Here is a 219,432-nt window from a genome sequence, read left to right as displayed (position 1 = left end):
TGCCCGGCGCGGGCGAGGATCTCCCCGGACGCGTCCAGCGCGTCGAGGTGCCGGTAGCCGAGGCGCCGCTTCTTCCGGCGCTCCAGCACGTCCAGCAGCGGGCCCTGCACCGCGCACCCGAGCAGGCGTACGGAGTGGGGTGGCGGATCTTCCGCGGGCAGAACCTCGGCGAGGTCCCTGCAATGGCCCAAGAGCCCGCCCTGGGCGTCCACCAGGCCGAAGCCCACGGACAGGGGGACTCGTTCGGGGTAGTCCGGCTGCTGGTCGCTCCGCACGGCCTCGACGGTCACGTCCAGCCTCGACAGGTCCCGGGCGCACACGCGGGTGGCGAGGATTCGGGCGTCCTCCAGGTGCCACTCCCCCCGGGCCTCGCCGTTCTTGTCGAGCAGCGTGAGCGCCAGGAATCCGAGGGCGGACGGCACGTCCCCCTCGAAGGCGCAGCCGAGCAGCTCGTAGCGCCTGCGGACGGGCGCCGGCGGGTCGGCGAAGAGGTTCTCCGCGGCCTCGCACAGCGCCCACAGCTGCTCGTCCTCGTGGTCTTCGTCCTCGCCCCACAGGGCGAATCCGAATTCCGGGGTCACCGGGAGGCGAACGGCGCGTCCGTCGGGACGATTTCGCGACCCAGCGGGAGCAGGGAGAGCGGGACCATCTTGAAGTTGGCGATGCCGAACGGGATGCCGATGATCGTGACGCACAGGGCGAGGCCGGTGACGATGTGGCCGATGGCCAGCCACCAGCCGGCCAGGACCAGCCACAGGACGTTTCCGATGCAGGACGCGGCGCCCGCGTCGCGGCGCTCGACCGTGGTGTAGCCGAAGGGCCAGAGGGCGTACACGGCGATGCGGAAGGCGGCGATGCCGAAGGGGATGCCGATGATGGTGATGCAGAGGATCACGCCGGCGAGGCAGTAACCGAGGAACAGCCAGACGCCGCTGAGGACGAGCCAGATGATGTTCAGGATTGTCTTCACTGCGAACGGCCTGCCATCTGTTCGAGCCGGGCGATGCGCTCGGCCATCGGAGGGTGTGTCGAGAACATCTTGGTCAATCCCTGACCCGGGCGGAAGGGATTGGCGATCATCATGTGGCTCGCCGTCTCCAGCCGGGGCTCGGGAGGCAGCGGAAGCTGCTTGGTGCCGGCGTCGAGCTTGCGCAGCGCACTGGCCAGGGCCAGCGGATCGCCCGTCAGCTGGGCGCCCGAGGCGTCGGCCTCGTACTCGCGCGAGCGGCTGATGGCCAGCTGGATCACGGAGGCGGCCAGCGGGCCGAGGATCATGACGAGCAGCATGCCGATGAGGCCGGGCCCCTCGTCGTCGTTGGAGCGGCCCACGGGTATCAGCCAGGCGAAATTCACCAGGAACATGATCACGGAGGCGAGCGCTCCGGCGACCGACGCGATCAGGATGTCGCGGTTGTAGACGTGGCTGAGCTCGTGGCCGATGACTCCGCGCAGCTCTCGCTCGTCGAGGATCCGCAGGATGCCCTCGGTGCAGCAGACCGCGGCGTTGCGCGGGTTCCGGCCGGTGGCGAAGGCGTTGGGGGCTTCGGTGGGCGAGATGTAGAGGCGGGGCATCGGCTGGCGCGCGGACGTGGAGAGTTCGCGCACCATGCGGTACAGCTCGGGGGCCTCGAACTCGCTGACGGGGCGGGCCCGCATCGCGCGCAGGGCGAGCTTGTCGCTGTTCCAGTACGCGTACGCGTTCGTCCCGAGGGCGACGAGGACGGCGATGATGAGGCCGCCCCGCCCGAAGAAACTGCCGATGACGATGATGAGTGCGGACAGCCCGCCGAGGAGTACGGCGGTCTTCAGCCCGTTGTGCCGGCGGTGCACGGTACGCCCTCCTAGTGGTGCGGCAGGGAGCCCCCGTCCTGGACTGAGGGTCTACGGTCCAGTGGACCCTCCCTTCCTGGTCAACGCGAGGTGGGCGCGGCTGGTTCCCGGGGCGTGCCGCGGCGGCCGCCGCCCCGGTGCCCCCGGGGTGGGGGCGGTGGGGCGGCGGCCGCGCGTGTTGCTCCGTACGGGTGACGGCCGTGTGGGGGCCGTGGGGGGGGCTACTGCGGGAAGAGGCTGCTCGACGCGAAGCGCAGCACGATCTGCGGGGCGCCCGAGAGGACGAGGGCGGTGACGGCGGTGACGGCGATGGCCGCGGTGACCGGCCAGGGGGCCTTTGTACGGGTCGAGGCGGCCGGCTGGACACCCTCGGCGACCCCGGCGCCCTCGGGCGCGCGGAAGAGGGTCGCGGTCCACCGCAGGTAGTAGTAGAGGGCGACGACGACGTTGACCGCCATGATCACGGCCAGCCAGCCCAGGCCCGCGTCGACCGCGGCCTGGAAGACGACGACCTTGGCGAAGAGCCCGATGATGCCCGGCGGCAGGCCGGCCAGGCAGAGCAGGAAGAAGGCCATCGACAGGGCGGCGAGGGGGCGCTCGGCGTACAGGCCGCGGTAGTCGCTGATCCGGTGGAGCGGCTTCGTCCGGGCGACGAGCGCGGCCACGGCGAAGGCGCCGAGGTTCACGACGGCGTACATGAGGGCGTACGAGACGGTCGAGCCGATCTCGTCGCGGTCGGAGTACGCGGCGGCGGCGATCGGGACCAGGAGGTAGCCGGCCTGGCCCACGGAGGACCAGGCGAGCAGGCGCACGGCGCTGTTCGTGCGGTCCGGGGACTGGCGCAGGGCGGCGGCGTTGCCCACGGTCATGGTGAGCGCGGCCAGGACGGCGAGGGCCGGTCCCCAGATGTCGGAGTACGCCGGGAAGGCGATCACCGTCACGAGGATGAGGCCGGTGAAGCCGACGGCCTTGCCGATCACCGAGAGGTATCCGGCGATGGGCAGCGGAGCACCGACGTAGGTGTCGGGGACCCAGAAGTGGAAGGGGACGGCCGCGGTCTTGAAGGCGAAGCCGACGAGGGTGAGCGCGACGCCGACCATGGCGATGGTGTCGAGCTGCCCGGAAACGCTTTCGAGGCGGTCCGCGACCTGGTTCAGGTGCAGGGTGCCGGTGGCGGCGTAGACGAAGCTGACGCCCATCAACGACACCGCGGTGGCGGTGACGGAGGACAGGAAGAACTTGAGGGCGGCCTCGGAGGAGAGCCGGTCGCCGCGCCGCATGCCGACGAGGGCGAAGGCGGGCAGCGAGGCGACTTCGAGGGCGACGATCAGGGTGGCGAGGTCGCGGGAGGCGGGCAGGAGCGCGGCGCCGGCGGCGGAGGAGAGCAGCAGGAACCAGTACTCGCCGGCCGGCATGCGCGTGTCGCGGACCGCGGTGACCGAGAGCAGGGCGGTGACCAGGGCGCCGGCCAGTACCAGGAACTGGATGACGAGCGTGAAGTGGTCGGCCGTGTAGCTGCAGGCGGCCGGGTCGGCGCCGAGGCAGAAGGTGGAGCGGTCGCCCGCGCGCAGCGGCAGCAGGGTGGCGGTCGCGGCGGCCAGGCCGGCCACGGAGAGCCACCCGAGGAGCGGCTTGCGGCGCTCGGGCAGGAACAGGTCCGCGATCAGGACGACCAGGGCGACGGCGGCCGGGATGACCACCGGGGCGATGGCGAGCCAGTCGACGGACTGGACGAGGCTGGGGGTCTGCGCCGACGGAGCGGCGGCGAGGACCGTGAGGGCCGTCATGAGTTGCCTCCTGCGAGGAGCTTCTGGACGGCCGGGTCGGTGAGGCCGAGCAGTACCGCGGGCCACAGGCCGGCGAGGACGGTGAGGGCGGCGAGCGGGGTCCAGGCGGCGAACTCGTAGCGCTGGACGTCCGCGAGGACGACCTCGGGGCCGGACTTCGGGTCGCCCATGCAGACGCGTCGTACGACGATCAGCAGGTAGGCGGCGGTGAGCAGGGTGCCGAACGCGCCGAAGGCCATGTACGTGAGGAACGCCGGCCGGGACAGGCCTTCGGCGGGGTCGAACGCGCCGAAGAGGGCCAGCATCTCGCCCCAGAACCCGGCGAGGCCGGGGAGGCCCAGGGAGGCTACGGCGGCGAAGGCGAGGAACGCGCCGAAGCGGGGGGCGCGGCCGTAGAGGGCGGCGCCGGTGACTCCGGAGAGGGTGTCGAGGTCGGCGGTTCCGTAGCGGTCCTTGAGTGCGCCGACCAGGAAGAAGAGCAGGCCGGTGATCAGGCCGTGGGCGATGTTCGCGAACAGCGCGCCGTTGACTCCGGTGGGGGTCATGGAGGCGATGCCGAGCAGGACGAAGCCCATGTGGCCGACGGAGGAGTACGCGATGAGCCGCTTGAGGTCGCCCTTGTTGCCCTTGCGGGCGAGCGAGAGGCAGGCCAGGGACCCGTAGACGATGCCGACGGCGGCGAAGGCGCCCAGGTAGGGGGCGAAGGCGGCCATGCCCTCGGGGGTGGCGGGGAGCAGGATGCGGACGAACCCGTACGTGCCCATCTTGAGTAGGACGCCGGCCAGCAGGACGGAGCCGACGGTCGGCGCGGCGGTGTGGGCGTCGGGCAGCCAGCTGTGCAGGGGCCACATCGGGGTCTTCACGGCGAGGCCGATGCCGATGGCGAGGACGGCCAGGAGCTGGGTGGTGTGGGACAGTTCGCGGCCGTTGTCAGTGGCGAGCGTCACCATGTCGAATGTGCCGCTGTTCAGTCCGATCAGCAGCAGCCCGAGCAGCATGACCACGGAACCGAGGAGGGTGTAGAGGATGAACTTCCAGGCGGCGGCCTGCCGCTGAGCCCCGCCCCAGCGGGCGATCAGGAAGTACATCGGGATGAGGACCATCTCGAAGGCGAGGAAGAAGAGCAGCAGGTCGAGGACGGCGAAGGTCGCGAGGGTGCCGGTCTCCAGGACCAGGAGCAGCGCGACGAAGGCCTTCGGGGAAGGGCCTGCGGGGAGCTTGAAGTAGCTGTAGAGCGCGCAGAGGAAGAACAGCAGCGCGGTCATCAGGAGGAGGGGGAGCGAGATGCCGTCGATGCCGAGGTGGATCCGGACGTTCAGCGCCGGGATCCAGCTGATGTCCGTCGTCGCCTGGAAGCGGGACGGGGTGTCGTGGTCGAAGCCCAGGGTGAGGGCGATCGCCGCGGCGAGGATCACGCCGGTCACGGTCACGCCGTGGCGGAGCACGGCCTGTTCGGGGCTCTTGCCCTTGAGGCCGGGCGGGGCCGGCAGGAGGGCCGCGACCGCGCCGAGGAGCGGTGCGGCCACGACGAACGCCAGAAGGAACTGCATCACGGACGGGCTGATATCGATCACGGCTGACTCTCGGCTCACGATCCGGCGTTGATGTTGGCGAAGACGGCGGTGGCGATCGCCAGGACCACGGCACCGGCGAACAGGGCACTCAGGTAGCTCTGCACGTTGCCGGTCTGGGCACGGCGGACGAGGCTGCCGAACAGCCGGGGGGCGCTGCCCGCGCCGCGGACGTACGTGTCGACGACCTCGCGGTCGAGGAAGCGGACCAGGCTCGCGGCCGCCAGGACGGGGCGGACGAAGAGCCGGTCGTAGACGGCGTCGAGGTGGAAGCCGACTGCCGCGTGCCGGTGCAGGGGGCCGAGGAGCACCTTGCCCGGGTCGGCGGCGGGGCCGGCCGCGGCGGCCGGGTGGTCGTGGGTCACCTCGGCGACCTCGGGGGCTTCGGCGGCGGACTCCGCGACGGTGGCGGCGACGGCGGCGGCGGCCGCGACGCCGTTGGCGACCGAGGCGGTCGCCGCGACGGCGGCTGCCTTGACCGTGGCGCGCTGCCAGAGGGCGTAGGTGAGCATCACGCCGACGACGGCCGCGCCGGTGCCGAGGACCGAGGTGACCAGGGTCGGGGTGAGCGCCCTGCCGTCGAACCAGTCGGCGAGGGAGTCCGCCGCGAGGCCGAGGCCGATCGTGGGGATCGCGAGCAGCCACAGCACGCCGGTCATGGCGATGGGCTCCTTGCCGTGGTCGGGGGCGGCGGCGCCCCGGCCGCGGAAGGCCATCAGCCACAGCCGGGTGGCGTAGGCGGCGGTGAGCAGGGCGGTCAGCACGCCGGCGACCAGCACCACCCAGCCGGCGCCGCTGGGGGCGAAGTCCGAGTGGCCGGTCGCGGTCTGCTCGGCGGCGACGAGGACGGCTTCCTTGGAGAAGAAGCCGGCGAACGGCGGGATCGCGGCGAGCGCGAGGAGCGCGATCGTCATCGTCCAGAAGGCGTCGGGGATGCGCTTGGACAGGCCGTCCATACGGGACATGGCGGCCAGCGAGTTCGTACCGGCGGCGTGGATGATCACGCCGGCGCCGAGGAACAGGAGTGCCTTGAAGGCGCCGTGGGACAGGAGGTGGAAGACGGCGGCGCCGCGGTCGCCGACGGCCAGCGCGCCGGTCATGTAGCCGAGCTGGCCGATCGTGGAGTAGGCGAGGACGCGCTTGATGTCGTCCTGGGCGAGGGCCGCGAGGCCGGAGCCGACCATCGTGACGGCCGCCATGACGGCCATGACCACCAGCGCGGCGGCGGAGGCGGCGAAGACGGGGAGGAGACGGGCGATGAAGTAGATGCCGGCGGCGACCATCGTCGCGGCGTGGATCAGCGCGGAGACCGGGGTGGGGCCCGCCATGGCGTCCGGGAGCCAGGTGTGCAGCGGGAACTGCGCGGACTTGCCCGCGACTCCGGCGAGCAGGAGCAGCGCGATCAGCGTCGGGTGGTCGAGTCCGCCGGCGGCGACGGTGCCCAGGACCTTCGTGATCTCGAAGGAGCCGGCGTCGGCGGCGAGCGCGAACAGGCCGATGAGGAAGGGGACGTCACCGAGCTTGGTGACGAGGAAGGCCTTCAGGGAGGCGGAGCGGGCCGCCTCGGTCTCCCAGTAGTGCCCGACCAGGAAGTACGAGCAGATGCCCATGATCTCCCAGCCGACCAGCAGCACCATCAGGTCGCCGGTGTAGACGACGAGCAGCATGGCGGAGGTGAACAGTGAGACCAGACCGGCGTACGACGGGTAGCGCGGGTCCTCGCGGAGGTATGCCGTCGAGTAGAGCTGTACGCACGTGGCGACGACTCCGACGAGGACGGCGACCAGGGCGGCGAAGCCGTCCACGTGGAGCGAGAGTTCGATCGGCACGGAGCCGGTCGGGGTCAGCAGGGTCGACGCGTCGATGGCCTTGCCGCCGCCCTGGCGGATGGCGACGAGCACCGCCAGCACGGCGGTGGCGAGCGTCGGCAGGATCGCGAGCGGCCGGACGAAGCCGGGGGCGGTGCGGCCGAGGAGGAGTCCCGCGGCCCCGCCCAGGAAGGGGAGGAGGGGGACGAGTACGGCGAGGGTCGTCGTGCTCACGCGGTGGCCTCGCTCCGGTGGTTCGGGGTGGGCTCGTGGCCTTCGGCGGTGTCGCGCAGGCGGTCGACGTCCGAGGTGCCCCGGTTGCGGTACACCATCAGCACGATCGCGAGGCCGATGCCGATCTCGGCGGCGGCGATGGCGATGGTGAAGAGGGTGAGGGCCTGGCCGGCGTGCAGGGTGTCGCGCAGCCAGACGTCGAAGGCGACCAGGTTCAGGTTGACGGCGTTGAGCATCAGCTCGACGGACATCAGGACCAGGATGGCGTTGCGGCGGGCGAGTACTCCGTACAGGCCCGTGCAGAAGAGGAGCGCCGCGAGCACGGCGGGGTAGGCGAGGTGCATCAGCGCTGCCCCTTCTTGTCGCCGTCGGCACTGCCGTCGGCGCTGCCGTTGGCGCCGGCTTCGGCGCCGGCTTCGGCTGGGTCGTTGGGGTCGGTCTTGCGGGAGAGCACGATGGCGCCGATCAGGGCCGCGAGGAGGAGGACGGAGAGGGCCTCGAAGGGCAGCACCCAGTGCTGGAAGAGGATCTCGCCGGAGACCTTCGTCGAGCCTTGGACCGGGCCGTCGAGGTCGATCCAGGTCGTGCGGAAGGCGTCGACGACGACCCAGACCAGGGCGACGGCCGCGATGCCCGCGACGCCGAGGGCGATCCACCGGTTGCCGGAGTCGGCGTCCGGGGAGCGGCCGATGGGCGCCTTGGTGAGCATCAGTCCGAAGAGGAGGAGGACGACCACGGAACCGAGGTAGATCAGCACCTGGACCCAGGCGATGAACTCCGCGGTCAGCAGCAGGTACTCGATGGCGATGCCGCCGAGCGCGACGACCAGCCAGAGGGCGGCGTGCACGAGCTGCCGGGTGGTGACCGTGACGAGGGCCGCGCCGAGGGTGGCGAGGCCGACGAGGACGAAGGCGATCTCGACGCCGGTCGGCGAGAGGAACCCGGGTCCGGGCGTGGGCGCGGGGACGCCTGCGGCGGCCGCGAGGTGGGCGGTCAGCATCAGGCGGTGCCTCCCGCCGGGTCGGTGCCGGTTCCCTTGCCGGGGGCATCGCCGGAGCCGGACTCGGCGGCCGGACCGGTGCCGGTGCCGGTGCCGGTGCCGGTGCCGGTGCCGGTGCCGGTGCCGGAAGCGGTTCCCCTGCCGGGGGCCGGGCCGGATCCCGTGCCGGGAGCGGCCGTTTCGGTCGCGGGGGCGGCGGTGGGGGGCTCGGCTTCGGCGGCGGCTGCGGCCGCTGCTGCGGCTTCCGCCTTCTCGACCGCCTTGCGGGCCGCGGCGATCTCCTTGGGTTCTTCGGCTGCCGGGTCCAGCGCGGGCGGGGCCGGGACGGTCCACATCCACTCGCGGAGCTTGTCGCGCTCGTGGGTCAGTTCGTGGATGTCGGTCTCCGCGTACTCGAACTCCGGCGACCAGAAGAGGGCGTCGAAGGGGCACACCTCGATGCAGATGCCGCAGTACATGCAGAGGGAGAAGTCGATGGCGAAACGGTCCAGGACGTTACGGCTGCGCTCGCGGCCGCCGGGGGTGGCGGCCGGGACCGTCTCCTTGTGGGAGTCGATGTAGATGCACCAGTCGGGGCACTCGCGGGCGCAGAGCATGCAGACCGTGCAGTTCTCCTCGAACAGGCCGATGACCCCGCGGGAGCGGGGCGGGAGCTGCGGCTGGACCTCGGGGTACTGGGCGGTGTGCGAGCGCTTCGTCATCGTGCGCAGCGTGACGGCCAGGCCCTTGGCGAGGCCGGATCCGGGGATGGGCATTACTGGATCGCCACCTTCACGATGCCGGTGAGCGCGATCTGGGCGAGCGCGAGCGGGATGAGTACGGTCCAGGCGAGCTTCTGGAGCTGGTCCTCGCGCAGGCGCGGGTAGCTCACGCGGAGCCAGATCACGACGAAGGCGAGGATCGCGGTCTTGAGGAGGGTCCAGACCCAGCCGAAGTCGCCGGAGCCGAACGGGCCGTGCCAGCCCCCGAGGAAGAGGACGGTGGTGAGGGCGCAGAGGACGACGATGCCGGCGTACTCGGCCAGCAGGAACAGCGCGAAGCGCAGGCCGGTGTACTCGGTGTACGCACCGAAGATGATCTCGGAGTCGGCGACGGGCATGTCGAAGGGGGGCCGCTGGAGCTCGGCGAGGCCGGCGGTGAAGAAGACGAGCGCACCGACGATCTGCCAGGGCAGCCACCACCACTGGAAGCTCTCGACGATGCCGGGGATGGAGACCGTCCCGGCCGCCATGGCCACGGAGGCGGCGGCGAGCAGCATCGGGAGTTCGTAGGCGAGCAGCTGCGCGGCGGTACGCAGGCCGCCGAGCAGGGAGAACTTGTTCGCGGAGGCCCAGCCGGCCATGAGGGAGCCGAGGATTCCGACGCCCATGACGGCGAGCACGAAGAACAGGCCCGCGTCGATGACCTGGCCTACGGCGCCCTCGCCCGGGCCGATCGGGATGGCGACGAGGACGAGGAGGTAGGGGAGCAGGGCGACGGCGGGGGCGAGCTGGAAGATCCGCCGGTCGGCGTTGGCCGGGACGATGTCTTCCTTCTGCGCGAACTTGACGCCGTCGGCCACGAGCTGGGCCCAGCCGTGGAAGCCGCCTGCGTACATGGGGCCGAGGCGGCCCTGCATGTGGGCCATCACCTTGTGCTCGGTCTGCCCGACGACGAGCGGGAGCACGAGGAAGACGGCGAAGACGACGATCAGCCGCAGGGCGACGTCGAGGACGTCGTTCACGCGTCGCCTCCGTTGTCGGGGGTGGAGTCGGTCTTGGGCTTGGGCTTGACTTCGGTGGCCGGTTCGGCCGTTGCCTCTGCGTCTGCCTCTGCCTCTGCCTCCGGCGGGGTGGCCGGTTGGGTGGCGGGCTCGTCGAAGGCCGGCTTCGGGTTGTGCCACGGCGCGTCCGAGCTGCGGGCGGCCGGGCGGCGCGGCGGACGCGCCTCCTCCGCCGCGGTGCCGGGGGCTTCCGGGGGCGCGTCGGCCTGGCTCGCCGAGCCGTCGGCCACCGAGCGGGTGCGGCGGGCCGGGCGGGGTGACGCCGCGGGCTCCGCGCCGGGGGCTGCCGCAGTCGCCCCGGTGGCCCGGTCGGCCGGGGCCCCCGTTGCCGGGGTCTCGGACTCGGGGGTCGGGGTCGCCTGGCTTGCCGAGCCGTCCGTCACCGAGCGGGTGCGGCGGGCCGGGCGGGGTGCTGCCGCGGACTCCGTGGTCTGAGTGGCCGAGCCGTCGGCCACCGAACGGGCGCGGCGCGCCGGGGCGCCCTCGCGGGCGGCCGCTCCCGCTGCGCGCGGGGTGCGGGCCGGACGGGCGGGGGCCGGCGGGAGCTGGCCCTTCAGCGGTCCCCAGTCGTTGGGGTCCGGGACGCCCGGCGGGAGCATCTGGCGGCGCTTCGGCGCGTTCGGGTCGTGCGCCTCGCCGGGCTCCTTGGCTCCCGGCCAGGCCTTGACGACGCGTGCGGCCAGGACGAAGTCCTTGCGCAGCGGGTGGCCCTCGAACTCCTCGGGGAGGAGCAGGTGGACCAGGTGCGGGTGGTCGGTGAAGGTGATCCCGAACATCTCGAACGTCTCGCGCTCGTGCCATTCGGCGCCCGCGTAGACCGCGATCGCGGACGGCAGGGAGGGCGCCGAGTGCGGGACCGTCGTACGCAGCAGCAATCGGCGTACGCGACGGTTTTCGAGCGCGACGACGTGCGCGCAGACGCGGAAGCCGGTGCCCGGCTCGTCCACGGCGCTCAGCCAGTCGAAGTACGTGCAGCCCAGCTTGTCCCGGGCGATCTCCAGGGAGGAGATCCAGGATCCGACCGGGACGTCGACCGTCAGGAGGTCGTACGCGGACGAGCCGACGGCCTCCTCTCCGAAGACCGTCGCAGCCGCGTCGGGCAGGGAGTCGTAGAGGTTCATGCGCCGGCTCCCGGGGTGGGCGGGGGCGTGACCAGGCCGCTGGTGAGCTGCGCGACGGACGGGCCGGCCGTGTAGCGCTCGGCCAGCGACTCGCGGGCGATCTTCTCCTGGAGCTTGAGGATGCCCTGGAGCAGCGCCTCCGGTCGCGGCGGGCAGCCGGGCACGTAGACGTCGACCGGGATGATCTGGTCGACGCCCTTCGTGACCGAGTACGAGTCCCAGTACGGCCCGCCGCAGTTGGAGCAGGCGCCGAAGGAGATGACGTACTTGGGCTCCGGCATCTGCTCGTAGAGCCGCTTCACGGCCGGGGCCATCTTGTCCGTGACGGTGCCCGAGACGATCATCAGGTCGGCCTGGCGCGGGCCGGGCGCGAAGGGGATCACGCCGAGGCGGATGAAGTCGTGCCGGGCCATGGACGCGGCGATGAACTCGATCGCGCAGCAGGCCAGACCGAAGTTGAAGACCCACAGGCTGTACCGGCGGCCCCAGTTGAGGACCACCTTCATCGGCTCCGGGGCGAGGCGGGAGAGGACTCCGAGGCGCTTCGGCTCCGGGAGCAGCACCCCCTCGCTCGGGGTCACGGCCGGTGTCACGTCCATTCGAGGACGCCCTTCTTGTACGCGTAGAGCAGGCCGACGGCCAGGAAGCCCAGGAAGATGAACATCTCGACCAGGGTCGTGGCGCCGTAACCGGCGGCGCCGAACACCGTCGCCCACGGGAAGAGGAAGATCGAGTCGACGGCGAAGATGACGTAGAGGAACGCGTAGACGTAGTAGCGGACCTGGGTGTGCGCCCAGCCCTCGCCCACCGGGTCCACACCGCATTCGTACGTCAGGAGCTTCTCGCGGGTCGGGACCTCGGGGCGCAGCAGGCGACCGGCGCCGAAGGCCACGGCCACGAAGAGCACACCGAGCGCGGCCAGGAGGCCGACGACCGAATAACTCCGGAAGTAGTCCGCCGCGAGCACGGTTACGGTCGATACCGTCGGTTCAGGCACGTCCGTTCCTCGCTCCTCGGCCACTGTCGACGATCTGTTACGGACGGGAGTCTAGGGCCTGCCTCACACAGGGTGGGGTTATCCCCCGTTCACAGCACCCCGGCCACCCCATGGCATGAGCGGGGTCCGCTTGGCAGGCTGTGGCCCATGACCACGCGCCCTGACATCCCCGACAACGATCGGCCCCCTCCCGTACGCGCCGTCTTCAGCGCCGTGACGTGGAAGGAAATCGCCCATCTGTTGACGAACCTGCCGGTGGCGATCGTCGGCTTCGTTTACACGGTTGTCATGGTCTCCGGCACGGGGGCCCTGTCCGTGACGGCGATCGGTGTTCCGCTGCTGGCGCTCGGACTCTATCTGTCTCGGCAGTTGGGACGGCTGGACCGGGCCCGCGCCCGCGCGCTGCTCGGCGTACGGGTGGACGAGCCGACCCCGATCCCCGGGCCGAAGCGGTCCGGTGGATTCTTCCCCTGGCTGTGGACGAGCATCAAGGACCCGGTCGGCTGGCGGACGGTGCTGTACCAGCTGATCCGGCTGCCCTGGGGGGTGCTCACCTTCACGGTAGCTCTGACCGGGCTCTTCGTGCTGTGGCCCGTGCTGCCGTACGTGGCGCGGGGGCTGTCGAACGTCGACCGCGCGATGGTACGGGGGCTGCTGTCGCCCTCCGACGAGCTGGAGCGGCGGATCGCGGAGCTGGAATCCGACCGGGGCGTCGTCGTCGACACGGCCGCGGCGGACCTGCGGCGCATCGAGCGGGACCTGCACGACGGGGCGCAGGCCCGGCTGGTCGCGCTGGCGATGGGGCTGGGCCTGGCGAAGGAGAAGCTGCTGGAGGACCCGGAGGGCGCGGCGGCGATGGTCGACGAGGCCCACGGTGAGGTGAAGCTGGCGCTCCAGGAGCTGCGGGACCTCGCGCGCGGGATCCACCCGGCGGTGCTGACGGACCGGGGGCTGGACGCGGCGCTCTCGTCGGTGGCGACGCGGTGCGTGGTGCCGGTGAAGGTGCTGGTGGAGCTGCCGGTGGAGGAACGGCCGGTGGAGGCGATCGAGGGGATCGCGTACTTCGTGGTGTCCGAGCTGCTGCAGAACGTGAGCAAGCACGCGCAGGCTCGCGGCGCGAGCGTGGAGGTGTGGCGGGCGGACGCCCGGCTGATGATCCGGGTCTCCGACGACGGGTGCGGCGGGGCGGACGTCTCGCGGGGGTCGGGGCTGGCGGGGCTGGCGGAGCGGTTGGGGGCGGTGGACGGGGTGCTGGTGGTGGACTCCCCCGCGGGTGCGGGGACCGTGGTCACGGCGGAGCTGCCGTGGCGGGGGCGCGGGCGGTAGTTCGGCGCGGGCGGCGGTTCGGCGCGGGCCTTGTTTTCGGGACTCCCGTCCGGGTGGGCGGGAGTCCCGTTCGCGTTCCCGGCTCCCGGGCGCGGCGCCGTTGCGCGGAGCGGCCCCGGGCTGCGCCCGCGCTTCCGGGGCTCCGCCCCGGACCCCGCTCCTCAAACGCCGGAGGGGCTGGCTTTTTGCCGGAGGCGGGATTGGCCCGGCGGCTCGGGTGGCGGGCGGGCTGGGTTTTGGACGGGCGCGCCTCGGAGGTTGGGGTGGGGTTAACCCCCGGGTCGTGACGCCTACTCGCCGGATGGTTCGGGTGGGTGCGGGGCGACAGGGTTGAGGGGTATCGGCGGACGGGAAGGGCGGGGCTGGATCATGGGCAACGGGACGGGCTTCGGGGCGGTGTTGCGAGCCCCCGTCGAGGGGCGGACCTGGCGGGAGTTCGGGTACCTGTTGGTGGGGCTGCCGCTGAGCACGGTGTACTTCTCGCTCGCGATCGCGGGTGTGAGCGTCGGCGCCGGGTTGCTCGTCACCTTCCTCGGCATCCCCGTCCTGGCCGGCCTGCTCGCCATGTGCCGCGGGTTCGGGCACCTGGAGCGCGCCCGGGTCCGGCACCTGTTGCGGGTCGACATCGCCGCTCCCGCGCGCATCCGAGCCCGGAAGAGCGGGCCGCTCGCGGCCATGGGGGCGCTGCTCAAGAGCGGTAGCGCCTGGCGGCACGTGCTGTACTCCGTGATCCACTTCCCGTGGGCGGTCTTCGGCTTCTGCCTGGCGCTGACGTTCTGGTCGTACGGATGGGGCTTCCTGCTGTACCCGCTGTGGTTCTGGGTCTTCCCGACCTACACCGGCCAGTCCGGGCTGATCGTCTTCCAGAACGACGACTATGCGTTCGTCCTCGACTCTCCGCTCGCGATCGTGCTCACTTCCGTGCTCGGGCTGGCCATCACGCTCGCCACGCCGTGGGTGATCCGGGCCCTGACGACCGTGGACCGGGTGCTGGTGGCCGGGCTGCTGGGGGCGTCCCGTCTGGACCACCGCGTGAGCGAACTGGAGTCCGACCGGGGGGTCGTCGTCGACACGGCCGCGGCGGACCTGCGGCGCATCGAGCGCGACCTGCACGACGGGGCGCAGGCCCGGCTGGCGGCGCTGGCCATGGATCTGGGGCTGGCGAAGCAGAAGCTCGCGGAGGACCCGCAGGCGGCCGCACGGATGGTGGACGAGGCCCACGGGGAGGTGAAGGTCGCCCTCCAGGAGCTGCGGGACCTGGCCCGCGGGATCCACCCGGCGGTGCTGACGGACCGGGGGCTGGACGCGGCACTGTCCTCGGTGGCGGCTCGGTGCGCGGTGCCGGTGCGGGTGGCCGTGGACCTCCCCGCCAGGCCGGCGGAGGCGATCGAGGGGATCGCGTACTTCGTGGTGTCCGAGCTGCTGCGGAACGTGAGCAAGCACGCGGGGGCGGGCGCCCGGGGGGCGAGCGTGGACGTGTGGAAGTCCGGGGAGCGGCTGCTCATCCAGGTCGGCGACGACGGGCGGGGCGGGGCCGGGCTCTCCGAGGGGGCGGGGCTTGCGGGGCTCGCGGAGCGGCTGGACGCGGTGGACGGGGTGCTGGTGGTGGACTCCCCCGCGGGTGCGGGGACCGTGGTCACGGCGGAGATGCCGTGGCGGGGGCGCGGCCGGTAGTTCGGCGCGGCCGTTGTCTTCGGGACTCCCGTCCGGGTGGGCGGGAGTCCCGTTCGCGTTTCCGGCCCCCGGGCGCGGCGCCGTCGTGCGGAGCGGCCCCGGGCTGCGCCCGGGCTTCCGGGGCTCCGCCCCGGACCCCGCTCCTCAAACGCCGGAGGGGCTGGATGTGGCCGCCGGATCGGCGGGCCCCCGGCCATCGCCGCGGCCGGAATTCGTTGCCCGTAGGGGACGGCTCGGGGCGAAAACTCCCCCTCGGGGCCCACTCGTTGGCCGGGCTCTGCCCGGATTCGGGGCCGATGCTGGAATGCTTGGCCGGGTCAGTGAGTCATGAGAACGAGTGGACGCGGGGGCAGCTGAATCGTGGACGACAGGGTGCGGGTGGTCATCGCCGAGGACTCAGTGCTGCTGCGTGAGGGCCTGACCCGGCTGCTGACCGACCGGGGGCATGACGTCGTGGCAGGCGTCGGGGACGCGGAAGCCCTGATCAAGACGGTGGCGGACCTGGCGGCGGAGGACGCGCTGCCGGACGTGGTGGTGGCCGATGTGCGGATGCCGCCGACGCACACCGACGAGGGCGTACGGGCCGCCGTGCGGCTGCGGCGCGACCATCCGGGCATCGGCGTGCTCGTGCTGTCGCAGTACGTGGAGGAGCAGTACGCCACCGAACTGCTGGCCGGTTCCACCACCGGGGTGGGCTATCTGCTCAAGGACCGGGTAGCCGAGATAAGAGAGTTCCTGGACGCGGTGGTACGCGTGGCCCGGGGCGGTACCGCACTGGACCCGGAGGTCGTCGCCCAGCTGCTCGGGCGCAGCCGAAAGCAGGACGTGCTGGCTGGGCTGACCCCGCGCGAGCGCGAAGTACTCGGGCTGATGGCCGAGGGGCGTACCAATTCGGCCGTGGCGAAGCAGCTGGTGGTGAGCGACGGCGCCGTCGAGAAGCACGTCAGCAATATCTTCATGAAGCTGGGCCTGTCGCCCAGTGACGGGGATCACCGGCGTGTTCTGGCCGTTCTCACCTACCTCAAATCATGATCGACTGACACTCTGTCAGGTACGGCAGTTACGGCATACCGGCCGGCCGTCTCAAGGGGCGGCCCGACGGTCCAGAATGTGGTCGCTCCCTTGGAAGCCCTCCCTGCGGACGTAGGGTGGGTTCCGTGGGGGAGCCCACGCCTCGAAGGAGGTCCAGTTCAGTGACCAGCCAGGTCAGCAGCCCAGCCGAGCAGGCCGACGGGGCTGGGGGTGCGGTTGTCGGTGGACAGCGCACCCCGCCGAGCCCGGGCGGCAAGGAAGTACGTCGCCTCGATCGCGTGATCATCCGCTTCGCGGGTGACTCGGGTGACGGTATGCAGCTCACCGGTGACCGGTTCACCTCGGAGACGGCGTCGTTCGGCAACGACCTCTCCACGCTGCCGAACTTCCCCGCCGAGATCCGGGCCCCTGCCGGAACCCTGCCCGGTGTGTCGTCGTTCCAGCTGCACTTCGCGGACCACGACATCCTCACGCCCGGCGACGCGCCGAACGTGCTGGTCGCGATGAACCCGGCCGCCCTGAAGGCCAACATCGCCGACGTGCCGCGCGGCGCCGAGATCATCATCAACACCGACGAGTTCACCAAGCGCCCGATGGCGAAGGTCGGGTACGAGACCTCTCCGCTGGAAGACGGATCGCTCTCCGCCTACAACATCCACCCCGTACCGCTGACGACGCTGACCGTGGAGGCCCTGAAGGACTTCGGGCTGTCGCGGAAGGAGGCGGAGCGCAGCAAGAACATGTTCGCGCTGGGTCTGCTGTCATGGATGTACCACCGCCCGACCGAGGGCACGGAGAGTTTCCTGCGGCAGAAGTTCGCGAAGAAGCCGGACATCGCCGAGGCGAACATCGTCGCCTTCCGGGCGGGCTGGAACTTCGGCGAGACGACCGAGGACTTCGCGGTCTCGTACGAGGTCGCGCCGGCGACCCGAGCCTTCCCCACGGGGACCTACCGCAACATTTCCGGGAACCTGGCGCTGTCGTACGGGCTGATCGCGGCGGGGCAGCAGGCCGACCTGCCGCTCTACCTGGGCTCGTACCCGATCACGCCGGCCTCGGACATCCTGCACGAGCTGTCCAAGCACAAGAACTTCGGCGTCCGCACCTTCCAGGCCGAGGACGAGATCGCCGGCATCGGCGCCGCGCTCGGAGCCGCCTTCGGCGGGGCGCTGGGCGTGACGACCACCTCCGGGCCCGGCATCGCGCTGAAGTCCGAGGCGATCGGGCTGGCGGTGTCGCTGGAGCTGCCGCTGCTGGTCGTCGACATCCAGCGCGGCGGCCCGTCGACGGGTCTGCCGACCAAGACGGAGCAGGCCGACCTGCTCCAGGCCATGTACGGGCGCAACGGCGAGGCGCCGGTGCCGATCGTGGCGCCCAGGACGCCCGCGGACTGCTTCGACGCGGCGTTGGACGCGGCGCGGATCGCGCTGACGTACCGGACGCCGGTGTTCCTGCTCTCCGACGGCTACCTCGCCAACGGCTCCGAGCCCTGGCGGGTCCCCGAGGTCGCCGACCTGCCCGACCTGAAGGTGCAGTTCGCGACCGGACCCAACCACGAGCTGGCCGACGGCACCGAGGTGTTCTGGCCCTACAAGCGCGACCCCGAGACCCTGGCCCGTCCGTGGGCCGTCCCGGGCACCCCCGGCCTCGAACACCGCATCGGCGGCATCGAGAAGCAGGACGGCACGGGCAACATCTCCTACGACCCGGCCAACCACGACCTCATGGTCCGCACCCGCCAGGCCAAGATCGACGGGATCCGGGTCCCGGACCTGGAGGTCGACGACCCGGACGGCGCCCACACCCTCGTCCTCGGCTGGGGCTCCACCTACGGCCCCATCACCGCCGCCGTCCGCCGCCTCCGGCTCGCCGGCACTCCCATCGCCCAGGCCCACCTGCGCCACCTCAACCCCTTCCCCGGGAATCTCGGGGAGGTGCTGGGGCGTTACCGAAAGGTAGTGGTGCCGGAGATGAACCTCGGGCAGCTCGCAGGCCTGATCCGCGCGAAATACCTGGTCGACGCGCAGTCGTACACCCAGGTCAACGGAATGCCGTTCAAGGCCGAGCAGCTCGCGACGGTTCTCAAGGAGGCCATCAATGACTGAGGTGACCGACGTTCCCAAGCTGCTCTCCCTGGTCCCGAAGGCGGAGGCCAGGCAGTCCGCGAAGGACTTCAAGTCGGACCAGGAAGTCCGCTGGTGCCCCGGCTGCGGCGACTACGCCGTGCTCGCCGCCGTGCAGGGCTTCATGCCCGAGCTCGGGCTGGCGAAGGAGAACATCGTCTTCGTCTCCGGCATCGGCTGCTCCTCCCGCTTCCCGTACTACATGAACACCTACGGGATGCACTCCATCCACGGCCGCGCCCCCGCCATCGCCACCGGCCTCGCCACCTCCCGCCGCGACCTCTCCGTCTGGGTCGTCACCGGCGACGGCGACGCACTCTCCATCGGCGGCAACCACCTCATCCACGCCCTGCGCCGCAACGTCAACCTCAAGATCCTGCTGTTCAACAACCGGATCTACGGCCTGACCAAGGGCCAGTACTCCCCCACCTCCGAAATCGGCAAGATCACCAAGTCCACGCCGATGGGATCGCTGGACGCGCCCTTCAACCCGGTGTCGTTGGCGATCGGCGCGGAGGCCTCCTTCGTGGCGCGGACGGTGGACTCCGACCGCAAGCACCTCACCGAGGTGCTCCGGCAGGCGGCCGACCACCAGGGCACGGCGCTCGTGGAGATCTACCAGAACTGCAACATCTTCAACGACGGAGCCTTCGAGGTCCTCAAGGACAACGAGCAGGCCGCGGAGGCCGTGATCCGGCTGGAGCACGGGCAGCCGATCCGCTTCGGCACCGACGGCCACAAGGGCGTCGTCCGCGACCAGGCCACCGGGGACCTGCGCGTCGTCGAGGTGACGGCGGAGAACGAGGCGCAGGTCCTCGTCCACGACGCACACGCGACCGGCCCCACCACCGCCTTCGCGCTCTCCCGTCTCGCCGACCCCGACACCCTGCACCAGACCCCCATCGGCGTCTTCCGCAGTGTCGAGCGACCCGTCTACGACACCCTCATGGCCGACCAGCTCGACACGGCCATCGACCAGAAGGGCAAGGGCGACCTCGGCGCCCTGCTGACCGGCAACGACACGTGGACGGTCGTCGGCTGACCGGCCCCACTCGCACCACGACGAAGCCCGGACCTCCCGCCCAGGAGGTCCGGGCTTCTTCGTGCCGTCACGGCAATGTCATGAGTATCTCCCCGTAACGGTCGTGACATCCGGGCCGTGCGGCGCTACCTTCGTGAGATTGGCCGAAAAGTCGTACAGGAGGGCCCGTGGAGGCACAGAACGAGCAGCGCACGGGTCTGCTCTACGGATTCGGCGCGTACGGAATATGGGGACTCGTCCCCCTCTTCTGGCCGCTCCTCAAGCCCTCCGGGGCCGTCGAGATCCTCGCCCACCGCATGGTGTGGTCCCTGGCCGTGGTCGGAGTGGCGCTCCTCGCGCTACGCCGCTGGGGCTGGATGCGAGAGCTGCTGCGACAGCCCCGCAAGCTCGGCCTGACCGCGCTCGCCGCCTCGATCATCTCCGTGAACTGGGGCCTGTACATCTGGGCCGTCAACAACGGCGCGGTGGTCGAGGCCAGCCTCGGCTACTTCATCAACCCCCTGGTCAGCATCGCGATGGGGGTGCTGGTCCTCGGTGAGCGGCTGCGTCGCGCGCAGTGGGTGGCGGTCGGCATCAGCTTCCTCGCCGTCCTCGTGCTCGCCATCGGATACGGCCGGCCGCCGTGGATCTCGCTGATCCTGGCCTGCTCCTTCGCCACGTACGGGCTGATCAAGAAGAAGCTCAACATGGGCGGCCTGGAGTCGCTGACCGCCGAGACCGCCGTGCTGTTCCTGCCGGCGCTCGGCTACCTGGTGTGGCTGAGCACCCAGGGGCAGTCCACCTTCGCGACGCAGGGGGCGACCCATTCCGCCCTGCTGGCCGCGACCGGTCTGGTCACCGCCGTCCCGCTGGTGTTCTTCGGGGCGGCCGCCATCCGCGTCCCGCTGTCCACCCTCGGGCTGCTCCAGTACATGGCGCCGGTGTTCCAGTTCGGGCTCGGAGTGCTCTACTTCCACGAGGCCATGCCGCCCGAGCGCTGGGTGGGCTTCTCCTTGGTCTGGGCGGCGCTCGCACTCCTGACCTGGGATGCGCTGCGCACGGCGCGGCGCTCGCGCGCCACGCTCGAAGCCACGCCGGTCGTCGCGAGCGCCCCGGCGCGCGAACCGGCGTAGCGCTCCGCATCACGCACATCTCCGATCTCACGATCCCCGGTACGAAACCCTCGTACCGGGGATCGTCCGTTTTCCGAACTGCCCTGACCGAATTGTGGTCTTGACTGACAGTCATACTCTCGCTGAACATCAGGCTCGCACTGACGCACTAACGCTCACCCGCTCGATACCGCTCGTTCCGTTTCATCCCCGCGGAATACCGGAGCCCCCACATGAGCCTGTCCGTCTCCCGGCGCCTTGCCGCCGTGACCGCAGTCGCGGTCGCGGGCCTGTTCGCCGCCACCGCCCCCGCCGCGCTCGCCGCCCCCACCGCGGTGTCCGCCGCCCCCACTCCACCCGACATCCCGCTGGCCAACGTCAAGGCCCACCTCTCGCAGCTCTCGACCATCGCCGCCAACAACGGCGGGAACCGGGCCCACGGCCGGACCGGTTACAAGGCGTCGATCGACTACGTGAAGGGCAAGCTCGACGCGGCCGGTTTCACCACCACGCTGCAGACCTTCACGTCCAGCGGCGCGACCGGCTACAACCTGATCGCCGACTGGCCGGGCGGCGACCCGAACTCGGTCCTGATGTCCGGGTCGCACCTGGACTCGGTGACGGCCGGCGCCGGGATCAACGACAACGGCTCCGGCTCGGCCGCCGTGCTGGAGGCCGCGCTCGCCGTGTCCCGGGCGCAGCTCCAGCCCACGAAGCACCTGCGCTTCGGCTGGTGGGGCGCGGAGGAGCTGGGCCTGGTCGGCTCGAAGTACTACGTGAACAACCTGCCGGCCGCCGAGAAGGCGAAGATCTCCGGCTACCTGAACTTCGACATGATCGGCTCGCCGAACCCGGGCTACTTCGTCTACGACGACGACCCGACCATCGAGCAGACCTTCAAGAACTACTACGCGGGCCTCGGCATCCCGACCGAGATCGAGACCGAGGGCGACGGCCGTTCCGACCACGCGCCCTTCAAGAGCGCGGGCATACCGGTCGGCGGCCTGTTCTCCGGCGCCGACTACACCAAGACGGCGGCGCAGGCGCAGAAGTGGGGCGGGACCTCCGGTCAGGCCTTCGACCGCTGCTACCACTCCTCGTGCGACTCGCTGACGAACATCAACGACACCGCCCTGGACCGCAACTCCGACGCCATCGCCTACGCGATCTGGAACCTCGGGGCGGCCACTCCGGTCCCGCCGGGCCCGTCCTTCGAGAACACGACGGACGTGTCCATCCCGGACTCCCCCGGGGCCGCGGTGACCTCGCCGATCACGGTCTCCGGCGTCACGGGCAACGCCCCGGCCACCACCAAGGTCGACGTGAACATCGTCCACACCTACATCGGTGACCTGGTGGTCGACCTGGTCGCCCCGGACGGCACGGTCTACAACCTGCACAACCGCAGCGGCGGCAGCGCCGACAACCTGGTCAAGTCGTACACCGTCAACGCCTCGAGCGAGGTCGCGAACGGGGTCTGGAAGCTCCAGGCCAAGGACCTGGCCGGGCAGGACGTCGGCTACATCAACAGCTGGAAGATCACCTTCTAGCCCGCGCCCGCAGACGACCGGCCCCGGCGCGATCCCCTCGGATCGCGCCGGGGCCTCGCGCGTGCGCGGTCACGCGTACGCGATCATGCGTACGTGATCACGCGTCCTCCGCGGCCGCCCGCAGCGAGGCCGACAGCGGTTCCTCCATGCGGGCGCGCAGCTCCCGCGCCACGGCCGCGACATCGGCGCGGCCCAGCTTCGCCGCCTCCACCAGGTCGCCGAGTTCCTCCGGCGAGGGCAGCTGTTTGGCCCCGGCGACGCGCAGGTACGAGCGGGTCGCGGCGGCCGCGTAGAACTCGTTCATCGGGGATTCCAGCGCCGGGCACACGGCGAGGGTGTGCAGAAACGCGGCGGCCCGCCACGCGGTGTCCGGGGCGGGCTGTTCCGGCACCAGCACGAGGTCGTTCTGGTGGCGGGCGACGGCGGCGGCCACCCCGGAGGGGTCCCATACCGCGGGGTCGGAGGGCAGGTGGTGGGCCAGAGCGGTCCAGGCCCACTCCATGGTGATCTTCAATTGCCGAACCGCTCCTGGAAGTAGCCCCAGTGGTCTGCGAACTCCTCGATGCCGGAGAGGAACTTCTTCCGGTCATCGTCGAGTTCGCGTTCGGTGACCTCGGTGATCAGCGCGGTGACCGTGGTCCCCAGCGCCGCCGCACGCGCCTTCAGACGATCGTGGAACTCTTCGTCCAGGCGGATGGTCACGTGTCTCGACATCCCACCACGGTACAGCGGGGCCGCTGTACGCGGCACCGTCACGACGGAAGGGTGGGCCGGGACACAGTCCCGGCCCACCCTTCGAACATCCCCGCTCCATACGGTTACTTGTTGGCGTCGGCAGCCTTCACCAGCGCGTCCTTGGTGACCGCGCCGACGTAGACCTTGCCGTCGTCCGTGATCAGGGCGTTGACGACACGCGTCGACAGGACGCGGCCCTCGCCGAACTTGCCGCTGACCTTGTCGCCGAGGGAGTTCATGAACTCCTGGGCCTGCTTGGGCGCGTTCTTGTCGTTCTCCAGCTCCTTGAGGCCCTTGCCGGCGCCCGAGTCGATGCGCGCGATCGTCGTCCAGCCCTCGCCGAGGACCTTCACGTCGCCGTTCTTGCCGCCCTTGCCGTCCGGGCCGGGCGCGGCACCGTCCATCAGGCCGCCCAGGCCCGGGAAGGAGTCCAGGGCGCCCTTCCAGTGCTCGTCCGACCCGGCCTTGCCCTTCTCGCCGTGGCCGGCACCGGCCGCGCCCTCGGTCACCTTGGCGCCCTTCGGCGCGGTGAAGGCGAAGGTGTCGGCGGACGGCTTGGCGAAGTCCACCTTGGTGAAGCCCGCGTCGACGATCGGCTTGCCGCCCTGACCGGAGAGCAGCTGTACGCGCAGCGGCACGCCGTTCTTCGCGTCGACGGCGATCTGGACCGAGCCGATCGTGGAGCCGGCCTGCTTGGGCTTGAGCACCAGCTGGTAGGCGTCCCGGCCGGCCACCTGCACGGTGTCGCCCACGCTGACGTCGGTGGTCGGGCCGGCGGCCTTCAGTACGTCCTGGGCCAGCTGCTGCGGAGAGGCGGGGAGCCCCTCGCCCTTCTTGTGCTCCGCGCCCTTCCCGGACTCGGGGTTCTTCTCGTGGAAGACCTCGTTGGACTTGGAGTCGTAGCCCCACACGTCGTCGCCGTTGTGGATGAGGCTGTACTCGTCCTTGCCGTCGAGGAAGGTCAGCTTCTGGCGGTCCGGTCCGTCGGCCGCGACGCGGAAGGTGTGCGTGCCGTTGGCCAACTGCGCGACCTTGTCCTCCGGGTTGGCGGAGCCGCCGGTGACTCCGGCGCCGCCGGCCCCGGCGAGCAGGCCCGTCGCGAGCTTCGGCAGACCCAGGTCGGTGCTGATCTTGGCGGTGCCGGACAGCTGCTCCACGTCGGAGGCGGCGATCTTCTCGATCAGCTGCTGCGCCGTCACCTTCGGCAGATCGGGGCTCCCGGCGTTGGCGAAGGCCGGGACCATCGCCACGGTCGCCGCGGCCACACCCGCCACCGCCACCGGTACGGCGTACCGGGCGATCTTGCGAGAAGTGTTCGTGTTCGCTGCCATGTCAGTGCCCTGCCCTCTGTGTCCAAGGCGGCGACCCCCGTGTCGCCGCGCTCACCCGATCTGGTGGGGTTGATGACTCCATCTGACCAAAACGGCGGCGCCGGGGCGTCACTCCCCGGACGCAACTGCGCGTACGACCGTGGGATGACACGAGAAGGGCCCCTCCACCCCGACCCGTAGGGGTCGATGGGGCGGAAGGGCCCGTTCCGGTGCTCGTCGGGGCTAGCCGGCGCGGTGCACCACCGCGTCGCAGAGCTCCTCCAGGGCCGACTTCGCGAAGTTCTCGGGCAGCGGCGCGAGCATGGCCCGCGCGTCCTCCGCGTACCGGATGGTGTCGCGGCGGGCCTGCTCCAGGGCGGGGTGCGCCCGCAGTCGGGTCAGCACCTCGGCGTGGCGGGCGTCGTCCGTGAGGTCGCCGTCCAGGAGGGCGACGAGTTCCAGGTCGTCCGGGTCGCCGCCCTTGGCCGCCATCTCCCGCAGCCGCAGCACGGGCAGGGTGGGGATGCCCTCGCGCAGGTCGGTGCCCGGCGTCTTGCCCGACTCGTGCGCGTCGGAGGCGATGTCGAGGACGTCGTCGGCGAGCTGGAAGGCGGTGCCGAGCCGTTCGCCGTACTGGGTGAGGATGTCGACGACGGACTCGTCGGCGCCGGACATCAGCGCGCCGAAGCGGCCGGAGACGGCGATGAGCGAGCCGGTCTTGCCGGCGATGACGTCGAGGTAGTGCGCGACCGGGTCGCGGCCGTCGCGCGGGCCGGCCGTCTCCAGGATCTGGCCCGTCACCAGCCGCTCGAAGGCCTCCGCCTGGATGCGTACGGCCTCGGGGCCGAGGTCGGCCAGGATGTGCGAGGCGCGGGCGAACAGGAAGTCACCCGTCAGGACGGCCACCGAGTTGCCCCAGCGGGTGTTCGCGCTGTCCACGCCGCGGCGCACGTCCGCCTCGTCCATGACGTCGTCGTGGTACAGCGTGGCGAGGTGCGTGAGTTCGACCACGACCGCGGAGGGCACGATCCCGGGCGCGTACGGATCGCCGAACCGGGACGCGAGCATCACGAGCAGCGGCCGGAAGCGCTTGCCTCCGGCGCGCACGAGGTGCTGCGCGGCTTCGGTGATGAAGGGGACTTCGCTCTTGGTGGCCTCCAGCAGACCCGCCTCGACGGCGGCCAGTCCGGCCTGGACATCGGTCTCAAGAGCCTGGTCCCGCACGCTCAGTCCGAACGGCCCGACGACGGTCACGAGGGGTACTCCTGTCTGCTGACGATCACGCTGACGACCACCCGGATCGTCGCCGTGTCGCTGCCATCACTCAACCCAGCGTATCGGGTCTGTTTTCGATCACGGAGAGGGCCCGTCCGGCGTCACCCGCGCACCGCCCGAACCACACCGGTATGTTCGTGAGGAGCCGAATCAACCGGAGAATGCGTTTTGTCCAGAACCACGACCGATATGGACGGGCCCGCGGATCCGGCGGCCGACCAGCCGCCGCCCGGCGACGACCGCGCCTTCCTCGGCCACCCCCGGGGGCTCGCCACGCTCTCCGGACTGGAGGTCTGGGAGCGCTTCTCGTTCCTGGGCATGCAGGCCATCCTCGTCCTCTACTTCGCGGACACCGTGGCCGACGGCGGCCTGGGCATGGACCCGGGCACCGCGGCCTCCGTCTCGGCGGCCTACGGGACCATGGTCTACCTCGTCTCCGTCGCCGGCGGTTGGCTCGCCGACCGGATCCTCGGTTCCTACCGCGCCGTGCTGTGGGGCGGCGTCCTGATCGCCTGCGGCCACTACGCGATGGCCGTGCCGACCGCCGCCATGACCTGGGTGGGCCTCGGCCTGATCAGCGCGGGCACCGGCCTGCTCAAGCCGAACGTGGCCGGCATGGTCGGCAAGCTGTACCGGACGGCCGACGAGCGCCGCGACGCCGGCTTCGCGCTCTACTACATGGCCATCAACATCGGCGCCTTCGCCGGACCCCTGATCACCGGCTGGCTCGGCGAGAACGAGGGCTGGCACTGGGGCTTCTCCGCCGCCGCCGTCGGCATGACCGCGGGCCTGGTCCAGTACGTGCTGGGCCGCCGCCACCTCGCCGGACGCAAGCACTCCGCCGAGTACGCGCTGCCCCCCGACGCGATGCGCTCCGCCGTGACGAAGATCATCGCCGGCTGCCTCGGCTTCGCCGTGCTCGCCACCCTCCTGGCGCTCGCCGGATGGCTGACGATGGACCGCTTCGTCGACCTGCTCACCCTCGTCTCGGTGATCGCCCCGGCCGTCTACTTCGCGGTCATGTTCCGCAGCCCCCGGGTGACGGCCGAGGAGCGCGGGCGCCTGCGCCCGTACGCGGTCCTCTTCCTGGCCTCGGTCGCCTTCAACTTCATCCTCTTCCAGGCCTACTCGACGATGATGCTGCTGGCGTCGACCAACGCCCGGACCACGATCCTGGGCTTCGACTTCCCGGCGAGCTGGTACGCCTCCGCGCTCGGCGCCTTCGAGGTGCTGCTCGCGCCGGTCGTCGCCGCGCTGTGGGCCCGGATGGGCAGCCGCCAGCCGCACGCCTCGAACAAGATCGCCATCGGGGTGATCCTCGGCGGCCTGTCCTTCCTGCTGATGGTGATCCCGACCTCGGGGCACGGCGGGGAGGCCTACAAGATGGCCGCTTGGTGGATCGTCGGCTCGTACCTGCTGCTCGGCCTCGGCGACGTCCTGCTGGAGACCTCGGGCATGTCGGCCACCACGAAGCTCGCCCCGAAGGCCTACGGCAACCAGACCATGGCCCTGTGGTTCCTCTCGCTGGCGCTGGCCAACGGCATCCAGGCGCAGGTCGTCAAGGTCTACGGCACGGTCTCCGACCCCGTGTACTTCGGCGTCAACGGCGCCGTCGCGGTCGCCGTCGGCCTGGCCGTCATCGCCCTCGCGCCGTGGCTGCGGCGCACGATGCACCCCGTCCACTGAGGTGGTTGCCGCATGATCATCCGCACCGAGTTCCCGTACGAGACCACCCACGAGGATGTCCGGATCCCACTGCCCGACGGCGTCGAGCTGTACGCGCGGATCTGGCGCCCGGTCACGGACGAGCCGGTCCCGGCCCTGCTGGAGTACCTCCCGTACCGGCTCACCGACTGGACCTCGCCCCGCGACTGGCAGCGCCACCCCTGGTACGCGGGCCACGGCTACGCCTCCGTACGGGTGGACGTGCGCGGCCACGGGTGCAGCGGGGGCCGTCCGGGTGACGAGTACGACGCCCGCGAACTCGCCGACGGGGTCCTGGTGGTGGAGTGGCTGGCGGCGCAGCCCTGGTGCACGGGCTCGGTGGGCATGTTCGGGATCTCCTGGGGCGGCTTCAACTCCCTCCAGATCGCGGCCCTGGCCCCCGCACCGCTGAAGGCGGTCGTCACCGTCTGCTCGACCGACGACCGCTTCGACAACGACGTGCACTACATGGGCGGCTCGGTGCTCGCCGTCGACATGCACGCGTGGGCGGCCACCATGCTGGCCTTCGCCTCCCGCCCACCGGACCCCCGGTACGTCGGCGACGGCTGGCGCCGGCAGTGGCTGGAGCGGCTGGAATCGGTCGAACCCCTGATCCACACCTGGCTCTCGCACCAGACCCGCGACGCGTACTGGCGCCACGGCAGCGTCTGCGAGGACTACTCGGCGATCCGCGCGGCGGTCCTCGCGGTGGGCGGCTGGCACGACCCGTACCGGGACACCGTGCTGCGGCTGGTCTCCCACCTGCCGTCCTCGCGCGTGCGCGGCCTGATCGGGCCCTGGTCGCACCAGTACCCGGACCGGGGGCTTCCGCCGGGCCCGGCGATCGGCTTCCTCCAGGAGACCCTGCGCTGGTGGGACCACTGGCTCAAGCCCGGTTCCGACAGTGGCTCCGGCACGGGTGACGACGTGATGGGCGAGCCGCTGCTGCGTTCCTGGATCAGCGACTCGCACCCGCCGGCCACGGTGTACGAGGAGCTCCCGGGCCGCTGGGTCGGCGACCGGAGCTGGCCCTCCGCCTCCGTCGTGCCCGTGCCGTACGGGCTCCAGGGCGCGCCGGTCGTGGTCGCGTCCCCGCAGCACACCGGGCTGGACGCGGGCCGGTTCTTCCCGTTCGGCAACGACGCGGACCTGCCGCCGGACCAGCGGGAGGAGGACGCCAAGTCCGCGTGCTTCGAGTTCCCGGTGGGCGGCGGGCCCGACGCGGAGGCGGTGGAGATCCTCGGGCGGCCGTCGGTGACGCTGCGGCTGCGCCTGGACGTGCCGTACGGGCAGGTCGTGGCGCGGCTGTGCGACGTCGCCCCCGACGGCGCCTCGACGCTGGTCACGCGGGGCGCGCTGAACCTCTCGGCCAGGCAGGGCCGGGACCGGGCGGTGCCGTGGCCCGTCGGCTCGTACGAGGACGTCACCTTCGAGCTGAACGGCATCGGGCACTCCTTCCCGCCGGGCCACCGCATCCGGCTCGCGCTGTCGTCCGCGTACTGGCCGTGGATCTGGCCGCGGGCGGGCTCGGAGGCGGGCTGGACCCTGGACCCGGCGGGCAGCGTGCTGACCCTCCCGGTCCGCACGGCGTCCTCCGCCGACGCGGGGATCGTCTTCGAGGCTCCGGAACAGTCCGAGCCGCTGGGCGTGTCCTACCCGGCGACCCTCGACGAACCGCGGCCGGAACGGCTGGTCGTACGGGACGTGGCCCGGGGGGTGTGGCGGCTGGAGGTCGATCCGCGGTACGGGGGCACGCGGGTGTACCCGGACGGCCTGGAGTACGGCGAGGACGCCGTGGAGGAGTACGAGATCGCCGACGGGGACCCGCTCTCGGCGCGGACGCGCTCCGAGTGGCGGATTCGGCTGCACCGGCCGGAGCTGGGGTGGGACGTGCGCGTGGAGACCCGGTCGGAGATCTCGTGTGACGAGGGCGGCTTCGTCACCTCGAACGAGGTGGTGTGCCGGGAGGGGGACGAGGTGGTCTTCCACCGCACGTGGGAACGCCGGTTGCCGCGCAGCGCGGGCTAGCCGCCCTGGCGGGCGCCCCTGGGGCTCCGCCCCCGGACCCCCGCGCCTCAAACGCCGGCGGGGCTGGATTTGCCCCGGCCCGTCCGGCGCGGGTGATTTCAGCCCCTCCGGCGTTCGAGGAGCGGGGTGCGGGGCGGAGCCCCGGCGGACGGCCGTCAGGCGAACAAGCGCTCCAGGACCACCGCGATGCCGTCGTCCTCGTTGGACAGCGTCACCTCGTCCGCCACCGAGATCAGCTCGCGGTGGGAGTCGGCCATGGCCACGCCCCACGCGGACCACGCGAACATCGGGATGTCGTTCGGCATGTCCCCGAACGCGATCGTCGACTCCCCCGGCACCCCCAGGACCGCCGCCGCCTTCGCCAGGCCGCTCGCCTTGTCGATGCCCGGCGGCTGGAGTTCCACCGTGTGCTCCCCCGCCATCGTGACGTTCACCAGGTCCCCGACCACCGCCCGCGCCACCCGCGTCAGTTCGTCGTCGTCCAGCTCCGGGTGCTGGAGCAGCACCTTGTTGATCGGCGAGGCCCACAGGTCGGCGCGCCGTGCCACCCGGACCGTCGGCAGGTGCGGGTGCCACATGCGGTAGCCCGGCCCTATCAGCATCTCGGCGTCCAAGCCCTCCTGGTTGACGGCCGCGTACACCTCGCCGATCTCCGCCTCGATCTTGCCGAGGGCCACCTCGGCGAGGTCCCGGTCCATGGAGACGGAGTGCAGCAGGTTCCCGCGCGCCGCGTCGTACACCTGCGCGCCCTGCCCGCACACCGCGAGCCCCGTGTAGCCAAGGTCGTCCAGGACGTGCCGGACCTGCGGGACGGGGCGTCCGGTGACGATGACGTGCTGGGCGCCGGCCGCGCGGGCCGTGGCGAGCGCCTCGTACGAGCGGGCGGAGACGGTGTCCCCGGCGCGCAGCAGAGTCCCGTCCAGGTCAGTGGCGATCAAGGCATAGGGAAGGGCCTGAGGAGGGGCGGAAGTCACCCGGCCAAGGATACGGACCCCCACGGACAAGTACTACGAATATCGCCCGAATCCGGCCTCCCGCAGGCCCCTCCAGCCACGTAACGTGTCAACCGGCTTCCGGGACACCCTCGGACCGCGTCGAAAGCGAGGCAGCACCCCATGCCCCAGCAGAGCCCCCTCGATCTTGCCGAGGGCGACCCGTTCGGGCCGCACAACCTCCCCTACGGCGTCTTCTCGACGGCCGGTGAGGACCGCCGCCGGATCGGCGTGCGGATCGGCGGGTACGTGCTCGACGCGGGAGCGGCCGCCGCCGCGCTCGGTTCTCCGTACGCCGGGCTGCTCGGGCAGGCCTCGCTCAACCCGCTGCTGGCCGCCGGGCGCACCGCCTGGCGCGACGTGCGCCGCGCGCTGACCGCGTGGGTCACCGACCCCGGCCACCGGCCCACGGTGGAACCGCACCTGCTGCCGCTCGACGAGGTCACGCTGCACCTGCCGTACGAGGTCGCCGACTACGTCGACTTCTACGCGAGCGAGCACCACGCCACCAACGTGGGCCGGATCTTCCGCCCCGACGGGGACGCGCTGACCCCCAACTGGAAGCACCTGCCCATCGGTTACCACGGCCGGTCGGGCACGATCGTGGTGTCGGGGACGGACGTCGTACGCCCCTCCGGGCAGCGCAAGGCGCCCACCGACCCGGCGCCCGTCTTCGGCCCGTCGGTCAAGCTCGACATCGAGGCCGAGGTCGGCTTCGTCGTCGGCACCCCGTCCGCACTGGGCTCGCCGGTGGCCCTGGGCGATTTCGAGGACCACGTCTTCGGACTGTTCCTGCTCAACGACTGGTCGGCGCGCGACATCCAGGCCTGGGAGTACGTGCCGCTCGGCCCCTTCCTCGGCAAGTCCTTCGCGACCTCCGTCTCCGCGTGGGTGACCCCGCTGGAGGCCCTGGACCCGGCGCGCGTGGCCCCGCCGGCCCGGGACTTCCCGCTCCTGCCCTACCTCGACGACGCGGACGCCGAGCGCCCCGGCGGCTTCGACCTGCGCATCACCGTCTCCATCAACGGGCAGGAGGTGGCGCAGCCGCCGTTCGCCTCCATGTACTGGACGGCCGCGCAGCAGCTCGCGCACATGACCGTCAACGGCGCCTCCCTGCGCACCGGCGACGTGTACGGCTCCGGCACCGTCAGCGGCCCCGAGGTGGGCCAGCGCGGTTCGCTGCTGGAGCTGACGTGGAACGGCCGTGACGCCATCGAGCTCACCGACGGCAAGCGCACCTTCCTGGAGGACGGCGACACCGTCACCCTGACGGCCTGGGCCCCGGGCGCCGACGGTGTGCGCATCGGCCTGGGCGAGGTCACCGGCCGCATCGTGGCGGCTCGTTAGCACACCCAGTACGCCAGGCGGGCGCAGCCCGCGTGCGCGGGGCGGGACGGAGTCGGATGGTGGACGGACGGGACGGGCCGGGCGGCCCGGTCCGTCCGTCCCCACCGCGAGGAGCCGCCATGCCCGCACTGCGTTTGAAGACCGTCCTCACCTGCGCCGCCGCGGCGTCCCTCGCGCTGGCCGTGGTCCCCTCGGCCCACGCCGTCGACGGGCCCGCCCCCGACCCCCGCAACGTGCAGGCCATGCGGGACATGGCCACGGCGATCCGGGTGACGGCCAAGTACGTGGACGAGCGGCAGGCACTGGCCGACGGGTACGTGCCGCACGGCATGCCGTGCATGACGAACCCGTTCGGGGTCGGCGCCATGGGCTACCACTACGTGAAGGAGGCCTACTGGGGTTCGAAGGACCCGAGCAAGCCGACGGCGCTGCTCTACAGCACGGAGAAGGACCGCAACGGCCGGCGCAAGCTGCAGGCCGTGGAGTGGATGTCCAGCGACCGGGACCAGGACCTGACGACCGCCGACGACCGCCCGAGCATGTTCGGGCTGCCCTTCGACGGGCCGATGCCCGGCCACTGGGCGGGCATGCCGAAGCACTTCGACCTGCACCTGTGGGCGTACGAGAACAACCCGGCGGGCCGCTTCCACAACTGGAACCCCGCTCTCAAGTGCTCGGGGCATATGACTCACTCGTAAGGGCGGCTTTCTCCGGGTTCCCCGGCGATACGCTGGACGGAGTCGCGAGACTCCGCCGCATGGGAGCACTACCGATGAGCGTCGATCCCGAGGACTCCGAGCCGACGTACCGCTGGCCCGTTCCGCCGGCGGGCGGCTGGACCGGCGACGACCTTGACCGGCTTCCGGACCTGCCTCCGCACACGGAGCTGATCGACGGGAGCCTCGTCTTCGTGAGTCCGCAGACTCGTTTCCACATGCGCGCGGTCAATTTCTTCACCTGGCAGCTGATGGATCAGCAGCCGCCAGGCTTGGAGGTCTTCCGCGAATTCACGATCGACATCGACCGGCACAACCGTCCCGAACCCGATGTCATCGTCGTGGACGAGAGTGCGGTCGGTGACCTGAACCAGACCCGGCTGCCGGCGGAGTCCGTCAGCCTGGCCATTGAAGTCGTCTCCCCCGAGTCCTTCGGCCGTGACCGCGGCGTAAAGCCGGTCAAGTACGCGGGTGCGGGCATTCCCCACTTCTGGCGGGTGGAGAACAAGGACGGTCGTGCCGTGGTCTACGTCTACGAATTGGACCCGTCGACGGGAAGCTACGGAACCGCGGGCATCTACCACGACCGGCTGAAGGTGGCCGTACCTTTCCCCATCGACCTGGACCTCACTGCCATCACGCCTCAGCGCAAGCACCCCGAGTAACCCGAAGGGCCCGGCCCCCCAAGGGGAGCCGGGCCCTCACGCACGCGTGGACCGGGTCAGCGGACGAACGTGCTCGCCTGCCCCGCCAGATCCAGGAAGTACTGCGGCGCCAGGCCCAGGATCAGGGTGACGGCGACGCCCACCGCGATGGTGGTCATCGTCAGCGGCGAGGGGACGGCCACGGTCGGGCCGTCGGCCTTCGGTTCGCTGAAGAACATCAGGACGATCACCCGGATGTAGAAGAACGCGGCGATGGCGGACGAGATGACACCGACCACGACCAGCGCTCCCGCGCCGCCCTCCGCCGCCGCCGAGAAGACGGCGAACTTGCCGGAGAAGCCCGAGGTCAGCGGGATGCCGGCGAAGGCCAGCAGGAAGACCGCGAACACCGCCGCCGTCAGCGGCGAACGACGGCCCAGACCGGCCCACTTCGACAGGTGCGTCGCCTCGCCGCCCGCGTCGCGGACCAGCGTGACCACGGCGAAGGCGCCGATCGTCACGAAGGAGTACGCGCCCAGGTAGAAGAGGACGGACTTGACGCCGTCCTCCGAGGTCGCGATCACACCGGCCAGGATGAAGCCCGCGTGCGCGATCGAGGAGTACGCGAGGAGGCGCTTGACGTCGGTCTGGGTCACGGCGATCACCGCACCCGCCAGCATCGTGACGATGGCCACCGCCCACATCACCGGCCGCCAGTCCCAGCGCAGGCCCGGGAGGACGACGTAGAGCAGGCGCAGGAGCGCGCCGAAGGCGGCCACCTTCGTCGCCGCGGCCATGAAGCCGGTGACCGGGGTCGGGGCGCCCTGGTAGACGTCCGGGGTCCACATGTGGAAGGGGACCGCGCCGACCTTGAAGAGCAGGCCCATCAGCAGCAGCGCCCCGCCGATCAGCAGCAGTGCGTCGTTGCCCATGGTCGTGGCGAGCGCCGGGTCGACCCGGGAGACCGTGCCGTCGACCACGTCGGCGATCACCGCGTACGAGACCGAGCCCGCGTACCCGTAGACCAGCGCGATGCCGAAGAGGAAGAAGGCGGAGGAGAAGGCGCCGAGCAGGAAGTACTTCACCGCGGCCTCCTGCGACATCAGCCGCTGGCGGCGGGCGACGGCGCAGAGCAGGTAGAGCGGGAGGGAGAAGACCTCCAGCGCGATGAACAGCGTCAGCAGGTCGTCGGCCGCAGGGAAGATCAGCATCCCGGAGATCGCGAACAGGGCGAGCGGGAACACCTCGGTGGTGGTGAAGCCCGCCTTGACCGCGGCCTTCTCGCTGTCGCTGCCCGGTACGGACGCGGCCTGCGCGGCGAAGGAGTCCACCCGGTTGCCGTGCGCGGCCGGGTCCAGGCGCCGCTCGGCGAAGGTGAAGACCGCGACGATCGAGGCCAGCAGGATGGTGCCCTGGAGGAACAGCGCCGGGCCGTCCACGGCGATCGCGCCCATCGCGGCGATGTGCGCCTTGGTGGAGCCGTACCCGCCCGCCGCGAGGCCGACGACCGCCGCGAAGGCCGAGGCCAGGGCGGCGACGGCGATGAACACCTGCACGTAGTAGCGGGACTTGCGCGGTACGAACGCCTCTACGAGGACTCCGAGGACCGCCGCGCCCACCACGATCAGGGTGGGTGAGAGCTGGGCGTACTCGATCTTCGGTGCCGGGATCCGGTCGGCCGGTGTCGAGGCCGCCAGTGTCCACAGGCTGTGGGCAGCAGTCATCGTGCTCACTTCGCCGCCTCCACTTCAGGAGCAGGGTCCGTCTGCTTCACGTCGGACATGGTGTACTGCACCGCCGGGTTGACGATGTCGGTGAGCACCTTCGGGTAGACGCCCAGACCGATCAGCAGCACGATCAGCGGGGCCACCACCAGCACCTCCCGCAGGCGCAGGTCCGGCATGGTGCGGACCTCCTCCTTCACGGGGCCGGTCATCGTGCGCTGGTAGAGCACCAGGGTGTAGAGCGCGGCCAGGACGATGCCGATGGTCGCGATGATGCCGACGACCGGGTACCGGGTGAACGTTCCGACCAGGACCAGGAACTCGCTGACGAAGGGCGCGAGTCCCGGCAGCGAGAGGGTGGCGAGGCCGCCGATCAGGAAGGTGCCCGCGAGGACCGGGGCCACCTTCTGGACGCCGCCGTAGTCGGCGATGAGCCGCGAGCCGCGCCGTGAGATCAGGAAGCCGGCCACCAGCATCAGCGCGGCCGTCGAGATCCCGTGGTTGACCATGTAGAGCGTCGCACCGGACTGGCCCTGGGAGGTCATCGCGAAGATGCCCAGGATGATGAAGCCGAAGTGCGAGATCGAGGCGTAGGCCACCAGTCGCTTGATGTCCCGCTGCCCGACCGCGACCAGCGCGCCGTAGACGATGCTGATCAGGGCCAGTACGAGGATCACGGGCGTGGCCCACTTGCTGGCGTCGGGGAAGAGCCCCAGGCAGAAGCGGAGCATCGCGAAGGTGCCGACCTTGTCGACGACCGCGGTGATCAGCACGGCGACCGGTGCGGTGGACTCGCCCATCGCGTTCGGCAGCCAGGTGTGCAGCGGCCACAGCGGGGCCTTCACCGCGAAGGCGAAGAAGAAGCCGAGGAACAGCAGCCGCTCGGTGTTGGTGGCCATGTCGAGCGTGCCCGCGGCGCGGGCGGCGGTGATCTCCTGGAGCGAGAAGTTCCCGGCGACCACGTACAGCCCGATGACCGCGGCCAGCATGATCAAGCCGCCGACCAGGTTGTAGAGGAGGAACTTGACCGCCGCGTAGGAGCGCTGCGCGGCCGCGTTCTCGTCGGTGCCCGTGTGAGCGCGGTCCCCGAAACCGCCGATGAGGAAGTACATCGGGATGAGCATGGCTTCGAAGAAGACGTAGAAGAGGAAGACGTCGGTGGCCTCGAAGGAGATGATCACCATCGCCTCGACCAGCAGGATCAGGGCGAAGAAGCCCTGGGTCGGCCGCCAGCGCGAAGAGTTCGTCTCCAGCGGGTCGGCGTCGTGCCAGCCGGCCGCGATCACGAAGGGGATCAGCAGCGCGGTGAGCGCGATGAGCGCCACCCCGATGCCGTCCACGCCCAGTTCGTAGCTGACCCCGAAGTCGGGGATCCAGGCGTGGGACTCGGTGAGCTGGTAGCGGTCGCCACCGGGCTCGAAGCGGACCGCGACGAGCACGGCCAGGGCCAGGGTCGCCAGCGAGAAGAGCAGCGCGAGCCACTTGGCGGCGGTCCTGCGGGCGGCCGGGACGGCCGCCGTCAGGACCGCGCCGACCGCGGGCACCGCGGCCGTCACCGTCAGCAGGGGAAAGGACATCTCACACCGCCCTCATCAGCAGGGTCGCGGCGATGAGGATCGCCGTGCCCCCGAACATCGAGACCGCGTAGCTGCGGACGTAGCCGTTCTGGAGCCTGCGCAGCCGGCCCGACAGCCCGCCGACCGAGGCGGCCGTCCCGTTGACCACCCCGTCGACGAGGCTGTGGTCCACGTACACGAGCGAGCGGGTCAGGTGCTCCCCGCCGCGCACGAGCACGACGTGGTTGAAGTCGTCCTGGTAGAGGTCCCTGCGGGCCGCCCGGGTGAGGAGCGAGCCGCGCGGGGCGACCACCGGGACGGGCCGCTTGCCGTACATCGCCCAGGCGATGCCGACACCGACCAGGAGCATCACCATGGTGGCCGCGGTCACCGTCATGGCGCTGACCGGGGAGTCGCCGTGCGAGTAACCGGTGACGGGCTCCAGCCACTTCAGGAAGTGCTCGCCGATCTCGAAGTAGGCGCCGGCGAAGACCGATCCGAACGCCAGGATGACCATCGGGACGGTCATGGACTTCGGGGACTCGTGCGGGTGCGGCGCGTGGCCCTCCGCGTCCGGCTGCCAGCGCTTCTCGCCGAAGAAGGTGAGGAGCATGACGCGGGTCATGTAGAAGGCGGTGATGCCGGCGCCCAGCAGGGTGACCCCGCCGAGGATCCAGCCCTGCGTGCCGCCCTTGGCGAAGGCCGCCTCGATGATCATGTCCTTGGAGAAGAAACCGGACAGGCCGGGGAAGCCGATGATCGCGAGGTAGCCGAGGCCGAAGGTGACGAAGGTGACCGGCATGTACTTCCGCAGGCCCCCGTACTTGCGCATGTCGACCTCGTCGTTCATCCCGTGCATCACGGAACCGGCGCCGAGGAAGAGGCCCGCCTTGAAGAAGCCGTGCGTGACCAGGTGCATGATCGCGAAGACGTAGCCGATCGGGCCGAGGCCCGCCGCGAGGATCATGTATCCGATCTGCGACATCGTCGAACCGGCCAGGGCCTTCTTGATGTCGTCCTTCGCGCAACCGACGATCGCACCGAAGAGGAGCGTGACCGCGCCCACGACGGTGACCACGAGCTGCGCGTCGGGCGCCCCGTTGAAGATCGCGCCCGACCGGACGATCAGGTACACGCCGGCGGTCACCATCGTCGCCGCGTGGATCAGGGCCGAGACCGGGGTCGGGCCCTCCATCGCGTCGCCGAGCCAGGACTGCAGCGGCACCTGGGCCGACTTGCCGCAGGCGGCCAGCAGCAGCATCAGGCCGATCGCCGTCAGCCTGCCCTCGGAGGTCTCGCCGACCGCGCCGAACACCGGCTCGAAGGCGAAGGTCCCGAACGTGGTGAACATCAGCATGATCGCGATCGACAGGCCCATGTCGCCGACGCGGTTGACCAGGAAGGCCTTCTTCGCGGCGGTGGCCGCGCTGGGCTTGTGCTGCCAGAAACCGATCAGGAGGTACGAGGCGAGGCCCACGCCCTCCCAGCCGAAGTACAGCAGCAGGTAGTTGTCGGCGATGACGAGGAGCAGCATCGCCGCGACGAAGAGGTTGAGGTAGCCGAAGAAGCGGCGGCGGCGCTCGTCGTGCTCCATGTACCCGATCGAGTACACGTGGATGAGCGTGCCCACCCCGGAGATCAGCAGGACGAACGTCATCGACAACTGGTCGAGCTGGAAGGCGATGTCCGCCTGGAAGCCCTCCACCGGGATCCAGGTCCACAGCTTCTGGGTCAGGGTCCGGTCGTCGGCCGCGCGCCCGAGCATGTCCGCGAACAAGGCGGCGCCGATCCCGAAGGAGACGGCCGCGAGGAAGGTGCCGATCCAGTGGCCGGACCTGTCGAGGCGTCGACCGCCGCACAGCAGCACCGCCGCTCCGAGCAGGGGCACTGCCACCAGCAGCGCAATCAGATTCTCCACTGTGAACGCCCCTTACAGCTTCATCAGGCTGGCGTCGTCGACCGAGGCCGAGTGGCGGCTACGGAACAGCGACACGATGATCGCGAGGCCCACGACGACCTCCGCGGCGGCGACGACCATCGTGAAGAACGCGATGATCTGGCCGTCGAGGTTGCCGTGCATCCGGGAGAACGTGACGAAGGCGAGGTTGCAGGCATTGAGCATCAGCTCGATGCACATGAACAGCACGATCGCGTTCTTGCGGATCAGCACACCGGTCGCACCGATGGTGAACAGCAGGGCCGCCAGGTACAGGTAGTTGACCGGGTTCACTTCGAGGCCTCCTCACGCGAGTCACGGCCGAGGCGCTCCGCGGAGCTCTGCTCCAGGGCCCGGAGGTCGTCCAGGGCCTGGGGGGAGACGTCGCGGATCTGGCCGCGGGCGCGCAGGGTCTTGCTGACCGTCAGCTCGGACGGGGTGCCGTCCGGCAGCAGGCCGGCGACGTCCACCGCGTTGTGCCGGGCGTAGACGCCGGGCGCGGGCAGCGGCGGGAGCTGCACTCCCTCGCGTACGCGCTTCTCGGCGAGCTCGCGCTGGGTGGCGGCCCGCTCGGTGCGCTCGCGGTGGGTGAGGACCATCGCCCCGACGGCCGCGGTGATCAGCAGGGCGCCGGTGATCTCGAAGGCGAAGACGTACTTGGTGAAGATCAGCTGGGCCAGGCCCTCGACGTGCCCGCCGGAGTTGACCCGGCCGAGCCCGTTGAAGTGGGTGAGCCCGGCGTTGCCGATGCCGGCGAACAGCAGGATGCCGAAGCCGAGCCCGCACAGCAGGGCCAGCCACCGCTGGCCCTTGATGGTCTCCTTCAGGGAGTCGGCGGCGGTGACGCCGACGAGCATGACCACGAAGAGGAAGAGCATCATGATCGCGCCGGTGTAGACGATGACCTGGACGACGCCCAGGAAGTACGCCCCGTTGGCGAGGTAGAAGACCGCCAGGATGATCATCGTCCCGGCCAGGCTGAGCGCGCTGTGCACGGCCTTCTTCATCAGGATCGTGGACAGCGCGCCGATGACGGCGACCGTGCCGAGGACCCAGAACTGGACCGCCTCGCCCGTGGAGGTCATCGTGGCGGCTGCGAGGTCGCTCATGCCCCCACCTCCTCGGCGTGCCCGTTGCTCTCCGCGTCCTGCGCGACCTCGCCCTTGGAGACCGCCACCTGCCGCTCGGTGCCCGGGGCGGCCCCCGTCACCAGTCCGCGGTAGTAGTCCTGCTCGTCGGTGCCGGGGAAGATCGAGTGCGGGGCCTCGACCATGCCCTCGGTCAGGCCCGCCAGCAGCTGCTCCTTGGTGTAGATGAGCGACTCGCGGCTGGCGTCGGCCAGTTCGAACTCGTTCGTCATCGTCAGCGCCCGCGTCGGGCACGCCTCGACGCATAGCCCGCACAGGATGCAGCGGGCGTAGTTGATCTGGTAGACGCGGCCGTAGCGCTCACCCGGGGAGTAGCGCTCCTCCTCCGTGTTGTCCGCGCCCTCCACGTAGATCGCGTCGGCGGGACAGGCCCAGGCGCACAGCTCGCACCCGATGCACTTCTCCAGACCGTCGGGGTGCCGGTTCAGCTGGTGCCGTCCGTGGAAACGCGGGGCGGTCGTCTTCTGCTGCTCCGGGTACTGCTCGGTGAGGCGCTTCTTGAACATGGCCTTGAAGGTCACGCCGAAGCCCGCCACCGGGTTCTGCCACTTCTCGCTCTGGTCAGCGTCAGACATTCTCAGCACCCTCCTCTCGGTCACTCTCGGTATTCGTGCCGCCACTGACAATCAGCTCCCGCTCGGAGCGGGACCGCCTGCGCGGTACGGGTGGCAGGTGCTGGCCGGGCTTGGGCGGTACGGGGAACCCGCCCGCCAGCGGGTCGAAGGGCGCGGTGTCCTTGACGGCCGCCGCGGCCTTCTCGCGCTTCTCGCGCTTGTCGCGGAAGAGGTCCGCGACGAAGGAGAGCAGCAGGACCGCCACGACCGCGCCGCCGACGTAGAGGACGATCTGGCTGAAGTCGTAATTCTCGTTCCGCAGCGCCCGGACGGTGGCGACCAGCATCAGCCAGACCACGGAGACCGGGATCAGCACCTTCCAGCCGAGCTTCATCAGCTGGTCGTAGCGCACGCGCGGCAGCGTGCCGCGCAGCCAGATGAAGAAGAAGAGCAGCAGCTGCACCTTGAGGACGAACCAGAGCATCGGCCACCAGCCGTGGTTCGCGCCCTCCCAGTACGTGGAGATCGGCGCCGGGGCCCGCCAGCCGCCCAGGAAGAGGGTGACCGAGACCGCCGAGACGGTGACCATGTTGACGTACTCGGCCAGCATGAACAGCGCGAACTTGATCGACGAGTACTCGGTGTTGAAGCCGCCGACCAGGTCGCCCTCGGACTCCGGCATGTCGAAGGGCGCGCGGTTCGTCTCGCCGACCATGGTGACGACGTAGATGATGAAGGAGACCGGCAGCAGGACGATGTACCAGCGGTCGGCCTGGGCCTCCACGATCGCCGAGGTCGACATCGACCCGGAGTAGAGGAAGACCGAGGCGAAGGCCGCGCCCATCGCGATCTCGTAACTGATCATCTGCGCGCAGGAGCGCAGTCCGCCGAGCAGCGGGTACGTCGAGCCGGAGGACCAACCTGCCAGCACGATGCCGTAGATGCCGACCGAGGCCACCGCGAGGACGTACAGCATCGCGATGGGCAGGTCGGTCAGCTGCATCGTGGTGCGCTGGCCGAAGATGGAGACCTCGTTGCCGGCGGGCCCGAAGGGGATCACCGCGATGGCCATGAACGCCGGGATCGCCGCGATGATCGGGGCCAGGACGTAGACGACCTTGTCGGCCCGCTTGACGATGACGTCTTCCTTGAGCATCAGCTTCACGCCGTCGGCCAGCGACTGGAGCATGCCCCAGGGACCGTGCCGGTTCGGGCCGATGCGCAGCTGCATCCAGGCGACGACCTTGCGCTCCCACACGATGGAGAACAGCACGGTCACCATCAGGAAGGCGAAGCAGAAGACCGCCTTCAGCAGGACCAGCCACCACACGTCGTGGCCGAACAGGCTGAGGTCCTCGGCGGCCAGCTCTACCGCGTTCACGCGTCCACCTCCGCGGGGGTGCCATCGGCGTCGGCCGGGGTCGCCGGACCGATGCGTACGAGGGCGCCGGGGGCGGCGCCCGTGTCGGCGAGGACGCCGGAGCCGGTGGAGTTCAGCGGGAGCCAGACCACCCGGTCGGGCATCTCGGTGACCCTCAGCGGCAGTTCCACGGAGCCGGCCGGGCCGGTGACCGCGAGGACGTCGCCGGATCTGACGCCCGTCTCGGCGGCCGTGGCGGCCGACAGCCGGGCGCTCGCCTCGTGCCGGGTGCCGGCCAGGGCCTCGTCGCCCTCCTGGAGCCGGCCCTGGTCGAGCAGGAGCCGGTGGCCCGCGAGGACCGCCTCGCCGACGCCCGGGCGGGGCATCGGCAGCGGGTCGGTGGACTGCTCGGTGGCCAGCGGCCCCTCCCACGGGCCGAGCCGCTCCAGCTCCCGGCGTACGGCGTGCACGTCGGGCAGCGCGAGCGGCCGGTCGGCCGCGTCGGCCAGCATGTGCAGGACGCGGGAGTCGGCCGGGGCCAGCCGGCGGGTCATCTGGTCGGGCTTGAGCGCCGCCTCGAACGGGCGGAGCCTGCCTTCCCAGTTGATGAACGCGCCGTCCTTCTCGGCGACCGCGGCCACCGGGAACACCACGTCCGCGTGGTCGGTGACCTCGCTCGGCCGCAGTTCCAGGGAGACGACGAAGGCCTCCTGGAGCGCGGTGCGGGCGCGGGCCGGGTCGGGCAGGTCCGTCACCTCGACGCCCGCCACCAGCAGCGCGGACAGCTCGCGCGTGGCCGCGGCCTCGACGATCTGGCCGGTGTCGCGGCCGTAGCGGTGCGGGAGTTCGTCCAGCCGCCACGCGGCGGCGACCTCGTCGCGGGCCCGCGGGTCGGTGGCCGGACGGCCGCCCGGCAGCAGGGACGGCAGTGCGCCCGCCTCGACGGCGGCCCGCTCCCCGGCCCGGCGCGGCATCCACACCAGCTTCGCGCCGGTCGCGGCGGCGGCCCGTACGGCGGCGGTCAGCGCGCCGGGCACACCGGCCAGGCGCTCTCCGGCGACGATGACCGCACCGGACTTGCGCAGCCCCTCGGCCGCCTCGGCGCCGCCCGCGCTGAGGCCGGTGCCGGCGGCGAGGGCGTCCAGCCATTCGGGCTCGGTGCCGGGGGCGGCGGCCAGCAGGGTGCCGCCCGCCTTCTCCAGACCCCGGGTCGCGAAGGGGGCGAGGGCGAAGGTGCGCTGCTTCCGCTTGCGGTGGGCCTTGCGCAGCCGCAGGAAGACCCCGGGGGCCTCCTCCTCGGCCTCGATGCCGACGAGCAGCACCACCGGGGCCGCTTCCAGCGAGGTGTACGTGACCCCGTCCCCGTCGAGGTCCTTGCCGGTGCCGGCCACGGTGGCGGCCAGGAACTCGGCCTCCTCCGCGCTGTGCACGCGGGCCCGGAAGTCGATGTCGTTGGTGTCGAGCACCACGCGGGCGAACTTGGAGTACGCGTAGGCGTCCTCGACGGTCAGCCGGCCGCCGGTGAGCACCCCGGCCCGGCCGCGCGCGGCCGCGAGCCCGTTGGCCGCGGCCTCCAGGGCCTCGGGCCAGCTCGCCGGGGCGAGCACCCCGTCGGTGCCGCGCACCAGCGGGGTGGTGAGCCGGTCCGGGCGCTGCGCGTAGCGGAACCCGAAGCGGCCCTTGTCGCACACCCATTCCTCGTTGACCTCGGGGTCCTCGGCGGCGAGGCGGCGCAGCACCTTCCCGCGCCGGTGATCGGTGCGGGTCGCGCAGCCGCCCGCGCAGTGCTCGCACACGCTCGGGGAGGAGACGAGGTCGAAGGGGCGGGAGCGGAACCGGTAGGCGGCCGAGGTCAGCGCGCCGACGGGGCAGATCTGGATGGTGTTGCCGGAGAAGTACGACTCGAACGGGTCGCCCTCGCCGGTGCCGACCTGCTGGAGCGCGCCGCGCTCGAGCAGCTCGATCATCGGGTCGCCGGCGATCTCGTTGGAGAAGCGGGTGCAGCGCGCGCACAGCACGCACCGCTCTCGGTCCAGCAGCACCTGCGCGGAGATCGGGACCGGCTTCTCGTAGGTGCGCTTGCTGCCCTCGAAACGCGATTCGGCGTTGCCGTGGGACATCGCCTGGTTCTGCAGGGGGCACTCGCCGCCCTTGTCGCAGACCGGGCAGTCCAGCGGGTGGTTGATGAGCAGCAGCTCCATCACCCCGCGCTGGGCCTTGTCGGCGACCTCGGAGGTCAGCTGCGTCTTGACGACCATGCCGTCGGTGCAGGTGATGGTGCAGGAGGCCATCGGCTTGCGCTGGCCCTCGACCTCGACGATGCACTGGCGGCAGGCGCCGGCCGGGGAGAGCAGGGGGTGGTCGCAGAACCGGGGGATCTCGACGCCGATCTGCTCGGCGGCCCGGATGACGAGGGTGCCCTTGGGCACCGACAGCTCGATGCCGTCGATGGTGAGCGACACCAGATCCTCGGGCGGCACCGCCGCCGCTCCGCCACCTGCCGGTGCGTTAGTGGTGACGGTCATGCGTTCACCTCCGTGTCGGCCCAGAGGGTCGACTTCCTGGGGTCGAAGGGGCAGCCCTTGCCCGTGATGTGCTGCTCGTACTCCTCGCGGAAGTACTTCAGCGAGGAGAAGATCGGGCTGGCGGCGCCGTCGCCCAGTGCGCAGAAGGACTTGCCGTTGATGTTGTCGGCGATGTCGTTCAGCTTGTCGAGGTCGGCCATGACGCCCTTGCCCGCTTCGATGTCGCGGAGCAGCTGGACCAGCCAGTACGTGCCTTCGCGGCAGGGGGTGCACTTGCCGCAGGACTCGTGGGCGTAGAACTCGGTCCACCGGGTGACGGCCCGCACCACGCAGGTCGTCTCGTCGAAGCACTGGAGCGCCTTGGTGCCGAGCATCGACCCGGCCGCGCCCACGCCCTCGTAGTCGAGCGGGACGTCGAGGTGCTCGTCCGTGAACATCGGGGTGGAGGAGCCGCCCGGGGTCCAGAACTTCAGCCGGTGCCCGGGCCGCATCCCGCCGCTCATGTCGAGGAGCTGGCGCAGGGTGATGCCGAGCGGGGCCTCGTACTGGCCGGGGCCGGCGACGTGCCCGGAGAGCGAATACAGCGTGAAGCCGGGGGACTTCTCGGTCCCCATCGACTTGAACCAGTCCTTGCCCTTGTTCAGGATCGCGGGAACGGACGCGATGGATTCCACGTTGTTCACCACGGTGGGGCACGCGTAGAGCCCCTCGACGGCAGGGAAGGGGGGACGCAGCCGGGGCTGACCGCGCCGGCCTTCGAGGGAGTCGAGCAGCGCCGTCTCCTCGCCGCAGATGTACGCGCCCGCGCCCGCGTGCACCGTGATGTCGAGGTTCAGGCCGCTGCCGAGGATGTCCTTGCCGAGGTATCCGGCCTCGTACGCCTCGCGCACCGCCTCGTGCAGGCGCCGCAGGACCGGTACGACCTCGCCGCGCAGGTAGATGAAGGCGTGCTCCGAGCGGATCGCGTAGCAGGCGATGATCATTCCCTCGATGAGGGAGTGCGGGTTGGCGAAGAGGAGGGGGATGTCCTTGCAGGTCCCCGGCTCCGACTCGTCCGCGTTCACGACGAGGTAGTGCGGCTTGCCGTCGCCCTGCGGAATGAACTGCCACTTCATTCCGGTGGGGAAGCCCGCGCCGCCGCGGCCGCGCAGACCCGAGTCCTTCACGTAGGCGATGAGGTCGTCCGGGGTCATCGCGAGGGCCTTGCGCAGACCTTCGTAGCCCTCGTGGCGCCGGTAGGTCTCCAACGTCCACGACTCGGGCTCGTCCCAGAAGGCCGAGAGGACGGGTGCGAGGAGCTTCTCCGGGCTGGTCCCGTTCTTGCTCAGTTCAGTCGACACGGACATCACTCCCCTCCCTCGGTGGTGCTCTCGCCACGCGGGTGGACGATCGGGGTGCGCGGGGTCTCGCCGCGGGCGATGCGCAGGCCGATCAGGGAGGCGGGGCCGGCGCCGCCGGTCGCCTCGACCGCGCCCTCGCGCTCGTCGGGGAAGCCCGCCAGGATCCGGGCCGTCTCCTTGTAGGTGCACAGGGGCGCGCCGCGGGTCGGCTGCACGGGGCGGCCGGCCAGCAGGTCGTCCACCATGGCCTTGGCGGACTCGGGGGTCTGGTTGTCGAAGAACTCCCAGTTGACCATCACCACGGGGGCGAAGTCGCAGGCCGCGTTGCACTCGATGTGTTCGAGGGTGACCTTGCCGTCGGGGGTGGTCTCGTTGTTGCCGACCCCGAGGTGCTCCTTGAGCTCCTCGAAGATCGCGTCGCCGCCCATGACCGCGCACAGGGTGTTCGTGCAGACGCCGACCTGGTAGTCCCCGGAGGGCTTTCGCCGGTACATCGTGTAGAAGGTCGCCACCGCCGTCACCTCGGCGGTCGTCAGGCCCAGCACGTCCGCGCAGAAGCGGATGCCGGTGCGCGAGACGTGGCCCTCCTGCGACTGGCACAGGTGCAGCAGCGGGAGCAGCGCGGAGCGGCTGTCGGGGTAGCGGGCGATGACCTGCTTCGCGTCCGCTTCGAGCCGCTCGCGCACGTCGGCCGGGAAGTCGGGGGCGGGAAGCTGCGGCATGCCCAATGAGATGTCGGTCATCGGTCGACGCCTCCCATCACGGGGTCGATGGAGGCGACGGCGACGATGACGTCGGCGACCTGGCCGCCCTCGCACATCGCGGCCATGGCCTGCAGGTTGGTGAAGGACGGGTCGCGGAAGTGGACCCGGTAGGGGCGGGTGCCGCCGTCGGAGACGAGGTGGACGCCGAGTTCGCCCTTGGGGGACTCGACGGCCGCGTACGCCTGCCCGGCCGGCACCCGGAAGCCCTCGGTCACCAGCTTGAAGTGGTGGATGAGGGCCTCCATGGAGGTGCCCATGATGTTCCTGATGTGGTCGAGCGAGTTGCCGAGGCCGTCGGGACCCATCGCGAGCTGCGCGGGCCAGGCGATCTTCTTGTCGGCGACCATCACCGGGCCCGGCTCCAGGCGCTCCAGGCACTGCTCGACGATGCGCAGCGACTGGCGCATCTCCTCCAGGCGGATCAGGAAGCGTCCGTAGGAGTCGCAGGTGTCGGTGGTCGGCACGTCGAACTCGTAGTTCTCGTAGCCGCAGTACGGGTCCGACTTGCGCAGGTCGTGCGGCAGGCCGGCGGAGCGCAGGATCGGGCCGGTGGCTCCGAGCGCCATGCAGCCGGTGAGGTCGAGATAGCCGACGTCCTGCATGCGGGCCTTGAAGATGGGGTTGCCGGTGGCGAGCTTGTCGTACTCCGGCAGGTTCTTCTTCATGGTCTTGACGAACTCGCGCAGCTGGTCGACGGCGCCCGGGGGCAGGTCCTGCGCGAGGCCGCCGGGGCGGACGAACGCGTGGTTCATGCGCAGGCCGGTGATCAGCTCGAAGATGTCGAGGATCAGCTCGCGGTCGCGGAAGCCGTAGATCATGATCGTGGTCGCGCCCAGCTCCATGCCGCCGGTGGCGATGCACACCAGGTGGGAGGAGAGCCGGTTGAGCTCCATCAGCAGGACGCGGATGACGGTGGCGCGGTCCGGGATCTGGTCGGTGATGCCGAGCAGCTTCTCGACGCCGAGGCAGTACGCCGTCTCGTTGAAGAACGGCGTCAGGTAGTCCATGCGCGTCACGAAGGTGGTGCCCTGCGTCCAGTTCCGGAATTCGAGGTTCTTCTCGATGCCGGTGTGCAGGTAGCCGATGCCGCAGCGGGCTTCGGTGACCGTCTCGCCGTCGATCTCCAGGATCAGGCGGAGCACTCCGTGGGTGGAGGGGTGCTGGGGGCCCATGTTGACGACGATCCGCTCGTCGTCGGCCTTGGCCGCGGACTGGACGATCTCGTCCCAGTCGCCGCCGGTGACGGTGTAGACGAGGCCTTCGGTCGTCTCGCGGGAGGACGCCGGGTGCTCTGCGTTCGGGGTGTTCATCAGCTGTACGACCTCCGCTGGTCGGGAGCCGGGATCTGGGCGCCCTTGTACTCGACGGCGATGCCGCCGAGCGGGTAGTCCTTGCGCTGCGGGAAGCCCTGCCAGTCGTCCGGCATCATGATCCGGGTGAGGGCCGGGTGCCCGTCGAAGATCAGGCCGAAGAAGTCGTACGTCTCGCGCTCGTGCCAGTCGTTGGTCGGATAGACGGAGACGAGCGACGGGATGTGCGGGTCGCCGTCCGGGACGGAGACCTCCAGCCGCAGGATCCGGCCGTGGGTGAGCGAGCGCAGGTGGTAGACGGCGTGCAGCTCGCGGCCCTTGTCGCCGGGGAAGTGCACGCCGGAGACGCCGGTGCAGAGCTCGAAGCGCAGCGCCGGGTCGTCGCGCAGGGTGCGGGCGACGCGGACGAGGTGCTCGCGGGCGATGTGGAAGGTGAGCTCGCCCCGGTCGACCACCGTCTTCTCGATGGCGTTCTCCGGGACCAGGTCCTGCTCCTCCAGGGCGCCTTCGAGTTCGTCGGCCACCTCGTCGAACCAGGAGCCGTACGGGCGGTGGCTCGCGCCGGGCAGGGCCACGGTGCGGACCAGGCCGCCGTAGCCGCTGGTGTCGCCGCCGTTCCCGGCGCCGAACATGCCCTTGCGGACGCCGATGACCTCGGGGCCGCCGTCCCGCGGGGCGGGGAGGCTGTTGCCGTTCTCGGGGTTGCCGTTCTCCGGCTCTCGGGTCTCGCTCACCGGAGCAGCCCCTTCATCTCGATCATGGGGAGTGCCTTGAGGGCCGCTTCCTCGGCCTCGCGGGCCGCCTCTTCCCGGTTCACGCCGAGCTTTCCGCCCTGGATCTTCTGGTGGAGCTTGAGGATCGCGTCCATCAGCATCTCGGGGCGGGGCGGGCAGCCGGGGAGGTAGATGTCCACGGGGACGATGTGGTCGACGCCCTGGACGATCGCGTAGTTGTTGAACATTCCGCCCGAAGATGCACAAACCCCCATGGAGATGACCCATTTGGGAGCGGGCATCTGGTCGTACACCTGCCGCAGCACCGGCGCCATCTTCTGGCTGACCCGGCCGGCCACGATCATCAGATCGGCCTGGCGCGGGGAGCCGCGGAAGACCTCCATGCCGAAGCGGGCCAAGTCGTACCGGCCCGCTCCGGTGGTCATCATCTCGATCGCGCAGCAGGCCAGGCCGAAGGTCGCGGGGAAGACGGATGCCTTGCGCACCCAGCCCGCGGCCTGTTCGACGGTGGTCAGCAGAAAGCCGCTCGGCAGCTTCTCTTCCAGTCCCATGGAAAATTCAGCCCCTCAGTCCCATTCCAGGCCGCCGCGGCGCCACACGTAGGCGTAGGCCACGAAGACGGTGAGCACGAAGAGCAGCATCTCGACGAGCCCGAAGATCCCCAGGGAGTCGAAGGTGACGGCCCAGGGGTAGAGGAAGACAACCTCGATGTCGAAGACGATGAAGAGCATCGCCGTGAGGTAGTACTTGATGGGGAAGCGACCGCCGCCGGCCGGCGTGGGAGTGGGCTCGATGCCGCACTCGTACGCCTCAAGCTTCGCCCGGTTGTACCGTTTTGGGCCGATCAGCGTGGCCATGACCACGGAGAAGATCGCAAACCCTGCGCCGAGGGCGCCGAGCACGAGGATGGGCGCGTACGCATTCACGCTCCTCGCTCCTTCCAGTCGTCCTTGACCGTTGGACCGCTGCCGGCGCCGAGTGCCCCGCCTCGCTCGCATGTGAGGCAGTTCACAAGCCGGACTGGTGCGCATCTTATGCCCGCGCATCTGTGATCTGCGACACGGGTTACAACACCGAGTTTGTGATCTCCACCACCTGACGAACGATCATGAAGTCCGATGAGTGGTGATCTTCGTACGCGAAGCATCCACATGATCACCAAAGGTGACATCCGGGCCCGTTACCGCAGGTAGAGGCCGGGTCGCCCTATCAAACGATGGACCGTGCAGGCAAATTGGCGATGCCGACGCCGGAGTGATAAAGGGATCGACGTCCCCCGGTCGGGTTAGATCCCGCGTACGGAGGTGGACGCGGCATCGCCCGGAGCCTCCCGGAGGCCGGACCAAAGCGCATCCGTTCACGAGCGGGCCGGCCCGCGGGCCCGGACGCCGGGTCGAACCGACCCCGATCACGCCGCGTGGCCGCCCGGCCGCGCCGCGCGACCGTCGAGCCGGACCATCGGGCCGGCGGCCCGGCGGCGCGACCCCGCCGCCGGACCGCGGACCGCTCGCCGCCGGCCCGTCGCGCGCCGCCCTACACCCTCGGCCTCCCCGGCTGGTTCACAGACGGATCACGGACGGGGCACAACACCCTCACAGCGAGACCGTCATGTGACCTGCGCCACTGTGAATCCACTGTTCCGAAAGGGGGCTTGGCCATCAGTGCGGAGGGATGGTAGGCGGAGATCAATTCGGACTTATTGCGGAAACCCCATGATCACAGCCCTGTAGGGGCGTGTCCGTTTCGCCCGTTACGGCGTCAATAAGGTTCGCGACGCGCCCGGTTCGCACGCTTCGCGCGCAACTGTGGCGCAGACCACGTTTCTTGATGGGACCCCTACGCCCCTGATAGCGGTTGTTCTCATGTCCCACACCGCTCACATACCCAGCCACCGGAAGCCCCGCCGCAGCGCCTCGAAGCTCGCGGTCCGCGCCGGAGTTGCCGGTGGCGTCCTCAGCACCCTGGCGATGGCCGGCACCGCGAGCGCGTCCCCCTCCGAGCCCGTGGCCGAGACGACGCTCGAGATGCCGGTCCTGAACCTGGACCTGGCCGCCGAGGTCTCCTCCGCCGTCACCACGGCCGCGGAGAACACCCAGTCGGCCGCCGTCCTCGGCGAACTGACCGCCCAGGAGGAGACGGCCCGCACCGGCGCCGCCGCCGAGGCGAAGCAGGCGAAGGAAGAGGCCCAGAAGAAGGCCGACGAGGAGAAGAAGGCCGCGGACGAGGCCGCCCGCAAGGCGGAGGCCGACCGCGCCACCCGTTCCTCCTCCCGGTCCAACCTCCAGAGCACCTCGGCCTCCGGCTCGGGCTCCGAGGCGGGCGTGGGCACCGTGACCGCCCCGGCCACCGGTTCCGCCGCCGCGATCGTCAACTTCGCCCGCGCCCAGGTCGGCAAGGCGTACGTGAGCGGCGGCACCGGCCCGTCCTCGTACGACTGCTCGGGCCTCGTCCAGGCCGCCTACCGCCAGGCCGGCATCACCCTGCCGCGCATGTCGCAGGACCAGTCCGCGCGGGGCACCTCGGTCTCCCTGAGCGCCCTGCAGCCCGGTGACGTCCTGTACTGGGGCTCCCGCGGCTCCGCGTACCACGTCGCCATCTACGTCGGCGGCGGCAAGTTCGTCGGCGCGCAGAACCCCAGCACGGGCATCGTCGAGCGCAGCCTGAGCTACGACCGGCCGACGGGCGCCGTCCGCATCCTCTGAACCGTGTGAGACATCGGAACAGCGCGAAGGGCCGGCACTCCCCCGCTCGGGGGTGGAGTGCCGGCCCTTTCGCGCGCCTCGTACCGCTCGCGCCGCTCAGGCCATCGAGGCCGCCAGCTTGAACCGCGCCTCGCGCTGCTCCTTGTACAGGGCGAGGGTCTCGGCGTGCTCCTCGACGAGCCGCTCCTGATACGCCTTCTCGACGGCGGCCCAGATTCCGACGAGGTTCACCTCGCCCTTGCAGGCGACATCGGCCTTGGCGGCCGTGACGGCCTTGGGGCCGCCCTTGTCGTCCTCCAGGCCCAGCTTCTCGACGACTTCGTAGGGCGTGCCGATTCCGTCATATCCCGACTTGGACATGCATGCCGACCAGTTCTTGAGCATGCCGACGACCCGGGAGTCCTGCCGGGACCGCTCGTGCGCCTCGGAGGCGAGTCCGAAGGTGAAGAGCAGGTCCACGCTGCCCTTGACCGGTGCGTACAGCTTGCGGAACGCCTCCCGCGCGCACCCGCCGGGCGGAACCTTCTGCCCGGCGGTCGTCAGACCGCTGTCGACCTGCGCGGCCTCCTCCTCGGTGGCCGCGTCCGGGGCGTTCCCGCCTTGCGCTCCCCGCTGTTCGCCGTTCATCACGAGGTACTCGCTGTCGGTCAGCTGCGGGGCGGTCGGCTTGACCGCCGGCCTGTCCCCGGTCGCCGACTTGTCGTACCCGTGCGCCGCCGCGAGCGCCGGATCGGCCAGGCCGAAGAGGTAACGGTGCCGGTCCTCGGTCCCCCCGGCACCGGAGGGCTCGGCCGACCTCACCCCCTCGTAGGTGAACCCGTACCGCGCCATGCACCGGGAGACCAGGATCTGCTGGACCTGCCCCATCCGCAGCCGCTCGGCGTCGGTGTCCGTGTACGCGTCCATGGGGAACGAGAGCGCTGCCGTGGGCGGATTGGCCTCGATCGGGCCCAGCTCGGGTTCTCCCCCACCCCCGCTGGGCCCGCCACAGCCGGACAGCAGCACCACCGCCAGCAGGAGCGCGGGGCCGGCCTGCCGGCGGCGCCGGGTCGCGCGCATCAGGGGTGGAGGGTGTAGGTGGCGGAGCTGATCTTGTTCTTGAAGTTGGTGGAGGCATTGCCCGAGTAGCCGGACGGGATCTCGCCGACGTTGCCGTCGAGGTTCGCGTCGGTGGCGACCTTCCAGGCGTAGACGTCACGGTTCCGGTAGGACTCGGTGTTGTCGTTCACCAGGGACGTGCCGCCCGCGCACCCGGTCTTGAAGTAGTCGTTGTTGAAGTTCAGGTCCTCGCCGTAAAGGTCGAAAACACACCCGCTCTGATTCTGGCTGTAGAAGAGACCGAACTCGTCCACTTCCAGGCTTCCGTCCTTTCCGTATGCGGCGGACGGGCCTGCCGCGCCCAGCAGGATCGCGCCCACGGAAACGGCCGTGACGCAGCTGGTGGCCAGCGTGCGGAATGCCTTGTTCATCTTGATCTCCTCGCCTCTACAGGTGAAATCGCTTTGCCGAGCCGGATGTTGATCACGGCTCCTCACCGGACGGGATTCAACAGTCCGAGGCGTCTACGGTCCAGCCACTTCTCATCTGATGGACACTCACTTCTTGTTACTCACAGGGAACTTGTCGATGCGACCTCACACTACCTACTATCGCCCGACGCGCTCCCCCTGCTGTCGCACGGGCGGGCCGATCCCACCCCCATTGCCGCAAGGGAACCCCTCTGGTGCACGCTCGCCATTTCGCCCCGCTGCTCCTCCTGTGCATTTCATTGACGGGATGCGTCGGTGGCGACGACGAACCCAGGGCGAGTGACAGCCCGCCGCCCACGGCCGAGGAAATCGCGTACTTCGACTGCTTGAAAAAGCAGGGTGTGGCGATCGTCCAGACAGAATCCGGAATGCCACGCGAGGACAAGACGAAGCCCTGGAACGAAGAGGCGCACAAGGCCTGCGAGCCCCAGCTGCCGCCGAACCGGAAGCCCGCCCCCGTCACCGCCGAACAGCTCGCCGCCGCACAGCGGGAAGCCGAATGCCTGCGGGCCGAAGGCGTCTCCTGGTACCCCGATCCGGACCCGGTCACCGCGGAGATCGATCAGACCAAGGCCACGCCCGAGCAGTGGTCCGCACTCAAGCGCGACCATGGTGAGGCGCTGCGGAAGTGCCGCCCGAAGCGTTGAGAGGGCGCCCGCACCCTGAAACGGGCCGGGCTCCGGTCGAAGCGACCGGAGCCCGGACGCGCATGGGCGCCGCCGACCGCTTGTCCATTCACACATTCCCCGCTGTGGAATCACACAGAGCCGGATCCACAACTGGACCTGACTGAAATTGAGTTGAAGGCGCGGAGTTCATTCGCGCAAGCAGCTTCTCAGCCCATGGACCGTCAAAATGGTTGTGTCGAAGAGGACTTGTAGTCCGACGCGCCCTCTCCCTAGGATCACGAACCGCACCCCCACCCCCTTTTCGCCGGGCGGACGCTCTCATTCCACATTCCCACCCCGAGGGAAACGCCAGCATGCGCACGTACGCAACAGCCCTGTTCATCGCCGCGTCCCTCGCGCTCACGGCCTGTTCGGGCGACGGTGAGCCCAAGGCCGGTGACAGTCCTCCGCCCACCAAGGAGGACATCGCCTACTACGACTGCCTCAAGGGCAACGGGGTGAAGATCACGCACACCGACTACGGTGCGCCGCGCGTGGACAAGGACGATCCGTCCGCGATACAGGCCCTTCCCGCAGCCCAGGAGGCGTGCAAGGACAAGCTCCCGCCGCCGCCCTCCCCCCAGCCGGCCGACCCGAAGGCCCTGGAAGCCGCCCGTACGTCCGGAGCTCCGCGAACAAGGTCGTCGGCGGGTGAGTGAACTGCAGGACGTCGTAGTGGACATATCCAGCGGTGAGCAGGACGTCGCCGACGGCGAGAAGAGCACGCCCGGATCCGGCGGGCTCGCGCGTGGGCGGAAGGTGGTGTTCGGTGTCGTCGCCGGGGCCGCGCTCATGGCCGTCGGCGGGCTGTTGGCCACCACGCTGGTGAAGTCGCCGGCGCAGGTGGCCGCCGAGACCGGGCCGCCCGCGCAGGGGGCTCTGACCGCCGAGGTCGAGCGCCGGGTGCTCGCGCAGAAGGTGGTGATGCGGGGGACCGTCGTCGCCGACCAGAGCGTCGACGTGGCTCCGCAGCCGCGCTCCGCCGAGGGCGCCGGCACGCCGGTGGTGACGAAGCTGCCGCTCAAGGCCGGGGACCCGGTCGCGGCCGGGCAGCTGCTGGCGGAGGTCTCCGGGCGGCCCGTGTTCGCCCTCAGGGGGACCCTGCCCGTCTACCGGGACCTCAAGCCGGGCGCCACCGGCGACGACGTCGCCCAGTTGCAGCAGGCCCTGCGCGAGCTCGGGCACGGCACGGGCGGCGACGCGAAGGGCGTGTTCGGGGCCGGTACGAAGGCCGCGCTCGCCGCACGCTACAAGGCCATCGGGTACGACCCGCTGCCGGCCGTGGCGGACGGCGCGGAGGTGCTCAAGGTCGCGCGGGAGTCCGTACGGTCGGCCGAGTGGGCCCTGGAGGACGCCCAGGCCGGTGCCGGGGGTGGCAGCGGGGGCGGGGCGGCCCCCGGCCCGTCCGCGTCCCAGGGCCCGAAGGGCGCGACGGGTGCGACGGGTGCCACCGGCGCCGCGGACGGCGGGAAGGGCGCCGGCGGTGCGGGCGACTCCGGTCGTTCGCTGACGCGGGCCCGGCAGGCGCTCGCCGACGCGCGGGCCAAGCTGGCGGCGGCGGAGGCCGCCGACGGGCCTATGCTCCCCGCCTCCGAGACCGTGTTCCTCGGGGCCTTCCCCGCACGGGTCAGCACCGTCGGGGGCCGGATCGGCGGGCCCGTGTCCGGGGCGGTGCTCACCCTGTCCGCGGGTGAGCTGGTCGTGGAGGCCTACCTCAAGGAGGACAAGAAGCAGCTGCTGCGGGCGGGCATGTCCGTGGTGGTCTCCTCCGAGGTGGCCGGCACCGACGCCCACGGCAAGGTGGCGACGGTGGCCGGCGAACGCTCCACCGGCCGTCCGTCGGCCGGCGGCCAGCCGAACGGGCAGCAGGGCGGGACCCAGGGCGACGCCTCCCAGGGCAAGGGCGGCGCCGGCGGCGCCGACCTCGGCTACCGCATGGTGATCCGCGCCGACCAGCCGCTGCCGGCCGCCTTCGCCGGGCAGGACGTACGGCTGACCATCGAGTCCGCCGCCACGGACGGCGAGGCCCTCGTGGTCCCGGTCACCGCGGTCTCCGCGAGCCCGGACGGCCAGACCCTCGTGACGGCCGTCTCCACCGACGGCACCCAGCGGCGCATACCGGTCCGGACCGGCACCAGCGGCGACGGCTACGTGGCCGTGACCCCCGTCAAGAACGGCGACCTCGCGGCCGGCGCCCGCGTCGTCATCGGCATCGCCCCCAGGGAGCCGGCCAAGGGCCGCGGCGAATCGCCGAAGCCCGGCCCGGGCAGGACACCGGGCCGAGCCGCGGGCCTCCCGGAAACGGAAACGGGAGCGGAGGCGGAAACGGAAAGGGGCACGGGCAGCGGCGCCGACGGCAGCGGCAGCGGCAGCGGCAGCGGCAGCGGCAGCGCGGACGACGCGGGGGTCACCGCGTGAGGATTCCGCGGCCCCGCCGTGCCCCCGAGGACGCCGTGCCCGGGGACGACGTCGACGCACCCGTCATCGAGTTCCGCGGCGTCGGGCTCACCTACCCCGGGCCGCCCCCCGTCGAGGCGTTGCATCCCTGCGAGCTGACCGTGAAGCGCGGTGAGTTCATCACCGTCGTGGGACCCTCCGGCTCCGGGAAGTCCACCTTCCTCAACGTCGCCGGGCTGCTCGACTCCCCCACCACCGGGAACTACCTCCTCGACGGCATCGACACCGCCGCCCTCCCCGACCGGGAGCGCACCGCCCTGCGCGGCCGGCGCATCGGGTTCGTGTTCCAGTCCTTCCACCTCCTGCCCCACCGGTCCGCCCTGGAGAACGTCACCCTCGCCATGCTCTACACCGGAACACCGCGCGCGCAGCGCCTCGTACGGGCCCGCGAGGCGCTCGACCAGGTCGGGCTCGGGCGCCGCGCCGACGCCGTGCCCGGGCGGCTGTCCGGTGGCGAGCGGCAGCGCGTGGCCATCGCCCGCGCCCTGGTGGGACGGCCCTCGCTGCTCCTGTGCGACGAGCCCACCGGCAACCTCGACTCCGCCAACGCGGCCTCCGTACTGGGGCTGCTCGACGAACTCCACACCTCCGGGATGACCGTCCTCGTCATCACCCACGACCCCGAGGTGGCCCGGCGCGGCGCCCGGACCGTCACCATCCGCGACGGGCGGCTGCGCACGTGAGGGCGGTCACGCCGACCCGGCTGTCCGTACGCGACGCCCTCTCGGAGGCCGTCGCCGGCATGCTGCGCCGCCCCGGCCGGGCCGTGCTCACCGCCCTCGGCACCGTCCTCGGCGTCGGCAGCTTCGTGGCGGTGCTGGGCCTCACCGCCACCATCTCGTCGCAGATCGACGGCCGGTTCAACGTGCTCACCGCCACCGAGGTGACCGTCGAGGACGTCGCCGGCCGGCAGAACGAATTCGCCGGACCCGGCTTCCCCGGCGACGCCGAGCAGCGGCTGCGCGCAGTCGCCGGCATCGAGCACGCCGGCGTGCTGTGGACGGTACGACTGGACTCGCGCACCCCCATCGGCTCCCTCCCGCCCCAGGGCGGCGGTGCGGACTCCACCGGCGGTGGCGCGTCCGTCGTCGCCGCCTCCCCCGGTGCCGTGGCCGCGCTCGTGCCCACCCTCCAAGAGGGCCGCCTCTACGACGAGTTCGCCGAGCGGAGCCGGGCCCGCGTGGTCGTCATCGGCGGCGGACTCGCGGGCCGCCTCGGCATCACCACCCTGGCGACCCGGCCCGCGCTCTACATCGGGCAGGAACCGTTCACCGTGGCGGGGATCATCTCCGACGTGGAGCGGAAGCCCGAGAACCTGCTGTCCGTGCTCGTCCCCCGGGCCACCGCCGAGGAGCTGTGGGGGCAGCCCTCGCCCGGCAGCGCGAGCATGCTGATCTCCACCCGGCTCGGCGCGGCCCGCCAGGTCGCCGACCTCGCGCCGCTGGCGCTGCGCCCCGACCACCCCGAGTACCTGAAGGCCGTACCGCCGCCCGATCCACGGATGCTGCGCTCGGGCGTCACCTCCGACCTGAGCGCGCTGTTCCTGCTGCTCGCCGGGATCTGCCTGGTCATCGGCGCGGTCGGGATCGCCAACACCACCCTCGTCGCCGTGCTGGAGCGGACCGGCGAGATCGGGCTGCGCCGTGCGCTCGGCGCGCGGGGCCGACACGTCTCGGCCCAGTTCCTCACCGAATCGGCGGCGTTGGGCGCGCTCGGCGGGCTGGTGGGCACCTCCCTCGGCGAACTGACCGTGGTCGGCGTCTCCCTGGCCCGCGACTGGACCCCGGTCATCCACCCGGCCACCGTCGCCGCGGCCCCGCTGACCGGGCTGCTCACCGGACTGCTGGCCGGCCTCTATCCCGCCTGGCGGGCAGCCCGTATCGAACCGGCCGAGGCCCTGCGAAGATAGGGACTGGCGCGTTCACATCGTTCGACCTGTAGGCGGTGGCCCCGTGAATCCGAAGCCGTACGAACACGACGGCGCCGGCGACCCCACCGCCCTGCCCGCCGCACTGGGCCTCGGCATGCTCGCCGTCGGCGGCTGGCTGCTGACCACCGCCCGCCCCTGGCAGAAGCCCGGCCACGCCCTCACCCTCGGCCTCGGCTGGACGGCCTCCGGGGCGCTGCTGGTGTGCGGGCTGGCGCTGCTGGCCCGGTGCGTGCGCACGGTGCACGGCGGCGCCGCCGACTCCGACGGCGCGGCCGTGCCCTCCGACCGCTAGCCCTGTCGTCAAACGACCGGCCCAGGTCTTCGGAGCCACCTTGGTTACCCCGAGCCAGAGGCGCACCCTCGGTCGGCGCGGCGCACGGCGGGTGGGCGACCGCCGATCACGGAGCTTGACCGATCAAGCGCAGGGGCCGCCGTGGTTCCACTGAGGGAACCAACCTGACTCCCCTGGAGGTGCGCCGAACCGTCGAGGCCGGCAAGCGACTCCAGTTCCTGCTGTCCCGTTTTGATGTGAAACCGGTCAACGAAGCGGTGACAGAAGCCGCAGCGAAGCTGCTGGATTCCTCGGGCCTCGACGGGCACGAATGCCTCGTGGACCCACTCGTGGTCGCCACGGCCGCACTCTGCACTCCCCCGGCACTCCTCGTCACTTCTGACAAGTCGCACATCCCCACGCTGTGCAAGGCCGCCGAGGAACTACCGGGCTCACCGAGGGTGAAGATCGTCAACGTCTGAAGGGCGAATGCGAAGCCTGGCCGCTCAGCTCTCCACGGAGCGGCCAGGGCTTGAATGATCAGGCTTTTGGAGCCACCTTCGAGAGGCCGTTGATGATGCGGTCCATCGCGTCGCCGCCCGTCGGGTCGGTGAGGTTGGCCAGCATCTTCAGGGTGAAGCGCATCAGCACCGGGTGGGTCAGACCGCGCTGCGCGGCGATCTTCATGACCGTCGGGTTGCCGATCAGCTTCACGAAGGCGCGGCCCAGCGTGTAGTAGCCGCCGTACGTCTCCTTGAGCACCTTCGGGTAGCTGTGCAGCGCCAGCTCGCGCTGCGCCGGGGTCGCGCGGGCGTGGGCCTGGACGATGACGTCGGCCGCGATCTGGCCCGACTCCATCGCATAGGCGATGCCCTCGCCGTTGAACGGGTTGACGAGGCCGCCCGCGTCGCCGACCAGCAGCAGGCCCTTGGTGTAGTGCGGCTGCCGGTTGAAGGCCATCGGCAGGGCCGCGCCGCGGATCGGCTGGGTCATGTTCTCGGGGGTGTAGCCCCAGTCCTCCGGCATGGAGGCGCACCAGGCCTTGAGGACCTCGCGCCAGTCCAGCTCCTTGAAGGCGGACGAGGAGTTGAGGATGCCGAGGCCGACGTTGGACGTGCCGTCGCCCATGCCGAAGATCCAGCCGTAGCCGGGCAGCAGCCGGTCCTGCGGGCCGCGCCGGTCCCACAGCTCCAGCCAGGACTCCAGGTAGTCGTCGTCGTGGCGGGGCGAGGTGAAGTACGTACGGACGGCCACGCCCATGGGCCGGTCCTCACGCCGGTGCAGACCCATCGCGAGCGACAGGCGGGAGGAGTTGCCGTCCGCGGCGACCACGAGCGGGGCGTGGAAGGTGACCGGGGTCTTCTCCTCGCCGAGCTTCGCCTGCACGCCGGTGATGTGCCCCGTACGCGGGTCGCGGACCGGCTCGCCCACGTTGCAGCGCTCGTACAGGCGGGCGCCGGCCTTCTGCGCCTGGCGGGCCAGGGTCTCGTCGAAGTCGTCGCGCTTGCGGACGAGTCCGTAGTCCGGGTAGGAGGCGAGTTCCGGCCAGTCCAGCTGGAGCCGCTGGCCGCCGCCGATGATGCGCAGGCCCTTGTTGCGCAGCCAGCCGGCTTCCTCGGAGATGTCGATGCCCATCGCCACCAGCTGCTTGGTGGCGCGCGGGGTCAGCCCGTCGCCGCAGACCTTCTCGCGGGGGAAGGCCGTCTTCTCCAGCAGCAGGACGTCCAGTCCGGCCTTGGCGAGGTAGTAGGCGGTGGTCGAGCCGGCGGGCCCGGCCCCGACGACGATCACGTCCGCGGAGTGTTCGGAGAGGGGCTCGGTCACTGCGGGGTCTCCCGAAGGCTCGATCTCGATAAAGGGTGCCGGGCGGCCCCGGACATGTGCAGTCTATGCAGCGACAGAGATCGCGATCCGAAGGGCTGCCACATGAACACCCCGCCGACCCGGCCGCTCCCCGTCATACAGCTGCGCGTACCCACCGACGAGGACGCCCTCGCCTGGCACCGGGCCTTCGACGACCCCGACGTCATGGAGTTCCTCGGCGGTCCCGCGGAGCTGTCCGCGTACGAGGAGATCACCGCGCGCCAGCGCATGCACGACGCCCAGCTCGGCTACTGCCTGTGGACCCTCCTCGACGGCGAGGGCACGGTCATCGGCTTCACCGGCGCACAACCGTGGCCCCGGGAGAAGGCATGGGGGCCGGTCGGCGAGATCGAGATCGGCTGGCGACTGAGCCGGTCCGCGTGGGGGCAGGGGTACGCGTACGCCGCGGCGCTGGCCACCGTGGAGCGCGTACGGGAGGCCGGGGTCCCCCAGGTGGTGGCGATGATCGACGACGCCAACACGCGCTCCTCCGCGGTCGCGGAACGCCTCGGCATGACACTGGCGAAGACCTTCCCCCTCCCGGGCGGCAAGCGCCACGGCCGCCGGTACGAACTCACGCTCACGCGGGGGTGAGAGGCGGAGCCGGGCGCCCTGGGGGCGGGGGGCGGACCGGCGCGCGGGCGGGACTCCTCCCCCGCACCCCGCCACCCCGGCCCGGCGGTTGCCCACCCACCGCACCGGGCGGCGGGCGGCGGGCGCGGGTCGCCGGTCGCCCGGCCTAGAACACCGACAGCCCCGTCAGCGTCGTGAAGCGGTCCAGGGCGGCCACGCCGGCCACCGAGTTGCCCTGGGCGTCCAGGCCCGGGCTCCACACCGTCAGGACGCACTGGCCGGGGACGACCGCGATGATGCCGCCGCCGACGCCGCTCTTGCCCGGCAGGCCCACGCGGTAGGCGAACTCGCCGGCCGCGTCGTACGTCCCGCAGGTCAGCATCACCGCGTTGATCTGCTTGGCCTCGCTGCGCGTGAGGAGGCGCGAGCCGTCCGCGCGCAGGCCGTGGCGGGCCAGGAAGAGGCCCGCCCGGGACAGGTCGGCGCAGGTCATCTCGATGGAGCACTGCCAGAAGTAGTGGTCCAGGAGCGCCGGCACGGGGTTGTCGATGTTGCCGTACGAGGCCATGAAGTGGGCGAGGGCGGCGTTGCGGTCGCCGTGCTCGTGCTCCGAGGCCGCCACTTCCGCGTCGAAGCCGACGTCCGGGTTGCCGCTCTCGGCCCGCAGGAAGGTGAGGAGTTCGCTGCTCGCGTCGCCCGTGAGGGTCTGGAGCCGGTCGGTGACGACGAGGGCGCCCGCGTTGATGAACGGGTTGCGCGGGATGCCGTTCTCGTACTCCAGCTGCACCAGCGAGTTGAACGGGTTGCCGGAGGGCTCCCGGCCCACCCGCTCCCACAGGCTGTCGCCGCCCTCGGCGAGGGCCAGGGCGAGGGCGAAGACCTTGGTGATCGACTGGGTGGAGAACGGCACCTGCCAGTCCCCCACCCCGTACACGCTGCCGTCGAGGGCGGCGATCGCCATCCCGAAGCGGTTACGGTCCACCGTCGCGAGGGCCGGGATGTATTCGGCGGGCGTGCCGCTGCCGACCAGCGGGGCGATGTCCTTCGCGATCCGCTCCAGCAGGGCGTCGTAGTCCATCAGGCCTTGGTGCCCCGGTGCAGGGCGACGATGCCGCCGCTGAGGTCGCGCCACGCGACCTTGGACCAGCCGGCCTTCTGCAGGAGGCCGGCCAGGGCGGGCTGGTCGGGCCATTCGCGGATGGACTCGGCCAGGTACACGTACGCGTCGGGGTTGGAGGACACCGCACGGGCCACCGGCGGCAGCGCGCGCATCAGGTACTCCATGTAGACCGTGCGGAACGGCGCCCACGTGGGCTGCGAGAACTCGCAGATGACGACCTTGCCGCCGGGCTTCGTCACCCGGTACAGCTCGCGCAGCGCGGTCTCGGTGTCCTGGACGTTGCGCAGCCCGAAGGAGATCGTCACGGTGTCGAAGACGTCGTCCTTGAACGGCAGCTTCGTCGCGTCGCCCGCGGTCAGCGGCAGCCACGGGTGCTTCTTCTTGCCCTCGCGCAGCATCCCGAGGGAGAAGTCGCAGGGCACGACGTACGCGCCGGTCGCGGCGAAGGGCAGCGAGGAGGTCGCGGTGCCGGCGGCGAGGTCGAGGACCTTGTGCCCGGGGCGCGCGGCGACCGCCTTGGCGACCTCCTTGCGCCACAGCCGGGCCTGGCCGAGGGAGATCACGTCGTTGGTGAGGTCGTAGTTCGCCGCGACGTCGTCGAACATCGAGGCGACTTCGTGCGGCTGCTTGTCCAGGGAAGCGCGGGTCACTGGCGTTGGCCCCTCGGTGTGCTTGCGGTACGGATCGACTGATACGGATCCATCCTCTCAGGCCGCGCCCGCCCCTGCGGCGGGGGCTCCACGAACCCGTACGAGCTGCCCCACAACTGGCCCGAAGGACAGTTACGCGGGGCGCGTGCGGCCGCGTTGACTGGCGGGGTGCGGCCCGGTGCGAGGGTCACCCCCCGGGTCGGCACCCGAATCGCGGCCGGTCCGGGCAGTGGCCGCCGGAAAACAGAGGGCTTCACGATGCCGGCAGGCCATAACACCGGTCGATCGCGCCGCAGCACCCCGAACAATCCGCGTGCCAGACGCCGCGCCGAGCGGCGAAGACGGCTGCGGCGCACGCTCGTCGGCACGGCGGCGGTCCTGGCGGTCGCGGTGGGCGTGACCGCGTACGCGACGAACTCGCACGACGAGGCGATCGTCGCCGACGGCCGCAAGAAGACGGACGGCCGGCCCGACGAGATGGACGGGGAGACCTCGGGCGGCGGGGACCCCGCCGCGCAGGGCGGCCGCCGCTCCCCCTCCCCCGCGCACCACACCACCGCGCCCGCCGCCCCCTCCCCGAGCCCGCCCTCGTCCGCCGCGACGAGCGCCGTGCCCGCCCGGCCCGGGGTCTTCACCGCCTCCGCCGCCTCCGGCGGGCCGCAGGGCAAGGGGACGGTGCGCCGCTGGCGCATGGAGGTGGAGGAGGGCAGCGGGGTGGACGCGGACGGCGCCGCGAAGGCCGTCGAGACGATCCTCGGGCACCCGCGCGGCTGGACCAACGACCCGGCGTACGGCTTCCAGCTCGCCGGGCCCGGCGAGCCGGTGGACTTCACCGTGAAGATCGCGACGCCGAAGACCACGGACCTGCTGTGCGAGGTGGTCACGCCCGAGCTGATCGGGGAGACCAACTGCCGCGCCGGACACACCGTCGTCGTCAACCTCAAGCGCTGGCAGGAAGGTTCGCCGCAGTTCAAGGGGCCCGTGGAGGAGTACCGGGCGCTGATCGTCAACCACGAGGTGGGGCACGAGATCGGCCACGAGCACGAGACCTGCCCCGGCCCGGGCAAGCCGGCGCCCGCGATGATGCAGCAGATCAAGGGTCTGCAGGGCTGCAAGGCCAACGCCTGGCCGTACGACGCGAACGGAACTTATCTGTCGGGTCCGCACGTCCCATAACCGTGGAAACCTTGCGAGTCGTCAGCTTCACCGTCCCCGGCTGGTTCCCCTCGTACGGCACCGAGGTGCCCCAGGGGGCCCAGCTCACCGAGCAGGAATCGGCCGTGTTCCTCTGGCTGGCCACCGGCGCCTCCAACGCGGAGCTCGCCGATCAGCTCCAACTGTCGGTCAGCACGGTGAAGTTCCACGTCGGGAACATACGGGCCAAGCTCGGCGGGATAAGTCGACTCCAGGCCTGTCTGCTCGCCGCCCTCGCGAGGGAAGGGGCGTCCGGCCCGTCGCTCAGCGACGGCGGTGCAGCAGACGGCCGCTGATGACCGTGGCCACGCAGGTCGTCGCGCCGCGCTCCAGCAGCGCCGCCTCGTCCGCGACCGCGAAGACCGCGAAGCGGGCCGGGGCGCCCTCTTCCAGCACCCCGTGGAAGGCCTGCCCGGCCGCGTCCCGCCCGGCGAAGGGGTCCAGGGAGGGCGCGCCCTCCTGCGCCGCCGGTGGCAGGATCGTCAGGCCGGAGCGGGACACCGCCGTGCGCACCGCCGGGACCGTGAAGCGGCCCGCGACCGCCACGACCCCGCGCGCGAGGAGCTTCTGGGTGCCGCGCCGGGCGCTGTTGCCCCAGCGGGCCTCGGTCAGCTTCAGCTCTGCCAGCTCCGTCTCCCCGTTGACGGGGTCGGCGCCGAGCTCGGCGACCTCGTACGGGTCGTCCGGGTAGTACGTGCGCTCCAGCAGCTCGTCCGCCCCGCGCACCAGCAGGCCCGGGGTGAGCAGCCCGGGCCAGCGGCGGGCGCGGGCGTGCGGGAAGCGTTCGGCGAGCTCGGCGAAGGGGCCGAGCGCCGCGATCCGGTCGCCTTCGACCAGGACCGCGCCGTCGGCCACCGGCGCGGATCCCGGCCCGGGGAGGAGGAGTTCGGCGGAGTGGAGCGTACGCATCGGTTCGGCCGGCGTCAGTTCGTCGAGATGAGCTTCAGCTCGGGGTGGGCCGTGCCGCCCTCGATGGCGATCGAGGAGATGTGCGAGGCGACGCGGTCGTCGACCGGGTCGTTCGCCGGGTCGTCGTGCACGGCGAGGTGCTCGTACGTCGTCGCGCGCTGCGCCGGGGTGCGGCCCGCCTTGCGGATCAGGTCGATGATCTCCTGGCGGTTGGAGCGGTGCTTGGCGCCGGCCGAGGAGACGACGTTCTCCTCCAGCATGACCGAGCCGAGGTCGTCCGCGCCGTAGTGCAGGGAGAGCTGGCCCGCCTCCTTGCCGACGGTGAGCCAGGAGCCCTGGATGTGCGCGACGTTGTCGAGGAAGAGGCGCGCGATCGCGATCATGCGCAGGTACTCGAAGATCGTCGCCTGCGTACGGCCCTTGAGGTGGTTGTTCTCGGGCTGGTACGTGTACGGGATGAAGGCGCGGAAGCCGCCGGTGCGGTCCTGCGTGTCACGGATCATCGCGATGTGCTCGATGCGCTCGGCGTTGGTCTCGCCGGTGCCCATCAGCATGGTGGAGGTGGACTCCACGCCCAGCTTGTGGGCGATCTCCATGATCTCCAGCCAGCGCTCGCCGGACTCCTTGAGCGGGGCGATCGCCTTGCGGGGCCGCTCCGGCAGCAGTTCGGCGCCGGCGCCCGCGAAGGAGTCGAGGCCGGCGGCGTGGATGCGCTGGATGGCCTCCTCCACCGACACCTTGGAGATGCGGGCCATGTGCTCGACCTCGGAGGCGCCGAGGGAGTGGATGACCAGCTGCGGGTAGGCCTGCTTGATGGCGGAGAAGTGGTGCTCGTAGTACTCGACGCCGAAGTCCGGGTGGTGGCCGCCCTGGAACATGATCTGGGTGCCGCCGAGCTCGACGGTCTCCGCGCAGCGGCGCAGGATGTCGTCGAGGTCGCGGGTCCAGCCCTTCTTCGTGTCCTTGGGGGCCGCGTAGAAGGCGCAGAACTTGCACGCCGTGACGCACACGTTCGTGTAGTTGATGTTCCGCTCGATGATGTACGTCGCGATGTGCTCGGTGCCCGCGTAGCGGCGGCGGCGCACCGCGTCGGCCGCCTGGCCGAGCGCGTGCAGCGGCGCGTGGCGGTAGAGGTCGAGCGCCTCTTCCTTGGTGATCCGGCCCCCTGCGGCGGCACGGTCGAGGACAGACTGGAGAGCGGCCTGGTCGGTCACCGGTGCGTCACCTTTCGGCGGTGTCAAGAGGTACGGACCGATCCAGCCTACGCCAGGGCCCGTCGGCGGCTTTCAGGGGCTACGGGTCAGGTCGCCTTCGGGGTTTCCGGCCGGTCCGTCGCCCGACTTGTAGTGGAGCGTTCCGTTGTCGTTGAGGGTGAAGCGTTCGTTCTTGGAGCCGTTGGAGCACAGGCCGGGGGCCGGGTTGGGGCCGTCCGACGTGTCGAGGACGAGGGAGCGGTCGGTGGCGGACGCCAGTCGCCAGTCGCCGCTGCAGTCCGTTCCGAGGACCGGAATGATCGACTTGTCGCGGGCGACGACCTCACCGACCTTGCCGTCCTTGATGGTGATCTCGAACTCGGTGGAGAGCCTGCCGGTGGTGGTGACCGTTCCCTTCCAGGTGCCGGTGAGTTCCTTGGGGACGTCGGTACGGGTCCCGCCCCCGCTCGGCGTCGCGCGGGGTGACGCGGTGTCGGGGGATGCCGTGGCGGGGGGCGCCGTGGCGGCGGCCGTGCCCGTGGGCCGGGAGCCGGCGGGCGGGGACGAGGAGCTCTGGGCGTCGGCCAGGTCCCGCTCCTTGCCGCCGCCCGTACCGGGCAGCAGCCCCATCCCGTACAGCCCGCCCACCAGCCCGGTCAGCACCGCGGCGGCCGCCAGCACGAGCGTGCAGCTGAAGCGGCGCCCGGCCGCGCTGAGGCTGACCTGCCGACCGGCGTCCGGAGCGGTCCGCGGCTGCGGCACGCTCCCGGCGGCCCCGGGGTTCCCTGCGGCCCCGGGGTTCCCGGCGGTCGCGTCGGGGGTGCCGTAGGGGCCCGCCGGCGCGTAGGGGCCGCCGGCGCCGCCGTACGGACCGCCGCCCGTGCCCGCGGGACCGTACGGGGACCCGTCGGCCCGGCCCCCGTACGAGGGGGTCGTGAACGGCACCGGTCCGGACGGCGCCTCGGCGGGCGGCGGGGGTCCGAACCCGGCTTCGGCGGGGCCGGCGTCGAGGTCGAGCAGGGCAACCGCGGCCCGGCTGGCCTCCTCGACCAGGGGTGCGGGCAGCCAGCCCGGGGCGCCCAGGGCGGGGGCGAGGGCCTCCGCGACGGCCTCCGGGGACGGGCGGTCGGCGGGGGCCTTGGCCAGGCAGGCCTCGATCAGCCCGCGCAGCGCGCCGGGCGGGACCGCGTCCAGCTCCGGCGGCTCGTGGACCACCTTGTAGAGGAGGGTCGCCGAGTTGTCCCCGGTGAACGGCGGGCGTCCGGTCGCGGAGAAGGCCAGGACCGCGCCGAGGGAGAACACGTCCGCGGCCCCGGTGATCCCCTTGCCGAGGATCTGCTCGGGCGACATGTAGCCCGGCGAGCCGACGGACACCCCGGTGGAGGTGAGCGAGGCGGTGCCGTCGGTGGCCCGCGCGATCCCGAAGTCGATCAGCCGGGGCCCGTCCAGGGTCAGCATCACGTTCGACGGCTTCACGTCCCGGTGTACGAGCCCCAGGCCGTGCACGGCCACCAGGGCGCGGGCCAGCCCCGCGCCGACGGCCCGCACCGAGGCCTCCGGCAGCGGCCCGTGACCGGCGACGGCCCGGTCCAGCGAGGGCCCGGCCACGTACCCGGTCGCCACCCAGGGCCCGGTCGCCTCCGGGTCGGCGTCCAGTACGGGGGCGGTCCACTCCCCGCCGACCCGCCGCGCGGCCTCCACCTCGCGGCGGAAGCGGGCGCGGAACTCCTCGTCGGCGGCGAAGTGCGGGTGCACGATCTTGACGGCCACGGTCCGGCCGCCCGCGCTGCGCCCCAGGTAGACCCGGCCCATTCCGCCGGCGCCGAGCCGCCCGAGCAGCCGGTATGCGCCGATGGTCCGTGGTTCGCCCGCTTCGAGCGGCTGCATCGCGTCCCCCATCCCCCAGGAAGATCCTCGACAGCACCTTAGGGCGTTACGGTGGCCGCCGTCGTACGTCTGCGGAGGGGAACCGAACCATGAGCGAGGCGGTCCTGCCCGGAAGGAACCGGGCGGCCAAGGTCAGCGTGTTCTTCGCGCTGGGCAGCTTCGGGGCGATGGCGAACCTCGCCACGCCCATCGGCTGGCTCAACCCGCCGATCTTCGTCGGCCTGGCCCTGCTGTGCGCGCTGATCGCGGTCCCGGCCGGGCACGTGGGCCGCTTCCGGGCCCGACGGCTGTCGGGGGACGGGAAGGGCATGGCCCTGGCGGGCCTCCTCGGCGGCTGGCTGATGCTGCTGGTCGCGCTTCTGGCCCTCGCCTCCCTGTTCGGGCTGCTCGTGGGCCTGAGCCTGCTGGCGGACGCCTCGTAGGGAATCCATTCCTTTCCGCATTCCCGTGCCGTGCGCGCGGAAAGCGAAAAGGAATGGAATGGAAGCCACCGGAAACAGCGGGTAAATCGGTCAGGACTCCACGACCGGTGCCAAGACCGGCTCCGGGATCGCCGCTTCCAGGAGCTGCACGGATACATCGGCCGGATAGCCGGTCGTCGGTCCCGTGCGGCGCGCGAATTCCCTTACGCCGGCGAGCTGTTCCGGCCCGAAGCGGAAGTCGAGCGTGGTGAAGTAACGCTCCAGCAGGTCGGCGTCGAAGGCCTCCCAACGGGCCGCCTGCTCGGCCACCTTGGTGACCTCTTCGAGGGATACGTCCCGGGAGGAGAGGAAGGCCTCGTGGACCTCGCGCACGACGGCCGGCTCGCGTTCGAGGTAGTCCTTGCGGGCGGCCCAGACGGCGAAGACGAACGGCAGTCCGGTCCACTCCTTCCACATGTGCCCCAGGTCGTACACGGTCAGCCCGAGCCGGGGCGCGTCGTGGAGGGAGGCGCGCAGCGCGGCGTCCCCGATCAGTACGGCCGCGTCCGCCTCCTGCATCATCACGCTCAGGTCGGGCGGGCAGGTGTAGTAGTCGGGCCGTACCCCGTACTGCTCGGAAAGCAGCAGCTGGGCGAGGCGTACGGACGTGCGGGAGGTGGATCCCAGGGCGACCCGCGCTCCGTCGAGCTGCTCCAGCGGCACCTGCGAGACGATCACGCAGGACATCACCGGGCCGTCGCAGCCGACGGCGATGTCGGGGAAGGCGACGAGCTGGTCGGCGTTGCGGAGGAATTCCACGAGGGTGATCGGAGCGATGTCGAGGTCCCCCTCGACGAGCCGCTCACTGAGCTTCTCGGGGGAGTCCTTGGTCAGCTCCAGGTCCAGCAGGGTGCCGGTTCGGGCGAGCCCCCAGTAGAGGGGCAGGCAGTTCAGGAACTGAATGTGGCCGACGCGGGGCCGGCTGCGATAGACGTCCACATCGCGAGACTAGCGGCCGGGTCTGCGTCAGCCTTGAGGCGGGTCTCAAACGTCCGGGTGACGTGATCTTTCCCTCTGGTCTCGGCCGCGGGGTGCGTGCTAGGCTCGACGCAAGTTGCAGTTTGGTTTCCCTTGCAGTACGAGGCCTGCGGAGAATGTGACCCGCAGGCTTTTGTAGTTTTCAGACTTCTTAGCAGGTTCTGGAGCAGGGCGACCCTTTGGCCCATAGGAGGGCTCATGGCTACCGGAACCGTGAAGTGGTTCAACGCTGAAAAGGGCTTCGGCTTCATCGCCCAGGACGGCGGCGGCCCGGATGTCTTCGTCCACTACTCCGCGATCAACGCCTCTGGCTTCCGCTCCCTCGAGGAGAACCAGACGGTGAACTTCGACGTCACGCAGGGTCCGAAGGGCCCGCAGGCGGAGAACGTCACCCCGGCCTAGTCGCCTGGGCCAACTCTCTCGCGGGTTGGAAAGCAGTACCCAAGGAGCCCTGTCCCTTCTGCGCAAGCGGAGCGGCAGGGCTCCTGCCTTTTCCCTCCCGGGTGGGGTGGCGGTGTACGAAGCCGCCCCGGCACCGTTGGCACGGTGCCGGGGCGGCTTTCGTACGCCTTGGCCCTGCGGGCCGGGGCCCGAGGCTTTGGGCCTGGGTTTGGGTCAGGGGGTGGGCTTGGTGGTCGGGGTCGGGGTGGGGGCGGCGGTGATCTTGATGTCCAGGATCAGGGTGACGCCCTCCGGGGTGGTCACGCGGAGCTGGTACGTGCCGGCCTCGGCGCCGTCCGTGAAGAGCTCCGGGAGGACGAGCGTGCCGACCTTGTCCGTCGTGCCGGGCTCACCGGTGTAGACGCGCTTGCCGGACGTGTCCTTGAAGTACGGACCCGCCGGGTCCGCCGGGACCCACTTGCCGTCCTTCATCCGGCCCAGGCCGACGACGGCACCCGGCACCGCTATGGGCTTGCCCTTGGCGGTCGCGAGGACCTCGACGCCCTTGATGGTTTCGCCGGCGACGGCCTCCAGCGGCTTCGAGCCCTCCGGGCGGGCCAGCCGGTCGACGACCGGCTTCGCCGTGACCGTGCCGTCGAACTTCACCGTGAACTTGCCCAGCGTGTCGTAGGCCGAGGCGCGCAGGGTGAAAGCGCCCGCCTTGGGACCCGGCTTCAGGCCGGACGCGGACGCGAAGCCGTTCGCGTCCGCCTTGACCACCAGGGAGTCCTCCGTCCCGAAGAGCGTGCCCCCGGTGGTGTCCGTGTCGACGGCGAAGACCACTTCCTGGCCGACGGCCGGCTTGCCGTCGCTGAGGAGCACCTTGACCCGGGGCACCGCGTCGAAGGCCTCCGCGCCGGTCTCGGCCGTGAGACCGGAACCGTCGACCACGGTCAGCGCGGCCAGATGCGGAGCCGGAGTCGGCGTGGGCGTCGGGGTCGGCGTGGGAGTCGGCGTCGGCGTCGGCTTGGGGGTCGGCGTCGGGGTGGGCTTGGGCGTCGGGGTCGGCGTGACCGGCGTCGTCGGACGCGGGGTCGGCAGGTTGCCCGGCGGCACGGTCGGGTAGTTCCCGGCGGGCGGGTTCGGAACCTCGGAGACGCCGCCGTTCTGGTACTGCCGCATGAAGCCGAGCACGGTGTTCACGTACTCGCGGGAGTTGTTGTAGCTGAGGATCGCCTGGTCGAGCTTGGACGCGTTCGACAGGTCGCGGTCACCCGCGCACAGGTAGAGACCCGCGCCCAGCGCCGCGTCGTAGATGTTGTTCGGGTCGCGCTTGCCGTCGCCGTTCCCGTCGGCGCCCCAGGTGGTCCAGGTGGACGGGATGAACTGCAGCGGGCCGACGGCCCGGTCGTACTCGGTGTCCGCGTCCCACACGCCCTTGTCCGTGTCGCGGATCTCGGCGAAGCCGTTGCCGTCCAGGCGCGGGCCGCGGATCGGCTTCTCGGTGTAGCCGTCCGGCTTGAGCCCGTAGCCGGAGGCGTGCACCGACTCGACCCGGCCGATGCCGGCGAGCAGCGCCCAGGGCAGCTTGCAGCCGGGCAGTGCGGCGCCCACCGACAGTTCGGCGCGCTTGTAGGCGTCCAGGGCGGTGGCGGGTATGCCGCTGGTGCCCCCGGCCGCCGCGGCGCCGCCGGCGGGCGGCGGGTCGGCGACGAGGTCGGGCAGGTCCAGGCGGGCGTCGCCGCGTTCGGCTGCCTGCGGACTGTCCGGGGTCGGTTCGGACTCCCCCGCGTCGGCGGTCGTCGGGCTGGTCACGACCGCGGCGGTGGTCAGGCTGGCCGCGAGTGCGGCCGTGCACAGGACCTTGCGCGAGGTGCTGACGAGGTGACGATGAAGCGGCTTCACGGTGCGGCGATCCCCCCAAGGAGCCGTCAGGCTTGCGGCACACGACCGGTCGGGTCATGAATACCCCTCTGTTTATCAGGTCTTCGGACCCGACTCACCGTCCCCCCGGCAGATGAGACACACCATTCGTCTCGGCTTCACCGGACCCTCACGACTGAACGAACGAAGGACCTAAGTCCCCGCCCGATATGGGCCAATGACCCCCGTTTTGGACCCCGGCTGCTCCGTACGCTGGTCGTCATGGCGACCAGCACCAACACGAAGAAGGACCGGCGGCGCGAGTCCCGCGACCGGCTCCGCCAGGAGCGCGAGGCACAGGCCCGGCGCGCGCGGCTGCGCGGCCGGCTGCTGGTCGGGGGCTCCCTGGTCGCCGTACTCGGCATCGCGGCCGGCGTGGGCGTCTACGCCGCCGACTCCTCGGCTTCCTCCGCCGCGGGCGGCGCGGGCGACCCCGATACGGCCGGAAAGCCATTCGTCCAGCCCGCCAACACCACCGGCGCGGACGGGGTCGTGGTCCCGTACGGCAAGGCCGACGCGAAGCACACCCTGACCGTCTGGCTCGACCCCCGATGCCCGTACTGCGCGGGCGTCGAGATCGGCCTGGGCGGGACCATCAAGGAACAGGCCGACGCGGGCGAGTACAAGGTCGAGTACCGCTTCGCGACCTTCCTCGACGGCGCGCTCGGCGGCGGCAAGGGCTCGAAGCGGGCCGTGAACGCGCTGGGAGCCGCGGTCGACGAGAGCCCGGAGAAGTTCATGGAGTACCTCCAAGTCCTCTACAAGAACCACCCGGAGGAGGAGACGGACGACAAGTACGGCTCCACCGCCACCCTCCTGGAACTCGCCGACCGGGTCCCGGGCCTGCGCACCCCCGCCTTCGACCGGGCCGTCCGGGAACTGACGTACATGCCGTGGGTCGACAAGGTCGGCAAGGCCTTCCACGACGAGGGCGTGAAGGGCACCCCGGCCGTCTTCATCGACGGCGAGCAGCTCACCGTCAACACGGGCCGGGGCATCGACTCGATCGCCCCGGATGCCTTCAAGAAGCTGATCGCGGAGAAGCGGAAGCCGAATCCGTAGCCGAATCCGTAGGCTCCGTAGCCCCCGCGAAGGCCGGCCGTGCCGGGGCCTACAGGCGCAGGCGGGCCGCCACCGGAAGGTGGTCGCTCGGGGTCGCGGGAAGGTTCCACGCCGAGACCGGGGTCAGATCGCGGACCAGGACCTGGTCGATGCGTGCCACCGGGAACGCCGCGGGCCAGCTGAAGCCGAAGCCCGCCCCCGCCACGTCCTGCGCCGAGCGGAACTGCGACATGAGCGGGGCCACCGCGCGGTCCCCGGTGGTGCTGTTGAGGTCGCCCATCAGGAGGGTCCGCCCGCCCGGACCGCCCCGGACGGCCTCCGCGAGGCGCCGCGCGGCGGCGTTGCGGCGGGCCGTGTCGAAGCCCGAGCCGAGACGTACGCGCACGGACGGGAGGTGCGCCACGTACACCGTCAGCGGCCCCTGCGGGGTCTGCGCGGTGGTGCGCAGGGCACGGGTCCACTCCATGATCGGCACGGCCCGGGTGTCGGCGAGGGGGTACGTGGACCACAGCCCGACCGTGCCGCGCACCTCGTGGTACGGGTACGAGCCCGCGAGCACCTCCGCGTACCGGCCGGCCGCGGGCTCGACCAGCTCCTCCAGCGCGATGAGCTGCGCCCCGGTGGCGGCGAGGGCGCGGGCGGTGCCGGCGGGGTCGGGGTTCTCGTCGTCGACGTTGTGCGTGACGACGGTCAACGCGCCGCCGGCGTCGCCGGTGTCCGCGCGGTCGGCGTCGGCGCGATCGGTGAGCGTGCCCGCGTGGAAGAGCCCCCAGACGAGCGCCGGCACCAGCACGGCCACCAGCGCGAGCCGTGACCTGCGCAGCAGGGCGAGCGCCGCGAGCCCGAGCACGACGATCCCGCTCCACGGCAGGAAGGTCTGCACGAAGCTGCCCGGGTTCCCGAGCCGGTTCGGGATCCGGTCCGCGAGCAGCATCAGCAGCGCGGTGAGCACCGCGAGCGCGGCGAGGACCCGCCCCGCCGACCGCTCCCGGGCCGGCCGCTCCCGGGCCGGCCGCCCGTCGTCCTTCGCAGTCATCCACACCCCCCGTCCGGGGACGCGGCACGGCCGCGCCCGGTTGCGACCGCGCCACCGGCACTCATATCGGGATGCGGTCCCCTCCGGTCGGACATTAGGGTCGACACCCGTGGAACCACTCAGCGAGAAACAGATCCGCGCGTCCTTCGTGAACTGCACCAAGGGCGAGGCGTCCCGGCTGCGCCTCCCGCTCGACTTCGTCGAGCTGCCGTGGGAGGACCTGGACTTCCTCGGCTGGGTGGATCCCGGCGCACCCCTCAAGGCCCATCTCGTACTGCCCCGGCCGGACGGCCCGCTCGGCATCTCGCTCCGCGTGCCGTCGGTGAGCCGTACCAGCGCCGTGAAGTCCAGCCTCTGCCAGCTGTGCCTGACGGGCCACGCCTCCTCCGGCGTCACCCTGCTCGCCGCGCCCCTCGCGGGGGCGCGCGGCCGCGAGGGGAACACGGTCGGGGTGTACGTGTGCGCGGACCTCGCGTGTCCCCTGTACGTGCGCGGGAAGCGACAGCCGAAGCTGCGGACGACCCGGTACGAGGAGTCCCTGACGCTCGACGAGCGCCTGGAGCGGATGAGCCTCAACCTGGACGCCTTCGCGGCCCGCGTCACCGCCGGGTGACTCAGAAGACCGCGACGCCGATCGCGACCAGGATCCCGGCCACCACGGCGAGCACGATGACGGCGACCATCCCGCCGAGCGCGGCGAAGAACCAGCCCTCCCCGTCGCCCGGGGAGGCGCCGCGCGCGCAGGACGCCAGCCAGCCCGCCACGGCGAGGAACGGCACGAGCAGCAGCCCGGTCGTGGTGCCCGTGTCGAACACGGCCGTGCCCGACAGTTCGTAGGCACGCCCGCGCGCCGTACGGACCTCCACCCGGGCACCGTGCCGGTGCTTCCCGGCCGCCGATTCGATCACCATCTCGCGCGCGGGCTCGCCGGCCTGCCGCGGGACGTACCAGCCCGTGCAGTCGGTGCCGGTCGAGTAGCCGTCCGCGTCGGTCGCCTCATGGCACTCGTAGACCGTGACGACCCCGTCGACGGGCCCGAAGCCGAGGATGGCGGCCAGTTGCGGCCCGGGCAGCAGCCACACCAGCCACCCGGCGACCCCGAGGGAGACCACGGCGCCCACGGCGGCCGCCGCCCGCCCCAACTTCCGTACGACAGCACGCACGGGCGCCCCCCTCTCCCCTCCTGGCCGGATACCCAGGGCGGGGCGGGAGTAACGCCGCAGCCGGTCGCCGCCCGTCAGGCGGTCGCCGCCCGTCAGGCGATCGGCGGCCGTCAGGCGATCGGCGGCCGGGGTCCTTTGGTGGTCCGCCCCTTGACCGCCCACGCGCGGGCGGTCAGCGCGATCGACCCGTCATCCCCCGCCGGCAGCGCCGCCCGGAGCGCCTCGCGCAGCCGCTCCCGTACGGCCGGGTCCGAGCCCGCCACGAACGCCGGGGCAGGACCCTGCCCGGCCAGGAACGGCACCCACAGATCATCGAAGTCACCGAACACGGTGGCCACCTCGATCGGCGCGACGGCCACCTCGACCAGCCCCGCCTCCACCCACAGGGCGCGCAGCGGCTCCGGTCGGCACACCGGGAACCGGCGGGTCTCGTCCACCTCCGCGGCGGACGGGTCCACCGCCACCGCGACCCGCCAGAAGTGGCGCAGGAACTCCATGCCCTCCGCGTAGTCCCACACGTACGCGGCGACCAGCCCGCCCGGCCGCACCACCCGGACCGCCTCCGCGAGCGCGGCGCCGGGATCGGGAAGGAAGTTGAGCACGAGCCCGCTGCCCACGACGTCCCATCCGGCGTCCCGCACCGGCAGCGAAGCCGCATCACCCACGACGAACCGAGCCGCCGCGGGGGCGCCCGCCCGGGCCGAGGCGACGAAGCCCCGGGACGGGTCCACCCCGAGCACGGCCCGGGGCCGACACCGCTCGGCGACGACCCGGCTCAACGCCCCCGTACCGCAGCCCACGTCCAGCCACCGCAGCCCGTCCGCGCAGCCGAGCCACGCCACGAACCGTTCGGCGACGGGCCCGCTCCACCGCCCCATGTACCGCTCGTAGGCGTCCCCGGCCACCCACAGCCCGAACCTCTGCTCGTCCATGCCCCCACGATGCCGGGACCGCGCGAGCACCGACCGGAATCACCGGGACACGGCGCGCCGCCTCACGCCTCACGCCTCACGCCTCACAGGTTCACCATTCGCCACCCCTTTCCGGCCACAACAGAAGGTTTCCGGCCAAGCAATGTAAAGGTAAAGCGAAGACCCACCCATAAACCCGCAGGTAGACGCGTTGAACCCACGCACAGGCGGGGCGTGTTGGCCATTACGACAGTGGTCAAGTGATCGACTTGTGGGTAACGTGCACGTGTGCGCGGCACTCGAAGGATGAGATGACGAGCACACCGTCGGACTTCTCCCTGACCAGGAGCAGTGCGGCAACGACCAAGTAATCGGGGGAAAGAAGTCCGCGGGTGACCATTCGGTTTCCACGCCTGTTCAGGTTGCCCACAAGGGCTTCCTCCCCCTTGCGACAACGCAAGGGAATTCCAAATGAATCGCAACACCCTGCGCATGGCGGCCGTTTCGGCCGTCGCAGCCATCGCCATCGGGGGTGGCGCCGGCCTGGCCCAGGCCTCCTCGGCCTCCGTGGCAGCGCCCCAGTCCGTCTCGGCCACCCAGCAGGCCGAGGCGCAGCAGGCCGCGCGCGCCCTGCTCGCGAGCCCGCTCGCGGCTGAGCTGACCTCCGCCGAGCGCACCGAGATGAACCGGATCGTCGCCGGTGAGGCCTCGGCCGCGAGCAAGTGGAGCGCGATCCGCGCCGCCTTCAGCAAGGTCGGCGGCTTCGGCAAGGCCATCGGCGGCAAGTTCAGCGACTTCAAGAAGTGGTACGACGGCCTGTCGTGGTGGGTCCGGGCGCCTCTCGCGGCCGTCTCCCCGGGCCTGACGCTCCTTGAGATCTACAACGCCCTCCGAGGCTGATCCGGCCCCGAGGCCGATCGAGTGACGTCGGCCGGACCGCCCGGGTTCCCCCGGGCGGTCCGGCCCCGCCACCACCCCAGAACAGCACGAAGAACGAAGACGGAGTACCCGGGATGACCGACACCAAGTCCGCCCGAGCAGCCGGCGAAAGCGCATGGGCCCTGCCCCTGCTGACCCTCCTCCCGGTGGTGGCCCTCCGGTATCTCACCTCGCCCTCCACGCCGTGGCTCGTGATTTCCTGGGCGTTCTGCGCCCTGTCCGCGGTATTGCTGGCGGCGGGCTGGGTGACGGTGTTCCGCCACGGAATGCGCGGCCCCAGCGCCTGGGTGACGTGTTTTCTCGCGCACGCCGCTCTCGCGGTACAAGTGATCTGGCTCGTGAGGAATTGACGCGCATTCGGGAATGGCGCGCGGTCGAGCCGCAATTGACGGAAAAGCTCATCGGGGGAAGAAGCCCGCGGGTGACGACCCTTCGGTTTCCACGCCTGTTCAGGTCGTCGAGTGAGGGCTTCCTCCCCCTTGCGATAACGCAGGGAGACCCTACATGAACCGCCGCCCCGTCAATACGGTGGTCGAGGCGGAAGGTCTCGGTCGGTCCTTCGGCCCCAAGCGGGTCCTGGACGACGTCTCGTTGACCCTCCGCGCCGGCGAGGTGACCGGATTCGTCGGCGCCAACGGCGCCGGCAAGTCCACCACCATCCAGCTGATGCTCGGCCTGCTGCACGGCGAGGGCAGCACCCGCTACCTCGGCCGCCCCCTGCACGCGTGGGGCGCTCCGGGGACCGTCGTCGGTGCGGTGCTCGGCGGGGTCGCCGGCCATCCCCGGCACCGCGTACGGACCCACCTGCGCATGGTGGCCGCCGGCAGCGCCGCGGACGACCGGCGGGTCGACGAGCTCCTGGCGACCGTCGGCCTGACCGGGGCGGCCGGGCTGCGGCTGGACCAGCTGTCGCTCGGGATGTCCCAGCGGGTCGCCATCGCGCAGGCCCTGCTGGGGGATCCGCCCGTACTGATCCTGGACGAGCCGGCGAACGGGCTCGACCCGCATTCGATCCGGTGGCTGCGGGAGTTCCTGCGCGGGCAGGCCGAGGAAGGCGGTCGGGCCGTCCTGGTGTCCAGCCACTTCCTCGGGGAGATGGAGCAGTTGGCCGACCGGGTGGTGGTGCTCTCGCGCGGCCGGGTCGTCGCCGCCTCCCCCATGGCGGAGCTGCTGGAACGGGCCGCCGACCGGAGGGTGGTGACCGTGGAGTCGCCGGACCTGCCGGCCCTCGCCGGGCTCGTCGCGGCGGCCGGTGGCCGGCTCGACGCCACGGGCGGGCAGAGCGGGCGCGTCACCGGCCTGGACCGGGTCCGGATCGGCACCCTGGCCGCCGAGAACCGGCTGCCGCTGTACTGGCTGCACGAGGCGGGACCCTCCCTGGAGGAGTTCTACCTCGGCATCGCGGAAGAGGAGTTCAAGATCTCATGAGGTCGCCGGCCGCCGACCCGTCGCCCGACGCGACCGCCACCACCACCGCCACCACGACCGCCACCACCACCGGCACCGCTTCGAAGGCCGGGTCGCCCCTCATCCCGGCGCCCCTCACCCCCGTGCCCCGCGCCGAGGCCTTCCGTCGGGCCTGCCGCTACGAGTGGCGCCATCTGGCCGGGCTGCGTTCCACCTGGGTGCTGCTCGGCGTCGCGGCGGTGCTGAGCCTGCTCACCGGGATCACGGTCCTGCTCGACGTCGACGCGGGCGAGCCGCCCATGAGCGCGGCCGCCGCGGCCGACGTCGTCACCTGGGCTCCGCTGGCCACGCAGGTCCCCGCCCTGTGCTTCTTCCTGCTCGTCCTCGGCACCGGCCCCGTCTCCACCGACCTCGTGCGCGGGGCCGCCCGTACGACGTGGCTGGCGGTCAACGGGCGCGGTACCGCCTACGCCGCCAAGTGCCTCGTCGGCTTCCTGGTCGGGGCCGCCACGGCCGCCGCCGGTGCGCTGCTGGGCTCCCTGTCCTCCGCCCTCGTGCTGGCCGCGTCCGGTGCGGCGCAGCCCGAATGGGATCGGGTGGTGGTGCCCGCCCTGCGGTTCGGCCTGTGGATGGGCTGCTGGGCACTGCTCTGCCTCGCGCTGGTGTCCCTGATCCGCAGCCGGATCGTCCCGGTGCTGTTCCTGTGCATGTGGCCGCTGATCGTCGAGCGGCTGCTGGGCGGGCTGGTCGGCCGGATCCCGGGGCTGGACGGGATCGGCGGGCTGCTGCCGTTCGCGGCCGGCCGGGCGATGCTGACCGACGTGTCCGCGTACCCGGCGGACGACCGGCCGTTCGCCCGCGCGCTGGTGGGCTCCGACCTCGCCACGGCTCCGGCGACGGGCCTGTTCTGCCTCTACACCGTGCTGATCGCGGCCGCGGGGTGCTGGGCCTACTGCCGCAGGGACGCCAAGTCGGGCTGAACCCCCGCTCCACCCCGCGCACGTCCGTATCGCCGGGCGCCCCGGCGGGGTTGCCGTCGGGGCACCGGCCGTTCCGCCGCCGGACGGGCACGACGCCGGGGGCGTACCGCATGGCATCGGGCCGCTGGCGGCCGGACGCTATCCGGCGTTGCGGGCTCAGCCCTGACCCACGACCACGGCGTACGCCGCTTCGCGCACCTCCCGTTCGGGATGGTCGCGGAGCGCGAAGACGGCCTCGCGGCAGGGTTGGGTCCAGCCCTGCCGGATGCCGACGGCGTGCGCGAGGGCGACCGCGAGCAGGCCTTCGGCGAGGCCGTCGCCCATGGCGGTGACGGCGGCGAGCCAGGTGTCCGGGGTCTCCACCGCGTCCCCGTACCGGTGGCGCTCGTGCAGGGCCTGGGCCGTCCGCCCCGCGAGCACGGGCCGCCCCTCGACCGCGTCCGCGATCCCGCGCAGTGCCTCGGCCAGGTCCTTCGCGGGCGCGGTGACGTCGAGGGCGTCGACGAGGAGTGCGGCTCGCAGCGGCGTCAGGGCCGGTACGTCCGCCAGCAGGCGGGCCAGGGCTCCGCTCAGCGGGTTCGGGTTGTACCCGTTGCGGAGGAGGCCCTCCAGGCACCGCCGGGCCGGCAGGTCGGGGCCCGGCTTCCCGCGGGCGTCCCGGGATTCCCGTTCGCCGGCGGTGACGGTCTCCACGAGGCGGGTGACGACCCCGTGCAACACGCTGCCCGGTTCCGCGCCGCCCATCGGGTGGGGCAGGTCGGACAGGGCGACGGTGCGAAGGCTGTCGTGGGCGCGGCGCGCGAGGTCCCATGGGGCCGAAGGTTCGGTGCACAGATCGCTCAGGATCCCCAAGGCCTCGGGCGCGTAGCGGGCCCAGACCCCGAGGGCGGACACCGCCTCGGCGGCCACCTCCCTGTTCGGGGCGACCGCGAGCCGGGCGACCAGCGTCCCGTACCGGGAACGGTGGGGTGCGGGGACTCCGAGGGGCGTGCGCTCCAGGAACGCCTTCTGCGCCCCGGTGGGGCCGTGGGCGACGATCCGCTCCACCAACTCCACCGCACCGGGCGCCGGGAGCAGCGGCACCGCCAGAGCGGTGACGGCGATCCGTACGTCGGGATGGCCGTGGGGGTCCCTCGCCACCGCGGCGAGGAGCTCGGCGGCGGCTTCCGGCGGCAGGTGCAGGACCGCCAGGCGGGCGGCCGACTTGCGGACGGTCACCTTCACCCCGCTCTCGCGGGTCAGCAGGTCGCGCAACAGGGCGGCGAGCAGGCTGGGGCGTACGCGGTCCGCGACGCGTCCCGCCGCGGCCCACGCGGTCGCCGCACCGTCCGTGCCCGCGTGGTCGAGCAGGGTCGTGAGGGCGTCGTCCGGGGCCGTTCCGTGGCCCGAGGCCTCCAGTGCGGCACGCGCGAACACCGGCGGGACGGCGTCGTCTTGGGGCTGCACGGAGGGCAGGTACTCCCGGACGAGGGCGGGTCCGTGTTCCGGTACGCAGGCCACGGCGTGCAGCAGTTTCGCGCGGTCGTCCAGGCTGCGGGCGTCGTCGGCGAGGGCCGCCCGCACCAGCCCGACCGCCGCTTCCTGCTGCCGGGGCGTCCACCGGTCGGCGTACCGGAGGTCGGGCAGTTCGCGCGGCGCGCCCGGCTGCGGGAAGCGGCCCGGGGGCGGCGTCGCGACGAGGGCGCGGTCCAGGAGGTCCGTCCGCTCGGCGGCCAGTACGGCGAGCACGGGCGCGGTGAACACCGCCGACGGCTCACGGTCCAGCAGCTCGGCCACGCGTTCGCCGCGCTCGGACGGGCTGCCGCTCAGCCACAGGGCGGCCAGCCGGGGGAAGTCGGTGTCCGAGCAGGCGCCCAGGGCGCGGGCGAGCCGGTCCTGGAGCCCGGGGAGACGGTGCGCCCGGCGCCCGAAGGCCTCCCCCACTTCGATCAGGGGCCCGGCGTCGCCCCGGGCGGCGGCCCGGTCCAGCCACGGCAGGAGCCCTTCGAGGACGGCGCGGTCCCGGCCCGCGGGCAGGGTGCGGTTCGGCGTGCCGAGGTTCAGGGTGCCGGTGTGGGCGGTGAGTTCCTCGATGATGCGGACGGCGGCTGCCGCGGCGAACTCGCGCGTCTCGTCCGCCTGGCCCGCCTCGCCCGTCTCTTCCGCCTCGCCCGCCTGTCCGAGGAGTTTCAGCGCGAGCTCGCCCACCATCCATTGGGTCGTGTCCGAGCAGTCCCTGGCGCCGAGTGCGTTGCGGCACAACCGTTCCAGCGGCCCTGGCGTCGGCCCGGCTCCCGCCACCGCGGCGGCCAACAGCCCGCCGGGCAGTCGCCCGAAGTCCTCCAGCACGGACCAGCGCACCGGGTCCCGGTCGTTGGCCACCCGGGCCGCCGCCAGGGTCATGACCTCGGCCACGACCACGCCGTCCCCGCTGAGGCGGGCGTTCTCGATGAGCGAGCCCCAGAGCATCTCCCGCTCTTCGGCGTCGGCGCCCGTGAGCGCCGCGAGCATCGGCGGCCGGGCCTGTTCCGGCGGCAGGAGGGCGATCGTCCACCAGATGTCCCAGTCCGATCCGTCTTCGGCGCGGAGCTCCTCGATCCTCGCGGTGGCCTCGGCGTACCGCTGGGGCACGGGCAGCGCGGCGAGTACGCGGTTGCGCAGATGGTTCATGCCGCGGTGCGGGAGGTGCGCGGCGACGGCCGTCGTGAAGGCTTGGCGGCGGGACGGCGGCACCAGGTCGAGCAGGGTGGTGAAGGCCTCGCGGTTGAACCACCGGGCGGCGTACCGGGGCAGCGACGGCGGATCGGCGTCGAGGAGCTGCCGCAGGACCCGCCGGCTCGGGGTCGGCTCCCAGCGGGCGGTGCTGCGCCCGGGAGCGGCGAGCCATCGCGTGACGCGCTCGGCGTCCGCCGCGACGAGGTCGCCCAGCCGGTCGTACACCGGCGCCGGCAGCCGGCCGGGGCCGTGGCGTTCCAGCAGTTCGAGGACGCGTTCCGGGGCGGCGGGCAGGGCGGCCCCGATGCCCGTGGCGTGCCGTGTCCACCAGGTGTCGCGGTGCCAACCGGACAGGGCGGCGAGTTCGCGTTCGGCGTGGTCGAGCACGGCCAGGGGGTGGCGCAGGCCCAGCCGGCCCCAGCCCTCGAAGGGCACCGCCGCGGCGAGCTCCGGCAGCATCCGCGCCGCGAACTCCGAGGAGCAGCCGGGCAGCAGGCGGGCCGCGTCACGGTCGCCGTACTCGGCGCGCAGGCGCGGCACGAGCCGCTCGGCGAGCGCGGACCGGCCGCCGTCGCCGCCCTCGCACAGCAGTCGTGCCAGGTCGCCGCGGACCGCGGCCGGAGCGTCGTCGTAGGCCGTCTCGACGGCCCGGTCGGGCACGGGCAGGCGTCGGGCGCCCCGGAGCGCGTAGCGGCGTACGACGGGATCGGGATCGGCGAGCCGGGCCGCCAGGTGGGGTACGTCGCCGCCGACCAGCGCGGCCAGGGCGGCGAGCCGGCGTCCGTACGGGCCGTGGGCCTCCAAGTCGGCGAGCATCGGCCGGAGTTCATCGCAGTCGGCCAGGCGGCGGGCGGTGACGGCGGTGAGGCGGAGCCGGGCGGGGTGCGGGAGGGGGGTCACGGCGGCGAGCAGTTGCTCGGCGGTATCGATCATCGCGGCCCATTGTGCGCGCGGCCCCCACGAAGCCCCACCGATTTTCCCCACCCGCCCACCCACCTCCCGGGGGCTGCGCCCCGGACCCCGCGCCTCGAACGCCGGCGGGGCCTGAGTCGTCCGTCGAGGAGCGGGGCGGCTCGGCGATTCGCGCCGCCGGGACCAGGGGCCGTGTCAGGCAATACCCCGTGGTCAGTCGACGGGCCGGAGTGCCCGCTCGGATCGCAGCCCCGCCCAGGCGGCCACGGCGGCCAGGGCCGCGGCCCCTGCGAGGGCGAAGCCTCCGGTCATGGGTGACGGATCGAGCGGGGCCTGGTTCCAGAGGTACAGCTGGTACTGGGCCTCCGAGGGCAGGTCCAGCAGATCGGCGATCCACCGGTGCGGCAGGAACGGCGCCGCCGGGAGCATCACCAGCGGCGCGGTCACCAGCAGCGGGCCGATCCCGAGCGCGAGGGTCCCGATGACGCTGCGGAGCAGGGCTGCCGCACATCCGGCCAAGGAGATGAAAAGGATCTGGACGAGGAGGGCGGCGGCGATCGCGCCGACGGCCTGGCTCCAGGTCGCGGACTCTGCGGGCACGGGAGGCGGCACGTGTACCACGGCGCCGCCGCCGAACCCCGGGGGCACCGCGCGGGGCCGCACCGGCCACAGCACGCCGAACACCGAGGTGGACAGCCACAGCAGCACACCGGTGACCAGCTGGACGGCGAGGGCCAGGGCGAGCACGGCGCCGGCCTTGCGCGCCCACAACACCCCGACCCTGTTCTCGAACAGCCGCAGGGCTCCCCAGGTCCCGCCTTCCAGGGTCTGGCCGAGTCCGGTCGCGACGACCACTCCCGTGAGGAGGAGTCCGAGCAGGGTCGCGAACTGCCAGGCCGCTGCCCGCAGTGCGGATGGCAGTGAGGTGAGCGCCGATACCGAGGGATCGAGCGCCCCGTACGCGGCTCCCGCCATCCAGAGGCGGGCGACGAGACCCAGGGACACCACCACCGCGACCGCGGTCGCTCCCCAGACGGGAGCGGTCCAAAGGGCCCGCAGCTCGCTCACCCAGGCTGTCCCCAGCCCGCGTACCGGCCGCCGCCGCGTACCGGCCATCAGGCGCGGTCCCGGGTCCGGTTGAGACGGTCCAGCCCGAACCAGAGCAGGCCGATCAGGGCCAGGGTCGGCAGGACGCGGAGCAGAACGGGGGCGGTGGAGGGATCGGTGGATATCCAGAAGTGGTCCCAGACCCCGTCCACCGCGCCGAAGCCGACGAGGTCGGCCAGCGCGCCCCCGGGAAGCCACGCGCCGAGTCCCGGCGCGGCGGAGGTGCGGACCACCAGGACGAGCAGCAGCATCCCGGCGAGGAAGGTGCGCAGCGGCTGGCGCAGCAGTGCGCCGAGGGCGACCGCGACGGCCGCGGCCCCGGCCAGCACGGCGGCACCGGCCAGTACGCCGAGTGAGGTGTCGGCGAGGACGGAACCGAAGGTGCCCGGCGAGGGCAGCGGATACGCGCTGCGGCCGTAGAGCAGTCCGAACGCGCACGTCACGGCGGCGGACAGGCACAGCAGGGCCAGGCTCCACACCCAGACGGCGATGGATTTCGCCGCGAGCAGGCGGCTGAGACGGGACTCGTACAGGAGGAGCGGCACGATGCTGCCCCGGCTCCATTCACCGGCGACGGAGAAGGCCGCCAGCATGACGAGGAGCGCGAGCCCGGGCACGGACGTCAGCAACCGGACGGTCCACAGCAGCGAGCCCACCGGGTGCTGGGCTTGTGCGGCGCGGACCCCCTCGGCGGTGAACCGGTCCTGGATCCGCTCCAGCCCTGCGGCCTGCGTGGGCACGTCCGCCAGGCACTTGGCCTTCTGCGTCGGGTCGTTCCGCGGGGAATTGCACGATTCGGGGAGGAAGTCGAGGTTGGCCCGCACCTGCGTGACGTTGTGCGAGGACATGCTCTGGCTCACCCAGGCGCAGTAGAGCGAGCCGAAGACGAACATCGCGGCGAGGGTGAGTGCGAGCGGGTGCCGCAGAAGCCGCCTGGTTTCGGCCCGGACGAGGCGGTTCACCGGCGGCCGCCGTTCCCGACGAGCCCGAAGAACCAGTCCTCGAAGGCGGCCGGACCGCTTTCGGGGTCGTAGCCGAGTGCGTCGAGGGTGCCCGCGGCGACGACGCGGCCCTGGGCGAGCATGATCACGCGGTGGCAGATCCGCTGGATCTCGTCGAGTTGGTGGCTGGAGACGAGGACGGCGGCCCCGCGCTCGGCCTCCTCGGCCACGATCCGCCGCACCATGCGCAGTCCCTCCGGATCGAGCCCGTTGGTGGGCTCGTCGAGGATCAGCAGGTCGGGTTGCTTGAGCAACGCCGCGGCGATGGCGAGGCGCTGTCGCATGCCTTGCGAGTACGTCCCGAGCCGCCGGTCGGCGGCTCCGGTCAGTCCGACGCGGTTGAGCGTACGGGCGATCCGCCCCTTGTCGGGCAGCCCTGCGGTGTCCAGGAGGGTGCGCAGCATGGCGCGTCCGGTGGACCACCGGTGGAAGGCGGGTGCGTCGAGCGCGGCTCCGAGCCGGTCGAGCTGCCGCGGCTGCATCGGCAAGGCCTCCCCGAACAGCCGGACTTCACCCGCATCGGGTGTGGACAGCCCGGTGATCACCCGCATGAGGGTGGTCTTGCCTGCGCCGTTGAGGCCGAGGAGGCCGACGATCTCGCCGGCCTCCAGGCTCAGATGGACCCCTTCCAGCACGGAGTGCTTCCGGAAGCTCTTGGTCACTTCGTGACAGGAAAGGACACTCATCGTCTGAGATTACTTCCAGTTGTAAACGACGCGGCCCGACGAGTGCACGTAGGCGGGAGCGTTGGCTATCTGCATGTAGTAGTCGCCGGCCGGGGCGTTGTTGAACTCCTTCCAGTACGTGCCGTTGTCGCAGGACCAGTCACGCCAGGCGACCCACTGGTCGGGCTGCCAGGACTTGTCGATCTTGAAGTCGTAGCCGACGCGACCCTGGGCACCGTTGCTCGTGGCGCACGCGTCCTGCGTGGCCGCCTGGCTGTTGCCCGGCGCGTACCAGCGACCGGTCTCCGCACCCACACCCTCGTCGGTGAAGGAGAAGTACTTGACCTGCGTGTACGCAGCGAGGGCGTTCGGCGCGAGTGCGCCGACGAGGCCTGCTGCGAGTGCGGCCGTCACCACGGCCGACTTCATGCGAGTACGCATGGGTTCCCTCCCGTTGGCTCCACCTTCCCCGGTGGAGTCCGTGCACCGCGTGCCGCTGTCGGCACCCGGCCGTAAATGATCTTCAAATCGGACGCAGTTGAATCTAGGTTCGAGCCGCTCGTGATGGTGTGCGTCGAGTGCCGGGTTTCTGTGCATCGAGTGCTGCGCGGCGGCGTCTTCCGCGGGCCCCGTCGGGGGTTCATTCCCCTGCGGGGCAGGCCCGCGTCCCGGACGGCAGTCGGCCGTCGACGAGGAAGCGGTCCACGTACTCCTGCACGCACCTCGACGACGAGTAGCCGGTGTGCCCGTCGCCCTTGAAGTCCACGATCACCGCCGAGCCGAGACGTTTCGCCGTCTCCTCCGTCCACTCGTACGGCGTGGCCGGGTCGCCGCGGGTGCCGACGAGGAGCATCCGCGGGGCGCCGGGATGGTCGATCCTGCGGATGAAGTCGGTGCCGGCGGGGCGCCCGTAGCAGGCGAGGACGGTCGCCAGCTGGTTCGGCCCGAAGATCTTCGACGCCTCCAGGAACTCGTCCCGGAGCCCGTTCTGGACCTCCACCAGCGCCCGCGCGGTGGCGGCCTGCGAACCCTTGGTCTTCAGCCGGTCGGGGTCGTCCGCGCAGTTCACCGCGATCAGCGCGGACGTCGCGTTGTCGGCGGGCACGGCACCGGTGCCGGTGCCGCCGTCTCCGTCGCCGCCACCGCCCGGGGTGACGTCCGTCGGGCCGCCGAGCTGGAGCAGCCCGACCGGGTCGTGGTCGCGTTCGACCAGGGCGAGTGCCGCGGCGAGGTCGGGCCACATGGCCTTCGAGTACAGGGCGGCGCCGATCGCGGCGACCGCGTCCTGCCCGGTCACGGGCGAGCCGTCGTCACCGATCAGCGGCTCGTGGTCGAGCCGTTCGACGAGCGCGGCGACCTTCTCCTTCGCGGTGCGGGTGTTGGTCCCGTAGACGCAGCCGGGCAGGTGGGCGCACCAGGTGAGGAAGTTGTCGAGGGCCCGCTGCTGGCCGCGCGCCGATACGAGGGCCTGCTCGGAGAGCGGTTCGCCGAGGGTGTCGACCCCGTCGAGCACCATGCGGCCGGTCTTGTCGGGGAACTGCGCGGCGTACACGGCGCCGAGCCGGGTCCCGTAGGAGAAGCCGAGGAAGTCGAGCTTGTCCTCGCCCAGGGCCTGGCGTATCCGGTCCATGTCGCGGGAGACGTTGACGGTCCCGATGTACGGGAGCACGGGCCCGGAAGCCCGCTCGCACCGCCGGACCTCGGCGCGCAGGGCGGCGAGCTGGGCGGTGGCCGTCTCGGCGGTCTCGACGGTCTCCTCCCCCTCCCCCTTCCCCTGGCCTCGGCCGCAGGAGACGGGATCGCTGTGGCCGACGCCGCGGGGGTCGAAGGCGACCAGGTCGTAGCGCTTGCCGAGCTCGGCGAAGGCCTTGGGGTCGGCGGCGAGGTTGGCGATGCCGGGGGCGCCGGGGCCGCCGTAGTTGAGCACGAGCGAGCCGAGCCGCCGGTGGGGCTCGGCGGCGGGTATCCGGGCGAGGGCGAGACGGACGTGACCCTTGTGCGTGCCGCTGTAGTCGAGCGGGACGTCGAGGGTCGCGCAGCGCATTCCGTCGGGGACGTGCGGTTCGGGGCACGCGCCCCACCGGAGCCCGTGGTCCTGCTCCGCGGGGGCCGCGCCGAGTGCGGCCGCCAGCGCCAGTACGCCGACGGCGGCGGTTGCGGCGGTGCGGGTGCGGCGGGTGCGGGGCACGGAACCCTCCTCCGGGCGACCCCCCGGGCCCACCATAGGCGCGCCCCGGCCCGGCGGCACGTCCACCCGCGCCCCCGGGTGACCGCTGCCTCCGCCCGGACCGGGTCCTCAAACGCCGGACGGGCTGAAGCACCCTGGGGCTCCGCCCCCGACCCCGCGCCTCAAACGCCGGCGGGGCTGAAAAGATCGGGGGCTCCGCCCCCGGACCCCCGGTCCTCAAACGCCGGACAGGCTGGAATTGCCCTCCGGGCAATCCAGCCCTGCCGGGCGGGAACTGTAGCCCCGCCGGCGTTTGAGGCGCCGCCGGAGGCACATCCAGCCCGTCCGGCGTTTGAGGACCGGGGTCCGGGGCGGAGCCCCGTGGACTCGGCCCGCACCCGACCGCCGCGCGGTCCAAGGCGGAGCCCCGTGCGCTCGGGCCGTGCCCCGTTCGCCCGCCGCGCCGTGGGCTACCGGTACAGGTCCTCGATCCGCTCCGCATAGTCCCGTGCGACAGCCATCCGCTTCAGCTTCAGCGACGGCGTCAAATGCCCCCGCTCCTGCGTGAACTCCCCCGGCAGCACCGCGAACCGTCGGATCGATTCCGCCCGCGACACCAGCTGGTTCGCGTCGTCCACCGCCCGCTGGAGGTCCGCCAGCAGTTGTTCGTCCTGCACCAGCACCCTCATCGGCACGTCCTGCTTCTTGTGCATCTGCCGCCAGTGCGCCAGCCCGTCCGGCTCCAGGGTGATCAGCGCCGTCACGTACGGCCGGTTGTCGCCGACGACCATGCACTGGCCGACCAGCGGGTGGGCCCGGAGCCAGTCCTCCAGGGGGGCCGGGGCCACGTTCTTGCCGCCCGAGGTGATGATCACGTCCTTCTTGCGGCCGGTGATGGTGAGGTACCCGTCCGCGTCGAGCTCCCCGATGTCCCCGGTCGGCAGCCAGCTGCCGTACGGGACGCCCTGCCCGCTGTTCCAGTAGCCCGCGAAGACGTGCCGCCCGCCCAGCAGCACCTCCCCGTCGTCCGCGATCCGCACCGAGGTGCCCGGCAGCGGCCAGCCCACCGTGCCGAGGCGGGGCCGCTGCGGCGGGCTCACGGTGCTGGCGCCGGTCGTCTCCGTGAGCCCGTACCCCTCGAAGACCTCGATCCCGGCACCGGTGTAGAAGGCGGCGAGCCGCCGCCCCAGCGGGGAGCCGCCGCTCAGCACGTACCGCACGCGCCCGCCGAGCGCGGCCCGGATCCGCCGGTAGACCAGCGGGTCGTACAGCGCCCGCGCCGCCCTCATCCCCAGCCCCGGCGCCTTGCCCTTCCCCGTCCCCTCCACCGACTCGCCGAAGCTGCGCGCGATCCGGGCGGCCCGGTCGAAGGAGGAAGCCCGCCCCATCTTCTCGGCGGTCGCGCGGGCCGTGTTGTAGACCTTCTCCAGGACGTAGGGGATGGCGAGCAGGAACGTCGGCCGGAAGCCCGCGAGGTCCTCCAGCAGGTCCTCGGTACGGATGCTCGGCGCGTGCCCCAGCTTCACCCGCGCCCGCATGCAGCCGATGGCGACCATCCGCCCGAAGACGTGTGACAGCGGCAGGAAGAGCAGTGTGGACGCCGGGTCGCTGCTCACCGACTTGAAGACGGGGTGCAGCAGCTCCACCGCGTTGTCGACCTCGGCGAAGAAGTTCGCGTGGGTGATCACGCAGCCCTTGGGCTGTCCGGTGGTGCCGGAGGTGTAGACGAGGGTCGCGACGGATTCCGGCGTACGGGCCATCAGCCGCTCGTGCACCACCTGGTCGGGCAGGTGCTCGCCGGCCTTGACGAGCCGCCCCACCGCGCCCGTGTCGAGGGCCCACAGGTGCGTCAGCCAGGGCAGGGCGCTGCGTTCCATGCTGATCATGCGGCCCTGCGCGGTGTCCTCGACGGCGCACGCGACGGCGCCGGAGTCCTGGATGATCCAGCGGGCCTGCATGGCGGAGGAGGTCGGGTAGATCGGTACGGTGACCAGCCCCGCGGCCCAGCCGGCGAAGTCGAGCAGGGTCCACTCGTAGGTCGTACGGGCCATGATGGCGAGCCGGTCGCCCTCGCGCAGCCCCTCCGCGATCAGGCCCTTGGCGACGGCGAGCACCTCGGCCGCGAACTCGGCGGCGGTGACGTCGCGCCAGGTCCCGTCGGGCTCCTTGCGGGCGAGCACGGCCTCGCCGGGGGCCTGGCGGGCGTTCTCGAACGGTATGTCCCCGAGGGACCCCCGCTCCGGCACGGCGGCGAGCGCGGGCACGTACACCTCGCGCACGACTCCGTCGACCACGGTCTTGACGGGCTCGACCAGCTTCGGCGCGGCGGCGTCCAAGGCGTGTCCTCCTGGGTCAGTCAGGCGTTACCGCCGGTAATCTAGGCATGGCGCACCGCTGACGACCACCCCTCTGCACGGCTCCTTTCCACACCCCCCACATCGGCCCACACCGCCCACACCGCGCACATCGCCCCTCATCACGGTCGCGTCGGCCGGCCGCCCAGGGAGTTCAGGAGGGCGGCGCCGCGCTCTGCGTCGTCCACGCTCACCGCGAAGTCCTTGCCCTTGGAGCGGATGACCAGGCACTCGCCGCCGCGCAGCATCACGGTCGTACCGAGCCCGCTCAGCCGGTACCCCCAGCCGCCGACCCGCGCTGCCGTACGCTCCTCGACCCATGCCGACTCGATGTCCTCGGCGGCCCAGCGCCGTACCGGCCGGCCGAGCGGTCCGAAGGCGACCTCCAGGCCCTGCCCGGTGACGCGCGCCCGCACGGAGGAGAAGGCGAGGGTGAGCAGGGAGGCGAGGGCGAAGGGCGCGACGAGCAGCCACTCCGATCCCATCAGGCCGCCCAGCCCGGCGAGCGCGCCGGCGACGGCCACCAGTCCGGCGACGGCCGCGATCAGTTGGAGCCATGCGTTGGACGCGCGGGAGAGCCATACGAGCCGTTCACCGGTCGGGATGTCCATGCTGGGCCCGTCGACCGCGGATCGCCGCCGCCCGGCCGCGCCCCGGCGTCCCACCAGCACTCCGCCGAGAGCCGCGGACGCTGCCGCCACGAGCACGACGACGACCCAGCCGGTCGCCGATTCGGCCTGCCGCCAGTCCTCGTGGTCCAGGTTCGCCCGGACGATCGACGCCTGCGCACCGGCCAGGAGCACGCCGCCCGAGAGCAGCGCACCGGCCGCCCAACCCCGCGCCGCTCCCCCGGTCCACCGGGCCCCGATCGCGACGGCGAGCGCGAGGACGGCCCAGATCAGCGCCGGGAAGAGCGCCGCCGCCCACAGCGGCATGGAGCCGTCGGGCGGTCCGGAGAACCCGCCCCAGTGGGTCGCCAGCCGGTCCGGCAGCCGGCCGCTCGCGGCCAGGGGCAGGCCCACGAGTAACGCGGCGATCCCGACGGCCCAGGCGCCAACGCCCCACGCCGCCCCGTTCGTTCCACCGGAAGCACGGTCGCTCACGGCACCTCCCCGATCATCTCCATGAGGTCGGCCTTGCCGTAACCCAGGCGCGCCCCGTCGGCGACGAGTTCGCGCAGGCGCTCCATCAGCACCGACCGCCCGTCCGCACCGCCGGCCACGGTCACCCCGCGGCCCCGCCGGAACTCCAACAGGCCTTCGTCGCGCAACGTGCGCAGCGCCCTCAGAACGGTGTTGGCGTTCACGCCGAGCGCCTGCGCCAGGTCACGGGCGGGCGGGATGCGGTCGCCGGGGCCGCATTCCCCCTCGGCGATGGCACGCCGGATCGAACCCGCGACCTGCTCGTGCAGGGGGCGGGTGTCCGCGGTGTTCAGCCTCAACAACATGATGCCAATGACGCTAGCACCATCAATACCAGATGACCACGGCTCACAGACCGGCCGTGGACGGTCGCACACCCCGGGCCCGCCCTGATCTACCATCGGGCCGCCCCGCCGCAACCGGGTCAAACCGCACAGCTGCAAGGGGTTCCGTGTCTCGCATCATCGGCTACGCGTCCGGTGTCTTCGATCTCTTCCACATCGGGCACCTCAACATGCTCCGCCGGGCCCGCACCCACTGCGACCACCTCGTCGCCGGGGTGCTCCCGGACGAGGTCGCCGCGCACAAGGGAAGCGCGCCGGTGGTCCCGTTCGACGAGCGACTGGAGATCGTACGGTCCGTGCGGTACGTCGACGAGGCCGTCGCCGACACCACGCTCGACAAGCTCGACGCGTGGCGACGGATCGGCTTCCACCGCCTGTTCAAGGGCGACGACTGGCGCGGCACCGAGCGCGGGGCGCGGTGGGAGCGGGACTTCGAGGCGGTGGGCGTGGAGGTCGTGTACCTGCCGTACACCGCCCATGTCTCCAGCAGCGCGCTGCGCCGCGAGCTGGAACTGCTGGTCGAGCCGGACGGCGCGCCTCTGGGGCACTCCGCCGACCTGTGAAGCACCTGAGCCCTGGGCTCGATCGGCCGCCGGTGCGGTCAGGGCCCGGCTCTCACGTCACCCTCCGGGGACCCCCTCCCGCGCATGTGCTCCAGATCACTCAACCTCTTCGCCGGTTCGGGTCGTCGAGAGGGCGATCACCGAGGAGGGGACATGCCAGGAGCTGTCGGCGACGCCGAGTTCGCCGAGTTCACACGGGCCCGTTGGGGGCCTCTCGTGCGCTTCGCGTACGGCCTGACGCTGGACGTCGGCCGTGCCGAGGACCTCGTACAGGAAGCACTGGTCCGCTTCTGGCGTGTACGCGGCCGGACGGCGGTCGAGCGGCCGGAGGCGTACGTGCGCCGCACGCTCGTCAACCTGGCCGTGACGGCCGGGCGGCGCCGCTGGTGGAGCGAGCGGGTCCTCGGCCGCGTGCCGGAGACCGCCGGTCATCCCGAGTCCGATCCCGGCCACGGCAGTGCCCAGCGCGACGAACTGCGCCGCGCCCTGGCGCGGTTGCCCGCACGCCAGCGCGTGGTCGTGGTGCTGCGCTACGTCGAGGACCTGTCGGAGGTCCAGGTCGCGGACCTGCTCGGGTGCTCCATCGGCACCGTCAAGTCCCATGCGTCGCGAGGGCTCGCGGCACTGCGCGGGACGCCCGCGTTCCGGGCGGCTCCGGAGGCCGTGTCCGGTGTTCGTCTGGCTCGAGGGGAGGCCGCGGGATGAGCGGTAGCGGTAGCGGTAGCGGTACGGAGCAGGTACTGAAGGAATCGATCGGCGAAGTGGCCGACGGGTACCGGGCGACGGGTGATCCCTTCGTCCGCGTCGAGAAGGCCGTCCGACTGCGCCGACGCAGGAACCGGAGGCTGGTGGGCGCGTCGGTGGCCACCGTGGCCGCTGCGTCGGTCGGCGTCATGGCCGCCCTGCCCGGCGACCCCGGGCAGCGGTCCGTGGGACCGGCCGCGACCTCGCCCGCCGGGCCGGCAGGCGAGGTGCTGCCGGGCTACGAGATGGTGCCCGGCACGGTCTACCGCGTCGCGCGCGGAACGTACACCGGCATCGAGTGGCAGGTGGGGTCTGCCGAAGGCCGGGCGGGCCAGGCGTGCATGGTCTCGCGGAACGCGCTGCTGGGCGGGATCGGCGCGTGCTTCCCCACGGGGGACGGCAGGATCCACTGGGCCGCCGCCTCACCGAACACGGTGGGGTCGCCCGAACAGCCGTTCACGATCGTCGGGGTCGCCCCTGCGGGTGCTGCGCGGGTCAAGGTCGTGCTCTCCGACGGTTCCCGAGCGCAGGCGGAGACCGTCGCGACCCCCACCGCCACGGACACGCGCCTCTTCTCCGTGCTCGTCCCGTCGAGCATCCGCCAGCAGGTGCACGTGCAGGCGTTCAACGCGGCGGGCAGCCCCGTGGGCGGGCCCGTGTCGGCCGATGACAAGCAGGACTTCAAGGACCGGACGCCGCCGTGGTGCCGGACCGGCGGCGACCACCCCGAGGGCGGGCCGGACCCGACCACCGGGCCCCCCACGATGTCCGACCTCGTTGCCGGCGCCCCGTGCGGAACCCCGAGCTCGGCCCTGGGCAGGCCCGTCTCACCCACGTCGGCACCGCCCCCCTCCGGCCTGCCTCGATAAGAACGCCCCCCATCGGAAGAACCTCTGAACTGAAAGCGAGAAGCGCTGTGACGTTACGCAGGACACGAACCCTTGCCGCCGCTCTGACCGTCCCGATGGCCGTACTGCTGACCGGCGCCGGCATCGTCGGTACCGCCCAGGCGCGTCCACTCGCCCGTGTCGAGGCCGGCCCGCTGTCATGGTCGTCGTCATGGACGGCCAACCATCCCGACGTCGGCAATGCTTCGTTGCGTTCGACCGCCTCGGCAGGCGGGGCGACCGTCGCGGTGGGCCGGACCGAATGGTCTCCCGACGGCAAGGAAGGCATGAGCGCCCCCCTCGCCGTGCACATGGAGAACGGCAGCTGGAAGAAGCGGGAGCTGCCCGTACCCGCCGGGGCCCAGGGGCAGATGGAAGACGTCGCCGTGATCGGCGCCGCTGACGCGTGGACCGCCGGAAGCGTCGGCAACGCGCCGTATCTCGCCCATTGGGACGGCGCTACGTGGACGCAGGTGCCGGCTCCCGCCGAGCACCGGTTCGGCAGCTATCTCGGCGTATCCGCCTCGGGACCCGACGACGTCTGGGTCGTCGGTACGGGTTCGGAGACGGAGACGGTGAACGAACCGAACCGCGTCCTGCTCGCCCGGTACGACGGCAAGGCCTGGCACACCGTCCCGCTGCCCGCGGACGCGGCCGGCCCCGAAGGCTGGGACCGGAACTGGATGAGCGGCATCAGTGTGCTCGGCCCGAACGACGTGTGGATCGCCGGCACCGGCCACGCCACGGTCCACTGGGACGGACGCACGTGGACGACCGTGCCCGTACCTCTGGCCGGGGACGCCGAGATCTGGTTCGAACGCGTACGGAGCCACCCGGTCCACGGCACCTGGGCCGTCGGCTACGCCTTCACGCCCGGCAAGCCGCGCACACCCGTGGCACTGCGCTGGAACGGGCGGGCATGGGAGCGGGCCGAACTTCCCGAGGACGACTGGGCCCAGCTGCTGGACATCACCTTCACCGCCCGCGGGCCGCTGGGCGTCGGCTACTGGAACAACAGGGAGACAGGGACGCACACGGGCTACGGCCTGCTGCTGCCGACCTGGCCCGGCCGCAGGGCCAAGCACCTGACCCTGCCCGGCGACAGCTTCCTGTTCTCCTCCGCGACCACAGGTCCCGGCGGAGTCGGGCTCTGGGTGGTCGGGGTCCGCGCGGGCGAATCCTGGCTGCTGGACCCCTTCGCCGCCACGGTGCCGCTCCCGCCGACGTACTGAGGCGCTCGGCAGGCCAGGGCCGCGGCCGCCTCGCCTAAGCGGCCGCAGCCGGCGGGCAGTCGCGGCAGCGGCCCGGCTGTGGGGCGCGGAAGGCACGGTCGCAGCCGTCGCAGTTCTGCATCGGCTGCGGGCGGGGTCTGGCCTGCTTGCCGCTCGGCGGGGCCGCCGGCAGGTGGGGCGGGAGGAGCGCGTTCAACCGGTACGCGAGTACGGAGGCCGGGTTGCGCATGGGCTCGGGAAGGTTCCCCGAGAGCGTCTGCCCGATGGCCACGGGATCGGCCCCGCGCTCCAGCCAGGTCGACATCCCGGGTGCGAGCCGTGCCACGTCCCGCTCGGACAGCAGCAGCCGGGGATCGTGCCGCCGCAGCCCCGCGAGCACGTCGGCGGCCTGCGGGTGCACGGCCTCCGGAGCCGGTGGCGGGGTGGGGGCGGGCTCGTATACGGGCTCGGCGGCCACCTGCGGCGCGGGCTCCGGCTCCAGCCGCGGCTGCGGCTCCGGCTCCGGTACGGGCTCGCGCGCCGGCGGCGGTGGCGATGGCGGGCCGCCCACCGGGACGTTCGGCTTGTTGTACGAGTACGTCCGCGTCACCACCCGCCCCGACGCCAGCCGCTCGCGCCGCCGCTCCAGGTAGCCGTGCCGCTCCAGCTCCCGCAGGGCCGACCCGATGCGGATCTCGCCCTCCGGGAACCACTCGGCGAGCGCCTTGACGCCGACCGGGGATCCCTCGGGCAGCGACTGGATGTACGCACCGATCCCGATCGCCGTCGCCGAGAGCCGGCGGTGCTGGAGGAGGTGGTTGCCCACCACGGTGAAGTGACTCGTGTGCGCCGAGTTGACGTGGACGACACCGGATCGAGCGGTCCCGGCGGGAACACGGGACGAGGCGCGCGAGGGCGCGCTAGGGTGCTGGAGAGCCATAAGGAAGGTGATCTCTTCCTGCTTGGTCAGGCCCTCGACCGGGATGCCAGTCCCGTCGGGGGCCGTCTCATGTCTGCTGTTGTCGGGCCGAGCATATGCCCGGCAACCGGCCCGAAATCCAGTCCAGTTGGCCCGATTCACCCGTCCGAGGGACTGGGAACGGTGGGGTGGGGTTGGTTGGTTTTTTCTCCCGGTTCTTTGAAGCCTTATGCGTCTAAGCACGCCGGGTCGCGGGCCCCCGGGACACGGCGTTGAGCGACACCTCCGCCCACACCACCTTGCAGGGAAGCGGCCCTTCCCTTACGCCCCAACGGTCCGCGAGCGCTTCGACCAGTACGAGCCCCCGCCCCGGGTCGCGGATCTCTGGGATCCGGTCACCCCGGGTGTCCGTCACCTCGATGAGGAGCGTGCCGGAGGTGACGCCGAGAGCCAGCCGGAAGTCCCGCCCGGCGACCCGGCCGTGGGTCACGGCATTGGTGACGAGTTCGGCGATGATCTGCGCCGGGACCTCCAGGGGGAGCCCCCAGGAGCGGAGTTGCTCGACGGCGAGCATCCGGCCGAGTCGGGCGCCGCGAGGGGTCGAGGACAGCTGGACGTGGAAATCGGCGAGTTGAAGAATCACGTCACTCAGCGTGGCGATGCGTGCGTACCGTGAGAAGGGACAACGCCCTTGCGTCCGGCTTTTGTCCGGCCGCTGTCCGATGCTGTCTGGGCTGTCCTGCCCTGGCCCGGGGAACGCAGCGTTGAGTGGTTCGGTCCGGCGGAGGTGGGTGTGCATGAGCGTGGACAGTGACGGTACGGAGGACGCAGGCTGGGACGTCGATCCCGACGACGAGCAGGGGGTGGCGGTCCTGGCCGCGCTCGGCCGCCAGCTCAAGGTATGGCGCGAGGAGGCGGGGGTCAGGGCCGCCGACTTGGGTACGCAGATCGGCTACGGAGAGGACCTCGTCCGCAAGGTCGAGGCAGGGAAGCGGATCCCCCGCCCCGAATACCTGGACAAGGTGGACGAGGCCCTACGGGCGGGCGGGAAGATCGTCGCAATGAAGACGGACATGGAACAGGTCCGCTACCCGAAGAAGGTCCGCGACCTGGCGAACCGCGAACGTCAGGCAGTCGAAATCGGGGCCTACCGGGTCCACGGAATACACGGTCTCTTGCAGACAGAGGACTACGCCCGGGCGCTCTTCGAGATGCGACAGCCCGCCTACAGCCAGAACGAAGTGGAGCGCTACGTTGCGGCCCGCATGGCCCGCCACGCGATCTTCGCGCGGGAACCCGCGCCGTCGCTCAGCATCGTCCAGGAGGAGGCCACCCTACGGCGCCCCATCGGAGGCACAATGGTGTGGCGGCAACAGCTCGAACGCCTGCTGGAGGTGAGCCGATTGCGTCACGCGGCCCTCCAAGTAATGCCGACGAACCGCGAGGTGCACGCCGGCATGGACGGTGGGATCGAGGTATTGAAGTTCGGGGACGGCACAGCGGTGGGCCGCTCAGAAGGCGCCTTCGGCGGGCGCCCGGTCTCCGACCCACGGCAGCTCCGGATCCTTGAGCTGCGCTATGGCATGATCCGAGCCCAGGCGCTCACACCCCGGGAGACGCAGGGCTTCATCGAGGGACTGCTGGGAGAAACATGACCGACACCACCGAGCTGCACTGGTTCAAGAGCAGCTACAGCGATGGCAGCGAGGGTGACTCCTGCGTCGAGGTCGCCTGGTTCAAGAGCAGCTACAGCAGCAGCAGCGACGGTAACGACTGCATCGAGGTGGCCGCCGTCCCCACCGCCGTCCTGGTCCGGGACTCCAAGGACACCCGCCTCCCCCACCTCACCATCGGCCGCCACGCGTGGACCGGCTTCGTGGCCCACGCGTCCGGCAGCTGACGACAAACGCTCAGGCCCGCGTGCAGACGTGCACCGACTCGCTCTTGTGGCCGTCGTCGTGGACGATCCGCAGGACGTTGTTCTTGTAGGTGACCTTCAGGCTCTGCCCGTCGACCATGCCGTGTGAGCCCGGCGGCTTCCACGGCAGGGTCAGCGAGGCGTTGTCCTCCACCGTCCCCGGGACCGTCAGCGCCTCGCCGCCGCTCAGCCTCGGCATCTCCTTGCTGCCCACGAACAACTGGTAGCTCAGGTGACCGCCGCGCAGCAGCCACTGTCCGTCCCACGTGACCGACTTGCCGCCCTCGTCCCAGACGATGGTGAAGCCGCCGTTGCCGCCGGGCGGGGCCATCACCGTGGCCGTGCCGTGGACCGTCTTGCCGCCCGGCGTGGTCGACTCCAGCTTCCAGGTGCCCCCGATGAACGCGTCGAAGGCCCGGGCGATCGGAGACGGGGACGCGGGGGGCGAGGACGGGTCCGGGGCCGGAGCCCCCGAGGACGCCCCCTGCGCAGGGGCCGCACCCCCGTCCTTGCCCCCGCACGCCGCGACCAGCGAGCCGGCGACGCCGATCGCCAGGTAGCGCAGGGCGTTGCGCCGCCCGATGATCTGCGCCGCCGCGCGTATCTCCCGTACCGCCATCTGCCCTCCGAACAAGCCCAGTTGATCAACGAGCGTCGACTATAGGGCCTCTGCCGAATGTCGTTGCGGAACCATAAGATCCCCATTCCACGTCTCCACGCATGGACATGACCATCCGATTCATGTCATGTCCGGGCACCAACTCTCCAGGGGATGAATGTCGTTCGACGAAGAATGGGCCGGGCACAAGGCGGCCGCCCTGACCGGGCAATCGCAGTCGCCCGCCATGCGGCTCAACCACGTGGCGCCCGAGGCGGGCGGCGGAGGCAGCGCGGCCGGGACCCTGGTGGCCGGGGCCTCGTCCATCAACGGCAACGCCAACCTCCTCATCGAGATCGCCGCGCTCCTGCACGAGGGCCGCCCGGACGGCGACGCGAGCACGATGGCCCGCGCACCCCGCGCGCACGAGGACGTATCCAAGGCCGCCCTCGGCTTCGCCCGCTTCGCCGACGACCAGTTCCAGGACACGATCGCCCTGTTCGCGGGTCTCGCCACCCGCCTGAAGACGACCGGAACCGACTTCGCCCACGTGGACGGTGCGACCGCCGAATCATTCCTCCGAACCGTGGTGGAGACGGGCGTGTACGTGAAGCCGGAGGACAAGGACAGATGAGCGGCGCACTCAGCCACCACAGTGACGTCCGGTTCCTGGAGGAGTGCAACCCTGCACTCGTCGAACGGAACGCCGCCGAGTTCCGCCGGCTGCGCGACCTGCTCGTTCAGGTCGAGGAACCCGCCCGGCGCGCGGAGACCGGTACCGAATGGGAGAGCGACGGCAGCAAGACGTACACATCACGGCTCACCGATGCCCGGGAGTTGGTGACTCACATGGCCGAGGGCTACAACAAGGCGGCGAGCGCGCTCCACGCCTATGCAGCCGCCCTCACCACCGCCAAGACCCACCTCTCCAACGGCAAGCGTGCGGAGCAGGCACTCGCCGCGCTCATCCACACCAAGGGGGCGGCGATCACGAAGGTCGCGCAGCAAGCCGAACCCATGTGCCAGTGGGAGGACATGCGGGCCACGACCGGCGTCTTCGATTTTCTGGCAGAAGTCACGATGGAGGTGGACGACATCCGGGACGAAGCCAACCGCCTCCACGACGACGCAGGCGGAAACTTCCACCTGGCGAAGACGGTCGAGCAGGAGGCCCGGGACACCTGTGTGCACGCGCTGAAACAGGCCTACGAACTGATGCCTGCCCTCAGGGTCAGGAACAACGGCGGGCGGCCTGACCTGTACGCCGCCATGGCCGAGCTGCGCCGAGAGGGGGAAGAGGCGCGCAACAGCCCACTCACGCATCTGCCGGGGAGCGGCCCGAAGAGGGAGATGCACGGGGCGGTCCGGGACACCTACATGTCACCTGAGCTGAAGGACATCCGGATGAAGGTCGCCGCACTTCCGGAAGCGGAGGACATGTACTGGAACCCACCGGACGGCGACAGGGAGAAGGCCGAGTGGATCTCCCACAACAAAGAAATCCTCCGCGCCGCCGCACAGCACGCCGGATTGCCCGAGGAACTGGTTGCGGGCATCGCCTGGAACGAGATCTCCGGGCAGGGCGGGTACCTGGACGACATCACCGACGACCTGCGCTACACGGCTGAGTTCCCGCTGAGCCCCATCGCACCCGAGAGCCTTCCCTCACGGCTGGGCGGGACACCCGACCAAACCTCCTTCGGTCCGATCGCCATCCAGCTGCGGCGCGGCGCAGAGGTTCTCGGCTACGACCCTGCCCATCTCACCGAGGCGCAGCGCGCTCTCGTGGAGGAGTCGCTCCAGGATCCGAAGCAGAACGCCTTCATCGCCGCCGGCTTCCTGGCTCAGATCAAGACGGAGACAGGGTTCGCGGATGTCCCGGCGGACCAGCTGACCGAGGCCCAGATGCGGGAAATCGCCGCCCGCTACAACGGCGGCCCGTACTGGGAGTCGCAGAAGGCCCAGAACTACGGCGATGATTTCGCGGACGGTCTCGGCAAGGTGAAGGACGCGATGCGATGACGTACCACCGCGAGAGCATCGACCTGCCCGAAGACCAGGGATGCCTGCGATGGGTGCTCGGGGTCCCGCTCGGAATCCTTCATGCGATCAATGCATTCCTCGTCTACAGCGCCGTCCGCTTCGGGCCACAGGCGGAGTGGGATGACCAGGGGTATGCGGGGACGACTGCGGTCTCGCTCCTCGTCATCTGCCTCAGCATCGTCGGCATCCTGATCACCCTCATCCCGACGTTCCGCCGGACCCTGGGTCTGTGGTGGTTCGCCCCTCCGATCGTCATGGGGGTGATCGCTTGGGTGCGTATCGCAACGCTCGAATGAGGCTGCCGCGCGAGAACATCGACCTGCCCGAGGACCAAGGGTGCCTGCGCTGGGTCCTCGGCGTCCCGCTCGGGATCATCCACCTGCTCAACGCCGTCGCCGTGGTCGGGGCCCTGTTCGCCGGACCGCAGGGCGAATGGGATCACAAGGGCTACGAAGGCGTCAGCGCGATGTGCTTCGTCTCCCTGTGCCTGAGCGCACTGGGCCTGCTCATCACCCTCATCCCCAGCGTGCGCCGCATCATGGGCCTGTGGTGGCTCGCCCCGCCGATCGTCCTCGGGCTGATCGCCTACATCCGCGGCGAGACCCTGGGGTGAACCACACCCCACCCCGACAACGATTTCGGCGACAGCCTCGGCAAGGTGAAGGACGCGATGCGATGAACGGTGGACCGGCAGTCCACGATCCTGCCGCAGGCCCTCGGTGGCTGCCCTGGGTGGCCGGGGTGCCCCTTGGGCTCATCCACTCCCTTAACGCTGCGACCGTCTACGTCATTTTGCGCTACCCGCCCCAGGGCGCGTGGGACGACCAGGGGTACGCCGGGACTGCCACGGCGTGTCTGTTCTCCATCAGTCTGAGCGTCATCGGGCTGCTGATCACCCTCATCCCGCCCGTCCGCCGGGCCATGGGCCCCTGGTGGCTCGCCCCGCCCGTCATCCTGGGGGTGATCGCATGGGTGCGTATCGCAACGCTCGAATGAGGCTCCGACGCGAGAACATCGACCTGCCCGAGGACCAGGGGTGCCTGCGGTGGGTGCTGGGCGTGCCGCTCGGGCTGCTTTACGCGCCCGCCGCCTACTTCTGCTACCTGGCTCTGGTATCGCGGCCGAGTCCGCGCGATCACCCGTTGCGTTCGGACATGCAGGGCCTCACCCATGTATCCATCACCCTCTGCGCCATCGGCCTGCTGATGACCCTTACCCCGGTGTTCCGCCGAACCATGGGCAAGTGGTGGTACATCCTGCCGCTGCTGCTCGCGGGCGTCGCGTACGTCCGGTCGCTGACGGTCTAGGTACGGGCCGGGCCGGGCATAGGCCGGTCGGCGGTCGGCAGCAGGGCCAGCGCCAGCGCCGTGAAGGCCGCCGCGGCCGCGAAGAGCGGGGTGTAGCCGTGGCCCGCGATCAGGGCGCCGGCCAGCGGCGGGACGAGGACCACCGCGGCGTGCTGCCCCATCCCGTGCACCCCCAGGGCGCGGCCCGCCCAGTCGGGGCCCGCGTACTCGGCGACCGCCGTGTTGTGCAGGCCGTTGGTGCTGACCGTCATGCCGGTCGCCAGCAGCAGGGCCGCCGTACCGGCCGGCGAGTCCCACGCGGCGCCTGCGGTGAGCAGTGCCAGGTCCACCACGGTGGCCACGGCCAGCAGCCGCATCGGCCGGACCCGACTGGCCAGGACGTCGGACCACCAGCCGGCCAGCAGTCGCACGCCCGCGCCGGCCAGGTTGGCCGCCGCCAATACCGTGCCGGCGGTGGCCGCCGACCAGCCGCGCACCTCGGTCAGGAACAGCAGCGAGAAGCCCGTCACCACGAACTGCGGTACGCACAGCACGGCGGCGGCCCCGTGCAGCCGCCACAGGTAGCCGCCCCGGTACGGGCCGGGGACCCGCTCGCCCGACGGCCGCTCGGGCCGCGCCGGGTCGGTGGCGAACACGGCGATCGCCGCACCCGTGGCCCCGCACAGCGCCGCGCAGAACCCGAAGGCCGCGGACAGACCGCCATGGTGGGCGAGCGGCGGCAGCACGGCGGCGGCCAGCGCGGTACCGAGCGGCTGCGAGGCCTGCCGTACGCCCATCGCGACGCCCCGCCGGCCGGGCGGGAACCACCCGATGACCAGCCGCCCCGAGGCCGAGTTGACGGAGGAACCCGCCGCTCCGGCGAGAACGAGCAGCGCGCCCGGCGCCCGCACCCCCGGCACGGCCGCCGCCAGGCCGATCGCCCCGGCGGCCGCGAGCAGGCCGGCCGACAGCGCGAGGCGTTCCCCGTACCGGTCGGCGACGACGCCCCAGCCGATCAGGCCCAGCAGGATCCCGATGATCGGGCAGGAGACGAGGAGCCCGGCGCCCACCAGCGAGAGCCCGAGCTCTTCCCGGAACGCGGGGAGCAGGTAGGGCAGCCCGTAGAGCACCGTCGTACTGGCGGTCTGGCCGCCGGTGCCCAGAGCGAGCATCAGCCAACTGCGTCGCGGTATCCCCACGTCACCCATGACGGCACCCTAGTGAGCGTGTCGATTGATGAGACGATCTATTTCACATTCCGAGATGGCAAGTGGTGTGCCGCAGCGGTCCCCCAGGCCCGTGGACACGCCGCAGCCCCCGCCCGGACGGGGGCGGGGGCTGCGGAGAGTGCGCGGCAGTGGGGTTACGCGGCCACGGCGACCGGGGCCTGGGCGGCGGCCGGGGTGGGCTCGTCGTCCAGCGGGGAGGCCGAGGCGGTGGCGTAGGCCTCCTTGTCGAGGATGCCTTCGCGGGCCGCCACGATGACCGGGACGAGGGCCTGGCCCGCCACGTTGGTGGCGGTGCGCATCATGTCCAGGATCGGGTCGATCGCCATCAGCAGGCCGACGCCCGCCAGCGGGAGGCCCAGGGTGGAGAGGGTCAGCGTCAGCATGACCGTCGCGCCCGTGAGGCCGGCCGTGGCCGCGGAGCCGATGACCGAGACGAAGACGATGAGCAGGTACTCCTTGATGCCCAGCTGCACGTCGAAGATCTGCGCGATGAAGATCGCGGCGAGCGCCGGGTAGATCGCGGCGCAGCCGTCCATCTTCGTGGTGGCGCCGAACGGGACGGCGAAGGAGGCGTACTCCTTCGGGACGCCGAGGCGCTCGGTGACCTTCTGGGTGACCGGCATCGTGCCGACCGAGGAGCGGGAGACGAACGCCAGCTGGATGGCGGGCCAGGCGCCCTTGAAGAACTGGAGCGGGCTGACCTTCGCGACCGTGGCGAGCAGGAGCGGGTAGACGCCGAAGAGGACGAGCGCGCAGCCGATGTAGATGTCGGCGGTGAAGGTCGCGTACTTGCCGATGAGCTCCCAGCCGTACGTGGCGATCGCGGTGCCGATGAGGCCGATGGTGCCGATCGGGGCGAGGCGGATGACCCACCACAGGGCCTTCTGGAGGAGTTCCAGCGCGGACTCGGCGAGGTCGAGGACCGGCTTGGCCTTCCCGCCCAGCTGGAGGGCGGCGATACCGGCGACGACGGCGAGGAAGACGATCTGGAGGACCTTCAGCTCGGTGAAGGGCGTGACGATGTCCGTCGGCACGATCCCGGTGAGGAAGTCGATCCAGGAGCCGGTCCGCTTCGGGTCCTTGCCGTCGGCGGCGGTGAGGCCGGTGCCGGAGCCCGGGTCGGTCAGCAGGCCGAGCGCGAGGCCGATGCCGACCGCGATCAGCGAGGTGATCATGAACCAGAGCAGGGTGCGGGAGGCCAGGCGGGCCGCGTTGTTGACCTTCCGCAGGTTGGTGATGGACACCAGGATCGCGAAGAAGACGAGCGGGGCGATGGCAAGCTTCAGCAGCTGGACGAAGATGTCGCCGACCTTCTCCAGGGTGGTGCCGAGCCAGGAGACGTCCTGGCTGCGGGCTATCCATCCGAAGAGGACGCCGAGGGCGAGACCGGCGACGATCTGGGCCCAGAAGGGGAACTTGAACGAGGCCCTGGCGGGGCTGCCGGTGGCCTTGGGGGACGCGGACGCGGACACGGACACTCTCCGGTGGTGACGCACAAGGAAAACAAGGAAAAGGGCGAGGTTCTGCGTGGTGATGCGGTGCGGCGACAGCCAGAAAGGGGCCGGCCGGGACCGCTGCTGTGCGAGTTCAGCTCAACAGCAACAGGCCGCGGACGCGCGGCGGCAGAGGTCGACGTGCAGGCGCGCCACGAGCGGGACGCTCGTGGTCATCGGGTGCGCAGCTGTGGTCGACATGTTGAACACGCTAACACTTGTCCTTTGGGAATCTCAAAGGCGTCCTTTGAGACAGGGGCGCACGAGGCCCCCTTGCGCGGCGCCGGAGACGGCCGCAAGGCGCCGGAGAACGCCAAAACCCCGGCACTGCGGGTGGTGTACCCGGTGCCGGGGCGGTTCGGTGTGTGATGAAACTAACCGGGGCCCTACGAGTTCGCGCGAGCGGCGTCGTCGGCCACGTCCTCCTGGCTGCGGTTGTCGGCCAGCCTCTGCTTCGCACCCGCGACGCGTCCGGAGATCTGCACGGACATCTCGTCGCGCTGCTTGCGCAGGAGGACGAAGGACAGCGGGGCGGAGAGCACGAGGGCGAGCAGCACGAGCCAGACGGGGTTGGAGTCCCCGAGCCCGGAGGGCACCCAGCCGATGCGGACGAGCCCGGCGACGAGGACGAGGCATCCGACGAAGATGCCCAGCCGCATCGCGGTGTAGCGGATCGTTGCGCTCGGCTTGAGGGACACGGTGACCCCTTCTCTCTCGTCGGTTCTGCGGCGGCACGTGCCTGCGTGCCCGTCCAGTGAAGCACGCCGAGACCCCGCCCCCTCCCCGCGGGGTGGGTCAGTGGAGCGGCAGCAGCATCGTGATGTCGTCGCGGTAGTCGCCCTCGGCCACCCGGATGGCCTCGGGGACGCGGCCGACCTCCTTGTAGCCGCAGGCCGCGTAGAAGTGCTCCAGGCCGTGGCCGCCGCGGGCGCCGAGGCGGATCGCCTTGATGCCGTCGACGGAGCGGGCCGCCGCCTCGGTCGCCGCCATCAGGTCGCGGCCGTAGCCCTTGCCCTGGTGGCGGGGGTGGACCATCACCGTGTAGACCCACAGCCAGTGCAGCTGGAGCCGGTGCGTGTTGAGGGCGAGGAAGGAGGTGGCCGCCACCTCGCCCCGCTCGTCGTGTCCGACGAGCAGTCGCATGCCGCCGTCGGAGACCGCGGCGAGCTGCTTGATCAGCTGCGGCCGGATCTCGTCCCTGGTCACCGGCGCGACGAAACCGACGGCCCCGCCTGCGTTGGTGACGTCCGTCCACAGGTCGAGGATGCCGCCGTGCAGGGCGGGGTCGATGACCGGATCCAAGGTGAAAGTAAGAGACACACGACTAGATTAACCATTACACCGGTGTGGGTCCAGAAGCGCGGAAGCGACGGAAACGACGGAAGCGCGGAAGCGACGGAAGCAATCGAGCCCCGATCCGGGCGGATCGGGGCTCAGGTGCTTCCGGACTGCGGCGGGCCGGGAGGTCAGACGCGCATCGCCTGCGGGGTCTCGCGCAGGCCGGCCTCCGGGCCGGGGTACTCGCGGATGATCTCGTACCGCGTGTTGCGCTCGACCGGACGGAAGCCCGCCTCGCGGATCAGGTCGAGGAGGTCCTCGCGGCCCAGCTTGTTCGGGGTGCCGTAGTTGTCCGCGTCATGCGTGATCTTGTACTCGACGACCGAGCCGTCCATGTCGTCCGCGCCGTGCTGGAGTGCGAGCTGCGCGGTCTGCACGCCGTGCATCACCCAGAAGACCTTGACGTGCGGGACGTTGTCGAACAGCAGCCGGGAGACCGCGAAGGTCTTCAGGGCCTCGGCGCCCGTCGCCATCGTCGTCCGCGCCTGGAGCTTGTTGCGTACCTTGCCGTCCTTCATGTCCACGAAGTCGTGCTGGTAGCGCAGCGGGATGAAGACCTGGAAGCCGCCGGTCTCGTCCTGGAGCTCGCGCAGCCGCAGCACGTGGTCCACGCGGTGGCGCGGCTCCTCGATGTGCCCGTAGAGCATCGTCGAAGGGGTCTTGAGGCCCTTCTCGTGCGCCAGGCGGTGGATGCGCGACCAGTCCTCCCAGTGGGTGCGGTGGTCGACGATGTGCTGACGCACCTCCCAGTCGAAGATCTCCGCGCCGCCGCCGGTGAGCGACTCCAGGCCGGCCTCGATCAGCTCGTCGAGGATGTCGGAGGCCGACATGCCCGAGATCGTCTCGAAGTGGTGGATCTCCGTCGCCGTGAACGCCTTCAGCGAGACGTTCGGCAGCGCCTTCTTCAGCTCCGACAGCGAGCGCGGGTAGTAGCGCCACGGCAGGTTCGGGTGCAGGCCGTTGACGATGTGCAGCTCGGTGAGGTTCTCGTTCTCCATGGCCTTGGCCAGGCGCACGGCCTCCTCGATGCGCATCGTGTACGCGTCCTTCTCGCCCGGCTTGCGCTGGAACGAGCAGTACGCGCACGAGGCCGTGCACACGTTCGTCATGTTGAGGTGACGGTTGACGTTGAAGTGGACGACGTCACCGTTCTTGCGCGTGCGCACCTCGTGGGCGAGGCCACCGAGCCAGGCCAGGTCGTCCGACTCGTAGAGGGCGATGCCGTCCTCACGGGTCAGCCGCTCGCCGGAGCGGACCTTCTCCTCCAGCTCGCGCTTGAGCCCAGCGTCCATGTACCGGTCGCCTCCCTGTATCCCTTTTACGCCTGTCCTGGAACCGTCACCCACCGTACTCTCAGGCCTCTTCGGGCAGTTCCCCGACCCGGTTCTCCCACTTGGTGGAGAGCACGATCGTGGTGCGGGTGCGCGAGACGCCCTTGGTGCCGGAGAGCTTGCGGATGATCTTCTCCAGGCCGTCCACGTCGTTGGCGCGGACCTTCAGCATGAAGGAGTCGTCACCGGCGATGAACCAGCAGTCCTCGATCTCGGCGAGGTCGCGCAGCCGGCGGGCCACGTCCTCGTGGTCCGCGGCGTCGGAGAGGGAGATGCCGATCAGCGCCGTGACGCCGAGGCCGAGCGAGGCCGAGTCCACGGTCGCGCGGTAGCCGGTGATCACACCGGCCGTCTCCAGCCGGTTGATGCGGTCGGTGACGCTGGGGCCGGAGAGGCCCACGAGACGGCCCAGCTCCGCGTACGAGGCACGGCCGTTTTCCCGGAGTGCCTGGATGAGCTGCCTGTCCACCGTGTCCATTACGTGGAGCCTTCCATTATTCGGCGATCCTGCAAGTCTAGGTATAGAATCAAAGGCGCACAGGGTCAACACCCTGTGAATCTTTCAACAGATCAATGACGATCTTCAGGAGTGGTTCACCGTGTACACGATCGAGATGGCCTACGCGCACATGCGACAGCTCCAGGAGCTGGCCAACCGATCCCGCACCGACCAGCCGTCCGCCTCGCACCGCGCCGACAAGGGCCGCAAGCCGCGCACCACCAAGAAGCGCTAGTCGGCAGGGCGGGCTCCACCGAGCTCCCCCTCCCAACGGCGGTACAGCTTGTGCGGCACCCCTGCCGCGTCGAGCACCCGCCCCGCGACGAAATCCACCAGGTCCTGGATGTGCGTCGCACCCGCGTAGAACGCCGGAGAGGCGGGCAGCACGATCGCGCCCGCCTCGTCCAGCGCCACGAGATGCTTCAGCGTCTGCCCGTTCAGCGGGGTCTCCCGCACCGCGACCACCAGTCGGCGCCGCTCCTTGAGCGTCACGCTCGCGACGCGCTGGAGCAGGTCCTTCGACAGCCCGAGAGCCACCCCCGCCACACAGGCCGTGGACGCCGGCACGATCAGCATCCCCTTCACGGGGTACGAGCCCGAGCTCGGCCCGGCCGCCAGGTCCCCCGCGCCCCAATAACGGACGTCGTCCAGTTCAGGCCGCGCGAAGGTGACGGGCTTCCCGTCGGCCCCCCGCTCCAGCCACTCCCCCAGGTCCTCCCGCCAGTGCGCGTCGCGGAAGGCGATCCCGGTCTCGTCCAGCAGGGTGAGCCGCGAAGCCCGGCTCACCACCAGGTCGACACTCTCTCCGGCCGCGAGCAGCCCGCGGAGCACCGCCGCCGCGTACGGCGTCCCGGAGGCGCCGGAAACCCCGACCACCCACGGGGTGCGCTTGCGCTCAGTCATACCTCCGAGACTATCCGGCCACCGTGGGCGGGCACTCGCTAAGGTGGCCGCACGTTCCAGAGGGTGGGACGGCACGGGGGGCGAGGATGAACACGGACACGGGCACGACGACCGAAGCGACCTGGACGCAGGCCGACCGGGCGAAGGCCGCGGCCAAGCTGATGCTCGGCTGGGTGGCCCTGCTGTGGGTGATCGAGGCCGTCGACTACGCCACCGGGCACGCGCTGGACGCGTACGGAATCTTCCCCCGCGACCCCGACCACCTGGTCGGCATCGTCGCCCATCCCTTCCTGCACTTCGGGTTCGACCACGTGGCGTCCAACAGCCTGCCGCTGCTCGTCCTCGGCTTCATCGCCGCCCTCAGCGGCATCCGCCGCCTCCTGGCCGTGAGCGCCCTGAACACAGCGGCGGTCGGGATCGGTTCCTGGCTGATCGCCCCGCCGAACACCGTCGGGGCCGGCGCCTCGGGGCTGGTCTTCGGCCTCTTCGGCTACGTGGTCGTCCGCGGCTTCGTCGAGCGCAAGCCGCTGGGCGCGGCCGTGGGCCTGGTCCTCGGCGCGCTCTGGGGCGGCACGGCCTTCCTCGGCATCCTGCCCGCCGACGGCGTCGGCTGGTGGGCCCACCTCATCGGTCTGGTGGCGGGCGTGGTGACGGCCTTGTACTTCCGCCGACCGGCGCCCCGCCGGCCGGCGGCGATCAGCTGACGGCCGCCGACGGGTCGACGGGCAGGTCGGAGGTCTCGATCGTGACCTTCCCGATCCCGGTCTCGACGACGACGGTCCCGCCGTACCGGATGGTGTCCCGGCCGAGGTAGCCGTCCGGCCCCGGGTTCCACAGGGTGACGCAATGCGCCTTGTACGGGTCGAAGATCAGGTAGTGCGGGATGCCGCGGCGGGCGTAGGCGCGGTCCTTGACCTCGTGTCGTTGTGGACACTGCTGGGGGACACCACCTCGACGGCCAGCTCGATGAGGTCGGGCGAATAGGCGCTGAGGTTCTTCGCGACCTCGACCTCAGGGATCACCGCCAGGTCCGGACAGAACTCGTTGTCGTCGTCGAACGGGACCGCAACGTCGCTGAGGAAGCCCCACTCCGGAGAGCTGGGCCTTCAGCACGTTCCACACACTCCAAAGCGTCCGAGCGTGGTGGGGCTTCAGGGGACTCAGCACGATGGCGCCCTCGACAATCTCCATCCGGTGGCCCGGGAACATGTCCTCGAACCGGCTGAGCCGTGAGTACAGACGGTCCCTCTCCGAGGCGGTCATGTCGGCTTTTCTCCTGACTTCTGTCCCTGTCCATGCACTCGGTGACTCCTTCCCCCGGATGAATCCGGGGGACTTCTCCTGTGTCGGTGGCTAGGCCACGTCGGGAAGGACCAGCCCGGCCCTGGTAACGATGTTGAGTGCACCGACCTGATCAGCGTTGGCGGTGTGGCCGCACTGAGTGCACTCGAACTTCTCTTGGGTGGTCCGGTTCTCACCGGACACGTGCCCGCAGGCCGGGCAGGTGCGGGAGGTGTTGCGGGGGTCCACTGGAATCAGTACGCGACCGGCACTTTCAGCCTTGTGCGCGAGGATGCCCAGGAACACCCCCCAGCCCGCATCGTGGATGCTCTTGTTCAGCCCCGCTTTCGCGGCAGCGCCATTCGGGAGGAACCTGCCGTGCTGTTCCGCGTCAGGCTTCGGCTTCGGTCGCCGGACCATGTTCGCGATACTGAGGCGCTCGTGCGCGATCACGTCGTAGGTGCGGACCAGGGCAAGGGCGGTCTTGTGCGCGTGATCGGTACGCCGTCGCCGGATCTTGCGATGCAGCCCTGCGACCTTCTCCACCGCCCTGCGGTGCTTGGCCGACCTGTTCTCCCGCTTGCGGCGCGGAAACGCCTTGAGTTCCCGCTGAGCGTCAGCAAGGGCGTCGGCACCCAGCTTGCCGTGCCGGGGGTTGGCGATGTGTTCGCCCTCGGAGGTCGTGAGGAAGTGGGATACACCCATGTCGATGCCGATAACCGCTCCGGTGGCGGGCACCGGAGCGGCCGGAACCTTGTCACAGGCTAGGACGACGTACCATCGCCGTCCTTCGCGCTTGACGCTGACGGTCTTGACTCGGCCCAGGACCGGGCGGTGCTGGTGCACGCGGACGTGCCCGACGCCCTGGATGCGGACGCGGGTGGCCGGGTCGTACGGAGTGGAGTCCCACCGGCAGCCGTCCCCGTCCTTGGGGAAGTCGACGGTGTCGAACCAGTTCACCCCTCGGAAGCTGCCCGTACTTGATGCTCGTCTTGGAAGTGTGCCGGTACGCATCACGACGTTCCTGCAAAGCACCGTTGTAGAGCGAACAGTGGTCGCGCAGCATCTCCGTCAGGGCTTGCGTCTGGCGGATGGTGGGGCGGAGGAGGAACTTGTACGCCCGGTGCACGGCCCGCCTCCTCAGCTATCGGATGGTAGGCCGCACGGTACCTAGAAGGTCAGACCCCGAACCGTGAGGTCCAGCAGGGCGCACACGAACAGGGCAATCCCGATGAAGCCGTTGACGGTGAAGAAGGCGCGGTTCAGGCGGGACAGGTCGTGGGGCTTCACGATCGTGTGCTCGTAGAAGAAGGCGCAGACCACGATCAGCAGGCCCGCCCAGAAGAACGCCCCCGCGTCGGTGGCGAGGCCGTACCAGGCCAGCAGGGCCGTGGTGACGACGTGCGCGCCCCGCGCCCCCCAGAGCGCGGCGGCCACGCCGAAGCGGGCCGGGACGGACTTGACGCCCTCGGCGCGGTCGGCCGCCACGTCCTGGCTGGCGAAGATCAGGTCGAAGCCGCCGATCCACACGCCCACCGCGAGACCGAGGATGACGGCGTCCCAGGACCACTCCCCGGTGACGGCCAGCCAGGCGCCGACGGGCCCTATCGCCTGGGCCAGGCCCAGGATGGCGTGCGGGAAGTTCGTGAACCGCTTGCCGTACGGGTAGACGACCATCGGCACGACGGCGACCGGCGCGAGGGCCAGGCACAGCGGGTTCAGCAGCGCCGCCGAGCCGAGGAACACGGCCAGCGCGATCCCGGCCCCGGTCCACGCGGACCGCACCGACACCGCCCCGGTGACCAGTTCACGGCCGGCGGTGCGGGGGTTGCGGGCGTCGATCTCGCGGTCGATGATCCGGTTCGCGGCCATCGCGAAGGTCCGCAGCCCCACCATGCAGACGGTGACGAGGAGCAACGTGCCCCAGTGCACCGTCCCGTCCAGCCGGAACATGGCGGTGAGCGCGGCGATGTAGGCGAAGGGCAGCGCGAAGACCGAGTGCTCGATCATCACGAGCCGCAGGAACGCCTTGACCTTGTTGGTGGCTTCCGGCGCGGGGCCCTGGTCGACCACTCCGTCGGCGGTGGTCATCACGCGAGGCTCCTGCGGAAGTCGTCGAGGTCGGCCAGCAGGCCGGCGTCGGGCAGCACGCCCAGGTCCAGGGTCACCGGCTCCATGTCCTCGCCCTCGGGCGGGGTGACGTGGGCCGTGAACGCGTGGCCGTCGGCATCGGCCGGCCGGGCCGTGAGGCTGAGGACGGGGCCGGCCTCGATCGTGAACGGTTCGCCGCTGCCCAGAGCGAGCCGCAGCCGCTCGGCGAAGTCCTCCGCCTCGGCGTCGCGCAGGCCGGGCAGCTCGAAGCCGCCGCCCTCGCCGTCCTCCTGGTCGAGCATCAGCGCCCAGAGGTTGCCGGGGCCCGCGAACTCCTCGGGCGAGACGCCCGCCTGCTCGGCGGCCAGCCGGACGCCCGGGTCGGCGGGGTCGAGCTGCGGGCGTACGAGGGCGACGTAGGTGTCGTCACCGATGAAGAGGGCGGGGCCGCCCATGGCGACGGGGCTCACAGGCCGTATTCCTTCCAGCGGCGGTCGACGAGGGCGGCGGTGGCCGGGTCGGGCTCGACCATGTCGGGCCAGCCGCCGTCGCGGGTGTAGCCCTCCTCGGGGAGCTTCTTCGTGGCGTCGATGCCCGCCTTGCCGCCCCAGAACTGCTGGTACGAGGCGTGGTCGAGGTGGTCGACCGGGCCCTCGACGACGGTGAGGTCGCGGGAGTAGTCCGTGTTGCCCAGCGCCCGCCAGGACACCTCGTGCAGGTCGTGGACGTCGCAGTCGGAGTCCACCACGATGATCAGCTTGGTCAGCGACATCATGTGCGCGCCCCAGATGGCGTGCATGACCTTCTGCGCGTGCTTCGGGTACTTCTTGTCGATCGAGACGATCGCGCAGTTGTGGAAGCCGCCCGACTCGGGCAGGTGGTAGTCCACGATGTCCGGCACGATGATCTTGAGGAGCGGGAGGAAGAAACGCTCCGTCGCGCGGCCCAGCGGGCCGTCCTCCGTCGGCGGACGGCCGACGACGATCGACTGGAGCAGCGGACGCTTGCGCATCGTCACGCAGTCGATCTTCAGCGCCGGGAACGGCTCCTGCGGGGTGTAGAAACCGGTGTGGTCGCCGAAGGGGCCCTCCGGGAGCATCTCGCCCGGCTCCAGCCAGCCCTCGATGACGACTTCGGCGTTGGCCGGGACCTGGAGCGGGACGGTCTTGCAGTCGACCATCTCGATCCGCTTGCCCGCCACGAACCCGGCGAAGAGGTACTCGTCGATGTCACCCGGCAGCGGCGCGGTGGACGCGTACGTCACGGCCGGGGGGCAGCCGAAGGCGATCGCGACCGGCAGCCGCTCGCCGCGCTTGGCGGCGACCGCGTAGTGGTTGCGGCTGTCCTTGTGGATCTGCCAGTGCATGCCGATGGTGCGCTTGTCGTGGCGCTGGAGGCGGTAGAGGCCGAGGTTGCGCACGCCCGTCTCGGGGTGCTTGGTGTGGGTCAGGCCCAGGTTGAAGAAGGAGCCGCCGTCCTTCGGCCAGGTGAACAGGGCCGGGAGCGCGTCGAGGTCCACGTCGTCGCCGGTGAGGACGACCTCCTGCACGGGTGCGGAGTCGCCCTTCACCTTCTTCGGCGGGACGTGGACCATCGAACCGAGCTTGCCGAAGGCCTCGCGGACCCCGATGAACCCCTGCGGCAGCTCGGGCTTGAGCAGGCCGCCGATCTTCTCGCTGATCTCGCCGTACGACTTGAGGCCGAGGGCCTTGAGCAGGCGGCGGTCGGTGCCGAAGACGTTCATGGCCAGCGGCATCGCCGAGCCCTTGACGTTCTCGAAGAGGAGCGCGGGACCCCCCGCCTTGTTCACCCTGTCGACGATCTCCCCGACCTCCAGGTACGGGTCGACTTCGGCCTTGATGCGCTTGAGGTCGCCTTCTCGCTCCAGAGCCCGGAGCAGCGAGCGGAGATCGTCGTAAGCCATAGGGGCAAGTATCCGTCAACAACTACTCTGGGGTTGTCACCGGGCCCCGCGCGGGCCCGCCGCCACTGCCCGGGAGTCGGTCCCACACCGTGCTGCGCTATCTGCCCTTCCTGCTGATCATCGCGCTGACCATCTACGCCTTCATCGACTGCCTGAACACCCCTGAGGAGGAGGTCAAGCACCTCCCCAAGGTGGTCTGGGTGATCATCATCCTGCTCTTCTCGATCGTCGGCCCGGTGGTGTGGCTGTTCGCGGGCAAGCACCGGTCGGCCGTGGGCGGGGGACGCGCGGCGCGGAACCAGTGGGTGGCGCCGGACGACAATCCGGAGTTCCTGCGGTCGCTGCGCGAGGAGCAGGACCGGAAGAAGGACAAGGACCAGGACTGAAGGGTGCCGCCGCGGAAGGCCGGGCGGCGCCTCAGCCGAGGCGGAAGTACCAGGGGCTCTGCCGGAAGTCCTTGAGGCCCGTGCCGCTGCCGTCGGCGTCCTGGTCAAAGACGCCTGCCGGGTTGCTCGGGCGGGGGCCGACCCGCAGCTCCCCGATGTCCGCGTACGGCGGACCCACCCGGAAGGTGCTGGGGCGCGGCCGCGGTTCGGGGCCGTAGAGGTCGTGGATGTCGGCGAACGGTGCGTACTGCCCCGGCGGGGCGTACTGGCCCGGTGGGGCGCTCGGGCTGGGGCTCGGGCGCGGGGCGGGGGCCGGGCCGGGCGTGTCGGCGAAGGCGCCGGACGAGAGCGAGCCACCTCCCACGACCAGGGCCGACACGGCGGCGAGGGTGATCCACCCGGTGCGGGTGCGGCGGTGGGTGCGGGTGCGGGTGCGGGGCATGGTGGCGCTCCTGACGGGGTCGGCCGGCCCCACCGAGCGGCGGGCCGTGCCTCCATTGCGCCCCGGCGGGCGCGCCCGGTCATGCCGCTGATTCCCGTGACTTGACGACGGTCCCTTGCGCCTACTGGGCCCAGGGCAGGACGCGGGTGCCCTCGGTGCCGGGGACGGAGGCGACGCCGTCCGCCCGCATGGCCACGTACGCCCGGAACGGCTCGGCGGCGTGGATCCGACGGAGCACGTCGGGCGGCAGGACCAGGGTCTGGCCGGTGGTCACCTTCTCGGTGCGGCCGTCGCAGGTGACCTCCAGGGAGCCGGCCGTGACCGTCCAGACCTGCTCGCGGCTGACGGAGTGTTCGGGGCCGGTGATCCCGGCGGGCATGTCGACATGCCAGGTGCTGAGCTCGGAGCTGCCCCGGCTGGGGGCGGCGAGGCCGGTCATGGTGGCGTTCGGGGTGGTGATGACGTGCTCGGGGGAAGTGGTGATCACGTGCAAGGGGAGCCCTCGTTCCAGTCGAGTAAAGCAGCTTTACTTGATGGGATGAGTAAAGCAGCTTGTCTTGCCCGTGTCACCATGTTTCCGTGACCGACCGACGAGACGACGACGACGGCATCGAGCTGGCATTCCTGCTGGGGCTCGGCTTCCAGCTGCTGCTGGGCGAGTTCACCAGGCGGGTCGGCGAGGCCGGCTACGCCGACCTGCGCCCCGCGCACGGCATGACGTTCCAGGTCCTCCAGGGGACCGGCGCCACCGCGAGCGAGCTCGCCGAGCGGCTCGGGGTGACCAAACAGGCGGCCGGACAGATCGTCGACGACCTGGAGAAGCGCGGCTACGTCCGCCGCGAGCCGCACCCGGAAGGGGGTCGGCGCAAGCTGGTGGTGCTCACCGCCGCCGCCGACGAGCACCTGGCCGTCGCGGGCCGGATCCTGCACGAGCTGGAGGCGGAGCTGGGCGGCAGCGTCGACCTCGGCGCCCTGCGGGGCGAGCTCGGCCGCTTGGTGCGGACCCTGAACGGGGAGGGCCCACTGCCGCCGCTGCGACCGGTCTGGTGAGCGTGCCCTGGGGAACCGGGGGCACCTCCCAGCAGTAGCCGGGGGAGGAAGGGCGGGTAGGGGACGGGCCCCGCGCAGCGGAGAGGCGGGCGCGGGCGGCGCCTGCGGGCGGGCAGGCCGCCGGGACCGGGCGATGCGCGCGGTCAGGAGCGGGGCCGGAGGGGGCGGTAGCCCGGGAAAGGCGCCGGCGGTCAGGCCGCCGAGGCGCGGGAGAAGGAGGCGTAGGCCTCGCGGAGCTCGGCCCAGCGGGTGTCGGACCAGGTGGACCAGTCCGCCGGGTGGCCGGCCAGGGCGGAGTTCAGCAGTTCGAAGTGTTCGTGCCAGCCGGCGAGGCAGTCCAGGCGCTCGTCCTCCGGGCCGCCCCGTTCGTTCACGAAGCGGATCACCGTGGAGTCCGTGCCGACCGCCTCCAGGTGGAAGCGGATCCGCCCGTGCTCGGTGACGGTGTACTCCACGACCCGCTCGACGTCCCAGGCGGTGATGCGGCCGGTCACCACGGTCCCGGTGTTCAGCCAGCGCAGCATGACGGCTCCGCCGAGCCGGCGTTCCAGTACGTCGGCCGCGGCCAGCCAGGTGCGCAGTCCGCTCGCCCCGGTCAGGGCGGGCCAGAGCACCTCGTAGGAGTACGGCAGGTGCAGCTCGAAGCGGAGCAGCCAGCGGTTCTCGCCGCGGCGCTCGCTGGTGGCATGGCTCACGAGAGACATACCACCAGCGTCCCACTTACGTCCGTCAGACGCCCGCGTAGGAGTGCAGGCCGTTGAGGACCATGTTCACGCCGTAGTAGTTCCAGATCCAACAGACGAAGGCGAAGAGGCCCAGGTAGGCCGCCTTGCGGCCCTTCCAGCCGGCGGTGGCGCGCGCGTGCAGGTAGCAGGCGTACGCGACCCAGGTCACGAAGGACCAGACCTCCTTGGGGTCCCAGCCCCAGTAGCGACCCCAGGCGTCGCCCGCCCAGATGGCGCCCGCGATGATCGTGAAGGTCCACAGCGGGAAGACGGCCGCGTTGATGCGGTACGAGAACTTGTCGAGCGAGGCCGCCGAGGGCAGCCGCTCCATCACGGAGGTGGCGAACTTGCCGGGCGTGCCGCCGTTCGCGAGCTTGTTCTCGTACGAGTCGCGGAAGAGGTACAGCAGGGTGCCGGCCGCACCGAGGTAGAAGACGGCGCCGCAGAAGATCGCGGTGGAGACGTGGATCCACAGCCAGTACGAGTGCAGGGCCGGGACGAGCTGGTCGCTGTCGGTGTAGAGGACCGTGACGGCGATGCCGAGGTCCAGCAGGACGGTGGTGACCAGGATCAGACCGAGCCAGCGGACGTTCTTCTTCAGGGCGAGCAGCACCAGGTACGCGCCGACGGCCACCGTGGAGAAGGTGATCGAGAACTCGTACATGTTGCCCCACGGGGCCCGCTGCACCGACAGCGCGCGGGTGAGGACGCCGCCCGCCTCGATGAGGAAGGCGAGCGCGGTCAGCGAGACCGCGATCCGCCCGTACAGGTCGCCCTGCTCGGTGCCGCCCGCGGCGCCCGGGCCGTCCGGCACGTCACGGGTGCCGGCGGCGGAGCGGGTGGTGACCTTGGGTCGGTCCAGGACGGCCGTGGCACCCCCCTTGCCCCGCACCTGCACGGCGGGGGCCGCCTGGGCCTCCCCGGCGCCGGTGAGCGCGGCGGCCGTGCGGCCGACCTTGCTGCGGCTGCCGAAGGTCCACTCGGCGATGTGCGCGAAGAAGGCGAGCGTGTAGACCGCCATCGACGAATAGACCAGGTAGTTGCTGATCTGAGCCAGGTTCTCGTTGGCTGCGGCTGCGAGCGGCGTCATCCGCGCTCTCCTTCAAGGGTTTCTTCTACAGGATCAGGCGCCGTGGGCGCCTGCTGGTGGAGCGTCGCCGCGAGGTCCGACAGCTCCTGCGGGAGCCTGGCGGACTCGCTGCGGCCGAGGCCCGCCATCTCGACGACGGTGACGCCGTCCTTGCCGGTCACCGCACGGACCCAGATCCGGCGGCGCTGGATGAACAGCGATCCGGCCAGGCCCGCGATGGCGGCGATCGCGCCCGCGAGGGCGAGGCCGCTGCCGGGCTGGTGGGTGACGGAGAAGGTGGCCCAGCGCTCGATGCCCTCGAACTTCACGGAGCCCGCGCCGTCGGGCAGCTCCATCGTCTCGCCGGGCAGCAGCATCTTGGCGAGCGGGTCGCCGTTCTCCTTCTTGAACTGCTGCATCTTGGTCGTGTCCAGCTGGTACACGTTCTGCGGCAGACCCGAGTCCACGCCGAGGCTGCCGTGATAGGCGTTGATCGCCATCACCGGGAAGTTCGCGTCCGGGAACTGGGAGAGCATCGTGCCCTGGCCCTTGCCCGCGAAGGTCGGCACGAACTGGGCGGAGAAGCCGAGCTGCTCCTTCTCGCCGTTCTTGTTCTTGTAGCCGTCGGTGACCTTGATGGCGCCGCGCGAGGTGAGGTTCTTGTCCTGCGGCAGCATCGGCACGGCGTCCTTGAAGACGACCTTGCCGGTGGGGTCGGTGACCGAGACGATCGGCGCGTAGCCGTGGCCGAGCAGGTAGACCTTGGAGCCGTCGACTTCGAGGGGCTTGTTGACCTCGATCTCGGCCTTCTTCGGCTTGCCGGCGGCGCCCTCGCTGTAGGTGACGTGCGCCTTGAAGTCGCGCGGGGTGCCCTTCTGCGGGCCGTCCGGCTCGAAGGTGGCGTCGAACTCGTCGAGGGTGAAGCTGAAGGGCGGCAGGTCGTCGGGGTCGAACATGCTGCCCGACTTGAAGTCGTCGTACTGGGTGAGCGTGTTCGCGAAGCCGCCGCCGCGCAGGACGAGCTTGCCGCCCTCGGACATGAAGAGCTTGCCCCAGGCGAAGGCCACGAGCATCACGATGAGCGCGACGTGGAAGATCAGGTTCCCGGCCTCGCGGAGGTAGCCCTTCTCCGCCGAGACGTGGCCCTTGCCCGCTTCGGTGCGGAAGCGGCGCCCGGCCAGCAGGGTCTTCGCGTGGGCGAGGACCTCGTCGGGGGACTTCTCGGTGCGCCAGGTGGTGTGCGCGGGGAGCCGGTCCAGGCGCCGGGGGGCGGCCGGCGGGCGGCCCCTGAGCTGACCGACGAACTGCCAGGTGCGGGGCAGGATGCAGCCGATGAGGGAGACGAAGAGCAGGATGTAGATCGCGGAGAACCAGAACGACGTGTAGACGTCGAAGAGCTGGAGCTTCTCGGCGATCGTCACCCAGGAGGCGTGGGTGCGCTTCCACTCGGCGACCTTCATCAGGTCGACGGAGTTCTGCGGGATCAGGGAGCCGGGGATCGCGCCGAGGGACAGCAGGAACAGCAGGATCAGCGCCACCCGCATGGAGGTGAGCTGCCGCCAGATCCAGCGGGCCCAGCCGATCACGCCGATGCCGACGGGACCGCTGTCCTCCTCGGGGGCGGTGGAGAGCTGGGAGCCGGCCGCGGCCTCCACGGCGTCGGCGGCCGCGGTGGCCGCCGTGGCCTCGGCCGGGTCGTGCGACGCCTCGGTGGACGCGTTGTCTGTCGTACTCATGTCCGTTTAGTCCTCAGATCCCCACCGTGAAGGTTTGGGTCCAGCTCTGCATGTCGCTGATGATGCTGTCCCACAAACCTGTGACGAGCAGCAGACCGGTCAGGACCAGCATGCCGCCGCCGATGCGCATCACCCACGCATAGTGCTTCTTGACCCAGCCGAATGCCCCGAGCGCCTTGCGGAAGGCGATCGCGGTGAGGATGAAGGGCAGGCCGAGGCCCAGGCAGTAGCCGACGGTCAGCAGCGCCCCGCGGCCCGCGCTGGCCTGGTCGAGGGAGAGCGTGGTGACGGCGGCGAGGGTCGGGCCCATGCAGGGGGTCCAGCCGACGCCGAAGAGCACGCCGAGCAGGGGCGCGCCGAGCAGACCGGCCGTCGGCTTCCTGTGGAAGCGGAACTCCCGCATCGTGAGCCCCGGGATGGCCCCCATGAAGAAGAGACCGAGGACGATCACCAGGGCGCCCAGCACCCGGGAGATGATCTCCGCGTTCTCCCGGAGGCTGTTGCCGAAGTAGCCGAAGAGGGCCCCGGTGGAGACGAAGACCGCGGTGAAGCCGGCGATGAACAGGCTCGCGCCCGCCAGCATCCGCCCGCGCCGGGCCTCGGCGAGGTCGGCGCCGCTCACTCCGGTCACGTACGAGAGGTAACCGGGGACGAGCGGCAGCACGCAGGGCGAGAAGAAGGAGACCAGCCCGGCGAGGACCGAGATGGGCAGGGCGAGCAGCAGCGCGCCGTTGAGGACGGTCGTGTTCACGCCGGACGGCTCACTTCTCCGCGAGGAGCGGGTCGATCATCCCGCGCAGCGCCACGTCGTCCATGGCGACCTGGGCGCGAGCGGCGATCTTGCCCTCCTTGTCGAGGACGACGGTGGCGGGGATCGCGTTCGGGTTGAGCGTGCCCTTGGGGAAGCGGAGCATCAGCTTGCCGACGGGGTCGTAGATGCTCGGGTAGGTGATCCCGAAGTCCGATTCGAAGGCGGCGGCGGTCTGCTTGCTGCTGTCGCGGGTGTTGAGGCCGACGAAGGCGACGTCCTTGCCGGCGTCGGCGAGCTCCTTGGCGACCTTCGCGAAGTGCGGGGCCTCGGCGCGGCAGGGCGCGCACCAGGAGCCCCACACGTTGAGGACGACGACCTTGCCCTTGAGGGTGGAGACGTCGAGGGTCGAGCCGTCGACGGTCTCGCCGTCGAGCTTGGGGGCCTCGGTGCGCTCGCCCTGGGCCACGCGGGCGATGCCGCCCGAGCCCGTGACGTACCCGCCGCCGGAACTGCCGTTCGGCTTGCCGTCCGCATCGGTGCACGCCGTGAGGGTGAGGGCGCTCGCGAGGGAGACCGCAGTGAGCAGGAGGGCGCGGCCGCTGGTCGAGCGGCGGCTACTTCGACGGACACGCGCGCGGCTAAGGCTCATGTGAAAAGTTTCGCATGAGCAATTTCCGACTCCGCCGCACCCCCCGGCGGGATGCCAATGCGCTGGTCAGGCGTGCGTCAGGCCGAGGTCATGTACGCGCTCCAGCCGCCGGTGGGCGACCGGCCGGGGCCGAGGCCGCGCAGTTTCGCGAGCACCTTGGGGTCCTGGACGTCGAGCCAGTCGATGAACTGACGGAACGATACGAGCCTTACGTCCCTTTTGTCCGCCATGCCCTTGAGGGCCTCTTCGACGGCGTCCATGTAGATGCCGCCGTTCCACTCCTCGAAGTGGTTGCCGATGAAGAGCGGGGCTCGGTTGGTCTCGTAGGCCCGCCGGAAGCCCCCGAGATAGGTGGCGGTGGCCTGGGTGCGCCAGGCCGGGTAGTTGGCCGGGACGCCCTTCGTGGTGTTCTTCGACTGGTTGGCGAGGATGTTGTAGTCCATCGACAGCACCTCGAAGGAGTGCCCGGGGAAGGGCAGGGACTGCAGCGGCAGGTCCCAGATCCCGGCGCGCTTCACCGGCCACTGCTGGAGTCCGCCGGGCGAGCTGGAGTCGTAGCGCCAGCCGAGCGCGGCCGCGGCTTCGAGCAGGTTCTCCTGACCGAGGAGGCAGGGGGTGCGGGCGCCGACCAGTTCCTTGCGGTAGTCGAAGGGCAGCGGCGGCAGGTCGGCGAAACCGGTGTTCGTGCGCCAGTTGGTGACGAAGGACACGGCCTGGTCGATCTCGCTGTGCCAGTCGGCGGGGCTCCATTTGCCGACGGAGCCGGAGCCGCCGCAGAAGTGGCCGTTGAAGTGGGTCCCTATCTCGTGCCCGTCGAGCCACGCCTCGCGGACGTACTTGATGGTGGAGCGGACGTTCTCGTCCTTGAGGTAGCCGATGTCCGAGGCGCCGACCGGATTGTTCGGCGGCCGGTAGAGGCCGCTCTTCGTCTCGGGCAGCAGGTAGAGGCCGGAGAGGAAGAAGGTCATGGACGCGCCGTGGTCCTTGGCGAGCTTGAGGAAGCGCGGGAAGAGTCCGTTGCCGACCTCCCCCGCGCCGTCCCAGCTGAAGACGACGAACTGCGGCGGAGTCTCGCCGGGCTGGAGGGGCACCGGCTTGGCCGGCTGGTTGGGCTGCGGGCCGGTGTCGGCGGTGGAGCCGTCGCCGATGGCCTTGGCCTCGGGCTTCGCGGGCTTGGGGTTCTTGATCGGCCCGGGGGCGCCGGGCTCGGCCTTGTCGGGTGAACCGCAGCCGGCGATGCCCACCGCGGCGGCAGCCCCAAGTCCGAGTCCGAGCAATCCCCTTCGCGTGAAGTTGCGCATCTCACCGTCCCAGTCGTCACCCGCACAGCTCATGCCACTGCCCATATAAACGGACAATTCGACAGAACTTGCGGCACTGGAACGGTGATTCCCGGCGCAACTTATATTTATTTAGGTAAAGCTGTAACGGTTCGTAACAGACCGTCGATCAAGCGATCCGACGGTCAGTCGGTCGGCCCGTCAGACGGTCGGCCCGTCAGCCAGTCGGCCCGTCAGCCAGTCGGCCCGTCAGGCGCCGAACGCCTTCGACGCGCCCTTCACCGGCTTCGCCCCCGCCAGCAGGTGCGCCGGGACCAGGTCCCGGGCCGGCTCGCTGTAGCCCACCGACACCAGCTTGTCGCCCTGGAAGGTGAACGACGTCAACGAGGCGAGCGTGCACTGCCGACGGCGCGGGTCGTGCCACAGCCGGCGCTTCTCCGCCCAGCTGCGCACGATCCAGATCGGCAGCTGGTGGCTGACCGCCACCGCCTCGTGGCCGCGGGCCGCGTCGCGCGCCGCCTCCAGCGCGCTCATCATCCGGACCACCTGGTCGACGTACGGCTCGCCCCAGGAGGGCTTGAACGGGTTCGTCAGGTGCTTCCAGTTGCCCGGCTTGCGCAGCGCGCCGTCGCCGACGCCGAAGGTCTTGCCCTCGAAGACGTTCTCCGCCTCCAACAGCCGCGCGTCTGTCGCCAGGTCCAGGCCGTGCGCCTTGGCGATCGGCTCCGCCGTCTCCTGCGCGCGCTCCAGCGGCGAGGCCACCACATAGGTGATGTCCCGGCCCTTCAGGTGCTCCGCGACCCGGTCCGCCATCTGCCGGCCCAGGTCCGAGAGGTGGTAGCCCGCGCGGCGCCCGTACAGGACCCCGTCCGGGTTGTGCACCTCGCCGTGGCGCACCAGGTGCACGACGGTGATGCCGTTCGTGGGGGCTGTGCTCATGCGGTGGCCTCCGCGGCGGCCCGGGCGGCGGCGGGCAGGGCCGCCGCGATCCGCTCGATCGCCTGCTCGTCGTGGGCGGTGGACACGAACCAGGACTCGAACGCCGAGGGCGGCAGGTAGACGCCCTGCGCCAGCATCGAGTGGAAGAAGCCGTTGAAGCGGAAGCCTTCCTGCTTCTTCGCGTCGTCGTAGTTGCGGACCTCGTCCTCGGTGAAGAAGACGGAGAACATGTTGGACGCGGTCTGCAGTCGGTGCGCGACGCCCTCCTTGGCCAGCGCCGTCGTCACCAGGCCCTGGATCTCCTTCGAGACCGCGTTCACCTTGTCGTACGCCGCGTCGTCCAGCAGCCGCAGCTGCGCGAGACCGGCGGCCGTGGCGATCGGGTTCCCGGAGAGCGTGCCGGCCTGGTAGACGGGCCCGGCGGGTGCCAGGTGGCCCATCACGTCCGCCCGGCCGCCGAAGGCGGCCGCCGGGAAGCCGCCGCCCATGACCTTGCCGAAGGTCATCAGGTCGGGCTTGACCCCGTCCACGCCGTACCAGCCGGCGCGCGAGGTGCGGAAGCCCGTCATGACCTCGTCGGAGATGTACAGGGCGCCGTTCTCGCGGCAGAGGTCGGCGAGCCCCTGGTTGAAGCCGTCGAGCGGGGTCACCACGCCCATGTTGCCGGGCGCGGCCTCGGTGATCACACAGGCGATCTCGCCGGGGTGCGCGGCGAAGGCCGCCCGCACCGCTTCGAGGTCGTTGTACGGCAGCACGATCGTGTCGCCGGCCTGCGCGCCGGTGACACCCGGGGTGTCCGGCAGCGCGAAGGTCGCGAGGCCGGAACCGGCGGCGGCCAGCAGCGCGTCCACGTGGCCGTGGTAGCACCCCGCGAACTTCACGACCTTGGCCCGACCGGTGAAACCGCGCGCGAGGCGGATCGCCGACATCGTGGCCTCGGTACCGGACGAAACCAGCCGGACCTGCTCGACCGGCTCGATCCGGGCGACGATCTCCTCGGCGAGCGCGACCTCGCCCTCGCCGGGCGTGCCGAAGGAGGTCCCGCGGGCGACGGCGGCCTGGACGGCCTCGATCACCTCGGGGTGGGAGTGGCCGAGGATCATCGGTCCCCACGAGCACACGAGGTCGACGTACTCGCGACCGTCGGCGTCGGTGAGGTACGGACCGGTCCCGGACACCATGAACCGGGGCGTACCGCCCACGGCGCGGAAGGCGCGGACGGGAGAGTTCACGCCGCCGGGGGTCACGAGGGAGGCGCGCTCGAAGAGCGTCTGCGAAACTGGGGCTTCATACGGGTACGGGTAGCTCACACCAGCCATGGTCTCAGAGGCCGCGACAGACTTGCGGGCGGGCGTTTCACCGCGTCGCCGCGGGGGAGGTCACTGCCATGATGATCAGGCTGCGTGGCGGGGGCCGCGGGGCCGGGGCGAGCAAGACCAGTCGGGTGGAGATATGCAACGCGGTGGTGGACCGGGCGAGGGTACGGGCGACCTCGACCCGCAGCGCGCCCGCGAAGCCCGCGAGGCCCGTCGCCGGGGCAAGCACCGCAGGCGCGCGGCGGAGGCGGCCGACGCCGTTCCCGGACCCACGCTGCCGTCGGACGACGACCTGCCCAAGGGCGGCCGGGGCATGGGCGTGACGTACAGGTACTTCGGCGCGCCCGACGGCGCGAGCGCCGCCCGGGTCCCCGTGACGATGCGGCCGGAGGAGCTCGGCGGCGACGAGCTCGGCATGGGCGGACTCTTCAGCAAGATCAAGCCGGAGACGGTGGCCGCGATGGTCCTGACCGGCATCGAGGGCATACCCCTCCACAAGGTCCCGCCGCTGGAGCTGGTCGTCCTGCACCCCGACTACGCGGTGGTCAAGCTCCCGATGACGGTCGTCGACCCGCTGCGCGGCGTCGGCGAGGAGTCCGTGGGCGCGGCGGCCTTCATCTGGTCCACGGTCCCCGACCGCGGCGGCCCGAGCGACGCGTTCAACGTCTACCAGCTGCTCCACGAGTGGCAGGACTTCTCCCACCGCCTCCACGAGAACGGCCACCAGGCGTACTGCCTCGTCTGGCCCTGATCCGGCCGTTGCCTCGGGGGCGCCGGATCAGTCCCGTGCGGGCTCGTTCCACGCGCGGAGCTTCTCCGGGTTGCGGACCGCCCAGATCGCGGTGACGCGGCCGTCGGCGACCTCGAACGCGGCCACGGTCACCGAGATTCCGGTGTGCCGGGCGACCAAGCCGGGCCGGCCGTTGACCGTGCGTTCCAGCAGGGTCAGTCCGGGGGCCTTGTCGGCGATGTGGATCAGGTACTGGGCGACGCTCCTGCCGCCCACGACCGGCCTCAGGACGGTGCCGACCATGCCGCCGCCGTCGGCGGTCATCGTGGCGTCCGGGTCGAGGAGGCCGACGAGGGCCTCGATGTCCTTGGCCTCCCAGGCCTCCTTGAAGTCCCGTACGAGGCCGGCCTGCGCGGCGGCCGGAGCCACGTCGGTGCGCGCGTCGCGGACCCGGCGGCGGCCCGAGGAGGCCAGCTGCCGGCAGGCCGCGGGCGTACGGCCGACGATCGCGGCGATTTCGGTGAAGGGGTAGCGGAAGACGTCGTGGAGGACGAACGCCACGCGTTCGGCCGGCGTCATCGACTCCAGCACGACGAGGAAGGCCATGTTCACCGACTCGTCCAGGGTGATGCGGTCGGCGGGATCGGCCGCCTCGGCCCCGCCTCCGAGGCCCCGCACGCTCGTCCACTCCGTACGGTCCGGTACCGGCTCGGGGATCCACGCGCCCACGTAGCGCTCGCGCCGGGCCCGTGCCGAGCCGAGCACGTCCAGGCAGATGCGGCCTGCGACCGTCGTCAGCCAGGCGCCCGGCGACTCGACGGCCTCCTGCTGCCGCCGCGACATCGCGTACCAGCGGGTGTAGGCCTCCTGCACCGCGTCCTCGGCCTCGGCCACCGAACCGAGCAGCCGGTAGGCGACGTTGACCAGATGCCGGCGCTCCTCGATGACGGTGCCCATGGTCGTGTTCGCCCCCGTGTCCTTCCCCGTCCCCGACACCCGCCTGACATTTCGCGGGGCTGCGTCGTCGAACGGTCGAGACACTACCGATCACCGCCGCGAGGCAGAACAGGGGTTCCCACCATGGCCGTTGAGACGACGACAGCCAAGACCGCGATGACCGCGACGGCCGCGGCGCGCGGATCCGCCTTCCTCAGGGTCTCCATCGGCCTGCAGACCCTGACCCTCTTCTTCCAGGCGGTCAGCGCCGGTCTGCTGCTGTCCACCTCCTACGGCGAGACGCTGCACGCCGTCGGCGCACGCGTGACGTACGGCGCGACGATGCTGTACGTGCTCGCCGCGGTCCTGGCGTGGAAGCCGGGCGGGGGGTCGCCCCGCCCGATCCTCTACTCGACCGGCTTCCTCGTCCTCTCCTCGGTACAGGTGGTCCTCGGCATAGCGCACGTGCCGGCACTCCATGTCCCGCTCGGCGTCGCCATGTTCGGCCTGACCGTGCTGGACCTGGGCCGGGTCCTGGCTACGACTGCTTCTTCCAGAGCGTGACTTCGGTGAGGTAGGTCGGGATGTCGTGGAGCTTGTCGGGCGAGGGCTCCACGGCCATGATCTTCACCATCGCCAGGTTGCCCTTGGTCGTGACCGTGCAGAGCAGATCGCCCTTGACGATGGCGGCGTCCGCTCCGGTCAGGGCGGCCCCGTTCAGCTTGTTGGGGATCGGGTTCGTGGCGGCTCCGGCCGCGCACTCCTCGGGGGTGGGGCCCTTGCTCTTGCCGAAGGACGTGTCGCTCGTGACGGCGTCGAAGCCCATCTGCAGCTCCCGGTTGCTGCTCGGCATCTCGAGGAACGGCGCCACCTTCGGGAAGTCGAGGTCGACGTCGTTGTACTTGCCGAATTCCCTGGGCCCCAGGAACTTCACCGGGGTGTCCTTGAACACCACCGTGTAGGCGGGCGCGGCAGGAGTCCGGGGCGCGGCGGACGCCGGGTCCTGGCCCTGCGCGGCGGAGGAGGAGGGCTTCGGCTGGTCCGCCGCCTTGCCCTCGCTCTTGGCCTCGGTCTTGGCCTTGCCGTCGTCGCGGGTGGCGTACCAGGCGCCGCCCGCGATCAGGACGACGGCCAGGACGCCCGCGCCCGCGATCAGGGGCACCCGGCTGCGGCCACGGGTCGCGGGGGCCGGAGCGGCTCCGTAGGCCGCCGCCTGCGGGCCCGTCGGCGCGTACGTCGGCGCGTACGGCTGCGGGGCGGCGGGCGCGGGGGCCTGCGTCGACGCGTACGACGGCGGGGCGGACTGGGCGGGGGCCTGCGTCGACGCGTACGGGTTCCCTGCGGCCGGTGCGGCCGCCTGCGCCGGGGCGTATGCGGGGGGCTGCGGGGAGGCCGGAGTCTGGGCGGGTGCCTGCGTCGGCGCGTACGACGGGGCGGGGGGCGGGGTGTTCGCGGGCATCGGCGGGGTCTGCGGCTGCGGGGGCGCCTCGGCCAGCCGCTCCCGCCGGGCTATCTCCGCCGTGACGGGAGCAGGCAGCCAGTCCTGGAAATCGCGCAGCGGCCGCCCGGCCAACCGCTCGCACCACTCGGCCAGTTCCTCCGTCCCGGGCCGCTCGGCGGGGTCGGCCTTCAGGCAGCGTTCCAGCAGGGGCCGCAGCTCGTCCGGGTAGCCGCTCAGGTCCGGCGCCTGCTGGGGGGTGTTGGCGATCGAGGCGGCGATCGAGAGGCCCGAGCCGTCGCCGTAGGGGTGGCGTCCGGTGGCCACGACCGCGGCGATCAGCCCCAGCGCGAAGACGTCGGTCGCCGGGGTGACCTCGCGGCCCAGCGCGTGCTCGGGCGACATGTACTGCGGCGTGCCGATGAACCCGCCGCTGCGCGTGAGCTGGGTGGCGTCGGTCGCGCGGGCGATGCCGAAGTCGATCACCCAGGGGCCCTTCGAACCCAGCAGGATGTTGCTGGGCTTGAGGTCGCGGTGGATCACGTACGCGCCGTGCACGGCGTGCAGGGCCCGCGCGGTGCAGCCGATCAGCTGGAACACGGCGGGCAGCGGGAGCGGCCCGTGGGCGGCGAGCGCGTCGTCCAGCGCCAACCCCGGCACGTAGGCGGAGGCGAGCCAGGGCTGTTCGCCGCTGGTGTCGTGGTCCACGACCGGCACGATGTGGTAGCCCTGCACGCGGCGCGCCGCCTGCACCTCGCGCTCGAAGCGGGCGCGGAAGTCCTGGTCCTGGGCGAACTCGCGCCGGATGACCTTCAGCGCGACGGGCTGGTTCCCCCGGGTCCGGGAGAGGTAGACCGATCCCATGCCGCCCTCGCCGATCCGCGCGAGCAGCCGGTAGCCGGCGATCTCCTGCGGATCGTCCGGCCCCAGCGGACTCAGCACGGACTGTTCGGCGTTCGAGGCGTTCGCCATCAATTCCCCCTAGACGATCACGAAGTTGAGATCGTATAGGGGGAGGCCACGGGGGTCGCAAAACCACTCGGCGGCCGAGACGGGGGCCCTTATGCTGCGGCGGTGACCACTCCCGCCGATCCCGCCAAGCCCTCGCGCCGCGCGCTCGTCACGCTGACCGCGCTGCTCGTCGTGGCGTGCGCGGCCTTCGGAGCCTGGCGGTGGTGGGACCGTGCGCGGGAAGGCGAGTTCCGTGCCGATCCGGACTTCTGCCGGCTCGTCACCCCCGAGACCGTCCACCGGCTCGTGCCCGAGGCGTACGGCGGACGAGCCGACGCGGCGTCGTGCAGTTGGGCCGCCCCGCGCGAGAAGGGCGAGTACCGGGCCGGCGTCCATCTCTTCGCGAGCCGCCTCACCGTCGACCTGGCCCGCAAGGACATCCGCGAACAGCGCACGGTCGGTGAACTCGGCTGGGAGAAGGACACCCAGGAGGACCTGTCCGGCCTCGGCGACGAAGCGTTCCTGCGCTTCCGGCCGCCCACTCCCGGCAAGGCGATCACCGCGCAGGTCGTCTTCCGCCGCAGCAACGTGGTGATCTCCCTGGCGTACGCCCGCGGCGACGACGACCGCCAGGCGGCCCGCGCCGGGGCGATCGACGCGGCCCGCGAGGCCGCAGCCCGGCTGACGGGCTGAGCGGCCTCACGGGCGATCGGAGCGACCGCGCACCACCGGACTACGCCAGGAGCTTCGCCTTGGCGCGGTCGAACTCCTCCTGGGTGATGTCGCCCTTGTCCTTGAGCGCGGCGAGCTTGTGCAGTTCGTCCGCCGAACCGCCGCCGGTCCCGGCCGTCTTGCGGACGTAGTCCTGGAAGGCGGCCTCGCTGTCCTTCATCTGCTTCGCGTCCCGCTCGGCCATGCTCTTGCCGCGGGCGATGAGGTACACGAAGACACCGAGGAACGGAAGGATGATCACGAAGATCAGCCATCCCGCCTTGCCCCACCCGCTCATGCTGTGGTCACGGAAGATGTCCGTGATGATCTTGAAGAGCAGGAAGAACCAGAGGATCCAGAGGAACAGCCACAGCATCGTCCAGAAGAGGTTGAGGAGCGGGTAATCGTCCATTCTCGACTCCGATCATTTCCGCCCGAATGCGGATCTTTCACCCTTCCCATCCTTGATACAGCCGGGTGATCGAAGTCGCACGCCGAGCGCAAGTCCCCCGACGATGGGGACATGAGCCTCCCGGACGACCCGCGGCGCCGCCGTATCGTCATCGGCCACCTGCTCCGTTCGGTGGTCTCGGTCACCCTGATCACCTGGCTGTACTACCTGACCCCGCTGGACCAAGGGGTGGGTGTCGGCACCCTCGTCATGTTGATCGTCGGGCTGGCCCTCTTCGGCCTGCTGGTCGTCCGGCAGGTCAACGCCATCACCCGTTCGGCGTATCCGAGACTGCGCGCCGTCGAGGGCGTCGCCTCCGCCGTGCCGTTGTTCCTGGTGGTGTTCTCCGCGGTGTACTACCTCGTCGCCCGGTCGGACCCGGCCTCCTTCACCGAGCCCCTGGACAGGACCGACGCCCTGTACTTCACGGTCACCGTGTTCGCGACCGTCGGCTTCGGGGACATCGCGCCCGTCTCCGAGACCACCCGCGTACTGACCACCGCGCAGATGGTCGCCGACCTGATCGTGGTCGGCATCGTCGCCAAGGTGCTGTTCGGCGCCGTCCGGATCGGCCTGCGGCGGAAAGGGGTCGATGACACCGAGCTGCCTCCGTAGGCTGCGGGCATGGTGCAACACGGGAACCCCGAGGACCCTGCCGTACGCCTGGCGCCCTGGACGGCGGACGACTTCTGGCTGCTGGAGCGCAAGAACGAGCCCGTCATGACCGAGCACCTCGGCGGCCCGGAGACACCCGCGAAACTCGCCGACCGCCAGCGGCGCTACGAGGCGATGAGCGCCCGGGAACCGGCGGCCGGGCGGATGTTCCGGGTCGTGCTGGAGCCGGCCGGAGAGAGCGTCGGAACCATCGGCTTCTGGGAACGGGAGTGGCAGGGCGAGCCGGTGTACGAGACCGGCTGGGGCATCCTGCCCGAGTACCAGGGCCGGGGCCTCGCGGTGGTCGCGCTGCGGGAGTTGCTCGCGTACGTCCGCGCCCACGGCTCCCCCGCCCGCGAGACCCTCCGCGCCTTCCCCGGCACCGACCATCCGGCCTCGAACGCCGTGGCCCGCCGGGCGGGTTTCGTTCGCCTCGGCGAGGTCGAGTTCGAGTACCCGCCCGGGGTGCCCCACCCGAGCAACGACTGGTGCCACCGGATCAGGGGGTGAGGGCCGCCCCCCGCACGGCCCTCACGATCCCCCCGGGTCCCTCCCCGCACGGTCACGGAGTCAGGATGATCCGGCCCCGTACCCCCGGGGTCGCCAGCCGGTCGTGCGCCTTGGCGGCGTCCGCGAGGTCGAAGACCTCCGCGACCCGCAGTGCGAGGGCACCCTCCTCGACCAGGGTGACCAGCCGGGCCAGGTGCTCCCCGTCCGCGGCGACCTCCTGCTCCACCACCCGCACCCCGCGCTCCGCCGCAGGGGCGGCGTGCGGGATCACCCCGACGTAGACGCCGCCGTCGCGGACGAAGCCGAGTGCGGGCCCTCCCAGTACGGCCGTGTCCAGCACCCCGTCGACCTGCTCGGCCGGGGCCTCCCCGCGCCGCACGAAGCCGGTCGCGCCCAGGGAGCGCAGGTAGGCCTCGTCATCGGCGCCCGCGAGGGCCGTCACCACGAGCCCCGCCCGCGCCGCGAGCTGGACCGCGAGCGCTCCGACCACCCCGGCGGCGCCGGTGATCAGCACCGAGGCGCCGGCGGCGAGGCCGAGCAGGTCCACGGAGCGGGCCGCGGTGAGCGCCGCGAGCGGGAAGCCGGCCGCGGTCGTGGTGTCCACGCCGGCCGGGGCGGCGGCGATGGCCGTGGCGTCGAGGACCACGTACTCGGCGTGCGAGCCCAGCGGCTTCACCGTCCCGTAGTGCAGCCCGACGACCCGCTGCCCGGCGCTCCAGCCGGTCACGCCGGCGCCGACCTCGTCGATCTCCCCCGCCACGTCCCAGCCGAGGCCGATCCGCTGCCCCTCGCCGCCGAAGACGCCGGCGCGGACCCCGCCGTCGACCGGGTTGAGGCCGGCCGCCCGGACCCGGATCCGGACCTGGCCGGCCTCCGGACGCGGTACCGCCACCTCGACGACCCGCACCTGCTCCGGACCGCCGAAGCCGTCCACGACCACTGCCTTCATCGTTGCGCCGCTCATGATCTCTCCCCGTCGTGCTCGTCGAACCGTTCGTTCCCGGTGAGCACTAACCTAGGGAGAGGTACTCTCTTTTCGTAAGTACGTACTTCCGAGTGCGTACCCGACCCGGAAGTGGGGCACCCATGGCCACCCGCACCGCCGCGGCCCGTCGCGAAGAAGCCCGCCACGCCTACGACGCCTTCCTCAAGGAATGCCCCACCGGGCAACTCCTGGCCCGCATCAGCGACAAGTGGGTCGGCCTCGTCGTCAGCGCGCTCGCCCAGGCCGACGACCGCTCCATGCGCTACAGCGACCTCGGCCGCAAGATCCCCGGCGTCAGCCAGAAGATGCTCACCCAGACCCTGCGCTCCCTGGAACGCGACGGCATCGTCACCCGCACCGTGACCCCCACCGTCCCCGCCCGCGTCGACTACCGGCTCACCGAACTCGGCGGCACCCTCGCCTGCCTGCTCTCCTCGGTGAAACTGTGGGCCGAGAACCACTTCGACAAGGTCGCCGCCCACCGCCAGGCCTACGACGCGGCCGCCGAGGCCTCCACAGCCTCCGCCGCCTCCTAAAAGCCGGGCGCCCCGCACCCCCGCAGTGGCATGCTGACAGGGTGAACGGACCCGGCATTCAGCTCACCCTCGCCCCCGACCTGCGCCTCTTCGCCGCACCCAGCAGGCGCGCGGACCGCGTACCGACGGCCACCGACGGCGCGTCCAGCCTCGGACACGTCGTCGAATCCGCCGGGGTCCCGCTCACCGAAGTCGGCCGCCTCCTCGTCGACGGCCACGAGGTCCCCGTCTCGTACGTCCCCCAAGACGGCCAGAACGTCGAGGTGTTCGGCGTCGAGCGGCCCCAACGCGTGGACGGCGCCCCGCTCCGCTTCCTCCTCGACGTCCACCTCGGCACCCTCGCCCGCCGCCTGCGCCTGCTCGGCGTCGACGCGGCCTACGAGAACGAGGACATCGGCGACCCCGCCCTCGCCACCCGCTCCGCCGCCGAACAGCGCGTACTGCTCTCCCGCGACCGCGGACTGCTGCGCCGCCGCGAGCTCTTCGCCGGCGCCTACGTCTACAGCGACAACCCGGACGAGCAACTGCGCGACGTACTCGGCAGGTTCGCACCCGACCTCGCGCCGTGGACCCGCTGCACCGCCTGCAACGGGCCGCTCCGCGATGCCGACAAGGACAGCGTCGGCGACCGCCTGGAGCAGGGCACGCACCGCTCCTACGACGTGTTCGCCCAGTGCACTGACTGCGAACGCGTCTACTGGCGCGGCGCCCACCACGCCCGCCTGGAACGCATCGTGGACGAGGCCCTCACCGAATTCGGCACCCCGGCCACCGGCCCCGAGGCCCGGGCTCAGAACGCGTAGGCGTCACCGGTGTCCAACGCGAGCACCACGTGCTCGTCGTTGGCACTGTCGCGGTCGGCGGCGCCGCCGTTCCACCACGTGTCCACCCGCACCACCACCTCCGGCGCCCGCTCCCGAAGCCCCAGCGCCATCCCGATGTGCCGTCCGCGCCCGTGCAACGCCATCGGACCGGTCTCGCACACCACCTCGCGCAGCCCGACCCGCGCACAGCCGACCGGCAGCTCCTGCCGGTCCGCGAGATCGACCGACAGCCGCACCCGCAGCGTCGCGTTCGGCAGCGCCGACGGCCCCTCGTTCTCCGGCACCAGCCAGATCCGCAGCTGCGCCCCGGCCAGGGCCACCCGACCGTGGTACGCGACATCCGCCTCCGGCCCGGCCCAGGCCCCCGCCGGGGCCGCGGTCCCCAACGCCAGCAGCCCGGACAGTCCCGCCGCCACCACACCCGACACGGCAATACGGCGCATCGCCACCACCTCCTGATCGCGCTGATCGCGTCTTCGCGCGGAGGCTAGCCGGCGCCGAGCCCGTCCGGTCGGACCATCACACGAATGAGGGCGAGGCATACCCCCATCCGCCCACCACCCCCTGCATAGGCTTCCGGACATGCCGATCACCCGCTCCATCGCCCTCTTCGCCCTCGCCGCCCTCCTGGAGATCGGCGGCGCCTGGCTCGTCTGGCAAGGCGTCCGCGAACACAAGGGCTGGGCCTGGATCGGCGCCGGAGTCATCGCGCTCGGCCTCTACGGCTTCGTCGCCACCCTCCAGCCCCAGGGCGACTTCGCCCGCGTCCTCGCCGCCTACGGCGGGGTCTTCGTCGCCGGATCCCTCGCCTGGGGCGTCGTCGCCGACGGCTACCGCCCCGACCGCTGGGACATCGCCGGAGCCCTCGTCTGCCTCGCCGGCATGGCCGTGATCATGTACGCCCCGCGCGGCCGCTGAGCCCCGCCCGTCCCGCCTATGCTGGCGAGTATTCGACCGTACGAACGACCGAGGAGCCCCCCACATGAGCACGACCACGGCCATCCGCACCGCCGTCGTCACCGGAGCGAGCAGCGGCATCGGCGCGGCCACCGCCCGGCAGCTCGCCGCGGCCGGCTACCACGTCGTCCTCACCGCCCGCCGCAAGGACCGCATCGAAGCCCTCGCCGCCGAGATCACCGAGGCCGGCCACTCCGCCGCGGCCCACGCCCTCGACGTCACCGACCGGGCCGCCGTCGACGCCTTCGCCGCCTCCCTCGACCGCTGTGACGTCGTCGTCAACAACGCGGGCGGCGCCCTCGGCGTCGACCCCGTCGCCACCGGCGACCCCGCCGACTGGCGCACGATGTACGAGACCAACGTCATCGGCACCCTCAACGTCACCCAGGCCCTGCTCCCCGCGATCACCGCCTCCGGCGACGGCACGGTGGTCGTCCTCTCCTCCACCGCCGGCCACGCCACCTACGAGGGCGGCGCGGGCTACGTCGCCGCCAAGAACGGCGCCCGCGTCCTCGCCGAGACCCTCCGCCTGGAACTCGTCGGCCTGCCCGTACGCGTCATCGAGATCGCCCCGGGCCTGGTCAAGACCGAGGAGTTCGCCACCACCCGCTTCCGCGGCGACACCGAGCGCGCGGCCAAGGTGTACGAGGGCGTCGCCGCCCCCCTCACCGCCGACGACGTGGCCGAGACCGTCACCTGGGCGGTGACCCGCCCCAGCCACGTCAACATCGACCTCCTGGTGGTCCGCCCCCGCGCCCAGGCCTCGAACACCAAGCTCCACCGCGAGCTGTAGTCCCGCCCCCGCCAGGCCGTCTCTTCCGGATCTTGCCTGGCCCGCAAGATCCGAAAGAGACGACCTAAGGGACCAGCCCGGCCGCCTTCAGGTGCGGCATGAGGGCGGCCGGCTTCAGCCCGGCCGCCCTCGCCGCGTCCAGCGCCCGCTGGAGGTCCGCGGCCAGGGTCGGCGTGAAGTGCAGCAGCACGATGTCACCGGCCTTCAGCTGCGGCGTGGGCGGCGTCTGGCTCCAGGTCGTGAAGTCGTACGTCCACGTGACCAGCGCCTTCACCCCGCACGCCTTAGCCGCGAGCCGCACGTCGTCGTTCACCGCCCCGTACGGCGGCCGCAGCAGCTTCGGCGTCCGCCCGAACGTCTCCTGCAGCCGCTCCCCCGCGCCGCAGACCTCGGCGTCCTTGCCGGCCGCGTCGAGCGTGGTCAGGTCCGGGTGGTTGACGGTGTGGTTCTCCACGGTCGCCCGGCCCTGCTCGGTGAGGGCGGTGAAGTACTGCGTGTCGTACGAGGTGGCCCCCGGCAGCAGGAACAACGAGACCGGCACCCGCTTCTCCAGCAGGATCCGGGCCGCCTCCGGATCGTGGTTCCAGCCGTCGTCGACGGTGATGAAGACGACCTTCTCGTCGGTCGGCACGTGCGACACCACGGGCGGCAGCCCCACCCCTGCCCGAGCGGACCCGGCGGCCCCCGCCGACCCGGCGGCCCCGAGGGCGAGCGACAACGACGCGAGAGCGGCGACAAGCACGCGAGATCTCCACATGCCGCACACCTTGGTCTAGACCAACTCCGGCCGTCAACCCCCTCGTTGACGGCCTCGCTCATGGCCGGCATCCCCATATGGGTGATGTCACGAGAAAAGTCCGCGGACGCGGATACGCTCCGAAAGCGTGAGCCGCGAGAAGGAGGAAGCCATGGCCGCGATACAGCACGAGACCACGATCGCGGAGGCCGCCGATCGACTCTCCAGGGAGCTTCCCGGGCACCGAGTGGAGATTCTCCAGGGGAGGCTCACCGTGACACCACCTGCCGACGGGGCTCATGCAGAGTCGTTGACCTGGCTCATCGAGGAGTGCTTCGCAGCCGGGGCTCGACAGGCCGGACTCAAATACCTCCAGGCCATCGGCGTCTGGCTGACCTCCGGGCCCAACGACTTCGCCATCCCGGACCTCGCACTCGTCGAATCCGACTACCGCGACGCGCACGTGGAGAGGAACTGCTTCGCGCCGCACGTCTTCCGGCTGGTCGTGGAGATCACCTCGTCCAACTGGTCCGACGACCTCGGCACCAAGGTCGACAGCTACGCCCAGGCCGGCATCCCGGTCTACCTGATCGCCGACCGCCGCCACGACGAGGTCGTCCTCTACACAGACCCCCGCTCCGGCGAATACCGCTCCCGCAAGCCCTTCAAGCGGGGCATGTCCGTTCTGCTCCCCGAATCCATCGGCATCACGCTCGAACTGTCCGTGGACCGCCTCCTCGACGGCGACGAGGACTGACGAGCCTTGGGGGCCCAGGCCGGGCCCCCAGCGCTCACCCGCCCACTCACCCCAGCGTCAGCGCGGTCTCCGACTCGACGCGGGTCAGCTTCTCCGGGTTGCGCACGTAGTACAGCCCCACGATCCGGCCGTCCTCGACCCGCGCCGCCATGACCCCGTCCAGCTCTCCGTCCACGTGCACGATCAGCGCCGGACTGCCGTTGACCAGGGTGTGGCCGACGGCGATCGGGATCCGGTTCTTGCTGAACCCGCCGATGAAGAAGCGCGACACCTTGTCGGCGCCGACGATCGGCCGCACCGCGGCCTGCTTGATGCCGCCGCCGTCGCTCATCAGGACGACGTCCGGCGCGAGCACGTCCAGGAGGCTCTGGATGTCCCCGCCGTTCGCCGCGGCCCAGAACGAATCCAGAGCCGCCCGCGTCTCGCTCTGGGACACCACCTCGCGCGGACGGCGCGCGTCCACGTGCTTGCGGGCGCGGTGCGCGATCTGCCGCACCGCCGCCGGAGTCTTGTCGACGGCCTCCGCGATCTCCTCGTACCCGACGTCGAAGACCTCGCGCAGGACGAAGACCGCCCGCTCTGTCGGCGACAGCGTCTCCAGCACCAGCATCACCGCCATCGACACGCTCTCGGCGAGCTCGACGTCCTGGGCCACGTCCGGCGTGGTCAGCAGCGGCTCCGGCAGCCATGGCCCGACGTACGACTCCTTGCGGCGCGACATGCTGCGCAGCCGGTTGAGCGCCTGCCGGGTCGTGATCCGCACCAGATACGCACGCCGGTCCCGCACCTGCTCCAGGTCCACCTCGGCCCACCGCAACCAGGTCTCCTGGAGGACGTCCTCGGCATCGGCCGCCGAACCGAGCATCTCGTAGGCGACGGTGAAGAGCAGATTGCGGTGGGCGACGAACGCCTCGGTCGCCTCGTCGACTGCATGATCATTCATGTCTTGATCATCTCTCCCTCGGAGCGACCCGAACTAGCCGATCCGCGTCAGAACCGCTTCCGCCCGCGCACCCTCGGCCGCCGCCGCCCTGGCCCGCACCAGCTCCTGACGCTTGGCGGCGCTCCCCATCCGGTGCAGCTTGTACCCGCCGGGCTTGTGCCCCTCCTCCGCCAGGTGCTTGACGACGCCCTTGCACACGGTCTCCTTCAGCTTCGCGCCCAGCCGGCCGTCGACGTGCGCCCACACCGCGACGTCGGCCTTGTTGGCGAACTGGAAGATGCCGGTACCCCGCCCGAGGCTGACGCACTGCGCGGCGAACGGCTGGTGCAGCTCCTCGGGCCGCTCCCCCGCGATCCGGCTGAGCACCGTGTCGGCGGCCCGCGCACCCATCGGCATCGCGGCCTGGCAGCTCATCCGCAGCGGCTGCCCCGACGGCGCCGCCGAGTCCCCCGCCGCGAAGACGCGGTCGTCGTCGACGCTGGTCAGCGTCTCGTCCGTGAGCAGCCGGCCCAGCGCGTCGGTGCTCAACCCACTCCGCACCGCCAGGTCCGGCACGGCGAACCCGACGGTCCAGACGGTCACCGCGCTCGGCAGCACCCGCCCGTCGGCGAGCTCCACCGCGTCCCGGGTCACCGCCGTCACCTTCGCCCCGTCACCTTCGACCACGCGCACCCCGAGCGCCGCCAGCCGCCCCGCCACCGAACGCCGACCACGGGCGTGCAGGTACGGCCCGAGCACCCCGCCGCACACCAGGGTCACGGCCCGCCCCTGCTCGGCCAGCTCGGCCGCGGTCTCGATCCCGGTGGGCCCGGCCCCGACCACGGTCACGGCCGCGTCCGCGGGCGCCGCGCCGAGCACCGGCAGCAGCCGCTGCACGTCCTCCAGGTTCGCGACGGGGTAACCGAACTCGGCCGCCCCGGGAACCTTCGGGTCCGCGCTCCCGCTGCCCACCGCGTAGACCAGGTAGTCGTAACCGACGGCGTCCCCCGACGCCAGCTCCACGCACCGCCCCGCCGCGTCGATCCGCGTCACGGCGTCCACGACCAGCCGCACCCCGTCCGCCAGCACCTCCCGGAACCCGACGACCGCGTCCCCGGTCCCGGCGGCCAGCTGGTGCAGCCGGATCCGGTGCACGAAGTCCGGACGCGGGTTGACCAGCGTCACGGTCACGTCGTCCCGCTGCGTGAGCCGGTTGGCCGCCATGACCCCGGCGTACCCGCCACCGATCACTACGACGTTCGTGTTGCCGCTCATGGTGTCTCCTAGGTCCGTCCCCATCGGGTCGACCACAAGACACCGCGCTCCCGGCCCCTGTGACAGCACACGGGCGCATGTGACCCGGATCACTCCACGGGCGCCGTCGGGACCATGTGACATTCCGCCATACGTTCGAGTGAACGCCGCCCGAATGGCCTACCGCGCCATGGGTCCGTACCTAAGTTCGGCCACAACACAAACGGCCCCCACCCGGGATGGCACTCCCGGCCGAGGGCCTCACCAACAGGGAAGAAGGACTTCCTCATGGCTGAACAGCACCCTAGCGCCGCCGCGCGCTTCATGGACCTCCAGGACCCGCGTTACGCCTACATGTTCGGCTTCCTGCAAGCCGATGGGCATCTCGCACAGGGCCCGGGGCAGAAGGGCAAGCTCACCGCTGAGATCAACGCGCGAGACATCCACATCCTCCGCGAGTTCCAGCAGCTCACGCCCTACTACAGCTCCATCACGGAGCGCGTCAGGCAAACGAACTTCGCCGAGAGCCACCACTCGGCAACCTGGTGCGTCTCCTCACTGGAAGCGAGGACCATCGTCAACGAACTCGGAATCCCGTACGGCAAGAAGTCCTTGACGATCAAGCCGCCCCGCACGGAGTTCTCCCGCCCCGACTACCTGCGCGGAATCATCGATGCGGACGGCTCCCTCGGCTGGACCGCCCAGGGATGGCCCTTCCTGGCCCTGACATCGGCCAGCACCGCAATCGCCGCCTACCTCTGCCACTACGGCAAGAAGATCACGGGCACCGAACGAACCACCTCCCGCAACACGAGAGACGGCGTCTACAACATCTGCTACTACAAGGAGACGGCCCAGCAGCTCGCCGCGCACTTCTACTACGACGGTTGCCTCGCACTCGCCCACAAGAAGGCGAACGCGGACGCAATCCAAGCCTGGGTGCGCCCTGCTGACATGCGGATCGCCCCGCCGCGACGCCGCTGGACCGTGAAGGACGACCAAGAGCTGCTGCGTCTGAACGACCCGGAGGCGGCCGCCACCTCCCTCGACCGGACGGAGCAGAGCTGCATCATGCGCCTGTGGCGCCTTCGCACCGGACGGGTCTGAGCGAGGGCACAACGAGGGCCCGGACCAGAGATGGTCCGGGCCCTTCGCGTGCGGGCGTCACCCCTTGATGCAGATGACCTGCTTGAGCTTGGCCACGACCTGCACGAGGTCGGTCTGCTGGTCGATGACCTGCTCGATCGACTTGTACGCGCCGGGGATCTCGTCCACGACGCCCGAGTCCTTGCGGCACTCGACGCCCTTGGTCTGCTCCGCCAGGTCGCGCGCGGAGAACCTCTTCTTCGCAGCGGTGCGGCTCATCTTCCGGCCGGCGCCGTGCGAGGCCGAGTTGAAGGACTTCTCGTTGCCGAGGCCCTTCACGATGTACGAGCCTGTGCCCATGGAGCCCGGGATGATCCCGTAGTCGCCGCTGCCCGCACGGATCGCGCCCTTGCGGGTGACCAGCAGGTCCATGCCGTCGTACCGCTCCTCCGCCACGTAGTTGTGGTGGCAGCTGATCTCCTGCTCGAAGGAGACCTTCGCCTTGCGGAACTCACGCCTGATGACCTCCTTGGAGAGGCTCATCATCACGGCGCGGTTGTACTTCGCATATTCCTGCGCCCAGAAGAGGTCGTCCCGGTAGGCCTTCATCTCGGGGGTCGCCGCGAGGAACACCGCAAGGTCGCGGTCGACCAGGTTCTGGTTGTGGGCGAGCCCGCGAGCGACGTTGATGTGGAAGTCCGCCAACTCGTTGCCGATGTTCCGGGATCCGGAGTGCAACATGATCCACACCGAATCGGACATGTCGACACAAAGCTCCCAAAAGTGATTTCCTTGGCCAAGGCTTCCCATTTGCCGCAAAGCCCTGTCCCGCCGGAACTTCACCGCATCCGCGACGTAGTCGAACCGCTCCCACAGGTCCCCGAACCCCCGTTCCGGGAACCCGTACAGCCGCCCGGGATCCACCGCCTCGCGGTGCATCCCCGCCCCCACCGGAATCACCTGCTCGATCCGCGCCCGCAGCTTCGACAGGTCCCCCGGGAGGTCGTTCGCCGTCAGGGAGGTCTTCACCGCCGACATGCCGCAGCCGATGTCCACGCCCACCGCCGCCGGGCAGACCGCGTCCTTCATCGCGATGACCGAGCCGACCGTCGCACCCTTGCCGTAGTGCACGTCCGGCATCACGGCCAGGCCCTTGATCCACGGGAGGCCCGCCGTGTTCTGGAGCTGGCGCATCGCGCTGTCCTCGACCGACGCCGGGTCGGTCCACATCCGGATCGGGACCTTCGCCCCGGGTACCTCTACGTACGACATATGGAATCAATCCCCCGAAAGCCAAAGAAAAGTCGGAAAGCGCAAAAAGCCTCGCTCATGGTCCTGAATGGGACAGGGGACCGGCGTCGGCACCAGCGTGTGCGGTAGACATTGTGTCCATCCGCGTCCGAGTCGCGGCAACGTATTTAAGGGGGCCAGTGGACGTGCAGCGCAAGGCGGCGGTACGGCGAGTCCTGCCCGGCATCGCGATGTTCGCCGCGCTCGCGGCCGGAGCGGGAGTCCTGACCGGGTGCACCGGCGGGGGCGGGAACGGCGGCGGCAGCGACGCCAAGGGCGGCGGGAACCAGGCCGCGCCCGCGCAGCCCGGGAAGTACCGCAGCCTGCCCTCCCCTTGCCGGGCCGGCGTCGAGAGCAAGCGGATCAAGGGGATGTTGCCGGTCCCGGAGACGCTGCCCACCCCGCAGCGCGACCAGTTGTACGCGGGCGTCGCGGACACCTCGTACGACGGCGACCGGCACGTCGGCTGCCGGTGGAACGCGCAGACCCCCGAGGAGACCCGGCTGCTGTCGGTGGTCTTCGAGCGCGTGGTCTCGTACGACCGGTCCGCGACGAGCGACGACGACAAGGCGCGGCAGGTGTACGTGCGCCGGGTGATCGATGCGCACCTGCCCTTCCCCAGCCCCACCACGGCGCCCACGCCGACGCCCACGCCCACGCCGACCCCCTCGCCCGGCGCGGCGACGGCCCCCGCCCCCGGGGCGCCCGCGCCGGGGACGACGGCGGCCGCGACTCCCACTCCGTCCGCCCCCGTCGAGCTCGGGTCGCGGGTGCTGGAGGGGCTCGGGACCGAGGCGTTCATCGAGGACAAGCTGAGCCCCGCCGGGGCCAGCGCGGCGCAGTCGCGGACCGTGCGGATTGTGTTCCGCACCTCGAATGTCATCGTGACGGTGGAGTACAGCGTGCAGCCGGCCCTGCCGGGTGTGGTCCCGCCGAGCGGTGAAACCCAGGACAGGACAAGGCAGTTGGCGCAGGCTCTGGTCGAGCGTTTCAACGAGTGAAGTCGGTTCGCCGCGCCCGTGGGTGACGGCGCGCACAGCATGGAGGCGCCGGGTCGGGCTACCGTTGCTCGGGTTCGCGTCCGAATTAGTCCGACCATCGCACCAGAAGGAAACATGCACCGATCTGCCTCGCGCCTCACCCGCGTTCTCGCCTGCGCAGCCGTCCCGGTGGTCCTCGCCGTCGCCGGTTGCTCCTCCGATTCGGGCAAGGAGTCGAGCTCGGGCAGCAACAAGAAGTCCGGTTCGTCCGCGTCTGCGAAGCCGAGTGGGAAGTCTTCGACCCCCCTGGAGAAGGCGACGTACGCCGCGCTCCCGGACCCCTGCAAGGTGCTCCAGTCGGCGACGCTCGACACGCTCGTCCCGAAGGTGAAGGACAAGAACGGCACGGCTGCCAAGTCGAACGACCTGGCCGGCCGGGCGGGCTGCTCCTGGAACGGCCTGGACGAGGACGGCCTGAAGGGCTCGCAGTACCGCTGGCTCGCGGTGAACTTCTCCCGTTCCGAGTCGCACGCCTCGCTCGGCAGCGCCGACAAGCGCGCCGAGGAGCAGTTCAACAAGCAGGTCGAGCTCGCGAAGGCGACCGAGGGTGCGCAGAACCTGAAGGCCGAGCAGGCGGGTGGCATCGGCGACCAGGGGACGTCGGTCGTGTACTCGGTGAAGAAGGACAACGTCGATTCCTTCAACACGACGATCGTGGCCCGCACGCACAACGTGGTGATCACGCTCGACTACAACGGTGCCGCGTACGAGGGTGCCGGCGCGCCGGACCAGGCGAAGCTCCTCCAGGACGCGATCACGGCGGCCAAGGAGGCCGTGGCCTCGGTGGACACCGCGAACCAGCAGCAGGGCCAGCAGCAGGGCCAGGGCCAGGGTCAGGGGCAGTCGCAGTCGCCGCAGCCCCAGTAGTGACGCTCCGGTAGTAACGGGGCCAGGGGAGCGGTGACTTCCGGTCGGGCTTACGCTGTGCCTGCCGTGGCTCGGTAAAGGCTCGGTAAGTACTGGGAAGTGCTCGACAAGGGGAGGGGATCACGGGTGGCCGCGATGCAGCTGACTCGTACCCACCGGATACTCATCGGTGTCGTGGTCGCCGGCGCCGTGGTCATCGCGGGGATCGGTTTCGCGGGTTCGTACGCCGCGGTGCGCGCCCTGGCGCTGAAGAAGGGCTTCGGCGACTTCTCTCTGGTGTTCCCCATCGGCATCGACATGGGCATCTGTGTCCTGCTGGCGCTCGACCTGTTGCTGACGTGGATCCGGATCCCGTTCCCGCTGCTGCGTCAGACGGCGTGGCTGCTGACGGCGGCGACGATCGCGTTCAACGGTGCGGCGGCGTGGCCGGACCCGCTGGGTGTGGGCATGCACGCGGTGATCCCGATCCTGTTCGTGGTGACGGTGGAGGCGGCCCGGCACGCGGTGGGCCGGATCGCCGACATCACGGCGGACCGGCACATGGAGGGCGTGCGGATCACCCGGTGGCTCCTGTCGCCGGTGCCGACGTTCAAGCTGTGGCGGCGGATGAAGCTGTGGGAGCTGCGTTCGTACGAGCAGGCGGTCGGCATGGAGCAGGACCGGCTGATCTACCAGGCCCGTCTGCAGGCGCGGTACGGGCGCGCCTGGCGGCGCAAGGCCCCGGTGGAGGCGATGATGCCGCTGCGGCTGGCGCGGATCGGCGTGCCGTTGTCGCAGACGGCTCCGGAGGGGCTGGCGGCGGCGGGGATCGAGCCGGCGCTGCTGCCTCCGGTGGAGCAGGGCGGCGAGGCGCAGGCCGCGGTGGAGGCGGGGTCGGCGGGCGCGCCGGCGCTGGAGGCCGGGGCCGGCGATCCCCTGCAGGCCCCGGAGCAGGTGCAGGCGCAGGCCTTCGCGCAGGCCCAGGCACAGGCGCTCGCGCAGGCGCAGGCGCTCGCCTTCGCGCAGGCGCAGGCCCAGCAGCAGGCTTCGATGCAGCCCTCGATGCACGCTCCGGCGGCGTACGCGGTGGATCCGACGGCGATGCCGGCGGCGCACAACAGTGCGTGGTTCGCGGCGCCGTTGGCGCCGCAGGCGGCGTACGAGGGTGGTTACAACCCGCAGTACGTGGAGGGTCTGGAGCCGACTCCGGTCATGCCTCCGGCGGGCCCGGACGAGGAGCAGCTCCCGTACCCGCAGGAGCAGCTGCCGATGCCGGCTCCGAGGCAGGACGGGGCCGCGGAGGCCGCGGGGGCGGCCGACGGGGCGCAGGACGAGACTCCGGACGAGACGGAGTTCGCCGAGGCCGCGTACAAGGTGTTCCGTGCGCTGGTCGACGAGCAGAACGACTTCCCGACGGCGGAGGCGCTCGACATACACCTCGCGGACGGTTACGGGGTGACGCACCCGCGCAGCGGTTCGCTGCTGCGGCGCATGATCCCGTCGTTCAAGCAGCGGTACCAGAAGGACCTGGAGAACGAGCACATCGCGTAGCCGTGTCCGGTGACGCGGGAAGGGCCCGCACCCCCTCGGGGTGCGGGCCCTTCCGTCGTGTCACGGACCTGACGGACCTCAGACGGCGAGCAGCTTGCGCACGCGGTCCGCGCCCACGGCGAGGAGCAGCGTGGGCAGGCGCGGGCCGGTCTCGCGGGTGACGAGGAGCCGGTAGAGGAGCGCGAAGAAGGTGCGCTGGGCGACCTTGAGCTCCGGGGTGGGCTTGGCGTCGGGCTCCAGCCCGGCCATGACCTTGGGGACTCCGTAGACGAGGGTGGTGAGCCCGTCGAGGGACCAGTGCGAGTCGAGTCCGTCGAGGAGCAGGCGGAGCGATGCGCGGCCCTCGTCGTCGAGGGAGGACAGCAGCTCGGTGTCGGGCTCGTCGCGTACGAGGGTGCGCTGGTCGGCGGGGACCTGGGTGGTGATCCAGTTCTCGGCGCGGTCCAGGCGTGGGCGTACCTCGTCGAGGGAGGTGAGCGGCTTGTCCGGCTCCAGGTCGGAGAGGATGCGCAGGGTCTGCTCGTCGTGGCCGGCGGTGATGTCGACGACGGAGGCGAGGGTGCGGTACGGCATCGGGCGCGGGGTGCGCGGGAGCTCGTGGGAGGCGACGCGGACGGCGCGGGCGTGGGCGGCGGCGTCGGCGGGCAGGACGGTGCCGTCGGCGACCTTGGCCTCCAGCTTGTCCCACTCGTCGTAGAGCCGCTGGATCTCCTGGTCGAAGGCGATCTTGAAGGACTGGTTGGGCTTGCGGCGGGCGTAGAGCCAGCGCAGCAGCTGCGGCTCCATGATCTTCAGGGCGTCGGCCGGGGTGGGGACGCCGCCCTTCGAGGAGGACATCTTGGCCATGCCGCTGATGCCGACGAAGGCGTACATCGGGCCGATGGGCTGTTCGCCGCCGAAGATGCCGACGATCTGGCCGCCGACCTGGAAGGAGGAGCCGGGCGAGGAGTGGTCGACGCCGGAGGGCTCGAAGATCACGCCTTCGTAGGCCCAGCGCATGGGCCAGTCGACCTTCCAGACGAGCTTGCCGCGGTTGAACTCGCTGAGCTTGACCGTCTCGGTGAACTCGTCCTCGGTGCAGACGTAGGTCAGCTCGGTCGTCTCGTCGTCGTACGAGGTGACCTTGGTGAAGTCCTTGCCGCATTCGCCGCAGTAGGGCTTGTACGGGAAGTAGCCGCCCTCGGCGCTGCTGCCGTCGTCCTCGGCGGCCGCGCCGGAGCCCTCGGCGGCTTCGAGCTCGGCCTCGTCGACCTGCTTCTGCTGGGGCTTCTTGCCGCCCGGCTTCTGCTTGGTGCGGTACTGGTCGAGGATCGCGTCGATGTCGCCGCGGTGCTTCATCGCGAACAGGACCTGCTCGCGGTAGGTGCCGGCGGTGTACTGCTCGGTCTGGCTGATGGGGTCGTACTCGACGCCCAGCTCGGCCAGGGACTCGACCATGGCGGCCTTGAAGTGCTCGGCCCAGTTCGGGTACGAGGAGCCTTCGGGTGCGGGCACGGCGGTCAGCGGGCGGCCGATGTGCTGTGCGTGCGATTCCTCGGTGACGCCGGGGATGCCCTTGGGGACCTTGCGGTACCGGTCGTAGTCGTCCCAGGAGATGAGGTGGCGGACCTCGTACCCGCGGCGGCGGATCTCGTCGGCGACCAGGTGCGGGGTCATGACCTCGCGGAGGTTGCCGAGGTGGATGGGGCCGGAGGGGGAGAGTCCGGACGCGACGACGACCGCTTTGCCCGGGGCTCGGCGCTCCGATTCGGCGATGACCTCGTCCGCGAAACGGGAGACCCAGTCGGTCTCGGTGCTGCTCTGGGCGCTCTGAGCCACGACACGTCCTTCTATCTCGAATGCTGGCTTTGGCCATTCTCCCAGACGGAACAGGTCGCTCCGGGGTTGCTCCCGACCGGTGATATGCCGCGAAACGTGGAGGCCCCACGTGGGATACTCGGCACTTGTCGGAACAACCAAGTGCACCCACCGGCACAACCTCACAGGAACGGCAGCTCATGGCCTCGGTCCCTTCCCTCGCTTCTTCCGTCCATCAGCGCGTCGCGGACGCCCTCGCCTCGGCCCTGCCGGAGGCCGGTGGCGCCGACCCGCTGCTGCGACGAAGCGACCGGGCCGACTTCCAGGCCAACGGCATCCTGGCGCTCGCGAAGAAGGCGAAGGCCAACCCGCGCGAGCTGGCGACGACCGTGGTCGAGGGCATCCCGACCGGTGACCTGATCCAGGAGATCGAGGTCTCGGGTCCGGGCTTCCTCAACATCACCATCACCGACCGGGCGATCATCGAGACGCTCGCGGCGCGTGCGGGCGACGACCGTCTCGGCGTGCCGCTCGCCGAGAACGCGGGCACGACGGTGATCGACTACGCGCAGCCGAACGTGGCGAAGGAGATGCACGTCGGCCACCTGCGGTCCGCCGTGATCGGCGCGGCGATGGTGGAGATCCTGGAGTTCACGGGCGAGAAGGTGGTACGCCGTCACCACATCGGCGACTGGGGCACCCAGTTCGGCATGCTCATCCAGTACCTGATGGAGCACCCGCACGAGCTGGACCACGAGTCGGAGGGGGAGGCTTCCGGCGAGGAGGCCATGTCCAACCTGAACCGGCTGTACAAGGCCTCGCGCGGGCTCTTCGACTCCGACGAGGAGTTCAAGACGCGGGCCCGGGCGCGGGTCGTGGACCTCCAGGCCGGCGAGCCGGAGACGCTGGCGCTGTGGCAGCGGTTCGTGGACGAGTCGAAGATCTACTTCTACTCGGTCTTCAACAAGCTGGACATGGACATCCAGGACCCGGACGTGGTCGGCGAGTCCGGCTACAACGACATGCTGGTCGAGACGTGCAAGCTGCTGGAGGAGTCGGGCGTCGCCGTCCGCTCCAACGGCGCGCTGTGCGTGTTCTTCGACGACGTCAAGGGCCCGGACGGCAACCCGACGCCGCTGATCGTGCAGAAGTCGGACGGCGGTTTCGGCTACGCGGCGACCGACCTGTCGGCGATCCGCGACCGTGTCGGCGAGCTGGGCGCGACGACCCTGCTGTACGTCGTGGACGCCCGTCAGTCGCTGCACTTCAAGATGGTCTTCGAGACGGCGCGCCGGGCGGGTTGGCTGAACGACGAGGTCAAGGCCGTCCAGCTGGCGTTCGGCACGGTCCTCGGCAAGGACGGCAAGCCGTTCAAGACCCGTGAGGGCGAGACGGTCCGGCTGGTGGACCTGCTGGACGAGGCCGTGGAGCGGGCGACCGCGGTGGTCCGGGAGAAGGACGAGGATCGCGGCCTGCTCACCGAGCAGGAGATCGTCGAGAACGGCGTCCAAGTCGGCATCGGCGCGGTCAAGTACGCGGACCTGTCCACCTCCGCCTCGCGGGACTACAAGTTCGACCTGGACCAGATGGTCTCGCTGACCGGTGACACGTCCGTGTACCTCCAGTACGCGTACGCCCGCATCAAGTCCATCCTGCGCAACGCGGGCGAGCGCCGGCCGGTCGCCCACCCGGAGCTGGAGCTGGCACCGGCCGAGCGCGCGCTGGGCCTGCACCTGGACGGCTTCGGCGAGCTGATCGAGGAGGCCGCGGCGGAGTACGCCCCGCACAAGCTGGCGGCGTACCTCTACCAGCTGTCCTCGTTGTTCACGACCTTCTACACCGCGTGCCCGGTCGTGAAGCCGGAGCCGGAGCTCGTCATCGGCGAGAACCGCCTCTTCCTGTGCGACCTGACCGCCCGCACCCTCGCGAAGGGCATGTCCCTGCTGGGCATCCGCACCCCCGAGAAGCTCTGACCGCCACCGGTACCGCCCGTCGGTACCGGTTCCGGTCGCATCCGACGGCCCCCGTCTCCCCGCCCGGGAGACGGGGGCCGTCGGCGTGCGGGACGACGATCGGACCGGATGCCTGTCCTCGGGGACAGTTGCCACGGAGGCCGCGCCGTGATCCACTCCATGGCGGTCGAAGCTCGTCCGCGTCCGCAATGGCCACGAACCGCCCCCGAAAGAGCGATAGTTCGCCCGAAAGGCATGCCTGATGAAGCTTCGTAACTCCCTGCGCACCGTCGCGGCCGCGGGCCTGGCCCTCGGCGTGGTCGCCGTCGGCACCGGCTCGGCCTCCGCCGCCGAGAAGGACGGCTGGCTCAACGAAGGCGAGCTCGGCCTGTTCTGTTACCAGGACCAGTCGAACTCGGTCTTCGACCTCTACGTGAACGACATCAACTTCTTCAACGACTACTTCACGGGGTCGAGGAGCTGCGCCCAGCAGGTGACGGACGACAACACGGAGTCCTGGTCGAACCGCGACACCTACACGTGGAAGGTGTACACGGGCTCGGGCGGCGCGGGCTACCAGCTCAACCTCGCGGCCGGCGGCCGGGGCAACCTGAACGCGACCTTCTTCAACCAGATCTCCTCGGCCTTCTACTTCTAGGCCCGCGCGAGAAGGTGGCTCCGCCCGTCGTCCACCGGCGGAGCCGCCCCGCGTCGCAGCCATCTCCACGATCCGGAGCCACCATGTTCTCGCCGCACGCCCCGCGCGCCGCTCTGGCTGCCTCCGCAGCCGTACTGGCGCTCCTGCTCACCGGGTGCTCACAGCCGGGCGACGGCAAGGCCGGGCCCGGCGCCGACCCCGACGCCGGCAAGGAACCCGCGATCGGCGCCGTGCCGGCGCTGCTCGAAAGCGGGAGCCTGGCCTTCCCGCTGGCTCCGTACAGCGCGGACAGCCGGCAGATCGCGGTGCTCGACGAGGCGCAGGACGTGCTCATCGACCAGTGCATGCAGCGCTACGGCTTCCGCTACCAGCAACGGCGCAGGGCCGACGCGGTGGCCAAGCAGGACGGGAACCGCCGCTACGGTCTCTCCGACCCGGCCGAGGCGGCCCGGTCCGGCTACGCGAACCCGCGGTTGGGCGGCCCCCCGAAGGCACAGCAACAGTCCCTCGGCCCCAACGAGAAGCTGGTGCTGAACGGCCTGGAGGTGGACCCCTCGCTCCCGGTCCCGATGAGCCAGGAGGAGGCGGAGAAGTCGGACGTGGCGACCACCGTCGTCGGCGGCCAGAAGGTCCCGGCGGGCGGCTGCCTGCGCGAGAGTTCCCTGAAGCTGTTCACGCCCACGAAGGGCACGGTGGACGGCATGGTCGCGCAGGGCTACGGGCTGGAGGCCTACGGCCGCGCCCAGAAGGACAGCCGGGTGGTCGCGGCGACGAAGGCGTGGAGCGAGTGCATGGCGCAGCACGGCTACCCCGGCTTCAACGACCCGACGGGCGGGCCGCCGGGCATCGACGAGTCCGGTCTCGGCAGCCCGCAGGCGATCACCATGGCCACGCAGGACGTGGCGTGCAAGAAGGAAACCAACCTGGTGGGCGTCTGGTACACGGTGGAAGTCGCCTACCAGCAGCGGGCGATCGAGCGGAACGCGGAGACGCTGGACCTGGCGAAGAAGCAGCTGGACGAGCGGATGAAACTGGCGGCGACGCTACAGGCGTCGGGAACCTGACCCACCGCTCGATCCGCCGCGTGCGTCGATGAGTTCGGCCAGGCCGTCGAGCAACCGGGCCAGGGCGAAGCGGAATTGGAAGTCCGGCTCGTCGGAGCCGGTGAACGCGTCGGATTCCAGCAGCCGGGTCACCGCCGGGTGGCTGTCCGGGCCGGTGAGCAGCCGCAGCGTGCGCACGTACTGGCCGACGACCTGGTCCGGTGAGACGCCGCTCTTGAGGATGGCGTCCATCATGTCGGCGGCCATGGTCGCCTCGTTCCGCACGAGGCCGCCGATGAGGATGATCGTCGAGAGCTTCTCGCTCTCCCCCAGGCCGGTGTCCGCGAGGGCGGCGAGACCGCGTTCCATCCAGGCGAGCTGGTTCGGGGTGGCCGGAGGGGCGGTGATCGGGATGCGCAGGATCCACGGGTTGGCCATGAGGACGGCACGCTGCGCGTAGGCCCAGTCCGACAGGAGCTGCCGCCAGGCGCGAGCGTCCGTGTCCTGTGAGAGCGGCGGCGGCGTGCCGACTCCCGCGTCCGACATCAGGATGTACAGCTCTTCCTTGGCCGCGACGTACCGGTAGAGGGACATCGTCGAGACGCCGAGTTCCTTGGCCACCCGCCCCATGGAGACGGCGTCCATCCCCTCCGTGGCGGCGAGCGCGACGGCCGCCTCCACGATCCGCGGGACGGTGAGGGTGGGGCGCGGGCCCTTGCCGGGGCGCTCGCGCAGGCCCCAGGCCATCTCCAGACTCGCCGGAAGCCCGGTGCCGTCCGCCGCCGCCGCTTCGTCCTGGTCCGCCATGGCCGGCCTCCTCCCGATCTCCGTCCGCCCCGCCGTACGCCCGTACGCCGTTGACCCACATCCTAGTTCTGTGTATTACTTACGCAGTAGCGTGTAACCCATACGCAGAAGGGAGCGTGGTCCGTCATGACCACGTACGACCCCGGCACGACCCGCGGCAAGGTCCGCGGCACCGACGTCGGCCCGGACCTCGGCATCCACGTCACCGGCCTGACCAAGTCCTACGGCGCCCTGCGCGTCCTCGACGGGATCGACCTCGCCGTCCCCCGCGGCAGCGTCCTCGCCCTCCTCGGCCCCAACGGCGCCGGGAAGACCACCACCGTCCGGATCCTCGCCACCCTCACCGAGCCCGACGCCGGCACCGCTCGGGTCGCGGGACACGACACGGCCTCCGCGCGGTCGCTCGTACGCCGCTCCATCAGCCTGACCGGGCAGTTCGCGGCCGTCGACGCACTCCAGAGCGGCGCCGAGACGCTCCGCATGATGGGCCGCCTCCGGGGGCTGGGGCCGCGCGCGGCCCGCGCCCGGGCCGACGAACTGCTCGACCGCTTCGGCCTCACCGAGGCCGGCGCGCGCACGGCGAAGACGTACTCGGGGGGCATGCGGCGGCGCCTCGACCTCGCCGCGAGCCTGGTCTCCCGACCCGAGGTGATCTTCCTGGACGAGCCGACGACCGGCCTCGACCCGCGCAGCCGCCAGGACCTGTGGGACCTCGTACGGGAACTGCGCACGGACGGCACGACCGTGCTGCTCACCACCCAGTACCTGGAGGAGGCCGACCGGCTCGCCGACCGCGTCGCCGTCCTCGCGGACGGGCGCATCGCCGCCGAGGGCACGCCCGCCGAGCTCAAGTCCCGTGTCGACGGACACCGGTTGGACCTCACGCTCACCGACCGGGCCGCCTACGAGGCGCTGGCCCCGCGCGCCGTCCACCTCGACCCGCAGGAGCTGACCCTGGGCCTCGCCACCGACGGGAGCGCCGCGCACGTACGGGCGCTGCTCGACGAACTGGACCCGGACCGCACCGCCGTCGACCGCTTCGCCGTACGCACCGCCACCCTCGACGACGTGTTCCTCGCCCTGACGGGAGCCGACCGATGACCGCCGCCACCCACGCCCTGTCCCTGGCGGGCCGCAGCCTGCGCATCAGCCGCCGCAGCCCCGACGCGCTGATCGCCGCGCTGATGCTGCCCGTGATGCTGATGCTGATCTTCGTCTACTTCTTCGGCGGTGCCATCGACACCGGGACCGAGTACGTGACGTACGTGGTTCCCGGCGCGATGCTGCTGTGCGCGGGCTTCGGCGCGGCGAGCACCGCCGTCAGCGTCGCGGACGACATGAAGAACGGGGTCGTCGACCGCTTCCGCTCCCTGGACATCGGCGGCGTCCCGATCCTGGCCGGACACGTGGCGGCCTCCGTCCTGCGGAACCTGCTGTCGACCACCCTCGTGCTCGCCGTCGCCCTCGCCATCGGCTTCCGGCCCCAGGCCGGACCGTCCGCCTTCCTGGCGGCGGCCGGGCTGCTGTTCGCGTACATCACGGCGATCTCGTGGCTGGCCGCCGTCCTCGGGCTGCTCGCCAAGTCGGCGGAGGCGGCGGGCGGGTTCACCTTCCTGATGATGTTCCTGCCGTACCCGTCCAGCGCCTTCGTGCCCATCGCGACGATGCCGGGCTGGCTGCACGGCTTCGCCGAGCACCAGCCGCTGACCCCGGTGATCGAATCCCTGCGCGCGCTGCTGCTGGCGCAGCCTGCGGGGAACACCCCCTGGGTGGCCCTGACCTGGTGCGCGGGCATCACGGCGACGGCCGTGGCGCTGTCCGGCGCCCTGTTCCGCAGCCGGACCCGCTGACGGGCCCGCCGACGGGCCCGCGCGGGGCGGAGTCCGTCAGCAGGCCCGTCCGCTCAGCGATTGAGCGGATAGGAATGACGGCCGGTGGCTTCGTCGATCTCGCTGTGGGCCTTCTGCAGCATCTGCGACGCGATATCCATGAGCGCCCGAGCGCCCGCGATCTCCTCCCCGACCCTCAACTGCTCCGGGTCGGAGGGGTGGCGCAGGGCATACCCACGCGCCTTGATCTCGGAGCCGTCCCCGAGCCTGACCAGGGCCGCCGCACTGGTGCGGTGGCCCTCCTCGGTGAATTCGAGTTCCACATGCCACCCGACGAGTGTGGCCATGGTGCATCACCTCCAGGGGGTCACCCTGCTTCCAGGGTGCGCCCGGGTGGTGCGGATCGCGAGCGGGACCTCTACCCCCGCTTCCCCACCTGCGACCTGACCGCGCCCATGCTCGCCGCGATGACCAGGGCGATGGCCAGGGCGTCCAGGGCCGACATCGCCTGGTTCAGGACGAGGAAGCCCGCCGTGGCCGCGATGGCCGGCTCCAGGCTCATCAGGATCGCGAAGGTGGGGGCCGGCAGCTTGCGCAGGGCCAGGAGTTCGAGGGTGTACGGCAGGACGGAGGACAGTACGGCCACCCCGACGCCCAGGGCGAGGGTGCTCGGGCGCAGCAGGTCCGAACCCGCTTCGAAGACGCCGAGCGGCAGCGAGATCACGGCGGCCACCGCCATCGCCAGGGCGAGTCCGTCGGCCTGTGGGAAGCGGCGGCCGGTACGGGCGCTGAAGACGATGTACGCGGCCCACATCGCGCCCGCCCCCAGGGCGAAGCCGGCGCCCAGCGGGTCGAGGCCGCCGAAGCCGCCTCCGCCGTGGCCGGCGAGGAGGACGACGCCCGCGAGGGCGAGACCCGCCCACAGGAGGTTGACCAGGCGGCGCGAGACGAGGACGGAGAGGGCCAGCGGGCCCAGCACTTCGAGGGTGACGGCGGGGCCGAGCGGGATGCGGTCGACGGCCTGGTAGAAGAGGCCGTTCATGCCGGCCATGGCGATGCCGAAGGCGGTCACGGTGCGCCAGTCGGAGCGCGAGTAGCCGCGCAGCCTGGGCCGGCACAGGAGCAGCAGCACGAGCGCGGCGGCGGCGAGGCGCAGGGTGACCACGCCGGCCGCTCCGACCCTGGGCATGACCATGACCGCGAGGGCGGCGCCGAACTGCACCGAGATGCCCGCCGAGATCACCAGCGCGACCGGCCCGAAGCGGGCCGCCCCACCACGAGCGGCGCCCGGCGCGGCAGCCGCGGCGGGCGCGGCCGCCCGGGTGGTGGGCGTCGTGGGGCTGGAGGAGGGCGCGGGCGCGGTCATCTTCCCAGGGTAGACGGGGGTAAGGAGTGCTGCCGCGTGTGTTTCCTTACATGTGTTCGGTGAGCGGTACCGGGCCGGGTGGTGCGCGTGTGATGTGTTGCGCGCCGTAGTCGTGGCATAACGCCGCGAAACACCGCCGACCGTCCGCCACGGCGTCTCACCGGGTGGACGCGGCGCGGTGGCGCCCACCTGGACCCGATACGCTCCGCCCGTGGCTGAGATCCAGATTCCCGCTGACATCAAGCCCGCCGACGGACGCTTCGGCGCGGGCCCCTCCAAGGTGCGGACCGAGGCGCTGGACGCCCTCGCCGCCACCGGTACCTCCCTGCTCGGAACCTCCCACCGCCAGGCCCCGGTCAAGAACCTGGTCGGCTCGGTGCGCCAGGGCCTCCGGGACCTCTTCTCCCTCCCCGAGGGCTACGAGGTGATCCTGGGCAACGGCGGCTCCACCGCCTTCTGGGACATCGCGACCGCCGGTCTGATCGAGCGGAAGTCCCAGCACCTCACCTTCGGCGAGTTCTCCTCCAAGTTCGCCAAGGCCGCGAAGCTCGCGCCGTGGCTGGACGAGCCCTCGGTGATCTCCTCCGAGCCGGGCACGCACCCCGAGCCGGTCGCCGAGGCGGGCGTGGACGTGTACGCGTACACGCACAACGAGACCTCGACGGGTGTCGCGGCGCCGATCAAGCGCGTCGCGGGCGCCGACGCCGGTTCGCTCGTCCTGGTGGACGCGACCTCCGGTGCGGGCGGTCTGCCGGTGGACATCACCGAGACCGACGTCTACTACTTCGCCCCGCAGAAGTCCTTCGCCTCGGACGGCGGCCTGTGGCTGGCCGCGTTCTCCCCGGCCGCCCTGGAGCGCGCCGCCCGCGTGCACGCGTCGGGCCGGCACATCCCGGAGTTCTTCTCGCTGCCGACGGCGATCGACAACTCGCTGAAGAACCAGACGTACAACACCCCGGCGCTGAGCACCCTCTTCCTGCTGAACCAGCAGCTGGAGTGGATGAACGGCCAGGGCGGTCTGGAGTTCACCACCGGTCGCACGGCCGCCAGCGCGCGCAACCTGTACGGCTGGGCGGAGGCCTCGAAGTACGCGAGCCCGTTCGTCGCGGACGCCGACAAGCGCTCGGCGGTCATCGGCACGATCGACTTCTCGGACGACATCGACGCGGCGGCCGTCGCGAAGGTGCTGCGCGCCAACGGAATCGTGGACACCGAGCCGTACCGCAAGCTCGGCCGCAACCAGCTGCGCATCGCGATGTTCCCGGCGATCGACCCGGCGGACGTGCAGGCGCTGACCGCGTGCATCGACTACGTCATCGAGCAGCTCTGACCCGACCGGCCCGACCGGTGAACCGGTAGAGCGGAGCGGAACCCCCGGCGACCACCTGGTCGCCGGGGGTTCCGTGCGTCGGGCCGGGACCTTGGTCCCAAAAATCGGGGCAAAGAGCCCCTAAACGGAGTATCTCCACACCTCGCCCCGCCTGCGGCCCTACCGCTCGGGACCTTCGGCGGGCGCCGCCCCGGCGCCGACCGCCGCCGCAACCGCACGCCCAGGATGTCCCTCATGTCTGGTGTGCCGGGAAACAACCCCGGCCCGTTCAGGAGGAATCCCATGCGCAAGGCACTCACCATCGCGAGCATCGCCCTCGTCTCCTCGATGGCCCTCGGCAGCGCCGCCACCGCGTTCGCCGCCGATGCACCCTCCCCCGTCGCCACCATCGGCACGGCCGTCCACGAGGACGCGTCCGCCGGGCTGAAGCTGTCGCAGTCCACGGCCGGGCCCGGCTCCTCCCTCACCTTCGAGATGGAGGTGCCGGACGGCTCCACGCACCTGTCCGTCTCCTCCAAGGCCCTCGCCGAGGTGAAGACGACCGAGGGTCGCGGCGGCACCGCCGTCGTCGCCGACGTCCCGGACGGCACCTACGGCGTCTCCCTCGCCGGCACCGGCCCCGACGGCGCCAAGCTCCAGGCCACGGCCCAACTGACCGTCCGGAAGGGCGGCGAGCCCACCCCGGCGCCCTCCACCCTGAGCCTGTCCACCGACCACGGCCACCCCGGCGACAAGGTCACCGTCACCGTCAAGACCGGCGAGAGGAACGCCTACGTGCAGTCGGGCGCCTTCGCCGGCGGACGGATCGACCTGAAGAGCGACGGCCACGGCACGTGGACCGGCACCGCCGTCGTCGCCAAGGACGTCAAGACCGGCTACTACGGCGTCGAGGCGTACGCGGGCGGCAAGAAGTTCGACACCGTCACGTTCGCCACCGAGGGCGGGAGCACCCCCGACGTGAAGCCGCGGCCCAAGCCGCAGCCGCTGAAGCCGAGCGAGCACAGGACGCCCAAGGGCTCCGTGAACACGGGCCAGGCACCCGCCGGTTGCGTTCCCGAGGCCGGCAATGCCTGAGTCCGCCACCGCTTCCCTCCGCCGCCGGGGCGGCCTCGCGCATCGCGCGGCCGCCCTGGCGGGGGCCTCGGCCCTCGCCGTGTTCCTCGCCTCCGGCTGCTCGGCGGGTGCTTCCGCGCACGGCGTGGCCCCCGTGGCCCACACCACCGCCGCCTCCTCCCTCCCGCCCTCCGTCCCCGACCGGATCAAGATCCCCGACATCGGCGTGGACGCCCCCCTGGACGCCGTCGGCCTCGACGCCCAGGGCGTCATGCGGGAACCCGACTTCGCCAAGCCGAAGGACGCGGCCTGGTACGAGGACGGCCCCACCCCCGGCGAGCCGGGCGCGGCCGCCGTCGTCGGCCACATGGACACCCCGCAGGTCCCGAAGGCCGTCTTCTTCGACCTGGGGAAGCTGAAGAAGGGCGAGGAGATCGACGTGCACCGGGCCGACGGCACCACCGCCGTCTTCTCCGTCGACGAGGTCGACACCTTCAAGAAGGACGCCTTCCCCACCGACAAGGTCTACGGCGACACCCACGGCAAGGCCGAGCTCCGCGTCATCACCTGCGGCGGCGACCTCACCGCGGACCGCCACTGGGACTCCAACGTCGTCGTGTTCGCCCACCTCACGGGCAAGGCCCAGCCCCGTACGCGATACCTTCAGGGCTCCGGGGTCGACGCCCCGGGAAGCGACTTGGAGGCAGCGGCGTGAGCGTGCGAGTGACGGCGGCCCAGAGCGGCGTGGACCCCTTCGGCACGGCCCGGCTGCGGCGCGGCGTGCTCGACGCGTGGGGCGCCGGCCCCGCCCGGTTCCGTGAGGACGCCAACGCCGAGGAGGACCTCGCGCTCGGCGGCTACCGCGACCGGCTCGTCGTCGAGCTGGCCCAGAACGCGGCCGACGCCGCCGGCCGGGCGGGCGTGCCGGGCCGGCTGCGGCTCACCCTGCACCCGGGAGAGGGCGCGCACGGGCCCGCCGTGCTCGCCGTCGCCAACACCGGTGCCCCGCTGGACGCGACGGGCGTGGAGTCGCTGTCCACCCTGCGTGCCTCCGCGAAGCGGGAGCCCGCGCACGACAGCGTCGGCCGCTTCGGCGTCGGCTTCGCCGCCGTGCTGGCCGTCTGCGACGAGCCCGCGGTGCTCGGCCGCCACGGCGGCGTCCGCTGGTCCCTGGCCGAGGCCCGCGAACTGGCGCGGGGCGCCGCCGTCGGCAGCCCCGGCCTCGGTGACGAGCTGCGCCGCCGCGACGGGCACGTGCCGCTGCTGCGCCTCCCGCTGCCCGCCGAGGGCACCGCGCCCGAGGGCTACGACACCGTCGTCGTCCTCCCGCTGCGCGACGCGGCCGCCGAGGCCCTCGCCGAGCGGCTGCTGGCCGGCATCGACGACGCCCTGCTGCTGACCCTGCCGGGGCTGCGCGAGGTCGTCGTGGACACGCCCGCCGGTGGCACCCGCACCCTGTACCGCCGCGACGAGGGCCCGTACACCGTCATCGAGGACTCCCGCACCGGCACCAACCGCTGGCGCACCGTCCGCCACGGCGGCCCCATCGAGCGGGCCCTGCTCGCCGACCGGCCCGTGGAGGAGCGGCTGCGGCCCGCCTGGGCGGTGTCCTGGGCGGTGCCCGTCGACGCCGACGGCGCCCCGGTGCGCCCCGCCACCGCGCCCGTCGTGCACGCGCCGACCCCGACCGACGAACCGCTGGGCATCCCCGCCCTGCTCATCGCGACCCTGCCGCTGGACACCACCCGCCGGCACCCCGCACCGGGACCGCTGACCGACTTCCTCGTGGAGCGCGCGGCGGACGCGTACGCCGAACTCCTCGGCGGGTGGGAGCCGGTGAGCCCCGCGCTCGTGGACCTCGTACCGGGACCGCTCGGCAAGGGCGAGCTCGACGGGGCGCTGCGCGCGGCCGTCCTGAAGCGGCTCCCCCGCACCGCGTTCCTCGCCCCGGCGGCCCCCTCCGAGGAGCTGTCGGCGCTGCGCCCCTTCGAGGCCGAGGTGGTGGAGGGCGCGGGCGCCGACACCGTGCGCGTCCTCGCGGAGGTGCTGCCGACGCTGCTCCCGGCGGGCCTGGAGCGCCGCCCCGAACTGCGCACCCTGGGCGTGGGCCGGCTGCCGCTGGGCGACGCCATCGAGAGGATCGCGGGCATCGAGCGGACCCCGGAGTGGTGGCACCGGCTCTACGACAGCCTCGCCGGCGTCGACCCGGACCGGCTGTCCGGACTCCCCGTGCCGCTCGCCGACGGGCGTACGACCATCGGCCCGCGCCACGTCCTGCTCCCGTACGCGGACACCCCCGCCGACCTGGCCCGCCTCGGCCTGAAGGTGGCCCACCCGGACGCGGCGCACCCGCTGCTGGAGAAGCTCGGCGCGCTCCCGGCGACGGCGCGGGCCGTGCTGACGACCCCGCAGGTGCGGGCGGCCGTCGCCGCCTCCCTGGACGCGGGAGAGATCTGGGACGAGGACGCGGACACCCCGGACGCCGACGAACTCGCCGAGATCGTCCTGACGCTGGTCCGCGACGCCGAACTGGCCCCCGGCGACGAGCCCTGGCTGGGCGCGCTGGCCCTGCCCGACGAGGACGGCGAGCTGACGCCGGCGGGCGAACTGCTGCTGCCCGGAAGCCCGCTGGCCTCCGTGATCCGCGAGGACGAGGTCCCGTACGTGGACGCCGACCTCGCCGCCCGCTGGGACGCGGGCACCCTCACCGCCTGCGGTGTCCTCGCCACGTTCCAGCTGGTCCGCGCCACCGACGTGGTCCTCGACCCGGACGAACTGGAGCCGCGCGAGGGCGACTTCGCGGAGCCCGACGACGCGGGGCTGCTGGACGCGGTCGACGTGTGGTGCGAAGACCTCCTGGACCAGCTCCCCGACCTGCCCGTCCCGCCGGTGGCCACGGAACTCGTCGCCGTCCGCGACCTCGACCTGGTCGACGACGACTGCTGGCCCCAGGCCCTCGCGATGCTCGCGCAGCCCCCGCTCCGGGACGCCCTCACGCAGCCCGTGCGCGTCCTCCTCCCGGACGGCACCACCCGGTCCGTGCGCCCGTACACCGCGTGGTGGCTGCGCGACCACCCGGTGCTCGACGGCCGCCGCCCGGCGGGCCTGCGCGCGGCGGGCGGCGACCCGCTCCTGGAGGGCCTCTACACCTCGGCGGACGCCACCGGCTTCGAGGACGAGCAGGTCCTGCGCGCCCTCGGCGTACGCACCACCGTCCGGGCCCTGCTCGACGAACCGGGAGGCGCGGCCGAGCTCCTGGGCCGCCTCGCCGACCCGGCCCGCGAGGTGACGGGCCGCCAACTGCACGGCCTGTACGGCGCGCTGGCCGACCTGGACCCCGAGCAGGTCACCCTCCCGGACGAGCTGCGCGCGGTGGTCGACGGCGAGGTCACGGTGGTGGACGCGGCGGACGCGGTCATCGCCGACGCCCCCGACCTCCTCCCCCTCACGACGGGCCTGCCCCTCCTGCCCGTCCCGCCGTCCCGGGCCTCCGACCTCGCGGACCTCCTCCAGGTCCGCCGCCTGTCGGAGACGGTCCCGGCGGAGGTCACGACCCCGGGCGAGGAGCACGACGTACCCGACTCGGTCCGCGTCCTCCTCGGCCCCGCCACCCCGCTGACGTACCTCGAACACGAGGAACTGATCGCGGGCGGCATCGAACTCGACTGGCGCCGCACCCCCGACGGCACCCTCCACGCCGCCACCCTGGAGGGCGTGGCAGCCGGCCTCGCCTGGTCGGCGGGCCAATGGCCCCGCCGCTTCGAGGTGGCGGCCCTCCTGGAGGACCCGTCCCGGACCTCGGAACTGGCCCGGGACAGGTGGTTCGACTAGAAACCGGTGACGTTCGGGAAGGGAGCCTTCGTCCCCTTCCCGGGGAGCACGGTGACCTTGCCGGTGGCGTCCGCCGACCAGAGGTCCGGGAGGCCGTCGCCGGTGAGGTCACCGTCGGAGCCGATCCGCGGGTGCGCGCCCGGAGCCAGGGTGGTCAGTACCGGGCCGGCGGCCGGGTCGGCGAAGGCGGAGAAGTCCGGGGCGTCCGGGGTGCCGGTGATGGAGAAGGCTCGTATGCCTCCGTCCGTCGTAGAACGGGCCCACAGCGTCGGGAAGTCCGTGCCCTGCGCGGAGCCGGGCGTGAGCAGCTCGTAGCCGGTCCAGCGGGTGTCGTTGCCGGAGATGAGCGTGGCGAACGACTGCAGACCCCCACCGCCGCGCTTGGCCAGCCACAGGCGACCGTTCTCGACGAACAGCAGCGAGGTGCGCGGCAGGACCCCGTCGACGGCGGTGTCACCGGTGGGTGAGCCGTACGCGGCGATCTGCGTGACCTTGGTCCAGTCGGACCCCAGGCCGTGGGCCGCGCAATCGATCGTCTCGCCTGCCGTGTTCAGGCATTCTTCGGGCTTGTCGAGGATCATGGGGCCCTGGTCCGTGAACGCGCCCGATCCGCTGTTGCGGAACAGGTAGAGGGAGAGACCCCCGGGGGTGTGGGCGAACAGGTCGTCCACCCGGCCGCCGGTCAGGCTGCCGCGGTGGGTGTACTGGACGCCGGCCCAGCTTCCGCTGCCGCCCGGGGCGGCCAGGCGGTGTGCGTTGACCGGGTCCAGCGGGTTCGATCCCGCCTTGCGGAGGTTGCCCGCGGTGTCCGGGACGAGGACGTCCGGCGTACGGTCTCCGTCGATGTCGCCGAAGACGGCGGGCCTGGTGTCCGCCTGCGCGTAGTAGTACAGGTTGGCCTCGCCGAGGTTGCCCGCGTTGTCCATCGTCTGCAGATAGACGTACTGGCCGCCCCAGTCGGCGGGCTTGACCTTGATGTCGACGGAACCGTCCGTCAGACGTACGACGTGGGAGTCGGTCGCCTCGTCCGAGCACTTCCAGCCGACGCTGAAGACGGGACTCGTCTGCCAGCGGGCGCACGCGATCCCCGAACCGGAGTCGGAGCCCTTGAGGGTGAAGGTGGCCTCCACGCCCTGCTTCTTCGGGGTCGAGTCGGTGGTGACCTCCGCGGTCGGCTGGGTGTGGTCCACACGGAAGTAGCACCAGGCGGTGTACGGGCTCGTCAGCTTCCCGTCGGTCGCGCGGGCGCGCCAGGCGTACTGGCCGCCGTCCTTGAGCAGGTCGCGGGAGACGACCGCACTGGCCTCGGGCCAGGTGGACCACGAGGTCGGGAAGTCCGTGCGCTTGCCGCCGTACGAGGTGTCCCAGAGCTGGAACGTCGTCTGGACCTGGGCGCCCGACGGCGACGCGGCGGTGACGCGGGTGGTGATGTCACCCAGTCCGACCCAACCGGCCCCCGAGCCGGTGTACGGGTTCCTGTAGCAGTCGGAGCTCTGGCTCTCGCCGGCGAAGCCGGGGGTCGGACTGGTCCGGGGTGCGCTGACCGTGGGCGCGGCCGGGCCGGCAGTGGCCGCGGCGGTCGCCGGTGCGGCCACCGCCAGGCCCAGCGTCAGCGCCAGAGCCGCTGTGGGTAAGGCACGGGTGTGCTTCATTCGGTGGATTCCCCCCCTGGGAATACGGCTGATGGACCGCCATGATTGCCCACGGCACGTTCGGCTCGAATAAAGATCTGAATGACAGTCAGACACGGTCGGAAGCGGCCGGTACGGCAATGCCCTCCGGGAGGACCGGCCCCCGCGCCGGTCCCCTACGCCGGGAACTTCCGGTTCACCCAGCGGAAGGTGAATTCGATCAGGGTGGCCGCCGCCGCGGCGATGGCCACCGCGATCCAGGGCATCGTGGTGCCGACCAGCTTCAGTTGGAAGAAGTCCTGGAGCCACGGGACGACCAGGACGATCAGGAAGGCGCCGCCCATCGCGCCGACCAGGGCGACCCGCCACCAGGTGTACGGGCGGGCGATGATCGCCAGGACCCACATCGAGGTGAGGAAGAGGGTCAGCGTCGCCGCGCTGGTCTCCGCGTTGAGGGAGTCCGGGCCCGTGTAGTACGCGCGGGCGATCAGGTACGAGACGAAGGTGGCCGTGCCCGCGATCACGCCGCCGGGGATCGCATACCGCATCACGCGCCTCACGAAGTGCGGTTTCGCGCGTTCCTTGTTGGGCGCCAGGGCCAGGAAGAAGGCCGGGATGCCGATGGTGAGCGTGGACAGCAGGGTCAGGTGGCGGGGCAGGAAGGGGTACTCGACCCGCGAGCAGACCACCAGGATGGCCAGGAGGACCGAGTAGACGGTCTTGGTGAGGAAGAGGGTCGCGACGCGGGTGATGTTGCCGATGACCCTGCGGCCCTCGGCCACCACCGAGGGGAGCGTCGAGAAGCTGTTGTTCAGGAGCACGATCTGGGCGACCGCGCGGGTGGCCTCCGAGCCCGAGCCCATGGAGACGCCGATGTCGGCGTCCTTGAGGGCCAGGACGTCGTTGACGCCGTCGCCCGTCATGGCGACCGTGTGCCCCTTGGACTGGAGGGCGGCGACCATGTCGCGCTTCTGCTGCGGGGTGACGCGTCCGAAGACCGTGTTCTCGTCCAGGACCTCGGCCATGTCGGCCCGCTCGGTGGGGAGCCGCCGGGCGTCGACGGTGTTCTCGGCGCCCGGCAGCCCCAGCTTCCCGGCGACCGCGCTGACGGAGATCGCGTTGTCACCGGAGATGACCTTGGCCTTGACGTTCTGGTCCTCGAAGTAGCGCAGGGTGTCGGCGGCGTCGGGGCGCAGTCGCTGCTCCAGGACGACGAGGGCGGTCGGCCGCACGCCGGTGGCCACGGCCTCGTCGTCGAGTTCGCGGGCGGAGCGGGCGAGCAGCAGGACGCGCAGGCCCTGTTCGTTGAGGTCGTTGATCTCGTCGAGCGCCGGGTCCCCGGCGGGCAGCAGTACGTCGGGGGCGCCGAGCAGCCAGGTGTTGTTCTCGCCGTCGCCCTCGCTGAAGCTGGCGCCGCTGTACTTGCGGGCGGAGGAGAAGGGCAGCGATTCGGTGCAGCGCCATTCCGCGCTGTCGGGATAGGCGTCGATGATCGCCTGGAGGCTGGCGTTGGGGCGGGGGTCGGACTCGCCGAGGGCGCCGAGGACCTTCTTGACGTACGAGGGTTCCGCCCCGCCGAGGGGACGCAGCTCGGTGACGTCCATGCCGCCCTCGGTGAGGGTGCCGGTCTTGTCGAGGCAGACCACGTCCACGCGGGCGAGGCCCTCGATGGCGGGGAGTTCCTGGACCAGGCACTGCTTGCGGCCGAGGCGGATGACGCCGATGGCGAAGGCGACGGAGGTGAGGAGGACGAGCCCCTCGGGGATCATCGGGACGATGCCGCCGACGGTACGGGCGATGGCGTCCTTGAGGTTGGAGTCCTTGCCGGCGAGCTGGCTGATGATCAGGCCGATCGAGGTCGGGATCATCATCCAGGTGACGTACTTGAGGATGGTCGAGATGCCGGAGCGCAGCTCGGAGTGGACGAGCGTGAAGCGGGAGGCCTCTTCGGCCAGCTGGGCGGCGTAGGCCTCGCGGCCGACCTTGGTGGCGGTGAAGGCGCCGCCGCCGGCGACGACGAAGGAGCCGGACATGACCGGGTCGCCGGGCTTCTTCAGGACGGGGTCGGCCTCGCCGGTGAGCAGGGACTCGTCGATCTCCAGGCTCTCGGCCTCGCCGACGGAGCCGTCGACGACGACCTTGTCTCCGGGTCCGAGTTCGATGACGTCGCCGAGGACGATCTCGGAGGTGGAGATCTCGGCGGTGCGGCCGTCGCGGCGGACGCTGGGTTTGGCCTCGCCGATGACGGCCAGGCCGTCGAGGGTCTTCTTGGCGCGCAGTTCCTGGATGATGCCGATGCCGGTGTTCGCGATGATCACGAAGCCGAAGAGGGTGTCCTGGATCGGCGCGACGATGAACATGATCACCCAGAGGACGCCGATGATGGCGTTGAAGCGGGTGAAGACGTTCGCGCGGACGATGTCGGCGGTGGAACGGCTGCTGCGTACGGGGACGTCGTTGACGTCGCCGCGCGCGACGCGCTCGGCGACCTCTGCGGTGGTCAGTCCGGCGGGCTTGAACCGGGGCGCCGGCGGGCGCACGGGGTGCACGGGGTCGAGCTCGGCGCCCGCGTCGATGGCGGCCCCGCCGCCCCCGCCCGCGGCGTCGCCCGGCTCCGGCCCGTCATGGTCGATCCTCGCCCGCTGCGTCATGGTTTCGACGTTAAGCGTGGTTCGAACGCTTTACCCGCCGAGCGATGCGAAGATCCGACTTCGGGATGACCCGAATCGTCCGTTGGTAGCCATCGGGCGAATCCGGCCCCGCCGGCGTTTGAGGCGAGCCCGGCCGGAGGCCGGGGCTATGCCTGGTCCGCCTGCCCGGCCCGCGCAGCGACCTCCGCCGCATGACGCTTGAGCGCGGCGTCGCGGCCGCGGACGTACCAGATGCCGATCAGGCCGAGGAAGCCGCCGGCCGCGCAGGTCCAGACCCACCACAGCAGGTCCCGGTCGGCGAACCAGCCGTAGAAGGGGAGCTGGGCGAGGAACATGGCGAACCAGATGATCGTGCCGCCCACGATGGTCGCGACGACCGGTCCCTCCAGGGGCTCGGGCGCCTCGTGCTTCGGAGTCCATTTCGCCATGCGCCAAGTCTAGGCGCCGCGATGCGGGGTCTACGCGCGGAGATGGACGGCCCTTCGTTCATGTGTTCATACTGAAACGGTTTGGGCCAGGCCCATTTTCTTCGTATGAACCCCCATTTGAGGACCGTATGAGCACCTCGGCCCCCGCCCCCGAAGCCATCCGTCCGGAGCCCTCCTCCCAGGAACCCTCTGGCGCCATGGACCGCTACTTCAAGATCTCCGAGCGCGGCTCGACGATCGGCCGCGAGATCCGCGGCGGCTTCGCCACCTTCTTCGCGATGGCCTACATCATCGTGCTGAACCCGATCATCCTCGGCAGCGCCAAGGACATGTACGGGCACCAGCTCGACAGCGGGCAGCTGGTCACGGCCACCGTCCTGACGGCGGCCTTCACCACCCTCCTCATGGGCGTCATCGGCAACGTCCCGATCGCGCTGGCCGCCGGCCTCGGCGTCAACACGGTCGTCGCCCTCCAGCTCGCCCCGCGCATGAGCTGGCCCGACGCCATGGGCATGGTGGTCCTGGCCGGTTTCGTCGTGATGCTGCTGGTCGCGACGGGCCTGCGCGAGCGGGTCATGAACGCCGTCCCGCTCGGCCTGCGCAAGGGCATCGCCATCGGCATCGGCCTGTTCATCATGCTGATCGGCCTGGTCGACTCCGGCTTCGTCACCCGCATCCCGGACGCCGCGCACACCACGGTCCCGCTCCAGCTCGGCACCGGCGGCCACCTGCACGGCTGGCCCGTACTGATCTTCGCGGTCGGCGTGCTCCTCACCCTCGCGCTGCTGATCCGCAAGACGCCCGGCGCGATCCTGATCTCCATCGTGGCCATGACCGTCGTCGCGGTCGTCGTCCAGCTGATCGTCGGGCTCCCGGACTCCGGCTGGGGCCTGACCGTTCCCGAGTGGCCGGGCAACCCGGTGGCGGCGCCCGACTTCGGGCTCGTCGGCCAGGTCAGCCTCTTCGGCGGCTTCGGCAAGGTGGGCGTGCTGACGGGCGTCCTGTTCGTCTTCACCGTGCTGCTGTCCTGCTTCTTCGACGCCATGGGCACGATCCTCGGCGTCGGCGACGAGGCGAAGCTGATCGACAGGAAGACCGGCGAGTTCCCCGGGATCAACCGGGTCCTGCTGATCGACGGCCTGGCCGTCGCCTCGGGCGGCGCGACCTCCTCCTCCGCGACCACCTGCTTCGTGGAGTCCACTGCCGGTGTCGGCGAGGGCGCCCGCACGGGTCTGGCGAACGTCGTGACGGGCGGTCTCTTCGCCGTGGCGCTGTTCCTCACCCCGCTCGCCACGATGGTCCCGTCCCAGGCGGCCACTCCCGCCCTGGTGGCGGTCGGCTTCCTGATCCTGGCGGGATCGGTCAAGGACATCGACTGGAGCGACTTCACCATCGCCGTCCCGGCCTTCCTGGCCATGGTGATGATGCCCTTCACGTACTCGATCACCAACGGCATCGGCATCGGCTTCGTGAGCTTCTGCGCGCTGCGGCTGGCGACCGGCCGGGGCCGGGAGGTCCCGATGCCCATGTACGTCGTGTCGGCGGTGTTCGTCTTCTACTACGCGATGCCCGCCCTGGGCCTCACGTAAGGCCTCGTCCACGGGCTCACGTCAGCCCGTAGAACTTCTCCGTCTCGTCGACGGCCGCCTTGAAGCGCTCGTCGAAGTCGTCGCGAATGAGCGTCCGGACCACGTAGTCCTGGACGCTCATTCCGCGTTTGGCGGCATGAGTCCGGAGCCTGTCGAGGAGCTCCCCGTCTATGCGCATGCTCAGCACATGTGTCCCCATGCCGAAAGAGTCGGGGCACAGGGCGTGTACGCGTGTCACTTTCCACGCCCCACTCACCCTTACGAGTGATAAGGCCTGGTGAAGGCTGACGCGATGTGGCTGAGGGGGCGGACGGGAACCCGGTGTTCCTTAGGGAGAGTAATGAGTTATTCTAAGGACATGCGTGACCTTTCCCATGGCGACGACGCTGCCGCCGTGAACGACCTCCGCTCCGCCGTCATGCGGCTGGGCCGGCGCCTCAAGCACCAGCGCGTCGACGAGTCGCTGAGCCCGACCGAGATGTCGGTCCTCGGCACCCTCGCCCGCTGCGGCCAGGCCACCCCCGGTGAGCTGGCCCGGCGCGAGCACGTACAGCCGCCGTCGATGACCCGCATCGTCGCACTGCTGGAGGCCAAGGGCCTGGTCACGCTGGAGCCGCACCCCGACGACCGCCGGCAGAAGGTGGTCCGCCAGACCGAGGAGGCCGAGGCGATGCTCGAAGAGAGCCGTCGCAAGCGCAACGCCTTCCTGGCCGGGCTCGCGGCCGAGCTGACCGAGGAGGAGTGGGCCAAGCTGCGCGAGGCCGCACCCGTCCTGGAGAAGCTCGCGCACCTGTAAGGACGACGCCAGGAGGCGAACGCTTTTGAGTACGGGAAACGGAGCAGACTCCGCACCCGGCCACACATCCACCCCCTCTACCTCCGCCGATGCACGCGCGGGCACGAGCTCGGCGAGCTCGAAGTACTCGAAGAACTCGATGTTCGGCTCGCTGAGGATCCGGAACTACCGGCTCTTCGCCACGGGCCAGGCCGTCTCGAACACCGGCACCTGGATGCAGCGCATCGCCCAGGACTGGCTGGTCCTCTCCCTGACCGGCTCCGCCTCGGCCGTCGGCATCACCATCGCGCTGCAGTTCCTGCCGATGATGGTGTTCGGCCTCTACGGAGGCGTACTCGCGGACCGGCTGCCCAAGCGGCCGCTGCTGATCGCCACCCAGAGCGCGATGGGCCTCACCGGAATCGCGCTCGCCGCGCTCACCCTGGCGGGACACGTCCACGTGTGGCACGTCTACCTCGCCGCCTTCCTCCTCGGACTCGTCACCGTCGTGGACAACCCGGCGCGGCAGACGTTCGTCCCGGAGATGGTCGGCAAGAAGCAGCTGGCCAACGCGGTCAGCCTGAACTCGGCGAACTTCCAGTCCGCGCGGCTGGTCGGCCCGGCGGTCGCCGGTGTGCTGATCACCGCCGTCGGCTCCGGCTGGGCCTTCCTGCTGAACGGACTGTCCTTCGCCGCCCCCGTCATCGGCCTGCTGCTGATGCGCACGGACGAACTGCACCCGGTCGAGCCTCAGCCCCGTACGAAGGGGCAGCTGCGCGAGGGCCTGCGGTACGTCGCCGGACGGCCCGAGCTGATCTGGCCGATCGTGCTGGTCGGCTTCATCGGCACCTTCGGGTTCAACTTCCCGATCTGGCTGTCGGCGTTCGTCGACGACGTCTTCCACGGGGACGCGGGCACGTACGGACTCTTCAACACCCTGATCGCGGCCGGCTCCCTGGCGGGCGCGCTGCTCGCCGCCCGGCGCGGGCTCTCCCGGCTGCGGCTGCTGACGGCGGCCGCCGTCCTGTTCTCGGTCCTGCTGATCGTGACGGCCTTCGCACCGGGGTTCTGGCTGTTCGCGGCGCTGCTGGTGCCGATCGGGCTGTTCGGACTGACGGTCAACGTCACGGCCAACTCCAGCGTGCAAATGGCCACCGACCCGGAGATGCGGGGGCGGGTCATGGCCCTGTTCATGATGGTGTTCACGGGCGGGACGCCGGTGGGTGCGCCGCTCGTGGGCTGGATCACGGACACGTACGGTGCGCGGGTCGGCATGGCGGCGGGTGGGGCGGTGTCGCTGGCCGCGTCCGTCGCCATCGCGGTGGTCCTGGCCCGGGTGGGCAACCTCCGCCTGAGCGTCTCCCGCCACGGGGTGGCCTTCGTCCCCTCCCCGCACCGCCGCGAACTGGTCCCGGCCGCGTAGCCCTTGCGGCCCCGCCTCCCGGGGCCCCGCCCCTCTCCCGGCGGGGCCGAAGATGCCGCTGCGCGGCACCCTGGGCTCCGCCCAGACCCTCCCCCAGCTACCGCTGGGAGGTGCCCCCTTCCTCAAACGCCGGCGGGGCTGAAATGGCCCTCCGGGCAATCCAGCCGCGCCTGGCGGGCGGCAGCAGCCGAATCCAGCCCCTCCGGCGTTTGAGGAGCGGGGTCTGGGGCGGAGCCCCAGGTGCCGCGCAGCGGCACTCCCACCGGGGCGCCACCCCGGCGGCGGACAGCGGCAGCTCCCACGGACCGGCGGCGCCGCTAGGCTCGGGGCATGAGACTGTTCGTCGCCGTGCTGCCGCCGGCCTCCGCGGCGGAGGAGCTCGCCGAGGCCATCAGCGGCCTCCGGGACGACCGCCTGCGCTGGACCGGCCAGGCCGGCTGGCACTTCACGCTCGCCTTCCTCGGCGAGGTACGGGACGAGGTGCTCCCCGAACTGCACACCCGCCTGGAACGCGCCGCCCACCGCACGGCCCCCTTCCCCCTGCGCCTGCACGGCGCCGGGCACTTCGGGGACCGTGCGCTGTGGGTCGGGGCCGCCGGGGGCATCGACGCGATGCGGATGCTCTCCGAGCGCGCCGAGGCCGCCGCCCGGCGGGCCGGGGTGCCGATGGGCCGGCACCACCGGTACACCCCGCACCTCACCCTCGGCCGCAGCCGTGACATCCGGCGCGACCACCCCGAGCAGGGCTCCGGCGACGACCTGCGGCCCTACCTGGAGGGACTCGCCTCCTTCGAGGGGACCGCCTGGTCGGTCACCGAGCTGAGCCTGGTCCGCAGCAACCTGCCCACGAGCGGGATCCCCGGGGAGCAGCCCCGCTACGAGACCGTCGCGGCCTGGCCCCTGGAAGGACGACCCGAGGGGAGCGGTTAGGCTCGACGGGTGGATCCCAAAACCAGAAACCGTGTGATGGCCGGTGTGCTCGTGCTGATGTTCGTCGTCGTGGCCGTGGCAGCCGCCGTCGGCCAGTGACGGCCGGCGCGCCCGCCACGACCCCCTGACGCCCCGGGCCGATCACCAGGCGAAGGCCTCCGGCGACGGTCCCGGGCCGGGGAAGATCTCGTCCAGCGCGGCGAGCAGCTCCTCGCTCAGCTCCAGCTCCAGCGCCCGCAGGGCGCTCTCCAGCTGCTCGGCGGTGCGCGGGCCGACGATGGGGCCCGTCACGCCCGGCCGGGTGAGCAGCCAGGCCAGGGCGGTCTCGCCGGGCTCCAGGCCGTGCTTGTCGAGCAGGTCCTCGTACGCCTGGATCTGCGCCCGTGTCGAGCTGTTGGCCAGCGCGTCCGCGGAGCGCCCGGAGGCGCGGCGGCCGCCCTCGACCTCCTTCTTGATGACCCCGCCGAGTACGCCGCCGTGCAGCGGCGACCACGGGATGACCCCGAGGCCGTACTCCTGGGCCGCCGGGATGACCTCCATCTCCGCGCGCCGCTCGGCGAGGTTGTAGAGGCACTGCTCGGTGACCAGTCCGAGCATCCCGCGCCGGGCGGCCGTCTCGTTCGCCTGGGCGATCTTGTAGCCGGGGAAGTTGGAGGAGCCCGCGTACAGGATCTTGCCCTGCTGGATCAGTACGTCGACGGCCTGCCAGATCTCCTCGAAGGGGGTCAGGCGGTCGACGTGGTGGAACTGGTAGACGTCGATGTGGTCGGTCTGGAGCCGCTTGAGGCTGGCCTCGACGGCACGGCGGATGTTCAGCGCCGACAGCCGGTCCTCGTTCGGCCAGGTCTCGCCCTCGCGGGACATGGAGGCGTAGACCTTGGTGGCCAGGACCGTCTTCTCGCGCCGGCCACCGCCCTGCGCGAACCAGGTGCCGATGATCTCCTCGGTACGGCCCTTGTTCTCACCCCACCCGTACACATTGGCGGTGTCGAAGAAGTTCAGACCCGCGTCGAGCGCGGAGTCCATGATCGAGTGGCTCGTCGGTTCGTCTGTCTGGGGACCGAAGTTCATCGTGCCGAGAACGAGTCGGCTGACTTTGAGTCCGGTGCGTCCGAGCTGCGTGTACTTCATGGGCACCAGACAAACGCTTCGAGTGCGCTCAAGGCAAGGGTCCCACGCGCTCCATCAACTTCTCGGCGGTGGTGTCGAGATGGCGTTGTACGAGGCTGTGCGGGAAGAAGTACCCGCTGTCCGTGCGGAAGAGCAGGACGCGCTGCTCGGCGGTGTGCAGGAAGCGCCCGTAGCGGTACGGGGTGCGGCCCCGGTGGGCGAGGACCGCGCGGATCGTCCAGTGGCGTACGACCGCCAGACCCCCGTACCGGAAGCCGCGGACCACCGCGAACAGCGTGCCCAACAGGCCCGCGACGAAGGCCGCGCGGCGCAGGTCCCGGTCGGGGGAGGCCAGGGCGATGAGCGTCGTCACGAACGCGGCCGCCAGGGCCAGACCGGCGAACCCGTGGAACAGGGAGAAGCGGACCGTACGGCGGATGCCCTCGTTGGGGCGGGGGCGCCGGTCCTGCAAGGAGGGTTCGAACTGGTTGCCGAAGATGTAGAAGGTGCCCAGGACGAAGGCCGCGACGGGGGCGATCCAGTCGGGCTCCGGGCAGACCAGGTGGACGACGAGCCCGACCAGGAGCCCGATGGACGTCCACATGACGGCGGACAGCACCATGCGCTTCACGGGGATGACGCCCTCCGACATGGCCCGCTCGCTCCTGCGCCACGTCCACCGCAGCTGCTCCACGGGCGAGAACACGTCGGTGAGCGCCCCTTCCATCTGGGTGGTGCTGACCCACAGGTAGGCGAGCCCCACCACGAACGCCGCCGACGACGACAGGTCGACGCCCGTCAGCATCATCAGGACCAGGATGAGCATCATCGCCCCGCCGTTGTTCACGATCGGGATCGTCAGGGCCCCGCGGTGCTTCTCACCCACCCTCGTCTCCTCCGGCAGCGTCAGGAAGTGCTCTTCCGACCGGTACGCCTGCGTCGCGGTGTTGGCCACCATGGCCAGGGCCACGACCGCGGCGGACGGAACGTCGGCGTGCAGCACCCCCGCGCGGTTCGCCGCCGCCAGCCACAGCACGGGCACCGCCAGGGAACAGGACGCCATGACCACGGTCGGCACGACCTTCGGCAGGATCGCCTCCCGACGTGACAGCCAGCTCAGGTCCAGCCGGTCCAGGTACAGGACCTGCTCCTTGCGTTCGGTGAGCGTCCGGGCCAGCCACGTCAGCCAGGTCAGCGTCCGGTGCGGGGCGTCGTCCGGCCGCGGGCGCGCGCGCCGCAGGCAGGTCCCGACGTAGGCGTCGAAGATCCGGCTCTGACGGTCTTCGACGCTGCCCTCCACGCGCAGGTCGTCCGCGGACCGGTTGGCGTAGGTGACGCAGATGATGTTGAGCATCATCGGCGACTGCAGCAGCTGCCACAGGCTCTGACGTTCCTCCAGCGCCGCGTGCACGTCCGCGAGGGCCGCCCTGTTGGCGTTGAGGAAGGCCTCCACCTGTCCCCGCTCCGGCGGCTGGATCTCGACGTAGCGCAGCGCGCGCAGGCTCTGGGCCAGCCGTTGCAGATCGCCCTCGTCCGTGCGGCAGCCGACGGCCATGCCCGGGCAGAGCTCCCGCAGCCGTCGCAGCTCCTTGACGCACTTGCGCCAGTGCACCCGCGGGACCTCGTCCAGGCCGTCCAGCACCGGGAGCAGCAGGTGCTGCTCCAGCCAGCTGCGTACGAGGACCGTCGAGACGCCCTGGATCCTGCTCATCTCGGTGGCGAGCCAGTCCTCGACGGCCTCGCCCCGGTAGCTGTAGAGGCGCAGGTAGACCGGGATGTGGGCGGGGTCCGTGCCGTCGCCGCCGGCCAGGGCCTCCTCGGCCAGCCGGTGGGCGAGCCGGGCCAGTTGCGTGGTCTTGCCCATGCCGGGCTTGCCCAGCAGCACCAGTTCGTCCCTGGCCCCGTACAACGTACGGACGTCGCGCACGTCAGTGGCGACCCGCTCGGGCGCGGTCCGCCGCACGCTCCTGGCCCGCCGTCGGCTTCCGGGGGCCGGCTCGGGCTCCGCCTCCTCCAGGATCACGAACCGCGGTTCGATGTAGTAGTGGGTCTCGGCGCGGCGGAAGTCCTTGGCCGCCCGTTCCATGAACGCCTTGATCAGCCGGCGTTGCATCCGCACGGCGGCCTTGTCCCTGCGCAGCCGCATCGGGAACGTGAACACCGCGGCCAGCCCTGCGAGGAGGGCCCGCAGGAAGCGGCGGACGGGGTAGCGGGGCAGCTCCGTACCGGGGCCGGACAGGGGCGGCGGCGCCTCCTCCCCGCCCTCCTCGCCGGGGGCCTCGCCCTCGACCCCGGGCAGCGGGTCGGGCAGCGGCTCGCCGGCCTCGATCGCCGCCGCCCGGGCGGCGGCGCGGTGCCAGCGCGGCTCCCACGTGCCGGGGTCGCCGCCGAGCACCCGGACCAGCGCGAGGAAGTACTTCAGGTCGGGATCCCTCTTGCCGGAGAAGATCTCCGACGCGGTGCCGGAGGCCATGTGCGCCTGGCGGGCCATCGCGTTGACCGAGAGGCGTTCCGCCGGTGGCGGCGCCGTCCAGAGTTCGTCGTACACCCCGAGCATGAGGTCCGCCCAGGGCACTTTTTCGGGTGGGGCCGCTGCCGGATCGGGGCGCTGCGGGCCCTTCGGGCGGTTGCCTCCGACTCCTGCCATTCACACTCCTCGTTCAAGGACCGTTCATGGGCGTTCACGCGTTCATGGATGCCCGAAGCCCCTGGTCAGCCGCTTGTGACGGGCATAGAAAAGTCCTCGGCGGAAGTCGTCGCCGGCCGTGGTGCCGGGGCTCCGCCGCTGCCCGGAGCACCCATCTTGGCGAGCCGGGCCGCGCTTGTACGGCCAACCGCCATGTTCGAAGCATTCGTTGGCGGATCCGCCGAAGTGCCCCTGCCCGCACGTCCTTCGAGGAGTCCACCGATGACCGTTTCCCGCCTTCTCGCCTCCCTCGGCGGCCTGTCCACCGCCACGCTGGGCGTCGTGGCCGACGCGCCCTGGTGGGTGGCCGGCACCCTGCTGTTCGGCGGCCTGCTGGTGCTGCGGGCCGAGGCGCTCGTCAACGCCCGCAACGAAGCGCGCCGCGGGCTGCACGAGGGCCGGCTGCTGGGCGAGGTGTCCCGGAAGCAGGCCCTGGACTACCTGAGGGAGACCAGGCGGGCGCAGCGACAGCCGGCGGCGGACGTGAACGACGGTACGGGTGCGGGTGCGGGTGCGGGTGCGGGTACGGGCGCGGCCGAGACCGCTTAGGGCCGCTGTGGGTCCGACCCCACCGATGTCACCCGGTGGCCGCCGACCGCGGTTCTCAGGCCCGGGGCCGGTAGGGACCGCCGATGCCCCAGGCCTGGTGCAGCACCGCCGCGAACTCGCCCGCCAGGCGGTGCTCGCCGGAGGCGTTGGGGTGCGTGCCGTCGTAGGTGTCGGCGTGGATGTCGTACGCGGCCGGACGCGCGGCCAGCAGGACGGGCGAGGCGTCCGTCGTCAGGTCCGCCACCGCCTTCGCCAGGAGCTCGTTGAAGCGGTCGACCTCGGCCGCGAAGGGCGCGTCCTCCTCGGCCCGGACGTTCGGTATCACCGGCATGAGCACCATCCGTACGCCCGGGTGGGCGGCGCGGGCCTCGGCGATGAAGCGGCGGGCGTTGGCGGCGGTCTCGTCGGACTTCGTGTAGAAGCCGAGGTCGATCAGGCCGAGGGAGACGAGCAGGACGTCCGCCCCGCAGTCCCGCACGGCGGGCCCGATGAGCGGCGCCATGTGCTGCCAGCCCTCGCCCCAGCCGGCGAGGTGCCGGCGGGCGTGCTCGGGGAAGCCCGGGTCGGCGTACTCGGTGGACCCCTCGTACAACTCGTCGCGCGGGCCGACGATCTCGTACGGGCCGCCGAAGGTGGCGTCGAGGTGCTGCCACATCCGGTGGCGCCAGGTGTAATCGCCGGCGCGTCCGATGGTCATGGAGTCGCCGACGAACATGAAACGCATCCGGTCATCATCGCGGATCGCCCGCCGTGAGCAGCTGTGATGCCGGACACGCGGTGCGGGCCGGCAGGCTGGGAGGATGCGCATGCTGCCGTTGTCATCCGCCGCCGTGGCGGCCGTCGCCACCGCCCTCGCCGTGCTGCCTTCGGCGGCCGTCGCCTCGGGGACGCCGGGGGCGTCCTCGTTCACCATCACGGACCCCCGGATCAAGGAGTCGAGCGGGCTCGCGGCCAGCCGGATCCACCCGGGCGTGTACTGGACGCACAACGACAGCGACGACGGCCCGTACGTCTACGCCGTGGACTCGGCGACCGGGAAGACGGTGGCCCGCGTCACCCTGACGGGCATCGGGAAGCCGCGCGACGTCGAGGCCATCTCCCTCGGTCCGGACGGGCAGTTGTACCTCGGGGACATCGGCGACAACCTGAACGGCACCTGGGACCACGTGTGGATCTACCGCTTCGAGGAGCCGAAGGAACTGGCCGACGTCACCGTCAAGGCGACGCAGTTCACCGTGCGGTACGCGGACGGGCCTCGGAACGCGGAGGCGCTGATGGTGCATCCGGTGACGGGCCGGGTGTACATCGCGAGCAAGGACGAGAGCAAGGGCGGCCTGTACGAGGGCCCCGCGGAGCTGTCGACGGGCTCGTCGAACGTGTTCCGGCGGGTCGCGGACGTGCCGTGGGTGACGGACGGGGCGTTCTCCCCCGACGGGGCGCGGCTGACCCTGCGCGGGTACTTCATGGCCCGTACGTACCCGTTCAAGGACGGGCGGCCGGAGGGTGAGGGCGAGCGGGTCGACGCGCCGTGGCAGGGGCAGGCGGAGTCGGTGACGTACACGCCGGACGGGCGGACGCTGATGTTCGGGTCGGAGGGCGTGAACAGCCGCGTGGTGGCGGTCCCGGTCCCCTCCGCGACCCCGTCCCCCTCGGCCTCCGCGGCCCCGGCCGCCCCGGGCGCGCCCGCCGCCGCGGAGCCGCAGGGCAGCTTCACGAAGGGCGCCGCCGTCCTGGCGGTGGCGTTCGCGCTGGTCTTCGCCGCCAAACGCCTGCTCCGCCGCCGCGGCCGGTCCGACTGACCCCTCCCGGTCCACCCCTGGGGCTCCGCCCCCGAACCCCCGCGCCTCAAACGCCGGCGGGGCTGGGTTTGCCTCCGGCGGCGCCTCAAACGCCGGCGGGGCTGAAATTGCCCTGCGGGCAATCCAGTCGCGCCCGGCGGACGGCAGCAGCCGAATCCAGCCCCGCCGGCGTTTGAGGCGCGGGGTCTGGGGCGGAGCCCCGGGTGCCGCGCAGCGGCACTCCCAGCCACGGCGGCGCCGCCGGGCACGGGGCCGAGCCCCGAGCGTGCCGGGCGGGGCTCAGGGCGCGCGCTGCGGCGTCCCGGCCCGCCCGGGCCCGTCGGTGGTCACTCCTCGTGGATCGGGACCCTCCCGTTGAGGGACGGGGCCGCCGGGGCAGGGACGGCGGGAGCGGCGTCGGTCGGGGGCTGGGACATCGAGGCCAGGAGCTGGCGGGCCACGCCCAGGCCCGCGCCGCCCATGGACAGGGCCTTCGCGAACATCTCCGACATCCCCTCCGCCCCGTTCAGCAGCACCATGTGCTCCACGTTCCCGAACGCCCCCGCACCGGCCTCCACGATCGCCGGCCAGTTCTCCGCCAGCTGCTGCGCGACCACCGCCTCCTGGTTCTCCGCCAGCGCCGCGGCCCGCGCCTTGATCGCCTCCGCTTCGGCGAGACCCTTCGCCTTGGCGGAAGCCGCCTCGGCGAGACCCTTCGCCTGCGTCGCCGCCGCCTCCGCCTCACCCGTCGCCCGCGTCGCCGTCGCGGTCGCCAGACCGCGGGCCTCCGTGGCCGCCGCGTCGGCGGTCGCCGCCGTCTTGACGCGGGTCGCCTCCGCGGCCGCCGCCAGCTCCGTCTCCCGCGCCTTCGCCTGGGCCGACGAGATCCGCGCGTCGCGTTCCGCCTCGGCCCGGGTCCGGATCTCGTACGCCTTCGCGTCGGCCGGCTTGCGCACGTCCGCCTGGAGCTGCTGCTCCCGCCGGTGCGCCTCCAGCTCCGCCACCTTGGTCTCCTGGACCACGACCTCCTGGCGCGCCGCCGCCTCCGAGAGCGGGCCCGCCTGGCGGGCGGTGGCCGCCGCCTTGTCCCGTTCGGCCTGGTAGCCGGCCTGGAGGATCTCGCTGTCCCGGGTGGCCTCCGCCATCCGCGCGAACGCGGTCTGCTCGGCCTCCGTCGCCAGCCGGTTCGCCTCGGCCTGCGCGATCCGCGCGTCCCGCTGCACGGCGGCCGCGTGCGGCATCGCCAGGTTCTTGATGTAGCCCGTCGGGTCCTCGATCTCGTGGATCTGGAGCGAGTCCACGATGAGGCCCAGCTTCTCCATCTCCGTACCGCAGGCCGCCCGGGTCTGCCCGGTCAGCTTCTCCCGGTCGCGGATCATGTCCTCGACCGTCAGACCGCCCACGATGGACCGCAGATGACCGGCGAAGACGATGTGCACCCGCTCCGGCATCATCTTCTGCTGGTCGAGGAAACGGCGCGCCGCGTTGGCGATGGACACGAGGTCGTCGCCGATCTTGAAGATGACCACGCCCTTGACCCGCAGCGGGATGCCCTGGTGCGTCACGCAGTCGACGACGAGCTGCGTCTCGTTGAGGTCCAGGGACAGCTTCCGCACGGCCTGCACGCCCGGCACGACGAGCGTCCCGCGCCCGGTGACGATCCGGAACCCCATGCCCTCGCCGAGCCCCTCGGTCCGGTGCGTGGAGCCGGAGATGACGAGAGCCTCGTTCGGTTCGGCCACCCGCCACATGAGCTTGAACAGGCCGATCAGAGCCACGATTGCGGCGAGAACGACTCCCGCCACGACGCCGATAGCCATCGGCAACGCCCCCTTATTCCGGTGCCGTTCGGCACCGACGAGGGCGAGTCTGCGCCTGCCCGGGCCGGCCGGGAAGGCGTTGGCGGATTCTTATCGCCATCTTGATACATACAGCTCAGGAACGGCTCAGACGTCGTAGACGGCCATCACGTAGACGGTGCGCGGCGGCTGGTACTCGACGATCGTCACCACCGTTCCGACGCCCAGCCGCTGCGGCCCGGCGCCCGGCACCGGGTGGGCGAGGAAGTGCTCCGCCCCGCCCCGGATCCGTACGATGACCTCGCCCACGAGGCCCGGCCCGACCGTCCCGGTCACCCGGCCGGTCATCCCCACCATGTCCATGTCGGCGTCCCCCATGCCGCGAGGGTACGCCGCCGGGCCGGGTGGCGGACCGACCTTACGAGTGACCCAGGTCCGCGGCCTGGATGTCCGCCGGCGGCACCGAGCCGGTGTCCGCGGCGGGGGCGGGGTGCAGGGGGAACTCGTCCGAGGCCATCGAGTCGAGCACCGGCGGCGCGGGCCGCGGCGGCTTCGGCATGACCGCGGCCTCCGAGTGGCCGCCGCAGCCGTACGACAGGGAGACCAGGCGGCCGTCGGCCGGGGAGAACTCGTTCGCGCAGACGCCGAAGGCCTGGCCCAGCGAGCCGCCGATCGCGACCAGGAAACCGCACGAGACGCACGAGGCGGGCGCCGCCTGCGCCATCGGGGTCTTCGCACCGAAGGAGTCGTCCCAGCGGTCGGCCGCGCTGTGCAGCCCGTACCGGGACAGGACCCGGGCCCGGCGCATGCCCAGCTCCTCGGCCACCGCGGTGATCGAACCGCGGGCCGGGACCACCGTGCGGTCGGTGACGTCGGCGTCCTCGGCCTCGACCAGTTCGGCCATCTCGGTGGAAACGACGGAGTTCGGCGGCGGGGCGTCCTCGCCCGACCAGCCCGGCTCCAGCCGCAGGTCCTCCGCGTCGGTGGGCAGCAGGTCGCCCGGGCCCATGTCGCCGGGGCGCAGCCGCTCGCTCCACGGCACCCACTCCGGCGCCAGCAGCGCGTCGTCGCCGGGCAGCAGCACCGTTTCGTCGAGGGTGACGTTCTTCGCGCGGGAGGCGCGGGTCACGGTGACGGCCCAGCGCCAGCCGCGGTAGCCCGGTTCCTTGCACTCGAAGAAGTGAGTGACGACCCGGTCGCCCTCCGCTACGGCGGAGACGTGCTCGCCCACCACACCGGGGTACGCGGCCTCCTCGGCCGACGCGCGGGCGAGGTCCACCGCCTCGACGCACAGGCGGTCGGGGGTACGCGGGGTACGGCTTCGCGTCGTCGCAGCACTCACTTTTCTCGTTCTCTCCTACGCCGTCTCACGTGTGCGCCGTCCGTACTGTCGTCCACAACGACCCGTCGGTGCCGTCCGTACGTGGCGCGGGCGGAGCGGACCAGAGGGCCGCGTCGACGTCCGCACCCGATCGGACTCCGGGCGCACCTTTATGCGATCCATTCTGCGGGATCGCGAAGAGGCGCGCGGCCAGGAGCAACCGCCGGTGGCGCGCTACGCACGCTACCTCCTCCGAAGCCTCCGGCCCACATGCAAGGTCCGATTCGCGGACATGGAACGGCCCCGGAGACCGGCCGGGCCGCCACGGCGACGCGCCGGGAGGGCTGCCGGAGGGCGGGGTGGGGCAGTATGGCCACGTGGCACCCGCACGGTCGTCCGGCGACGGCTCGGGACCGGCCAGGCGGGCCGGCCGGGCCCTGGGGCGTGCCCTGCACACCCCGTTCACCGGTACGGCGCGCGGGATCCGGCGGGCCACGCACGCGCACGGGGCCGGCGAATCGGGCCTCGGCAAACTCATCGAGCTGCACGCCATCAACGGCGCCGGCGACATGCTCATCACCGTGGCGCTGGCCTCGACGGTGTTCTTCTCGGTCCCCACGGACGAGGCCCGCGGCCGAGTGGCCCTGTACCTGGGCATCACGATGGCGCCCTTCACCGTGCTGGCCCCGGTGATCGGCCCGCTGCTGGACCGGCTGCCGCACGGCCGCCGGGCCTCCATGGCCGCCGCGATGCTGGCCCGCGCGCTGCTGGCGCTGATGATGTCGGGCGCCGTGGCCACGGGCGGCATCCAGCTGTACCCGGCCGCGCTCGGGGTCCTCGTCGCGTCCAAGTCGTACGGGGTCGTGCGCAGCGCGGTGGTCCCGCGCCTCCTCCCACCGAAGTTCTCACTCGTCAAGGCGAACTCCCGAGTCACGCTGGCCGGTCTGCTGGCCACGGGCGTGGCGGCGCCGGTGGGCGCCGGGCTCCAGGCGATCGGGCCGCAGTGGCCGCTGTACGGGGCCGCGGTCGTGTTCGTCTGGGGGACCGTCGCGGCGTTCACGCTGCCGCACAAGGTGGACGAGGCGAAGGGCGAGCGCCGGGCGCGGCTGTCCACGCACGAGCCGCACTCGAAGCGGCCGGGTCTGCGGACGGTGAGCCGGTCGGTGCTGTGCGGGCTCCTCGCCAACGCCTCGATGCGGGCGCTGTCCGGCTTCCTGATCTTCTTCCTGGCGTTCCTGCTGCGCGAGCACCCCATGCCGGGGCAGAGCGCGGCGGTGTCGCTGGGCATCGTGGGCGTCTCGGCGGGCATCGGCAACGCGTGCGGGACTGCGGCGGGGGCGTGGCTGCGGGCGCGGGCGCCGGAGGCGATCATCGCGGCGGTGCTGTCCCTCACCCTCGCCGTGGCGATCCTGGCGGCGGTCTTCTTCAGCGGGCTGTTCATGGCCGTCCTGGGCGCGACGGCGGGCTTCTGCCAGGCGCTGGCGAAGCTGTCGCTGGACGCGATGATCCAGCGGGACGTGCCGGAGGCCGTGCGCACCTCCGCCTTCGCCCGGTCGGAGACCCTCCTCCAGGTGGCGTGGGTGCTGGGCGGCGCGATCGGCATCGTCCTGCCGCTGAACGGGGTCCTGGGCATGGCGGTCGCCGCCGCGATGGTCGCCCTCGGCACGACGATGGCCCTCCGCGGCCTCCTCACGGCCCCCCGCCACCCCCAACCGGGCACCCGAACCCCCCGAGTCGCCTAACCCCCCGTGACTCCGCCCCGCCCCCGCGCCTCAAACACCGGCGGGGCTGCAATTGCCTCCGGCGGCGCCTCAAACGCCGGCAAGGCTGAAATTGCCTTGCGGGCAATCCAGCCGCGCCTGGCGGACGGCAGCACCCACATCCAGCCCCTCCGGCGTTTGAGGAGCGGGGTGCGGGGCGGAGCCCCGGAGCCCTGAGCCTCGCCTGGCGGACGGCAGCGGCCTCATCCGGCCCCGCCGGCGATTGAGGCGCGGGGGCGGAGCCCCGGTCCTTGGGGCGCGCCGGGCCGGCCGGGCCGCGCCACACCGCAGGCCGGACCCCGTGCAGCGGCGCAGCCGACCGGCCCGATAGCCTTCGGCTCATGACCGCACCGCTTTTCTCGGGTAGGGCCCGCCGCAGCGTCGCGGCCCTCGGAGCCGTGTCCGCCGGCCTCCTCCTCCTCTCCGCCTGCGACAAGCCGACACCGCTGGCGACCGTGACGGTCGGCACCTCGTCGGTGTCCGCCGAAGCCGCTTGCCACTCCGGTGGCGAGCCGCTGTCCATGGACAAGGTCCAGGAGTGCCTCACCGGCCTCAAGGACGCCAAGACCATCGAGTACGGCCGCGGCGACACCCTGCGCCTGGGTGTCGAGCCGGAGGTCGTCGAGGACGGCAAGAAGTGGTCGGCGATCCTGGACGGCCAGCCGATCACCGAGCCCTCGTCGAACACCTACCGCAGCTTCCCCGGCGCCGACGTCTTCGCGACCGGCGGCCAGGGCGAGGCCCCGTCCTCGAAGAAGCTCGCCTTCCTCCAGACCGGTGAGGACGGCAAGCCGCTCGCCGTCTGGACCTTCAACCTCAAGCTCAAGTAACCGGACGGCCACCGGTGCGCGCGCTCGTGGTGACCGCGGTGGCGGCGGAGGCAGACTCCGCCATCGCCGGCCTGACCCCTCATCCGGACACCCCCGGCCCTGAGTCGCGCACCCTCCCCGGTGGCTACCGCACGACCCGGCGGGACCTCCCCGGCATCGCCCTCGACGTGCTCGTCGGGGGCGTCGGGCCGGCCGCGGCAGCCGCCGGCACCGCCACCGCCCTGGCCCTCGCCGACTACGACCTCGTCGTCAGCGCGGGCATCGGCGGCGGGTTCGCGCCCGCCGCCCCCGTCGGCTCCCTCGTGGTGGCCGACGCCATCGTCGCCGCCGACCTGGGGGCCGAGACCCCCGACGGCTTCCTCGACGTCACCGCCCTCGGCTTCGGGCACAGCGTGCACCTGCCTCCCGCAGAGCTCGCCGCCCGCGCCGCCGAGGCAACCGGCGCGCTGCTCGCGCCCGTACTGACCGTCTCCACCGTCACCGGCACCGCCGCCCGGGCCGGCGAGCTCGCCGCCCGGCACCCGCTGGCCGGAGCCGAGGCCATGGAGGGCTTCGGAGTCGCGGAGGCGGCCGCAGCGCACGGGCTGCCCGTACTGGAGATCCGCGCCGTGTCCAACGCCGTGGGCCCGCGCGACCGCGCCGCCTGGCGGATCGGGGACGCGCTCGCCGCGCTCGCCGTCGGCTTCCGCGCACTGGGCCCCGTACTCGCGAACTGGGGAGAACGTCATGAGCACTGAGCCGCTCGGGATCGCCTACTCGCCCTGCCCCAACGACACCTTCGTCTTCGACGCGTGGGCACACGGCCGGGTACCCGGGGCACCCGCCCTCGACGTCACCTTCGCCGACATCGACATCACCAACGGCATGGCCGAGCGCGGCGAGCTCGACGTGCTGAAGGTCTCGTACGCCGTCCTGCCGTGGGTGTTGGAGGAGTACGCGCTGCTCCCCTGCGGCGGCGCCCTGGGCCGCGGCTGCGGCCCCCTGGTCCTGACCCGGGAACCGGGCCTCGACCTCACGGGCAGGACCGTCGCCGTGCCCAGCGAACGCTCCACCGCCTACCTGCTGTTCCGGCTGTGGGCGGCGGACGTGCTGCCCGACGGGGTCGGCAAGGTCGTCGTGCTGCCGTTCAACGAGATCATGCCGGCGGTGCGCGACGGCCGGGTGGACGCCGGACTGGTCATCCACGAGGCCCGGTTCACCTATCAGGACTACGGGCTGCACTGCCTGGCCGACATGGGCGAGCACTGGGAGTCCACGACGGGCCTGCCGATCCCGCTCGGCGCGATCATCGCCAAGCGCTCGCTGGGTGCGCAGACCCTGCGGGCGCTGGCCGAGTCGGCCCGCGCCTCGGTCCTGATGGCCTGGGACGACCCGGAGGCCTCCCGCCCGTACGTCCGCGCCCACGCGCAGGAGTTGGACCCGGCCGTCGCCGACCAGCACATCGGCCTGTACGTCAACGAGTTCACGGCCGGGCTCGGCGAGGACGGGTACGCGGCCGTGCGCGGCCTGCTGACCCGGGCCGCCGCCGAGGGGCTGGTGCCGGCCATCGCGCCGGGCGCGCTCGACTTCCCGTAGGCACGCGCTCCGCGTCCGCGAGAACGACCGCGCCCCGCCGCTCTTTCGAGTGGCGGGGCGCGGAAGTGCGTACCTGTGGGACCGGCCGTCAGACGTCGAGCTGGTCGGCGACCGCGCGCAGCAGTCCGGCGATCTTCGTGCCGTGCGTCCGGTCGGGGTAGCGGCCCCGCTCCAGCATCGGCGTGATGTTCTCCAGCAGCGTCGTGAGGTCCTGCACGATCGAGGCGAGCTCGTCGGGCTTGCGCCGCTGCGCGGCCGCGACGGACGGAGCCGGGTCGAGCACGGTCACCGAAAGGGCCTGGTCGCCGCGCTGGCCGGCGACGACGCCGAACTCGACGCGCTGGCCGGGCTTGAGGGCATCGACCCCGGCGGGGAGCACCGACGAGTGGACGAAGACGTCGCCGCCGTCGTCGCGGGAGAGGAAGCCGAAGCCCTTCTCACTGTTGAACCACTTGACCTTGCCGGTGGGCAAAGCACGCACCCCGTCTCACATACCCGGAACCGAACCAACATGTCTCAGCAGGTCAGGGTATCCATGTACCTGGGCCGTTACTGCCTGCTCTCGCTGTGAAGAGTCTCCCCTGAGTTGCGGCCCGTCAAGCATGGCCGAACACCCCCTGCCCGGATCTCGACCCTTGCGGGAAACACCGGGAAGGGACCCGCCACGACCCGGGAACTACCCTGGTGCGGTGACTGACTCCTCTTCCCCCGACGAAGCACGACCCGGCGACGCACTGGTGAAGGCCGGCGGCATCGTGTTCATCGCCGGTGCCGTCGCCACGCTGGTGACGATGGCCCCGCTCTTCCTCGACATCGACCCGTTCCCGTCGTACGCGTGGGCCGTCTGCATGCTCATGGGCGTCGGCTTCGCCATCTCGGCGGCGGGCGTGCTGCGCTCGGCCGCGGCCCAGCGCCGGGCCGCCCGCGCCTCACAGGCTGCCTGAGGCACCCACCGGTCTCAGACGGGCTGCGCCGCCGCCACGTACTGCGCCAGCCACTGCGGCAGCGCGGTCAGGTCCGGCAGGACCACGTCGGCGCCGGCCGCGCGCAGCTCCGGCTCCGGGCACGGGCCCGTCGGGACCGCCACCGACAGCGCACCGGCCGTACGGGCCCCGCGTACGTCGCCCACGTGGTCGCCGACGTACACCTGCGCCCCGTACTCGCGCAGCGCACCCGCCTTGGCCTCCGCCCACAGCCAACCGATCACGGCGTCCGGCTCGATGCCGAGGTGCGCCAGGTGCAGGCGGGCGTTGGGCTCGTGCTTGGCGGTGACCACGATCGCGCGACCGCCGAGGGCCCGAACGGCCTCCACGGCCTCGCGGGCGCCCGGCATCGCCGGGGTCGGCTCGATGGCGTACGTGGGGTAGATCTCACGGTAGCGGTCCGCCATGGCCGGGATCTCGGCCTGCGGGAACCAGTGCGCCAGCTCCTCGTCGAGCGGCGGTCCGAGCCGCGTGACGGCCTCGTCGGCATCGATGAACGTACCCGTCTCGGCCGAAAGCGCCTGGTAGGCGGCCTTGATGCCGGGGCGCGAGTCGATGAGGGTCATGTCGAGGTCGAAGCCGACTGTGAGGTTCATGCCGTCCATTGTGCCGAGGCGTGCGGACGGCGGACCGACAGCGGGCCTACACCCGGCAAACGCCTCCTTCCCGGAATTCGTTCTCAACCTTTCCCGCGCGGCAGTGCTCAGGACAGGGGTGAGAGACACGATGTGAAGGGGAGGGCGGATGCCACCAGGCACCGAGCACGACTTCGAGGCCTTTGCCCGGGCCGGTCAGCGCAAGCTGTACCGCACCGCGTACCTGCTGTGCGGGGACGCCGACGGCGCACGCGACCTGACCCAGACGACGCTGGCGAAGCTGTTCCAGCACTGGCGGAAGGTGTCCGCCGCCGACAGTCCCGACGCCTACGCCAGGACCGTGCTGACCCGCACCTTCCTCGCCGAGCGACGCCGGCGCCTGCGCGACCTCCTGGCGCACCGGCACGCCGACGTGCCGCCGCCGGCCGAACACGCCGAGCTGCGCGTGACCCTGCTCGCCGCCCTGGACCAGCTGCCGCCGCGGGCCCGGGCCATGGTCGTCCTGCGCTACTGGGAGGACCTCGGCGTCGGCACGGTCGCCGAGCTGCTGCGGTGCAGCGAGGGAACGGTCAAGAGCCAGTGTTCGCGCGCCCTGGCCAGGCTGCGGACGCAGCTCGGCGACGCCCACATCTACGCCACGGAGAACTGAGGAGACGCCATGAGCACCCACGAAGACCTCTACGAACTCCCCGACGACAGGGCCGTCCTGCTGGTCCGCGACGCCATGGACCGCACCACCGCCGACCTGCCCCCGCTGCCCGACCTGGTGGGCCCGGCCCGCGCCCAGGGCCGACGCCGCAAGGCCCGCGTCCGCTTCGCCATCGGCGGCGGCGCGCTGGCCGTCGCCGCGCTCGGCGTGGCCGCGGCGGTGGCCCTGCCGTCCGACGGCGGCGGCCGCCAGGTGGGCGGGGTGATCGACGTGGCCGCGCCGCCGTCGAGCACCGCGCCGCTCCCGCCGGTGCACATCGAACCGACCCCGGGCGAATCGTCGATGGCCGACCTGCCGCCGGCCGAACGGGCGAAGCAGGAGAACTTCCAGAACCAGGCCGTGCCCCTGCTGCAGAGACTGCTGCCGCAGACGGTCGGCACCGTGCGTCGGACCGACCTGAACGTCCGGCTCTACGAGGCCGAGAAGGACGGCAAGACCTTCCACATCACCTTCTCGGTACGCCCGTTCGGTGAGGGCACCGATCCCAGGCCCTGCCGGGAGAGCAAGGGCCAGGTCTGCAAGAAGACCGTCTGGCCCGGCGGTATCGAGGCCACGGCGGCGACCGGTCCCATCAACAACGGAAACGTCACCGAGACCCGGCTCTCCTTCCGCTACGGCAAGAGCGAAGTCGAGCTCTCCGTCGGCCCGGACGACAAGTCGAACACCTCGGCCCCGGTCACCAACGACCAACTCCTGGAACTCGCGAAGGACCACGCCTTCATGGAACTGGTCAAGGCCACCGACAAGGACCCGGTGGAGAAGGAGCAGAAGACCGTCGTCGGGGGCTGACCCGCGCGCTTAATGGTTTGCCGCCGTCGGGTCCGGCCGGATAGGAACGACGCATGCTTCGAGGCGGCAAGGTCGGGCTCAGGGCCCGGCACGAGGAAGACATCCCGATCCTGCGGACCGAGCTCTACGACGACGTGGTCAACGGCTCGCGCGCCGAGAGCGGCCCGTGGAGGCCGATCACACCCGGGTCGAAGGATCCACGGCTCGTTCCCGACGACAAGGAACAGGGCCACGTTCCGTTCTCCGTGGTGGAACTCGAAGGCGGCACGCTGGTCGGCGCCGCGACGCTGTGGGGGATCGACAACCACAACCGGTCCGCCCACATCGGGCTGGGCCTGCTGCCGTCCTCCCGGGGCAAGGGCTACGGCACCGACGTGGTCGACGTGCTGTGCCACTACGGATTCGTCGTGCGCGGCCTGCAACGACTGCAGATCGAGACGCTCGCGGACAACCACGCGATGCTGCGCTCCGCCGAGCGCAACGGCTTCGTCCGCGAGGGCGTCCTCCGCTCCTCGGCGTGGGTCCTGGGCGAGTTCCTGGACGAGGTCCTGCTCGGACTTCTCGTCCAGGACTGGAAGCAGCCCGCCAAGAGCTGACAGCCGCCGACGTCGGGAAGCCCGACCGACCGTCGGCGGCTGGTGTCCAGCCCCTACCTCCGCCGTGCCCGCCACACCAGGTACGCCGCCGAGGCGATGCCCGCGCCCCTCAGGAGCCAGGGCCACATGCCCTGCAGGGCCGTGCTCAGCTGATCCTGCGGCAGGGCCTCGCCCCAGCGGCCGTTCATGCGGCCCCACACCCACACCACCGCTCCCGTGAGCACCACGCTCGGCGGGCCGATGACGGTCCACTTCCGTTCGGAGGGGCCCAGGGTCCTCGACGCGTACGGGAGGAGCCAGCCGACGACCAGCAGCAGCCAGTAGCCGCTGATCACCCCCGCGAGCAGCACGGCCGCGGCCAGCAGGAGGAAGGCGTTCGGGCGCGGCCGGGCGGCCGGGGTCTCCTCCGCGGCCGGCTCCGCCGCCGCGGCCTCGCGCTTGGCGCGCCGTCGGTCGCGCAGGAAGCGCACGAGGGTCCGCCCGCGCCCGCCCTCCGCCCCGCCCGCCCCGGTCTTCGGGCCGGTGGAGGCGTCGGCGGCGTCCTCGTCCTCCTCCTGCCCCTCCTTGAAGAGGTCCGGGATCTCGATGCCGCCCGCGAACCCCTCGACCTGCGGACCCCGCCCGTACGCACTCGGCGCCACCCGCCACCAGTCGGGCTCGGCTCCGTCGGACGGGCCGAGCTCGTCGAGGCCGGCGAGGTGCGGCGGTACGTTCTGCGGCTCGGGCGCAGGCCGCTGCGACGACGCGCCCTTGCGGCGCAGCAGGCCGGGACCCCGCTGGACCGGTACCGCCGGGACAGCGGCAGGAGCAACGGAAGAAGCAGAACCCGCACCGGAACCGGAGCCGGAACCGGAGCCGAACCCGGAACCGGAACCGGAAGCGGAACCGCCACCAGACCCGGACCCGGACCCCAACCTGTCCAGCACCTCCTCCGGCGTGCCGAGCCGTTCCAGGATGCGGCGCACGGCCGCCGGGGTGTCCGGGTCGTACTTGGCGCGCCGACTGTCGATCTCGTCCCGCAGCCCCGCCACGAGCCTCATCCGGTCACCGGAGGAAAGCTGCCGCCGCTGCGCCAAGTCCCCGACGCGGCTCAGATATTCGTAGACCAGATGGTCGCTTTCGATCCCCATGCCCCGGCTCCTCCCAATCCCGCTGCCCGAAAGGTAGCGCGTGCGCCCGTGGAGCGGCCGTGGGCGCAACGGATACCGTTGGCCGGATGGGGGGCCGGCCGACGCACTCGCCGACCGCCCACCCGACCGACCAACCGACCGGCCGACGCGACGAGGAGGCGACCGTGCCCGACGCAAGCACTGCGGGAGCACCGGGAGCAGCAGGGGCGACTGGGGCAACAGGCGCAGCAGGGGCATCCGGCGCAAGCGCCCTCCCCCGCTCCCTGGCCGAGGCGCTCCGTGCCCGCGACGACGCGGCGCTCGCCGCGCTGCTCCACGCCCGCCCGGACCTGCTCAGCCCGGTACCCGGCGACGTGACGCAGCTGGCCACCCGGGCCGGGACGCGGGCCTCGGTGGTGCGGGCGCTCGACCGCCTCGACCGGTTCGCGCTGCAGACCGCCGAGGCCCTCGCGGTGGCCCCGGAGCCGTGCCCGTACGAGGTGCTGGAAGGCCTGCTCACCGGCGGCGAACCGGAAGGCGAAGGCGAGGGCGAGCGGGCCCGGACCGCGCTCCCCCGTGCCCTGGGCACCCTGCGCGACCAGGCCCTGGTGTGGGGCGACGACGAGCGGCTGCGGCTGGTCCGCACCGCCCGCGAGCTGCTCGCGCCGTCCGCGCAGCGGCCCTCTCCGACGGGCCTGGGTCCCACGGTCTCCGAGGCCACGGCCGGGATGTCGCCGACCCGGATCCAGGAGATCGTGGCGGCCGCCGGGCTGCCCGCCACCCACGACCCGGTGTCGGCGGTGACGGCGCTGACGGCCCTGTTCACCGACCGGCAGCGGATGTCGCGGCTGCTGGACGAGGCCCCGGCGGAGGCGCACCAGGTGCTGGGCCGGCTCGTCTGGGGTCCTCCGTACGGCGAGGTGACGCCGAATCCGACGGCTCCGGTGCGCTGGCTGCGCGACCGGGGGCTGCTGCTGCCCGCGACGGCGCGGACCGTGGTGCTGCCCCGCGAGGTGGCGCTGCACCTGCGCGGCGGGCTCGCGCACCGGTCCGTGGAGCCGGTGGCCCCGGCGGTGCCCGCGCACCGCGAGCACCGTCCACAGCTTGTGGACGCGAACGCCGCCGGGCAGGCGCTGGCGGCGCTGTCCACCGTCGAGGAACTGGTCAAGTCCTGGGAGCACAACGGTCCGCCGGTGCTGCGCGCGGGCGGGTTGTCCGTACGGGACCTGAAGCGGACGGCGGTCGCCCTCGACGCGGCCGAGCCGCAGGCGGCGTTCTGGATCGAACTCGCCTACGCGGCGGGCCTGCTGGCCAGTGACGGCGAGGCCGACGAGCGGTACGCGCCCACGCCCGCCTTCGACGACTGGTGCGAACTGCCGCCCGCGGAGCGGTGGTCGGCGCTCGTGACGGCCTGGCTGCCGGCGACCCGGACGCCGGGTCTGGTCGGCGAGCAGGACGCGAAGGGCCGCACCCTGTCGGCGCTGGGCCCCGAACTCGACCGTTCCGGCGCCCCCGAGGTGCGCCGGCGGGTCCTCGAACTCCTCGCCGACCTGCCGGAGGGCGCCTCCGCCGACCCGGAGGCGGTCCTGGCCCGCCTCGCGTGGGAACGTCCCGTACGCGGTACGAGCGAGCTGCGCGCCCGCCTCGCGCGGTGGACGCTGGCCGACGCGGAGGTCCTGGGCGTCACCGGCCGCGGCGCGCTCTCCGGCCCGGGCCGCGCCCTGCTCGCGCACAGCGACCCCACACCCCTGCTGGCGCCGCTCCTCCCCGAGCCGGTGGACCACGTCCTGCTCCAGGCCGACCTCACGGCGGTGGCTCCGGGGCCGCTGCGGCGCCCGCTCGCCGAGGTGCTGGCGGTGCTGGCGGACGTGGAGTCCAAGGGCGGCGCGACCGTGTACCGCTTCACGCCCGGGTCGGTACGCCGTGCGCTGGACGCCGGGCGGACCGCCACCGACCTGCACGCCTTCCTCGCCGAGCACAGCATCACCCCGGTCCCGCAGCCGCTCGCGTACCTGATCGACGACGTGGCCCGGCGCCACGGGCACCTGCGCGTCGGTGCGGCGTCCTCGTACGTGCGCTGCGACGACGACGGCATGCTGAACGAGATCCTGGCCGACAAGCGTTCGGCGGGCCTTGGCCTGCGCCGTCTCGCCCCGACCGTGCTGGCGGCCCAGGCCGAACCGACCGCGCTGCTGGACGGCCTGCGGGCGATGGGCTACGCCCCGGCGGCGGAATCCCGTACCGGCGACGTCCTGGTGGCCCGCGCGGACGCCCACCGCACCCCGGACCGGCAGCCGCCCGTACCGGTGCCGGACGGCCCGCCGATCCCGGACGAGACGCTGCTCGGCGCGGCCGTACGGGCGATCCGCGCGGGCGACGTGGCGGCGACGGCGGTCCGCAAGGAGCCGGCATCGGCGGAGCCCGCATCGGTGGTCCCCGGCGAACTGCCGCGCACGAGCGCGGCGGAGACCCTGGCGACGGTGCAGGCGGCGGCCCTGACCGGGTCGGCGGTGTGGATCGGCTACGTGAACGCGGAGGGCGCGGCGAGCCAGCGGGTCATCGCCCCGGTCCGCGTGGAGGGCGGGTTCGTGACGGGCTACGACCACACGGCGGACGAGGTACGCACGTACGCCCTGCACCGCATCACGGGCGTGGCAGAACTGGCGGAGGAACACCTCTAGCGATTCCGGCCCCGCCGCACCAATCCAACCCGGCCGCACCAACCGGCCCCGCCGGCGTTTGAGGCGCGGGGTCCGGGGCAGCGCCCCGGCAACGGCGCCGCACCGGCCCACCCCGCCGCACCGCCGCGGAAAACGGCTGGCGCCCGCCCCACCCGCCCCGCACTCTGAACGGCATGCAAGCCGTACCCGCCCGCCAGATCCGCGCCGCGCACACCGACACCACCGTCACCGTCTACCAGGCCTACGCCCCGCACCTCGGCGGCCCCGCCGCCCGCGACGGCCGCTTCCCGGCCGCCTGGAAGCGCGAGCGCATGACGTGGATCAAGCCCTCGTTCCTGTGGATGATGTACCGCTGCGGCTGGGCCACGAAGCCCGACCAGGAGACGGTGCTGGCCGTCGAGATCACCCGCACCGGCTTCGACCACGCGCTGCGCCACGCCTGCCTGTCCCACTTCGAACACGGCACGCACACCGACCGCGAGGCCTGGCAGGAGTCGGTGCGCGCGACGTCCGCCCGCGTCCAGTGGGACCCCGAGCGCGACCTCCACCTCAACCCGCTGCCGCACCGTTCGCTCCAACTGGGTCTGTCGGGTCCGTTCTCGCGCGCCTACGCCGACGAGTGGACGGTCTCCATCCGCGACGTCACCCCGCTGGCCAGGGAGGTCCACGGCCTGGTCCGGTCCGGCAACACGGCCGCCGCGCGGGCCCTGCTGCCCGTGGAGACCCCGTATCCGGCGGGCCCGTTGGAGCACCTGGGCGCGTAGCGGGACAGCCGTGCGAAAAGCGGAACAGCGGCACCCGTTTTCGCAGGTCAGAACGGCTCCTTTCCCTGTTGCAGAGCAGTGACAGACGGGCGGTGGATCAGCGATCCGCGATGTGTGAAGATCGGTTCATCGCAGCAGCGGCCGAGGGGAACCAGGACCGGCCCGAGAGCGACACCCCGCACTACCCGGCCCGCCGCTCTGCCACGGCCGTCCGACCGCCTGCTCCACCTCGCCGGCCACCGCCGCTCCGCGCCGCTCGCCTGCCCTTCGCGAATCCTTGGGGGGATCCGACCATGTCCGCTCGCATCACCGCTGCCGCCACCGCTGTCGTCGCCGCCGTCGCCGGTAGCGTCCTCATGCCGCTGTCGGCGTACGCCGCCCCGGCCGAGGCCGGCAACCAGCACGCGCTGAAGATCACGATGGGTGCCCCGGCGCCGAGCGGCCCGCTGACCCGCGGCGGAGCGGCCCAGACCTTCGAGCTGACCGTCGCCAACCCCTCGGACAAGCCGCACTCCTTCCACCCGTGGATCCTCGGCACGCCGGCCGGTGCGAGCCCGCTCCAGCAGGCCGACGTCACCTTCAAGGTCGAGGGCGTGACCGCGCCGGCGACCGAGTCCTTCATCGGGCAGCAGGACGGTGGGTGGCAGGGGGCGTTCCACCCGGCGGGCAAGAAGAAGAGCGAGCCCTTCGAGATCCCGGCGGGCGGCAAGCTCACCTGGAAGGTCACGATCGGTCTCGGCAAGAGCTACCCGACCAACGACGGCGACTTCACGGTGCACCCCACGAGCTACAACGACGAGGTGGCGAAGGACGGCGACGCCGGCAGCCTGACCTTCAAGACGGACCCGGCCATCAAGCCGGGCAAGCTGGAGACCTGGATCGACCAGATCAACCCCTGCCAGGACAAGACCGCCGAGCTGCAGTGCCGCGAGATGGACCTGCACTACCGCGCCACGGGCGACGGCGAGTTCGGCACGGCCCTGGCGACCCGCCTGTCCATGTACCTCGACGAGAGCATCTCCGCCGCGGATGCCGACATCCAGGTCCAGGTCCAGACCGACGGCCAGTGGAAGGACCTGTCCGCACTGGACAACTACCGGCTCGCCGACATCCCGAAGGGCTTCGGCCAGGCCTCCGGCGAGCGCAAGGTGCACCTGCGCACCAAGGTCGGCCCGAACACGAAGCTGAAGAAGGAGACCCCGCTCACCCTGAACGCGGAGATCGGCCTGGCCGAGGGCAACACCTCCGCCTTCGCCGACGCCGTGGCCAAGTTCAGGGTCGCCCCGGCCACCACCCCGACCTCGCCGTCGCCCTCGCCGAGCGGCTCCGCCACCACGCAGCCGTCGAAGAGCCCGTCGCCCTCCGCGTCGGCCTCGGCCTCGGCCTCGGCCTCCGCCTCCGCCACCAGCACCACCGGCGGCAACACCAACACCACCGGCAACGGCGGTTCCGGCTCGCTCGCGCACACCGGCGCCGACTCCAACACCGGTCTGTACGCCGGCCTGGCCGCCGTCCTCGTCGGCCTCGGCGGGGCCGCCACCTGGCTCGGCGCCCGCCGCCGCAAGGCCGTCCAGGGCTGACCCGTCCCGACACCCCGCAGGGGCCCGGCACACCACGTGCCGGGCCCCTGCGCCGTTCCGCGCCCGTCCCGCGGGCCCCTCACCGGGCCACGCGGTCGGACCTTCGCTCACGCCCGGACCCCACGAGCCTCCCGCGCCAGCGCCAACAGCTTTTCCACCGGCCACTGGTCGTCGACGTGTTCCCCGTACCCGGCCGCCAGGACCCGCCCGTCGGGTGCGATGAGGAAGTCCGCCGGAAGGCCGTAGCGCCCGCCGTCCGGGAAGAACGACGGCGCCTTCGCCCGGCCGCGCGCCATCTCCACCAGACCGTGGGCGAGGGCGCGCAGCACCGGACCCCAGGCGCGGGGGCTGAGCAGGGAACGGTAGGACGACTCGACGCCGTACTGGACGTACAGCCGCTTGTCGGGGTCCGCGATCACCGCGAAGGGGAAGTCCGCGACGTGCTCGCGCAGTTCCTCGGCGGTGGAGTGGAAGACGACGACCTCCCGGATCCCGGCCGCCTCGATCTCGGCGTGGCGGCGCACGACCGAGCGCAGGTGCAGGTGGCAGACGGGGCAGCCCGCGAACCGGCGGAACTGGAGGTGGATCAGCCGGTCGGGCCCGGCGTCCGGGTCGGGGACGGCGACGGGCATGCCGTCCGTGACCGCGACGAGGGTGCGGGAGGGGACTACGGAACCTACGGAGAGCTGCATCGGAGCTGGACCCCCTGGTTAGGCGTATGCCGTACACCTACCAGCGTAGGCGTATGCCGTACGCTGTCAACCACCATGCCCCGACCCCGCTCGCTCACCCCGGCCCGGCTGGCCGCCGCGGCGCTCGCCGTCATCGACCGCGACGGGCTCACCGGCCTGTCCATGCGCGCCGTCGCCGCGGAGCTCGGCATCAGCACGATGGCCCTCTACCGCTACGTCCAGGACCGCGGGGAACTCGAAGCCCTCGTCGTGGAACTGGTCCTCAGCGCGGTCGACTCCACCCCACCGGCCCCCGGCCGCCCCTGGCAGGACCGGATCGCCGAACTCGTCGCACGGCTCCGCGGCGCGGTGGCCGCCCACCCGGCCGTCCTGCCGCTGGTCCTCACCCACCGCCACCGCTCGTCGAGCGTGATGGGCTGGGGGGAGACGCTGCTCGGGGTGCTGACCGAGGCCGGCATCGGACCCGAGGAGCGGATCGTCGCCCTGCGCGCCCTGCTCGCGTACGTGATCGGGGCGGTCCAGCAGGAACACCTCGGCGCCCTCTCCGGCGCGGGCACGGCCGCCATCGCCGAACTCCCGCCGGAGCGGTTCCCGTACCTGACCGAGGCCGCGCGCGGAGCTCCGGCCCTCACGCCGGACCGGGAGTTCGACGGCGGCCTGGCCCTGCTGCTGCGCGGGCTGCGCTCGGACTAGGCGGTCGCCGCGGGTTCGAGATCGAGGCCAGGATCGAGGTCGAGGTCGAGGTCGATGAAGGCCACGGTGTCCCCGGGCAGCACGTAGCGCTCGACCTCGACGAACCCCCGCGCGAGCGCGAACCGCAGACCCTCCGGATTCGTCTCCAGCACCACGGTCCGGACCGTGACGGCCCCGAACTCCCGGGCCTGCGCCAGCCCGTGCTCGTACAGCGCCACGCCGAGACCGCGCCCCCGGTACTCCGGCAGCACCCGCGCGATCACCACCACCGGATCCTCGCCGGCCGCCGGGCGGACCGTCATGCAGCCCACCAACACGTCACCGAGGTACGCGACGTCCAGCCGGTTGCGTCCGGCCCGCTCGCGCACCTCGTCCGGGGAGAGCGGGGCCGTCGGAACGACCAGGTTGTGCACGTGGCGCCAGTCCCGGAGCGTGCCGTCACCACCGGCACCGGCACCGGCTCGCTCGACTCGGAAGCCGTCCGTCTGCGATGAGTGTCCGCTCGTGTCCATGAGGTCCCCCGTCGACCATGATCCGCTTTGGGCCCGGGCAAGCTAACACGCCCCGGCCGCCCCGCTCCTCCCCCATAGGGCAGACTGGAGGTTTGGCCGCCCGCACCCGGGCGACCGCCCCGCGTCGGAAAGGTACGTGCGTGAACGGGCCTCTCATCGTCCAGAGCGACAAGACCCTCCTGCTGGAGGTCGACCACGAGCTCGCCGGCGCCGCGCGCCGCGCCATCGCTCCCTTCGCCGAGCTGGAGCGGGCTCCCGAGCACATCCACACCTACCGGATCACCCCGCTCGGCCTGTGGAACGCCCGGGCCGCCGGGCACGACGCCGAGCAGGTCGTCGACGCGCTCGTCGAGTTCTCCCGCTACCCCGTCCCGCACGCGCTGCTCGTCGACGTGGCCGAGACCATGGCCCGCTACGGCCGTCTCACCCTCTCCAAGCACCCCGTGCACGGACTCGTCCTGACCAGCACGGACCGGCCGGTGCTGGAGGAGATCCTGCGGTCGAAGCGGATCACCCCGCTGGTCGGGGCGCGGCTCGACGCCGACACCGTCGCCGTGCACCCCTCCGAGCGCGGCCAGATCAAGCAGACCCTCCTCAAGCTGGGCTGGCCGGCCGAGGACCTCGCCGGGTACGTGGACGGCGAGGCGCACCCGATCGACCTGGCCGAGGACGGCTGGGCACTGCGTCCGTACCAGCAGCAGGCCGTCGAGGGCTTCTGGCACGGCGGTTCCGGTGTGGTCGTACTGCCCTGCGGCGCCGGCAAGACGCTGGTCGGCGCCGGGGCCATGGCGAAGGCCAAGGCGACGACGCTGATCCTCGTCACCAACACGGTCTCGGCCCGCCAGTGGAAGCACGAGCTGGTGAAGCGGACCTCGCTGACCGAGGACGAGATCGGCGAGTACTCCGGCACCCGCAAGGAGATCCGCCCCGTCACCATCGCCACGTACCAGGTCCTCACCACCAAGCGGAAGGGCGTCTACCCGCACCTGGAGCTCTTCGACTCCCGGGACTGGGGCCTGATCGTCTACGACGAGGTGCACCTGCTGCCCGCGCCGGTCTTCAAGTTCACCGCCGACCTCCAGGCCCGCCGCCGGCTCGGCCTGACGGCGACGCTGGTCCGCGAGGACGGCCGCGAGTCGGACGTCTTCTCCCTCATCGGCCCGAAGCGGTTCGACGCCCCGTGGAAGGAGATCGAGGCGCAGGGCTACATCGCCCCGGCGGACTGCGTCGAGGTCCGCGTGAACCTCACCGAGTCGGAGCGGCTCGCCTACGCGACCGCCGAGACCGAGGAGAAGTACCGCTTCTGCGCGACGACGGCGACGAAGCGGAAGGTCACCGAGGCGCTGGTGCGCAAGCACAAGGGCGAGCAGACGCTGGTGATCGGCCAGTACATCGACCAGCTCGACGAGCTCGGCGAGCACCTGGACGCGCCCGTCATCAAGGGCGAGACGTCGAACGCGCAGCGCGAGAAGCTGTTCAACGCCTTCCGCGAGGGCGAGATCAACGTGCTGGTGGTGTCGAAGGTCGCGAACTTCTCCATCGACCTGCCGGAGGCGACGGTCGCCATCCAGGTGTCGGGCACCTTCGGCTCCCGGCAGGAGGAAGCACAGCGCCTGGGCCGGGTCCTGCGCCCGAAGTCGGACGGCCACGAGGCCCGCTTCTACTCGGTCGTGGCCCGCGACACGATCGACCAGGACTTCGCGGCCCACCGCCAACGCTTCCTGGCCGAACAGGGCTACGCCTACCGAATCATGGACGCGGACGACCTACTGACGAACGACTGACGCTCCAGCCCCGCCTGGGCACATCCAGCCCCGCCTGGGCACATCCAGCCCAGCCGAGGCACATCCAGCCTCGCCGAGGCACATCCAGCCTCGCCGGCGTTTGAGGCGCGGGGGCTCGGGGGCGGAGCCCCCGCCACGGCGCCGCGCCCAAATCCAGCCCCGCCGGCGTTTGAGGCGCGGGGTCCGGGGCGGAGCCCCGGCAGCGGCGCGGCGGGGGACCAACGGACAGCCACCCCGACCGGGAGGTCACGGGCAGCGGCGCGGCAGCCGACCACAGGACAGCCACCCGGACCGGGAGGTCACCGCCGGCGGACGCCTGCGTCCTCCGCGTACTCGCCGAGGACCACGACGCTGACGGCCGCCGCCGCGAAGACCTTGGCCGCGCGCAGCGCATTGCCGACGAAGTGCCGGGGGTGCGAGTCGGAAGAGGTGGCGGTGGCGCCGCTCGGGCGGCCGCCCTGGATCGGGGTGAAGGTTGCGGTGCTCATGTATCCATGGTGCTCCCCCGGCCGGCACCGCACATCGCCCTGCGGGCGGAACCCCGAGGCCGCAAGGGTCCTCCTCCGGGCGCACGGCACCCCCTAGTGGGTCTCCCCAAAGGCTGACGCCCCCGCCCCTCACCCGGACGGAGGTCCTGCAGCCAAGGGACCTCCGGCCCCGAAACCCGTTCGCGCCCGCACGCCGCGGTGACTACAATCTCCGCTCTTGCCGCCTCCCACCGCCCCACCGGGGAGAGCCGCCCGCCGGACGGTAACCGGCGGGCCAACTGTTCCGCACCAGCAGCTGGAGGCAGTCCCGTGCCCGCGCACGCCCCCGACACCACCCACGACACCCCGCACGACGCCGCGCACGACGCCGACCCGCTCGGCCGCGAACGCTCGCACCTCGCCGCCTCCCGCGCCGCGCTCCGCGCCATGCGCGAGGACGTGGAGGCCCTGGACATCCGGGACGTCACCGCGAACTGGGTCAACGCCATCGTCCTCCAGGCGCAGATCGACGACCGCATCAAGGCCCTCGCCGACCTCTCCCACACGCCGCTCTTCTTCGGCCGCCTGGACTACCTGCACGCACCCGGCGCGGAGCTCGCCGAGGGCGCGGAGGGCGAGCAGTTCTACATCGGCCGCCGCCACGTCCACGACGCCGGCGGCGACCCGATGGTCATCGACTGGCGCGCGCCGGTCTCGCAGCCGTTCTACCGGGCCTCCAAGCAGGACCCGCAGGACATCGGCCTGCGCCGCCGCTTCGGCTACACCGGCGGCGAGCTCACGGCGTACGAGGACGAGCACCTCTCCGACCCCGCCGAGTCGGCGTCCGTCAGCAAGCTCCTCCAGCAGGAGATCGAGCGCCCGCGCGTCGGCCCGATGCGCGACATCGTCGCGACGATCCAGCCCGAGCAGGACGAGATCGTCCGCTCCGGCCTCTCCGGTTCGGTCTGCGTGCAGGGCGGCCCCGGCACCGGGAAGACGGCCGTCGGCCTGCACCGGGTCGCGTACCTGCTCTACGCGCACCGCGACCGCCTCGCCCGCACCGGCACGCTCGTGATCGGTCCGAACCGTTCCTTCCTGCACTACATCGAGCAGGTCCTGCCGGCGCTCGGCGAGCTGGAGGTCAAGCAGGCCACCGTCGACGACCTGGTGGCTCGTGAGGGCCTGGAGGTACGCGGTACGGACGCCGCCGCGACCGCCGTGGTCAAGGGCGACGCCCGGATGGCGGAGGTGCTGCGCCGCGCCCTCGAATCGCACGTGACGGAGCCGACCGAGCCGCTGATGGTGGTGCGCGGTTCGCGCCGCTGGCGCGTGCCGGCGTACGAGCTGGCCGAGATGGTCGAGGAGCTCCAGAACCGCGACATCCGCTACGGGGCGGCCCGCGAGGCGCTCCCGCAGCGGATCGCGCACGCCGTGCTGGTGCGGATGGAGCAGGCGGGCGAGGCGCCGGACGACCGCGTCCAGGACTCGGTGGCCCGCAACGCGGCGGTGAAGGCGACGGTCAAGGAGGTCTGGCCGCCGGTGGACCCGCCGAAGCTGGTGCTGCGCCTGCTCTCCGACCCGGAGTTCCTGGCGGAGCACGCGGAGGGCCTGCTCACCGCGGACGAACAGAAGCTCCTCCTGTGGCCCAAGCCCTTCCGCAGCGTGAAGTCGGCGAAGTGGTCGGCGGCGGACCTGGTGCTGATCGACGAGGCGGCGGACCTGGTGGAGCGCACCCACTCGCTCGGCCACGTCGTGGTCGACGAGGCCCAGGACCTCTCCCCCATGCAGTACCGGGCGGTGGGACGACGCTGTACGACGGGCTCGGCGACGGTCCTGGGCGACCTCGCTCAGGGCACCACCCCGTGGGCCACGCGCAGCTGGGACGAGGCCCTCGCGCACCTGGGCAAGCCGGCGGCGGTGATCGAGGAGCTGACGGCGGGCTTCCGCGTGCCGCGCGAGGTGATCGCGTACGCGTCGCGGCTGCTGCCGTCGATCTCGCCGGGGCTGGCGCCGGTGTCGTCGGTCCGCGAGACCCCGGGCTCCCTCCTCGTCTCGGCGACGGACGACCTGACGGCGGCGGTCCTGGAGGCCTGCCGCGCGTCGCTCTCCCACGAGGGCTCGATCGGCCTGATCGCGGCGGACGCGCGTATCCCGGCCCTGTCGGAGGCCCTGCGGGAGGCGGGCCTCGCCTGGCTCTCCCCCGGAGAGGAGACCACGGCCGAGTCCCGCCTGACCCTGGTCCCCGCCTCGCTCGCGAAGGGTCTGGAGTACGACTACGTGGTCCTGGACGAGCCGGCGGCGATCGTGGACGGCGAGCCGGACGAGCGGACGGGGCTGCGCCGCCTGTACGTCTGCCTCACCCGAGCCGTCTCTGGCCTTGTCCTCCTCCACTCGGCCCCGTTGCCGGCGGCGCTGGCCTGAGGCGGGCGGCCGCTGCGCGGAGCCGTCCCCGACCCGCCCTTCCCCCGTTCCCCGGGGCTCCGCCCCGGACCCCGGTCCTCAAACGCCGGACGGGCTGGATTTCGGCCTCTGCCGTCCGCCAGGCGCGGGCGAATCCAGCCCCGCCGGCGTTTGAGGCGCGGGGTCCGGGGCGGAGCCCCGGCAGCGGCGCCGCGCCCGGCCTCCCGGCGCAGCCGCAGGGCGGAGCCTCGGGGCCCGCCCGTCAGGACAGGGCCGCGCGCCACTCCGCCACGGCCGCCGCCGAGACCGGCCGCCCCCACCCGTCGGGACGCGCCGCACCGCCGATGTGGAAGGCGTCGATACCGGCCTCCCGCAGCACGGGCAGGTGCGCCAGGGTCAGGCCGCCGCCTACCAGCGTCCGCGCCGTGTAGCCCGGCTCGCCCGCCCGCGCCGCCTCCGCGAGCAGCACCGGCAGCCCCTCGTCGACCCCGGCCGCCGACCCCGCCGTCAGGTAGGTGTCCAGCCCGGGCAGCTCCGCCAGCGCCTTGCGCAGCCCGTCCCGGTCCGCCGCGCGGTCGATCGCCCGGTGGAAGGTCCACCGGCAGCCGTCCAGCTCCGCCACCACCGCCTCGACCGCGGCCAGGTCCGGGCTGCCGTCCGGGTTCAGGAAGCCGAGGACGAACTCCCGCGCGCCTTCCGCCCTCAGCTCCCGCGCCGCTTCCACGACCACGGAGACGTCACCCGCGGCGAACCCGTCCGCCGTGCGGAGCATCACGCGCAGCGGGATGTCGACCGCCGCCCTGATCGCCGCGAAGGTCTCGCGTGACGGGGTCAGCCCGTCCGCGGCCATGTCGGTGACCAGTTCGAGTCGGTCCGCCCCACCTGCCTGGGCCGCGACCGCGTCCTCCACGTCGAGGGCGATCACCTCCAGGAGCGCACGGTTGCTCATTCGATGCCGTCCTTTGTCCGCTGTCCACCAATGGAAAATAGGTCTAGTCCAATATCAGGGTACGGGTCTCCGCCCGCGCTCCACCAGCACAATCACGCCACCCGCACAATGTGCCCATGGACACAGGCACCCCGCACGACGACACCGCCGCCCTCCGGGCGCACTGGCAGGCCACCGTCGCCGCCGCCGAAGCCTCCCCCGACCGCGACCCCGCCCCCTACGCCGACCGGCTCCTCACCGCCTGGGCGGAGCCCCAGCGCCGGTACCACACCACCGCACACCTGGCCGACGTACTCGCGCGGATCGACGTACTCGCCGCGCACGCCGCCGACCCCGCCGCCGTCCGGCTCGGGGCCTGGTTCCACGACGCCGTCTACCGCCCCGACCGCTCCGAGAACGAGGAGCGCAGCGCCGCCATGGCCGAGCGCGCCCTGCCCGAGCTCGGCGTGGACGCCGCCCGCACCGCGGAGGTGGCCCGGCTGGTCCGGCTCACCGTCACCCACGACCCCGCCCCCGGCGACACCAACGGCGAAGTCCTCTGCGACGCCGACCTCGGCGTGCTCGCCGGCACCCCGGAGGCCTACGCCTCGTACGTGGCCGCCGTCCGCGAGGAGTACGGCTTCGTCCCCGACGAGGCCTTCCGCACCGGCCGCGCCGCCGTCCTGCGCCAGTTGCTCGACCTGCCCCGGCTCTTCCGCACCCCGTACGGCGCCGCGCACTGGGAGGCCCCGGCCCGCGCCAACCTCACCGCCGAGCTGGAGGGGCTTTCGCGACCGCGGGGAATTTGATCGCGTTCACACCGGTTGGTGTCAGTCATGCCCGCTGATGCCCCGAACACCGCACCCACCGAAGCCCCGACAGCCACCACGGGCCCCACAGGCCCCACGAGCCCCACCCGCATGCCCGTGGCCGTCTACGTCCTCGGACTCTCCGTCTTCGCACTCGGCACCAGCGAGTTCATGCTCTCCGGGCTGCTGCCGCCCATCGCCGAGGACATGGGCGTCACCATCCCCCAGGCGGGCCTGCTCATATCCGCCTTCGCCATCGGCATGGTCATCGGGGCACCGCTGCTGGCCGTCGCCACGCTGCGCCTCCCGCGCCGCACCACCCTCGTCGCCCTCATCAGCCTCTTCGGCCTCGGGCAGGTCGCGGGCGCGCTGGCCCCCACGTACGAGCTCCTCTTCGCCTCCCGCGTGGTCTCGGCCCTCGCCTGCGCGGGCTTCTGGGCCGTCGGCGCGGCCGTCGCCATCGCCATGGTCGGCAAGGACCAGCGGGCCCGCGCGATGGCCGTCATGATCGGCGGCCTGTCCATCGCCAACGTCCTCGGCGTCCCCGCCGGTGCCTTCCTCGGCGAACACCTGGGCTGGCGTTCCGCGTTCTGGTCGGTGGGCGCGGCCTCCGCGATCGCCCTGGCGGGCATCCTGGCGCTGATCCCGCGCATCCCGCTGCCCGCCGAGCGCCCCACGCTCCGCCGCGAACTGCGCATCTACCGCGACCGTCAGGTGTGGCTGGCCGTCGGCATCACCTCCCTCGCCGCGGGCGGCGTCTTCTGCGCCTTCAGCTACCTGTCGCCGCTGCTGACGGACGTGGCCGGGCTGGACTCGAAGTGGGTGCCGTGGGTCCTCGGCCTCTTCGGGATCGGCGCGCTGGTCGGCACGACCATCGGCGGCCGGGTCGCCGACGCGCACCTGTTCGGCGTGATGATCTGGGGCATCACCGCCTCCACCGTCTTCCTCACCGCCCTCGCCCTCCTCGCTTCCACGGCGGCCGCGGCGATCGCCCTGTCCTTCCTCCTCGGCGTCTCGGCCTTCTTCACCGCCCCCGCGCTCAACGCCCGCATGTTCAACGTCGCCGGCGCCGCCCCCACCCTGGCCGGCGCCACCACCACGGCCGCCTTCAACCTGGGCAACACCGGCGGCCCCTGGCTCGGCGGCACCGTCATCGACGCGGACCTCGGCTTCGCCTCCACCGCCTGGGCGGGCGCGGCCATGACCGTCACGGCGATCGCCCTCACCCTGACCGCCCTGCGCCTGCACCGTCGCACGCCCGCCCGGACACGGGTCGTGGCCTCCGCGAGCCCGACCTCGGGCCGTACCGGGGAGCCGGTCGGGGAGCCGGTCGAGGCGCCCGCCCGCGCCTGACGGCGGCCCGGTCGCAGCCCCGGGCGGCCCTTCCTACGATGGGAGGGACCACTCGGGGACGTGCGTCAGAGGGGGTCCCCGATGGCCCGGTACCGGACGACAACGAGGAAGAGGAAGAGGACGACCACCGTCCTCGCCGCCGCTTCCCTGCTGCTGACCGCGCTGTGCGCCGGCCAGGCCCCCGCCGCCGCCCCACCGGGCCGGGCCGGCATCGACCCCGCGACCGCCGAGAAGCTCGACGACGCGATCACGGCGGCCATGCGCGAGGCGGGCATCCCCGGTGCCGGGGTGGGCCTCTGGATCGACGGCGGCGGATCCTACGAGCGCGCCTTCGGCACCGCCGACAAGGCCGCCGGCACCCCCATGAAGACCGAGCTCTTCACCCGGATCGGCAGCGTCACCAAGACCTTCACCGTCACCGGCGTCCTGGGGCTGGTCGACGAGGGGAAGGTACGGCTCGACGCGCCCGTGTCGACGTACCTCGACGGCGTGCCCGGCGGCGACCGGATCACGGTCCGTCAGCTCGCCGAGATGCGCAGCGGCCTGTTCAGCTACACCGAGGACAAGGCCTGGCTGGCCGCCTACCAGGCTGATCCGCACCGCTCCTGGACCCCGCGGCAGCTGCTCGACATCGCCTTCAAGCACCCCGCCCAGTTCCCGCCGGGCGCCCGCTGGGCGTACAGCAACACCAACACCGTGCTCCTCGGCCTGCTCGTCGAGAAGGTCTCCGGGCAGCCCCTGCACACCTACCTGGACGAGCACGTCCTCGAACCGGCGGGCCTCGACGACACCTCCCTGCCGACCGGCTCCGCGATGCCGAGCCCGTACGCGCACGGCTACACGAACTTCACCCCGGACGGCACCACCGTCGACGCCTCCACCTGGAACCCGTCCTGGGCCTGGGCCGCCGGCGCGATGACCTCCACCATGGACGACCTGCACACCTGGGTCCCGACGCTCGTGAACGGCCGGCTCCCCGACGGCGGCCGCCTGCTGGAGCCCGGCACCCAGGCCCAACGGCTGCGCACGCTCCCCACCGGATACCCCGATGTCCGCTACGGGCTGGGCATCGCCGACGTGGACGGCTGGATCGGCCACAACGGCGAACTGCCCGGCTACGAGACGATCGCCGTCCGGCTCCCGCAGGCCCGGACCACCATGGTGATCGTGGTCAACTCCGACATCGACGGGAAGTTCGGCAACCTGAGCTCCCTCATCGGCAACACGGTCACGAAGATCGTGACTCCGGAGCACGTGTGGTCGCTCCCGGCAGAGGCCCAGCCGAACGCCGTCCCGGAGCCGTCGACCCGGTCGGCCCCGGCACCGGCCCCGGCACCGGCCCCGGCACCGGCGCCGGCGCCGGGCGCCCCTTCGGGCGGCGCAGGCCGGCCTGGGTGATGCGGCGGACCAGTTCCTTGCTGCCGATCTCGACCGCGCCCGCCGCGACCGCGTCCGCGTAGCGGTGCGAGGGGACGTCGTAGTGGTCGCGCTCGAAGGCGCGGGGCGGGCAGCCGATGGACGCCGCGAAGTCGTGCAGTTCCTCGTACGAGACGTCGCTGACCAGGTGCGACCACATGCGGCCATGGCCCGGCCAGGTCGGCGGGTCGATGTACACCGTCACCGGCGGCTCACCGTCCCGGGTGGAAGACCGGCCCGAGCGCGCCGACGGACGCCACCCTCACGCCCGCCTCCGAACACACCCAGTGCGGGTCGGGTCCCAGCTCCGGCTCGACGTCCAGCGCGTGCGGTTCGCCGTGGGTGCAGACCGGGCACAGCGGCCAGCGGCCGTACTTCTCCAGCAGCGCGTCCTGCACGTCCTGGGCGACGAGTCCGGCGAGGTAGTCGACGCCCTCCGGCCACTGCTCCACCCACCACCGGCGGTGCGTGACCGAGTCCTCGACGAGGGAGACGACGTCGGCATCGGCGACCTCGCCGGCGGCGAGATCGGCGAGCACGAGTGCGCGGGCGACATGCAGCGCCTGTTCCAGGGGGGTCGCGTGGTCCATGGGCTCATTGTCAACCCGGCGGGGCCATGTGGCGAAGGTCCTCTTCGGGAGGGGCCGTATGGCGTCTTGCCCGCACCCGCGGCTGAAAATAGATTTCACGTGTGAGCAGGAAGCCGAAGAGAACTTTCACCGACCCGGCGCCCAGCGGCACCACTCCAGCCCCTCCGGCGTTTGAGGAGCGGGGTCCGGGGCAGCGCCCCGGCAACGGCGCCATACCGGTCCCGCCGCCCCCGCCCGCCGGCTCACTCACGGCGCGCGTGAGAGCTCTCGGGCCGTCCATGACCCGCTCCGTCCACGCCGTCGCCGAAGCCATCGCCTCCGATCCCGCCGCATGCGCCGCACTGACCGTCACCGCGCTGGCCGAACGCACCGGGACCAGCGAGGCAACCGTCGTCCGCACCGCCCGCCTCCTCGGCTACCCCGGCTACCGCGACCTGCGCCTCGCCCTCGCAGCCCTGGCCGCGCGGCAGGAGTCCGGCGCGGCCCCCGCCGTCACCGTCGACATAGCCGTCGACGACCCCCTCTCCGACGTCGTCGCCAAGCTCGCGCACGAGGAGGCGCAGACCCTCGCCGACACCGCCGCCGGCCTCGACCTCAGCCGGCTCGCCGCCGCCGTCGCCGCCCTCGCGGCCGCCCGCCGCATCGACGTCTACGGCATCGGCGCCTCCGCGCTCGTCGGCCAGGACCTCGCCCAGAAGCTGCTGCGCATCGGCCTGATCGCGCACGCCCACAGCGACCCCCACCTCGCCGTCACCAACGCCGTCCAGCTGCGCCCCGGCGACGTGGCCGTCGCCATCACCCACTCCGGCACCACCGGCGACGTCATCGAGCCGCTGCGCACCGCCTTCGAGCGCGGCGCCACCACCATCGCCCTCACCGGTCGCCCCGGCGCGCCCGTCTCCCACTACGCCGACCACGTCCTCGCCACCTCCGCCGCCCGGGAGACCGCGCTGCGCCCGGCCGCCATGTCCAGCCGCACCAGCCAGCTCCTCGTCGTCGACTGCCTGTTCGTCGGCGTCGCGCAGCAGACGTACGAGCGGGCCGCGCCCGCGCTCGCCGCCTCGTACGAGGCCCTCGCCCACCGTCACAGCAGCCGCTAGGAGGCACCGCACCCCCATGACCGCGTACGCCGAACTCCGCGCCCAGCTCGCCACCCTCACCACCGAGGCCTTCCGCCCCGAACTCGCCGAGATCGACCGGCTGTCCACCCTCGACATCGCCCGCACCATGAACGCCGAGGACGCCACCGTCCCGGCCGCCGTCGCCGCGCAGCTGCCGCGGATCGCCGCCGCCGTCGACGCGATCGCCGTACGCATGGCACGCGGCGGCCGGCTCGTCTACGCGGGCGCCGGCACCGCCGGCCGGATGGGCGTGCTGGACGCCAGCGAGTGCCCGCCCACCTTCAACACCGACCCGGCCGAGGTCGTCGGCCTGATCGCGGGCGGCCCCTCCGCGATGGTGAAGGCCGTCGAAGGCGCCGAGGACTCGGCCGAGTTGGCCGCCGCCGACCTCGCCGCGCTCGACATCGGCCCGGACGACACCGTCGTCGGCATCTCCGCCTCCGGCCGCACCCCGTACGCGATCGGCGCCGTCGAGGCCGCCCGTGCGCGCGGCGCGCTCACCGTCGGGCTCTCCTGCAACGCCGGCTCCGCGCTCGCGGCCGCCGCCGAGCACGGCATCGAGGTGGTCGTCGGCCCCGAACTGCTCACCGGCTCCACCCGCCTGAAGGCCGGCACGGCGCAGAAGCTCGTACTCAACCTCATCTCGACGATCACGATGATCCGGCTGGGCAAGACCTACGGGAACCTCATGGTCGACATGCGCTCGTCGAACGAGAAGCTGCGCGCCCGCGCCCGCCGGATCGTGTCCCTGGCCACCGGCGCGCCCGACGAGGAGATCGAGGCCGCGCTGACCGCCACCGGCGGCGAGGTGAAGAACGCCGTCCTCGTCATCCTCGGCGGGGTCGGCGGCGAGGAGGCCGCCGAACTCCTCGCCGCCTCCCGGGGCCACCTCCGCGCCGCCCTGACCGCCGCCGCCGCCCACGAACCCCGCTGACCGACACCCGACGGCCCGCCACCCCGACGACTCGGCGCCCCGACGCCCCGCCACCCCGACGCCCCCGGCACACCGCCCCACCCCGACAGCAAGGCGACCCCCACGATGCCTACTGAACCCACCGGGCCCACCGGAACCACAGGACCCACCGCACCCGACGCGCCCGCCCAGCCGCCCACCGACAAGAACCGCGCCACGGCCGCCGCGATCCTCCCCCTGGTCGGCGGCCCGGACAACGTCACCTCGATCGCGCACTGCATGACCCGCCTGCGCATCGCCCTGCGCGACCGCTCGCTCGTCGACGACGAGGCGCTGAAGGCGCTGCCCGCGGTGATGGGCGTGGTCGAGGACGACACCTACCAGATCGTGCTCGGCCCGGGTGCCGTCGCGCGGGTGACCCCGGAGTTCGAGGCGCTGGTGGAGGAGGGCCGCTCGGCGACCGCCGCCGCACCGCACGCCGTCACCGCGGACGAGCTGAAAGCCCAGGGCGCGGCCCTCAAGGAGGCCCGCAAGGCCCGCAACGCGACCCCCTTCAAGCTGTTCCTGCGCCGTATCGCGAACATCTTCGTCCCGCTGATCCCGGCTCTGATCGGCTGCGGTGTGATCGCGGGGCTGAACGGCGTGCTCACCAACTTCGGGTGGCTGCCGGCCCTGGTCCCGGCGCTCGCCGCGATCGCGTCCGGCTTCATGTCGCTGATCGCGGTGTTCGTCGGCTACAACACGGCCAAGGAGTTCGGCGGCACGGCGATCCTGGGCGGTGCGGTCGCCGCCGTCATCGTCTTCCCCGGGGTCTCGAAGATCACCGCCTTCGGGCAGGAACTCAAGCCGGGCCAGGGCGGCGTGCTCGGCGCACTGGCGGCGGCGCTCCTCGCGGTCCAGGTCGAGAAGTGGTGCCGGCGCCGGGTGCCGGAGGCCCTGGACGTCCTGGTCACGCCCACCCTCACGGTGCTGGTCACGGGCCTGGTCACCCTCTTCGGCCTGATGTTCGTCGCCGGCGAGGCGTCCGCCGCCATCGGCTCCTTCGCCAACTGGCTGCTCGCCACCGGCGGCGCCTTCGCGGGCCTGGTCCTGGGCGGGCTCTTCCTCCCCCTGGTGATGCTCGGCCTGCACCAGGCCCTGATCCCCCTCCACACCACGCTCATCGAACAGTCCGGCTACACCGTCCTGCTGCCCATCCTCGCCATGGCGGGCGCGGGCCAGGTCGGTGCGGCCATCGCCGTCTACTACCGGCTCCCGCGCAACGGTTCGCTCCGCGCCACCATCAAGTCCGCGCTGCCGGCCGGTTTCCTGGGCGTCGGGGAGCCCCTGATCTACGGCGTCTCCCTCCCGCTGGGCCGCCCGTTCGTCACCGCGTGCGTCGGCGGCGCGGCGGGCGGGGCCTTCGTGGGCCTCTTCAACCAGCTCGGAATGACCTTCGGCTCCACCGCCATCGGCCCCTCGGGCTGGGCCCTCTTCCCCCTCCTGGACGGCAAGTCCGGCATGGGCGTCACCGTCGCCATCTACGCGGGCGGCCTGGCGGTCGGCTACCTGGTGGGCTTCGTCGCCACGTTCTTCTTCGGCTTCACGAAGCGGATGCTGGCCGACCTGAACACCGACCCGGAGCCCGCCGCCCCGGCCACCACCCCGGAACCGGCGAAGCAACCGGTACCGGCATAGCCCTCGGCCGGGCGGGGAGCGCCGTACTGACGGCTCCCGGCGATTGACTGTTCGGGCAGCCAATCGCGGGGAGCCGACGGGAGCCGAGCCGGCCTGGTCAGCCGAGGGTCGGGTAGTCCGTGTAGCCGCGGTGGTCGCCGCCGAAGAAGGAGGCGGTGTCGGGGGTGTTGTACGGGCCTCCGGCGGCAAGACGGGCCGGGAGGTCGGGGTTGGCCAGGAACATCGCGCCGTAGGCGATCAAGTCCGCCGTGCCGTCCTCCACCAGCTCCAGCTCCTCCGGGCCCGTCACGTCGGCGCCGGTGAACGGGTTGAGGACGAACGTGCCCGGCCACTCCTTGCGCAGCCGCAGGACCAGCTCGCGCTGCCCCTCCGCTTCGAGCTGGTGCAGGTAGGCCAGGCCCAGCGGCGCCAGCCGGGCCACCAGCGCCCCGTAGGTCTCGTAGAGGTCGTCGCCCTCGGTGATGTCGTTGTAGGTGTTCCCGGGCGAGATGCGGAAGCCGACCCGGTCGCCGCCGATGGCCTCGGCCACCGCGGTCGCCACCTCGACGGCGAAGCGGATCCGGCCCTCGACCGAGCCGCCCCAGGCGTCGGTGCGCAGGTTGGAGCCGGGGGCCAGGAACTGGTGGATCAGGTAGCCGTTGGCGCCGTGCAGCTCCACCCCGTCGAACCCGGCGGCCACCGCGTTGCGGGCGGCGATGGCGTAGTCCTCGACGGTCCGGGCGATCTCGGCCTCGGTCAGCTCGGCGGGAGTGGTCAGGTCCAGCATGCCCTGGCCGGTGAAGACCTGGCCCTTCGCCGCCACCGCCGACGGGGCGACGGGCACCAGGCCGTCCGGCAGCAGGCTGGGGTGGCCGATCCGGCCGGTGTGCATCAGCTGCGCGAAGATCACGCCGCCCTCGCGGTGCACGGCATCGGTCACCGGGCGCCAGGACTCGACCTGCTGCGCGGAGTGCAGGCCCGGGGTGTAGGGGTAGCCCTGGCCGACCACCGAGGGCTGGATGCCCTCGCTGATGATCAGGCCGGCGCTCGCACGCTGGGCGTAGTAGGTCGCCATCAGGTCCGTGGCCGTCGCACCGGCGGCCGCGTCGGCGCGGCTGCGGGTCATGGGGGCCATGGCGATGCGGTTGGCCAGGCGCTTCCCGGCGAGCTCGTACGAGTCGAATGCGGTCGACATGATCGGGTCCTCGTTTCCACAGGATGCTGCCGCCCGAGGGCGGAGCCGAATTAACTGTCCGAACAAGTAAATTCGCCACCTCATTCCCACACCCCCGTGACCCGCATCACACCCGCTGCCGCCCCCTCCCAGGAGGACAGGGACACGTGCAGCCCCCGCGCCCCCGACCGAGCCGCGATAGGCTGATCTCTGTTCGAGCAGTTACGCGCGCGCCACACCAGAGGACCCATGAGCGAGCCGAAGGGCACGACCGCCGGCAGGCCGGCCCCCGAGGCGACGGCCGGCCCCTGCATGCCGCCCTCCGTCCAGGCCGGCCCCATGTCCTACGCGATCTTCCGCGTGGCCCGCCTGCACCGGATGCTCGCCCAGCAGCTGCTGCGCCGCGTCGGCCTGCACACCGGTCAGGAGCTGGTCATGATGCAGCTCTGGGACCGCGGCCCCCAGCGCCAGACCGACCTCGTGCGCCTCCTCGGCTCCGACGCCGCCACCATGACCCGCACCATCCGGCGCCTCGAACACGCCGGCTTCGTCCGCCGCCGCCCCAGCGAGACCGACAAGCGCGCCACGATCATCGAGCCCACGGCAGCCAGCCTCGCCCTGCGCGCCGAGGTCGAACGCATCTGGGCCGAGCTGGAGAGCAACGTCACCGACCACCTCACCCCCGACGAGCAGACCGAAGCCCTCGACGTCCTGACCCGCATCGCGGACGGCCTCACCCGCGCCGCGACCCATGACGCCTGCGGCGAAACTCCCGCATGATGCGGGGATGATCAACGACATACCCCCGGTGGTCCCGCCCGGCCGCATGGCCGCGCTCCCCCAGCCCGAGTTCGCCCTCCCCGGCGGCATGCTGCTGCGCCCGTGGCGCACGCCCGACGCCCCCACCCTGGTCGCCTCGTACGAGGACCCGGACATCCGGCACTGGAACCGCCCGGCCCGCCGCACCCCCGCCGAGGCCGAGGCCCACATCGCTCGCCACCACGCCCTCTGGCAGACGGAGGAAGCCGCGATCTGGGCGATCGCCCCACCCACCGGCCCGGCCCTGGGCCTGATCGGCCTCGCCGACCTCGACCTGCGCGGCGGCAGCGGCGAAATCCTCTACTGGCTGCTCCCCGCCGGCCGCGGCACCGGCGCCACCGTCGCGGCCACGACCCGGATCACCCGCTGGGCCTTCGACGAACTCGGCCTGCACCGCCTGCGCATCACCCACTCCGTACACAACCCCGCCTCCTGCGCCGTCGCCAGCAAGGCCGGCTTCCCCCTGGAGGGCACCATGCGCGGAGCCCTCCTCCACGCCGACGGTTGGCACGACGAACACCTCCACGCCCGCCTCCGCACGGACGCCGCCCCCGCATGAAGCTCCCCGCGCACGCGGCGACCGCCACCACCCGACTGGAGGTCGTACGCATCACGGCGGGCCCGGAGCACCGGGGCGACGCCATGACCGGCGACGTCGTGGCCCACTGGCACGGCCCCGAGGCCGCCGCCGCCCTGACCGTGATCGGGAAGCTGCCCACGAGCACCCCCAACCTCTGCGCGTTCGCCCCCGGTTGGGGCATCCGCGCGTACACGCACCCGGACGCCGCACCCCCGCTCTTCGAAGCGGCGTTCTGCTACGGCTGCGACGAGGTCTGGCTCTGGGGTCCGGCCGTCCCCGAGCCCTTGGGCCGGCAACTCTTCGACTCGTCCTCCCCGAACGCCCAGTACCTCCGCATGCGCTTCCGCTCCGCCGCACGGGGACTGCCGCCCGCGGGCCATCCGGGCGGGCCGCCGGAGTCGTACGGCATGGCGCCCTGAGGCGGGGCCGCGCGCGGCGGATGCTGGGGTTCCCCGTCCAGGGAGAGGCCCGTGAGTGATCCCCGCACCCGAGTGACCCCGAGCCGGACGACAGCCGCTCCCGACGCGGGCGGTGACCTCCCCGCCCCCGGAGTCGTCGGCATCGGGCTCGCCGCCGTGCTGACCTTCGCGCTCGCCCAGGGCTCGTGGCAGTGGTTCGCCACGTTCATCGGCGTCACGCTCCTCGCGGTGCTGGCCGCCTTCCAGCGGCGGGCGCAGTGGAGCCCGGACATCCGCTCCGCCTACCTGCGCGGCCTGGTCGCGTACGCGCTGGTCGTCGGCCTGTGCGTGGCCGTCGCCCTCGCCCCGCTGCTGCAACGCAGCGCCTGGCTGTTCCCGATGCCCGGCACGCGCAGCCGGTGCGCGCTGCTGGGCCGGTACGAAGCCGTCCAGGCGGAGGCCGCCCTCGGCAACCTCGCCGGCAGCGACCCCGTCGCCCTCGCGTACGCGCAGCAGACCCACGCCCGCCAAGCCGTCGCCGAGTGCCTGGCGGCCACGACCACCCTGTGGTTGCCCCTGTACGGAATCGGCGCCGCGGCCCTGCTGGGAACCCTCGCCTGGTTCCACGACCGCGCCCGCGCCCGGTCCGGGTCCGGGGCCGGGTCCGGGGCCGGGGCCGGGGCCGCCGGGCGGGTGTGAGGATGGGTCCATGCCCCCCGCGCACGACCCCGCACCCCACTCACCCCTCACGCCCGCCGCCCTCGCCGCCTGGCGCGAGGAGGTCTCGGCGGTCCTCACCTCCGTGACCCGCGGGTTCGAGGAGAAGCACGGCTACGGCCCGGGCGAGAACGCGATCCACCTCCCGGGGCCGGAGGACCGGGCCGCGGCGGAGCGGCTCGCCGGAGAAGCGGCGGCGTTCGCCGAGCTCGCGCTGTACTACCGCGAGGTCGGCGCCGTGACGATGAGCGACGTGGGCAACGCCTACTTCCTGCACTCGGGGGCCGAGGCCGTCGGGGAGCGGATCGCCCTCCCCGAGGCCGGCGGAGCCGTGAGCGCCGTACTGATCGGCTCCGACGGCGGCGGAATCCTGTACGCGGTCGCGGCCGACGGCGGCGTGTGGCGCTCCCGGGCCGCTTCCGACGCGTCCGGGTTCGACCGGATCACGAAGGACCTGGCCGAGTTCCTCGACCTGCTGCGCCGCTCGGTCCACCGGTTCGACCGCACGGGAGAGCCCGGATTCGTATAGCCCCAGCACTCCGGGGTGTGGCAGCTTGAGCGCATGACGCAGCAACAGGCCTTCGAGATCGGCCACATGGAAGGTCGGGCGGCGATCCAATCCGAGGACGCCTTCCGGCTCGTCTACGCCGAGGCCTTCGCCGAGCCCCCCTACGACGAGACCGAGGAGGACGTCGCCGCCGCCTTCCGCCGCTTCCCGGTACAGGCCGCCAAGCCCGGCTTCCTCGCCGCCCTGGCGCGCACCGGAACCGGCGAGCCGATCGGCATGGCGTACGGCTTCGCGCTCCCCCACGACGCGGTGTGGTGGGACGAACTGACCACGCCCGTCCCCGCCGACATGCGGCGCGAGGACGGGCGCCGCACCTTCGCCCTCATGGAACTGGCCGTACGCGGCCCGTGGCGCGGCCGGGGCGTCGCCCGGCGCCTGCACACGGCACTGCTCGACGCCCTCCCCGCCGAGCGCGAGCGGGTGCTGCTGAACGTCCACCCGGCGAGCGGGGCAGCGCCGGCCGCCTACCGGGCCTGGGGCTACCGCAAGGTCGCCGAGGCGCGACCCCTGGGCCCGGGCACGGACCTCCGTGACGTGATGCTGCTCGACCTGCGCCGCTGAAGGCGGGGCTCACTTGGGCGGCTCGGCCGTCTTCTGGACGGCCCGGGCCTTCTCCATGAGCTCCCGGTAGGGCATCTCCGTCGTGGAGCCGCGCACGACCGAGAGGCCGTACCTCTCCTTGGCCTTTTCGTTCCTCAAGGGATCGGTGTTCTCGGAATCGAACACGATCCGGACTCCCGGTGGCGATACGTCCACGACGACGTGCGGCCGCTGGCCGCCTGCCACCCGGAACACCGTGACGCGCTGAGGACCGCGGGTTACGTTCAGGATCTCGCTGCTGTTCGACACGTTGGACCGGTACATGTAGTTCGTGTCCGGAGGAACCTTCACGTGCTCCTCCCTGGCCGCCTTTTCGAGAGCCTTGCCCTTGACCCCGGAACGCTCGTAATCGGAGGGCACCTTCATCCGGTCCTTCCTGATCACGTACACCTCGGTCTGGGCCCTGATCGCCTCGTACTTCCTGCTCTCGGGTGCGTCGACCTCGACGACCGCGTCCTGCGCGATCTCCTCCCCCGGATTCAGCACCCGGCCCACCGGATTGACGAACGCGCCGTCGTAGATCAGCTCTTCCCCGACGGGCTTGTCGTCGGATCGGCTGCTCGCGGGCACCCCGTGGATCCAGTACTTGCTGTCGAGGACGTAGACGGGCACCTCGCCCGCGTTCTTCACCGACAGACGGACCGTCACGTACATCGGCCCGCCTTTGCTCTCCAGGTTCGACTCCCTGAACTCCGCCCCGCTCTCCACCAACGGGACCTTCACGTACGGGACGTAGATCTGTGAGTACGCCAGATTGGCGCCGGCGAGAAGGGTCGAGACGATCGCCCCGATCGCGATCTTCCTGGGATTGCGAAGACCCTTCCAGGCCCGGGCCTTGACGAGTTCGACCAGGGCCAGCGAAGCCACGAGGGTCAGGGCGATCCCGATCAGCGTGTAGCGGGTGAAACGCTCGCCGATCTGCAGCAGGAGGAGGACCACACCGGAGAGGAGGGCGATCAGGACTCCGGCCAGGACGACCACGCCCGAGTAACGCCAGCGCCGCTTACCCCAGTAGTCGACGCAGGCGATGGCCGCAAGCACCTCCACCAGGGAGGCGACGAGAACGGTGAACCCCGCGATGCGGCCACCGTAGGTGAGGGCGTCCCCGCTGTCCGATACCCCGATCCAGAAGAGCGGGCACGCGGTCGCGAGGAGGCCGAGGCACACCAGAACGCCGATCGTCCGGCGCCGCCAACCTCCGCGGTCCGGCCAGACGGTGCTGTCGCCGCCGAGCCAGTGGATCTCGTGCCCGCGTTCCACACCGGCACGGTCCAGGAATCTCTGCAGCTCCCAGGGAGACCAGGCCTTGCCCACGGTCCGGCCGTCGATTTCGACCTTCCGCAGGCCCAGGTCGTCAGGCGCCCCCACGGATACCACGGGCGCATTGGACATGACACCAGCCTGCCCCCTGACCGCTGGACGCGCCTCTGGAACCCCGAGGTGCGTCCGGCACGGCGCGGGGTGAAGCTGGTGCTGAGAGGAGCCCCCATGCGCAGACGAATCATCGGCTTCGCCGCCGCCCTCGTGCTGGCCGTTCTGGGTGCCGCCCCCGTTGCACACGCCGTCACCGGACCGGAGTGCGTGAAGCAGACGGCGGAAGGCAAGGGGAAGGTGGAGTACGACTCCGCCACCGCCCTGTGGACCTGCATCGGCGGCGCACACGACGGCGAACCGATCACCACGAAGTGAACGTCAGCAGTCAGCGGGAGGCCGTGCGCAGCAAGCGCACCAGGTCATCCGCGCCGTAACCGAGCACCGGCCCCCGCTCGGCCGCCATCAGCAGCAACTGGCCGACGACCTCCGCACCCCAGCCGTCGGCACCGTCCGCCGACCACGCCCACAGCTTTTCGATGCCCAGGTCGTTCATGAGCAACCCGTGCTCCTCGCGGATCTCCCGCACGGTCTCGGCGACCGCGTCCAACAGCCGCGCCCCCGGCCGTTCGCAGCGCAGTCCGAAGTACCCGCCGACCTCCTCCACCGAACACCCCTGCGGCGGAAGCGCCTTGAGCCCCTCGTAACGAACGTCCTCGAACTCCGGGCACTCCCCCACCGGACAGTGCAGCAGCGTGAACCGCTGCCACCCCGGCGGCGGGGGCGGCTGCGGCCGCCACGCCGTCAGCCCGAAGGCCTCCTGTACGAGCGCGGTCGCCTCGTCCGCCGTCTCCGCCGCGCGCTCCTCCCTCCGCGCCCCGTCGTCCCCGACGGCCGTCCACAGCCCGCCGCCGTCACACCGCACCCGTACGGAGAGCCCCGCGCCCCCGCGCCTCCACGCGCCGCCGCCCAGGGCGGCCTCCAGCGCGTGCAGCTTCCAGCCGAGCTCGAACCCCCACTCCACCGCCTCGCTCACGGGTGCGCCCTCTCGTGGAGTACGGCGGCCAGCCGGAGCGCGGTGTCCAGGTTGCAGCGGCCGAGGTCGACCAACGGCAGGCCGTAGGTACCGGCGGCGGAGACCCGCTCCACGTCGAGCGAGGGGAACACCACCCCCACCCCCGCCAGGGACTCCTTCAGCTGCTGGACGGCCTCCTCGGCCGCCCGCACGCGCTCCTGTGGGGAGAGCACCATGACATGTCACCTTTCCACTCTGCGTATCCGACTTCGACACACAGCGTGGCGGCCCGCTGGCTAGCCTTTCAACGCGGACACCGCAACAACCGCATGCGTTGACCAGGGAGTTGCCATGCCAGGAAAGAACCTCGACCCCTCGTCCTCACCCCGCGCCCTCCTCGGCGCCGAACTTCGCGTGGCGCGCGAACGCGCGGGCCTGAGCCAGAGCGAACTCGGCGAACCGCTCTTCGTGAGCGGCTCGTTCATCGGCCAACTGGAGGCGGGCACCCGCCGCATGCACATCGACTTCGCGCGGCAGATCGACGACATCCTCGGGACGGACGGCTTCTTCACCCGGAACTGCGGGGCGGCGGCGAAGTCCAAGTACCCGGATCACTTCGCGGCTGCGGCCGAGGCGGAGGCGCTGGCGAGGGAGATCCGCGAGTACGCGCCCCAGCTGATCCCCGGCCTGCTCCAGACGGAGGCCTACGCGCGGGAGGTCTTCCGGGCCGGACACCCGACCGCCCCGGAGGAGGTGATCGACGAACTGGTCACCAACCGACTGGCCCGAGCCGCCCTGCTCCGCGACCCAACAGCGCCACTGTTTTGGTGCGTACTCGACGAGTCGGTTCTGCGCAGGTCCGGAGACGATCCGGCAGTGCTGGCGGAAGCCCTGCGCCACATCGCGAGGCTGATCCGGTCGCACCGGATCATCGCGCAGGTGCTGCCGTTCAGCGCGGGCTTCCACGCGGCCATGGGTGGCTTCGTCCAACTGATGTCATTCGAGGACGCTCCCCCGCTTGCCTACATCCAAGGCATGGGAACGGGGCAGCTGTTCGACGATCCGGCCACCGTCACCCAGCACGCCCTGGCCTACGATCTCCTCACGGCCAACGCGCTGTCACCGCGCAAGTCCCTGGCCCTGATCGAATCGGTGGCGGAGGATTACCAACATGATCAGCACGCCTGAATACGACCTGTCTGCGGCCGCCTGGCACAAGTCCAGCTATAGCGACGCCAGTGGCGGCAGCTGCCTGGAGATGGCCACCTGGCGGAAGTCGACGCACAGCGACGGCACCGGTGGCGACTGCCTCGAAGTCGCAGACGGGCAACCCAACATCGTCCCCGTTCGGGACTCGAAGGTCCCGAACGGCCCGCACATCGCGTTCGCCGCACCGGCATGGGCCGCGTTCGTCGCGAGCCTCTGACGGCTCACAGGCCGCCCGTGAACAGCAGGCGGTTCGGGGTGCCCTCGCCGACGCCGGTCAGGACGTCCTTCGTGGACTCGTCCACCAGCCAGGCCGCGACCTCCGCCGGGGTCGCGCTCGGGTGTGCCTGCTTGTAGACGGCGGCCACGCCCGTGACGTGCGGCGCGGCCATCGACGTGCCGTTGAGGGCCACGCTGCCGCCACCGAGCTTCGCTGAGACGATGGCCTGGCCGGGGGCGTAGAGGGAGACGCACGGCCCGTAGTCGGAGAAGCCGGTCTGCTCGTCCGACTGGTCGGAGGCGGCGACCGCGAACGCGCCCTCGGCGGACGCGGGCGAGAAGGTGCACGCGTCCACCGAGGAGTTGCCCGCCGCGAAGACCGGCAGCACGCCCGCCTCGGCCAGGGCGGTCGCGGCGTTGTTCACCGTGGCCGAGTGGTCCCCGCCCAGGGAGCCGTTCAGCACCGCCGGCTGGTGGGCGTTCTTGGCGACCCAGTCCATGCCCGCGAGGACCCCCGACCACGAGCCCGAACCGTCGCAGCCGAGCACGCGGACGCTGACCAGGTTCACCTTGCGCGCCACCCCGAACGTCGCGCCGCCGACCGTGCCCGCCACGTGCGTGCCGTGGCCGGAGCAGTCCTGGCCCTGGCGGCCGTCACCGATGGCGTCGAAGCCGAACGTGGCCCTGCCGCCGAACTCCTCGTGCGCGTAGTCGATGCCGCTGTCGAAGATGTACGCGGTCACCCCGGCGCCGTCGCCCACGGTGGTGAAGTCGTGGTCCAGCGGCAGGTTCCGCTGGTCGATCCGGTCCTGCCCCCAGGAGTTCGACGGCGCCCGCGCCTCCCCCGCCTCGGCCGGCATCGGCACCTTCACCGAGGCGTCCTCCTCGACCGACCTGACACCGGCGCTGCGCCGGACGGTCGTCAGCTCGTCCGCCGTCAGCGGCACCGCGAAGCCGGTCATCGCCGACGTGTAGACGAACGACGGCTTCAGCCCCAGCTCCCGCGCGACCTTCGCCGCGTCCTGCCCCTCCTCCAGGGTCACGATGTACCGGCCCGGCACCGGGTCCGCCGCCGTCAGCAGCGGCGCCGGGGGCGGCTCCGGGGCGACGGCGGAGGCCGTGCCGGCCGCGATCGGAGGCACGGCGAGGAGGGCGGCGACGGCCAGACGGGCGAGCAGGCGCATGAACGGAACTCCCTGACGGGTGTACGGCGTGGACGGCGTGGACGGGCGACGGGCCGGCCCCGCGGCAGCAGGTGCCGGGTACTCGGGCGCCGCCCCTCCCCTCCCATCGGGTGGTGCGTCGGCGCGGCTTGAACCGCCGCCCCCCACCTGGCCGATCGCCCGCCGGGCCCTCACCCGTACGGCCCGCGCGCACTCCCGCCACACCCGCGGGGCTCGTTGACCGGCCCCGCCGCGGGTGGTGGCCTCGCCACATGAGCAACCCCCCGAGCACGCGCCGAGCGCCGCTGACCGCGCTCGTCCTCGTACTGGCCGCCGCAGCCACCACAGCCGCCGCCCTGCCCGCCCACTCCGCGATCGCCGACCCGGTGCCCGCGTCCCGGGCCGCGGCCCCGGCCGACCACCCCACGTACATCGTCACCGTGCGGCGCGGCCTCGATCCGGGCGCCGTCGCGCGCGCCTACGGGATCACTCCCGTCCACGTCTTCCGCACCGCGATGAACGGCTTCGCCGCCCCGCTCTCCCCCGAGCAGGTCGAGGCGCTTCGGGCCACGGACACGCTCGTGGAGTCGGTCGAGCAGGACGGTTCCGCTTCCTCGGGCGGACCTGCCACCACCTGAGCCGCTCCGGGCGCACGCCCCCCGCACGCCCCCGAGGGCCGCCGTGCGCCCTTGCCGGGCATTTCGGGCGATCACTACGGTCACGCTGCGTACACATCGTGCACACAGCGTCACCATTCGAGGAGATGTATGAACAAGGCTGCTTGGCGTTCTCTCGCGCTCGCCACCGCGCTGGCCGTCCTCCCTCTCGGTGCGACGGCGACCGCCGAAGCGGAAGCGCCCGGGCCCCTGTCCGCCGCTGCCGTGGCGGCCATGACGCCGCAACAGCAGGGCAGAGTGCTGGAGCCGCTCAGGATCGCGGCCGACGCCGCGGCGCGGGTCGGCCGGGGCGCGTACGCGGACGTGTACACGCAGGTGGAGATGGCCCCCGACTACCGCTCGGTGAACGTCTACCTCACCGATACGACCCGCGGCGCGGCCTTCCTCGACGCGGTGCGCAAGGCCGGCCCGAAGGCCGACACGAAGCTGCTGAACGTACGCAAGAGCGCGAAGACGCTGCACCAACTGAGGAAGGAGATCACCGACTTCCGCAGCCGCAAGAACCTGCCCTTCAAGATCGAGATGGCGGGCAGCACCGTCGACGGCGGCGCGATCGAGCTGACGGTCGACGACGCGAAGGCCGCGCAGAAGTACCTCGCCGGGCCCGCCGTCGCGCAGGAGCTCGCGGCGGCCCGGACCACCCCCGTCCGCGTCCGCCAGTCGTCCCCCATGGTGCCGCTGAGCCGCTGGGACGACCGGGCGCCGTTCTACGCGGGGGCCGCGCTCGGACCCGCGAACGGCTCCTTCGCCCACTGCACCAGCGGCATCCCGGCCCGCAGCACGGTGGACAACCGCCAGTGGCTCGTCACCGCGGGGCACTGCTACGGGCTCGGCGAGACCGTCTTCACCGGCGGCGGCTTCCGCGTCGGCACGGTCGGAGCCAAGCTGGACGACCTCGACTCGGCGTTCATCGAGACGCCGACGAGCCGCTACACCTGGGACGGCGTCGACGCACAGGGGTACACCCGCCGTCTCAACGGCGTGCGCAACGCGGCCGTCGGCGACTTCACCTGCCACCTGGGCTACACCACCAAGGTGGCCTGCAACATCCGCACCGCGTACGCCGGCAGCGCGACCTGGGTCAACAACGGCGCCTACGTGTGGGGCAGCGCCAGCGACCCGAACCCCAGCCCCAGCCCCGTCATCGCCCGGCCGGGCGACAGCGGCGGGCCGGTGATCACCATCAACGACCAGGACTCCCGGGAGCTGAACGGCATGCTCATCGCGGGATTCAACTGCTCGGGCGTCGGTCAGGACCAGGGCTGCAGGCAGATCGGCTGGATCGAAGTGGGCGACGTCTTCGAGAGGTTCGCCCTCCGCCTCGCGGACTGACCCCGACAACGCGTAAGGTCGGCCCGGTGACTGCCGGGTCGGCCTTGGGCCACACACGAGAGAGGCCCCCGGCCTCCGCATGACCACCGGGCGGGCCAGGAGCCCGCCCCCCTCTCCACGTCTTCGCTTCGAACCTCGCGACCCGAAACCCAAGACCTGGAGACCAACCCCACCATGTCCGCCACACGAATCCGGCTCGACCACACCGTCGTGCACGCCACGGACCGGCAGCTGTCGGCCGAGTTCATCGCCGCCGTCCTGGGCCTGACGCCCGGCGCCCCCTTCGGCCCGTTCCTGCCCGTCGACCTCGGCAACGACGTCACGCTCGACTACTACCAGCAGCCCGCCGGCGAACCGCTCCAGCCGCAGCACTACGCGTTCCTCGTACCCGAGGAGCAGTTCGACGCCATGATCGCCCGGCTGGACGCGATCGGGGTCACCCACTACGCCGACCCCGGCCACACCGAACCGGGCCGCGTCAACCGCCTCTTCGGCGGCCGCGGCGCGTACTTCGCCGACCCTGACGGCCACAACATGGAGATCATGACCCGCCCCTACGCCAGGCCCTGACCCCGCCCGGGGCCCGGACCTGCGACGCACGGGCCGGGCCCCGTACCCCTAGCGCTCGGTCACCGTCGCGCTCATGCCGGGCGCCTCGAAGATCCCGATCCGGTCTCCCGAGACGTTCGCGATCCGCACCCGGTCCAGCTCCGCCGTGGTGTCGACTTCGAAGGCGACGGCCGCGACTCCGCCCCCGCCGCCCCGGATGGTGTCCCTGACGGAGGTGAACCGGCCGTCCTGGAAGGCGATGCCGAAGTAGCCGCTGTCGAGGATCGTGTTGTGCCTGGTCTCCATCGTGCCGAAGCCGTAGATGCCGAGCTGGTTGCCGACGAGACGGTTCTCGGTGACCACGACCCCCGTGTTGGCGAGGATCCCGGCGTGCTGGAACTCCGTGAAGAAGTCGGGGCCGCAGCCGTCGTCCGGCTCGCGGCAGGAGTTGTCGCTCACCGTGTTCTTCTCGGCCCGGCCGGTCGCCTCGACGAACTCGATGCCGTCCGTGGAGATGTTCTTCTGTCCGGTGACGACGTTGCGCAGCAGCGTCGCCCTCGACTCCCCACCGAGCACGACCACACCCGCCCCCTGGTAGTCCGTGACCCGGGAATCCCGGATGTCGGCCGACCCCACGCCGGGAAAGTCCCCGATGAGAACGGCGGTGGCGCTTCGGAAGC

222 protein-coding genes and 3 pseudogenes (2 of these 225 cut by a window edge) are annotated in these 219,432 nt (G+C 71.7%); 108 read left to right on the top strand and 117 right to left on the bottom strand.

The features are described from left to right. The 13 genes from ACFYZL_RS01400 to ACFYZL_RS01340 form a co-directional block, all read right to left on the bottom strand. A protein-coding gene (locus ACFYZL_RS01400; protein ID WP_388675138.1) for a barstar family protein crosses the window boundary here: on the bottom strand, positions 1 to 581 show its 5' portion. Its footprint begins 514 nt before the window's first position; 581 of the gene's 1,095 nt are visible here — the first part of the coding sequence; the start codon lies at positions 579 to 581; the stop codon falls past the left edge of the window. Further along, positions 578 to 970 (bottom strand): YccF domain-containing protein, encoded by a 393-nt coding sequence (locus tag ACFYZL_RS01395; RefSeq protein WP_384590665.1) that lies wholly within the window; start codon positions 968 to 970, stop codon positions 578 to 580. The genes ACFYZL_RS01400 and ACFYZL_RS01395 overlap by 4 nt, the downstream gene beginning before the upstream one ends. Next, complete coding sequence (gene htpX, locus ACFYZL_RS01390) at positions 967 to 1,830, bottom strand: zinc metalloprotease HtpX (protein ID WP_384590662.1); 864 nt, start codon at positions 1,828 to 1,830, stop codon at positions 967 to 969. Before htpX ends, ACFYZL_RS01395 begins: the two co-directional genes overlap by 4 nt. Positions 1,831 to 2,051: 221 nt before the next feature. Beyond that, positions 2,052 to 3,617 carry an NADH-quinone oxidoreductase subunit N gene (locus ACFYZL_RS01385; RefSeq protein ID WP_388675135.1) on the bottom strand — a complete coding sequence of 522 codons (1,566 nt, stop codon included), beginning with the start codon at positions 3,615 to 3,617 and terminating at the stop codon, positions 2,052 to 2,054. Then, entirely contained in the window at positions 3,614 to 5,167 is a 1,554-nt protein-coding gene (locus tag ACFYZL_RS01380) for a NuoM family protein (protein WP_384757802.1), read from the bottom strand. Before ACFYZL_RS01380 ends, ACFYZL_RS01385 begins: the two co-directional genes overlap by 4 nt. Positions 5,168 to 5,205: 38 nt before the next feature. Next, positions 5,206 to 7,230 carry an NADH-quinone oxidoreductase subunit L gene (locus ACFYZL_RS01375; RefSeq protein ID WP_388675132.1) on the bottom strand — a complete coding sequence of 675 codons (2,025 nt, stop codon included), beginning with the start codon at positions 7,228 to 7,230 and terminating at the stop codon, positions 5,206 to 5,208. Further along, positions 7,227 to 7,574, bottom strand: coding sequence for an NADH-quinone oxidoreductase subunit NuoK (gene nuoK / locus ACFYZL_RS01370; RefSeq protein ID WP_388675129.1), 348 nt, complete (start codon positions 7,572 to 7,574; stop codon positions 7,227 to 7,229). Before nuoK (ACFYZL_RS01370) ends, ACFYZL_RS01375 begins: the two co-directional genes overlap by 4 nt. Continuing rightward, a complete protein-coding gene (locus tag ACFYZL_RS01365) occupies positions 7,574 to 8,230 on the bottom strand; it encodes an NADH-quinone oxidoreductase subunit J (RefSeq protein WP_388675127.1) in 657 nt (218 codons plus the stop codon). Before ACFYZL_RS01365 ends, nuoK (ACFYZL_RS01370) begins: the two co-directional genes overlap by 1 nt. Next, positions 8,230 to 8,985, bottom strand: a complete 756-nt coding sequence (locus ACFYZL_RS01360) for a NuoI/complex I 23 kDa subunit family protein (protein ID WP_388675124.1) — start codon at positions 8,983 to 8,985, stop codon at positions 8,230 to 8,232. The genes ACFYZL_RS01365 and ACFYZL_RS01360 overlap by 1 nt, the downstream gene beginning before the upstream one ends. Beyond that, entirely contained in the window at positions 8,985 to 9,953 is a 969-nt protein-coding gene (locus ACFYZL_RS01355; RefSeq protein ID WP_388675121.1) for an NADH-quinone oxidoreductase subunit H, read from the bottom strand. Before ACFYZL_RS01355 ends, ACFYZL_RS01360 begins: the two co-directional genes overlap by 1 nt. Beyond that, positions 9,950 to 11,113, bottom strand: a complete 1,164-nt coding sequence (locus tag ACFYZL_RS01350; RefSeq protein ID WP_388675118.1) for an NADH-quinone oxidoreductase subunit C — start codon at positions 11,111 to 11,113, stop codon at positions 9,950 to 9,952. Before ACFYZL_RS01350 ends, ACFYZL_RS01355 begins: the two co-directional genes overlap by 4 nt. Continuing rightward, on the bottom strand, positions 11,110 to 11,712 hold the full coding sequence (locus tag ACFYZL_RS01345; protein WP_384759132.1) for an NADH-quinone oxidoreductase subunit B: 603 nt from the start codon (positions 11,710 to 11,712) through the stop codon (positions 11,110 to 11,112). Before ACFYZL_RS01345 ends, ACFYZL_RS01350 begins: the two co-directional genes overlap by 4 nt. Further along, positions 11,703 to 12,110: an NADH-quinone oxidoreductase subunit A gene (locus tag ACFYZL_RS01340; RefSeq protein WP_384759129.1), complete on the bottom strand. Its 408-nt coding sequence runs from the start codon at positions 12,108 to 12,110 to the stop codon at positions 11,703 to 11,705. The genes ACFYZL_RS01345 and ACFYZL_RS01340 overlap by 10 nt, the downstream gene beginning before the upstream one ends. Positions 12,111 to 12,257: 147 nt before the next feature. Between ACFYZL_RS01340 and ACFYZL_RS01335 the strand changes: the two genes are divergently transcribed. The 7 genes from ACFYZL_RS01335 (at position 12,258) to ACFYZL_RS01305 (ending at position 21,948) form a co-directional block, all read left to right on the top strand. Then, the gene (locus ACFYZL_RS01335; protein WP_388675115.1) at positions 12,258 to 13,436 is read left to right on the top strand and encodes a sensor histidine kinase; all 1,179 of its coding nucleotides are present in this window, start codon (positions 12,258 to 12,260) and stop codon (positions 13,434 to 13,436) included. Between the two features lie 369 nt (positions 13,437 to 13,805). Next, positions 13,806 to 15,110, top strand: a complete 1,305-nt coding sequence (locus ACFYZL_RS01330) for a sensor histidine kinase (RefSeq protein WP_388675112.1) — start codon at positions 13,806 to 13,808, stop codon at positions 15,108 to 15,110. A gap of 372 nt (positions 15,111 to 15,482) precedes the next feature. After that, on the top strand, positions 15,483 to 16,142 hold the full coding sequence (locus tag ACFYZL_RS01325; protein ID WP_384755655.1) for a LuxR C-terminal-related transcriptional regulator: 660 nt from the start codon (positions 15,483 to 15,485) through the stop codon (positions 16,140 to 16,142). Between the two features lie 161 nt (positions 16,143 to 16,303). After that, a complete protein-coding gene (locus tag ACFYZL_RS01320; RefSeq protein WP_388675109.1) occupies positions 16,304 to 18,247 on the top strand; it encodes a 2-oxoacid:acceptor oxidoreductase subunit alpha in 1,944 nt (647 codons plus the stop codon). After that, positions 18,240 to 19,307, top strand: coding sequence for a 2-oxoacid:ferredoxin oxidoreductase subunit beta (locus ACFYZL_RS01315; protein ID WP_384755632.1), 1,068 nt, complete (start codon positions 18,240 to 18,242; stop codon positions 19,305 to 19,307). The genes ACFYZL_RS01320 and ACFYZL_RS01315 overlap by 8 nt, the downstream gene beginning before the upstream one ends. Before the next feature lie 167 nt (positions 19,308 to 19,474). Further along, positions 19,475 to 20,419, top strand: coding sequence for an EamA family transporter RarD (gene rarD, locus ACFYZL_RS01310; RefSeq protein WP_384755635.1), 945 nt, complete (start codon positions 19,475 to 19,477; stop codon positions 20,417 to 20,419). 212 nt (positions 20,420 to 20,631) lie between these two features. Then, positions 20,632 to 21,948 (top strand): M28 family metallopeptidase, encoded by a 1,317-nt coding sequence (locus ACFYZL_RS01305; protein ID WP_384755638.1) that lies wholly within the window; start codon positions 20,632 to 20,634, stop codon positions 21,946 to 21,948. 97 nt (positions 21,949 to 22,045) lie between these two features. Here ACFYZL_RS01305 and ACFYZL_RS01300 read toward each other — a convergent pair whose 3' ends face one another. The 4 genes from ACFYZL_RS01300 to ACFYZL_RS01285 form a co-directional block, all read right to left on the bottom strand. Beyond that, positions 22,046 to 22,462: a hypothetical protein gene (locus ACFYZL_RS01300; RefSeq protein WP_365176175.1), complete on the bottom strand. Its 417-nt coding sequence runs from the start codon at positions 22,460 to 22,462 to the stop codon at positions 22,046 to 22,048. After that, positions 22,459 to 22,662, bottom strand: coding sequence for a hypothetical protein (locus ACFYZL_RS01295; protein ID WP_384755642.1), 204 nt, complete (start codon positions 22,660 to 22,662; stop codon positions 22,459 to 22,461). The genes ACFYZL_RS01300 and ACFYZL_RS01295 overlap by 4 nt, the downstream gene beginning before the upstream one ends. A 104-nt stretch (positions 22,663 to 22,766) precedes the next feature. Next, entirely contained in the window at positions 22,767 to 24,014 is a 1,248-nt protein-coding gene (locus ACFYZL_RS01290; RefSeq protein WP_388675104.1) for an outer membrane lipoprotein carrier protein LolA, read from the bottom strand. A gap of 222 nt (positions 24,015 to 24,236) precedes the next feature. Next, positions 24,237 to 25,247: a polyprenyl synthetase family protein gene (locus tag ACFYZL_RS01285; RefSeq protein ID WP_384755647.1), complete on the bottom strand. Its 1,011-nt coding sequence runs from the start codon at positions 25,245 to 25,247 to the stop codon at positions 24,237 to 24,239. A 210-nt stretch (positions 25,248 to 25,457) separates the two neighbouring features. Here ACFYZL_RS01285 and ACFYZL_RS01280 point away from each other — a divergent pair, with 210 nt between their 5' ends. Together ACFYZL_RS01280 and ACFYZL_RS01275 are read left to right on the top strand one after the other, a co-directional pair. Next, a complete protein-coding gene (locus tag ACFYZL_RS01280) occupies positions 25,458 to 26,954 on the top strand; it encodes a peptide MFS transporter (RefSeq protein ID WP_388675843.1) in 1,497 nt (498 codons plus the stop codon). A 12-nt stretch (positions 26,955 to 26,966) separates the two neighbouring features. Further along, positions 26,967 to 29,000, top strand: a complete 2,034-nt coding sequence (locus ACFYZL_RS01275) for a CocE/NonD family hydrolase (protein ID WP_388675100.1) — start codon at positions 26,967 to 26,969, stop codon at positions 28,998 to 29,000. 155 nt (positions 29,001 to 29,155) lie between these two features. Here ACFYZL_RS01275 and ACFYZL_RS01270 read toward each other — a convergent pair whose 3' ends face one another. Further along, positions 29,156 to 29,974 (bottom strand): HAD family hydrolase, encoded by an 819-nt coding sequence (locus ACFYZL_RS01270; protein WP_384745648.1) that lies wholly within the window; start codon positions 29,972 to 29,974, stop codon positions 29,156 to 29,158. A 141-nt stretch (positions 29,975 to 30,115) separates the two neighbouring features. On the opposite strand from ACFYZL_RS01270, the gene fahA reads away from it, so the two are divergent. From fahA to ACFYZL_RS01255, 3 genes are all read left to right on the top strand, one after another. Continuing rightward, positions 30,116 to 31,339: a fumarylacetoacetase gene (fahA, locus tag ACFYZL_RS01265; RefSeq protein ID WP_388675097.1), complete on the top strand. Its 1,224-nt coding sequence runs from the start codon at positions 30,116 to 30,118 to the stop codon at positions 31,337 to 31,339. Positions 31,340 to 31,458: 119 nt separating this feature from the next. Next, positions 31,459 to 32,037 carry a hypothetical protein gene (locus ACFYZL_RS01260; RefSeq protein WP_388675094.1) on the top strand — a complete coding sequence of 193 codons (579 nt, stop codon included), beginning with the start codon at positions 31,459 to 31,461 and terminating at the stop codon, positions 32,035 to 32,037. A gap of 74 nt (positions 32,038 to 32,111) precedes the next feature. Beyond that, complete coding sequence (locus ACFYZL_RS01255; protein ID WP_384745642.1) at positions 32,112 to 32,720, top strand: Uma2 family endonuclease; 609 nt, start codon at positions 32,112 to 32,114, stop codon at positions 32,718 to 32,720. Between the two features lie 56 nt (positions 32,721 to 32,776). Here ACFYZL_RS01255 and nuoN read toward each other — a convergent pair whose 3' ends face one another. From nuoN to ACFYZL_RS01185, 14 genes are read right to left on the bottom strand one after another with little or no spacing between them, the layout of a single operon-like run. After that, positions 32,777 to 34,423 carry an NADH-quinone oxidoreductase subunit NuoN gene (gene nuoN / locus ACFYZL_RS01250; protein ID WP_384745654.1) on the bottom strand — a complete coding sequence of 549 codons (1,647 nt, stop codon included), beginning with the start codon at positions 34,421 to 34,423 and terminating at the stop codon, positions 32,777 to 32,779. A gap of 5 nt (positions 34,424 to 34,428) precedes the next feature. After that, positions 34,429 to 36,000: an NADH-quinone oxidoreductase subunit M gene (locus tag ACFYZL_RS01245; protein WP_384745641.1), complete on the bottom strand. Its 1,572-nt coding sequence runs from the start codon at positions 35,998 to 36,000 to the stop codon at positions 34,429 to 34,431. A gap of 1 nt (position 36,001) precedes the next feature. Further along, positions 36,002 to 37,897 (bottom strand): NADH-quinone oxidoreductase subunit L, encoded by a 1,896-nt coding sequence (gene nuoL, locus ACFYZL_RS01240; protein WP_388675090.1) that lies wholly within the window; start codon positions 37,895 to 37,897, stop codon positions 36,002 to 36,004. A 12-nt stretch (positions 37,898 to 37,909) separates the two neighbouring features. After that, positions 37,910 to 38,209 carry an NADH-quinone oxidoreductase subunit NuoK gene (gene nuoK / locus ACFYZL_RS01235; protein WP_384745638.1) on the bottom strand — a complete coding sequence of 100 codons (300 nt, stop codon included), beginning with the start codon at positions 38,207 to 38,209 and terminating at the stop codon, positions 37,910 to 37,912. Continuing rightward, positions 38,206 to 39,024 carry an NADH-quinone oxidoreductase subunit J gene (locus ACFYZL_RS01230; RefSeq protein WP_384745636.1) on the bottom strand — a complete coding sequence of 273 codons (819 nt, stop codon included), beginning with the start codon at positions 39,022 to 39,024 and terminating at the stop codon, positions 38,206 to 38,208. The genes nuoK (ACFYZL_RS01235) and ACFYZL_RS01230 overlap by 4 nt, the downstream gene beginning before the upstream one ends. Then, positions 39,021 to 39,638 carry an NADH-quinone oxidoreductase subunit NuoI gene (nuoI, locus tag ACFYZL_RS01225; RefSeq protein WP_384745634.1) on the bottom strand — a complete coding sequence of 206 codons (618 nt, stop codon included), beginning with the start codon at positions 39,636 to 39,638 and terminating at the stop codon, positions 39,021 to 39,023. Before nuoI ends, ACFYZL_RS01230 begins: the two co-directional genes overlap by 4 nt. Further along, complete coding sequence (gene nuoH, locus ACFYZL_RS01220) at positions 39,631 to 40,998, bottom strand: NADH-quinone oxidoreductase subunit NuoH (RefSeq protein ID WP_388675086.1); 1,368 nt, start codon at positions 40,996 to 40,998, stop codon at positions 39,631 to 39,633. The genes nuoI and nuoH overlap by 8 nt, the downstream gene beginning before the upstream one ends. Beyond that, positions 40,995 to 43,502 (bottom strand): NADH-quinone oxidoreductase subunit G, encoded by a 2,508-nt coding sequence (locus ACFYZL_RS01215; RefSeq protein WP_388675083.1) that lies wholly within the window; start codon positions 43,500 to 43,502, stop codon positions 40,995 to 40,997. Before ACFYZL_RS01215 ends, nuoH begins: the two co-directional genes overlap by 4 nt. Further along, complete coding sequence (nuoF, locus tag ACFYZL_RS01210; protein WP_384745630.1) at positions 43,499 to 44,848, bottom strand: NADH-quinone oxidoreductase subunit NuoF; 1,350 nt, start codon at positions 44,846 to 44,848, stop codon at positions 43,499 to 43,501. The genes ACFYZL_RS01215 and nuoF overlap by 4 nt, the downstream gene beginning before the upstream one ends. Continuing rightward, a complete protein-coding gene (gene nuoE / locus ACFYZL_RS01205) occupies positions 44,848 to 45,585 on the bottom strand; it encodes an NADH-quinone oxidoreductase subunit NuoE (RefSeq protein ID WP_384745628.1) in 738 nt (245 codons plus the stop codon). Before nuoE ends, nuoF begins: the two co-directional genes overlap by 1 nt. Continuing rightward, positions 45,582 to 46,916: an NADH-quinone oxidoreductase subunit D gene (locus tag ACFYZL_RS01200; RefSeq protein WP_384745626.1), complete on the bottom strand. Its 1,335-nt coding sequence runs from the start codon at positions 46,914 to 46,916 to the stop codon at positions 45,582 to 45,584. The genes nuoE and ACFYZL_RS01200 overlap by 4 nt, the downstream gene beginning before the upstream one ends. Next, positions 46,916 to 47,650 (bottom strand): NADH-quinone oxidoreductase subunit C, encoded by a 735-nt coding sequence (locus ACFYZL_RS01195; RefSeq protein WP_384745624.1) that lies wholly within the window; start codon positions 47,648 to 47,650, stop codon positions 46,916 to 46,918. Before ACFYZL_RS01195 ends, ACFYZL_RS01200 begins: the two co-directional genes overlap by 1 nt. Then, on the bottom strand, positions 47,647 to 48,201 hold the full coding sequence (locus tag ACFYZL_RS01190) for a NuoB/complex I 20 kDa subunit family protein (RefSeq protein WP_376658070.1): 555 nt from the start codon (positions 48,199 to 48,201) through the stop codon (positions 47,647 to 47,649). The genes ACFYZL_RS01195 and ACFYZL_RS01190 overlap by 4 nt, the downstream gene beginning before the upstream one ends. Before the next feature lie 15 nt (positions 48,202 to 48,216). Continuing rightward, a complete protein-coding gene (locus ACFYZL_RS01185; RefSeq protein WP_030028256.1) occupies positions 48,217 to 48,576 on the bottom strand; it encodes an NADH-quinone oxidoreductase subunit A in 360 nt (119 codons plus the stop codon). Between the two features lie 936 nt (positions 48,577 to 49,512). Between ACFYZL_RS01185 and ACFYZL_RS01180 the strand changes: the two genes are divergently transcribed. Then, complete coding sequence (locus ACFYZL_RS01180; RefSeq protein ID WP_384745621.1) at positions 49,513 to 50,352, top strand: C40 family peptidase; 840 nt, start codon at positions 49,513 to 49,515, stop codon at positions 50,350 to 50,352. Between the two features lie 96 nt (positions 50,353 to 50,448). Here ACFYZL_RS01180 and ACFYZL_RS01175 read toward each other — a convergent pair whose 3' ends face one another. Then, the gene (locus ACFYZL_RS01175) at positions 50,449 to 51,411 is read right to left on the bottom strand and encodes a hypothetical protein (protein ID WP_388675076.1); all 963 of its coding nucleotides are present in this window, start codon (positions 51,409 to 51,411) and stop codon (positions 50,449 to 50,451) included. Beyond that, positions 51,411 to 51,821, bottom strand: coding sequence for a hypothetical protein (locus ACFYZL_RS01170; RefSeq protein WP_388675073.1), 411 nt, complete (start codon positions 51,819 to 51,821; stop codon positions 51,411 to 51,413). The genes ACFYZL_RS01175 and ACFYZL_RS01170 overlap by 1 nt, the downstream gene beginning before the upstream one ends. A gap of 428 nt (positions 51,822 to 52,249) precedes the next feature. Here ACFYZL_RS01170 and ACFYZL_RS01165 point away from each other — a divergent pair, with 428 nt between their 5' ends. From ACFYZL_RS01165 to ACFYZL_RS01135, 7 genes are all read left to right on the top strand, one after another. After that, positions 52,250 to 52,528: a hypothetical protein gene (locus ACFYZL_RS01165; protein WP_388675070.1), complete on the top strand. Its 279-nt coding sequence runs from the start codon at positions 52,250 to 52,252 to the stop codon at positions 52,526 to 52,528. 335 nt (positions 52,529 to 52,863) lie between these two features. After that, positions 52,864 to 53,208 carry a hypothetical protein gene (locus ACFYZL_RS01160; protein WP_388675067.1) on the top strand — a complete coding sequence of 115 codons (345 nt, stop codon included), beginning with the start codon at positions 52,864 to 52,866 and terminating at the stop codon, positions 53,206 to 53,208. Then, positions 53,201 to 54,967 carry a peptidoglycan-binding protein gene (locus tag ACFYZL_RS01155; RefSeq protein ID WP_388675064.1) on the top strand — a complete coding sequence of 589 codons (1,767 nt, stop codon included), beginning with the start codon at positions 53,201 to 53,203 and terminating at the stop codon, positions 54,965 to 54,967. Before ACFYZL_RS01160 ends, ACFYZL_RS01155 begins: the two co-directional genes overlap by 8 nt. Positions 54,968 to 54,969: 2 nt before the next feature. Next, positions 54,970 to 55,689, top strand: a complete 720-nt coding sequence (locus ACFYZL_RS01150; RefSeq protein ID WP_384745652.1) for an ABC transporter ATP-binding protein — start codon at positions 54,970 to 54,972, stop codon at positions 55,687 to 55,689. Next, complete coding sequence (locus ACFYZL_RS01145; RefSeq protein ID WP_384745610.1) at positions 55,686 to 56,915, top strand: ABC transporter permease; 1,230 nt, start codon at positions 55,686 to 55,688, stop codon at positions 56,913 to 56,915. The genes ACFYZL_RS01150 and ACFYZL_RS01145 overlap by 4 nt, the downstream gene beginning before the upstream one ends. Positions 56,916 to 56,958: 43 nt before the next feature. Then, positions 56,959 to 57,228 carry a hypothetical protein gene (locus ACFYZL_RS01140; RefSeq protein WP_384745608.1) on the top strand — a complete coding sequence of 90 codons (270 nt, stop codon included), beginning with the start codon at positions 56,959 to 56,961 and terminating at the stop codon, positions 57,226 to 57,228. Between the two features lie 179 nt (positions 57,229 to 57,407). Continuing rightward, positions 57,408 to 57,689 (top strand): hypothetical protein, encoded by a 282-nt coding sequence (locus ACFYZL_RS01135; protein WP_388675061.1) that lies wholly within the window; start codon positions 57,408 to 57,410, stop codon positions 57,687 to 57,689. 58 nt (positions 57,690 to 57,747) lie between these two features. Here the strand turns inward: ACFYZL_RS01135 and ACFYZL_RS01130 are convergent, their stop codons facing one another. After that, positions 57,748 to 59,031 carry a geranylgeranyl reductase family protein gene (locus tag ACFYZL_RS01130; RefSeq protein WP_384582067.1) on the bottom strand — a complete coding sequence of 428 codons (1,284 nt, stop codon included), beginning with the start codon at positions 59,029 to 59,031 and terminating at the stop codon, positions 57,748 to 57,750. A gap of 102 nt (positions 59,032 to 59,133) precedes the next feature. Between ACFYZL_RS01130 and ACFYZL_RS01125 the strand changes: the two genes are divergently transcribed. After that, positions 59,134 to 59,664 (top strand): GNAT family N-acetyltransferase, encoded by a 531-nt coding sequence (locus tag ACFYZL_RS01125; protein ID WP_384745604.1) that lies wholly within the window; start codon positions 59,134 to 59,136, stop codon positions 59,662 to 59,664. 145 nt (positions 59,665 to 59,809) lie between these two features. Here ACFYZL_RS01125 and ACFYZL_RS01120 read toward each other — a convergent pair whose 3' ends face one another. Both ACFYZL_RS01120 and ACFYZL_RS01115 read right to left on the bottom strand, forming a co-directional pair. Beyond that, on the bottom strand, positions 59,810 to 60,721 hold the full coding sequence (locus ACFYZL_RS01120; RefSeq protein ID WP_384745603.1) for a glutaminase: 912 nt from the start codon (positions 60,719 to 60,721) through the stop codon (positions 59,810 to 59,812). Beyond that, positions 60,721 to 61,413: a demethylmenaquinone methyltransferase gene (locus tag ACFYZL_RS01115; RefSeq protein ID WP_388675056.1), complete on the bottom strand. Its 693-nt coding sequence runs from the start codon at positions 61,411 to 61,413 to the stop codon at positions 60,721 to 60,723. The genes ACFYZL_RS01120 and ACFYZL_RS01115 overlap by 1 nt, the downstream gene beginning before the upstream one ends. Before the next feature lie 258 nt (positions 61,414 to 61,671). Between ACFYZL_RS01115 and ACFYZL_RS01110 the strand changes: the two genes are divergently transcribed. Beyond that, positions 61,672 to 62,589: a DUF3152 domain-containing protein gene (locus tag ACFYZL_RS01110; RefSeq protein WP_384745596.1), complete on the top strand. Its 918-nt coding sequence runs from the start codon at positions 61,672 to 61,674 to the stop codon at positions 62,587 to 62,589. A gap of 2 nt (positions 62,590 to 62,591) precedes the next feature. Continuing rightward, positions 62,592 to 62,903, top strand: a complete 312-nt coding sequence (locus ACFYZL_RS01105; protein ID WP_384582057.1) for a response regulator transcription factor — start codon at positions 62,592 to 62,594, stop codon at positions 62,901 to 62,903. Here the strand turns inward: ACFYZL_RS01105 and ACFYZL_RS01100 are convergent. The 3 genes from ACFYZL_RS01100 to ACFYZL_RS01090 form a co-directional block, all read right to left on the bottom strand. Next, positions 62,872 to 63,516 (bottom strand): hypothetical protein, encoded by a 645-nt coding sequence (locus ACFYZL_RS01100; RefSeq protein ID WP_384745592.1) that lies wholly within the window; start codon positions 63,514 to 63,516, stop codon positions 62,872 to 62,874. The genes ACFYZL_RS01105 and ACFYZL_RS01100 overlap by 32 nt on opposite strands. A gap of 14 nt (positions 63,517 to 63,530) precedes the next feature. Further along, entirely contained in the window at positions 63,531 to 64,730 is a 1,200-nt protein-coding gene (gene mqnC, locus ACFYZL_RS01095) for a cyclic dehypoxanthinyl futalosine synthase (RefSeq protein ID WP_384745590.1), read from the bottom strand. A gap of 72 nt (positions 64,731 to 64,802) precedes the next feature. After that, positions 64,803 to 66,596, bottom strand: a complete 1,794-nt coding sequence (locus tag ACFYZL_RS01090; protein ID WP_388675839.1) for a serine/threonine-protein kinase — start codon at positions 66,594 to 66,596, stop codon at positions 64,803 to 64,805. Positions 66,597 to 66,685: 89 nt separating this feature from the next. On the opposite strand from ACFYZL_RS01090, the gene ACFYZL_RS01085 reads away from it, so the two are divergent. After that, entirely contained in the window at positions 66,686 to 67,018 is a 333-nt protein-coding gene (locus tag ACFYZL_RS01085; protein WP_388675051.1) for a DUF4190 domain-containing protein, read from the top strand. A gap of 90 nt (positions 67,019 to 67,108) precedes the next feature. Here ACFYZL_RS01085 and ACFYZL_RS01080 read toward each other — a convergent pair whose 3' ends face one another. After that, a complete protein-coding gene (locus ACFYZL_RS01080; RefSeq protein WP_388675048.1) occupies positions 67,109 to 67,996 on the bottom strand; it encodes a menaquinone biosynthetic enzyme MqnA/MqnD family protein in 888 nt (295 codons plus the stop codon). A gap of 237 nt (positions 67,997 to 68,233) precedes the next feature. On the opposite strand from ACFYZL_RS01080, the gene ACFYZL_RS01075 reads away from it, so the two are divergent. Next, entirely contained in the window at positions 68,234 to 68,437 is a 204-nt protein-coding gene (locus ACFYZL_RS01075; protein ID WP_030012116.1) for a cold-shock protein, read from the top strand. A gap of 213 nt (positions 68,438 to 68,650) precedes the next feature. On the opposite strand, the gene ACFYZL_RS01070 is transcribed toward ACFYZL_RS01075, so the two are convergent. Beyond that, the gene (locus ACFYZL_RS01070; protein ID WP_388675045.1) at positions 68,651 to 70,321 is read right to left on the bottom strand and encodes a lytic transglycosylase domain-containing protein; all 1,671 of its coding nucleotides are present in this window, start codon (positions 70,319 to 70,321) and stop codon (positions 68,651 to 68,653) included. A gap of 240 nt (positions 70,322 to 70,561) precedes the next feature. Here ACFYZL_RS01070 and ACFYZL_RS01065 point away from each other — a divergent pair, with 240 nt between their 5' ends. Next, complete coding sequence (locus tag ACFYZL_RS01065) at positions 70,562 to 71,401, top strand: thioredoxin domain-containing protein (protein ID WP_388675042.1); 840 nt, start codon at positions 70,562 to 70,564, stop codon at positions 71,399 to 71,401. A 49-nt stretch (positions 71,402 to 71,450) separates the two neighbouring features. Here the strand turns inward: ACFYZL_RS01065 and ACFYZL_RS01060 are convergent, their stop codons facing one another. Next, positions 71,451 to 72,437, bottom strand: a complete 987-nt coding sequence (locus tag ACFYZL_RS01060) for an endonuclease/exonuclease/phosphatase family protein (protein ID WP_384745582.1) — start codon at positions 72,435 to 72,437, stop codon at positions 71,451 to 71,453. A gap of 109 nt (positions 72,438 to 72,546) precedes the next feature. On the opposite strand from ACFYZL_RS01060, the gene ACFYZL_RS01055 reads away from it, so the two are divergent. After that, on the top strand, positions 72,547 to 73,050 hold the full coding sequence (locus tag ACFYZL_RS01055; RefSeq protein ID WP_384745580.1) for an FBP domain-containing protein: 504 nt from the start codon (positions 72,547 to 72,549) through the stop codon (positions 73,048 to 73,050). 1 nt (position 73,051) lies between these two features. Here the strand turns inward: ACFYZL_RS01055 and ACFYZL_RS01050 are convergent, their stop codons facing one another. Together ACFYZL_RS01050 and ACFYZL_RS01045 are read right to left on the bottom strand one after the other, a co-directional pair. Next, positions 73,052 to 73,600, bottom strand: a complete 549-nt coding sequence (locus tag ACFYZL_RS01050) for a hypothetical protein (protein WP_384745579.1) — start codon at positions 73,598 to 73,600, stop codon at positions 73,052 to 73,054. Between the two features lie 110 nt (positions 73,601 to 73,710). Then, entirely contained in the window at positions 73,711 to 74,532 is an 822-nt protein-coding gene (locus ACFYZL_RS01045; RefSeq protein ID WP_384745577.1) for a class I SAM-dependent methyltransferase, read from the bottom strand. A 450-nt stretch (positions 74,533 to 74,982) separates the two neighbouring features. Between ACFYZL_RS01045 and ACFYZL_RS01040 the strand changes: the two genes are divergently transcribed. From ACFYZL_RS01040 to ACFYZL_RS01025, 4 genes are all read left to right on the top strand, one after another. Further along, complete coding sequence (locus ACFYZL_RS01040) at positions 74,983 to 75,411, top strand: hypothetical protein (RefSeq protein ID WP_384593623.1); 429 nt, start codon at positions 74,983 to 74,985, stop codon at positions 75,409 to 75,411. 113 nt (positions 75,412 to 75,524) lie between these two features. Further along, the gene (locus tag ACFYZL_RS01035; RefSeq protein ID WP_388675037.1) at positions 75,525 to 75,800 is read left to right on the top strand and encodes a hypothetical protein; all 276 of its coding nucleotides are present in this window, start codon (positions 75,525 to 75,527) and stop codon (positions 75,798 to 75,800) included. Between the two features lie 154 nt (positions 75,801 to 75,954). Further along, positions 75,955 to 76,878 (top strand): ABC transporter ATP-binding protein, encoded by a 924-nt coding sequence (locus ACFYZL_RS01030; protein WP_384745573.1) that lies wholly within the window; start codon positions 75,955 to 75,957, stop codon positions 76,876 to 76,878. Next, entirely contained in the window at positions 76,875 to 77,837 is a 963-nt protein-coding gene (locus ACFYZL_RS01025) for a hypothetical protein (protein ID WP_384745571.1), read from the top strand. Before ACFYZL_RS01030 ends, ACFYZL_RS01025 begins: the two co-directional genes overlap by 4 nt. A 156-nt stretch (positions 77,838 to 77,993) precedes the next feature. Here the strand turns inward: ACFYZL_RS01025 and ACFYZL_RS01020 are convergent, their stop codons facing one another. The 9 genes from ACFYZL_RS01020 to ACFYZL_RS00980 form a co-directional block, all read right to left on the bottom strand. After that, positions 77,994 to 81,464 carry a hypothetical protein gene (locus tag ACFYZL_RS01020; RefSeq protein ID WP_388675033.1) on the bottom strand — a complete coding sequence of 1,157 codons (3,471 nt, stop codon included), beginning with the start codon at positions 81,462 to 81,464 and terminating at the stop codon, positions 77,994 to 77,996. Positions 81,465 to 81,656: 192 nt separating this feature from the next. After that, positions 81,657 to 82,511 (bottom strand): hypothetical protein, encoded by an 855-nt coding sequence (locus tag ACFYZL_RS01015; RefSeq protein WP_388675030.1) that lies wholly within the window; start codon positions 82,509 to 82,511, stop codon positions 81,657 to 81,659. Between the two features lie 47 nt (positions 82,512 to 82,558). Further along, the gene (locus ACFYZL_RS01010) at positions 82,559 to 83,512 is read right to left on the bottom strand and encodes a hypothetical protein (RefSeq protein ID WP_388675028.1); all 954 of its coding nucleotides are present in this window, start codon (positions 83,510 to 83,512) and stop codon (positions 82,559 to 82,561) included. Beyond that, positions 83,509 to 84,237 carry an ABC transporter ATP-binding protein gene (locus ACFYZL_RS01005; protein ID WP_388675025.1) on the bottom strand — a complete coding sequence of 243 codons (729 nt, stop codon included), beginning with the start codon at positions 84,235 to 84,237 and terminating at the stop codon, positions 83,509 to 83,511. The genes ACFYZL_RS01010 and ACFYZL_RS01005 overlap by 4 nt, the downstream gene beginning before the upstream one ends. 9 nt (positions 84,238 to 84,246) lie before the next feature. Then, a complete protein-coding gene (locus ACFYZL_RS01000) occupies positions 84,247 to 84,657 on the bottom strand; it encodes a hypothetical protein (protein ID WP_388675022.1) in 411 nt (136 codons plus the stop codon). 199 nt (positions 84,658 to 84,856) lie between these two features. After that, positions 84,857 to 86,404 (bottom strand): alpha/beta hydrolase, encoded by a 1,548-nt coding sequence (locus ACFYZL_RS00995; RefSeq protein WP_388675019.1) that lies wholly within the window; start codon positions 86,402 to 86,404, stop codon positions 84,857 to 84,859. A 449-nt stretch (positions 86,405 to 86,853) separates the two neighbouring features. Continuing rightward, the gene (locus ACFYZL_RS00990) at positions 86,854 to 88,719 is read right to left on the bottom strand and encodes an AMP-dependent synthetase/ligase (RefSeq protein WP_384745913.1); all 1,866 of its coding nucleotides are present in this window, start codon (positions 88,717 to 88,719) and stop codon (positions 86,854 to 86,856) included. 140 nt (positions 88,720 to 88,859) lie between these two features. After that, positions 88,860 to 89,840, bottom strand: a complete 981-nt coding sequence (locus ACFYZL_RS00985; protein ID WP_384745912.1) for a DUF1648 domain-containing protein — start codon at positions 89,838 to 89,840, stop codon at positions 88,860 to 88,862. Then, positions 89,837 to 90,184, bottom strand: a complete 348-nt coding sequence (locus tag ACFYZL_RS00980; RefSeq protein ID WP_388675015.1) for a GntR family transcriptional regulator — start codon at positions 90,182 to 90,184, stop codon at positions 89,837 to 89,839. Before ACFYZL_RS00980 ends, ACFYZL_RS00985 begins: the two co-directional genes overlap by 4 nt. Before the next feature lie 146 nt (positions 90,185 to 90,330). On the opposite strand from ACFYZL_RS00980, the gene ACFYZL_RS00975 reads away from it, so the two are divergent. From ACFYZL_RS00975 to ACFYZL_RS00960, 4 genes are all read left to right on the top strand, one after another. Continuing rightward, positions 90,331 to 90,786, top strand: coding sequence for an adenylyltransferase/cytidyltransferase family protein (locus ACFYZL_RS00975; RefSeq protein ID WP_388675012.1), 456 nt, complete (start codon positions 90,331 to 90,333; stop codon positions 90,784 to 90,786). Positions 90,787 to 90,939: 153 nt separating this feature from the next. Next, positions 90,940 to 91,491 (top strand): SigE family RNA polymerase sigma factor, encoded by a 552-nt coding sequence (locus ACFYZL_RS00970; protein ID WP_384745909.1) that lies wholly within the window; start codon positions 90,940 to 90,942, stop codon positions 91,489 to 91,491. Then, on the top strand, positions 91,488 to 92,399 hold the full coding sequence (locus tag ACFYZL_RS00965; protein ID WP_388675009.1) for a hypothetical protein: 912 nt from the start codon (positions 91,488 to 91,490) through the stop codon (positions 92,397 to 92,399). The genes ACFYZL_RS00970 and ACFYZL_RS00965 overlap by 4 nt, the downstream gene beginning before the upstream one ends. A gap of 95 nt (positions 92,400 to 92,494) precedes the next feature. Next, positions 92,495 to 93,649 carry a hypothetical protein gene (locus ACFYZL_RS00960; RefSeq protein ID WP_388675006.1) on the top strand — a complete coding sequence of 385 codons (1,155 nt, stop codon included), beginning with the start codon at positions 92,495 to 92,497 and terminating at the stop codon, positions 93,647 to 93,649. A gap of 34 nt (positions 93,650 to 93,683) precedes the next feature. Here ACFYZL_RS00960 and ACFYZL_RS00955 read toward each other — a convergent pair whose 3' ends face one another. Both ACFYZL_RS00955 and ACFYZL_RS00950 read right to left on the bottom strand, forming a co-directional pair. Beyond that, positions 93,684 to 94,568: a helix-turn-helix domain-containing protein gene (locus ACFYZL_RS00955; protein WP_388675003.1), complete on the bottom strand. Its 885-nt coding sequence runs from the start codon at positions 94,566 to 94,568 to the stop codon at positions 93,684 to 93,686. A gap of 214 nt (positions 94,569 to 94,782) precedes the next feature. After that, a complete protein-coding gene (locus tag ACFYZL_RS00950) occupies positions 94,783 to 95,190 on the bottom strand; it encodes an ATP-binding protein (RefSeq protein WP_384745905.1) in 408 nt (135 codons plus the stop codon). A gap of 154 nt (positions 95,191 to 95,344) precedes the next feature. Here ACFYZL_RS00950 and ACFYZL_RS00945 point away from each other — a divergent pair, with 154 nt between their 5' ends. Both ACFYZL_RS00945 and ACFYZL_RS00940 read left to right on the top strand, forming a co-directional pair. After that, positions 95,345 to 96,202: a helix-turn-helix domain-containing protein gene (locus ACFYZL_RS00945; protein WP_384745904.1), complete on the top strand. Its 858-nt coding sequence runs from the start codon at positions 95,345 to 95,347 to the stop codon at positions 96,200 to 96,202. Continuing rightward, entirely contained in the window at positions 96,199 to 96,447 is a 249-nt protein-coding gene (locus ACFYZL_RS00940; RefSeq protein ID WP_388675000.1) for a DUF397 domain-containing protein, read from the top strand. Before ACFYZL_RS00945 ends, ACFYZL_RS00940 begins: the two co-directional genes overlap by 4 nt. 10 nt (positions 96,448 to 96,457) lie before the next feature. On the opposite strand, the gene ACFYZL_RS00935 is transcribed toward ACFYZL_RS00940, so the two are convergent. Further along, on the bottom strand, positions 96,458 to 97,099 hold the full coding sequence (locus ACFYZL_RS00935) for a hypothetical protein (protein ID WP_388674997.1): 642 nt from the start codon (positions 97,097 to 97,099) through the stop codon (positions 96,458 to 96,460). Between the two features lie 142 nt (positions 97,100 to 97,241). Here ACFYZL_RS00935 and ACFYZL_RS00930 point away from each other — a divergent pair, with 142 nt between their 5' ends. From ACFYZL_RS00930 to ACFYZL_RS00905, 6 genes are all read left to right on the top strand, one after another. Then, the gene (locus tag ACFYZL_RS00930; protein WP_388674994.1) at positions 97,242 to 97,697 is read left to right on the top strand and encodes a hypothetical protein; all 456 of its coding nucleotides are present in this window, start codon (positions 97,242 to 97,244) and stop codon (positions 97,695 to 97,697) included. Then, a complete protein-coding gene (locus ACFYZL_RS00925) occupies positions 97,694 to 99,085 on the top strand; it encodes a hypothetical protein (protein WP_388674991.1) in 1,392 nt (463 codons plus the stop codon). Before ACFYZL_RS00930 ends, ACFYZL_RS00925 begins: the two co-directional genes overlap by 4 nt. Continuing rightward, entirely contained in the window at positions 99,082 to 99,402 is a 321-nt protein-coding gene (locus tag ACFYZL_RS00920) for a hypothetical protein (protein ID WP_388674988.1), read from the top strand. Before ACFYZL_RS00925 ends, ACFYZL_RS00920 begins: the two co-directional genes overlap by 4 nt. After that, positions 99,399 to 99,719 carry a hypothetical protein gene (locus tag ACFYZL_RS00915; RefSeq protein ID WP_388674985.1) on the top strand — a complete coding sequence of 107 codons (321 nt, stop codon included), beginning with the start codon at positions 99,399 to 99,401 and terminating at the stop codon, positions 99,717 to 99,719. Before ACFYZL_RS00920 ends, ACFYZL_RS00915 begins: the two co-directional genes overlap by 4 nt. A 128-nt stretch (positions 99,720 to 99,847) precedes the next feature. After that, positions 99,848 to 100,102, top strand: coding sequence for a hypothetical protein (locus tag ACFYZL_RS00910; protein WP_388674982.1), 255 nt, complete (start codon positions 99,848 to 99,850; stop codon positions 100,100 to 100,102). Then, positions 100,099 to 100,413 (top strand): hypothetical protein, encoded by a 315-nt coding sequence (locus ACFYZL_RS00905; protein ID WP_388674979.1) that lies wholly within the window; start codon positions 100,099 to 100,101, stop codon positions 100,411 to 100,413. The genes ACFYZL_RS00910 and ACFYZL_RS00905 overlap by 4 nt, the downstream gene beginning before the upstream one ends. Here ACFYZL_RS00905 and ACFYZL_RS00900 read toward each other — a convergent pair. The 6 genes from ACFYZL_RS00900 to ACFYZL_RS00875 all read right to left on the bottom strand — a co-directional run bounded on the left by ACFYZL_RS00900 (position 100,410) and on the right by ACFYZL_RS00875 (position 106,261). Beyond that, positions 100,410 to 101,600, bottom strand: a complete 1,191-nt coding sequence (locus ACFYZL_RS00900) for an MFS transporter (RefSeq protein WP_388674976.1) — start codon at positions 101,598 to 101,600, stop codon at positions 100,410 to 100,412. The genes ACFYZL_RS00905 and ACFYZL_RS00900 overlap by 4 nt on opposite strands. 155 nt (positions 101,601 to 101,755) lie before the next feature. Then, positions 101,756 to 103,093, bottom strand: coding sequence for a dicarboxylate/amino acid:cation symporter (locus ACFYZL_RS00895; RefSeq protein WP_388674973.1), 1,338 nt, complete (start codon positions 103,091 to 103,093; stop codon positions 101,756 to 101,758). 407 nt (positions 103,094 to 103,500) lie between these two features. Continuing rightward, a complete protein-coding gene (locus ACFYZL_RS00890; RefSeq protein ID WP_384745882.1) occupies positions 103,501 to 103,812 on the bottom strand; it encodes a DUF4229 domain-containing protein in 312 nt (103 codons plus the stop codon). Positions 103,813 to 103,909: 97 nt separating this feature from the next. Further along, complete coding sequence (locus ACFYZL_RS00885) at positions 103,910 to 104,434, bottom strand: GNAT family N-acetyltransferase (RefSeq protein WP_384745880.1); 525 nt, start codon at positions 104,432 to 104,434, stop codon at positions 103,910 to 103,912. A gap of 146 nt (positions 104,435 to 104,580) precedes the next feature. Continuing rightward, positions 104,581 to 105,744, bottom strand: coding sequence for an aminofutalosine synthase MqnE (gene mqnE / locus ACFYZL_RS00880; RefSeq protein ID WP_376656900.1), 1,164 nt, complete (start codon positions 105,742 to 105,744; stop codon positions 104,581 to 104,583). A gap of 61 nt (positions 105,745 to 105,805) precedes the next feature. Further along, complete coding sequence (locus ACFYZL_RS00875; protein WP_030009228.1) at positions 105,806 to 106,261, bottom strand: Lrp/AsnC family transcriptional regulator; 456 nt, start codon at positions 106,259 to 106,261, stop codon at positions 105,806 to 105,808. Between the two features lie 121 nt (positions 106,262 to 106,382). Here ACFYZL_RS00875 and ACFYZL_RS00870 point away from each other — a divergent pair, with 121 nt between their 5' ends. Then, positions 106,383 to 106,517, top strand: coding sequence for a hypothetical protein (locus tag ACFYZL_RS00870; protein ID WP_388674968.1), 135 nt, complete (start codon positions 106,383 to 106,385; stop codon positions 106,515 to 106,517). On the opposite strand, the gene ACFYZL_RS00865 is transcribed toward ACFYZL_RS00870, so the two are convergent. Further along, entirely contained in the window at positions 106,514 to 107,185 is a 672-nt protein-coding gene (locus ACFYZL_RS00865; protein WP_384745877.1) for a UbiX family flavin prenyltransferase, read from the bottom strand. The two genes, ACFYZL_RS00870 and ACFYZL_RS00865, sit on opposite strands and share 4 nt — an antisense overlap. 86 nt (positions 107,186 to 107,271) lie before the next feature. Here ACFYZL_RS00865 and ACFYZL_RS00860 point away from each other — a divergent pair, with 86 nt between their 5' ends. Then, on the top strand, positions 107,272 to 107,889 hold the full coding sequence (locus ACFYZL_RS00860; protein WP_388674965.1) for a rhomboid family intramembrane serine protease: 618 nt from the start codon (positions 107,272 to 107,274) through the stop codon (positions 107,887 to 107,889). 165 nt (positions 107,890 to 108,054) lie between these two features. Here the strand turns inward: ACFYZL_RS00860 and ACFYZL_RS00855 are convergent. The 5 genes and pseudogenes from ACFYZL_RS00855 to ACFYZL_RS00835 form a co-directional block, all read right to left on the bottom strand. Then, positions 108,055 to 108,216 (bottom strand): annotated as a pseudogene (locus ACFYZL_RS00855) (hypothetical protein); the annotation flags it as partial. A gap of 322 nt (positions 108,217 to 108,538) precedes the next feature. Continuing rightward, positions 108,539 to 109,595, bottom strand: a pseudogene (locus ACFYZL_RS00850) (RNA-guided endonuclease InsQ/TnpB family protein). 41 nt (positions 109,596 to 109,636) lie between these two features. Further along, positions 109,637 to 110,557: a menaquinone biosynthesis prenyltransferase MqnP gene (gene mqnP, locus ACFYZL_RS00845; RefSeq protein ID WP_384745871.1), complete on the bottom strand. Its 921-nt coding sequence runs from the start codon at positions 110,555 to 110,557 to the stop codon at positions 109,637 to 109,639. Beyond that, positions 110,557 to 111,027, bottom strand: coding sequence for a hypothetical protein (locus tag ACFYZL_RS00840; RefSeq protein WP_384745870.1), 471 nt, complete (start codon positions 111,025 to 111,027; stop codon positions 110,557 to 110,559). Before ACFYZL_RS00840 ends, mqnP begins: the two co-directional genes overlap by 1 nt. Continuing rightward, entirely contained in the window at positions 111,024 to 112,481 is a 1,458-nt protein-coding gene (locus ACFYZL_RS00835; protein ID WP_384745868.1) for a menaquinone biosynthesis decarboxylase, read from the bottom strand. Before ACFYZL_RS00835 ends, ACFYZL_RS00840 begins: the two co-directional genes overlap by 4 nt. 89 nt (positions 112,482 to 112,570) lie before the next feature. Here ACFYZL_RS00835 and ACFYZL_RS00830 point away from each other — a divergent pair, with 89 nt between their 5' ends. Next, the gene (locus ACFYZL_RS00830) at positions 112,571 to 112,867 is read left to right on the top strand and encodes a PLD nuclease N-terminal domain-containing protein (protein WP_384745866.1); all 297 of its coding nucleotides are present in this window, start codon (positions 112,571 to 112,573) and stop codon (positions 112,865 to 112,867) included. Positions 112,868 to 112,898: 31 nt separating this feature from the next. On the opposite strand, the gene ACFYZL_RS00825 is transcribed toward ACFYZL_RS00830, so the two are convergent. Both ACFYZL_RS00825 and ACFYZL_RS00820 read right to left on the bottom strand, forming a co-directional pair. Next, the gene (locus ACFYZL_RS00825; protein WP_388674960.1) at positions 112,899 to 113,309 is read right to left on the bottom strand and encodes a hypothetical protein; all 411 of its coding nucleotides are present in this window, start codon (positions 113,307 to 113,309) and stop codon (positions 112,899 to 112,901) included. A gap of 121 nt (positions 113,310 to 113,430) precedes the next feature. After that, on the bottom strand, positions 113,431 to 113,796 hold the full coding sequence (locus ACFYZL_RS00820; protein ID WP_384745862.1) for a cupin domain-containing protein: 366 nt from the start codon (positions 113,794 to 113,796) through the stop codon (positions 113,431 to 113,433). A 92-nt stretch (positions 113,797 to 113,888) separates the two neighbouring features. On the opposite strand from ACFYZL_RS00820, the gene ACFYZL_RS00815 reads away from it, so the two are divergent. Then, a complete protein-coding gene (locus tag ACFYZL_RS00815; protein WP_388674957.1) occupies positions 113,889 to 114,359 on the top strand; it encodes a MarR family winged helix-turn-helix transcriptional regulator in 471 nt (156 codons plus the stop codon). A gap of 191 nt (positions 114,360 to 114,550) precedes the next feature. On the opposite strand, the gene ACFYZL_RS00810 is transcribed toward ACFYZL_RS00815, so the two are convergent. From ACFYZL_RS00810 to hemL, 8 genes are all read right to left on the bottom strand, one after another. After that, entirely contained in the window at positions 114,551 to 115,063 is a 513-nt protein-coding gene (locus ACFYZL_RS00810) for an SRPBCC domain-containing protein (RefSeq protein WP_384745859.1), read from the bottom strand. A gap of 25 nt (positions 115,064 to 115,088) precedes the next feature. After that, the gene (gene ccsB, locus ACFYZL_RS00805) at positions 115,089 to 116,174 is read right to left on the bottom strand and encodes a c-type cytochrome biogenesis protein CcsB (protein ID WP_384745857.1); all 1,086 of its coding nucleotides are present in this window, start codon (positions 116,172 to 116,174) and stop codon (positions 115,089 to 115,091) included. Further along, positions 116,171 to 117,889, bottom strand: a complete 1,719-nt coding sequence (locus tag ACFYZL_RS00800; RefSeq protein ID WP_384745855.1) for a cytochrome c biogenesis protein ResB — start codon at positions 117,887 to 117,889, stop codon at positions 116,171 to 116,173. The genes ccsB and ACFYZL_RS00800 overlap by 4 nt, the downstream gene beginning before the upstream one ends. A gap of 13 nt (positions 117,890 to 117,902) precedes the next feature. Beyond that, positions 117,903 to 118,640 carry a cytochrome c biogenesis CcdA family protein gene (locus ACFYZL_RS00795; protein ID WP_388674952.1) on the bottom strand — a complete coding sequence of 246 codons (738 nt, stop codon included), beginning with the start codon at positions 118,638 to 118,640 and terminating at the stop codon, positions 117,903 to 117,905. A 10-nt stretch (positions 118,641 to 118,650) separates the two neighbouring features. Then, entirely contained in the window at positions 118,651 to 119,289 is a 639-nt protein-coding gene (locus tag ACFYZL_RS00790; RefSeq protein WP_384745852.1) for a TlpA family protein disulfide reductase, read from the bottom strand. A gap of 77 nt (positions 119,290 to 119,366) precedes the next feature. Next, complete coding sequence (locus tag ACFYZL_RS00785; RefSeq protein ID WP_384745917.1) at positions 119,367 to 120,590, bottom strand: hypothetical protein; 1,224 nt, start codon at positions 120,588 to 120,590, stop codon at positions 119,367 to 119,369. Between the two features lie 228 nt (positions 120,591 to 120,818). Further along, positions 120,819 to 121,508 (bottom strand): histidine phosphatase family protein, encoded by a 690-nt coding sequence (locus tag ACFYZL_RS00780; protein WP_384745850.1) that lies wholly within the window; start codon positions 121,506 to 121,508, stop codon positions 120,819 to 120,821. After that, positions 121,505 to 122,827: a glutamate-1-semialdehyde 2,1-aminomutase gene (hemL, locus tag ACFYZL_RS00775; RefSeq protein WP_384745848.1), complete on the bottom strand. Its 1,323-nt coding sequence runs from the start codon at positions 122,825 to 122,827 to the stop codon at positions 121,505 to 121,507. Before hemL ends, ACFYZL_RS00780 begins: the two co-directional genes overlap by 4 nt. Before the next feature lie 310 nt (positions 122,828 to 123,137). On the opposite strand from hemL, the gene ACFYZL_RS00770 reads away from it, so the two are divergent. Next, positions 123,138 to 123,575: a hypothetical protein gene (locus ACFYZL_RS00770; RefSeq protein ID WP_384745916.1), complete on the top strand. Its 438-nt coding sequence runs from the start codon at positions 123,138 to 123,140 to the stop codon at positions 123,573 to 123,575. A gap of 27 nt (positions 123,576 to 123,602) precedes the next feature. On the opposite strand, the gene sigJ is transcribed toward ACFYZL_RS00770, so the two are convergent. Then, positions 123,603 to 124,511, bottom strand: a complete 909-nt coding sequence (gene sigJ / locus ACFYZL_RS00765) for an RNA polymerase sigma factor SigJ (protein WP_388675835.1) — start codon at positions 124,509 to 124,511, stop codon at positions 123,603 to 123,605. 123 nt (positions 124,512 to 124,634) lie between these two features. Between sigJ and ACFYZL_RS00760 the strand changes: the two genes are divergently transcribed. Continuing rightward, complete coding sequence (locus ACFYZL_RS00760; RefSeq protein ID WP_388674948.1) at positions 124,635 to 125,054, top strand: hypothetical protein; 420 nt, start codon at positions 124,635 to 124,637, stop codon at positions 125,052 to 125,054. On the opposite strand, the gene ACFYZL_RS00755 is transcribed toward ACFYZL_RS00760, so the two are convergent. Continuing rightward, entirely contained in the window at positions 125,029 to 126,900 is a 1,872-nt protein-coding gene (locus ACFYZL_RS00755) for a serine/threonine-protein kinase (protein WP_388674945.1), read from the bottom strand. The genes ACFYZL_RS00760 and ACFYZL_RS00755 overlap by 26 nt on opposite strands. A gap of 102 nt (positions 126,901 to 127,002) precedes the next feature. Between ACFYZL_RS00755 and ACFYZL_RS00750 the strand changes: the two genes are divergently transcribed. Beyond that, positions 127,003 to 127,572, top strand: coding sequence for a hypothetical protein (locus tag ACFYZL_RS00750; protein WP_384745843.1), 570 nt, complete (start codon positions 127,003 to 127,005; stop codon positions 127,570 to 127,572). Between the two features lie 40 nt (positions 127,573 to 127,612). Here ACFYZL_RS00750 and ACFYZL_RS00745 read toward each other — a convergent pair whose 3' ends face one another. Beyond that, positions 127,613 to 128,002, bottom strand: coding sequence for an SHOCT domain-containing protein (locus tag ACFYZL_RS00745; protein ID WP_384745842.1), 390 nt, complete (start codon positions 128,000 to 128,002; stop codon positions 127,613 to 127,615). Between the two features lie 111 nt (positions 128,003 to 128,113). Here ACFYZL_RS00745 and ACFYZL_RS00740 point away from each other — a divergent pair, with 111 nt between their 5' ends. Both ACFYZL_RS00740 and ACFYZL_RS00735 read left to right on the top strand, forming a co-directional pair. Further along, on the top strand, positions 128,114 to 128,656 hold the full coding sequence (locus ACFYZL_RS00740) for a potassium channel family protein (RefSeq protein WP_384745840.1): 543 nt from the start codon (positions 128,114 to 128,116) through the stop codon (positions 128,654 to 128,656). 9 nt (positions 128,657 to 128,665) lie between these two features. Beyond that, positions 128,666 to 129,205, top strand: coding sequence for a GNAT family N-acetyltransferase (locus tag ACFYZL_RS00735; protein WP_384745838.1), 540 nt, complete (start codon positions 128,666 to 128,668; stop codon positions 129,203 to 129,205). A gap of 52 nt (positions 129,206 to 129,257) precedes the next feature. Here the strand turns inward: ACFYZL_RS00735 and ACFYZL_RS00730 are convergent, their stop codons facing one another. Further along, on the bottom strand, positions 129,258 to 130,154 hold the full coding sequence (locus ACFYZL_RS00730; protein ID WP_384745914.1) for an NADP-dependent oxidoreductase: 897 nt from the start codon (positions 130,152 to 130,154) through the stop codon (positions 129,258 to 129,260). A gap of 137 nt (positions 130,155 to 130,291) precedes the next feature. Between ACFYZL_RS00730 and ACFYZL_RS00725 the strand changes: the two genes are divergently transcribed. Together ACFYZL_RS00725 and ACFYZL_RS00720 are read left to right on the top strand one after the other, a co-directional pair. Then, the gene (locus tag ACFYZL_RS00725; RefSeq protein WP_384745836.1) at positions 130,292 to 130,726 is read left to right on the top strand and encodes a winged helix-turn-helix transcriptional regulator; all 435 of its coding nucleotides are present in this window, start codon (positions 130,292 to 130,294) and stop codon (positions 130,724 to 130,726) included. A 41-nt stretch (positions 130,727 to 130,767) separates the two neighbouring features. Next, on the top strand, positions 130,768 to 131,529 hold the full coding sequence (locus ACFYZL_RS00720) for a Mut7-C RNAse domain-containing protein (RefSeq protein WP_384745834.1): 762 nt from the start codon (positions 130,768 to 130,770) through the stop codon (positions 131,527 to 131,529). On the opposite strand, the gene ACFYZL_RS00715 is transcribed toward ACFYZL_RS00720, so the two are convergent. After that, positions 131,517 to 131,993 (bottom strand): hypothetical protein, encoded by a 477-nt coding sequence (locus tag ACFYZL_RS00715; protein ID WP_384745832.1) that lies wholly within the window; start codon positions 131,991 to 131,993, stop codon positions 131,517 to 131,519. The genes ACFYZL_RS00720 and ACFYZL_RS00715 overlap by 13 nt on opposite strands. A 139-nt stretch (positions 131,994 to 132,132) precedes the next feature. On the opposite strand from ACFYZL_RS00715, the gene ACFYZL_RS00710 reads away from it, so the two are divergent. Continuing rightward, positions 132,133 to 132,468 (top strand): YnfA family protein, encoded by a 336-nt coding sequence (locus ACFYZL_RS00710; RefSeq protein WP_376661674.1) that lies wholly within the window; start codon positions 132,133 to 132,135, stop codon positions 132,466 to 132,468. A 64-nt stretch (positions 132,469 to 132,532) separates the two neighbouring features. Next, positions 132,533 to 133,300 carry an SDR family NAD(P)-dependent oxidoreductase gene (locus ACFYZL_RS00705; protein ID WP_384745830.1) on the top strand — a complete coding sequence of 256 codons (768 nt, stop codon included), beginning with the start codon at positions 132,533 to 132,535 and terminating at the stop codon, positions 133,298 to 133,300. Positions 133,301 to 133,364: 64 nt separating this feature from the next. Here ACFYZL_RS00705 and ACFYZL_RS00700 read toward each other — a convergent pair whose 3' ends face one another. Continuing rightward, positions 133,365 to 134,042 carry a polysaccharide deacetylase family protein gene (locus tag ACFYZL_RS00700; RefSeq protein WP_384745828.1) on the bottom strand — a complete coding sequence of 226 codons (678 nt, stop codon included), beginning with the start codon at positions 134,040 to 134,042 and terminating at the stop codon, positions 133,365 to 133,367. Between the two features lie 142 nt (positions 134,043 to 134,184). Between ACFYZL_RS00700 and ACFYZL_RS00695 the strand changes: the two genes are divergently transcribed. Then, entirely contained in the window at positions 134,185 to 134,793 is a 609-nt protein-coding gene (locus tag ACFYZL_RS00695; RefSeq protein ID WP_388674936.1) for a Uma2 family endonuclease, read from the top strand. A gap of 46 nt (positions 134,794 to 134,839) precedes the next feature. On the opposite strand, the gene ACFYZL_RS00690 is transcribed toward ACFYZL_RS00695, so the two are convergent. Both ACFYZL_RS00690 and ACFYZL_RS00685 read right to left on the bottom strand, forming a co-directional pair. Continuing rightward, on the bottom strand, positions 134,840 to 135,736 hold the full coding sequence (locus tag ACFYZL_RS00690; protein WP_384745824.1) for an RNA polymerase sigma-70 factor: 897 nt from the start codon (positions 135,734 to 135,736) through the stop codon (positions 134,840 to 134,842). A 33-nt stretch (positions 135,737 to 135,769) separates the two neighbouring features. Next, complete coding sequence (locus ACFYZL_RS00685; RefSeq protein WP_388674932.1) at positions 135,770 to 136,990, bottom strand: NAD(P)/FAD-dependent oxidoreductase; 1,221 nt, start codon at positions 136,988 to 136,990, stop codon at positions 135,770 to 135,772. 267 nt (positions 136,991 to 137,257) lie between these two features. Here ACFYZL_RS00685 and ACFYZL_RS00680 point away from each other — a divergent pair, with 267 nt between their 5' ends. Continuing rightward, positions 137,258 to 138,076 carry a hypothetical protein gene (locus ACFYZL_RS00680; protein ID WP_388674929.1) on the top strand — a complete coding sequence of 273 codons (819 nt, stop codon included), beginning with the start codon at positions 137,258 to 137,260 and terminating at the stop codon, positions 138,074 to 138,076. A 57-nt stretch (positions 138,077 to 138,133) separates the two neighbouring features. Here ACFYZL_RS00680 and ACFYZL_RS00675 read toward each other — a convergent pair whose 3' ends face one another. Next, positions 138,134 to 139,327: an RtcB family protein gene (locus ACFYZL_RS00675; protein ID WP_388674927.1), complete on the bottom strand. Its 1,194-nt coding sequence runs from the start codon at positions 139,325 to 139,327 to the stop codon at positions 138,134 to 138,136. Positions 139,328 to 139,485: 158 nt separating this feature from the next. Between ACFYZL_RS00675 and ACFYZL_RS00670 the strand changes: the two genes are divergently transcribed. From ACFYZL_RS00670 to ACFYZL_RS00660, 3 genes are all read left to right on the top strand, one after another. Continuing rightward, complete coding sequence (locus tag ACFYZL_RS00670) at positions 139,486 to 140,346, top strand: DUF3558 domain-containing protein (RefSeq protein WP_384745819.1); 861 nt, start codon at positions 139,486 to 139,488, stop codon at positions 140,344 to 140,346. Between the two features lie 114 nt (positions 140,347 to 140,460). Continuing rightward, positions 140,461 to 141,252, top strand: a complete 792-nt coding sequence (locus tag ACFYZL_RS00665) for a DUF3558 family protein (protein WP_384745818.1) — start codon at positions 140,461 to 140,463, stop codon at positions 141,250 to 141,252. A gap of 126 nt (positions 141,253 to 141,378) precedes the next feature. Then, positions 141,379 to 142,782, top strand: a complete 1,404-nt coding sequence (locus ACFYZL_RS00660) for a DUF2637 domain-containing protein (RefSeq protein ID WP_388674922.1) — start codon at positions 141,379 to 141,381, stop codon at positions 142,780 to 142,782. 78 nt (positions 142,783 to 142,860) lie between these two features. On the opposite strand, the gene lysS is transcribed toward ACFYZL_RS00660, so the two are convergent. After that, positions 142,861 to 144,600, bottom strand: a complete 1,740-nt coding sequence (lysS, locus tag ACFYZL_RS00655) for a lysine--tRNA ligase (protein WP_384752312.1) — start codon at positions 144,598 to 144,600, stop codon at positions 142,861 to 142,863. A gap of 179 nt (positions 144,601 to 144,779) precedes the next feature. On the opposite strand from lysS, the gene argS reads away from it, so the two are divergent. The 3 genes from argS (at position 144,780) to ACFYZL_RS00640 (ending at position 148,253) form a co-directional block, all read left to right on the top strand. Then, positions 144,780 to 146,552 carry an arginine--tRNA ligase gene (argS, locus tag ACFYZL_RS00650; RefSeq protein ID WP_388674918.1) on the top strand — a complete coding sequence of 591 codons (1,773 nt, stop codon included), beginning with the start codon at positions 144,780 to 144,782 and terminating at the stop codon, positions 146,550 to 146,552. Between the two features lie 241 nt (positions 146,553 to 146,793). Then, a complete protein-coding gene (locus ACFYZL_RS00645; RefSeq protein ID WP_384752306.1) occupies positions 146,794 to 147,189 on the top strand; it encodes a hypothetical protein in 396 nt (131 codons plus the stop codon). Positions 147,190 to 147,272: 83 nt separating this feature from the next. Continuing rightward, on the top strand, positions 147,273 to 148,253 hold the full coding sequence (locus tag ACFYZL_RS00640) for a hypothetical protein (RefSeq protein ID WP_384752303.1): 981 nt from the start codon (positions 147,273 to 147,275) through the stop codon (positions 148,251 to 148,253). Here ACFYZL_RS00640 and ACFYZL_RS00635 read toward each other — a convergent pair. Beyond that, positions 148,233 to 149,039 carry a TetR/AcrR family transcriptional regulator gene (locus ACFYZL_RS00635; RefSeq protein WP_384752300.1) on the bottom strand — a complete coding sequence of 269 codons (807 nt, stop codon included), beginning with the start codon at positions 149,037 to 149,039 and terminating at the stop codon, positions 148,233 to 148,235. The genes ACFYZL_RS00640 and ACFYZL_RS00635 overlap by 21 nt on opposite strands. Positions 149,040 to 149,165: 126 nt before the next feature. On the opposite strand from ACFYZL_RS00635, the gene ACFYZL_RS00630 reads away from it, so the two are divergent. Then, entirely contained in the window at positions 149,166 to 150,140 is a 975-nt protein-coding gene (locus ACFYZL_RS00630) for an ATP-binding cassette domain-containing protein (protein ID WP_384752297.1), read from the top strand. Beyond that, positions 150,137 to 150,889 carry an ABC transporter permease gene (locus ACFYZL_RS00625; protein WP_384752295.1) on the top strand — a complete coding sequence of 251 codons (753 nt, stop codon included), beginning with the start codon at positions 150,137 to 150,139 and terminating at the stop codon, positions 150,887 to 150,889. The genes ACFYZL_RS00630 and ACFYZL_RS00625 overlap by 4 nt, the downstream gene beginning before the upstream one ends. 53 nt (positions 150,890 to 150,942) lie before the next feature. Here the strand turns inward: ACFYZL_RS00625 and ACFYZL_RS00620 are convergent, their stop codons facing one another. Continuing rightward, positions 150,943 to 151,215, bottom strand: a complete 273-nt coding sequence (locus ACFYZL_RS00620) for a DUF1876 domain-containing protein (protein ID WP_384752292.1) — start codon at positions 151,213 to 151,215, stop codon at positions 150,943 to 150,945. 71 nt (positions 151,216 to 151,286) lie between these two features. After that, positions 151,287 to 152,234, bottom strand: coding sequence for a DMT family transporter (locus ACFYZL_RS00615; protein WP_384752289.1), 948 nt, complete (start codon positions 152,232 to 152,234; stop codon positions 151,287 to 151,289). 211 nt (positions 152,235 to 152,445) lie between these two features. Here ACFYZL_RS00615 and serC point away from each other — a divergent pair, with 211 nt between their 5' ends. The 4 genes from serC (at position 152,446) to ACFYZL_RS00595 (ending at position 158,448) form a co-directional block, all read left to right on the top strand. Further along, positions 152,446 to 153,564: a phosphoserine transaminase gene (gene serC, locus ACFYZL_RS00610; protein ID WP_384752285.1), complete on the top strand. Its 1,119-nt coding sequence runs from the start codon at positions 152,446 to 152,448 to the stop codon at positions 153,562 to 153,564. Positions 153,565 to 153,846: 282 nt separating this feature from the next. Further along, positions 153,847 to 154,638 (top strand): hypothetical protein, encoded by a 792-nt coding sequence (locus tag ACFYZL_RS00605; RefSeq protein ID WP_388674910.1) that lies wholly within the window; start codon positions 153,847 to 153,849, stop codon positions 154,636 to 154,638. Then, positions 154,631 to 155,332, top strand: a complete 702-nt coding sequence (locus ACFYZL_RS00600) for a class F sortase (RefSeq protein ID WP_388674907.1) — start codon at positions 154,631 to 154,633, stop codon at positions 155,330 to 155,332. The genes ACFYZL_RS00605 and ACFYZL_RS00600 overlap by 8 nt, the downstream gene beginning before the upstream one ends. Continuing rightward, entirely contained in the window at positions 155,329 to 158,448 is a 3,120-nt protein-coding gene (locus ACFYZL_RS00595; RefSeq protein ID WP_388674904.1) for a sacsin N-terminal ATP-binding-like domain-containing protein, read from the top strand. Before ACFYZL_RS00600 ends, ACFYZL_RS00595 begins: the two co-directional genes overlap by 4 nt. Here the strand turns inward: ACFYZL_RS00595 and ACFYZL_RS00590 are convergent. The 3 genes from ACFYZL_RS00590 to ACFYZL_RS00580 all read right to left on the bottom strand — a co-directional run bounded on the left by ACFYZL_RS00590 (position 158,445) and on the right by ACFYZL_RS00580 (position 163,158). Beyond that, positions 158,445 to 160,100 carry a hypothetical protein gene (locus ACFYZL_RS00590; protein WP_388674901.1) on the bottom strand — a complete coding sequence of 552 codons (1,656 nt, stop codon included), beginning with the start codon at positions 160,098 to 160,100 and terminating at the stop codon, positions 158,445 to 158,447. The two genes, ACFYZL_RS00595 and ACFYZL_RS00590, sit on opposite strands and share 4 nt — an antisense overlap. 155 nt (positions 160,101 to 160,255) lie before the next feature. After that, the gene (locus ACFYZL_RS00585; RefSeq protein WP_384752274.1) at positions 160,256 to 162,730 is read right to left on the bottom strand and encodes an HAD-IC family P-type ATPase; all 2,475 of its coding nucleotides are present in this window, start codon (positions 162,728 to 162,730) and stop codon (positions 160,256 to 160,258) included. 146 nt (positions 162,731 to 162,876) lie between these two features. After that, the gene (locus tag ACFYZL_RS00580; RefSeq protein ID WP_384752273.1) at positions 162,877 to 163,158 is read right to left on the bottom strand and encodes a DUF2530 domain-containing protein; all 282 of its coding nucleotides are present in this window, start codon (positions 163,156 to 163,158) and stop codon (positions 162,877 to 162,879) included. Positions 163,159 to 163,286: 128 nt separating this feature from the next. On the opposite strand from ACFYZL_RS00580, the gene ACFYZL_RS00575 reads away from it, so the two are divergent. Beyond that, the gene (locus ACFYZL_RS00575; protein ID WP_384752270.1) at positions 163,287 to 164,747 is read left to right on the top strand and encodes an NCS2 family permease; all 1,461 of its coding nucleotides are present in this window, start codon (positions 163,287 to 163,289) and stop codon (positions 164,745 to 164,747) included. A 16-nt stretch (positions 164,748 to 164,763) separates the two neighbouring features. Here ACFYZL_RS00575 and ACFYZL_RS00570 read toward each other — a convergent pair whose 3' ends face one another. Next, positions 164,764 to 164,946 carry a hypothetical protein gene (locus ACFYZL_RS00570; RefSeq protein WP_030156886.1) on the bottom strand — a complete coding sequence of 61 codons (183 nt, stop codon included), beginning with the start codon at positions 164,944 to 164,946 and terminating at the stop codon, positions 164,764 to 164,766. A gap of 159 nt (positions 164,947 to 165,105) precedes the next feature. Between ACFYZL_RS00570 and ACFYZL_RS00565 the strand changes: the two genes are divergently transcribed. The 3 genes from ACFYZL_RS00565 to thpR all read left to right on the top strand — a co-directional run bounded on the left by ACFYZL_RS00565 (position 165,106) and on the right by thpR (position 167,875). After that, the gene (locus ACFYZL_RS00565) at positions 165,106 to 165,543 is read left to right on the top strand and encodes a MarR family transcriptional regulator (RefSeq protein ID WP_329381216.1); all 438 of its coding nucleotides are present in this window, start codon (positions 165,106 to 165,108) and stop codon (positions 165,541 to 165,543) included. Between the two features lie 25 nt (positions 165,544 to 165,568). After that, entirely contained in the window at positions 165,569 to 166,945 is a 1,377-nt protein-coding gene (locus tag ACFYZL_RS00560; protein ID WP_388674895.1) for an MFS transporter, read from the top strand. Between the two features lie 330 nt (positions 166,946 to 167,275). Then, a complete protein-coding gene (gene thpR / locus ACFYZL_RS00555) occupies positions 167,276 to 167,875 on the top strand; it encodes an RNA 2',3'-cyclic phosphodiesterase (RefSeq protein WP_384758169.1) in 600 nt (199 codons plus the stop codon). Between the two features lie 141 nt (positions 167,876 to 168,016). Here the strand turns inward: thpR and ACFYZL_RS00550 are convergent, their stop codons facing one another. Continuing rightward, on the bottom strand, positions 168,017 to 169,006 hold the full coding sequence (locus ACFYZL_RS00550; RefSeq protein WP_384758172.1) for an aldo/keto reductase: 990 nt from the start codon (positions 169,004 to 169,006) through the stop codon (positions 168,017 to 168,019). Between the two features lie 28 nt (positions 169,007 to 169,034). Continuing rightward, a complete protein-coding gene (locus ACFYZL_RS00545) occupies positions 169,035 to 171,632 on the bottom strand; it encodes an NACHT domain-containing protein (RefSeq protein ID WP_388674891.1) in 2,598 nt (865 codons plus the stop codon). A gap of 261 nt (positions 171,633 to 171,893) precedes the next feature. On the opposite strand from ACFYZL_RS00545, the gene ACFYZL_RS00540 reads away from it, so the two are divergent. Further along, entirely contained in the window at positions 171,894 to 172,220 is a 327-nt protein-coding gene (locus ACFYZL_RS00540; RefSeq protein ID WP_388674888.1) for a hypothetical protein, read from the top strand. A gap of 55 nt (positions 172,221 to 172,275) precedes the next feature. On the opposite strand, the gene ACFYZL_RS00535 is transcribed toward ACFYZL_RS00540, so the two are convergent. Further along, positions 172,276 to 172,944: a GDSL-type esterase/lipase family protein gene (locus ACFYZL_RS00535; RefSeq protein WP_388674885.1), complete on the bottom strand. Its 669-nt coding sequence runs from the start codon at positions 172,942 to 172,944 to the stop codon at positions 172,276 to 172,278. Between the two features lie 76 nt (positions 172,945 to 173,020). On the opposite strand from ACFYZL_RS00535, the gene ACFYZL_RS00530 reads away from it, so the two are divergent. Then, entirely contained in the window at positions 173,021 to 174,019 is a 999-nt protein-coding gene (locus ACFYZL_RS00530) for a WD40 repeat domain-containing protein (protein ID WP_388674882.1), read from the top strand. Between the two features lie 326 nt (positions 174,020 to 174,345). On the opposite strand, the gene ACFYZL_RS00525 is transcribed toward ACFYZL_RS00530, so the two are convergent. From ACFYZL_RS00525 to ACFYZL_RS00515, 3 genes are all read right to left on the bottom strand, one after another. Further along, complete coding sequence (locus ACFYZL_RS00525; RefSeq protein ID WP_384744467.1) at positions 174,346 to 175,818, bottom strand: flotillin family protein; 1,473 nt, start codon at positions 175,816 to 175,818, stop codon at positions 174,346 to 174,348. Positions 175,819 to 175,944: 126 nt separating this feature from the next. Beyond that, positions 175,945 to 176,175, bottom strand: coding sequence for a hypothetical protein (locus ACFYZL_RS00520; protein WP_384744465.1), 231 nt, complete (start codon positions 176,173 to 176,175; stop codon positions 175,945 to 175,947). Between the two features lie 40 nt (positions 176,176 to 176,215). Then, the gene (locus ACFYZL_RS00515) at positions 176,216 to 177,139 is read right to left on the bottom strand and encodes a DUF3027 domain-containing protein (RefSeq protein WP_384744464.1); all 924 of its coding nucleotides are present in this window, start codon (positions 177,137 to 177,139) and stop codon (positions 176,216 to 176,218) included. Between the two features lie 338 nt (positions 177,140 to 177,477). Between ACFYZL_RS00515 and ACFYZL_RS00510 the strand changes: the two genes are divergently transcribed. The 4 genes from ACFYZL_RS00510 (at position 177,478) to ACFYZL_RS00495 (ending at position 181,283) form a co-directional block, all read left to right on the top strand. Then, a complete protein-coding gene (locus tag ACFYZL_RS00510) occupies positions 177,478 to 178,860 on the top strand; it encodes an MFS transporter (RefSeq protein ID WP_384744463.1) in 1,383 nt (460 codons plus the stop codon). Between the two features lie 359 nt (positions 178,861 to 179,219). Beyond that, a complete protein-coding gene (locus tag ACFYZL_RS00505; RefSeq protein ID WP_384754897.1) occupies positions 179,220 to 179,708 on the top strand; it encodes a DUF2771 domain-containing protein in 489 nt (162 codons plus the stop codon). A 14-nt stretch (positions 179,709 to 179,722) separates the two neighbouring features. Next, a complete protein-coding gene (locus tag ACFYZL_RS00500; protein ID WP_384754900.1) occupies positions 179,723 to 180,445 on the top strand; it encodes a futalosine hydrolase in 723 nt (240 codons plus the stop codon). Then, positions 180,435 to 181,283, top strand: a complete 849-nt coding sequence (locus tag ACFYZL_RS00495; RefSeq protein WP_384754903.1) for a 1,4-dihydroxy-6-naphthoate synthase — start codon at positions 180,435 to 180,437, stop codon at positions 181,281 to 181,283. The genes ACFYZL_RS00500 and ACFYZL_RS00495 overlap by 11 nt, the downstream gene beginning before the upstream one ends. A gap of 88 nt (positions 181,284 to 181,371) precedes the next feature. Here ACFYZL_RS00495 and ACFYZL_RS00490 read toward each other — a convergent pair whose 3' ends face one another. Further along, positions 181,372 to 181,755: a cold-shock protein gene (locus ACFYZL_RS00490; protein WP_136213802.1), complete on the bottom strand. Its 384-nt coding sequence runs from the start codon at positions 181,753 to 181,755 to the stop codon at positions 181,372 to 181,374. A gap of 217 nt (positions 181,756 to 181,972) precedes the next feature. On the opposite strand from ACFYZL_RS00490, the gene ACFYZL_RS00485 reads away from it, so the two are divergent. Further along, entirely contained in the window at positions 181,973 to 182,227 is a 255-nt protein-coding gene (locus ACFYZL_RS00485) for a hypothetical protein (protein ID WP_384582129.1), read from the top strand. Between the two features lie 14 nt (positions 182,228 to 182,241). Here the strand turns inward: ACFYZL_RS00485 and ACFYZL_RS00480 are convergent, their stop codons facing one another. Beyond that, positions 182,242 to 182,862, bottom strand: a complete 621-nt coding sequence (locus ACFYZL_RS00480; protein WP_384754906.1) for an HAD family hydrolase — start codon at positions 182,860 to 182,862, stop codon at positions 182,242 to 182,244. 148 nt (positions 182,863 to 183,010) lie between these two features. On the opposite strand from ACFYZL_RS00480, the gene ACFYZL_RS00475 reads away from it, so the two are divergent. Genes ACFYZL_RS00475 through ACFYZL_RS00465 form a run of 3 tightly spaced genes read left to right on the top strand, consistent with a single transcriptional unit; the run spans position 183,011 to position 184,956 of the window. Next, positions 183,011 to 183,511 carry a SigE family RNA polymerase sigma factor gene (locus tag ACFYZL_RS00475; protein WP_384754909.1) on the top strand — a complete coding sequence of 167 codons (501 nt, stop codon included), beginning with the start codon at positions 183,011 to 183,013 and terminating at the stop codon, positions 183,509 to 183,511. Between the two features lie 9 nt (positions 183,512 to 183,520). Next, on the top strand, positions 183,521 to 184,360 hold the full coding sequence (locus ACFYZL_RS00470) for a hypothetical protein (protein ID WP_384754912.1): 840 nt from the start codon (positions 183,521 to 183,523) through the stop codon (positions 184,358 to 184,360). Between the two features lie 53 nt (positions 184,361 to 184,413). After that, entirely contained in the window at positions 184,414 to 184,956 is a 543-nt protein-coding gene (locus ACFYZL_RS00465) for a GNAT family N-acetyltransferase (protein WP_384754915.1), read from the top strand. Positions 184,957 to 185,009: 53 nt separating this feature from the next. On the opposite strand, the gene ACFYZL_RS00460 is transcribed toward ACFYZL_RS00465, so the two are convergent. After that, on the bottom strand, positions 185,010 to 186,086 hold the full coding sequence (locus ACFYZL_RS00460) for a hypothetical protein (protein ID WP_388674872.1): 1,077 nt from the start codon (positions 186,084 to 186,086) through the stop codon (positions 185,010 to 185,012). Positions 186,087 to 186,172: 86 nt separating this feature from the next. Here ACFYZL_RS00460 and ACFYZL_RS00455 point away from each other — a divergent pair, with 86 nt between their 5' ends. The 3 genes from ACFYZL_RS00455 to ACFYZL_RS00445 all read left to right on the top strand — a co-directional run bounded on the left by ACFYZL_RS00455 (position 186,173) and on the right by ACFYZL_RS00445 (position 191,090). Beyond that, positions 186,173 to 188,746: a helicase-associated domain-containing protein gene (locus tag ACFYZL_RS00455; RefSeq protein WP_384754921.1), complete on the top strand. Its 2,574-nt coding sequence runs from the start codon at positions 186,173 to 186,175 to the stop codon at positions 188,744 to 188,746. Positions 188,747 to 188,919: 173 nt separating this feature from the next. Then, a complete protein-coding gene (locus ACFYZL_RS00450; protein ID WP_384754924.1) occupies positions 188,920 to 189,510 on the top strand; it encodes a DUF4291 domain-containing protein in 591 nt (196 codons plus the stop codon). Between the two features lie 293 nt (positions 189,511 to 189,803). Beyond that, a complete protein-coding gene (locus tag ACFYZL_RS00445; RefSeq protein ID WP_388674867.1) occupies positions 189,804 to 191,090 on the top strand; it encodes an LPXTG cell wall anchor domain-containing protein in 1,287 nt (428 codons plus the stop codon). 107 nt (positions 191,091 to 191,197) lie between these two features. Here ACFYZL_RS00445 and ACFYZL_RS00440 read toward each other — a convergent pair whose 3' ends face one another. Continuing rightward, the gene (locus ACFYZL_RS00440) at positions 191,198 to 191,782 is read right to left on the bottom strand and encodes a peroxiredoxin-like family protein (protein ID WP_384754929.1); all 585 of its coding nucleotides are present in this window, start codon (positions 191,780 to 191,782) and stop codon (positions 191,198 to 191,200) included. Between the two features lie 75 nt (positions 191,783 to 191,857). On the opposite strand from ACFYZL_RS00440, the gene ACFYZL_RS00435 reads away from it, so the two are divergent. After that, the gene (locus ACFYZL_RS00435; protein WP_384754932.1) at positions 191,858 to 192,475 is read left to right on the top strand and encodes a TetR/AcrR family transcriptional regulator C-terminal domain-containing protein; all 618 of its coding nucleotides are present in this window, start codon (positions 191,858 to 191,860) and stop codon (positions 192,473 to 192,475) included. On the opposite strand, the gene ACFYZL_RS00430 is transcribed toward ACFYZL_RS00435, so the two are convergent. Next, positions 192,472 to 192,987 carry a GNAT family N-acetyltransferase gene (locus ACFYZL_RS00430; RefSeq protein ID WP_384754935.1) on the bottom strand — a complete coding sequence of 172 codons (516 nt, stop codon included), beginning with the start codon at positions 192,985 to 192,987 and terminating at the stop codon, positions 192,472 to 192,474. The two genes, ACFYZL_RS00435 and ACFYZL_RS00430, sit on opposite strands and share 4 nt — an antisense overlap. A gap of 140 nt (positions 192,988 to 193,127) precedes the next feature. Here ACFYZL_RS00430 and ACFYZL_RS00425 point away from each other — a divergent pair, with 140 nt between their 5' ends. Next, the gene (locus ACFYZL_RS00425; RefSeq protein WP_384754938.1) at positions 193,128 to 194,771 is read left to right on the top strand and encodes a DNA repair helicase XPB; all 1,644 of its coding nucleotides are present in this window, start codon (positions 193,128 to 193,130) and stop codon (positions 194,769 to 194,771) included. A 299-nt stretch (positions 194,772 to 195,070) separates the two neighbouring features. Here ACFYZL_RS00425 and ACFYZL_RS00420 read toward each other — a convergent pair whose 3' ends face one another. Continuing rightward, positions 195,071 to 195,259: a hypothetical protein gene (locus ACFYZL_RS00420; protein WP_384759161.1), complete on the bottom strand. Its 189-nt coding sequence runs from the start codon at positions 195,257 to 195,259 to the stop codon at positions 195,071 to 195,073. Between the two features lie 426 nt (positions 195,260 to 195,685). On the opposite strand from ACFYZL_RS00420, the gene ACFYZL_RS00415 reads away from it, so the two are divergent. Continuing rightward, on the top strand, positions 195,686 to 197,659 hold the full coding sequence (locus ACFYZL_RS00415) for a HelD family protein (RefSeq protein WP_384759164.1): 1,974 nt from the start codon (positions 195,686 to 195,688) through the stop codon (positions 197,657 to 197,659). A gap of 241 nt (positions 197,660 to 197,900) precedes the next feature. Here ACFYZL_RS00415 and ACFYZL_RS00410 read toward each other — a convergent pair whose 3' ends face one another. Next, on the bottom strand, positions 197,901 to 198,587 hold the full coding sequence (locus ACFYZL_RS00410) for a copper homeostasis protein CutC (protein WP_384758134.1): 687 nt from the start codon (positions 198,585 to 198,587) through the stop codon (positions 197,901 to 197,903). 116 nt (positions 198,588 to 198,703) lie between these two features. Here ACFYZL_RS00410 and ACFYZL_RS00405 point away from each other — a divergent pair, with 116 nt between their 5' ends. The 3 genes from ACFYZL_RS00405 to ACFYZL_RS00395 all read left to right on the top strand — a co-directional run bounded on the left by ACFYZL_RS00405 (position 198,704) and on the right by ACFYZL_RS00395 (position 202,126). Then, a complete protein-coding gene (locus tag ACFYZL_RS00405) occupies positions 198,704 to 199,375 on the top strand; it encodes a hypothetical protein (protein WP_388674860.1) in 672 nt (223 codons plus the stop codon). Between the two features lie 111 nt (positions 199,376 to 199,486). Next, the gene (locus tag ACFYZL_RS00400; protein ID WP_388675831.1) at positions 199,487 to 200,728 is read left to right on the top strand and encodes a Cmx/CmrA family chloramphenicol efflux MFS transporter; all 1,242 of its coding nucleotides are present in this window, start codon (positions 199,487 to 199,489) and stop codon (positions 200,726 to 200,728) included. 81 nt (positions 200,729 to 200,809) lie between these two features. Then, positions 200,810 to 202,126, top strand: coding sequence for a serine hydrolase domain-containing protein (locus ACFYZL_RS00395; RefSeq protein ID WP_388674857.1), 1,317 nt, complete (start codon positions 200,810 to 200,812; stop codon positions 202,124 to 202,126). Here ACFYZL_RS00395 and ACFYZL_RS00390 read toward each other — a convergent pair. Both ACFYZL_RS00390 and ACFYZL_RS00385 read right to left on the bottom strand, forming a co-directional pair. After that, positions 202,080 to 202,349, bottom strand: a pseudogene (locus tag ACFYZL_RS00390) (DUF4031 domain-containing protein); the annotation flags it as partial. The gene ACFYZL_RS00395 and the pseudogene ACFYZL_RS00390 overlap by 47 nt on opposite strands. 7 nt (positions 202,350 to 202,356) lie before the next feature. Then, entirely contained in the window at positions 202,357 to 202,734 is a 378-nt protein-coding gene (locus ACFYZL_RS00385) for a hypothetical protein (protein WP_384592411.1), read from the bottom strand. A 212-nt stretch (positions 202,735 to 202,946) separates the two neighbouring features. On the opposite strand from ACFYZL_RS00385, the gene ACFYZL_RS00380 reads away from it, so the two are divergent. The 3 genes from ACFYZL_RS00380 to ACFYZL_RS00370 all read left to right on the top strand — a co-directional run bounded on the left by ACFYZL_RS00380 (position 202,947) and on the right by ACFYZL_RS00370 (position 206,445). Beyond that, complete coding sequence (locus tag ACFYZL_RS00380; protein WP_388675827.1) at positions 202,947 to 203,834, top strand: MurR/RpiR family transcriptional regulator; 888 nt, start codon at positions 202,947 to 202,949, stop codon at positions 203,832 to 203,834. A gap of 16 nt (positions 203,835 to 203,850) precedes the next feature. Then, the gene (gene murQ / locus ACFYZL_RS00375; protein WP_388674854.1) at positions 203,851 to 204,789 is read left to right on the top strand and encodes an N-acetylmuramic acid 6-phosphate etherase; all 939 of its coding nucleotides are present in this window, start codon (positions 203,851 to 203,853) and stop codon (positions 204,787 to 204,789) included. Between the two features lie 105 nt (positions 204,790 to 204,894). After that, positions 204,895 to 206,445: a PTS transporter subunit EIIC gene (locus ACFYZL_RS00370; protein ID WP_384754417.1), complete on the top strand. Its 1,551-nt coding sequence runs from the start codon at positions 204,895 to 204,897 to the stop codon at positions 206,443 to 206,445. Between the two features lie 97 nt (positions 206,446 to 206,542). On the opposite strand, the gene ACFYZL_RS00365 is transcribed toward ACFYZL_RS00370, so the two are convergent. Continuing rightward, on the bottom strand, positions 206,543 to 207,619 hold the full coding sequence (locus ACFYZL_RS00365) for an alkene reductase (RefSeq protein ID WP_384754415.1): 1,077 nt from the start codon (positions 207,617 to 207,619) through the stop codon (positions 206,543 to 206,545). Between the two features lie 228 nt (positions 207,620 to 207,847). On the opposite strand from ACFYZL_RS00365, the gene ACFYZL_RS00360 reads away from it, so the two are divergent. The 6 genes from ACFYZL_RS00360 to ACFYZL_RS00335 are packed head-to-tail and all read left to right on the top strand — an operon-like array spanning position 207,848 to position 211,241. Next, entirely contained in the window at positions 207,848 to 208,378 is a 531-nt protein-coding gene (locus tag ACFYZL_RS00360) for a MarR family winged helix-turn-helix transcriptional regulator (protein WP_384754412.1), read from the top strand. Between the two features lie 7 nt (positions 208,379 to 208,385). Then, positions 208,386 to 208,976 (top strand): GNAT family N-acetyltransferase, encoded by a 591-nt coding sequence (locus tag ACFYZL_RS00355; protein WP_384754409.1) that lies wholly within the window; start codon positions 208,386 to 208,388, stop codon positions 208,974 to 208,976. After that, positions 208,973 to 209,416, top strand: coding sequence for a hypothetical protein (locus ACFYZL_RS00350; RefSeq protein WP_384754406.1), 444 nt, complete (start codon positions 208,973 to 208,975; stop codon positions 209,414 to 209,416). Before ACFYZL_RS00355 ends, ACFYZL_RS00350 begins: the two co-directional genes overlap by 4 nt. Before the next feature lie 51 nt (positions 209,417 to 209,467). Next, positions 209,468 to 210,094 (top strand): hypothetical protein, encoded by a 627-nt coding sequence (locus ACFYZL_RS00345; protein WP_388674849.1) that lies wholly within the window; start codon positions 209,468 to 209,470, stop codon positions 210,092 to 210,094. Positions 210,095 to 210,104: 10 nt separating this feature from the next. Next, positions 210,105 to 210,641 carry an SMI1/KNR4 family protein gene (locus ACFYZL_RS00340; protein ID WP_384754401.1) on the top strand — a complete coding sequence of 179 codons (537 nt, stop codon included), beginning with the start codon at positions 210,105 to 210,107 and terminating at the stop codon, positions 210,639 to 210,641. A gap of 33 nt (positions 210,642 to 210,674) precedes the next feature. Then, entirely contained in the window at positions 210,675 to 211,241 is a 567-nt protein-coding gene (locus ACFYZL_RS00335; protein WP_384754398.1) for a GNAT family N-acetyltransferase, read from the top strand. Between the two features lie 9 nt (positions 211,242 to 211,250). On the opposite strand, the gene ACFYZL_RS00330 is transcribed toward ACFYZL_RS00335, so the two are convergent. Next, entirely contained in the window at positions 211,251 to 212,672 is a 1,422-nt protein-coding gene (locus ACFYZL_RS00330) for a hypothetical protein (protein WP_384754395.1), read from the bottom strand. Between the two features lie 96 nt (positions 212,673 to 212,768). Between ACFYZL_RS00330 and ACFYZL_RS00325 the strand changes: the two genes are divergently transcribed. Further along, on the top strand, positions 212,769 to 212,969 hold the full coding sequence (locus ACFYZL_RS00325) for a hypothetical protein (protein WP_384754392.1): 201 nt from the start codon (positions 212,769 to 212,771) through the stop codon (positions 212,967 to 212,969). Between the two features lie 10 nt (positions 212,970 to 212,979). Here the strand turns inward: ACFYZL_RS00325 and ACFYZL_RS00320 are convergent, their stop codons facing one another. Both ACFYZL_RS00320 and ACFYZL_RS00315 read right to left on the bottom strand, forming a co-directional pair. Then, positions 212,980 to 213,627 (bottom strand): hypothetical protein, encoded by a 648-nt coding sequence (locus ACFYZL_RS00320; RefSeq protein WP_384754389.1) that lies wholly within the window; start codon positions 213,625 to 213,627, stop codon positions 212,980 to 212,982. After that, positions 213,624 to 213,842: a hypothetical protein gene (locus tag ACFYZL_RS00315; protein WP_384754387.1), complete on the bottom strand. Its 219-nt coding sequence runs from the start codon at positions 213,840 to 213,842 to the stop codon at positions 213,624 to 213,626. Before ACFYZL_RS00315 ends, ACFYZL_RS00320 begins: the two co-directional genes overlap by 4 nt. A 115-nt stretch (positions 213,843 to 213,957) precedes the next feature. Here ACFYZL_RS00315 and ACFYZL_RS00310 point away from each other — a divergent pair, with 115 nt between their 5' ends. Both ACFYZL_RS00310 and ACFYZL_RS00305 read left to right on the top strand, forming a co-directional pair. Continuing rightward, the gene (locus ACFYZL_RS00310; RefSeq protein WP_388674844.1) at positions 213,958 to 214,794 is read left to right on the top strand and encodes a Scr1 family TA system antitoxin-like transcriptional regulator; all 837 of its coding nucleotides are present in this window, start codon (positions 213,958 to 213,960) and stop codon (positions 214,792 to 214,794) included. Next, positions 214,778 to 215,032, top strand: coding sequence for a DUF397 domain-containing protein (locus tag ACFYZL_RS00305; protein WP_388674841.1), 255 nt, complete (start codon positions 214,778 to 214,780; stop codon positions 215,030 to 215,032). The genes ACFYZL_RS00310 and ACFYZL_RS00305 overlap by 17 nt, the downstream gene beginning before the upstream one ends. Before the next feature lie 4 nt (positions 215,033 to 215,036). On the opposite strand, the gene ACFYZL_RS00300 is transcribed toward ACFYZL_RS00305, so the two are convergent. Further along, positions 215,037 to 216,215: a S8 family peptidase gene (locus ACFYZL_RS00300; RefSeq protein WP_388674838.1), complete on the bottom strand. Its 1,179-nt coding sequence runs from the start codon at positions 216,213 to 216,215 to the stop codon at positions 215,037 to 215,039. Between the two features lie 251 nt (positions 216,216 to 216,466). Here ACFYZL_RS00300 and ACFYZL_RS00295 point away from each other — a divergent pair, with 251 nt between their 5' ends. The 3 genes from ACFYZL_RS00295 (at position 216,467) to ACFYZL_RS00285 (ending at position 218,773) form a co-directional block, all read left to right on the top strand. Then, positions 216,467 to 216,832, top strand: coding sequence for a protease inhibitor I9 family protein (locus ACFYZL_RS00295; RefSeq protein ID WP_384754374.1), 366 nt, complete (start codon positions 216,467 to 216,469; stop codon positions 216,830 to 216,832). 129 nt (positions 216,833 to 216,961) lie between these two features. Further along, a complete protein-coding gene (locus tag ACFYZL_RS00290) occupies positions 216,962 to 218,203 on the top strand; it encodes a hypothetical protein (RefSeq protein ID WP_384754372.1) in 1,242 nt (413 codons plus the stop codon). Positions 218,204 to 218,377: 174 nt separating this feature from the next. Further along, complete coding sequence (locus tag ACFYZL_RS00285; RefSeq protein ID WP_388674834.1) at positions 218,378 to 218,773, top strand: VOC family protein; 396 nt, start codon at positions 218,378 to 218,380, stop codon at positions 218,771 to 218,773. Between the two features lie 48 nt (positions 218,774 to 218,821). Here ACFYZL_RS00285 and ACFYZL_RS00280 read toward each other — a convergent pair whose 3' ends face one another. Then, on the bottom strand, positions 218,822 to 219,432 hold the 3' portion of the coding sequence (locus ACFYZL_RS00280; protein WP_384754367.1) for a right-handed parallel beta-helix repeat-containing protein. 481 nt of this gene lie beyond the right edge of the window; 611 of the gene's 1,092 nt are visible here — the last part of the coding sequence; the start codon falls outside the window, past its right edge — the gene reads right to left on this strand; the stop codon is at positions 218,822 to 218,824.

It is taken from the genome of Streptomyces sp. NPDC001717 (genome assembly GCF_042892775.1).
Lineage (GTDB): Bacteria > Actinomycetota > Actinomycetes > Streptomycetales > Streptomycetaceae > Streptomyces.
This window is presented reverse-complemented; position numbering and strand designations above follow the sequence as displayed.

What these genes read in the sequence shown, in the direction of transcription:
- ACFYZL_RS00790 (WP_384745852.1), bottom strand. Translation starts at nt 119,289, where the DNA reads ATGAGCCTTAGCCGCGCGCGTGTCCGTCGAAGTAGCCGCCGCTCGACC.
- ACFYZL_RS01160 (WP_388675067.1), top strand. Translation starts at nt 52,864, where the DNA reads ATGCGCACGTACGCAACAGCCCTGTTCATCGCCGCGTCCCTCGCGCTC.
- ACFYZL_RS00715 (WP_384745832.1), bottom strand. Translation starts at nt 131,993, where the DNA reads ATGCGCCGTATTGCCGTGTCGGGTGTGGTGGCGGCGGGACTGTCCGGG.
- ACFYZL_RS00625 (WP_384752295.1), top strand. Translation starts at nt 150,137, where the DNA reads ATGACCGCCGCCACCCACGCCCTGTCCCTGGCGGGCCGCAGCCTGCGC.
- ACFYZL_RS00740 (WP_384745840.1), top strand. Translation starts at nt 128,114, where the DNA reads ATGAGCCTCCCGGACGACCCGCGGCGCCGCCGTATCGTCATCGGCCAC.
- ACFYZL_RS01175 (WP_388675076.1), bottom strand. Translation starts at nt 51,411, where the DNA reads ATGCGCGCGACCCGGCGCCGCCGGCAGGCCGGCCCCGCGCTCCTGCTG.
- ACFYZL_RS00550 (WP_384758172.1), bottom strand. Translation starts at nt 169,006, where the DNA reads ATGAAGTACACGCAGCTCGGACGCACCGGACTCAAAGTCAGCCGACTC.
- ACFYZL_RS00415 (WP_384759164.1), top strand. Translation starts at nt 195,686, where the DNA reads ATGCGCGAGGACGTGGAGGCCCTGGACATCCGGGACGTCACCGCGAAC.
- ACFYZL_RS00520 (WP_384744465.1), bottom strand. Translation starts at nt 176,175, where the DNA reads ATGGGGGACGCCGACATGGACATGGTGGGGATGACCGGCCGGGTGACC.
- ACFYZL_RS00370 (WP_384754417.1), top strand. Translation starts at nt 204,895, where the DNA reads ATGCCTACTGAACCCACCGGGCCCACCGGAACCACAGGACCCACCGCA.
- ACFYZL_RS00965 (WP_388675009.1), top strand. Translation starts at nt 91,488, where the DNA reads ATGAGCGGTAGCGGTAGCGGTAGCGGTACGGAGCAGGTACTGAAGGAA.
- ACFYZL_RS00970 (WP_384745909.1), top strand. Translation starts at nt 90,940, where the DNA reads ATGCCAGGAGCTGTCGGCGACGCCGAGTTCGCCGAGTTCACACGGGCC.
- ACFYZL_RS00875 (WP_030009228.1), bottom strand. Translation starts at nt 106,261, where the DNA reads ATGGACACGGTGGACAGGCAGCTCATCCAGGCACTCCGGGAAAACGGC.
- ACFYZL_RS00925 (WP_388674991.1), top strand. Translation starts at nt 97,694, where the DNA reads ATGAGCGGCGCACTCAGCCACCACAGTGACGTCCGGTTCCTGGAGGAG.
- ACFYZL_RS00450 (WP_384754924.1), top strand. Translation starts at nt 188,920, where the DNA reads ATGCAAGCCGTACCCGCCCGCCAGATCCGCGCCGCGCACACCGACACC.
- murQ (WP_388674854.1), top strand. Translation starts at nt 203,851, where the DNA reads ATGACCGCGTACGCCGAACTCCGCGCCCAGCTCGCCACCCTCACCACC.
- ACFYZL_RS00630 (WP_384752297.1), top strand. Translation starts at nt 149,166, where the DNA reads ATGACCACGTACGACCCCGGCACGACCCGCGGCAAGGTCCGCGGCACC.
- ACFYZL_RS00430 (WP_384754935.1), bottom strand. Translation starts at nt 192,987, where the DNA reads ATGGACACGAGCGGACACTCATCGCAGACGGACGGCTTCCGAGTCGAG.
- ACFYZL_RS01275 (WP_388675100.1), top strand. Translation starts at nt 26,967, where the DNA reads ATGATCATCCGCACCGAGTTCCCGTACGAGACCACCCACGAGGATGTC.
- ACFYZL_RS00785 (WP_384745917.1), bottom strand. Translation starts at nt 120,590, where the DNA reads ATGCGCAACTTCACGCGAAGGGGATTGCTCGGACTCGGACTTGGGGCT.
- ACFYZL_RS00735 (WP_384745838.1), top strand. Translation starts at nt 128,666, where the DNA reads ATGGTGCAACACGGGAACCCCGAGGACCCTGCCGTACGCCTGGCGCCC.
- nuoI (WP_384745634.1), bottom strand. Translation starts at nt 39,638, where the DNA reads ATGTCTGACGCTGACCAGAGCGAGAAGTGGCAGAACCCGGTGGCGGGC.
- argS (WP_388674918.1), top strand. Translation starts at nt 144,780, where the DNA reads ATGGCCTCGGTCCCTTCCCTCGCTTCTTCCGTCCATCAGCGCGTCGCG.
- ACFYZL_RS00405 (WP_388674860.1), top strand. Translation starts at nt 198,704, where the DNA reads ATGGACACAGGCACCCCGCACGACGACACCGCCGCCCTCCGGGCGCAC.
- ACFYZL_RS00410 (WP_384758134.1), bottom strand. Translation starts at nt 198,587, where the DNA reads ATGAGCAACCGTGCGCTCCTGGAGGTGATCGCCCTCGACGTGGAGGAC.
- ACFYZL_RS00465 (WP_384754915.1), top strand. Translation starts at nt 184,414, where the DNA reads ATGCTTCGAGGCGGCAAGGTCGGGCTCAGGGCCCGGCACGAGGAAGAC.
- ACFYZL_RS01290 (WP_388675104.1), bottom strand. Translation starts at nt 24,014, where the DNA reads ATGGCAGCGAACACGAACACTTCTCGCAAGATCGCCCGGTACGCCGTA.
- ACFYZL_RS01065 (WP_388675042.1), top strand. Translation starts at nt 70,562, where the DNA reads ATGGCGACCAGCACCAACACGAAGAAGGACCGGCGGCGCGAGTCCCGC.
- ACFYZL_RS00725 (WP_384745836.1), top strand. Translation starts at nt 130,292, where the DNA reads ATGGCCACCCGCACCGCCGCGGCCCGTCGCGAAGAAGCCCGCCACGCC.
- ACFYZL_RS01180 (WP_384745621.1), top strand. Translation starts at nt 49,513, where the DNA reads ATGTCCCACACCGCTCACATACCCAGCCACCGGAAGCCCCGCCGCAGC.
- thpR (WP_384758169.1), top strand. Translation starts at nt 167,276, where the DNA reads ATGAGACTGTTCGTCGCCGTGCTGCCGCCGGCCTCCGCGGCGGAGGAG.
- ACFYZL_RS00760 (WP_388674948.1), top strand. Translation starts at nt 124,635, where the DNA reads ATGGCCGTTGAGACGACGACAGCCAAGACCGCGATGACCGCGACGGCC.
- ACFYZL_RS00745 (WP_384745842.1), bottom strand. Translation starts at nt 128,002, where the DNA reads ATGGACGATTACCCGCTCCTCAACCTCTTCTGGACGATGCTGTGGCTG.
- ACFYZL_RS00400 (WP_388675831.1), top strand. Translation starts at nt 199,487, where the DNA reads ATGCCCGTGGCCGTCTACGTCCTCGGACTCTCCGTCTTCGCACTCGGC.
- ACFYZL_RS00445 (WP_388674867.1), top strand. Translation starts at nt 189,804, where the DNA reads ATGTCCGCTCGCATCACCGCTGCCGCCACCGCTGTCGTCGCCGCCGTC.
- ACFYZL_RS00475 (WP_384754909.1), top strand. Translation starts at nt 183,011, where the DNA reads ATGCCACCAGGCACCGAGCACGACTTCGAGGCCTTTGCCCGGGCCGGT.
- ACFYZL_RS00460 (WP_388674872.1), bottom strand. Translation starts at nt 186,086, where the DNA reads ATGGGGATCGAAAGCGACCATCTGGTCTACGAATATCTGAGCCGCGTC.
- ACFYZL_RS01090 (WP_388675839.1), bottom strand. Translation starts at nt 66,596, where the DNA reads ATGCAGCCGCTCGAAGCGGGCGAACCACGGACCATCGGCGCATACCGG.
- ACFYZL_RS00915 (WP_388674985.1), top strand. Translation starts at nt 99,399, where the DNA reads ATGAGGCTGCCGCGCGAGAACATCGACCTGCCCGAGGACCAAGGGTGC.
- ACFYZL_RS01215 (WP_388675083.1), bottom strand. Translation starts at nt 43,502, where the DNA reads ATGACCGTCACCACTAACGCACCGGCAGGTGGCGGAGCGGCGGCGGTG.
- ACFYZL_RS00575 (WP_384752270.1), top strand. Translation starts at nt 163,287, where the DNA reads ATGAGCACCTCGGCCCCCGCCCCCGAAGCCATCCGTCCGGAGCCCTCC.
- ACFYZL_RS01255 (WP_384745642.1), top strand. Translation starts at nt 32,112, where the DNA reads ATGAGCGTCGATCCCGAGGACTCCGAGCCGACGTACCGCTGGCCCGTT.
- ACFYZL_RS01170 (WP_388675073.1), bottom strand. Translation starts at nt 51,821, where the DNA reads ATGAACAAGGCATTCCGCACGCTGGCCACCAGCTGCGTCACGGCCGTT.
- ACFYZL_RS01020 (WP_388675033.1), bottom strand. Translation starts at nt 81,464, where the DNA reads ATGATCGATACCGCCGAGCAACTGCTCGCCGCCGTGACCCCCCTCCCG.
- ACFYZL_RS01335 (WP_388675115.1), top strand. Translation starts at nt 12,258, where the DNA reads ATGACCACGCGCCCTGACATCCCCGACAACGATCGGCCCCCTCCCGTA.
- ACFYZL_RS00865 (WP_384745877.1), bottom strand. Translation starts at nt 107,185, where the DNA reads ATGACTGAGCGCAAGCGCACCCCGTGGGTGGTCGGGGTTTCCGGCGCC.
- ACFYZL_RS00590 (WP_388674901.1), bottom strand. Translation starts at nt 160,100, where the DNA reads ATGAAGCACACCCGTGCCTTACCCACAGCGGCTCTGGCGCTGACGCTG.
- ACFYZL_RS00535 (WP_388674885.1), bottom strand. Translation starts at nt 172,944, where the DNA reads ATGCGTTTCATGTTCGTCGGCGACTCCATGACCATCGGACGCGCCGGC.
- ACFYZL_RS01260 (WP_388675094.1), top strand. Translation starts at nt 31,459, where the DNA reads ATGCCCGCACTGCGTTTGAAGACCGTCCTCACCTGCGCCGCCGCGGCG.
- ACFYZL_RS00325 (WP_384754392.1), top strand. Translation starts at nt 212,769, where the DNA reads ATGCGCAGACGAATCATCGGCTTCGCCGCCGCCCTCGTGCTGGCCGTT.
- ACFYZL_RS00930 (WP_388674994.1), top strand. Translation starts at nt 97,242, where the DNA reads ATGTCGTTCGACGAAGAATGGGCCGGGCACAAGGCGGCCGCCCTGACC.
- hemL (WP_384745848.1), bottom strand. Translation starts at nt 122,827, where the DNA reads ATGGCTGGTGTGAGCTACCCGTACCCGTATGAAGCCCCAGTTTCGCAG.
- ACFYZL_RS01165 (WP_388675070.1), top strand. Translation starts at nt 52,250, where the DNA reads ATGCCACGCGAGGACAAGACGAAGCCCTGGAACGAAGAGGCGCACAAG.
- ACFYZL_RS01035 (WP_388675037.1), top strand. Translation starts at nt 75,525, where the DNA reads ATGACCGACACCAAGTCCGCCCGAGCAGCCGGCGAAAGCGCATGGGCC.
- ACFYZL_RS00905 (WP_388674979.1), top strand. Translation starts at nt 100,099, where the DNA reads ATGAGGCTCCGACGCGAGAACATCGACCTGCCCGAGGACCAGGGGTGC.
- ccsB (WP_384745857.1), bottom strand. Translation starts at nt 116,174, where the DNA reads ATGACGCCGCTCGCAGCCGCAGCCAACGAGAACCTGGCTCAGATCAGC.
- ACFYZL_RS00310 (WP_388674844.1), top strand. Translation starts at nt 213,958, where the DNA reads ATGCCAGGAAAGAACCTCGACCCCTCGTCCTCACCCCGCGCCCTCCTC.
- ACFYZL_RS00530 (WP_388674882.1), top strand. Translation starts at nt 173,021, where the DNA reads ATGCGCATGCTGCCGTTGTCATCCGCCGCCGTGGCGGCCGTCGCCACC.
- ACFYZL_RS00780 (WP_384745850.1), bottom strand. Translation starts at nt 121,508, where the DNA reads ATGAGCACAGCCCCCACGAACGGCATCACCGTCGTGCACCTGGTGCGC.
- ACFYZL_RS00350 (WP_384754406.1), top strand. Translation starts at nt 208,973, where the DNA reads ATGAAGCTCCCCGCGCACGCGGCGACCGCCACCACCCGACTGGAGGTC.
- ACFYZL_RS00690 (WP_384745824.1), bottom strand. Translation starts at nt 135,736, where the DNA reads ATGAATGATCATGCAGTCGACGAGGCGACCGAGGCGTTCGTCGCCCAC.
- ACFYZL_RS00665 (WP_384745818.1), top strand. Translation starts at nt 140,461, where the DNA reads ATGCACCGATCTGCCTCGCGCCTCACCCGCGTTCTCGCCTGCGCAGCC.
- ACFYZL_RS01040 (WP_384593623.1), top strand. Translation starts at nt 74,983, where the DNA reads ATGAATCGCAACACCCTGCGCATGGCGGCCGTTTCGGCCGTCGCAGCC.
- ACFYZL_RS01350 (WP_388675118.1), bottom strand. Translation starts at nt 11,113, where the DNA reads ATGAACCTCTACGACTCCCTGCCCGACGCGGCTGCGACGGTCTTCGGA.
- ACFYZL_RS00920 (WP_388674988.1), top strand. Translation starts at nt 99,082, where the DNA reads ATGACGTACCACCGCGAGAGCATCGACCTGCCCGAAGACCAGGGATGC.
- ACFYZL_RS00755 (WP_388674945.1), bottom strand. Translation starts at nt 126,900, where the DNA reads ATGGCGAACGCCTCGAACGCCGAACAGTCCGTGCTGAGTCCGCTGGGG.
- ACFYZL_RS00615 (WP_384752289.1), bottom strand. Translation starts at nt 152,234, where the DNA reads ATGACCGCGCCCGCGCCCTCCTCCAGCCCCACGACGCCCACCACCCGG.
- ACFYZL_RS00810 (WP_384745859.1), bottom strand. Translation starts at nt 115,063, where the DNA reads ATGTCTCTCGTGAGCCATGCCACCAGCGAGCGCCGCGGCGAGAACCGC.
- ACFYZL_RS00835 (WP_384745868.1), bottom strand. Translation starts at nt 112,481, where the DNA reads ATGGCTTACGACGATCTCCGCTCGCTGCTCCGGGCTCTGGAGCGAGAA.
- ACFYZL_RS01030 (WP_384745573.1), top strand. Translation starts at nt 75,955, where the DNA reads ATGAACCGCCGCCCCGTCAATACGGTGGTCGAGGCGGAAGGTCTCGGT.
- ACFYZL_RS01100 (WP_384745592.1), bottom strand. Translation starts at nt 63,516, where the DNA reads ATGCGTACGCTCCACTCCGCCGAACTCCTCCTCCCCGGGCCGGGATCC.
- ACFYZL_RS00365 (WP_384754415.1), bottom strand. Translation starts at nt 207,619, where the DNA reads ATGTCGACCGCATTCGACTCGTACGAGCTCGCCGGGAAGCGCCTGGCC.
- ACFYZL_RS00290 (WP_384754372.1), top strand. Translation starts at nt 216,962, where the DNA reads ATGAACAAGGCTGCTTGGCGTTCTCTCGCGCTCGCCACCGCGCTGGCC.
- ACFYZL_RS00705 (WP_384745830.1), top strand. Translation starts at nt 132,533, where the DNA reads ATGAGCACGACCACGGCCATCCGCACCGCCGTCGTCACCGGAGCGAGC.
- ACFYZL_RS00955 (WP_388675003.1), bottom strand. Translation starts at nt 94,568, where the DNA reads ATGGCTCTCCAGCACCCTAGCGCGCCCTCGCGCGCCTCGTCCCGTGTT.
- ACFYZL_RS00570 (WP_030156886.1), bottom strand. Translation starts at nt 164,946, where the DNA reads ATGGGGACACATGTGCTGAGCATGCGCATAGACGGGGAGCTCCTCGAC.
- ACFYZL_RS01245 (WP_384745641.1), bottom strand. Translation starts at nt 36,000, where the DNA reads ATGTCCTTTCCCCTGCTGACGGTGACGGCCGCGGTGCCCGCGGTCGGC.
- mqnP (WP_384745871.1), bottom strand. Translation starts at nt 110,557, where the DNA reads ATGACCACCGCCGACGGAGTGGTCGACCAGGGCCCCGCGCCGGAAGCC.
- ACFYZL_RS01005 (WP_388675025.1), bottom strand. Translation starts at nt 84,237, where the DNA reads ATGAGTGTCCTTTCCTGTCACGAAGTGACCAAGAGCTTCCGGAAGCAC.
- ACFYZL_RS01025 (WP_384745571.1), top strand. Translation starts at nt 76,875, where the DNA reads ATGAGGTCGCCGGCCGCCGACCCGTCGCCCGACGCGACCGCCACCACC.
- ACFYZL_RS01295 (WP_384755642.1), bottom strand. Translation starts at nt 22,662, where the DNA reads ATGTCGAGACACGTGACCATCCGCCTGGACGAAGAGTTCCACGATCGT.
- ACFYZL_RS00330 (WP_384754395.1), bottom strand. Translation starts at nt 212,672, where the DNA reads ATGTCCAATGCGCCCGTGGTATCCGTGGGGGCGCCTGACGACCTGGGC.
- ACFYZL_RS00385 (WP_384592411.1), bottom strand. Translation starts at nt 202,734, where the DNA reads ATGGACCACGCGACCCCCCTGGAACAGGCGCTGCATGTCGCCCGCGCA.
- ACFYZL_RS00710 (WP_376661674.1), top strand. Translation starts at nt 132,133, where the DNA reads ATGCCGATCACCCGCTCCATCGCCCTCTTCGCCCTCGCCGCCCTCCTG.
- ACFYZL_RS00620 (WP_384752292.1), bottom strand. Translation starts at nt 151,215, where the DNA reads ATGGCCACACTCGTCGGGTGGCATGTGGAACTCGAATTCACCGAGGAG.
- ACFYZL_RS01230 (WP_384745636.1), bottom strand. Translation starts at nt 39,024, where the DNA reads ATGAGCGACCTCGCAGCCGCCACGATGACCTCCACGGGCGAGGCGGTC.
- ACFYZL_RS00285 (WP_388674834.1), top strand. Translation starts at nt 218,378, where the DNA reads ATGTCCGCCACACGAATCCGGCTCGACCACACCGTCGTGCACGCCACG.
- ACFYZL_RS01280 (WP_388675843.1), top strand. Translation starts at nt 25,458, where the DNA reads ATGGACGGGCCCGCGGATCCGGCGGCCGACCAGCCGCCGCCCGGCGAC.
- ACFYZL_RS00340 (WP_384754401.1), top strand. Translation starts at nt 210,105, where the DNA reads ATGCCCCCCGCGCACGACCCCGCACCCCACTCACCCCTCACGCCCGCC.
- ACFYZL_RS01045 (WP_384745577.1), bottom strand. Translation starts at nt 74,532, where the DNA reads ATGGACGAGCAGAGGTTCGGGCTGTGGGTGGCCGGGGACGCCTACGAG.
- ACFYZL_RS00540 (WP_388674888.1), top strand. Translation starts at nt 171,894, where the DNA reads ATGACCGTTTCCCGCCTTCTCGCCTCCCTCGGCGGCCTGTCCACCGCC.
- sigJ (WP_388675835.1), bottom strand. Translation starts at nt 124,511, where the DNA reads ATGGGCACCGTCATCGAGGAGCGCCGGCATCTGGTCAACGTCGCCTAC.
- ACFYZL_RS00585 (WP_384752274.1), bottom strand. Translation starts at nt 162,730, where the DNA reads ATGACGCAGCGGGCGAGGATCGACCATGACGGGCCGGAGCCGGGCGAC.
- ACFYZL_RS00980 (WP_388675015.1), bottom strand. Translation starts at nt 90,184, where the DNA reads ATGTTGTTGAGGCTGAACACCGCGGACACCCGCCCCCTGCACGAGCAG.
- ACFYZL_RS01315 (WP_384755632.1), top strand. Translation starts at nt 18,240, where the DNA reads ATGACTGAGGTGACCGACGTTCCCAAGCTGCTCTCCCTGGTCCCGAAG.
- ACFYZL_RS00355 (WP_384754409.1), top strand. Translation starts at nt 208,386, where the DNA reads ATGATCAACGACATACCCCCGGTGGTCCCGCCCGGCCGCATGGCCGCG.
- ACFYZL_RS00545 (WP_388674891.1), bottom strand. Translation starts at nt 171,632, where the DNA reads ATGGCAGGAGTCGGAGGCAACCGCCCGAAGGGCCCGCAGCGCCCCGAT.
- ACFYZL_RS00860 (WP_388674965.1), top strand. Translation starts at nt 107,272, where the DNA reads ATGAACACGGACACGGGCACGACGACCGAAGCGACCTGGACGCAGGCC.
- ACFYZL_RS01085 (WP_388675051.1), top strand. Translation starts at nt 66,686, where the DNA reads ATGAGCGAGGCGGTCCTGCCCGGAAGGAACCGGGCGGCCAAGGTCAGC.
- ACFYZL_RS01000 (WP_388675022.1), bottom strand. Translation starts at nt 84,657, where the DNA reads ATGCGTACTCGCATGAAGTCGGCCGTGGTGACGGCCGCACTCGCAGCA.
- ACFYZL_RS00635 (WP_384752300.1), bottom strand. Translation starts at nt 149,039, where the DNA reads ATGGCGGACCAGGACGAAGCGGCGGCGGCGGACGGCACCGGGCTTCCG.
- ACFYZL_RS00770 (WP_384745916.1), top strand. Translation starts at nt 123,138, where the DNA reads ATGGGCGTGACGTACAGGTACTTCGGCGCGCCCGACGGCGCGAGCGCC.
- ACFYZL_RS00960 (WP_388675006.1), top strand. Translation starts at nt 92,495, where the DNA reads ATGGCCGTACTGCTGACCGGCGCCGGCATCGTCGGTACCGCCCAGGCG.
- ACFYZL_RS00645 (WP_384752306.1), top strand. Translation starts at nt 146,794, where the DNA reads ATGAAGCTTCGTAACTCCCTGCGCACCGTCGCGGCCGCGGGCCTGGCC.
- ACFYZL_RS00495 (WP_384754903.1), top strand. Translation starts at nt 180,435, where the DNA reads ATGAGCACTGAGCCGCTCGGGATCGCCTACTCGCCCTGCCCCAACGAC.
- ACFYZL_RS00420 (WP_384759161.1), bottom strand. Translation starts at nt 195,259, where the DNA reads ATGAGCACCGCAACCTTCACCCCGATCCAGGGCGGCCGCCCGAGCGGC.
- ACFYZL_RS00470 (WP_384754912.1), top strand. Translation starts at nt 183,521, where the DNA reads ATGAGCACCCACGAAGACCTCTACGAACTCCCCGACGACAGGGCCGTC.
- ACFYZL_RS00825 (WP_388674960.1), bottom strand. Translation starts at nt 113,309, where the DNA reads ATGCCCCGCACCCGCACCCGCACCCACCGCCGCACCCGCACCGGGTGG.
- mqnE (WP_376656900.1), bottom strand. Translation starts at nt 105,744, where the DNA reads ATGGACGCTGGGCTCAAGCGCGAGCTGGAGGAGAAGGTCCGCTCCGGC.
- nuoE (WP_384745628.1), bottom strand. Translation starts at nt 45,585, where the DNA reads ATGACCGACATCTCATTGGGCATGCCGCAGCTTCCCGCCCCCGACTTC.
- ACFYZL_RS00600 (WP_388674907.1), top strand. Translation starts at nt 154,631, where the DNA reads ATGCCTGAGTCCGCCACCGCTTCCCTCCGCCGCCGGGGCGGCCTCGCG.
- ACFYZL_RS01365 (WP_388675127.1), bottom strand. Translation starts at nt 8,230, where the DNA reads ATGCTGACCGCCCACCTCGCGGCCGCCGCAGGCGTCCCCGCGCCCACG.
- ACFYZL_RS00605 (WP_388674910.1), top strand. Translation starts at nt 153,847, where the DNA reads ATGCGCAAGGCACTCACCATCGCGAGCATCGCCCTCGTCTCCTCGATG.
- nuoN (WP_384745654.1), bottom strand. Translation starts at nt 34,423, where the DNA reads ATGACTGCTGCCCACAGCCTGTGGACACTGGCGGCCTCGACACCGGCC.
- fahA (WP_388675097.1), top strand. Translation starts at nt 30,116, where the DNA reads ATGCCCCAGCAGAGCCCCCTCGATCTTGCCGAGGGCGACCCGTTCGGG.
- ACFYZL_RS00580 (WP_384752273.1), bottom strand. Translation starts at nt 163,158, where the DNA reads ATGGCGAAATGGACTCCGAAGCACGAGGCGCCCGAGCCCCTGGAGGGA.
- ACFYZL_RS00900 (WP_388674976.1), bottom strand. Translation starts at nt 101,600, where the DNA reads ATGGGTGACGTGGGGATACCGCGACGCAGTTGGCTGATGCTCGCTCTG.
- ACFYZL_RS01110 (WP_384745596.1), top strand. Translation starts at nt 61,672, where the DNA reads ATGCCGGCAGGCCATAACACCGGTCGATCGCGCCGCAGCACCCCGAAC.
- ACFYZL_RS00305 (WP_388674841.1), top strand. Translation starts at nt 214,778, where the DNA reads ATGATCAGCACGCCTGAATACGACCTGTCTGCGGCCGCCTGGCACAAG.
- ACFYZL_RS00565 (WP_329381216.1), top strand. Translation starts at nt 165,106, where the DNA reads ATGCGTGACCTTTCCCATGGCGACGACGCTGCCGCCGTGAACGACCTC.
- ACFYZL_RS01330 (WP_388675112.1), top strand. Translation starts at nt 13,806, where the DNA reads ATGGGCAACGGGACGGGCTTCGGGGCGGTGTTGCGAGCCCCCGTCGAG.
- ACFYZL_RS01120 (WP_384745603.1), bottom strand. Translation starts at nt 60,721, where the DNA reads ATGGACTACGACGCCCTGCTGGAGCGGATCGCGAAGGACATCGCCCCG.
- ACFYZL_RS00360 (WP_384754412.1), top strand. Translation starts at nt 207,848, where the DNA reads ATGAGCGAGCCGAAGGGCACGACCGCCGGCAGGCCGGCCCCCGAGGCG.
- ACFYZL_RS00440 (WP_384754929.1), bottom strand. Translation starts at nt 191,782, where the DNA reads ATGCAGCTCTCCGTAGGTTCCGTAGTCCCCTCCCGCACCCTCGTCGCG.
- ACFYZL_RS01385 (WP_388675135.1), bottom strand. Translation starts at nt 3,617, where the DNA reads ATGACGGCCCTCACGGTCCTCGCCGCCGCTCCGTCGGCGCAGACCCCC.
- ACFYZL_RS00685 (WP_388674932.1), bottom strand. Translation starts at nt 136,990, where the DNA reads ATGAGCGGCAACACGAACGTCGTAGTGATCGGTGGCGGGTACGCCGGG.
- ACFYZL_RS01075 (WP_030012116.1), top strand. Translation starts at nt 68,234, where the DNA reads ATGGCTACCGGAACCGTGAAGTGGTTCAACGCTGAAAAGGGCTTCGGC.
- ACFYZL_RS00525 (WP_384744467.1), bottom strand. Translation starts at nt 175,818, where the DNA reads ATGGCTATCGGCGTCGTGGCGGGAGTCGTTCTCGCCGCAATCGTGGCT.
- ACFYZL_RS00335 (WP_384754398.1), top strand. Translation starts at nt 210,675, where the DNA reads ATGACGCAGCAACAGGCCTTCGAGATCGGCCACATGGAAGGTCGGGCG.
- nuoF (WP_384745630.1), bottom strand. Translation starts at nt 44,848, where the DNA reads ATGTCCGTGTCGACTGAACTGAGCAAGAACGGGACCAGCCCGGAGAAG.
- ACFYZL_RS01190 (WP_376658070.1), bottom strand. Translation starts at nt 48,201, where the DNA reads ATGGGACTGGAAGAGAAGCTGCCGAGCGGCTTTCTGCTGACCACCGTC.
- ACFYZL_RS01360 (WP_388675124.1), bottom strand. Translation starts at nt 8,985, where the DNA reads ATGCCCATCCCCGGATCCGGCCTCGCCAAGGGCCTGGCCGTCACGCTG.
- ACFYZL_RS00455 (WP_384754921.1), top strand. Translation starts at nt 186,173, where the DNA reads ATGGGGGGCCGGCCGACGCACTCGCCGACCGCCCACCCGACCGACCAA.
- ACFYZL_RS00505 (WP_384754897.1), top strand. Translation starts at nt 179,220, where the DNA reads ATGACCGCACCGCTTTTCTCGGGTAGGGCCCGCCGCAGCGTCGCGGCC.
- ACFYZL_RS01125 (WP_384745604.1), top strand. Translation starts at nt 59,134, where the DNA reads ATGAACACCCCGCCGACCCGGCCGCTCCCCGTCATACAGCTGCGCGTA.
- ACFYZL_RS01305 (WP_384755638.1), top strand. Translation starts at nt 20,632, where the DNA reads ATGAGCCTGTCCGTCTCCCGGCGCCTTGCCGCCGTGACCGCAGTCGCG.
- ACFYZL_RS00730 (WP_384745914.1), bottom strand. Translation starts at nt 130,154, where the DNA reads ATGAAGGCAGTGGTCGTGGACGGCTTCGGCGGTCCGGAGCAGGTGCGG.
- nuoK (WP_388675129.1), bottom strand. Translation starts at nt 7,574, where the DNA reads ATGCACCTCGCCTACCCCGCCGTGCTCGCGGCGCTCCTCTTCTGCACG.
- ACFYZL_RS00675 (WP_388674927.1), bottom strand. Translation starts at nt 139,327, where the DNA reads ATGTCGTACGTAGAGGTACCCGGGGCGAAGGTCCCGATCCGGATGTGG.
- ACFYZL_RS01060 (WP_384745582.1), bottom strand. Translation starts at nt 72,437, where the DNA reads ATGACTGCGAAGGACGACGGGCGGCCGGCCCGGGAGCGGCCGGCCCGG.
- ACFYZL_RS00395 (WP_388674857.1), top strand. Translation starts at nt 200,810, where the DNA reads ATGGCCCGGTACCGGACGACAACGAGGAAGAGGAAGAGGACGACCACC.
- ACFYZL_RS01200 (WP_384745626.1), bottom strand. Translation starts at nt 46,916, where the DNA reads ATGAACACCCCGAACGCAGAGCACCCGGCGTCCTCCCGCGAGACGACC.
- ACFYZL_RS00640 (WP_384752303.1), top strand. Translation starts at nt 147,273, where the DNA reads ATGTTCTCGCCGCACGCCCCGCGCGCCGCTCTGGCTGCCTCCGCAGCC.
- ACFYZL_RS00945 (WP_384745904.1), top strand. Translation starts at nt 95,345, where the DNA reads ATGAGCGTGGACAGTGACGGTACGGAGGACGCAGGCTGGGACGTCGAT.
- ACFYZL_RS00940 (WP_388675000.1), top strand. Translation starts at nt 96,199, where the DNA reads ATGACCGACACCACCGAGCTGCACTGGTTCAAGAGCAGCTACAGCGAT.
- ACFYZL_RS00435 (WP_384754932.1), top strand. Translation starts at nt 191,858, where the DNA reads ATGCCCCGACCCCGCTCGCTCACCCCGGCCCGGCTGGCCGCCGCGGCG.
- ACFYZL_RS01380 (WP_384757802.1), bottom strand. Translation starts at nt 5,167, where the DNA reads ATGCAGTTCCTTCTGGCGTTCGTCGTGGCCGCACCGCTCCTCGGCGCG.
- ACFYZL_RS00480 (WP_384754906.1), bottom strand. Translation starts at nt 182,862, where the DNA reads ATGAACCTCACAGTCGGCTTCGACCTCGACATGACCCTCATCGACTCG.
- ACFYZL_RS00295 (WP_384754374.1), top strand. Translation starts at nt 216,467, where the DNA reads ATGAGCAACCCCCCGAGCACGCGCCGAGCGCCGCTGACCGCGCTCGTC.
- ACFYZL_RS01345 (WP_384759132.1), bottom strand. Translation starts at nt 11,712, where the DNA reads ATGGACGTGACACCGGCCGTGACCCCGAGCGAGGGGGTGCTGCTCCCG.
- ACFYZL_RS00300 (WP_388674838.1), bottom strand. Translation starts at nt 216,215, where the DNA reads ATGCGCCTGCTCGCCCGTCTGGCCGTCGCCGCCCTCCTCGCCGTGCCT.
- ACFYZL_RS00680 (WP_388674929.1), top strand. Translation starts at nt 137,258, where the DNA reads ATGGCTGAACAGCACCCTAGCGCCGCCGCGCGCTTCATGGACCTCCAG.
- ACFYZL_RS00315 (WP_384754387.1), bottom strand. Translation starts at nt 213,842, where the DNA reads ATGGTGCTCTCCCCACAGGAGCGCGTGCGGGCGGCCGAGGAGGCCGTC.
- ACFYZL_RS00800 (WP_384745855.1), bottom strand. Translation starts at nt 117,889, where the DNA reads ATGAGTACGACAGACAACGCGTCCACCGAGGCGTCGCACGACCCGGCC.